222 protein-coding genes, 2 tRNA genes, 2 pseudogenes, 2 riboswitches and 5 other annotated features (1 of these 233 cut by a window edge) are annotated in these 230,686 nt (G+C 33.2%); of the genes and pseudogenes, 185 read left to right on the plus strand and 41 right to left on the minus strand.

Annotation, left to right across the window (positions count from 1 at the left end):
• Both EP747_RS24090 and EP747_RS00005 read left to right on the plus strand, forming a co-directional pair.
• Positions 1 to 479: pseudogene (locus EP747_RS24090) on the plus strand (hypothetical protein); the annotation flags it as partial.
• A 465-nt stretch (positions 480 to 944) separates the two neighbouring features.
• Complete coding sequence (locus tag EP747_RS00005; RefSeq protein ID WP_419179263.1) at positions 945 to 2,321, plus strand: glycosyltransferase; 1,377 nt, start codon at positions 945 to 947, stop codon at positions 2,319 to 2,321.
• Between the two features lie 20 nt (positions 2,322 to 2,341).
• Here the strand turns inward: EP747_RS00005 and EP747_RS00010 are convergent, their stop codons facing one another.
• Together EP747_RS00010 and EP747_RS00015 are read right to left on the minus strand one after the other, a co-directional pair.
• The gene (locus EP747_RS00010) at positions 2,342 to 3,400 is read right to left on the minus strand and encodes a glycosyltransferase (protein ID WP_129687962.1); all 1,059 of its coding nucleotides are present in this window, start codon (positions 3,398 to 3,400) and stop codon (positions 2,342 to 2,344) included.
• Between the two features lie 153 nt (positions 3,401 to 3,553).
• Positions 3,554 to 4,639, minus strand: coding sequence for a glycosyltransferase (locus EP747_RS00015; protein ID WP_235832713.1), 1,086 nt, complete (start codon positions 4,637 to 4,639; stop codon positions 3,554 to 3,556).
• Between the two features lie 122 nt (positions 4,640 to 4,761).
• Positions 4,762 to 4,983, plus strand: a binding site (T-box leader).
• 42 nt (positions 4,984 to 5,025) lie between these two features.
• Between EP747_RS00015 and argS the strand changes: the two genes are divergently transcribed.
• The 3 genes from argS (at position 5,026) to EP747_RS00030 (ending at position 8,479) form a co-directional block, all read left to right on the plus strand.
• Positions 5,026 to 6,714 carry an arginine--tRNA ligase gene (gene argS / locus EP747_RS00020; protein WP_129687963.1) on the plus strand — a complete coding sequence of 563 codons (1,689 nt, stop codon included), beginning with the start codon at positions 5,026 to 5,028 and terminating at the stop codon, positions 6,712 to 6,714.
• 262 nt (positions 6,715 to 6,976) lie between these two features.
• Complete coding sequence (locus tag EP747_RS00025; protein ID WP_129687964.1) at positions 6,977 to 7,573, plus strand: nitroreductase family protein; 597 nt, start codon at positions 6,977 to 6,979, stop codon at positions 7,571 to 7,573.
• 168 nt (positions 7,574 to 7,741) lie between these two features.
• Positions 7,742 to 8,479: a GDSL-type esterase/lipase family protein gene (locus EP747_RS00030; RefSeq protein WP_129687965.1), complete on the plus strand. Its 738-nt coding sequence runs from the start codon at positions 7,742 to 7,744 to the stop codon at positions 8,477 to 8,479.
• A 63-nt stretch (positions 8,480 to 8,542) separates the two neighbouring features.
• Here the strand turns inward: EP747_RS00030 and EP747_RS00035 are convergent, their stop codons facing one another.
• Positions 8,543 to 10,099 carry an ABC-F family ATP-binding cassette domain-containing protein gene (locus tag EP747_RS00035; RefSeq protein ID WP_129687966.1) on the minus strand — a complete coding sequence of 519 codons (1,557 nt, stop codon included), beginning with the start codon at positions 10,097 to 10,099 and terminating at the stop codon, positions 8,543 to 8,545.
• Between the two features lie 322 nt (positions 10,100 to 10,421).
• Between EP747_RS00035 and EP747_RS00040 the strand changes: the two genes are divergently transcribed.
• Positions 10,422 to 11,036, plus strand: coding sequence for a PH domain-containing protein (locus EP747_RS00040; RefSeq protein WP_129687967.1), 615 nt, complete (start codon positions 10,422 to 10,424; stop codon positions 11,034 to 11,036).
• A 249-nt stretch (positions 11,037 to 11,285) separates the two neighbouring features.
• Here EP747_RS00040 and EP747_RS00045 read toward each other — a convergent pair whose 3' ends face one another.
• A complete protein-coding gene (locus EP747_RS00045) occupies positions 11,286 to 11,744 on the minus strand; it encodes a PH domain-containing protein (protein ID WP_129687968.1) in 459 nt (152 codons plus the stop codon).
• Between the two features lie 15 nt (positions 11,745 to 11,759).
• The gene (locus tag EP747_RS00050) at positions 11,760 to 12,200 is read right to left on the minus strand and encodes a DinB family protein (protein WP_129687969.1); all 441 of its coding nucleotides are present in this window, start codon (positions 12,198 to 12,200) and stop codon (positions 11,760 to 11,762) included.
• A 119-nt stretch (positions 12,201 to 12,319) separates the two neighbouring features.
• Here EP747_RS00050 and EP747_RS00055 point away from each other — a divergent pair, with 119 nt between their 5' ends.
• The gene (locus tag EP747_RS00055; RefSeq protein WP_088014918.1) at positions 12,320 to 12,592 is read left to right on the plus strand and encodes a hypothetical protein; all 273 of its coding nucleotides are present in this window, start codon (positions 12,320 to 12,322) and stop codon (positions 12,590 to 12,592) included.
• Positions 12,593 to 12,688: 96 nt separating this feature from the next.
• Here the strand turns inward: EP747_RS00055 and rnhC are convergent, their stop codons facing one another.
• Entirely contained in the window at positions 12,689 to 13,621 is a 933-nt protein-coding gene (rnhC, locus tag EP747_RS00060; RefSeq protein ID WP_129687970.1) for a ribonuclease HIII, read from the minus strand.
• A 98-nt stretch (positions 13,622 to 13,719) separates the two neighbouring features.
• Here rnhC and zapA point away from each other — a divergent pair, with 98 nt between their 5' ends.
• From zapA to EP747_RS00090, 6 genes are all read left to right on the plus strand, one after another.
• Positions 13,720 to 14,010, plus strand: coding sequence for a cell division protein ZapA (gene zapA, locus EP747_RS00065; RefSeq protein ID WP_088014916.1), 291 nt, complete (start codon positions 13,720 to 13,722; stop codon positions 14,008 to 14,010).
• A complete protein-coding gene (locus tag EP747_RS00070) occupies positions 14,003 to 14,530 on the plus strand; it encodes a CvpA family protein (protein WP_129687971.1) in 528 nt (175 codons plus the stop codon). Before zapA ends, EP747_RS00070 begins: the two co-directional genes overlap by 8 nt.
• A 47-nt stretch (positions 14,531 to 14,577) precedes the next feature.
• Entirely contained in the window at positions 14,578 to 16,302 is a 1,725-nt protein-coding gene (gene polX / locus EP747_RS00075) for a DNA polymerase/3'-5' exonuclease PolX (protein ID WP_129687972.1), read from the plus strand.
• Positions 16,303 to 16,318: 16 nt separating this feature from the next.
• Positions 16,319 to 18,673, plus strand: coding sequence for an endonuclease MutS2 (locus tag EP747_RS00080; protein ID WP_129687973.1), 2,355 nt, complete (start codon positions 16,319 to 16,321; stop codon positions 18,671 to 18,673).
• 228 nt (positions 18,674 to 18,901) lie between these two features.
• Positions 18,902 to 19,771 (plus strand): alpha/beta hydrolase, encoded by an 870-nt coding sequence (locus EP747_RS00085; protein ID WP_165346740.1) that lies wholly within the window; start codon positions 18,902 to 18,904, stop codon positions 19,769 to 19,771.
• 9 nt (positions 19,772 to 19,780) lie between these two features.
• On the plus strand, positions 19,781 to 20,236 hold the full coding sequence (locus EP747_RS00090; protein WP_129687975.1) for a GNAT family N-acetyltransferase: 456 nt from the start codon (positions 19,781 to 19,783) through the stop codon (positions 20,234 to 20,236).
• Positions 20,237 to 20,918: 682 nt separating this feature from the next.
• Here the strand turns inward: EP747_RS00090 and EP747_RS00100 are convergent.
• The gene (locus EP747_RS00100; protein ID WP_129687976.1) at positions 20,919 to 21,359 is read right to left on the minus strand and encodes a hypothetical protein; all 441 of its coding nucleotides are present in this window, start codon (positions 21,357 to 21,359) and stop codon (positions 20,919 to 20,921) included.
• Between the two features lie 94 nt (positions 21,360 to 21,453).
• Between EP747_RS00100 and EP747_RS00105 the strand changes: the two genes are divergently transcribed.
• From EP747_RS00105 to EP747_RS00130, 6 genes are all read left to right on the plus strand, one after another.
• On the plus strand, positions 21,454 to 21,969 hold the full coding sequence (locus EP747_RS00105) for a hypothetical protein (RefSeq protein ID WP_129687977.1): 516 nt from the start codon (positions 21,454 to 21,456) through the stop codon (positions 21,967 to 21,969).
• Positions 21,970 to 22,083: 114 nt separating this feature from the next.
• Positions 22,084 to 22,440, plus strand: coding sequence for a hypothetical protein (locus EP747_RS00110; RefSeq protein ID WP_129687978.1), 357 nt, complete (start codon positions 22,084 to 22,086; stop codon positions 22,438 to 22,440).
• A gap of 2 nt (positions 22,441 to 22,442) precedes the next feature.
• Positions 22,443 to 23,687 (plus strand): glutathionylspermidine synthase family protein, encoded by a 1,245-nt coding sequence (locus EP747_RS00115; RefSeq protein ID WP_129687979.1) that lies wholly within the window; start codon positions 22,443 to 22,445, stop codon positions 23,685 to 23,687.
• A gap of 23 nt (positions 23,688 to 23,710) precedes the next feature.
• Positions 23,711 to 24,112 carry a DUF350 domain-containing protein gene (locus tag EP747_RS00120; protein ID WP_129687980.1) on the plus strand — a complete coding sequence of 134 codons (402 nt, stop codon included), beginning with the start codon at positions 23,711 to 23,713 and terminating at the stop codon, positions 24,110 to 24,112.
• 188 nt (positions 24,113 to 24,300) lie between these two features.
• Positions 24,301 to 25,185 carry an ABC transporter ATP-binding protein gene (locus EP747_RS00125; RefSeq protein WP_129687981.1) on the plus strand — a complete coding sequence of 295 codons (885 nt, stop codon included), beginning with the start codon at positions 24,301 to 24,303 and terminating at the stop codon, positions 25,183 to 25,185.
• Positions 25,186 to 26,415, plus strand: a complete 1,230-nt coding sequence (locus EP747_RS00130; protein WP_129687982.1) for an ABC transporter permease — start codon at positions 25,186 to 25,188, stop codon at positions 26,413 to 26,415. It begins immediately after the preceding gene.
• Positions 26,416 to 26,505: 90 nt separating this feature from the next.
• Here EP747_RS00130 and EP747_RS00135 read toward each other — a convergent pair whose 3' ends face one another.
• From EP747_RS00135 to dat, 3 genes are all read right to left on the minus strand, one after another.
• Positions 26,506 to 27,342: an SGNH/GDSL hydrolase family protein gene (locus EP747_RS00135; protein ID WP_129687983.1), complete on the minus strand. Its 837-nt coding sequence runs from the start codon at positions 27,340 to 27,342 to the stop codon at positions 26,506 to 26,508.
• A 230-nt stretch (positions 27,343 to 27,572) separates the two neighbouring features.
• Positions 27,573 to 27,872: a hypothetical protein gene (locus EP747_RS00140; RefSeq protein ID WP_129687984.1), complete on the minus strand. Its 300-nt coding sequence runs from the start codon at positions 27,870 to 27,872 to the stop codon at positions 27,573 to 27,575.
• Between the two features lie 62 nt (positions 27,873 to 27,934).
• Positions 27,935 to 28,819 (minus strand): D-amino-acid transaminase, encoded by an 885-nt coding sequence (gene dat / locus EP747_RS00145; protein WP_165346742.1) that lies wholly within the window; start codon positions 28,817 to 28,819, stop codon positions 27,935 to 27,937.
• Between the two features lie 157 nt (positions 28,820 to 28,976).
• Between dat and EP747_RS00150 the strand changes: the two genes are divergently transcribed.
• The 6 genes from EP747_RS00150 to EP747_RS00175 all read left to right on the plus strand — a co-directional run bounded on the left by EP747_RS00150 (position 28,977) and on the right by EP747_RS00175 (position 35,158).
• Positions 28,977 to 29,786: a sugar nucleotide-binding protein gene (locus EP747_RS00150; protein ID WP_165346744.1), complete on the plus strand. Its 810-nt coding sequence runs from the start codon at positions 28,977 to 28,979 to the stop codon at positions 29,784 to 29,786.
• Between the two features lie 126 nt (positions 29,787 to 29,912).
• Entirely contained in the window at positions 29,913 to 31,619 is a 1,707-nt protein-coding gene (locus tag EP747_RS00155) for an AMP-binding protein (protein WP_129687987.1), read from the plus strand.
• Between the two features lie 269 nt (positions 31,620 to 31,888).
• A complete protein-coding gene (locus EP747_RS00160) occupies positions 31,889 to 32,476 on the plus strand; it encodes a TetR/AcrR family transcriptional regulator (protein WP_129687988.1) in 588 nt (195 codons plus the stop codon).
• A gap of 37 nt (positions 32,477 to 32,513) precedes the next feature.
• Entirely contained in the window at positions 32,514 to 33,284 is a 771-nt protein-coding gene (locus EP747_RS00165; RefSeq protein ID WP_235832714.1) for an enoyl-CoA hydratase, read from the plus strand.
• Between the two features lie 56 nt (positions 33,285 to 33,340).
• Positions 33,341 to 34,114 carry an electron transfer flavoprotein subunit beta/FixA family protein gene (locus EP747_RS00170; protein ID WP_129687989.1) on the plus strand — a complete coding sequence of 258 codons (774 nt, stop codon included), beginning with the start codon at positions 33,341 to 33,343 and terminating at the stop codon, positions 34,112 to 34,114.
• Between the two features lie 66 nt (positions 34,115 to 34,180).
• Positions 34,181 to 35,158, plus strand: coding sequence for an electron transfer flavoprotein subunit alpha/FixB family protein (locus tag EP747_RS00175; RefSeq protein WP_129687990.1), 978 nt, complete (start codon positions 34,181 to 34,183; stop codon positions 35,156 to 35,158).
• Positions 35,159 to 35,342: 184 nt separating this feature from the next.
• Here the strand turns inward: EP747_RS00175 and EP747_RS00180 are convergent, their stop codons facing one another.
• The 3 genes from EP747_RS00180 to EP747_RS00190 all read right to left on the minus strand — a co-directional run bounded on the left by EP747_RS00180 (position 35,343) and on the right by EP747_RS00190 (position 36,667).
• Positions 35,343 to 35,582, minus strand: a complete 240-nt coding sequence (locus EP747_RS00180) for a hypothetical protein (protein WP_098231706.1) — start codon at positions 35,580 to 35,582, stop codon at positions 35,343 to 35,345.
• A gap of 250 nt (positions 35,583 to 35,832) precedes the next feature.
• Positions 35,833 to 35,991: an FbpB family small basic protein gene (locus tag EP747_RS00185; RefSeq protein ID WP_129687991.1), complete on the minus strand. Its 159-nt coding sequence runs from the start codon at positions 35,989 to 35,991 to the stop codon at positions 35,833 to 35,835.
• A 205-nt stretch (positions 35,992 to 36,196) separates the two neighbouring features.
• Positions 36,197 to 36,667 (minus strand): GNAT family N-acetyltransferase, encoded by a 471-nt coding sequence (locus tag EP747_RS00190; RefSeq protein ID WP_129687992.1) that lies wholly within the window; start codon positions 36,665 to 36,667, stop codon positions 36,197 to 36,199.
• Positions 36,668 to 36,835: 168 nt separating this feature from the next.
• Between EP747_RS00190 and trxA the strand changes: the two genes are divergently transcribed.
• The 3 genes from trxA (at position 36,836) to EP747_RS00205 (ending at position 39,571) form a co-directional block, all read left to right on the plus strand.
• Positions 36,836 to 37,153 (plus strand): thioredoxin, encoded by a 318-nt coding sequence (trxA, locus tag EP747_RS00195; protein ID WP_088068441.1) that lies wholly within the window; start codon positions 36,836 to 36,838, stop codon positions 37,151 to 37,153.
• 273 nt (positions 37,154 to 37,426) lie between these two features.
• On the plus strand, positions 37,427 to 37,864 hold the full coding sequence (locus EP747_RS00200; RefSeq protein WP_129687993.1) for a MarR family winged helix-turn-helix transcriptional regulator: 438 nt from the start codon (positions 37,427 to 37,429) through the stop codon (positions 37,862 to 37,864).
• A 96-nt stretch (positions 37,865 to 37,960) separates the two neighbouring features.
• Positions 37,961 to 39,571, plus strand: a complete 1,611-nt coding sequence (locus tag EP747_RS00205) for an MDR family MFS transporter (RefSeq protein ID WP_268895572.1) — start codon at positions 37,961 to 37,963, stop codon at positions 39,569 to 39,571.
• A 109-nt stretch (positions 39,572 to 39,680) separates the two neighbouring features.
• Here the strand turns inward: EP747_RS00205 and EP747_RS00210 are convergent, their stop codons facing one another.
• Complete coding sequence (locus EP747_RS00210; protein ID WP_129687994.1) at positions 39,681 to 40,112, minus strand: PepSY domain-containing protein; 432 nt, start codon at positions 40,110 to 40,112, stop codon at positions 39,681 to 39,683.
• Positions 40,113 to 40,258: 146 nt separating this feature from the next.
• Between EP747_RS00210 and uvrC the strand changes: the two genes are divergently transcribed.
• The 3 genes from uvrC to EP747_RS00225 all read left to right on the plus strand — a co-directional run bounded on the left by uvrC (position 40,259) and on the right by EP747_RS00225 (position 44,053).
• Positions 40,259 to 42,034, plus strand: a complete 1,776-nt coding sequence (gene uvrC, locus EP747_RS00215; RefSeq protein WP_129687995.1) for an excinuclease ABC subunit UvrC — start codon at positions 40,259 to 40,261, stop codon at positions 42,032 to 42,034.
• Positions 42,035 to 42,108: 74 nt separating this feature from the next.
• A riboswitch (Lysine riboswitch) is annotated at positions 42,109 to 42,284 on the plus strand.
• 106 nt (positions 42,285 to 42,390) lie between these two features.
• Entirely contained in the window at positions 42,391 to 43,632 is a 1,242-nt protein-coding gene (locus EP747_RS00220) for an aspartate kinase (protein WP_129687996.1), read from the plus strand.
• 226 nt (positions 43,633 to 43,858) lie between these two features.
• Positions 43,859 to 44,053, plus strand: a complete 195-nt coding sequence (locus tag EP747_RS00225) for a hypothetical protein (protein WP_129687997.1) — start codon at positions 43,859 to 43,861, stop codon at positions 44,051 to 44,053.
• Between the two features lie 202 nt (positions 44,054 to 44,255).
• On the opposite strand, the gene EP747_RS00230 is transcribed toward EP747_RS00225, so the two are convergent.
• Positions 44,256 to 44,702, minus strand: a complete 447-nt coding sequence (locus tag EP747_RS00230; RefSeq protein WP_129687998.1) for a YslB family protein — start codon at positions 44,700 to 44,702, stop codon at positions 44,256 to 44,258.
• A gap of 300 nt (positions 44,703 to 45,002) precedes the next feature.
• Between EP747_RS00230 and EP747_RS00235 the strand changes: the two genes are divergently transcribed.
• The 8 genes from EP747_RS00235 to EP747_RS00270 all read left to right on the plus strand — a co-directional run bounded on the left by EP747_RS00235 (position 45,003) and on the right by EP747_RS00270 (position 54,526).
• Entirely contained in the window at positions 45,003 to 45,638 is a 636-nt protein-coding gene (locus tag EP747_RS00235) for a succinate dehydrogenase cytochrome b558 subunit (RefSeq protein WP_129687999.1), read from the plus strand.
• A 9-nt stretch (positions 45,639 to 45,647) separates the two neighbouring features.
• Positions 45,648 to 47,417: a succinate dehydrogenase flavoprotein subunit gene (gene sdhA / locus EP747_RS00240; protein WP_129688000.1), complete on the plus strand. Its 1,770-nt coding sequence runs from the start codon at positions 45,648 to 45,650 to the stop codon at positions 47,415 to 47,417.
• 7 nt (positions 47,418 to 47,424) lie between these two features.
• Positions 47,425 to 48,186 carry a succinate dehydrogenase iron-sulfur subunit gene (gene sdhB / locus EP747_RS00245; RefSeq protein ID WP_056473098.1) on the plus strand — a complete coding sequence of 254 codons (762 nt, stop codon included), beginning with the start codon at positions 47,425 to 47,427 and terminating at the stop codon, positions 48,184 to 48,186.
• A 151-nt stretch (positions 48,187 to 48,337) separates the two neighbouring features.
• Positions 48,338 to 49,045 (plus strand): hypothetical protein, encoded by a 708-nt coding sequence (locus tag EP747_RS00250; RefSeq protein WP_129688001.1) that lies wholly within the window; start codon positions 48,338 to 48,340, stop codon positions 49,043 to 49,045.
• A 226-nt stretch (positions 49,046 to 49,271) separates the two neighbouring features.
• A complete protein-coding gene (locus tag EP747_RS00255; RefSeq protein WP_129688002.1) occupies positions 49,272 to 49,745 on the plus strand; it encodes an acyl-CoA thioesterase in 474 nt (157 codons plus the stop codon).
• Positions 49,746 to 50,151: 406 nt separating this feature from the next.
• Positions 50,152 to 52,068 carry a threonine--tRNA ligase gene (gene thrS, locus EP747_RS00260; protein ID WP_129688003.1) on the plus strand — a complete coding sequence of 639 codons (1,917 nt, stop codon included), beginning with the start codon at positions 50,152 to 50,154 and terminating at the stop codon, positions 52,066 to 52,068.
• Between the two features lie 248 nt (positions 52,069 to 52,316).
• Complete coding sequence (locus EP747_RS00265; protein WP_165346746.1) at positions 52,317 to 53,996, plus strand: DUF2339 domain-containing protein; 1,680 nt, start codon at positions 52,317 to 52,319, stop codon at positions 53,994 to 53,996.
• A 17-nt stretch (positions 53,997 to 54,013) separates the two neighbouring features.
• Entirely contained in the window at positions 54,014 to 54,526 is a 513-nt protein-coding gene (locus tag EP747_RS00270; protein WP_129688005.1) for a GNAT family N-acetyltransferase, read from the plus strand.
• Positions 54,527 to 54,816: 290 nt separating this feature from the next.
• Here EP747_RS00270 and hmpA read toward each other — a convergent pair whose 3' ends face one another.
• Positions 54,817 to 56,061, minus strand: a complete 1,245-nt coding sequence (gene hmpA / locus EP747_RS00275; protein ID WP_129688006.1) for an NO-inducible flavohemoprotein — start codon at positions 56,059 to 56,061, stop codon at positions 54,817 to 54,819.
• Positions 56,062 to 56,247: 186 nt separating this feature from the next.
• On the opposite strand from hmpA, the gene EP747_RS00280 reads away from it, so the two are divergent.
• The gene (locus EP747_RS00280; RefSeq protein WP_129688007.1) at positions 56,248 to 56,691 is read left to right on the plus strand and encodes an RrF2 family transcriptional regulator; all 444 of its coding nucleotides are present in this window, start codon (positions 56,248 to 56,250) and stop codon (positions 56,689 to 56,691) included.
• Between the two features lie 93 nt (positions 56,692 to 56,784).
• Here EP747_RS00280 and racE read toward each other — a convergent pair whose 3' ends face one another.
• Positions 56,785 to 57,576 carry a glutamate racemase gene (gene racE, locus EP747_RS00285; protein WP_129688008.1) on the minus strand — a complete coding sequence of 264 codons (792 nt, stop codon included), beginning with the start codon at positions 57,574 to 57,576 and terminating at the stop codon, positions 56,785 to 56,787.
• Between the two features lie 322 nt (positions 57,577 to 57,898).
• Here racE and EP747_RS24590 point away from each other — a divergent pair.
• The 7 genes and pseudogenes from EP747_RS24590 to EP747_RS00320 all read left to right on the plus strand — a co-directional run.
• A pseudogene (locus tag EP747_RS24590) lies at positions 57,899 to 58,015 on the plus strand (transposase); the annotation flags it as partial.
• A 34-nt stretch (positions 58,016 to 58,049) separates the two neighbouring features.
• Complete coding sequence (tnpB, locus tag EP747_RS00295) at positions 58,050 to 59,183, plus strand: IS200/IS605 family element RNA-guided endonuclease TnpB (RefSeq protein WP_129688009.1); 1,134 nt, start codon at positions 58,050 to 58,052, stop codon at positions 59,181 to 59,183.
• Positions 59,184 to 59,434: 251 nt separating this feature from the next.
• Positions 59,435 to 59,544, plus strand: a riboswitch (TPP riboswitch).
• Between the two features lie 88 nt (positions 59,545 to 59,632).
• Positions 59,633 to 60,625 carry an ABC transporter substrate-binding protein gene (locus EP747_RS00300; protein WP_129688010.1) on the plus strand — a complete coding sequence of 331 codons (993 nt, stop codon included), beginning with the start codon at positions 59,633 to 59,635 and terminating at the stop codon, positions 60,623 to 60,625.
• 12 nt (positions 60,626 to 60,637) lie between these two features.
• Positions 60,638 to 60,928 (plus strand): thiamine-binding protein, encoded by a 291-nt coding sequence (locus EP747_RS00305; protein ID WP_056472450.1) that lies wholly within the window; start codon positions 60,638 to 60,640, stop codon positions 60,926 to 60,928.
• The gene (locus EP747_RS00310) at positions 60,928 to 61,695 is read left to right on the plus strand and encodes an ABC transporter permease (RefSeq protein ID WP_129688011.1); all 768 of its coding nucleotides are present in this window, start codon (positions 60,928 to 60,930) and stop codon (positions 61,693 to 61,695) included. The genes EP747_RS00305 and EP747_RS00310 overlap by 1 nt, the downstream gene beginning before the upstream one ends.
• On the plus strand, positions 61,692 to 62,423 hold the full coding sequence (locus EP747_RS00315; RefSeq protein WP_129688012.1) for an ABC transporter ATP-binding protein: 732 nt from the start codon (positions 61,692 to 61,694) through the stop codon (positions 62,421 to 62,423). The genes EP747_RS00310 and EP747_RS00315 overlap by 4 nt, the downstream gene beginning before the upstream one ends.
• A gap of 4 nt (positions 62,424 to 62,427) precedes the next feature.
• Entirely contained in the window at positions 62,428 to 63,195 is a 768-nt protein-coding gene (locus tag EP747_RS00320) for a TatD family hydrolase (protein WP_129688013.1), read from the plus strand.
• A gap of 312 nt (positions 63,196 to 63,507) precedes the next feature.
• Here EP747_RS00320 and EP747_RS00325 read toward each other — a convergent pair whose 3' ends face one another.
• Positions 63,508 to 63,732: a helix-turn-helix domain-containing protein gene (locus EP747_RS00325; RefSeq protein WP_056472461.1), complete on the minus strand. Its 225-nt coding sequence runs from the start codon at positions 63,730 to 63,732 to the stop codon at positions 63,508 to 63,510.
• 200 nt (positions 63,733 to 63,932) lie between these two features.
• Here EP747_RS00325 and EP747_RS00330 point away from each other — a divergent pair, with 200 nt between their 5' ends.
• From EP747_RS00330 to EP747_RS00405, 16 genes are all read left to right on the plus strand, one after another.
• Entirely contained in the window at positions 63,933 to 64,976 is a 1,044-nt protein-coding gene (locus tag EP747_RS00330) for a GerMN domain-containing protein (RefSeq protein WP_129688014.1), read from the plus strand.
• Positions 64,977 to 65,163: 187 nt separating this feature from the next.
• The gene (gene rph / locus EP747_RS00335) at positions 65,164 to 65,904 is read left to right on the plus strand and encodes a ribonuclease PH (RefSeq protein ID WP_056472467.1); all 741 of its coding nucleotides are present in this window, start codon (positions 65,164 to 65,166) and stop codon (positions 65,902 to 65,904) included.
• A gap of 24 nt (positions 65,905 to 65,928) precedes the next feature.
• The gene (locus tag EP747_RS00340; RefSeq protein ID WP_129688015.1) at positions 65,929 to 66,549 is read left to right on the plus strand and encodes an XTP/dITP diphosphatase; all 621 of its coding nucleotides are present in this window, start codon (positions 65,929 to 65,931) and stop codon (positions 66,547 to 66,549) included.
• Positions 66,549 to 67,052 carry a metallophosphoesterase family protein gene (locus tag EP747_RS00345; protein WP_129688016.1) on the plus strand — a complete coding sequence of 168 codons (504 nt, stop codon included), beginning with the start codon at positions 66,549 to 66,551 and terminating at the stop codon, positions 67,050 to 67,052. The genes EP747_RS00340 and EP747_RS00345 overlap by 1 nt, the downstream gene beginning before the upstream one ends.
• A 239-nt stretch (positions 67,053 to 67,291) precedes the next feature.
• A tRNA-Gly gene (locus EP747_RS00350) sits at positions 67,292 to 67,365 on the plus strand.
• Between the two features lie 3 nt (positions 67,366 to 67,368).
• Positions 67,369 to 67,442: transfer RNA gene (locus EP747_RS00355), tRNA-Arg, on the plus strand.
• Positions 67,443 to 67,653: 211 nt separating this feature from the next.
• Positions 67,654 to 68,211 (plus strand): DUF4240 domain-containing protein, encoded by a 558-nt coding sequence (locus EP747_RS00360; RefSeq protein ID WP_129688017.1) that lies wholly within the window; start codon positions 67,654 to 67,656, stop codon positions 68,209 to 68,211.
• Between the two features lie 153 nt (positions 68,212 to 68,364).
• A complete protein-coding gene (locus EP747_RS00365; protein WP_129688018.1) occupies positions 68,365 to 69,348 on the plus strand; it encodes a hypothetical protein in 984 nt (327 codons plus the stop codon).
• A gap of 418 nt (positions 69,349 to 69,766) precedes the next feature.
• The gene (gene tig, locus EP747_RS00370) at positions 69,767 to 71,047 is read left to right on the plus strand and encodes a trigger factor (protein ID WP_129688019.1); all 1,281 of its coding nucleotides are present in this window, start codon (positions 69,767 to 69,769) and stop codon (positions 71,045 to 71,047) included.
• A 353-nt stretch (positions 71,048 to 71,400) separates the two neighbouring features.
• Positions 71,401 to 72,672: an ATP-dependent protease ATP-binding subunit ClpX gene (gene clpX, locus EP747_RS00375; protein WP_129688020.1), complete on the plus strand. Its 1,272-nt coding sequence runs from the start codon at positions 71,401 to 71,403 to the stop codon at positions 72,670 to 72,672.
• A gap of 187 nt (positions 72,673 to 72,859) precedes the next feature.
• Entirely contained in the window at positions 72,860 to 74,557 is a 1,698-nt protein-coding gene (gene lonB / locus EP747_RS00380; RefSeq protein WP_129688021.1) for an ATP-dependent protease LonB, read from the plus strand.
• 364 nt (positions 74,558 to 74,921) lie between these two features.
• The gene (locus tag EP747_RS00385; RefSeq protein WP_129688022.1) at positions 74,922 to 75,686 is read left to right on the plus strand and encodes an electron transfer flavoprotein subunit beta/FixA family protein; all 765 of its coding nucleotides are present in this window, start codon (positions 74,922 to 74,924) and stop codon (positions 75,684 to 75,686) included.
• A 22-nt stretch (positions 75,687 to 75,708) separates the two neighbouring features.
• Positions 75,709 to 76,677, plus strand: a complete 969-nt coding sequence (locus tag EP747_RS00390) for an electron transfer flavoprotein subunit alpha/FixB family protein (protein ID WP_129688023.1) — start codon at positions 75,709 to 75,711, stop codon at positions 76,675 to 76,677.
• Between the two features lie 109 nt (positions 76,678 to 76,786).
• Positions 76,787 to 76,966 (plus strand): hypothetical protein, encoded by a 180-nt coding sequence (locus tag EP747_RS00395; RefSeq protein ID WP_129688024.1) that lies wholly within the window; start codon positions 76,787 to 76,789, stop codon positions 76,964 to 76,966.
• A gap of 19 nt (positions 76,967 to 76,985) precedes the next feature.
• Positions 76,986 to 78,608 (plus strand): ATP-binding protein, encoded by a 1,623-nt coding sequence (locus tag EP747_RS00400; protein ID WP_129688025.1) that lies wholly within the window; start codon positions 76,986 to 76,988, stop codon positions 78,606 to 78,608.
• Between the two features lie 170 nt (positions 78,609 to 78,778).
• On the plus strand, positions 78,779 to 79,996 hold the full coding sequence (locus tag EP747_RS00405) for an acyl-CoA dehydrogenase family protein (RefSeq protein WP_129688026.1): 1,218 nt from the start codon (positions 78,779 to 78,781) through the stop codon (positions 79,994 to 79,996).
• A 106-nt stretch (positions 79,997 to 80,102) separates the two neighbouring features.
• Here the strand turns inward: EP747_RS00405 and EP747_RS00410 are convergent, their stop codons facing one another.
• Entirely contained in the window at positions 80,103 to 81,023 is a 921-nt protein-coding gene (locus EP747_RS00410) for a LysR family transcriptional regulator (RefSeq protein ID WP_165346748.1), read from the minus strand.
• Positions 81,024 to 81,217: 194 nt separating this feature from the next.
• Here EP747_RS00410 and EP747_RS00415 point away from each other — a divergent pair, with 194 nt between their 5' ends.
• The 15 genes from EP747_RS00415 to EP747_RS00485 all read left to right on the plus strand — a co-directional run bounded on the left by EP747_RS00415 (position 81,218) and on the right by EP747_RS00485 (position 98,047).
• The gene (locus EP747_RS00415; protein WP_129688028.1) at positions 81,218 to 82,267 is read left to right on the plus strand and encodes a zinc-dependent alcohol dehydrogenase family protein; all 1,050 of its coding nucleotides are present in this window, start codon (positions 81,218 to 81,220) and stop codon (positions 82,265 to 82,267) included.
• Positions 82,268 to 82,344: 77 nt separating this feature from the next.
• Entirely contained in the window at positions 82,345 to 83,799 is a 1,455-nt protein-coding gene (locus EP747_RS00420) for an aldehyde dehydrogenase family protein (RefSeq protein ID WP_129688029.1), read from the plus strand.
• A gap of 274 nt (positions 83,800 to 84,073) precedes the next feature.
• A complete protein-coding gene (locus tag EP747_RS00425; protein ID WP_129688030.1) occupies positions 84,074 to 85,282 on the plus strand; it encodes a CaiB/BaiF CoA transferase family protein in 1,209 nt (402 codons plus the stop codon).
• A 64-nt stretch (positions 85,283 to 85,346) separates the two neighbouring features.
• Positions 85,347 to 86,144 (plus strand): enoyl-CoA hydratase/isomerase family protein, encoded by a 798-nt coding sequence (locus EP747_RS00430; protein ID WP_129688031.1) that lies wholly within the window; start codon positions 85,347 to 85,349, stop codon positions 86,142 to 86,144.
• A gap of 177 nt (positions 86,145 to 86,321) precedes the next feature.
• Complete coding sequence (locus EP747_RS00435; RefSeq protein WP_129688032.1) at positions 86,322 to 87,854, plus strand: class I adenylate-forming enzyme family protein; 1,533 nt, start codon at positions 86,322 to 86,324, stop codon at positions 87,852 to 87,854.
• A 234-nt stretch (positions 87,855 to 88,088) separates the two neighbouring features.
• On the plus strand, positions 88,089 to 89,267 hold the full coding sequence (locus tag EP747_RS00440) for a lipid-transfer protein (RefSeq protein WP_129688033.1): 1,179 nt from the start codon (positions 88,089 to 88,091) through the stop codon (positions 89,265 to 89,267).
• A 66-nt stretch (positions 89,268 to 89,333) separates the two neighbouring features.
• Positions 89,334 to 90,149, plus strand: coding sequence for an SDR family NAD(P)-dependent oxidoreductase (locus EP747_RS00445; protein WP_129688034.1), 816 nt, complete (start codon positions 89,334 to 89,336; stop codon positions 90,147 to 90,149).
• Between the two features lie 63 nt (positions 90,150 to 90,212).
• Positions 90,213 to 90,665 carry a MaoC family dehydratase N-terminal domain-containing protein gene (locus tag EP747_RS00450; protein ID WP_129688035.1) on the plus strand — a complete coding sequence of 151 codons (453 nt, stop codon included), beginning with the start codon at positions 90,213 to 90,215 and terminating at the stop codon, positions 90,663 to 90,665.
• A 30-nt stretch (positions 90,666 to 90,695) separates the two neighbouring features.
• The gene (locus tag EP747_RS00455) at positions 90,696 to 91,103 is read left to right on the plus strand and encodes a MaoC/PaaZ C-terminal domain-containing protein (RefSeq protein ID WP_129688036.1); all 408 of its coding nucleotides are present in this window, start codon (positions 90,696 to 90,698) and stop codon (positions 91,101 to 91,103) included.
• A gap of 342 nt (positions 91,104 to 91,445) precedes the next feature.
• A complete protein-coding gene (locus EP747_RS00460) occupies positions 91,446 to 92,786 on the plus strand; it encodes a flavin monoamine oxidase family protein (RefSeq protein WP_165346750.1) in 1,341 nt (446 codons plus the stop codon).
• Positions 92,787 to 92,920: 134 nt separating this feature from the next.
• Positions 92,921 to 93,856: a DMT family transporter gene (locus tag EP747_RS00465; RefSeq protein WP_129688038.1), complete on the plus strand. Its 936-nt coding sequence runs from the start codon at positions 92,921 to 92,923 to the stop codon at positions 93,854 to 93,856.
• Between the two features lie 181 nt (positions 93,857 to 94,037).
• Positions 94,038 to 94,352: a hypothetical protein gene (locus EP747_RS00470; RefSeq protein ID WP_129688039.1), complete on the plus strand. Its 315-nt coding sequence runs from the start codon at positions 94,038 to 94,040 to the stop codon at positions 94,350 to 94,352.
• A 338-nt stretch (positions 94,353 to 94,690) separates the two neighbouring features.
• Entirely contained in the window at positions 94,691 to 95,539 is an 849-nt protein-coding gene (locus EP747_RS00475; protein WP_129688040.1) for a 3-hydroxyacyl-CoA dehydrogenase family protein, read from the plus strand.
• A gap of 150 nt (positions 95,540 to 95,689) precedes the next feature.
• On the plus strand, positions 95,690 to 96,838 hold the full coding sequence (locus tag EP747_RS00480; RefSeq protein ID WP_129688041.1) for an acyl-CoA dehydrogenase family protein: 1,149 nt from the start codon (positions 95,690 to 95,692) through the stop codon (positions 96,836 to 96,838).
• A 15-nt stretch (positions 96,839 to 96,853) separates the two neighbouring features.
• Positions 96,854 to 98,047 carry a thiolase family protein gene (locus EP747_RS00485; RefSeq protein ID WP_129688042.1) on the plus strand — a complete coding sequence of 398 codons (1,194 nt, stop codon included), beginning with the start codon at positions 96,854 to 96,856 and terminating at the stop codon, positions 98,045 to 98,047.
• A 172-nt stretch (positions 98,048 to 98,219) separates the two neighbouring features.
• Here the strand turns inward: EP747_RS00485 and EP747_RS00490 are convergent, their stop codons facing one another.
• Positions 98,220 to 99,137 carry a LysR family transcriptional regulator gene (locus EP747_RS00490; RefSeq protein ID WP_129688043.1) on the minus strand — a complete coding sequence of 306 codons (918 nt, stop codon included), beginning with the start codon at positions 99,135 to 99,137 and terminating at the stop codon, positions 98,220 to 98,222.
• Positions 99,138 to 99,506: 369 nt separating this feature from the next.
• Here EP747_RS00490 and EP747_RS00495 point away from each other — a divergent pair, with 369 nt between their 5' ends.
• From EP747_RS00495 to EP747_RS00535, 9 genes are all read left to right on the plus strand, one after another.
• Positions 99,507 to 100,295, plus strand: coding sequence for a citryl-CoA lyase (locus EP747_RS00495; protein ID WP_129688044.1), 789 nt, complete (start codon positions 99,507 to 99,509; stop codon positions 100,293 to 100,295).
• Positions 100,296 to 100,457: 162 nt separating this feature from the next.
• Entirely contained in the window at positions 100,458 to 101,201 is a 744-nt protein-coding gene (locus tag EP747_RS00500) for an SDR family NAD(P)-dependent oxidoreductase (RefSeq protein WP_129688045.1), read from the plus strand.
• 293 nt (positions 101,202 to 101,494) lie between these two features.
• Entirely contained in the window at positions 101,495 to 102,310 is an 816-nt protein-coding gene (locus EP747_RS00505) for an SDR family NAD(P)-dependent oxidoreductase (RefSeq protein ID WP_129688046.1), read from the plus strand.
• A 110-nt stretch (positions 102,311 to 102,420) separates the two neighbouring features.
• The gene (locus EP747_RS00510) at positions 102,421 to 103,620 is read left to right on the plus strand and encodes an acyl-CoA dehydrogenase family protein (protein WP_129688047.1); all 1,200 of its coding nucleotides are present in this window, start codon (positions 102,421 to 102,423) and stop codon (positions 103,618 to 103,620) included.
• 186 nt (positions 103,621 to 103,806) lie between these two features.
• Entirely contained in the window at positions 103,807 to 105,000 is a 1,194-nt protein-coding gene (locus EP747_RS00515) for an acyl-CoA dehydrogenase family protein (RefSeq protein ID WP_235832715.1), read from the plus strand.
• 443 nt (positions 105,001 to 105,443) lie between these two features.
• Positions 105,444 to 107,768: an endopeptidase La gene (gene lon, locus EP747_RS00520; protein ID WP_129688048.1), complete on the plus strand. Its 2,325-nt coding sequence runs from the start codon at positions 105,444 to 105,446 to the stop codon at positions 107,766 to 107,768.
• On the plus strand, positions 107,765 to 108,349 hold the full coding sequence (gene yihA, locus EP747_RS00525) for a ribosome biogenesis GTP-binding protein YihA/YsxC (protein WP_129688049.1): 585 nt from the start codon (positions 107,765 to 107,767) through the stop codon (positions 108,347 to 108,349). The genes lon and yihA overlap by 4 nt, the downstream gene beginning before the upstream one ends.
• Before the next feature lie 752 nt (positions 108,350 to 109,101).
• Positions 109,102 to 111,900, plus strand: a complete 2,799-nt coding sequence (locus EP747_RS00530; protein WP_129688050.1) for a DUF3289 family protein — start codon at positions 109,102 to 109,104, stop codon at positions 111,898 to 111,900.
• Positions 111,893 to 112,414, plus strand: a complete 522-nt coding sequence (locus EP747_RS00535; protein ID WP_129688051.1) for a hypothetical protein — start codon at positions 111,893 to 111,895, stop codon at positions 112,412 to 112,414. Before EP747_RS00530 ends, EP747_RS00535 begins: the two co-directional genes overlap by 8 nt.
• A 642-nt stretch (positions 112,415 to 113,056) precedes the next feature.
• Here the strand turns inward: EP747_RS00535 and EP747_RS00540 are convergent.
• On the minus strand, positions 113,057 to 113,731 hold the full coding sequence (locus EP747_RS00540) for a potassium channel family protein (protein ID WP_235832716.1): 675 nt from the start codon (positions 113,729 to 113,731) through the stop codon (positions 113,057 to 113,059).
• A 47-nt stretch (positions 113,732 to 113,778) separates the two neighbouring features.
• The gene (locus tag EP747_RS00545) at positions 113,779 to 114,261 is read right to left on the minus strand and encodes a hypothetical protein (RefSeq protein WP_129688052.1); all 483 of its coding nucleotides are present in this window, start codon (positions 114,259 to 114,261) and stop codon (positions 113,779 to 113,781) included.
• A gap of 217 nt (positions 114,262 to 114,478) precedes the next feature.
• Here EP747_RS00545 and hemA point away from each other — a divergent pair, with 217 nt between their 5' ends.
• The 8 genes from hemA (at position 114,479) to ysxE (ending at position 124,182) form a co-directional block, all read left to right on the plus strand.
• Positions 114,479 to 115,831: a glutamyl-tRNA reductase gene (gene hemA / locus EP747_RS00550; protein WP_129688053.1), complete on the plus strand. Its 1,353-nt coding sequence runs from the start codon at positions 114,479 to 114,481 to the stop codon at positions 115,829 to 115,831.
• Between the two features lie 10 nt (positions 115,832 to 115,841).
• Positions 115,842 to 116,675, plus strand: a complete 834-nt coding sequence (ccsA, locus tag EP747_RS00555; RefSeq protein WP_129688054.1) for a cytochrome c biogenesis protein CcsA — start codon at positions 115,842 to 115,844, stop codon at positions 116,673 to 116,675.
• Between the two features lie 12 nt (positions 116,676 to 116,687).
• Entirely contained in the window at positions 116,688 to 117,620 is a 933-nt protein-coding gene (gene hemC / locus EP747_RS00560) for a hydroxymethylbilane synthase (RefSeq protein ID WP_129688055.1), read from the plus strand.
• Entirely contained in the window at positions 117,613 to 118,377 is a 765-nt protein-coding gene (locus tag EP747_RS00565) for a uroporphyrinogen-III synthase (RefSeq protein WP_129688056.1), read from the plus strand. The genes hemC and EP747_RS00565 overlap by 8 nt, the downstream gene beginning before the upstream one ends.
• 31 nt (positions 118,378 to 118,408) lie before the next feature.
• Positions 118,409 to 119,395: a porphobilinogen synthase gene (hemB, locus tag EP747_RS00570; RefSeq protein WP_097978417.1), complete on the plus strand. Its 987-nt coding sequence runs from the start codon at positions 118,409 to 118,411 to the stop codon at positions 119,393 to 119,395.
• Positions 119,396 to 119,401: 6 nt separating this feature from the next.
• A complete protein-coding gene (hemL, locus tag EP747_RS00575) occupies positions 119,402 to 120,688 on the plus strand; it encodes a glutamate-1-semialdehyde 2,1-aminomutase (RefSeq protein WP_129688057.1) in 1,287 nt (428 codons plus the stop codon).
• A 582-nt stretch (positions 120,689 to 121,270) separates the two neighbouring features.
• Entirely contained in the window at positions 121,271 to 123,064 is a 1,794-nt protein-coding gene (locus EP747_RS00580) for a LysM peptidoglycan-binding domain-containing protein (protein WP_129688058.1), read from the plus strand.
• A gap of 86 nt (positions 123,065 to 123,150) precedes the next feature.
• Positions 123,151 to 124,182, plus strand: a complete 1,032-nt coding sequence (ysxE, locus tag EP747_RS00585; protein WP_165346752.1) for a spore coat protein YsxE — start codon at positions 123,151 to 123,153, stop codon at positions 124,180 to 124,182.
• Between the two features lie 108 nt (positions 124,183 to 124,290).
• On the opposite strand, the gene EP747_RS00590 is transcribed toward ysxE, so the two are convergent.
• Positions 124,291 to 125,055: a sporulation protein gene (locus EP747_RS00590; RefSeq protein ID WP_129688060.1), complete on the minus strand. Its 765-nt coding sequence runs from the start codon at positions 125,053 to 125,055 to the stop codon at positions 124,291 to 124,293.
• Positions 125,056 to 125,282: 227 nt separating this feature from the next.
• Positions 125,283 to 125,518: a binding site (T-box leader), on the plus strand.
• 55 nt (positions 125,519 to 125,573) lie between these two features.
• On the opposite strand from EP747_RS00590, the gene EP747_RS00595 reads away from it, so the two are divergent.
• The 13 genes from EP747_RS00595 to EP747_RS00655 all read left to right on the plus strand — a co-directional run bounded on the left by EP747_RS00595 (position 125,574) and on the right by EP747_RS00655 (position 140,245).
• Positions 125,574 to 128,216, plus strand: coding sequence for a valine--tRNA ligase (locus EP747_RS00595; protein ID WP_129688061.1), 2,643 nt, complete (start codon positions 125,574 to 125,576; stop codon positions 128,214 to 128,216).
• Positions 128,217 to 128,321: 105 nt separating this feature from the next.
• Positions 128,322 to 129,623 carry a bifunctional folylpolyglutamate synthase/dihydrofolate synthase gene (locus tag EP747_RS00600; protein WP_129688062.1) on the plus strand — a complete coding sequence of 434 codons (1,302 nt, stop codon included), beginning with the start codon at positions 128,322 to 128,324 and terminating at the stop codon, positions 129,621 to 129,623.
• Between the two features lie 24 nt (positions 129,624 to 129,647).
• On the plus strand, positions 129,648 to 131,363 hold the full coding sequence (locus EP747_RS00605) for a sensor domain-containing diguanylate cyclase (protein ID WP_129688063.1): 1,716 nt from the start codon (positions 129,648 to 129,650) through the stop codon (positions 131,361 to 131,363).
• Between the two features lie 167 nt (positions 131,364 to 131,530).
• The gene (locus tag EP747_RS00610) at positions 131,531 to 132,502 is read left to right on the plus strand and encodes a hypothetical protein (RefSeq protein ID WP_129688064.1); all 972 of its coding nucleotides are present in this window, start codon (positions 131,531 to 131,533) and stop codon (positions 132,500 to 132,502) included.
• Positions 132,503 to 132,927: 425 nt separating this feature from the next.
• Positions 132,928 to 133,488, plus strand: a complete 561-nt coding sequence (locus EP747_RS00615; protein ID WP_129688065.1) for a Maf family protein — start codon at positions 132,928 to 132,930, stop codon at positions 133,486 to 133,488.
• A gap of 21 nt (positions 133,489 to 133,509) precedes the next feature.
• A complete protein-coding gene (gene radC, locus EP747_RS00620) occupies positions 133,510 to 134,196 on the plus strand; it encodes a RadC family protein (RefSeq protein WP_419179226.1) in 687 nt (228 codons plus the stop codon).
• 135 nt (positions 134,197 to 134,331) lie between these two features.
• Positions 134,332 to 135,372 carry a rod shape-determining protein gene (locus tag EP747_RS00625; RefSeq protein WP_129688067.1) on the plus strand — a complete coding sequence of 347 codons (1,041 nt, stop codon included), beginning with the start codon at positions 134,332 to 134,334 and terminating at the stop codon, positions 135,370 to 135,372.
• A 170-nt stretch (positions 135,373 to 135,542) separates the two neighbouring features.
• A complete protein-coding gene (gene mreC / locus EP747_RS00630; protein WP_129688068.1) occupies positions 135,543 to 136,397 on the plus strand; it encodes a rod shape-determining protein MreC in 855 nt (284 codons plus the stop codon).
• A 7-nt stretch (positions 136,398 to 136,404) separates the two neighbouring features.
• Positions 136,405 to 136,923, plus strand: coding sequence for a rod shape-determining protein MreD (gene mreD / locus EP747_RS00635; RefSeq protein ID WP_129688069.1), 519 nt, complete (start codon positions 136,405 to 136,407; stop codon positions 136,921 to 136,923).
• A gap of 47 nt (positions 136,924 to 136,970) precedes the next feature.
• A complete protein-coding gene (gene minC, locus EP747_RS00640) occupies positions 136,971 to 137,657 on the plus strand; it encodes a septum site-determining protein MinC (RefSeq protein WP_088014420.1) in 687 nt (228 codons plus the stop codon).
• Between the two features lie 2 nt (positions 137,658 to 137,659).
• Complete coding sequence (gene minD, locus EP747_RS00645) at positions 137,660 to 138,454, plus strand: septum site-determining protein MinD (RefSeq protein ID WP_056472557.1); 795 nt, start codon at positions 137,660 to 137,662, stop codon at positions 138,452 to 138,454.
• Between the two features lie 167 nt (positions 138,455 to 138,621).
• A complete protein-coding gene (locus tag EP747_RS00650) occupies positions 138,622 to 139,392 on the plus strand; it encodes a M23 family metallopeptidase (protein ID WP_235832717.1) in 771 nt (256 codons plus the stop codon).
• Positions 139,385 to 140,245, plus strand: a complete 861-nt coding sequence (locus EP747_RS00655) for a site-2 protease family protein (RefSeq protein ID WP_129688070.1) — start codon at positions 139,385 to 139,387, stop codon at positions 140,243 to 140,245. Before EP747_RS00650 ends, EP747_RS00655 begins: the two co-directional genes overlap by 8 nt.
• 123 nt (positions 140,246 to 140,368) lie before the next feature.
• On the opposite strand, the gene EP747_RS00660 is transcribed toward EP747_RS00655, so the two are convergent.
• Positions 140,369 to 140,935: a glycosyltransferase family A protein gene (locus EP747_RS00660; RefSeq protein ID WP_129688071.1), complete on the minus strand. Its 567-nt coding sequence runs from the start codon at positions 140,933 to 140,935 to the stop codon at positions 140,369 to 140,371.
• Positions 140,936 to 141,157: 222 nt separating this feature from the next.
• Here EP747_RS00660 and EP747_RS00665 point away from each other — a divergent pair, with 222 nt between their 5' ends.
• From EP747_RS00665 to obgE, 6 genes are all read left to right on the plus strand, one after another.
• Positions 141,158 to 142,615, plus strand: coding sequence for an Rne/Rng family ribonuclease (locus EP747_RS00665; protein ID WP_165346754.1), 1,458 nt, complete (start codon positions 141,158 to 141,160; stop codon positions 142,613 to 142,615).
• 61 nt (positions 142,616 to 142,676) lie between these two features.
• Positions 142,677 to 142,754: a sequence feature (ribosomal protein L21 leader region), on the plus strand.
• Between the two features lie 13 nt (positions 142,755 to 142,767).
• Positions 142,768 to 143,076, plus strand: coding sequence for a 50S ribosomal protein L21 (gene rplU, locus EP747_RS00670; protein ID WP_025672164.1), 309 nt, complete (start codon positions 142,768 to 142,770; stop codon positions 143,074 to 143,076).
• A gap of 9 nt (positions 143,077 to 143,085) precedes the next feature.
• Complete coding sequence (locus EP747_RS00675) at positions 143,086 to 143,421, plus strand: ribosomal-processing cysteine protease Prp (protein ID WP_056472574.1); 336 nt, start codon at positions 143,086 to 143,088, stop codon at positions 143,419 to 143,421.
• A gap of 16 nt (positions 143,422 to 143,437) precedes the next feature.
• The gene (rpmA, locus tag EP747_RS00680; protein WP_025672162.1) at positions 143,438 to 143,728 is read left to right on the plus strand and encodes a 50S ribosomal protein L27; all 291 of its coding nucleotides are present in this window, start codon (positions 143,438 to 143,440) and stop codon (positions 143,726 to 143,728) included.
• 254 nt (positions 143,729 to 143,982) lie between these two features.
• Positions 143,983 to 144,525, plus strand: a complete 543-nt coding sequence (locus EP747_RS00685) for a Spo0B C-terminal domain-containing protein (protein ID WP_129688073.1) — start codon at positions 143,983 to 143,985, stop codon at positions 144,523 to 144,525.
• 15 nt (positions 144,526 to 144,540) lie between these two features.
• On the plus strand, positions 144,541 to 145,827 hold the full coding sequence (gene obgE / locus EP747_RS00690; protein WP_129688074.1) for a GTPase ObgE: 1,287 nt from the start codon (positions 144,541 to 144,543) through the stop codon (positions 145,825 to 145,827).
• 449 nt (positions 145,828 to 146,276) lie between these two features.
• On the opposite strand, the gene EP747_RS00695 is transcribed toward obgE, so the two are convergent.
• Positions 146,277 to 146,819, minus strand: a complete 543-nt coding sequence (locus tag EP747_RS00695; RefSeq protein WP_129688075.1) for a transcription repressor NadR — start codon at positions 146,817 to 146,819, stop codon at positions 146,277 to 146,279.
• A gap of 8 nt (positions 146,820 to 146,827) precedes the next feature.
• On the minus strand, positions 146,828 to 147,982 hold the full coding sequence (locus EP747_RS00700) for an IscS subfamily cysteine desulfurase (RefSeq protein WP_419179227.1): 1,155 nt from the start codon (positions 147,980 to 147,982) through the stop codon (positions 146,828 to 146,830).
• A 115-nt stretch (positions 147,983 to 148,097) separates the two neighbouring features.
• On the opposite strand from EP747_RS00700, the gene nadB reads away from it, so the two are divergent.
• The 8 genes from nadB to EP747_RS00740 all read left to right on the plus strand — a co-directional run bounded on the left by nadB (position 148,098) and on the right by EP747_RS00740 (position 157,766).
• Positions 148,098 to 149,579, plus strand: coding sequence for an L-aspartate oxidase (gene nadB / locus EP747_RS00705; RefSeq protein ID WP_129688077.1), 1,482 nt, complete (start codon positions 148,098 to 148,100; stop codon positions 149,577 to 149,579).
• 12 nt (positions 149,580 to 149,591) lie between these two features.
• Complete coding sequence (nadC, locus tag EP747_RS00710) at positions 149,592 to 150,419, plus strand: carboxylating nicotinate-nucleotide diphosphorylase (protein ID WP_129688078.1); 828 nt, start codon at positions 149,592 to 149,594, stop codon at positions 150,417 to 150,419.
• A 25-nt stretch (positions 150,420 to 150,444) separates the two neighbouring features.
• On the plus strand, positions 150,445 to 151,554 hold the full coding sequence (gene nadA, locus EP747_RS00715) for a quinolinate synthase NadA (protein ID WP_129688079.1): 1,110 nt from the start codon (positions 150,445 to 150,447) through the stop codon (positions 151,552 to 151,554).
• Between the two features lie 212 nt (positions 151,555 to 151,766).
• Entirely contained in the window at positions 151,767 to 154,676 is a 2,910-nt protein-coding gene (locus EP747_RS00720) for a LysM peptidoglycan-binding domain-containing protein (RefSeq protein ID WP_165346756.1), read from the plus strand.
• 244 nt (positions 154,677 to 154,920) lie between these two features.
• A complete protein-coding gene (locus tag EP747_RS00725; RefSeq protein WP_129688081.1) occupies positions 154,921 to 155,682 on the plus strand; it encodes a YhcN/YlaJ family sporulation lipoprotein in 762 nt (253 codons plus the stop codon).
• Between the two features lie 287 nt (positions 155,683 to 155,969).
• Positions 155,970 to 156,551 (plus strand): TetR/AcrR family transcriptional regulator, encoded by a 582-nt coding sequence (locus EP747_RS00730; RefSeq protein ID WP_129688082.1) that lies wholly within the window; start codon positions 155,970 to 155,972, stop codon positions 156,549 to 156,551.
• Between the two features lie 27 nt (positions 156,552 to 156,578).
• Positions 156,579 to 157,037, plus strand: coding sequence for a GNAT family N-acetyltransferase (locus EP747_RS00735; protein ID WP_235832718.1), 459 nt, complete (start codon positions 156,579 to 156,581; stop codon positions 157,035 to 157,037).
• A 219-nt stretch (positions 157,038 to 157,256) separates the two neighbouring features.
• Positions 157,257 to 157,766: a BofC C-terminal domain-containing protein gene (locus EP747_RS00740; protein WP_165346758.1), complete on the plus strand. Its 510-nt coding sequence runs from the start codon at positions 157,257 to 157,259 to the stop codon at positions 157,764 to 157,766.
• A 68-nt stretch (positions 157,767 to 157,834) separates the two neighbouring features.
• On the opposite strand, the gene EP747_RS00745 is transcribed toward EP747_RS00740, so the two are convergent.
• On the minus strand, positions 157,835 to 158,446 hold the full coding sequence (locus tag EP747_RS00745) for a GNAT family N-acetyltransferase (RefSeq protein ID WP_129688816.1): 612 nt from the start codon (positions 158,444 to 158,446) through the stop codon (positions 157,835 to 157,837).
• Between the two features lie 189 nt (positions 158,447 to 158,635).
• Between EP747_RS00745 and ruvA the strand changes: the two genes are divergently transcribed.
• From ruvA to yajC, 6 genes are all read left to right on the plus strand, one after another.
• The gene (gene ruvA / locus EP747_RS00750) at positions 158,636 to 159,253 is read left to right on the plus strand and encodes a Holliday junction branch migration protein RuvA (RefSeq protein ID WP_056472609.1); all 618 of its coding nucleotides are present in this window, start codon (positions 158,636 to 158,638) and stop codon (positions 159,251 to 159,253) included.
• Between the two features lie 5 nt (positions 159,254 to 159,258).
• The gene (gene ruvB, locus EP747_RS00755) at positions 159,259 to 160,260 is read left to right on the plus strand and encodes a Holliday junction branch migration DNA helicase RuvB (protein WP_129688084.1); all 1,002 of its coding nucleotides are present in this window, start codon (positions 159,259 to 159,261) and stop codon (positions 160,258 to 160,260) included.
• Positions 160,257 to 160,454, plus strand: coding sequence for a DUF2905 domain-containing protein (locus EP747_RS00760; protein WP_056472616.1), 198 nt, complete (start codon positions 160,257 to 160,259; stop codon positions 160,452 to 160,454). Before ruvB ends, EP747_RS00760 begins: the two co-directional genes overlap by 4 nt.
• Before the next feature lie 87 nt (positions 160,455 to 160,541).
• Positions 160,542 to 161,570: a tRNA preQ1(34) S-adenosylmethionine ribosyltransferase-isomerase QueA gene (queA, locus tag EP747_RS00765; protein ID WP_129688085.1), complete on the plus strand. Its 1,029-nt coding sequence runs from the start codon at positions 160,542 to 160,544 to the stop codon at positions 161,568 to 161,570.
• A gap of 20 nt (positions 161,571 to 161,590) precedes the next feature.
• Positions 161,591 to 162,730 (plus strand): tRNA guanosine(34) transglycosylase Tgt, encoded by a 1,140-nt coding sequence (gene tgt / locus EP747_RS00770; RefSeq protein ID WP_129688086.1) that lies wholly within the window; start codon positions 161,591 to 161,593, stop codon positions 162,728 to 162,730.
• Between the two features lie 27 nt (positions 162,731 to 162,757).
• Positions 162,758 to 163,030, plus strand: coding sequence for a preprotein translocase subunit YajC (gene yajC, locus EP747_RS00775; protein ID WP_235832719.1), 273 nt, complete (start codon positions 162,758 to 162,760; stop codon positions 163,028 to 163,030).
• 128 nt (positions 163,031 to 163,158) lie between these two features.
• Here yajC and EP747_RS00780 read toward each other — a convergent pair whose 3' ends face one another.
• Complete coding sequence (locus tag EP747_RS00780; RefSeq protein WP_069035161.1) at positions 163,159 to 163,542, minus strand: TIGR04086 family membrane protein; 384 nt, start codon at positions 163,540 to 163,542, stop codon at positions 163,159 to 163,161.
• 224 nt (positions 163,543 to 163,766) lie between these two features.
• Here EP747_RS00780 and EP747_RS00785 point away from each other — a divergent pair, with 224 nt between their 5' ends.
• On the plus strand, positions 163,767 to 164,417 hold the full coding sequence (locus EP747_RS00785) for a DUF421 domain-containing protein (protein ID WP_129688087.1): 651 nt from the start codon (positions 163,767 to 163,769) through the stop codon (positions 164,415 to 164,417).
• 622 nt (positions 164,418 to 165,039) lie between these two features.
• Here the strand turns inward: EP747_RS00785 and spoVB are convergent.
• Positions 165,040 to 166,596: a stage V sporulation protein B gene (spoVB, locus tag EP747_RS00790; protein ID WP_129688088.1), complete on the minus strand. Its 1,557-nt coding sequence runs from the start codon at positions 166,594 to 166,596 to the stop codon at positions 165,040 to 165,042.
• A gap of 157 nt (positions 166,597 to 166,753) precedes the next feature.
• Here spoVB and EP747_RS00795 point away from each other — a divergent pair, with 157 nt between their 5' ends.
• The 13 genes from EP747_RS00795 to EP747_RS00850 all read left to right on the plus strand — a co-directional run bounded on the left by EP747_RS00795 (position 166,754) and on the right by EP747_RS00850 (position 181,697).
• Positions 166,754 to 167,032: a post-transcriptional regulator gene (locus EP747_RS00795; RefSeq protein WP_069035158.1), complete on the plus strand. Its 279-nt coding sequence runs from the start codon at positions 166,754 to 166,756 to the stop codon at positions 167,030 to 167,032.
• A 102-nt stretch (positions 167,033 to 167,134) separates the two neighbouring features.
• Positions 167,135 to 169,372, plus strand: coding sequence for a protein translocase subunit SecDF (gene secDF, locus EP747_RS00800; RefSeq protein ID WP_129688089.1), 2,238 nt, complete (start codon positions 167,135 to 167,137; stop codon positions 169,370 to 169,372).
• Positions 169,373 to 169,507: 135 nt separating this feature from the next.
• A complete protein-coding gene (locus EP747_RS00805; protein WP_129688090.1) occupies positions 169,508 to 170,419 on the plus strand; it encodes a cation diffusion facilitator family transporter in 912 nt (303 codons plus the stop codon).
• A 39-nt stretch (positions 170,420 to 170,458) separates the two neighbouring features.
• The gene (gene recJ / locus EP747_RS00810) at positions 170,459 to 172,810 is read left to right on the plus strand and encodes a single-stranded-DNA-specific exonuclease RecJ (protein ID WP_129688091.1); all 2,352 of its coding nucleotides are present in this window, start codon (positions 170,459 to 170,461) and stop codon (positions 172,808 to 172,810) included.
• Entirely contained in the window at positions 172,810 to 173,322 is a 513-nt protein-coding gene (locus EP747_RS00815; protein ID WP_129688092.1) for an adenine phosphoribosyltransferase, read from the plus strand. The genes recJ and EP747_RS00815 overlap by 1 nt, the downstream gene beginning before the upstream one ends.
• Before the next feature lie 162 nt (positions 173,323 to 173,484).
• Positions 173,485 to 175,680 carry a RelA/SpoT family protein gene (locus tag EP747_RS00820; protein WP_129688093.1) on the plus strand — a complete coding sequence of 732 codons (2,196 nt, stop codon included), beginning with the start codon at positions 173,485 to 173,487 and terminating at the stop codon, positions 175,678 to 175,680.
• A gap of 15 nt (positions 175,681 to 175,695) precedes the next feature.
• Entirely contained in the window at positions 175,696 to 176,136 is a 441-nt protein-coding gene (gene dtd, locus EP747_RS00825; protein WP_088013654.1) for a D-aminoacyl-tRNA deacylase, read from the plus strand.
• 132 nt (positions 176,137 to 176,268) lie between these two features.
• Positions 176,269 to 176,448: a hypothetical protein gene (locus tag EP747_RS00830; RefSeq protein WP_129688094.1), complete on the plus strand. Its 180-nt coding sequence runs from the start codon at positions 176,269 to 176,271 to the stop codon at positions 176,446 to 176,448.
• A 381-nt stretch (positions 176,449 to 176,829) separates the two neighbouring features.
• Positions 176,830 to 177,003: a hypothetical protein gene (locus tag EP747_RS24095; protein WP_088013656.1), complete on the plus strand. Its 174-nt coding sequence runs from the start codon at positions 176,830 to 176,832 to the stop codon at positions 177,001 to 177,003.
• A 71-nt stretch (positions 177,004 to 177,074) separates the two neighbouring features.
• Positions 177,075 to 177,302: a binding site (T-box leader), on the plus strand.
• A 67-nt stretch (positions 177,303 to 177,369) separates the two neighbouring features.
• Positions 177,370 to 178,635, plus strand: a complete 1,266-nt coding sequence (gene hisS, locus EP747_RS00835) for a histidine--tRNA ligase (RefSeq protein ID WP_129688095.1) — start codon at positions 177,370 to 177,372, stop codon at positions 178,633 to 178,635.
• A 19-nt stretch (positions 178,636 to 178,654) separates the two neighbouring features.
• Positions 178,655 to 180,424, plus strand: coding sequence for an aspartate--tRNA ligase (gene aspS, locus EP747_RS00840; protein WP_129688096.1), 1,770 nt, complete (start codon positions 178,655 to 178,657; stop codon positions 180,422 to 180,424).
• Between the two features lie 165 nt (positions 180,425 to 180,589).
• Positions 180,590 to 181,357 (plus strand): tRNA threonylcarbamoyladenosine dehydratase, encoded by a 768-nt coding sequence (locus tag EP747_RS00845; protein WP_129688097.1) that lies wholly within the window; start codon positions 180,590 to 180,592, stop codon positions 181,355 to 181,357.
• Positions 181,358 to 181,448: 91 nt separating this feature from the next.
• On the plus strand, positions 181,449 to 181,697 hold the full coding sequence (locus EP747_RS00850) for a hypothetical protein (protein WP_129688098.1): 249 nt from the start codon (positions 181,449 to 181,451) through the stop codon (positions 181,695 to 181,697).
• A 65-nt stretch (positions 181,698 to 181,762) separates the two neighbouring features.
• On the opposite strand, the gene EP747_RS00855 is transcribed toward EP747_RS00850, so the two are convergent.
• Positions 181,763 to 181,981 carry a hypothetical protein gene (locus tag EP747_RS00855; protein ID WP_129688099.1) on the minus strand — a complete coding sequence of 73 codons (219 nt, stop codon included), beginning with the start codon at positions 181,979 to 181,981 and terminating at the stop codon, positions 181,763 to 181,765.
• A 99-nt stretch (positions 181,982 to 182,080) separates the two neighbouring features.
• A complete protein-coding gene (locus EP747_RS00860; protein WP_129688100.1) occupies positions 182,081 to 182,512 on the minus strand; it encodes a Myb-like DNA-binding domain-containing protein in 432 nt (143 codons plus the stop codon).
• Between the two features lie 137 nt (positions 182,513 to 182,649).
• Between EP747_RS00860 and EP747_RS00865 the strand changes: the two genes are divergently transcribed.
• Positions 182,650 to 183,939 carry a replication-associated recombination protein A gene (locus tag EP747_RS00865; RefSeq protein ID WP_129688101.1) on the plus strand — a complete coding sequence of 430 codons (1,290 nt, stop codon included), beginning with the start codon at positions 182,650 to 182,652 and terminating at the stop codon, positions 183,937 to 183,939.
• A gap of 44 nt (positions 183,940 to 183,983) precedes the next feature.
• On the opposite strand, the gene EP747_RS00870 is transcribed toward EP747_RS00865, so the two are convergent.
• On the minus strand, positions 183,984 to 184,616 hold the full coding sequence (locus tag EP747_RS00870; RefSeq protein WP_129688102.1) for a DUF2306 domain-containing protein: 633 nt from the start codon (positions 184,614 to 184,616) through the stop codon (positions 183,984 to 183,986).
• Positions 184,617 to 184,747: 131 nt separating this feature from the next.
• Positions 184,748 to 186,508: a hypothetical protein gene (locus tag EP747_RS00875; RefSeq protein ID WP_129688103.1), complete on the minus strand. Its 1,761-nt coding sequence runs from the start codon at positions 186,506 to 186,508 to the stop codon at positions 184,748 to 184,750.
• A 298-nt stretch (positions 186,509 to 186,806) separates the two neighbouring features.
• Between EP747_RS00875 and EP747_RS00880 the strand changes: the two genes are divergently transcribed.
• The 28 genes from EP747_RS00880 (at position 186,807) to EP747_RS01015 (ending at position 212,914) form a co-directional block, all read left to right on the plus strand.
• Positions 186,807 to 187,139, plus strand: coding sequence for a DUF4257 domain-containing protein (locus EP747_RS00880; protein ID WP_056472677.1), 333 nt, complete (start codon positions 186,807 to 186,809; stop codon positions 187,137 to 187,139).
• A gap of 43 nt (positions 187,140 to 187,182) precedes the next feature.
• Positions 187,183 to 187,395 carry a hypothetical protein gene (locus tag EP747_RS00885; protein ID WP_056472680.1) on the plus strand — a complete coding sequence of 71 codons (213 nt, stop codon included), beginning with the start codon at positions 187,183 to 187,185 and terminating at the stop codon, positions 187,393 to 187,395.
• 383 nt (positions 187,396 to 187,778) lie between these two features.
• On the plus strand, positions 187,779 to 188,195 hold the full coding sequence (cymR, locus tag EP747_RS00890) for a cysteine metabolism transcriptional regulator CymR (RefSeq protein WP_129688104.1): 417 nt from the start codon (positions 187,779 to 187,781) through the stop codon (positions 188,193 to 188,195).
• A 54-nt stretch (positions 188,196 to 188,249) separates the two neighbouring features.
• Entirely contained in the window at positions 188,250 to 189,395 is a 1,146-nt protein-coding gene (locus EP747_RS00895; RefSeq protein ID WP_129688105.1) for a cysteine desulfurase family protein, read from the plus strand.
• Between the two features lie 28 nt (positions 189,396 to 189,423).
• Entirely contained in the window at positions 189,424 to 190,542 is a 1,119-nt protein-coding gene (gene mnmA, locus EP747_RS00900; protein ID WP_129688106.1) for a tRNA 2-thiouridine(34) synthase MnmA, read from the plus strand.
• A gap of 175 nt (positions 190,543 to 190,717) precedes the next feature.
• Positions 190,718 to 191,377 carry a tetratricopeptide repeat protein gene (locus EP747_RS00905; RefSeq protein ID WP_129688107.1) on the plus strand — a complete coding sequence of 220 codons (660 nt, stop codon included), beginning with the start codon at positions 190,718 to 190,720 and terminating at the stop codon, positions 191,375 to 191,377.
• A 37-nt stretch (positions 191,378 to 191,414) separates the two neighbouring features.
• Positions 191,415 to 193,772: an ATP-dependent RecD-like DNA helicase gene (locus EP747_RS00910; protein WP_129688108.1), complete on the plus strand. Its 2,358-nt coding sequence runs from the start codon at positions 191,415 to 191,417 to the stop codon at positions 193,770 to 193,772.
• Between the two features lie 112 nt (positions 193,773 to 193,884).
• Complete coding sequence (locus tag EP747_RS00915) at positions 193,885 to 194,073, plus strand: hypothetical protein (protein ID WP_069035137.1); 189 nt, start codon at positions 193,885 to 193,887, stop codon at positions 194,071 to 194,073.
• A 13-nt stretch (positions 194,074 to 194,086) separates the two neighbouring features.
• Positions 194,087 to 194,221, plus strand: coding sequence for a DUF3918 family protein (locus EP747_RS00920; RefSeq protein WP_129688109.1), 135 nt, complete (start codon positions 194,087 to 194,089; stop codon positions 194,219 to 194,221).
• 580 nt (positions 194,222 to 194,801) lie between these two features.
• A complete protein-coding gene (locus EP747_RS00925; protein WP_129688110.1) occupies positions 194,802 to 195,356 on the plus strand; it encodes a GNAT family N-acetyltransferase in 555 nt (184 codons plus the stop codon).
• 40 nt (positions 195,357 to 195,396) lie between these two features.
• Positions 195,397 to 196,464 (plus strand): AI-2E family transporter, encoded by a 1,068-nt coding sequence (locus EP747_RS00930; RefSeq protein ID WP_129688111.1) that lies wholly within the window; start codon positions 195,397 to 195,399, stop codon positions 196,462 to 196,464.
• 357 nt (positions 196,465 to 196,821) lie between these two features.
• Positions 196,822 to 199,473 carry an alanine--tRNA ligase gene (gene alaS / locus EP747_RS00935; protein ID WP_129688112.1) on the plus strand — a complete coding sequence of 884 codons (2,652 nt, stop codon included), beginning with the start codon at positions 196,822 to 196,824 and terminating at the stop codon, positions 199,471 to 199,473.
• 114 nt (positions 199,474 to 199,587) lie between these two features.
• Positions 199,588 to 199,854 (plus strand): IreB family regulatory phosphoprotein, encoded by a 267-nt coding sequence (locus EP747_RS00940; RefSeq protein ID WP_056472706.1) that lies wholly within the window; start codon positions 199,588 to 199,590, stop codon positions 199,852 to 199,854.
• 3 nt (positions 199,855 to 199,857) lie between these two features.
• On the plus strand, positions 199,858 to 200,274 hold the full coding sequence (gene ruvX, locus EP747_RS00945) for a Holliday junction resolvase RuvX (RefSeq protein ID WP_129688113.1): 417 nt from the start codon (positions 199,858 to 199,860) through the stop codon (positions 200,272 to 200,274).
• 122 nt (positions 200,275 to 200,396) lie between these two features.
• Complete coding sequence (locus tag EP747_RS00950) at positions 200,397 to 200,687, plus strand: DUF1292 domain-containing protein (RefSeq protein WP_056472710.1); 291 nt, start codon at positions 200,397 to 200,399, stop codon at positions 200,685 to 200,687.
• 181 nt (positions 200,688 to 200,868) lie between these two features.
• Positions 200,869 to 201,903, plus strand: a complete 1,035-nt coding sequence (gene mltG / locus EP747_RS00955; protein WP_129688818.1) for an endolytic transglycosylase MltG — start codon at positions 200,869 to 200,871, stop codon at positions 201,901 to 201,903.
• 234 nt (positions 201,904 to 202,137) lie between these two features.
• On the plus strand, positions 202,138 to 202,797 hold the full coding sequence (locus tag EP747_RS00960) for an O-methyltransferase (protein WP_129688114.1): 660 nt from the start codon (positions 202,138 to 202,140) through the stop codon (positions 202,795 to 202,797).
• Positions 202,790 to 203,722 carry a peptidase U32 family protein gene (locus EP747_RS00965; protein WP_129688115.1) on the plus strand — a complete coding sequence of 311 codons (933 nt, stop codon included), beginning with the start codon at positions 202,790 to 202,792 and terminating at the stop codon, positions 203,720 to 203,722. Before EP747_RS00960 ends, EP747_RS00965 begins: the two co-directional genes overlap by 8 nt.
• Before the next feature lie 113 nt (positions 203,723 to 203,835).
• Positions 203,836 to 205,113, plus strand: a complete 1,278-nt coding sequence (locus EP747_RS00970) for a peptidase U32 family protein (protein ID WP_129688116.1) — start codon at positions 203,836 to 203,838, stop codon at positions 205,111 to 205,113.
• Positions 205,114 to 205,133: 20 nt separating this feature from the next.
• Positions 205,134 to 205,769 carry a uridine kinase gene (gene udk / locus EP747_RS00975; protein ID WP_129688117.1) on the plus strand — a complete coding sequence of 212 codons (636 nt, stop codon included), beginning with the start codon at positions 205,134 to 205,136 and terminating at the stop codon, positions 205,767 to 205,769.
• A gap of 211 nt (positions 205,770 to 205,980) precedes the next feature.
• Positions 205,981 to 206,457 carry a transcription elongation factor GreA gene (gene greA / locus EP747_RS00980; RefSeq protein WP_097979017.1) on the plus strand — a complete coding sequence of 159 codons (477 nt, stop codon included), beginning with the start codon at positions 205,981 to 205,983 and terminating at the stop codon, positions 206,455 to 206,457.
• Between the two features lie 73 nt (positions 206,458 to 206,530).
• The gene (locus EP747_RS00985) at positions 206,531 to 208,291 is read left to right on the plus strand and encodes a peptidoglycan D,D-transpeptidase FtsI family protein (protein WP_129688118.1); all 1,761 of its coding nucleotides are present in this window, start codon (positions 206,531 to 206,533) and stop codon (positions 208,289 to 208,291) included.
• A 67-nt stretch (positions 208,292 to 208,358) separates the two neighbouring features.
• Positions 208,359 to 208,955, plus strand: coding sequence for a YrrS family protein (locus EP747_RS00990; protein WP_129688119.1), 597 nt, complete (start codon positions 208,359 to 208,361; stop codon positions 208,953 to 208,955).
• A 210-nt stretch (positions 208,956 to 209,165) separates the two neighbouring features.
• Positions 209,166 to 209,858 carry a 5'-methylthioadenosine/S-adenosylhomocysteine nucleosidase gene (mtnN, locus tag EP747_RS00995; RefSeq protein WP_097979014.1) on the plus strand — a complete coding sequence of 231 codons (693 nt, stop codon included), beginning with the start codon at positions 209,166 to 209,168 and terminating at the stop codon, positions 209,856 to 209,858.
• Between the two features lie 174 nt (positions 209,859 to 210,032).
• On the plus strand, positions 210,033 to 210,752 hold the full coding sequence (locus EP747_RS01000; protein ID WP_129688120.1) for an ABC transporter ATP-binding protein: 720 nt from the start codon (positions 210,033 to 210,035) through the stop codon (positions 210,750 to 210,752).
• Positions 210,749 to 211,765 (plus strand): ABC transporter permease, encoded by a 1,017-nt coding sequence (locus EP747_RS01005; RefSeq protein WP_129688121.1) that lies wholly within the window; start codon positions 210,749 to 210,751, stop codon positions 211,763 to 211,765. The genes EP747_RS01000 and EP747_RS01005 overlap by 4 nt, the downstream gene beginning before the upstream one ends.
• A gap of 3 nt (positions 211,766 to 211,768) precedes the next feature.
• Positions 211,769 to 212,413, plus strand: a complete 645-nt coding sequence (locus EP747_RS01010) for a TetR/AcrR family transcriptional regulator (protein ID WP_129688122.1) — start codon at positions 211,769 to 211,771, stop codon at positions 212,411 to 212,413.
• Between the two features lie 267 nt (positions 212,414 to 212,680).
• Complete coding sequence (locus EP747_RS01015) at positions 212,681 to 212,914, plus strand: YrhC family protein (protein WP_165346760.1); 234 nt, start codon at positions 212,681 to 212,683, stop codon at positions 212,912 to 212,914.
• 73 nt (positions 212,915 to 212,987) lie between these two features.
• Here EP747_RS01015 and sigK read toward each other — a convergent pair whose 3' ends face one another.
• Positions 212,988 to 213,707 (minus strand): RNA polymerase sporulation sigma factor SigK, encoded by a 720-nt coding sequence (gene sigK / locus EP747_RS01020; RefSeq protein WP_069035122.1) that lies wholly within the window; start codon positions 213,705 to 213,707, stop codon positions 212,988 to 212,990.
• Positions 213,708 to 213,964: 257 nt separating this feature from the next.
• Positions 213,965 to 214,191: a binding site (T-box leader), on the plus strand.
• Between the two features lie 104 nt (positions 214,192 to 214,295).
• Here sigK and EP747_RS01025 point away from each other — a divergent pair.
• From EP747_RS01025 to EP747_RS01035, 3 genes are all read left to right on the plus strand, one after another.
• The gene (locus tag EP747_RS01025) at positions 214,296 to 215,378 is read left to right on the plus strand and encodes a bifunctional 3-deoxy-7-phosphoheptulonate synthase/chorismate mutase (RefSeq protein ID WP_129688124.1); all 1,083 of its coding nucleotides are present in this window, start codon (positions 214,296 to 214,298) and stop codon (positions 215,376 to 215,378) included.
• Positions 215,379 to 215,414: 36 nt separating this feature from the next.
• A complete protein-coding gene (locus tag EP747_RS01030) occupies positions 215,415 to 216,515 on the plus strand; it encodes a prephenate dehydrogenase (protein WP_129688125.1) in 1,101 nt (366 codons plus the stop codon).
• Positions 216,516 to 216,732: 217 nt separating this feature from the next.
• Positions 216,733 to 217,965, plus strand: coding sequence for an aminopeptidase (locus EP747_RS01035; RefSeq protein ID WP_129688126.1), 1,233 nt, complete (start codon positions 216,733 to 216,735; stop codon positions 217,963 to 217,965).
• A 69-nt stretch (positions 217,966 to 218,034) separates the two neighbouring features.
• Here the strand turns inward: EP747_RS01035 and EP747_RS01040 are convergent, their stop codons facing one another.
• Positions 218,035 to 218,580 (minus strand): GNAT family N-acetyltransferase, encoded by a 546-nt coding sequence (locus EP747_RS01040; protein ID WP_129688127.1) that lies wholly within the window; start codon positions 218,578 to 218,580, stop codon positions 218,035 to 218,037.
• 182 nt (positions 218,581 to 218,762) lie between these two features.
• Here EP747_RS01040 and EP747_RS01045 point away from each other — a divergent pair, with 182 nt between their 5' ends.
• A complete protein-coding gene (locus tag EP747_RS01045) occupies positions 218,763 to 219,215 on the plus strand; it encodes an SRPBCC family protein (RefSeq protein WP_129688128.1) in 453 nt (150 codons plus the stop codon).
• Between the two features lie 60 nt (positions 219,216 to 219,275).
• Here EP747_RS01045 and crcB (EP747_RS01050) read toward each other — a convergent pair whose 3' ends face one another.
• From crcB (EP747_RS01050) to EP747_RS01065, 4 genes are all read right to left on the minus strand, one after another.
• Complete coding sequence (gene crcB, locus EP747_RS01050) at positions 219,276 to 219,635, minus strand: fluoride efflux transporter CrcB (protein WP_129688129.1); 360 nt, start codon at positions 219,633 to 219,635, stop codon at positions 219,276 to 219,278.
• On the minus strand, positions 219,632 to 220,021 hold the full coding sequence (crcB, locus tag EP747_RS01055) for a fluoride efflux transporter CrcB (RefSeq protein ID WP_129688130.1): 390 nt from the start codon (positions 220,019 to 220,021) through the stop codon (positions 219,632 to 219,634). The genes crcB (EP747_RS01050) and crcB (EP747_RS01055) overlap by 4 nt, the downstream gene beginning before the upstream one ends.
• 51 nt (positions 220,022 to 220,072) lie before the next feature.
• On the minus strand, positions 220,073 to 220,834 hold the full coding sequence (locus tag EP747_RS01060; RefSeq protein WP_129688131.1) for a CPBP family intramembrane glutamic endopeptidase: 762 nt from the start codon (positions 220,832 to 220,834) through the stop codon (positions 220,073 to 220,075).
• Between the two features lie 408 nt (positions 220,835 to 221,242).
• Positions 221,243 to 221,860, minus strand: a complete 618-nt coding sequence (locus EP747_RS01065) for a GTP pyrophosphokinase (protein ID WP_129688132.1) — start codon at positions 221,858 to 221,860, stop codon at positions 221,243 to 221,245.
• Positions 221,861 to 222,163: 303 nt separating this feature from the next.
• Here EP747_RS01065 and EP747_RS01070 point away from each other — a divergent pair, with 303 nt between their 5' ends.
• Positions 222,164 to 222,943: a phosphatidylserine decarboxylase gene (locus EP747_RS01070; RefSeq protein WP_129688133.1), complete on the plus strand. Its 780-nt coding sequence runs from the start codon at positions 222,164 to 222,166 to the stop codon at positions 222,941 to 222,943.
• A gap of 128 nt (positions 222,944 to 223,071) precedes the next feature.
• Here the strand turns inward: EP747_RS01070 and EP747_RS01075 are convergent, their stop codons facing one another.
• Positions 223,072 to 223,212 (minus strand): sporulation histidine kinase inhibitor Sda, encoded by a 141-nt coding sequence (locus EP747_RS01075; RefSeq protein WP_069035227.1) that lies wholly within the window; start codon positions 223,210 to 223,212, stop codon positions 223,072 to 223,074.
• A 259-nt stretch (positions 223,213 to 223,471) separates the two neighbouring features.
• Between EP747_RS01075 and EP747_RS01080 the strand changes: the two genes are divergently transcribed.
• The 7 genes from EP747_RS01080 to EP747_RS01110 are packed head-to-tail and all read left to right on the plus strand — an operon-like array spanning position 223,472 to position 227,961.
• Positions 223,472 to 223,993 carry a YqeG family HAD IIIA-type phosphatase gene (locus EP747_RS01080; protein ID WP_069035111.1) on the plus strand — a complete coding sequence of 174 codons (522 nt, stop codon included), beginning with the start codon at positions 223,472 to 223,474 and terminating at the stop codon, positions 223,991 to 223,993.
• Positions 223,990 to 225,099, plus strand: a complete 1,110-nt coding sequence (yqeH, locus tag EP747_RS01085; RefSeq protein WP_129688134.1) for a ribosome biogenesis GTPase YqeH — start codon at positions 223,990 to 223,992, stop codon at positions 225,097 to 225,099. Before EP747_RS01080 ends, yqeH begins: the two co-directional genes overlap by 4 nt.
• A 26-nt stretch (positions 225,100 to 225,125) precedes the next feature.
• The gene (gene aroE / locus EP747_RS01090) at positions 225,126 to 225,962 is read left to right on the plus strand and encodes a shikimate dehydrogenase (RefSeq protein WP_129688135.1); all 837 of its coding nucleotides are present in this window, start codon (positions 225,126 to 225,128) and stop codon (positions 225,960 to 225,962) included.
• The gene (gene yhbY, locus EP747_RS01095; RefSeq protein ID WP_087998699.1) at positions 225,956 to 226,246 is read left to right on the plus strand and encodes a ribosome assembly RNA-binding protein YhbY; all 291 of its coding nucleotides are present in this window, start codon (positions 225,956 to 225,958) and stop codon (positions 226,244 to 226,246) included. The genes aroE and yhbY overlap by 7 nt, the downstream gene beginning before the upstream one ends.
• Positions 226,247 to 226,283: 37 nt before the next feature.
• The gene (yqeK, locus tag EP747_RS01100) at positions 226,284 to 226,859 is read left to right on the plus strand and encodes a bis(5'-nucleosyl)-tetraphosphatase (symmetrical) YqeK (RefSeq protein WP_129688136.1); all 576 of its coding nucleotides are present in this window, start codon (positions 226,284 to 226,286) and stop codon (positions 226,857 to 226,859) included.
• Between the two features lie 5 nt (positions 226,860 to 226,864).
• Positions 226,865 to 227,221 carry a ribosome silencing factor gene (gene rsfS / locus EP747_RS01105; protein WP_129688137.1) on the plus strand — a complete coding sequence of 119 codons (357 nt, stop codon included), beginning with the start codon at positions 226,865 to 226,867 and terminating at the stop codon, positions 227,219 to 227,221.
• Positions 227,218 to 227,961: a class I SAM-dependent DNA methyltransferase gene (locus tag EP747_RS01110; RefSeq protein WP_129688138.1), complete on the plus strand. Its 744-nt coding sequence runs from the start codon at positions 227,218 to 227,220 to the stop codon at positions 227,959 to 227,961. Before rsfS ends, EP747_RS01110 begins: the two co-directional genes overlap by 4 nt.
• A gap of 119 nt (positions 227,962 to 228,080) precedes the next feature.
• Here EP747_RS01110 and comER read toward each other — a convergent pair whose 3' ends face one another.
• Positions 228,081 to 228,896 carry a late competence protein ComER gene (gene comER / locus EP747_RS01115; RefSeq protein ID WP_129688139.1) on the minus strand — a complete coding sequence of 272 codons (816 nt, stop codon included), beginning with the start codon at positions 228,894 to 228,896 and terminating at the stop codon, positions 228,081 to 228,083.
• Positions 228,897 to 229,015: 119 nt separating this feature from the next.
• Here comER and EP747_RS01120 point away from each other — a divergent pair, with 119 nt between their 5' ends.
• Together EP747_RS01120 and EP747_RS01125 are read left to right on the plus strand one after the other, a co-directional pair.
• Positions 229,016 to 229,603, plus strand: coding sequence for a helix-hairpin-helix domain-containing protein (locus EP747_RS01120; protein ID WP_129688140.1), 588 nt, complete (start codon positions 229,016 to 229,018; stop codon positions 229,601 to 229,603).
• 11 nt (positions 229,604 to 229,614) lie between these two features.
• Positions 229,615 to 230,686, plus strand: the 5' portion of a protein-coding gene (locus EP747_RS01125; RefSeq protein ID WP_129688141.1) for a DNA internalization-related competence protein ComEC/Rec2. 1,268 nt of this gene lie beyond the right edge of the window; the window shows 1,072 of its 2,340 coding nt (coding positions 1-1,072); the start codon lies at positions 229,615 to 229,617; the stop codon falls past the right edge of the window.

Below are 230,686 nucleotides of genomic sequence, written 5' to 3' on the forward strand. Positions count from 1 at the left end.
CAGCGGGAGCAACAGGTCCAGCAGGAGCAACAGGAGCAACAGGAACTATTGCAGCATTTGCACACATCTTTAACGTAGGTACTCAAACAATAACAACGGGTAATCCTGTTTCTTTTGATACGAATGGAACCATTTCAGGAACGGATATTACTCATGCAGCAGGCTCACCAGATATTGCACTTGCTCAAAACCACATTTATCAGGTTATATATACTTTTGTTGGTGATGCTTCTGTTTCAGATGTTTCGGTTCACTTTACGTTAGCAGGTACAGATATTCCAGGAAGTGGATTTACTGATCCAAGTTCCGTAGCTTTAGTAACTGCTTCTCAAGGTTCAGGTAAATTTATTATTAGTACTGTTGGACAAGTTGCACCAACTGATTTAAATATGGTTGTTGACAGTACTACAGACATCACTTTCCCGGCTCAGGATGCTAATCATCCAAATATTAGTATTGTTATAATTGAGCTGAGCTAATTAAAGTTTTGGAGTCCGTTGTAAAAACAACGGATTCTTTTTTTAGAAAGATAAGGATAAAAAATTTTTTACTAAACATTTAATACTGACAAAATATCCTTAAGTTGAATATGTTAATTAAGGTGATTGACAGATATAAAGTAATTTTTTAGGTATATGTTTTTTGTGAAAAGAATATTATATTTGCTGATTGAAAAGGAACCAATCTTTATCATTAACAAAAGTTAATTCTAAGCATCTATAATCCATTTATAATAAGCCTTTGATTTTATTATCTACTTTCCATGTTTGATGCAAGTCTTCTGGTATTTATCATTCAACCGATTTAAGATGAATAAGCATTTGAATTTTCAGGGAAATACAAAATAGATTAGTAGTCATATTACTATATTAAAAGTATCGATAAAATGTTGATAGAGAATGGAGAGTCTACTTTTAAAGCGAATTTAAGAAGGTGTTTTAATGATGAAAACTAGTATTATTATTTTGACTTATAATCAGCTTGAGGTATCAAAAAAATGCTTTGAAAGTCTTGCGAAATATACAAAGGAAGATGAAGTAGAAATTATTGTTATTGATAATGGATCAACTGATGGAACACGAGAATATTTAAAAAGTAATCCTTCCTTTATTACAATCTTTAATGAGATGAATATGGGGTTTGCTAAAGGTTGTAATCAAGGAATTGAAGTCGCTACAGGTGATAATTTGTTATTTTTAAATAATGATACAATCGTTACAGAAAATTGGTTAGATGCAATGCTTACTCTTTTATATAGTAATGATAAAATTGGCATGGTTGGGCCTGTAAGTAATTATGTGAGTGGATTGCAGCGAATTAATGTTGATTATCAAAATGATCAAGAAATTAATGAATTTTCATTAAGATATTGTGCAAGGGTAAAAGGAAAGTCTAAGCAAGTATTAAGATTAGTAGGATTTTGTTTATTAGTAAGACGGGAATTAATTGATCGTTTAATAGGATTTGATGAAAGGTTCAAACTAGGTTCATTTGAAGATGATGATATTTGCTTAAGAACTATTTTAGAAGGATATGAATTGCATATTGCATTAGATTCATTTGTTCATCATTATGGGCACATGACATTTAATGGAAATAGTGATATTAACATAAATCACTTATATATAGAAAACAGAATGAAATATATTGAAAAATGGGGACACAATTTAATCGATATCGGGTATCCGAAGTCTGAAATAATTGGAATGGTACCAAACGACGTTAATAATGTATTAGAAATCGGTTGTTCTGCGGGTGCGACAGGTTTAGAAATTAAAAATCTGTACCAATGCGACTTATTTGGAACAGAAATTGATTCAGAATTATCTTCAATTGCATCACGATTTTATAATCGAATTGATGAAATCAGTATTACGGAAGTACCACATAGCTATCCTGAGGAGTTTTTTGATCTAATCATAGTAGATAATATTATAAATCATCTTGTAGATCCTTGGGGTTATGTAAAAGAGATCACTAGTCTGTTAAAACCATCTGGCTCAATTATTTGCAGAGTTCCAAATGTTTCGCATGGCGAAGTACTCTTTCAATTATTACAAGGCCAATGGAATTATATACACGCTGGAATATTGAAAAAGGAGCATATTAGATTTTTTACACCTCAAACAATTAATACTCTTTTTCCAATAGAGCAATTTGAAATGATGTGGAAAAAAAATGAAAGCATAAAGGTTGATTTAAATATAAAATTATTTTTTGAGGAAGTAGTTCATTTAGCTCATAGCTTTGGAATAAATCTTAATGAATTAACTAAAAATCTTGAAATATATAATATGCTCTTGATAGTAAGGAAAAAATGATAAAAGGCAGCTGAAGTAGATCAGCTGCCTTTATTGTTTAATCTGTTTGAAAAATATTCCCTATTAGAAAGGATACTAGGATGTGTTGGATAAAATTGATATGCTAATTCGTTGTGCTCATTTGCAAGGTGATACTCACCAATTCTGTCATAACATACCGCTAGTTGTAAATGTGGTAGCCAAGTAGTACAAGATGGATTGAGATGAATCAATCGATCGTTAATTTTATTTAAAGTCGCTTCTTTATACCAAAAAATTGCCGAATCGAAATTATTTTTCTCAAGAAATGTATAAGCTAATCTACAACATGTTTCAGGATGAGTATTGCCAAATTTAAGAGCTTTTAATAACCAAGTAGTTTCTAACTCTCTTAGATTAAGCTCATGATAACTATTAGCAATATAATTACATGCGAGGATATTAAGCTCTTCAAATTGCTGATTTAATCGCAAAAATTTTAAAAAATACTTAATTGATTTATCATGTTGATGATCTGAACTTAACTCTTTTGCATAATAAAATAAATCCATTGTTGAAAGATTGATGTCATTACTTAACATTTGTTCATATATTCGAATATTTTCTTTTGTATTTTGTGTAAAAGGAAGATCTGTAATAACAAGATTAGTAGAAAATGATTCAGAGGTTTGTTCATTTTTCATATTCGTTGAATGACTATTTGAATCTAATTTTTTAAATAATCTACTGATTTTTTGTTTACTTTTTACATTCCAACCGATCTGATAATCGACAGCTACATAATAAACTTCATTGTTTATTGACTGTTTTAGCTTAGACAATTTTAAACGGTCATTTTCTAGTAAAACTTCACTATGGTTTAGTAAAAGTATAAAGTCTTTTGTTGCCAATGATTTTGAAAAATTTAATGCAGCTATTTCATCCACACCATCAAAAACATGTATTTGCTCTGTAAACTGTCTTGCTAGCTCAATCGTTCGATCGTGGGAATTCATATCAACGATGATAATTTCATCAACTAGGCTACTAACTGAACTAAGACATCTTTCAATTGTGGCTTCATTATTTTGTACAACCATGCATAAACTGACTGTGATCAAGCTATCACCCTTTTCTATAATTTTGATTTTGTATTAAATGATTGATGATATATTAATGTTGATTTACTTAATTAGTAGTTTCCAAATCATCTTTTGTGCCTACTAAACAGATAGGATCCAGGAAATATAACGTTAGAAGATAGTAAGGGTGAGTTATTGGTCTTTAAAATATGAGCGGAAATACTCTTGGTTGTGTAGAACTGATGGATTATTGGGAACATAACTTGCAGCTATATCATTATATTTTCTAGCAGTTAGTTGATCACCTAATCGACTATAGCAAAGACATAACTGTAGATTAGGTAACCAAGTGTAACAAGCCTGATTTATAAAAGGACTACTTTTAGGAACATCAACAAGAGTAGCGAGTTTATACCACGAAATTGCACGTGTGTAATCACCTTGTTGAAGATAAACAAATCCTAATCGACAGCAGTTTTCTCCACGGGGTCCATCATAAGAAAATGATCTTAGACAACTACTAATTGCTTTTTCCCATTCGTTTATATTTAAATAGCAGTCTGCCATTTTTCCGCAGGCTTGAATATTATCCTCGTACCAGCCTTTTCCTTCATCAAGAAACAATTCATACCATTCAATTGCCTTTTCGAATAGCTGATGATCTACGCATTCATTTGCATAATAGTATTTGTCACGTGGACTTAATTCATTTCCTGAAGAAATCGCATTTTCATAAATCTTTAAATTACGATCAGAATATTCTTTGTCTTTTTGATGAATAATTGCGGCATCCGATTGAATAATTTCGCCATAAACCTCTAAATATTCATGAACGAAACCAATCCATTTAAAGTTTCTTTCTCGCTTAACGATTCGATTCCGTACAGAACTAAAGCTCGGATTACCATTTTCATCGAAAGCTAGATGATATTTCATTCCGACAGCGTCGACGTTTTTAGTTAATGACTTTTTTAATTTAAGTAATTTTTTCTCATTTTCATCAGTGATAATATCATCAGCATCTAGCCACATAATATAATCCTTCGTTGCCTTAGAAAACGCAAAATTTCTTGCGGCTGAGAAATCATTGATCCAAGTAAAATCATATATTGAATTTGTAAACTTTTTAGCTATTTCCTTTGTTTTGTCTGTTGAACCAGTATCAATAATGACAATTTCGTCTACTATATTAGATACAGATGATAAACATCTGGAAAGTACAGCTTCTTCGTTTTTAACAATCATACAAAGGCTTAAAGTTATTGGTTTTTTTTTCATGAATTCCACCTCAATTTCTATGTTATTAAGGTTGTCAACAAATGGTGCAATTCATAAAGTTCAAAAAAAGATTAATGTTGAATTTCTACAATAGATATGATTAAATGGAAAAAATGAATAATGAAAATTTTTAGATGAAGAGAGTAATCTTATTTTGATTCTTGTAGAGAGTTGGGGATGGTGGAAGCCTAACAGAACGAATAAGATGAAGCGCACTTCGGAGAAGCAGTCTGAATTAATAGTAGGACTTTGCCGGGGAAGACCTCGTTAACAAATTTTAAAGTTGGTTCAATATATTTGAACAATTAGAGTGGTACCGCGGATTAGTTAAACCCGTCTCTTATGATAGAGACGGGTTTTTTATATTTTGGAGAGGATTGATCATAATGAATTATGTAAACATGTATAGTGAACAAATTGAAAAAGCTTTAAATGGATCACTAACTTTAACTGAAATTAACTCACTTATCGAAAAACCGAATTATGCAGATCAAGGTGATTTAGCATTTCCTTGTTTTCAATTAGCAAAAGCATTAAAAAAATCTCCAGTAATAATTGCAAAGGAAATTGCACCACAGATTAATCATGATTTAATTGAAAAAGTAGAAGCGAACGGCCCGTACGTAAACTGCTTTTTGAATAAAAAGCTAGTAAGTAAGCAAGTAATTGAATTAGTTCTTGGTCAAGGGAAGGAATACGGAAACCAAGTAATAGGAGAAGACAAAACGGTTGCGATTGATTGTTCCTCTCCAAATATTGCAAAGCCATTTTCGATGGGGCACTTGCGTTCAACAATGATCGGAAATTCAATTGCTAAAATAGCTGAAAAAAATGGATATAAATCAATAAAAATTAATCATCTTGGTGATTGGGGAACACAGTTTGGGAAATTAATTGTTGCTTATAAACTTTGGGGTAATCAAGACGCAGTAAAAGAAAATCCAATCAAAGAACTTTTAAAATTATATGTTAAGTTTCATGAAGAAGTTGAAAAAGAGCCTCAACTTGAGGATGAAGCTAGAAGCTGGTTTAAACAATTAGAGGAGAAAAATGAAGAAGCTTTACACTTATGGAAGTGGTTCCGTGATGAGTCTCTTAAAGAATTCATGTTAGTATATGATTTATTAGGTGTTAACTTTGATAGCTTTAACGGAGAAGCGTTTTACAATGATAAAATGGAACGAGTTATTGAACTTCTAGAGCAAAAAAACCTTTTAGTCGAATCTGAGGGTGCCGATGTTGTTGAATTAATTGAAAAGGAATTACCACCATGCTTAATTAGAAAATCTGATGGAGCTACACTGTATGCAACAAGAGATCTGGCAGCTGCACTTTATCGTAAAGAAACATACGATTTTGATAAAGCAGTGTATGTTGTAGGTGGAGAACAAGCATTGCATTTTGAGCAAGTATTTACAGTTTTGAAGAAAATGGGTTACGAATGGGCGAATGAAATGGTACATGTTCCATTCGGCTTAATCTTACAAAATGGTAAAAAAATGTCTACGCGAAAAGGGAAAATTGTTCTTTTAGAAGAGGTAATTGAGGAAGCGATTAGTTTAGCTAGTCAAAATATTGCAGAAAAAAATCCTACATTAAAAAATAAAGAAGAAGTTGCTAATATGGTTGGAGTCGGTGCAATCATTTTCCAAGATTTAAAAAATGACCGTATGAATAACATCGAATTTTCACTTGAGCAGATGCTAAAATTTGAAGGTGAAACAGGGCCATATGTACAATACTCAATTGCGAGAACAAATTCAATTTTAGATAAAGCTGCATCACAGGATTTAAATAAACAAGATGGGCTGGAAGATCCATATAGTTGGGACATCATAAAACATATACTCGAGTTCCCTAACAAAGTAGCGCGTAGTTTTGAACAATTTGAACCATCTGTCATTGCTAAATATACAATAGATTTGGCACAAAGCTTCAATAAATATTATGGAAATACTCATATTCTAACAAATGATGATCAATTAGAGAGTAGATTAGCATTAATTAAAGTTGTTTCCATTGTTTTAGAAGAAGGACTAAGATTATTAGGAATTCGTGCTCCAAAAGAAATGTAAAGTAACAGGTATTGAAGAAATTTTGATCTTCAATACCTGTTTTCTTTTTGATTTGATCGTAGAACTCAAAAACACAATCTTTCTAATTTTTATTACATATATATAGTTATGTAATTACGATTAGTGAAAACAGTGTATCCAAATGAAAAAAGATTAACGAAGTCTAAGAAAAGAATTAAAAAATTAAAAGTTTTATTGAAAATGATTATCATTTACATTTATAATAAATTTAAGATATTTAGAGAATAAGGGGAAACGTTCAATGTCGATATTAAATTTTATTAAAAATAGAAGAACTATTAGAGATACAAAAAAGGATCCAATTAAGATGGAAGATTTAATGGAGCTACTTGAAGCAGCATCTTATGCTCCTTTCCACAGCAAAGAAGAGCCTTGGCAATTCATTATGGTTTCAGAGGAAAAAGAAAAAGAATATTATGCTTCAAAAATTGTCGATAGTTACGAAAGAATGGAATTAACTGAAACATATACAGTTGAGAAAATTAAAAAATCAACGGAATTCTTTAAAACATATATCGTTGACACACCTATGCATTTAATTATAACGACAGACCACTCAAAAAATGAAAAGAAAAATTTAGAAGCGATTGGAGCAACCTGTGCATTTGTTCAAAATTTACAATTAGCAGCTTGGGAAAAAAATATTGGAATGGTATGGCGAACAAATCCTTATATTTTTGATAAACAATTTTACAAAGAGATGGGCATTCCTGAAAATCGAAAAATTTTAGGGGCACTTCATATCGGTTATATAAATTCAATGCCAAAAGGAACAAAGAAAAGAAAACATCCAAGTGAATGGACTACTAAGTTAAGTCAAAATATTACACTTTCTTAAACAAATAATATGACATGTAGAGTGATGTATGTAAAATAAATGCATTACTCTTTTCTTATTAATTACCTAAAAATTACCAAAAAATTCTTCACTTAATTCGACACATTTTATAATTTTTTTTAATTATAATCCTCCTTGAAAGGCATTATTTTAAGGGAGGATTTATTGATGAAAAAATTTTTAACAACAATTTCTGCTTTAACTTTAGTAAGTACTATGTTTTCAACTGCTGCTATGGCAAAGAGTGAAAATGCAAAGAAATCACTCGTAGCTTTAGGAGATTCGATTACGTTTGGTTACAATTTAGGAGTAAATAATGAACAACCTTCTAAGTTTGCTTTTCCATTTATTATTGGACAAGATGCTAATCTAAGGATTCGAGACTTAGGTGTTCCAGGGTGGAGAACTGATCAACTGTTGTTCTCAATCAAGAATGATGATACATATCGAGATGCTGTTAGACATGCTGATTATGTAACTTTAGATATTGGAAACAATGACCTTCTACAAGCTCTCAAAGCGAGTAATGGAGATGCTACAAAATTACAGCAAGCAGTTGGTGCGATGCTACCAGTGTTATTAAAGAATTTATCTGATACAATTTTAGAAATTAGATCACTTACTGATGCACCGATTGTAGTATATAACATTTATAATCCATTCCAAACTACAGATCCTATGTATGGACAAGGCAATTTCCTATTGAGTAACATTATTAACAAAAATATTAATAATTCAGTGAATACTCTTAAAGCAAATGGAGTCTCTAACTTAGTAATAGCAGACGCATTTTCAACTTTCTATAATCATCAAAGTACATATGTTAGACAGAATGACATTCACCCAACAATTGAAGGGCAAAAAAAGTTAGCTGAAATTGGTGAAGCAGCATTAAATTTAGATTGATATTGTAAAAAAAGAGAGTGTTCAAAAAAGATTTCTTTTTGACACTCTCTATTAAATATCATTTTAAAACACTTTAGTAGTCCAGTTTTCGCCATTCCATACATCTGTAACTAATCCTTGGTAGAATTCAGGTTCGTGACAGATAATTAAAAGACTTCCTTTGTACTCTTTTAGTGCGCGTTGTAGTTCTTCTTTAGCATCAACATCTAAATGGTTAGTAGGCTCATCGAGAACAAGTAAGTTTGTTTCTTGATTAATTAACTTACATAAACGAACTTTCGCCTTTTCTCCACCACTTAAAACTGCAACTTTACTCTCAATATGCTTAGTCGTTAAACCACATTTTGCAAGTGCAGAACGAACTTCATATTGTGTAAATGATGGAAATTCATCCCAAACTTCATCGATACATGTTTTATTATTATCACTTTTTACTTCTTGTTCGAAATATCCAATATGAAGGAATTCACCGCGCTCAACTTCACCAGAAATTGGTTTAATATCACCAAGTAAACTACGCATTAACGTCGTTTTACCGATACCGTTCGCACCAACTAAAGCAATTTTCTGTCCACGTTCCATACGTAGATTTAAAGGTTTTGATAGAGGCTCATCGTAACCAATCACTAAATCTTTTGCTTCAAATATTAATTTACCTGAAGTACGAGCTGGTTTAAAGTGGAATTCTGGTTTTGGCTTTTCACGTGCAAGCTCAATTACATCCATTTTATCAAGTTTCTTTTGGCGAGACATTGCCATATTACGAGTAGAAACACGAGCTTTATTACGAGCAACGAAATCTTTTAGTTCAGAGATTTCTTGTTGTTGACGTTTATATGCTGATTCTAATTGTGATTTTTTCATTTCATGAATTCCTTTGAAATTATCATAATCACCAACATAACGATTTAATTCTTGATTTTCCATATGATAAATTAAGTTAATAACACTATTTAAAAACGGAATATCATGTGAAATTAAAATAAATGCATTCTCATACTCTTGTAAATAACGCTTTAACCATTCAATATGCTGTTCATCTAAATAGTTAGTAGGCTCATCTAGTAATAAGATATCTGGTTTTTCTAAAAGAAGTTTTGATAGAAGAACTTTTGAACGTTGACCACCAGAAAGTTCAGTTACATCTCGATCAAGTCCGATATCTTCTAAACCTAAACCACGACCAATTTCTTCAACTTTAGCATCGATAATGTAGAAATCATTATTTGTTAAAGTATCTTGAAGAACACCTACATCTTCTAGCATTTTCTCCATTTCTTCTGGAGTTGCATCAGCCATTTTTACATATAAATCATTAATTTCATTTTCCATATCAAACATGTATTGGAAAGCACTTTTTAATACGTCACGAATTGTCATACCTGGCTGTAATACAGCATGCTGATCTAAATAACCTACACGTACTTTTTTAGACCATTCAACCTTACCTTCATCAGGCTGTAATTTTCCAGTAACGATATTCATGAAAGTTGATTTACCTTCACCATTTGCACCAATAAGACCGATATGTTCACCTTTTAATAGACGGAATGATACATCATTAAAAATTGCACGATCACCGAATCCATGGCTTAAGTTTTTTACAGTTAAAATACTCATTGATCGACACCTTTTCTTTATTTTTCATATAATAATGTTCTTTATAAAAGAACGTAATTTAAACAGTCACCATCTAATTATAGTCTGCAACTGGGTATGTGTTCAACAGTAAATTAAGTTATAACTTTAGGGGTCAGGTTAGAACCGAAATAAAATAGGGGACTTTTGAAAAAAGGAAAAAAAATCCATATAGCCCTACTATTCCTATCCCCATATTTTCGTATTTAATGTATAATTCAGAAGTGTAATAGTCAAAAAAGTGGGTTTTAAAGGCGTGTAAGTACAGAAATAGCCATACCTACTATTCGGAGGAGGAAGTTTAATGTTTGGTAAAGTTGCTGCAGATATGCTTGGTTTAAGTGATGTAGGTAGTGTTATTGAACCGAAAAATTATGACAAAGTTGATTCTGACGATTATGTAATGCATGAAGATAATGAAAAAATTTATTTCTTAATTAAATCAAAATCAGATGAGTATTGCTTTACGAATAAGGCTTTAATTCATTTAGACGGTACAAGTGCAATAAGTAAGAAGCGTACACTTCATCGTTATAATTATCACACTCATAAAATCACACATGTTTTACTTGAAACAGCTGGTACAATTGATTTAGATGTTGAAATTAAGTTCAACATTGGTGGTAGAGAGTTTTCGATTGATGTTCATAAAAAACATATTGAACAAGTTAAGGATTTATATAAAGCTTTATTAATGATTGCTGAAATTAGTCATGAAAATGAAAAAGCACTTGGATATGCGAAAGAAAGTATTGAAATTGCTTCTACAACATTAGGCCGCGTAACTTCAAATGAAAATAATTTAGTGAACAGTTTTAAAGAAATTAATGAAGCTACTTTTGAATGGTTAATGAAGTCTAGAGAGCAATACAAAGTTAAAGATTTCGGATCTGTATTTGAGAAGTATATTAATAATTAATTATGTAAGAGATGTCTCGTAAGTCAAAGTACTTATGAGACTTTTTTTGTTGGTGAACCTCTTTAGATTAGAGAAATACGAATAAAAGGATGAGTAAGTAAAAAAAGGAAAAAGAAGAAATATGGTTAATCATAAAGGGTTCATGTGTGAAATCTCTTATTTATTTGGAGAAATAAGACTACAAAACAATAATAAAAAAAGAAAACTCGCAAGGAACATAGTACCATGCGAGTTTTCTTTTTTTAAAACCTAATTAATTAAAACTTCTACGCTTTGACGATTTAAAATAGTAGCATTTGGACATCGTTTTTTTATTTCTTGTAAAAAACTTTCTTCATCTTTAGGAAGTGAAAGTAAGGCAAATCCGTACTTTTTGTATTCGATTTTTAAACGTTTGAAGGTCCATGCAGGTGATGAAACTGGATTATTCGAGAAATTAACTGTTCTGATTTCACTATATGGAATGATAATTGTTATAAATCCAAATTTTGATTTGAATTCAGTTTTGGTTAATTCATGGTATGTGTTGAATAATGCCCAAACTAGAACAATCAATATTGGTAATAAAAAGACAAAGACTACTAAACTTATGATGATTCCTGTGCTATCAGCTTCAATAAAGCTGATGATGGGAACTGAAATAATGATGGGAATTAAGCTCAGAATTAGGACGACTAATAGAGGATTTTTCTTCACTTTAAATTTCATGGGGACACCTTGATCCTATCCTAAAATTTGATTTAAATGGTGCTTCATATGATCAATGTAGTCAGTAAATAACCAACTTAGTGTAACAGATTCTTCATTTTGACTATTATATTGTAGTTTCCATTGGTCTTCTGAAATGTTTGAGAGCACATTCATGAAACGTGAATTTAGAGCAGTCCATAACGTAAGAATTTCTTCAATTGTATAGCTATTTTGATAATCATTTAATTCTACCCAAGAATTTTGTTTATAAAGCTCCAAAACTAGTTCTTCATTAGAGGACAATCTATCTATAAATCTTTTATGATTCATAGTCGCAGAATCGCAAAGATGTCCAAGGATTTCTTTTTTAGACCATTTTGTAGGACTTGGTTTAAAATCTGTATTCGATAAGGCTCTGATGATTTTTGGAACGGATTGGATTAGACTACTAAATTCGTTCATTAAATTATTCATCTAAATATTCCTCCTTCGTTTCTACATGTTATGGATATGTTTAAACATTTTTCTTTATGAGTCTTTAGACAAGCCATAGGTGAATAGGTTATTAGTAGGACAATCTTGGAGGTGGCTTGATGTTAATCTTTTTACTTTATGTCGGATTGTTAGTTGGAGTGTTAGCTGTTTATAAAGATGCCATTAAGCGGGATGTTAGTAATCTTGGGTTTCAAATGATCGGTTATTATGTACTAGCTTCTTTACCATTTAGGTTATTTTGGTTACCGATCCCTTTTGGATTTTTGATTTGTTTATTTTTATTATCTAAACCGATGCTTCGATATAAAAAACAAAAACAAGTTGCTAGCCTATTAGGTTTCATTGTATTTATAGTAGATGCTGTATTCTAAATGTATGTTTAGAATACAGCTTTTTTGATGTTTTCGTCTCAATCCGTAACTCTTATTGAGTGATCCAACTTATCCTTTAGTATGCAGTAAGGAATATCATTTTTTAGCAATCTTTAATGCCTTTTCGGTATTAGCAAAATGTAATTTCGTTAGACTTCGTAAAGCTTCAAAACCTTTTGATTTAATTAGTTTTGCAGCGGCTTGATCAACTTTTGCTCCTGCACCTTTTGGTAAGGTCATGCCTGCTTTTTCACTTAATTGATCCATTTGTTGTAGGAAAGCATAGCGGGCTAAGATAGAAGAAACTGCAACTGAGAGATGCAAACCTTCTGCTTTTGTAGCAAATTGAACTTTATCACGAATTACTTCTTTTGTTCCTTTTAAATATCCGTAGTACAGATTTGGAGGAGTAAATTGATCAATTAAGATTGCATCATATTTTTTATCTTCCAATTTTGAAATAGTATTTCGAATTGCTTGATTATGTAATAGTGCCTTTAGTTTATTCATATTATTGCCTTTTTCTTGCATAGCATTGTATTTCTCATTGTTTAGTACTAAGAGGCTGTAGGTTACGACATGAATAATTTTTTTTGCTATGCTGCATATGGCATCGTCAGTTAGTTCTTTGGAATCTTTTACGCCTAATTCTTTTAGTAATTCGAATTGGCTTGGTTCTACAAAGGAAGCTACTACTGTCATCGGTCCAAAGTAGTCACCTGTACCTACTTCATCACTACCTATAACTGCAAGACTTGAAAAGTTTTTTGGTAAAGTTGAATTCGTATTTGTAGGGTTTGCTTTTTTAGGAGTTTGGCTAGCCAATTTACCTTGCCATTTACTTACTTCAGCATCACAATTTGACCCTTGAAACATTACCTTACCAGATTTATATGCAGTAATCGTACAGCCATTTGGTTTGGCCATAAATACTCCACCTTGTGGTACTTTTGATTGCAGGCTACTTTGGTAGTGTACTTTCATCTTTAAGAGAGTATCCTCAGAAACTGTTAATACAGTGTTTGACATAAATTTCTCCTTTATAAATGGATATTTACCAATACTTTTGTTTGTATTGAATTTCGTGTTATAGTTAAGGTTAGAATGTTTAAAAGCTGAATGGAGGTATGAAGTTGTCCAATTCTTCATCGAAACAAAAACTAAATGTAACTATTTATGGGCAACATTATGCAATTACTGGTGACGAGTCAACAGATCATATTCGCCATGTTGCCTCAATTGTAGATGATAAAATGAAAGAAATAAATAAAAAAAATCCATTATTAGATACTAATAAATTAGCTGTATTGACAGCAATAAATATTGTAAGTGATTATGTAAAGTTAAAAGAAAGAGCTGAAATGCTCGAAAAATTATTAGAAAAACAAACGAAAAGTGAGCAGAAAAACAATGATTGATTTAATAATACTTATTATTTTTATTTTAGGAATTTTAACAGGATGGAAAAGAGGATTTATTAGCAGCCTTGTACGATTACTAGGTTTTTTACTTTCCTTATTCCTAGCTTATCATTATTATGAGCAGACCGCTACTTCGCTTAAAAAAATATTTCCAATACATATAAGCGGAGGCCAGGTTGTAAACGCAGAGCAGTTTGTATATGAAATTATAGCTTTTGCTTTGTTATTTATTGGGACAAGGCTAGTTATTTCATTTATTGGTTCGTTATTAAATGGAGTTTTCCAATTACCTGTTCTAAAGCAGATGAACTCCTTCTTAGGTGGTATTTTTGGTTTTATAGAGGTTTATTTATTTTCGGTTTTGGCGCTATTTATAGCTTTAATCGTACCTATTGATACGCTTCATGTTTTATTACATAAATCAAATATCGCTTATTTTATGGTTCAACATACACCATTTATATCAAATCAATTAATGGAATTATGGAAACCATTTTCTAGTTCTGAAATACTTTAATCGAGTTTAAGTGAAAAACAATTTCTATGTTAAGTAGGTGACTTAAAATGCACAAAAAAGAGTTAATAAAACTGTTAGAACAAATTGCTACTTATTTAGAACTAAAAGGTGAGAATGCTTTTAAAATATCAGCATTTCGTAAAGCGGCAAATGCATTAGAAACTGATGAAAGAAGTCTTGAACAAATCGACGACTTTACTGCCATAAAAGGAATCGGAAAAGGGACTTCTGCAGTCATTTTAGAATATATTGAAACTGGCAAAAGTACGGTATTGGAAGAACTACAAGAATCATTGCCTAAAACTTTACTTCCTTTACTCAGACTACCAGGATTAGGTGGGAAAAAAGTAGCTAAGCTTTATCAAGCATTACAAATTGAGAGCATGGAGCAGTTAAAAGAAGCATGCTTAAATGGTAAGCTACAAGGGTTAGCTGGATTCGGTAAAAAGACAGAGAAAAATATTTTAGAATCAATCGAAGAGTTTGGTAAGCAGCCTGAACGCTTGCCACTTGCAGATGTATTACCGATTGCTGATAAAATTGAAGCTTATTTAGCAGAGATAAAGGATGTTGAAAAATATTCAAGAGCAGGAAGCTTACGAAGAGTACGTGAAACTGTTAAAGATTTAGACTTCATTGTTGCATCAAATAAACCAGAAAGTATTAAAGAACAATTACTTTCGATGCCGGAAATCGTTCGAATAATTGCACAAGGGGATACAAAAGTGTCTCTTGTTTTAAAAGGTGTTGAATATGAGATTTCAGTTGACTTCCGAATTATTCAACCAAAGGAGTTTGCTACAACACTGCATCATTTTACAGGCTCTAAGGATCATAATGTAGCTATGCGCCAATTGGCTAAAGAGCGTGATGAAAAAATTAGTGAGTATGGTGTTGAGGATGTTAATACTGGAGAGGTTTTAACATTTGAAAATGAAGAAGATTTTTATGCTCACTTTAATTTACCTTGTTTTCCACCTGAAATTCGAGAGGATGGAAAGGAAGTTTCAACTTTTACAAATGATTACCCATTAATTCGTTTAGAAGATATGAAATCTGATTTGCATATGCACTCTACTTGGAGTGATGGTGGCTACTCAATTGAAGAAATGGCTGATGCATGTCGTGCTAAGGGATATAAATATATTGTCATCACAGATCATTCACAATATTTAAAGGTTGCGAACGGTTTAACTCCTGAGCGCTTATGGAAACAAAAAGAAGAAATTCAGCGTGTAAATGAAAAATACACTGATTTTACAATTCTACATGGGGTAGAAATGGATATTTTACCTGATGGTTCATTAGATTATGAAGATGATGTTTTACGTTCACTTGATTTTGTTATTGCATCAATCCATTCTAGCTTTAGTCAAGATGAAGAGACAATCATGATGCGTTTAAAAAATGCAATGAGAAATCCTTATGTTAGCATGATTGGGCATCCAACAGGGCGCAAAATTGGCAGAAGAGCTGGGTACAAAGTAAATGCTGAAGAATTAATTTCTGTAGCAAAAGAAACAGGTACAATTTTAGAATTAAATGCAAATCCAAATCGATTAGATTTAAATAAAGAAATGTTAATGATGGCCAAAGAAGCTGGTGTGATGCTATCAATTAATACTGATGCACATAATATTGATATGCTAGAGCATATGACTGTTGGGGTTAGTGCGGCCAAGAAGGCTTGGTTAAAAAGAGAAAATATTGTAAATACATTTGAATTACACGAACTTTTAAGTTTGATTGAAAGGAAACGTAATCGAGTGTAAGGAGGTTACGGGGCACATGAAACGTACATTAAGAGTTTTAGAGTACGATAAAATAAAAGAACAATTGCTTAAACATGCTTCATCTTCACTAGGTAAGGAACGTATTAAAAATCTTTTACCAAGTACTGACTATGATGAAGTAGTAGAATTACATGAATCAACTGACGAAGCAGTAAAAGTTATTCGTCTACGCGGAAATGTTCCACTTGGTGGTTTATCTGATATAAGAATGCAAGTTAAAAGAGCCGATATTGGTGGAATGCTTTCACCTTCTGAGTTAATCGCGATTTCAGGTGTTACGTATGCTGGACGTCAAATGATTCGATTTATTGAAACTTTACTAGAAAGTGAAGTAGAGATTCCATATTTAGAGTCATTAAGTGAGCAAATTATTCCTTTATTAGAACTAGATAAAAATATAAAAGCGGCTATTGGTGATAATGGCGAAGTTTTAGATGATGCTAGTGTGACACTTCGAACGATTCGTGGACAAGTTCGAACAGCTGAAGCTCGAATTCGTGAAAAATTAGAGAGTCTAACTAGAGGTGCAAATGCACAAAAAATGTTATCAGATTCAATCGTAACGATTCGTAATGATCGCTTCGTTATTCCAGTAAAACAAGAATATCGACATGTTTATGGTGGTATTGTTCATGATCAATCTTCTTCTGGTCAAACATTATTTATTGAGCCACAAGCTGTCGTTACATTAAACAATAGTTTACAAGAAGCTAAAGTTAAAGAAGAGCAAGAAATTGAGAAAATTTTAATGGCTTTAACAGGTCAAGTAGCGGAAGCTTCAGCGGATTTATTGCAAAATGTTGAAATTTTAGCTGAAATGGATTTCTTATTTGCAAAAGCTAACTATTCGCATTCAATTAAGGCAAGTAAACCAATTTTAAATAACGATCGATATTTTAAATTAAAAAAAGCACGTCATCCTCTAATTCCAAGGGATGTGGTAGTAGCTAATGATATTGAATTAGGTAAGGAGTTTACTACGATTGTCATTACTGGTCCAAATACAGGTGGTAAGACGGTTACTTTAAAAACGATTGGTATATGTGTTTTAATGGCACAATCTGGTCTACAAATTCCTGCACTAGACGGTTCAGAAATCTGTGTGTTCGAGCAAATTTTCGCCGATATTGGTGATGAGCAATCAATCGAACAGAGCTTAAGTACATTCTCTTCTCATATGGTGAATATTGTAGATATTTTAAAACATGTTAATCATAGTAGTCTTGTATTATTTGATGAATTAGGAGCTGGAACTGACCCTCAGGAAGGTGCGGCTTTAGCAATCTCAATTTTAGATGAGGTAAGGGAATACGGTGCAAGAGTAGTAGCGACAACGCATTATCCTGAATTAAAAGCATATAGTTACAATCGAGAGCACGTTATGAATGCTAGTGTTGAATTTGATGTAGAAACACTAAGTCCGACTTATCGACTATTAATTGGTGTTCCAGGTAAAAGTAATGCATTTGAGATTTCTAGAAGACTTGGACTTTCAAATCGTGTAATTGAAAAAGCAAAAAATCATGTAAGTGAAGAAAGTAATGAAGTTGAAAATATGATTGCATCTTTAGAAACGAGTAGAAAAGGTGCAGAAACAGAATGGAAAGAAGCAGAAGATTTCCGTAAAGAATCAGAGCGTGTTTTCAAAGATTTACAAAAGCAAATGATGGAATTTTATGAGCATCGTGATGAATTATATCGTGGAGCACAGGAAGAAGCGAAAAAACGTGTCAGAGTAGCACAACAAGAAGCTGAAGAAATTATTAAAGAGTTAAGAGAGTTAAAGAATAGCCAATTAGCTTCAATTAAAGATCATGAATTAATTGAGGCAAGAACTCGTTTGGAGGGGGCAATTCCTTATGCTCCAAAGAAAACAATTCCTCAGGCCGCTCCGAAGAAACAAAGAAAGCTTCGTGAAGGTGACGAGGTAAAAGTGATTAGTTTTAACCAAAAAGGGACACTACTTGATCAAGTTAGTGAAGGTGAATGGCAAGTTCAGCTCGGAATTATTAAAATGAAAGTTAAAGAAAAAGATATCGAATATATGAGTTCACCTAAAGAAGTAAAAGAACGAACTGTTACATCTGTAAAAGGTAAGGACTTCCATGTTAATCTTGAGCTAGATCTTAGAGGTGAAAGATATGAAGATGCGTTAATTCGTGTTGAAAAATATATCGATGATGCATTATTAGCCGGTTATCCTCGAATTAATATCATTCATGGAAAAGGAACTGGCGCACTGAGACAAGGGGTACAGGAATACTTAAAAAAACACAGATCAGTTAAATCCTATCGATATGGAGCAGCCTCCGAGGGTGGAATAGGTGTAACTGTTGTCGATTTAAAATAAGGTAATAGGGGTTCTAAGATGGAAAAGTTGGCAAAAATATTATTTGCGGTTTGTGCAGTATTTTTAATTTGGGGAATTTTGTACGTAACAGTTATTAAATAAAGTAATTGAGGCTAGCATCATTATTGTATTTCTATTTATTTATGTAGACGTTAAAACCTTACATAACAATGAACCTAGAAGACATAACCTGAGTTAGTCTCTTTTTTATTAGAAAGGTGAATTGGCTTGAAGAAAATCATTTTAGCATTAGTCATCTTTGTTATTGTCTTTGTTGGATTTAATGGTTTTCAACATAAACACCAAAAGAAGATAAATGATGTAAGTAAAGATATTATTGTACAAAGGGATGTACGTTACACAAATCCTGCCCAAGTTCCACAAACCTTTGATATATACCGATCTAAAAATTCACATGGTCCATCACCAACGTTGATATTTGTTCATGGCGGTTCTTGGAGATATGGAAGTAAAGCGTTAAATAAACGTTGGAGTACAATTTTTAATGAAATAGTAAAAGATGGATATACAGCAATTAGTATAGACTACACACTTTATTCAAAAGAAAATTATTCATATAACTTTCCAGTTCGTGACGTGAAAACAGCAATCGACTTTATTTACACAAATTCAACTGAATTAGGAATTGATCGAAATCAAATTGGGATAGCTGGTGCTTCTGCCGGTGGACACTTAGCTTTATTAACTGGACTTCAACCTGATATACAAAACAAAATAAAATATATTATTGCTTGGTATCCAATTTCAGACTTAACGACTATGAATCAATCTCCTTCTTCAAGAAGTTCAGAAATTGTAGATAAATATATGAATAGTACTGTAGATCAAATGACAGATGAGTATAATCGAATGAGCCCTATTCAATATGTAGAAAAGACAAAAGTCCCAATCTTTATAGTACATGGCACAGGAGATAAGCTTGTTCCGTTCAGTCAATCTAAGAGATTTGCTAAAAAAAATCCAAAAATGGTTACTTTGATTGCACTTAAAAATGGAAACCATGGATTTACAAATCTTTCGATACAAAAATCCACCAATGATACAATAAATTATTTAAAGGCAAGATTAAAAAAGTAAGGAGTATCAATGAATCATATTAATAAAATTCAATTTCTAACAAAAGAGCATTGGAATCTATTGTTACTAGCTGATCCATCAAAAGAAATGGTAGATAAATATATTCAAAAGAGTAATATTTATGAAATACTAGACCAAAATTTACTCGTCGGTGTATTAGTATTAATGGAGAATTCAAGTGATGAGGTTGAAATTAAAAATATTGCAATTGATTCGGCCTTCCAAGGACAAGGATTTGGAAAAAATTTAATCCACTATGGAATTAATGAATCTAAAAAACTTGGTTATTCTAAAATTTCGATCTGTACCGGTAACTCAAGTACATACCAATTAGCATTATATAAAAATTGCGGATTTCAAATCAGTACTGTTTTTTACGATTACTTTATTGATAATTATGATGAAGAAATTTGGGAAAATGGCATACAGTGTAAGGATTTAATCAAGCTAGAACAAAATCTATAGTATACACAGAAGCTACCTAAGAAGATTTAGGTAGCTTCTGTGTGTTGAAATATATTGTAGTCAATATTGAAAAATAGAAAGATTAAATGAATTTCTTTGAAAAAAGGGTCTAGTTATTATTGGTCTATCTGTCATCTTATTGATAAACAAAGTCTTTTACCCGATTATCTAAGCGTTCTTCTAAACCCAGCTTTCTCAGCTTCTTCCTCTGAACAGAACCATTTCTCACCATAGCTCTCATCGATCTTTGTCACATCATAGAATTGATCACCTGGTTCATGATAGATTTTCTCACCTGTATTATAGCTAATATTCCCCTTTATATCACAGTCAGTACCTTCGCCCGTAAAGATGTGTAAGTCGTATTCATAAGTTACAATTTGATTAATAAAGGGTAATTTATTCGTTCAATTGACTATTTTATTGTTTTTAAGATTATTATTTTTTTATAAAGAGCTTGATTGGAACGAAAGGGTGCTCGACTCCTATGGGAGAAGCGGGAAGGCTGAGACCCCACAGGCGGAGCCGAGGAGGCTCAGGTCTCGCCCCATGGAAAGCGAGCACCCTGTAGTGGAAATCATATGACACAACTTACTTATCCATGGTCAATCCAACAATATAATTGCCAAATTCTTTTTTACATAGCATGAAGCTACCTAAGAGGACTTAGGTAGCTTAGTTTTTATTCAATATACGGTTTGACATACATCACGTAAGTATTGCGATCTTGATCAACTTCATTTGAAGTTTGCTCATAAATTTGATGATTTATTGTTATATAAGTTGATTGAAGCCAGGAAAGTAAATTTAATTCATCTCCGCTCTCATAGAAATGAATTTCATCAAAAGTATCGACATCTCTAATTTCAATGCCTAACGGTCTGTTTAAATGGTAAAAAGGAGTATTTTCCAAATCTGATTCAATTACTTCAATTACATACCGATCTTCTTCGATATAAGAGCCTCTATTCTCGTAAACGAAACCATTTAAAATAAAGTAATCGCAATATCTTCTTGTAAAGATTTGGACCTTCGATAAAAATGGAAAATGGTAAATAGGTCGTGTAAATTCTCCATCAATTAATCGATATTCAAGAACAAAGATGCTGTCTGTATTAAACATTGTTCAAACTCCTTTAATAATTGTATATACATTAGTATATAACACAGTTTAGGATAGAAATGTATGTATTTATATATTGAATTAGGAGAATACAATGTCAAAAACATCAAAATTAATGAAAAAAGTGAGTATTGCCTTAACAAGTGGTATTGTAATAAGTTCATTAACCGGGTGTGGATCTGAACTAGAGTCGATTGAGACAACGGATAATTCCCAAGATTATTATGAATCAAATCAACCGGTCTATGAAAATACAAAGCAAGTAAATGAGGTTGATGAGGGGACGACGACGGAAGATAGTTTAGATGAGACTGATTATACTGATAGTGACGAAACAGAGTTTGCGTATACAGATACTGAAATGCCTGATGACGAAAATTGTAGTGATTGGGAATTTGATTATGAAGATAATATTTGGATTTGTGATGATAGTTCAAGCTCATTTTACCGAAATTTCTTCTTTTTAGGCTCATTCTTTGCAACAAAAAATATGTTATATAGCAACAATGATTTTAATCAATATAAATCCTCAGGCATTATTAAAGGAACAAATTCCTCGGTTAAAAAAAGTGGATTTGGTAGTGGAGTTTCTGGAGGATTCGGAGGTTAATTTAAAAGATAACGAGAGTAAGAGGGATAGTTAAAGCTAATTTCTATATACTTTATGAGAGGGATTAGTTTAGTATAGAATAGAATAATTTTCAATATTCGAAAGGAGATCCCAATGTCAAAAACATCATTATTAATGAAAAAAGTTAGTATCGCATTAACGAGTGGCTTAGCAGTAAGTACATTAGCTGGCTGTGGTGCTCAAAATGCTGACCGACCAGATAAACCGAAAAATGACGATTGTCGTGATTGGGAGTTTGATGATGACGAAGGTGTTTGGGTTTGTGATGATAGCACTAGTCATTACTACCATAGTTATTATCATGGCGGAATATTTTATCCAACAAGAACGGCACTTCATGCAAGTAGTTCCTATAAGAGCTATAAATCTTCTAGTAAATATGCAGGGCATACTTCGTCTTCAAGTAAAAGTGGTTTTGGAAAAGGTTCATCTGGGGGATTTGGTGGTTAATAATGGATAATCCGAATTTACAGAATCACAGGCGAAAACGTAAAGAAGTTTATCAAAAACTTCCTGATTTTTGGGCGGATTTACAAGATTCATATTATGCTTTATTAGACTATTATCCATTAACTAAAACTGAAGTTGATGAAATTCATTCAATTACGGAACAAATTGGAAAAATCTATGATAAGACTGCTCGGTTAATGAGACAATTACCAGATGATATTTTTTATATGCTCGGATATTCAAAGGAAATCGTACCTTTTTTACGTCATAAAACGATTGAAAGTGAAGGAATCATTAGAAGAATTGACCTTGTTCGTACAGTAGATGGTTGGAAACATTATGAATGCAATAGTGACACCCCAACCTTTATTATGGAGACCCATCATGTCAATAGCTACATTACGGATTATTTTAACTTGAAGAATCCTAATGCTGATAGTGAAATGAAACTTTCTAACGTGATAAATCATGTTGTCAATAAAAGCATAAAAGGGTTAGATCAACCAATTATTGTTTTTACAGCTCATGGTGATCATGAAGAAGATTGGAAGACAGTTAAATATATTCAATCTCTATACAATGGTAAGAGTCAATTAATATCACTAGAAGATTTACAGATTATTGAAAACGAGGGACTTTATACACCTAAAGGGGAAAGAATACACATTCTTTACCGACAAACTTATCCAATTGAACATCTAGAGCTTGATCAATCTTCAGATGGAACAAAAATTGGCCTGGCACTATTAGAACTTGTAAAAGACGGTAAATTGATTATTTTCAATCCATTATCTTCATTTTTACTACAGTCCAAGGCTGTTCAAGCATTAATTTGGAATTTACATATAGATCAATCAGATGTTTTTACTGTTGAAGAACATGATGTAATTAGAAAACATTTTCTACCAACATTTTTAGAGCCAGATTTCTTTATCGAACACAAACTTTCATATGTTGAAAAACCTGCATTTGGCCGTGAAGGAGATTCAATTAAGATTATTAACGGGGAAAACCGTGAACAAAGCAAACAAAATAACTATCATGATCAAGTTATAGTATTTCAACAATATTCACCTTTACCTAAGAGGAAGGTTATGACTCCTGATGGAATGCTAGATTTACATGTATTAATAGGTAGTTTTTTGATTAAAGAAGAATATGGCGCAATTGGTGTACGTGCCGGGAATATTATTACAGGAAACGAAAGTTGTTTTTTACCAGTAGGGATCGTTGAAGAAAAAAATTAATTAGTGAGGGGATGAAAAGATAAATGGATAGTATTGTTAGTACTTTGATGTATTTAGGATCGGGACTTATTCTTTTATTTATAGGATTTTTAGCTTTTACTTTTACCACTAAGATGAGTGAACAAAAATTAATTTTAGAGGATGGGAATATTGCCGTTGCTCTGAAATTAGCAGGAAAATTAGTAGGGTTAGCAATTGTTATTATGTCAGCAGCAAAGTATTCAGTTAACTATGGTGATTTCATTATTTGGAGCTTAGTTGGTATTATAGCTCAAATGCTTACTTATTGGATTGCAGAATTTGTATTATTTCCAAAAATTTCGTTTGCTAAAAAGGTTGAAGAAGGAAATATTGCAGTAGCTGCTTTATTATTTACTTTAAGTGTAACAGTAGGTTTATTAATTTCAGGTAGTATTTCATATTAATATAAAAATGAGAATGTTAGAGCGACATTCTCATTTTTTCATTTCTGTCCTTAGGATAATGAAGTTAGATAAACTGACAAACTAATAACGATTTTTACCTTTTATTAAAATTCTTTTAAATGTATGCTTAATGTATAGGAATTAATTTAAGTATACTTTTACTTAAACTTCAAAAAGGGGGAAGAGCGTTGACTTTAGAAATAAAACAGCTTTCTAAAAATTTTGGAGATACTATTGCCGTTAACGAATTGTCATTGACTTTGCCTACAGGTAGAGTACTAGGTTTATTAGGTAGAAATGGAGCAGGTAAAACGACCACCATTAAAATGTTATTAGGTCTTCTTACACCTACAAAAGGAGAAATTACTTGGAAAGGGAGCCCTTTTAAAACCGATAAAGTTAAGATAGGGTATTTACCAGAAGAAAGAGGATTATTTACCAAAAGCAAGGTTGTTGATCAGCTTAAATATTTCGGGAAATTAGAAGGTATGTCTAATAAAGAGGTTGATGTAGCAATAACATATTGGCTAGATCGTTTAGAAATACCACATTATCGAAATAAAAAGGCAGGAGAGCTTTCAAAAGGTAACCAACAAAAAATTCAACTAATTGTAACTTTATTACATAACCCTGAGTTGATTATTTTAGATGAACCATTTAGTGGACTAGATCCAGTTAATGCGGAGTTAATGGCTGCAATTATTACCGAACAAATTCAGAAAGGGAAAACGGTTATATTATCAAGCCACCGTATGGATCAAGTGGAGGCTTTTTGCGAACATGTTTGTATACTTAAGAACGGTAATGTAGTCGCAGAAGGTAGTTTAAGTAGATTAAAAGAAGACTATGGGTATAGAAATTTAATTTTAGAAGATATAGCATCGAATAAGCAAATACTAGATTCCAATAATGTAAGTTATGAACAAAAGCAATTGGGAATTTACGTAAAGGTAAAAAGTGATGAGGAAGCTTTTACGATTTTAAATCGTATTAAGAAAGACCTAGGTTCTATAAGGAAATTTCAATTATTAGAACCTACACTAAATGATATCTTTATAGAGAGGGCGAAATAAATGAAGAAGTTTAGTACTGTCTTTTTATTTCATTTACGTGAAGGTCTTTTGGCGAGAGCAACGATGATTATGAGTGTTATTTTATTCGTATTAGTCGTTGGAATATTTGGGGTGCAAAAATATTTTGCTGGTACAGAAAAGAGTAATAAGGATAAAGATAAAATTGTCTTGATAAATAATTCGAAAAATTATTCAGTTGATATCGCTAGTTTAAACAAAACGATTAAATCCGCAAAGATCGAGCAGAGCGATGCATCGAAAGAAAAAGATTTAAAAAATCAAGTTGAAGATGGATCAAAAGATGGACTGATTATTCTTTCCGAAAAGAACAATGTCCCGTCAATTCAATATACGTATAAAAAATTTTCAAATAGTGAATTGCTTTCAGTCGTAAATATGACTTTGCAGCAAAATTACTTAAATAAAACTGCCCAAGATTTAAAGCTATCGCCTGAATCAGCAACAAAATTATTGCAAAAAGTAGAAGTAAATGAGAAATTTCTAAAAGATCCTATGGCTACATTCGGAATAGCTTACTTTTTTGGGTTTTTACTATATATGTTTCTATTAATTTATGGAAACTCAATCGCAACAGGAATTGTTGCTGAAAAGTCTTCTAGGGTAATGGAAGTATTACTACCAAAAGTAAGTCCTGTCGTGACTCTATATGGAAGAGTCATTGCAGTGTTTTTTGTAGCTTGTGCACAATTAGTTGTATTAGGATTAGGATTTCTTTTTGCCAATTTATTAGGCTGGGTTAATACTAATGCGATATCTTTTTTTGGAATGAAAATAGATTTAGAGGCATTAGATATTACAACGATTATTGCATTTGTAGTTTATTTCTTATTAGGTTATTTACTTTATGGATTACTTTACGCTGCAATTGGATCAGTAGTTTCAAGAACAGAAGAGCTTCAAATGGTTCTGATGCCAATTACTATTTTAGTCGTAGCAGCATTCTTTATTAGTATTAATGCACTAGTAAATCCAGGTGGTACATTAGTCCAAATTAGCTCATATATTCCATTTTTTGCCCCACTTGTAGCATTTTCTAGATTTGTAAGCGGAGAAATGAATTTTATAGAAATAAGTGCTAGTATATTAATTTTAATCGTTTCAATTATGATTTTAACTCGTGTTGCTAGCCGTATTTATGTTAATGGGGTAATGTATTACAGTGAAAAGGTAAAATGGAAAGATGTAGCTAGATTATTAAAAAGACAATAAAAAAGTAGATCTCATAAGTCAAATTGCTGACTTTTGAGATCTATTTTTTTAGCTGTATTTTATTGTGCTAAGGAAGTGAAATAGCAACTACTAAGTTTCTGTTTTATGATCATTAACTTCTTGTTCTATACTACTTTTAACATCCTGCTGTAGAACCTCTAACTCTCCAATTACAATCTCCGAAACACGTTTATATCCTCTAGTTTTATTTGGGTGCATACTATCAATTAAATAATATTCACCGTTCATTCTGTTCCATCCAACATTTGAGTATAGGTCGATGCATGGCAATGCGTAAAATGCAGCTACATCTTTTACAGCTCTAGCATAATCAGATGTTAAATAACCGGCTTTATTTTTATCCTCATATTTTCCGTTGTGATATCTAGGTACAGGCGTCATAAGAATAATCCTACAATTTGGTAACCTTGTTTGTATTTTTTCAATCATTGAACACAAAGCACCGATAAATGTAGTTTCGTCTAAATTGGGTCGTTCATTTGTTGGGAATCCTTTTCCTAAAGGAATACCTCTACCAAAGTCATTTGTTCCACCCATTATTGTTAAAACTTGAGTATTAAGTGGAATCGTAGCATTGATCCTTTGACTGTTACACATACTTGATAAAATTTCTGTCGTTCCATTTGGCTGTGGTTGAGGTGGTTGACCTTTGTAATTTCCATTTTTATCAATCCAGGCAATCGAACCATTTTCAGCTATAGTTGTTCCGCCAATCCCTCTATTCACATGAGTCAAGCCTAACTTTTCCGCTACAGCCGGCTGCCATCCGTTAGACGAAGTGATACTATCTCCATAACTAATCCATTTTTTTGATTTGTAATCGGTAATTTTTTTTCCTTTTGCCTCAGCTATATTTGTTAACAATGAATTAAAAATACGTTTTACATACGATGTTAATCTAACCATAGAAATCACCCTTTTTACATATTTACTTTATAAACATGTAAAGCGCTTTTCTAAAAATGAAATTACAATGACAGTACAGAATTTTGCAGTATGTAACATTTTATCTATAAAAATTATTCTATATTACATTTATACAAATAATAAAAAAAAATTGCACTTCGATTGTTAGCCAAAACAACAAAAGAGGTGCAATTAATAGAGTCTAAGATACAGGCCATACTTTTAGGTAACTAATGGTACTTATAAATATTTTTATCGGAGCTTTTTTTCATAAAAATCCCAATAATTAACTGAATGAGACCAATAACAAATATGATTGGATATAATACCCACATCAACATCCCCGCCCAGCCATTTCCTTCGATAATAGCGTACGTAATTCCAATGGCAAATGACAAAAATGGCCCAATGGCTATCATATTCGCGATACCCCATATGATGTATTTTCGTTGTCTAGATTGCCCTTTAGTAAAAATGTGAGCAAGAGCTGCGCCAATTAAGGCTATCAAAATTGCTATAAAAATTGCCAAATCAAGTCACTCCTCACTAAGGTAAACCAACATATTTTGATGCATAATGCTAATAGTGTAGTCTAGTTAGTTGACTGATCCTGCGGAATTTTATCAATTAAATTAGTGTATGAATCTTGAATTCTCTTTGTTATTTCTCCGCGCTTTCCTAAACCAATAGTATAGGACTTTTCATCAATTAAAACTGAAGTAACAGGTAGAATGTCAGAAACGGATGCTGTTGTAAAAGCTTCGTCTGCATTTAAAAGTTCATCAATTGAGAATGGAATCTCTTTTACTTCGAGTCTTTCTTTTTTTGCAATTTCAAGTACCACTTTTCGGGTAATGCCATTTAGAATTAAGTGATTAGCGGGATGAGTGAATAGAGTAGAGTTTTTTACGATAAAGACGTTTGTCGCTGAGCCTTCTGTAATGATCCCATCTCTATGCAAAATTGCTTCTTTCGCTCCTTTAGCGTAAGCCTCATTTTTTACTAAAACACTACCTAATAAGTTTAAACTTTTTATATCACAACGGAGCCATCGAATATCATTCGTTACATAAGCAGTTATTCCTTTTTCCATTTGCTGTAATGGTCTATGATCTTCTCTTACTGTGTAGGCAATCAGTTGTGGCTTTAAATTAACTTCGTCTTGGTAAATATGATTACGGTTCATTACACCTCTACTAATTTGGATATAAACATAACCATTATCGTAATCACAAGTATTCATTAAATAAACTAAATCACTTTCAAGTTTTTTGAGATGCATTTTAAAAGGTATTAATATTTTTTCACAGCTTTCCTTCAAGCGAATTAAATGTGCATCGAGCTCAAAATAAGACTTATTGAAAAAACGAATAACCTCATAAACGCCATCTCCAAATTGATAACCTCGATCTAAAATATTTACATTTGCAGATTTTAAATCGACAATTCGGTTGTTTAAAAGAACCTTTGTTTTCATATGATCCCTCTTTCCTGTTATCATTTTAAGTCTGTTTGACAAAAAGCTTTCAAATAGTCTTGACTTTAAATTTATGACCTTTGTATACACACTGTTAATTATGATACATTCAATATATCACAAGTTTATTAAATATTTTGTAAAAAGGAGAGAGACAATGAAATTATTAATTTTAGGTGCTAGCGGGCTAGTTGGGAAGGCTTTAATAAAAGAATTTTCTCCCGATCATGACGTGTATGGAACGTTTAATCAAACAAAATTAGATTTGAAAAATGATCATCAATTACAATGGGATATTAATGATTTAGAGAAAATTTTGACCTGGATTGATCGTATTTGTCCAAATGTAATTGTTTCTTGTTTACGTGGTGATTTTAATGTTCAATTTGAGGCGCATTCTAAAATAGTAGAAAAAATAAAATCAACTTCAACGAAATTTTTATTTTGTTCCACAACAAATGTTTTTGATGGAGAAGTTTCAAAGCATCACTCTGAAAACGATCTTCCTGTTGCCGAATCAGATTATGGACAATTTAAAATAAAATGTGAAGAATTAATTAAAAATGAGATTGGCGATAACGGGATCATATTAAGGTTACCAATGGTTTGGGGGAAACAATCACCAAGACTAAATGAAATAAAGGATAAAATAGAAAAGGGTCAAGAAATAGACGCGTATGATAATATTTTCTTAAATCATGCAATTGATTCAGGTATTGCTAAGCAAGTAAGACAAATTGTTGAAAATGATTTAAAAGGAATATTTCACCTTGCAACAACCGATATAGACTCGCAATACTCATTTATTTTTAAACTGATAAAAAGATTATCAAATGAGGGGAAAGTCAAGTCTCTCACTTTAGAAAACTTTGATGAATACAATTTTGGATTATTGACTAATCGCACCGATTTGACACCTAATTTTTACTATGATAACGATGAAGTAATTGATCAATTAGTTCATTAAATTCCAAAACAAATTCGAAATCCACTAGTGATTAAATATTCTTAATATTTTGATTGTATAGCTGAAATATGTAACATATACTAATTTTAGTATGAACATACTTTTAAAATACTGGTGGTGAATGGTATGGAGGAACCAAGAGTAAAGCCTTGGGTGAGTCAGTATCCAGAGCAAATACCAGCTACATTAGACGAACATTTTGATTTATTACCAACATATTTAAAGCAAACAGCTTCAAAATATCCAGCTAAGAAAGCGCTTAATTTTCTTGGAAAATCGATGACCTTTAATGAAATTTATATTCAGTCTTTAAGATTTGCCAATTTTTTAAGGAATTTAGGAATTAAAAAAGGCGATCGAGTGGCAATTATGCTTCCTAATTGCCCTCAAGCAGTGATTGCTTATTATGGGATTCTTTTTGCAGAAGCAATTATCGTCCAAACAAACCCGCTATATACTGAACGTGAGCTTGAATATCAAATGAATGATAGTGGTGCAACAGCTATTATTTGTTTAGATTTATTAATTAATAGAGTTTACGAAGTAAAAAAAACTACTAATCTTCAACATATTTTTGTTACTGCGATTAAGGACTATTTACCATTTTTTAAAAGGCTGTTATATCCTTATTCAAAACAGCCTAAGGCACCTGAGATTCCTAATGATCATTCGATTCATCAATTTAGTTTTATTATGCAAATATCTGCGCCGATGGAACAGGATCTCTCAAGTAGCAGTGTAGAAGATGTAGCAATACTTCAGTATACTGGAGGAACTACCGGATTTCCTAAAGGTGTAATGCTTACACATAAAAATTTAGCATCAAATACGTTAATGGCAGAAAAATGGTTATATAAAAGTAAGAAGGGCCAAGAAAAGATTTTGACTGTCTTACCATTTTTTCATGTATATGGAATGACGACATGTATGAATTTATCAATCATGTGTGCGTATGAAATGATTATCGTTCCGAGATTTGATGCAACTCAAATGCTTAAGGCGATAAATAAATATCGACCTACATTGTTTCCAGGTGCACCAACAATGTATATTGCATTATTAAATCATCCTGATTTAAAGAATAACGATATCTCATGTATTCATGCTTGCTTAAGTGGTTCCGCAGCTTTACCTGTTGAAGTTCAAGATCAATTTGAAAAGGTGACTGGTGGAAAATTAGTAGAGGGCTATGGTTTATCAGAAGCTTCTCCAGTTACACATAGTAATTTCTTATGGGATAAGCGAGTAACGGGCAGCATTGGTGTTCCTTGGCCAAGTACAGATGCTAAAATAGTATCACTAGAAACTGGCGAAGAGTTACCTTATCGTGAAATTGGTGAATTAATCGTTTCAGGACCACAAGTAATGAAGGGGTATTGGAATCGACCAGAGGAAACCGCAACCACGTTAAAAGATGGCTGGTTATTTACAGGTGATTTAGGCTATATGGATGAAGAAGGTTTCTTTTATATCGTTGACCGTAAGAAAGATATGATCAACGCAGGAGGGTTTAACGTTTACCCTAGAGATATTGAGGAAGTATTATATGAACACGAGGCTATTAAAGAAGCAGTTATTGTTGGTATTCCTGATGCTTATCGTGGAGAAACAGTTAAAGCTTACATTGTATTAAAAGAAGGAAAATCGGTATCTGAGGCTGAACTAGATGATTTTTGTCGGAAATATTTAGCAGCTTATAAAGTTCCGAGATTGTATGAATTTAGGAATGAGTTACCAAAGACAATGATCGGTAAAATATTAAGAAGAACATTACTTGAAGAAGAAAAACAAAAGAATACGAAACCTGAGGATTCTGATGAAAATTTAATATAATAATATAAGGGGGATGATGACATAAGCATCCCCCTTTATTTTACGAATTGATATTAAGTTATTATGTTAAAATAAATTTAAAGATTGATTAGTAAAAAAACCTGATAATAGTTAATGAAAGTACAAAAATTAAAAAGAATATTAAAAGCTTTTGTAAAAGAAACTTTATACATAAAAAAATATTACAGGACAATTGACAATTTTCTGATAAATTTGTATTATGAGAATATGAATGATTATTCATTCACTGTAAGAAGGGGTAAATAAAAATGAAAAGAGATAAACCAAAATATAAACAAATAATTGATGCTGCAGTTGTTGTAATTGCTGAAAATGGTTACCATCAAGCGCAGGTTTCTAAAATTGCAAAACAGGCTGGTGTAGCTGACGGAACAATCTATTTGTATTTTAAAAATAAAGAATCCATCTTAATTTCACTGTTTGAAGAGAAGATGGGAAATTTTACTGAAAAAATTCGTGAAAAAATTGAAGGTAAACCGGACCCGATATCGAAATTATTAATGTTGGTGAAAACTCACTTTTATGAAATGTCTAAAGATTCGCATTTAGCAATCGTTATGCAATTAGAAGTAAGACAAACAAATATTGACCTTAGATTAAGAATAAATGAGGTACTAAAAGAGTATCTACATATCATTGATTCAATTTTAAATGAAGGGATCAATAGTGGTTTGTTCGACAAACAATTGGATATTCGTACAGCTAGACAAATGATCTTCGGCACAATTGATGAAGTGATGACCCATTGGGTAATGACAGGACAAAATCAAGATTTAGAGTCAAAAGCCGATAAAGTTCACCAACTATTAATAAGAGGATGCGGGTACCAAAATTGACGTTCTAGTACATTTTGAAAAATAGGGAGGAATAGTTGTGAGTTTAATTCAATGTAAAATATCCGATGGTATTGCATTATTAACAATTCAAAATCCACCAGCAAATGCAATGTCTTCGGTTGTATTTGCTGATTTAGTTAAGCGTTTAGATGAATTAGAAAATAACGATGATGTAAGCGTTTTAGTTGTCCATGGAGAAGGTAGATTTTTCTCTGCAGGTGCAGATATTAAGGAATTTACTTCTTTCAAAAATGCTGAAGATGCAGCAACTGTTGCAAGAAGAGGTCAACTAGTATTTGATCGTGTTGAAAATTATTCTAAGCCGATAATCGCAGCAATCCATGGAGCTGCATTAGGTGGCGGACTAGAATTTGCAATGAGCTGTCATATTCGAGTTGTTGCAGAAAACGCAAAACTTGGTTTACCTGAATTAAACTTAGGAATTATTCCAGGTTTTGCTGGGACACAACGATTACCACGTTATGTAGGTAAAGATAAAGCGTTAGTTATGCTTGCTACTTCTGAACCAATCTCTGGTGTTGAAGCTGGGAAAATTGGATTAGCTACAATTGTAGTGCCAGAAGAAACTTTATTAGATGAAGCAAATGCATTAGCAGCTAAAATTGCTAATAAAAGTATGCAATCAATACAATATATTCTACAACTACTATCTTCTACTAGAACTTCTTCATATCATGAAGCTGTGGAAGAAGAGTCTAAATTATTTGGAGAAATTTTTACAACTGAAAATGCAAAAGAGGGTATTTCGGCATTTTTAGAAAAAAGAAAACCAGTGTTTAATAAATAAGTAGTTTAATATTTTAAAAAAATAGATGTAGTTAAATTTCCTGGGAGGGTATAACAATGAACATTTATGTACTATTAAAAAGAACATTTGACACTGAAGAGAAAATTACAATTTCAAATGGTGCAATCCAAGAGGATGGCGCTGAATTTATTATAAATCCATACGATGAGTATGCAGTTGAAGAAGCGATTCAAATTCGCGACGCTCATGGTGGCGAAGTAACTGTGATTACAATTGGTAACGAAGATAGTGAAAAAGAACTTCGTACAGCACTAGCTATGGGTGCTGATAAAGCTGTATTAATTAACGTTGAAGATGACGTTTCAAATGCTGACCAATATACAACTTCTAAACTTATTGCTAAATACTTAGAAGATAAAGATCCTTCAATTATTTTAGCAGGTAATGTTGCAATTGATGGAGGTACTGGTCAAGTAGGTCCACGCGTTGCTGAATTATTAAATATTCCTTATGTGACAACAATTACTAAAATTGACATTAATGGTACAACAGCTACAATCGAACGTGATGTAGAGGGTGACACAGAAATCATCGAAACATCTTTACCATTATTAATCACTGCTCAACAAGGCTTAAATGAACCAAGATATCCATCTTTACCTGGTATTATGAAAGCTAAGAAAAAGCCTCTAGATGAATTAGAATTAGATGATCTAGATTTAGAAGAAGATGAAGTTCAAGCAAAAACGAAAACAATTGAAATTTACCTACCTGCTAAGAAAGAAGCGGGCAAAGTTTTATCTGGTGAATTAAAAGATCAAGTAAAAGAATTAGTTTCGTTACTACGTTCTGAAGCAAAAGTAATCTAATTTTATTGAATATTAGAACAGAATAATAGATTAATATTGTAATAGAAAATTTTGGAGGGAAATAACATGTCACGTAAAGTATTAGTATTAGGCGAAGTTCGTGAAGGATCACTACGAAATGTTTCATTTGAGGCAGTAAGTACGGCTAAAACAGTTGCTGAGGGCGGAGAAGTAGTTGCTGTATTAGTAGGTAAATCAGTTAGTGCATTAGCTACTGAAATGATTCAATACGGTGCAGACCGTGCAATCGTTGTTGAAGATGAAAAATTAGCATCATATACTTCTGATGGATATTCTCAAGCACTTTTAGCAGTTATTGACCAAGAAAAACCAGAAGGTCTAGTATTCGGTCATACAGCTTTAGGTAAGGATTTATCTCCAAAACTTGCTGCTCGTCTGCAAAGTGGTCTAATTTCAGATGTTACTGCAATCGAAGTAGCTGGTGGAAATATTGTTTTCACTCGTCCGATTTACTCAGGTAAAGCATTCGAGAAAAAAGTTATGGTAGATCCATTTATTTTTGCGACAATCCGTCCAAATAACATTGCAGCATTAGAAAAAGATGCTACTCGCACTGGTGATGTGGCAACTGTTTCAGTTGAAATTAAAGACTTACGTTCAATCGTCAAAGATGTTGTGCGTAAAGCGAGTGAAGGTGTAGACCTTTCAGAAGCGAAAGTGATCGTTGCTGGTGGCCGTGGAGTTAAGAGTGAAGAAGGCTTTAATCCATTAAAAGAATTAGCTTCAGTATTAGGTGCTGCTGTAGGTGCATCTCGTGGTGCATGTGACGCTAACTATTGTGACTACTCTTTACAAATTGGTCAAACTGGTAAAGTTGTAACGCCTGATTTATATATTGCATGTGGTATTTCAGGAGCTATTCAACATTTAGCTGGTATGTCAAACTCTAAAGTAATCGTTGCAATTAACAAAGATCCAGAAGCTAATATCTTCAAAGTAGCTGATTATGGCATCGTTGGTGACTTATTCGAAGTATTACCTTTATTAACAGAAGAATTTAAAGCTGTATTAGTTAACTCTTAATATAGAAGCTTAAATGATATCCCACAAGAGCATTAGTATCTTGTGGGTTTATTGTGTTTTTTCAAGTGTTCGTCAACCAAATGACCTGAAAAAATAATTTATATAAAAAAGAGGGGCTCAAAAGTACTTTAACTTTTGTGACACCTCCTTTATAGTTCTTCTATTCGTTTACAAGCCATTGTCATTACATCCTAACAATGACTGATCCACCGCCACTTGTTACAACTTGATTTTGTTTTTGTTCAAGTTGTCTAAGTAATTCATTATTTGCTTCGATTGCTTTTACAAGGTTTGTAATTTGATTTTCAAGATTCATGAACATTTGCATGATTGATTGATGATCAGTTTGTACATGACCTTGAACACCGTTTCTCATAGGATATTGTGGATGATGTGGATGTGAATTCCAAAATGGATGATGCATACTTTTACCTCCAATTTCTAGACCAATGTACTATATAGTACGTCTATATTATTGTAAGAGTTCGCCTATTTTAGTTGGTTCAGAAGAACATTGCACCATATATATAAGAAAGAAGGAAGCTGGTTTTTACACCTGGTGTTTGCTTGTATGGGGACGTTGAACATTAACTAATAGGTAGGTTCAAGGGAAAGGATCAAATATTTTTATAACAACACAAAAAAAGTAATCCCTCTATAGGATTACTTAAAATTTAAGATATAGCTTTATTTAGTTTGTTTTTTTCAGATAATAATTCGTGGCGCTTTTCAATTTTTCTTTCAATTTTTTCGATCTCTTCTTTGTTTCGTAATAAAGATTGTTTATTCTCATGAACTAATTGATTAAACGATTTACGTAAAGGTTTTCTCATAAATGCCACTCCTATCGTGTTAAATTTTTGAATATTTTTATTATATTCAATAATATATTAACATAAAAATCTGACATTAATTGAGCAAGATATTACGAATTTGTGACAAAAGTAGTGAATTGAATCATTACTCATGGACTAGAACGATAAACTTGATGTCCCAAGTAGCAGATATTTACTAATAAAACAGTTAAAGCTGAAAATATTATGAATAAATCTTTTCATAAACCTCTACTTCAATACCATCTGCATTCGTTTTATTTTCAATATATTTAAATCCTTGAGATTTCCAAAAAGATTTTGCTTGTTGGTTATTAATTAGCACACCTAATCGTAAACCGTGGATATTTCTTTTAATAAGTAGCTCTTCAAATAAAATAAATGCGTTTGTTCCAAACCCATATCCATGGTAATCATGATGAATCATTAAAAGACCTAGCCATGGAAAACCATCTTTAGGATTTAAAGCTAAAAAATCAATTAATCCTATATATGTATCATCTAGTTTAATAAAATAAGTTTCCGTTTGGTGTGAAGAAACAAAATATTCCTTCATTAGTTCTTCCTTTGTTCGTGTTAAACGACCATTCTCCATTAAATTGTAATTTTGATTCGAATTTGTAATTTCTTCAATTACTTCAATTAAGTCTGTTGTAATTCTTTCAAATGTTATCACTTTTTTAGTCCTTTCATTGGTATATCAACTATTTGTTTGGAAATAGTAAGTTTGAGCAAATAAATAGAAAATGCTAATTCTCATATGGTATACTTTCTTTAAAATTATAACAAATTATGTCAATCTACATATTTTACTTATGTAGTGAGGCGATAGGAGGAAATATAAATGGCAATTGTTAATGCAACAAACGCAACGTTTGCAGAGGAAACAAAAGAAGGTGTAGTATTAGTTGATTTTTGGGCAACTTGGTGTGGTCCTTGTAAAATGATTGCTCCTGTATTAGAAGAATTAGCTTCTGAATATGGAGATAAAGTTAAAATTGTTAAAGTTGATGTTGATGAAAATCAAGAAACAGCTGCTAAATTTGAAGTTATGAGCATTCCATCATTATTCGTTCTTAAAGACGGTGAAGTAGTAGAAAAAACTTTAGGTTTCAAACCAAAAGAAGCTTTAGAAGAATTAATTACTCCACACATTGGTTAATAATAATTTGTAAGAAATGCACTCATAATATGAGTGCATTTCTTTTTTTTTGTATTTTTTAGCTCAACTGGCCTCAGGATTTATGAAACCAACTCCTGAAGCCAATGTAATGGTTTTCATTATAAATAGTAGATTTATCTATTAGATTAATGTTAAAAATTTCTAATGTAAATATGATTGACTATTTTTCTGTCACGTTTTATATTTAATAAGCATTAATATTTAACATGCATTAAATATTTACTTGTATTAATTTTTAAAGGAGGTTAAGTTTTGGGAAACAAAAATGAGTACATTGAACGGATTCAGACTTCACTTCATAGTGCTATTCATAAAATGCAACCAAGAGTGACAGAAAGTATGAATAGTCATGGTGTAACAGCTACTCAATTTTTTGTTTTAATGTACTTGAAAAAAAATGAAAGCTGTAAAATATCTGAAATTGCAGAAATGATGGGTGTAAAACCAAGTGCTGTATCATTTATGATTGATCGTCTTGAACATAATAACTTTGTTTATAGAGAACATGATAAAAAAGACCGTCGGGTTGTAAATATACTGTTAACAGAGGAAGGTATAAAAAAATTAAATGCAGTGATAAAAGACCGTAAAGAAATTTTTGAAGGCTTCCTGTTTACTCTTTCTGACGAAGAGCTTTTACAATTTGCAAATATTGCCGACAAGCTTGCAAATGCAGCAGCTGATTTATAGAAATTTTTACAAAATACTTTTTTGTATCAGTAATTATAAAAAGAAAAAAGATATGGGAGAGAAGGGAGAAAATATATTTTGACTACAAATACAGTAATTCAAAAAGAAGGTAATCGTAAACTATTGCTAATCGGACTGATTATAGCAATGTTTTTCTCGGCATTAGATGGCACGATAGTTGGTACTGCAATGCCTAAAATTGTTGGGGACCTTGGCGGTTTAAGTATGATGACTTGGCTTACAACAGCATACTTATTAACTTCAACTACTGTTGTTCCAATCGCAGGTAAATTAGCTGACCTTTTAGGTCGTAGAAGTGTATACATCGCTGGTTTAGTTATATTTATGGCAGCATCTGCTTTATGTGGTATTGCACATAATATGACAGAATTAATTATCTACCGTGGTATCCAAGGTATTGGTGGCGGTGTAATGATGCCAATGGCGATGATTGTTATTGGGGATATGTTTACTGGTAAAGAACGTGCGAAATTCCAAGGGGTTTTTGGTGGTATTTACGGTTTAGCTTCAGTAATCGGGCCACAAATTGGTGGATGGATTGTAGACTCTTTAAACTGGAAATGGGTATTCTATATTAACCTTCCTGTAGGTATTATCGCAACTATATTTATTGCATTAGGTTTAAAAGGACGAAAAAATACTGGACCTATCAATTTCGATATCGCCGGTATGGTTACTATGATTGTTGGTGTTGTTAGCTTACTCCTTGCTTTAAGTTTAGGTGGGGTTGAATATGATTGGAATTCTTGGCAAATCATTGGACTATTTGTATTAGCAGTAGTGGGAATTGTTGGCTTCGTGATTGTGGAAAATAAAGCTAAAGAGCCGATTCTACCAATGCATTTATTCAAAAATAGAACTTTCGTTACGTTAAATTTAATTGGATTCTTTATGACAATTGCAATGTTTGGCGCAATTATGTTTGTACCATTCTTCATGCAAGGTATTGTTGGTGTAAGTGCAACAGAATCTGGTACAATCATGACTCCAATGATGATTACAATGATTATTGCAAGTATTATCGGTGGTCAGCTTGTATTCAAAGTAGGTATTAAACCACAAATTATTACAGGTATGTTCGTAATCGCATTAGGCTTATTTTTCTTAACGACTTTAGATATGGATTCAAGTAAAACTATTGCAACAATTTTTATGGGAGTTATGGGTCTAGGTATTGGTTTAGTAATGCCTACAATTACATTAGCTCTTCAAGAAGTATTTGATAAAAAAGAATTAGGGATTGTTACATCTTCTAGCCAATTCTTCCGTTCAATCGGTGGTACATTTGGCGCAACTGTTTTAGGTGCTGTAATGAATAGTAAATCAGGATCACTTCTAAATCATGATTTAGTACCTTTCTTGAATAAATTACCAGCACAAGCTGCACCATTAGTTGACAAATTTAAAGACATGATTAATACAACTCCTCAATCTGTATTTACAATGTTATTTAATGAAGATGCTAAGAAGTTAATTCCTAAGCCAATTTTAGAGGGTATGTTACCGATCATTAAAACATCATTAATGGATTCATTACACCAAGTATTCTTTGTTGGATTAGGATTCATTCTTGTAGGTGCTGTTGTAACACTATTCTTAAAACCAATTAAATTAACAAATAGAAAAGCTGGGGACAATGAAGGGAAAGAGAAAGAACAAGTGGAAGTAGAAACTGCGACTTCATAATTTCTCGAGCTTAAAATAAAAGTGAGCCATCTAGATTTTATCTAGATGGTTTTTTATTAGAATGAGGACAAAATAAATCCCCTTTAAAGTAAAGGGGGATAAATTCATATTAAATTGCCATGGATACTTTTTCTTTTCTTTTTTTCATTTTACGTTTATTACTCCACAAGATCCAAGATAAGGCTAATCCTGTCCCGGTAAGTATAAAAAGACCAATACCACTAATTAGACCAATTATGCCGGTATGTAAGCTTTTCACTGAAAATGCAGACTGTTCAGGTCTTTTTCCAAAATTTTGAAATGGCGTTTGAGTATTATCTCCACTTTGTCCATTTTGTAGGCCAGTGTTTTGATCGCTATTTTGAGATTGTTGGTTTCCATTAAACTGTCCACCCGATGGAAACTGACTTTGCATAGAAAATCTTTCTTTTTCTTCGCCACCTTTATTGAAATACAGGATAATTCCTGTTGCAGATTCGATTAGTAGGAAAACAGAAACAATAACACCAATCCAAAAATGAACTACTCTTACTTTTTTCATTTTGACATTTCTCCTTTTTTCTTTTGATGAAATTAAAATTACAATAGAAAGCTTAATTTTTACTTAATATCATTAAAGTATTTTCAGTTTTTAAATGTGGAGATTATAATATTAAGTGTACAATTGCACGAAAGAGGTGAGAGGAAATGGACAATCACTTAAAAGAAAAATTAGCGCTTCTACCAGATCAGCCTGGTTGCTATTTGATGAAAGATATTCAAGGGACGATCATTTACGTAGGAAAAGCTAAAGTGTTAAAAAATAGGGTTAGATCTTATTTCACGGGATCCCATGATGGTAAGACATATCGATTAGTTCAAGAGATAACTGATTTTGAATATATTGTTACTTCTTCAAATATGGAAGCTTTAATTCTTGAGATGAATTTAATTAAGAAATATGATCCGAAATATAACATCATGTTGAAGGATGATAAATCATACCCCTTTATTAAAATAACTGCTGAAAAACATCCTCGCTTATTGATTACGCGAAATGTAAAAAAAGATAAAGGAAAATATTTTGGACCATTCCCTAATGCTACTGCCGCTAATGAAACAAAAAAATTATTAGATCGTTTATATCCATTACGAAAATGTTCATCATTACCAGATAAAGTTTGTTTATATTATCATATTGGTCAGTGTCTTGCGCCTTGTGTAAAAGTAGTAACTGATCATCAAAATCAGGAAATAGTTAATGAAATTGCCCGTTTTCTAAACGGTGGGGAAGACCAAATACGAAAAGAGTTAGAGGCAAAAATGCTTGCTGCATCTGAACAATTAGATTTCGAGCGCGCGAAAGAGTATCGAGACCAAATTGTATCAATTGAAGCGACTATGGAAAAGCAGAAAATGATGAGTAGCGATTTAGTTGATCGTGATGTATTTGGCTATGCGGTTGACAAGGGATGGATGTGCGTTCAAGTATTCTTTGTTCGAAGGGGAAAATTAATTGAGCGAGATGTATCATATTTTCCAATTTACGATGAACCAGAGGAAGAGTTCCTATCATTTATTGGGCAATTTTATGAAAAACCACATAATATAAAACCAAAAGAAATTTTTGTACCAGATAAAGTTGATACTGAAATTTTAAAAGGTTTACTAAAAATTCCTGTATTCCAACCAAAAAGGGGTCAAAAAAAGGAACTAGTTGTATTAGCAAATAAAAATGCCAAAATTGGACTCGGTGAGAAATTTAAATTAATCGAGCGAGATGAAGAAAGAACAGTTAAAGCAATAGAAAAACTAGGGGATATTTTAAATATTGAAACTCCGTATCGAATTGAAGCATTTGATAATTCGAATATTCAAGGAACAAATCCTGTTTCAGCTATGGTTGTCTTTATAGACGGAAAACCTTCAAAAAAAGATTATCGCAAATATAAAATCAAAACTGTAGTAGGACCTGATGACTATGATTCAATGCGTGAGGTAGTACGCAGAAGATATTCAAGAGCATTAAAAGAGAATTTACCTTTACCAAACTTAATAATTGTGGATGGTGGGAAAGGACATCTAGCTGCAGTTGAAGATGTACTTCAAAATGAGTTAGGTTTATTCATCCCAACAGCTGGACTTGTAAAAGATGAGAAGCACCGCACTTCAGAGTTATTAATAGGACAACCACCTCAAATTGTTCAATTAGGTAGACAAAGCCAAGAATTCTTTTTATTACAAAGAATTCAAGACGAGGTACACAGATTTGCGATTGAATTTTATCGTCAGCTTCATAGTAAATCAATGGTTCAATCTGCTTTAGATGGCATAGCAGGTGTTGGTGGTATTAGAAAGAAATCACTTCTTAAACATTTTGGATCAGTCAAAAAAATAAAAGAGGCATCAATCGATGAATTAATAGAAGCTAAAATGCCAAAAAATGTGGCAGAAGAAATTTATCAGCATTTTCATAAAGAGTGACAAGGTTACCAAAATTTTTATCTTGACACTATTTTCAAAATAATTTATATTTTAGTTAAAATTAAATGATTTTCTCTCGTAATAGAGGTGCAAAACTTAAGAGTATGCTGTCATAGACGTGTGGCGTTGTGATGGACAGTTGAAAGGAAGTTTTGCCGAAATAAAATGAATCCACAATTCATTTTGTTGGGACTGCATTTAAGAAATGTAGTACTGTCGCATAATAATTATGCGGGGAGCTATTGAAGAGATGTTGATGATTTGTCTATTTTATTTTATTTGTAAATTAGGCGCGTGAACATTGCTTCACGCGCTTTTTTGTATTCTTTTTTAAGTAAAAAGTGAGGATGAGAAAAATGGGAATTATTGTTCAGAAATTCGGTGGTACTTCAGTAGGCTCAATTGAACGAATTCAGCATGTTGCTGAAACAGTAACCAAATCATATAAAGAAGGAAACCAAGTAGTTACAGTAGTATCTGCGATGGGACATCATACAGACGAACTAGTTAGTTTAGCAGCTCAAATTAGTCCACAAAACAGTAAACGTGAATTAGATATGTTACTTACTACGGGGGAACAAGTTTCGATTTCCTTACTAGCAATGGCAATCCAAGCAAAAGGTTTTAAAGCTATTTCACTAACTGGTTGGCAAGCAGGAATTCAAACTGAATCTGTCCATGGAAATGCGCGTATAGAAACAATTCATACAGAACGAATTCAACAATTACTTGATGAAGGATATATCGTAATTGTTGCTGGGTTCCAAGGTTTAAGTGACAACAATGAAATTACGACATTAGGTCGTGGTGGTTCAGATACAACAGCAGTAGCATTAGCTGCGAGCTTAAATGCAGAACGTTGTGATATTTATACGGACGTATTAGGGGTTTATACTACGGATCCAAGAGTTGAACCAAGTGCATCTAAATTAAGCCACGTCTCTTATGATGAAATGCTAGAGCTTGCAGCTTTAGGGGCAGCAGTTTTGCATCCAAGAGCAGTAGAATTCGCAAAAAATTATAATTTAATTATTCAAGTTCGTTCAAGTCAACATGATGAAATCGGTACATTTATTGGGGAGGAAACACAAATGGAACAACAATCAGTCGTAAGAGGAATCGCATTCGAATCTAATGTAACAAGGATGACTTTAAATGGTTTAAATAACCATGTAGATTTATTACCTAAAATCTTTACTTTACTAGCAAGTGAAGGTATTGATGTTGATATTATTATCCAAAGCGTAACATCAGATAACTTAGTAAATCTTTCATTCTCGATTAAATCTGAAAATATGATGGAAACAATAACGGTTCTAGAATCGAAGAAAGAATTTTTAGGTTACCGCTCATTTGATTTTGAAAGTGAACTTGCTAAAGTTTCAATTGTAGGCAGTGGAATGGTTTCAAATCCAGGTGTTGCTGCAAAAATGTTTAAATTTTTAGCTGAAAGTGAAATCCCTGTAAAAATGGTAAGCACTTCTGAAATTAAAGTATCAACAGTTGTACCAAAATCAAAATTACAAGAAGCAGTTCATGCTCTTCATAAAGGATATGAATTAGATCGTATTAATGAAGAAGTAGTAGTAGAAAACTAAATATTAAATAAACCCTTTTAGGCATACAAATTCTTATATATATAGGCTTTGAAATATTGATTTTATCAATATTCATCACGTTCAGATATACCGAGCCGTATAGTATAGAGAAGGAGCTTAAAAGGGTTTTTTATTCGTTAAGCGAATAAATTATATAAAGATTCTGTAAATTTAAAATAAGTAAGGCGAACGGCTAAATGGTAAATAAAAGAAGGAGGTATTAATAATGAGGCATAGTTTACTTGCGTACGGATATGGAGAAATTGTGCTACAATTCGTTCTATTAATACTCGCCATTTTGTTTTTTGTTTCTATTTGTTTATTCTTGTTAAATTCCATTATTAAAGGAGTTAAAAGAAACAAGAATGTTGAGGGAATTAGAAAGCAGGATCAAAGTAAGGAAAGGAAAGAGAAGGGGTAAGGAAGTTAAAAAATAATATAATGTCCTTAACCGATCGTTTTCTTAAATTAAAGTAAAAATTTCAACTTGATGAGTTTTTTGTAAATACTCAGTAAATAAAATTGTTGTACCTGTATTTGAACTTATATTTCAATATTTCAAGAAAAAATCATTCAAATGAAAATACCACAAGGGACCTAAATTCCTTGTGGTGTTTTTCATTTTATTTTCTTGTAATTGGATCCTTTAAATCCCATTTTACTTGGAACTTTACTTTGTCGCCTCTTTTGCTTTGCTCTTCATACGTTTCAGCTATAACATCGATTTGCTGTTGAATTTGCATCGCTAGAAATCCAGCTTCTAATTGGTAAGATACGTTCTTTTTTTGTTGATTTCTGTATGTAATTAATTCAGAAGATAGTGTTAAATGAACTTCTTGCTTCTTTTCTTCTTCAACAGTAAGGGTACCCCAACCAGCTTGATCAAAAAATTCTATAATTTCTTCAAAGGTTGCTAAAGGATATTTTCTGGCAATCATTTTACCCGCCCAATATAAAATATCATTTTGCTCTTTTCCTAATAAATCATTCAATAGATCGTTACGTATTAGCTCATAGCCAAAACCAGAAATATTTCCCGGAATATTTAAATTTTCAATGCCGTTCGTCATGGTCGGATAACTCTCCCTTTCCTAAAAAACATGTTTTTATTATATACAATATTTAATAGTAAAAACAATAATTCGACACTTGTAGATTACAAGGATTACCAATCTAAATGAGAAGTTTTTTCAGTAAAGAAAAATGTACGCGTTTTCTTGACCTCCTATATTATCAGGAGTAAAATGGTTTGTAGATAAATGTCATAAAAATTTCGACTTTTTATGCGTATTACTTATTTATTCTATTTTTTTAGAATAATAGAAGGATTAAATTTTCATGTGCACAAACTAAAGGGGGCAGGGGTTTACATGAGCAACAAGAATGGAAGGGAGTTTTTCTTAAGAAAACTTCATTCATTGCTAGGAGTTATTCCAGTTGGAATCTTTTTAACACAGCACTTAGTTGTCAATCATTTTGCGACAAATGGAGCACAATCGTTCAACAAAGCTGCTGAATTTATGGCGAATTTACCATTCCGCTATTTTTTAGAAGTTTTTGTCATTTTCTTACCAATTTTATACCATGCAATTTATGGACTATACATTGCGTTCACAGGTACTAGCAATGTTAAAAATTATGGATTCTTACGTAACTGGTTGTATTTATTCCAACGTATTTCTGGAGTAATTACTTTAATTTTTATTACTTGGCACGTATGGCAGACACGTATTGCTGCTCAATTAGGAGCAACGGTTGATTATAATATGATGGCTGATATTTTCCAATCGAAATTTATGTTAGTTTTCTATATAGTAGGTGTTATTTCAACAATTTTCCACTTTGCTAATGGATTATGGTCATTCTTCGTATCATGGGGAATTACTGTAACACCTAGATCACAACGTATTTCAACATATGTAACATTAGGTGTTTTCGTTGTATTATCATTCGTTGGATTAACTGCTATCTTTGCATTCATTGATCCACAACTAGCGTACAAGTAAGGAGAGAGAATCATGAGTGGGAAAATAATTATCGTCGGTGGCGGATTAGCTGGTCTTATGGCAACAATTAAAGCTGCTGAAGCTGGCACAAAAGTAGATTTATTTTCATTAGTTCCTGTAAAACGATCACATTCAGTATGTGCTCAAGGTGGAATTAATGGTGCGGTTAATACAAAAGGTGAAGGTGACTCTCCTTGGGAGCACTTTGATGATACAATTTATGGTGGAGATTTCTTAGCAAACCAACCACCAGTAAAGGCAATGGCAGAAGCAGCACCTGGCATCATTCACATGATGGACCGTATGGGTGTAATGTTCAACCGTACGCCTGAAGGACTTTTAGACTTCCGTCGTTTCGGTGGAACGCAACATCACCGTACAGCATTTGCTGGTGCTACGACTGGACAACAATTATTATATGCATTAGATGAGCAAGTTCGTCGTTACGAATCTGAAGGTCTTGTTCAAAAGTATGAAGGCTGGGAATTTTTAAGAGTTGTTGTTGATGATGAAGGAGTATGTCGTGGTATCGTTGGACAGAACTTAACATCAATGGAAATCGTAAGCTTCCCTGCTGATGCTGTAATTATGGCATCTGGTGGCCCTGGAATTATCTTTGGTAAAACTACAAATTCAATTATCAACACTGGTTCAGCTGCAGCAGCTGTATATCGTCAAGGTGCAGTTTATTCAAATGGTGAATTTATTCAAATCCATCCAACTGCAATTCCTGGAGATGATAAAAACCGTTTAATGAGTGAAAGTGCTCGTGGTGAAGGTGGACGAGTTTGGACGTATAAAGATGGTAAGCCATGGTATTTCTTAGAAGAGAAATATCCTGCATATGGAAACCTTGTACCAAGGGATATTGCTACACGTGAGATTTTCTCTGTATGTGTTGACCACAAGCTTGGTATCAATGGTGAAAACATGGTTTATTTAGATCTATCACATAAAGATCCACATGAACTTGATGTAAAACTAGGTGGAATCATCGAGATTTATGAAAAATTCACAGGTGATGACCCGAAAAAAGTTCCAATGAAGATTTTCCCAGCAGTTCACTACTCAATGGGTGGATTATGGGTTGACTATGACCAAATGACTACAATTCCTGGTTTATTTGCTGCTGGTGAGTGTGATTACTCAATGCACGGAGCTAACCGTTTAGGAGCTAACTCATTACTTTCTGCTATTTATGGTGGAATGGTTGCTGGACCAAATGCTGTAAGATACGTAAATGGTTTAGCTAAATCTTCAGATGATGTTTCAACTTCTGTATTTGAATCAAATGCTAATGAAGAAAAAGAAAAAATGAATCGTATTTATAAAATGGACGGTAAAGAAAATGCATACCTTCTTCATAAAGAGCTTGGAGAGTGGATGACAGACAACGTTACTGTAGTTCGATTCAATGATCGCTTATTAAAAACTGATGAAAAAATTCAAGAGCTTTATGAGCGCTATCAAAACATTAATATTAATGATACAGCTAAATGGAGTAACCAAGGCGCTTCATTTACTCGTCAACTTGAAAACATGCTTCACTTATCACGTGTTATCACATTAGGTGCATATAACCGTAATGAAAGCCGTGGAGCTCACTATAAACCTGAATTCCCAGACCGTAATGATGAGGAATTCTTAAAAACTACAATGGCTAAATTTGATGAGAAATCAAATTCACCATTATTCCATTACGAAGATGTTGATACATCATTAATTGAACCAAGAAAACGAGATTATTCTAAGAAGAAGGAGGACAAAGAAAATGCATAATGGAACAATGACTGCTGAAAAGACAATTACTGTAATTGTTAAACGTCAAGATTCACCAAATACTGCGCCATATGAAGAAACATTTACTGTCCCTTATCGTCCGAATATGAACGTAATCTCGGCGTTAATGGAAATTCGTAAAAATCCAGTTAATTCAAATGGAAAAGAAACGACTGCAATTTCTTGGGACATGAACTGTCTTGAAGAAGTTTGTGGAGCATGTTCGATGGTTATCAATGGAAAACCAAGACAATCATGTTCTGCGCTTATTGATAAATTGGAACAACCAATTCGTCTTGAGCCAATGAGTACATTCCCTGTAGTACGTGACTTACAAGTTGATCGTAGCCGTATGTTCGATTCTTTAAAACGCGTTAAAGCATGGATTCCAATTGATGGAACACATGACTTAGGTCCTGGACCAAGAATGCCTGAAAGAAAACGTCAATGGGCTTATGAATTATCAAAATGTATGACTTGTGGTGTATGTTTAGAAGCTTGTCCAAACGTTAATAGTAAATCTAACTTTATTGGGCCAGCACCACTTTCTCAAGTACGTTTATTTAATGCTCATCCAACTGGAGAAATGAATAAGGAAGAACGTCTACATGCAATTATGGGAGACGGTGGACTATCAAACTGTGGTAACTCACAAAACTGCGTACAATCTTGTCCAAAAGGTATTCCTTTAACAACTTCAATTGCAGCGTTAAACCGTGCAACTACAATTCAATCTTTCAAAGACTTCTTTGGAAGCGACGAAATTTAATAAACATAAGAGCATGTTCCTAAGGGACATGCTTTTTTTTGCATTTTTAAATAAATATCTTCTAATAAACTCCACTTTTAAATCATATCAATAGTAAAGGCAGGTGCGGTGTCTTACCACACTCACTGCTTTCGAACGGAGGTTGACTTGAATGCAACAGTTTGAAGTGACATTTGAGACGAAATGCTATGAAAAAGATTGGGAAATACTTTTAAAGACAGATCGGATAGAAAAAATGATTGAGTTTAATCTATTTCATTTTAAAGAAAAAATTTTATATATTAATAACGTACAAGATGTAAGGGAAGTCAGTCGTCATGCAGACAAACTTGTCGCAAGGGATGTTTTATCTTCATATGTTATAGTTGATGATTATTCAAAGGAAGCCCTTAATTATTTTGAGGTTACTAAGGAGAGCTTCAAAGGTGGTTATTACTATTCAATCTCAGAGCTTGTTAGTATTTATCTTTGCAATACAGAGTATTTACTTCATTTTTCAAGTGATTCAATTTTAGAAAAGCCTTTTAATTGGATTGATTTATCAATACTAAAACTTCAAGATGATGAAAGAATCAAAGTAGCAAATCCGGTATGGAATGGAAATATTTTTGAGGCAAAACAAGAATCAATAGATGAAGATGAAAACTTTTATATTGGTTATGGATTTTCAGATCAATGTTACTTAATTAGGACAAATGATTTTAAAAATAAGATATATAATGAAAAAAATCCTATATCAGAAAGATATCCAATATATGGGGGAGAACTTTTTGAAAAACGTGTAGATGCTTGGATGCGAAATAACCATTTTAAAAGAATCACATTCAAACATGGAAGTTATATTCATCAAAATTATTGATTGTTAGGTTGTTTTTTTTTTTGACTTAATAGGGTTAGGGTAAAGAAAGGCAGAGCAGTAGATAGAAAAGACTAGTAGAGAAGATATAAATCAAGACTCTTAATGACGTCTTTTACTATCTATAAGTCCCTTATTTCCTTCATCCTGCCCCCCTTGAAAACTGAATGAATATTCATTCTTTTAAAGAAATTAATGATATAATATAGATAGTAAGGGGGCAAATTTGATGGGGAAAATGAATTATGTATCTAATATACAGGAGTGGCAATCTGAGTTTTCATTTAAGATTACAATTAAAGTTCGATTTAGTGAAACAGACATGTTTGGGCATATGAATAATACTGTTCCATTCGTCTATTTTGAAGAAGCACGTATTGAGTATTTAAAATATTTAGGGCTTATGCAAGAATGGACGGCAAATCATAGTGAATTTATTCCAGTTGTTGCTGATTTACAATGTGATTACTTACGACAAGTATTTTTTAATGAAATCATCGATGTGTACGTAAAAATTGCAAAAGTAGGCAATTCATCGATTGATTTACACTATATGGGAATTAATCCTCAAAGTGAAATTTGCTTTACTGGAAGAAATTCTTTAGTAAATATAAATCGTCATACAGGACGAAGTGAACAATGGAAAAATGAATGGAAAGAAAAATTATTAAATGAAATAAAGAATACAGTAGTTAGTGTTTAAAATAAGTAATATTGTCACATACTGAATAAAGATTGAATAGAATGATAAACAATTAAATTTATCTTAAGATGAGTACTTGAAGAATTCAATGACATTCTATATAATACTTTTATACGAATAAGGAAAAGCAAAGATCAAGGACACGAGCGTTCAAGACGATAGTAAGAGAGGAATTCATTTGGTGCGAGAATTCTCTATACGTTGAATGACTTACCACCTTGTAGCTATAGTGGGGAACGTAATTTTTTTACAAGTAACTACTATCGGTGTAGACCGTTAAAACGTTGAGATTTTGTATACTTATTTTTGTGTACATTAAATTAGGGTGGAACCACGAGCACATTCGTCCCTACGAGTGTGCTCTTTTTTTATTGTCAAAATTAATTTGAAAAAGGAGTGAACTTAAATGATTTCAATTAAATTACCAGATGGATCAATTCGCGAGGTGGAACAAAATACAACAGTTGAAGATTTCGCGGGTTCAATCTCCATTAGCTTAAAGAAAAAAGCGCTTGGTGGAAAAATTAATGGAAAATTAGTTGATTTAAATACACCTATTACTGAAGATTGTGAAGTTCAAATAATTACTCAAGATGATCAAGATGGTTTAGAAATGATGCGTCATAGTTCAGCGCATATTTTAGCTCAAGCAGTAAAACGTCTATATAAAGGCGAAAAAGCTGCATTTGGGGTTGGACCAGTAACTGCAGACGGATTCTATTATGATATTGATCTTCCTGTTTCAATTAAAGTAGAAGACCTACCGAAAATTGAAAAAGAAATGGAGAAAATTATTAAAGAAAACTTACCGATTACTCGTTCAGAGGTAAGTCGTGAAGAGGCAATTAAATTCTTCACTGAATTAGACGATGAGTTTAAACTAGAATTAATTCGTGATTTACCAGAAGATGCAGTTATTTCAATGTATACTCAAGGTGAATTCGTAGACCTTTGCCGTGGACCACATGTTCCTACAACTGGCCGTGTAAAAGCGATTAAATTATTATCAGTTGCTGGTGCATATTGGAGAGGTGATGCGAATAATAAAATGCTTCAACGAGTTTATGGTACTGCTTTCCCAAGTAAGAAAGAATTAGAAGAGCATTTACACTTATTAGAAGAAGCTAAAAAACGTGATCACCGTAAATTAGGTAAAGAGCTTGAATTATTCATGTTCTCTGAAGAAGCACCTGGTATGCCATTCTTCTTACCAAAAGGTACTATTATCCGTAATGAATTAGAACAATATGAGCGCGGATTACAAACTTCAAAAGATTATAAAGAAGTTCGTACACCATTCATTATGAATCAAAGATTATGGGAGCAATCAGGTCACTGGCATCACTACCATGAAAACATGTACTTTACTGAGGTTGATGAAACAAAATTCGCATTAAAACCGATGAACTGTCCAGGTCATATGTTAGTTTATAAAAATAAATTACATTCATACCGTGATCTACCGGTTCGTATGTGTGAAAATGGTCAAGTTCACCGTCATGAATATTCTGGTGCTTTGAATGGTATGATGCGTGTTCGTACTTTTACTCAAGATGATGCACATATCTTCTGTCGTCCAGATCAAATTGAAGGCGAAATTATTGAAGTAATTAACTTAATTAAAGAAATTTACGGCGTATTCGGATTCACTTACAAAGTAGAATTATCAACTCGTCCAGAAGATTCAATGGGTTCAGAAGAGTTATGGAACTCAGCAGAGCAGGCGTTAGAAAATGTTCTAAAATCTGAGAACTTAGACTTTAAATTAAACCCAGGCGATGGTGCATTCTATGGTCCGAAAATCGATTTCCATATTCAAGATGCATTAAAACGTAGCTGGCAATGTGCTACAATTCAATTAGATTTCCAAATGCCTGAGAAATTTGATTTAACTTATGTTAATGAAGATAACCAAAAAGAACGTCCAGTTGTTATCCACCGTGCAATTTATGGTTCAATTGACCGTTTCTTAGGAATCTTAACTGAACATTTTGCTGGAGCATTCCCATTATGGTTAGCACCAGTTCAAGTAGCAGTATTACCAATTTCAAGTGTTCACAATGAATACGCACAAAAACTTGCTGATCAATTAAAAGCTGCAGGAATCCGTGTTGAAGCTGATTTACGTGGCGAAAAAATTGGATATAAAATTCGTGAAGCACAACTTCAAAAATTACCTTATATGTTAGTAGTTGGTGATCAAGAGGTTGAAAATAATACTGTAGCTATTCGTAAACGTGGCGAGGGTGACATTGGTACTCAACCATTCGAGAGCTTCTTAGAAATGATCAAACAACAAAAATTAGAAAAAGTTCTATCTTAATTTTAAAAATCCTCTATTTTTATAATAGAGGATTTTTTTATTTGACCGATATAATTAAAAACGATTGTTTTCCAGTAGAATTGATTGTCTATATTTTCTGGGAAATATGACGAAATTTGCAAAAACATACTTCATAAACATTTTTTTTATATAGGATAAATCTCAGGAAATATCGAACTTATATGAAGGATGTCTTTTCAGTTATTTAGTCTTAATAAAATACATAGTTATGTTAAGAGGTGATGCAGTTGGATAATCAGAATCAAGATCTTCAAAAAAAGGTAAAAAAGCTTGAAGAAGAAGTAAGTGAAATGAAGAAACAAATTGAATTTCTCTTAATTATGAAGGAAACTTCAAACGAGATTAAACAAATAACTCAAACTAAAGCAAATAATCCTAAACCACAAAAAACGGTTAGTAGACAGGTTAAAGTAACAGTTGAAAATGAAAAGGTTGACTATGAAGCGCTTATTTTCCAAAAGTGGTTACCTAGATTTTTTATATTTATTTTTATTCTTGGAGTAATGTGGGGATTTAAAGCGGCATCAGATTATGGGGTTTTAAACAAGTATGCAAAAGTAGGGATTGGATTTGTTATAGCCATTGCTTTATTCTGGTACGGTAATCGTCAAATGAAAGCTAAACGATCAACACTTGGCCAATCTCTAATTGGTGGTGTGTTACCCGTATTATTTTTAACTACGTTTGCCATGCATCATTTATATCACATGGTTGGTCCAACGATTGCATTTTCCCTTTTAATTATTTGGGTATGTATTGGTTTCTATTCTATGAATAGATACAAATCAGAAGTAATTGGATTAATAAGTATAGTAGGAGCCGTTTTTGTACCATTCCTAGTTAAAAGTGATTCGCCAAACTATTTATTTTTCTCTATCTATGAAACAGTGATTTACTTATGCTTTATGTTTTATGCAACATTTAAGAAATATAAATTCATCTATCTTTCGTCTGCAGTATTATTGCATTTATCTTATTTAATTGTTGCTTTAGTTAATTTTAATACGAATGGAATTGAATATTTCGCACTAAGTATTATCGTTCAACATATTAGTTTGCTAGCTATATTGATAAAATCTAAGCTTCCTATTAAAAAGCAAGTATTAATTCTTCACACCAGTTTTATTTTAACAATTGGTTGGATCTTTAGTGCATTTGAAGATCAGACTAGAACAATGATTTTAATCTTTTTATGTGTAGGATATTTATTCCTGACTTTTTATTATAAAAAGAAATCGGATTTTTTCTTTGGATTTTCGACTAATTTTATACTAGCTATTTCATTCCTATGTTTGGACAGTGTTTCAGAAAACTTACTATGTACTGTATTAATAATTCAAGCTTTATCAAGTTATTTATTTTATTTAAGATATCGAGATCTACTGAAAATAATTATAGCGGCCCTTACATTCATTCCTGTAGGGATTTCCATTTTATCAGTTGGAATAGATTCTTTTTGGTCTTTTGAAACGATGAATTGGCTTGTGTTAGTTGTAGCTCTAATTATGATTGCAATTTTGGCATATAAAAATGAAGATGAAAAGCAATTTATCTTATTAAGTAGTTCTTTATTAATTACAGTTATATTGATTGCTTTTATAACACAAATTGTTCAAATACTTGCAGTAGATCAGTCTGACAATATGATTCGATTATTAATTAATATAAGTTGGATCTTGCTTTCAATATTAGCCATGATACTTGGTAACATTAAGAAGTTTAAAGTTTGGACATATACTGGAATAGGTTTATTATTACTGACACTAGGAAAACTTGTATTAATAGATTTACCAAATATTACGTTGTTGGTTAGAGCTGGTTTATTTATACTGCTTGGCTTGATTGGATTAGTAATTTCTAGAATATTTTTTAAGGGAAGCAGTAGTCAAAAAATCAATAAAATTTAGTATACAGGAGTCAGTTAATGCTAATCAATGAAACTAAAAACTTAATATTAATGACTTTTACGAAAGAAGCGATGGTTTCTGTTTTAAGTGGAAATAACGAGTTAGAATTTGAAAATAAATTTTATAGATTTGCTAATGGGTGGCCAATTTTAGTATATAAAAATCTTTTCCCTTATAAGATCTCCCGTTTTCAAACGCATCCTACTGAAGAAAAATATGAAGGAATTATTATTCATAAAAAAGATCGAGTAATTATAGGGGACATGGGATTTAAAGGTGGTCCGGATGAAAATGGGGTTATGGAATTAGGTTATAGTATTGCACCTAGTTATCAAGGTAAAGGATATGCAACTGAAATGGGTAAGGCTTTTTGTGAGTGGGGATTGCAGCAAAATCATGTTACAAGAATAACTGCTATTTGTTCCATTTATAATCATGCCTCTATTAGAGTTTTAGAGAAAATTGGAATGATAAAAGTAAAAGAAGAAATTGAAAAATATTATTGGATGTTAGATAAAAAAAATAAGTGATTTTCAGTTTATTAGAATGATTAATTTTTCTAGAAGAAGGTGGGCTTATTCTTACAACAAGAAATGCATCTATCATCTTTATGGTCATAACTAAACGTGAATTTGGTCGATTCTTTTTGTACGATCTTATGATAAGCAGCTTAGTATATGGCTCTCTAAAAAAATACTACTCAAGTGACCTAATCGCAATTTTTGGTAGTTTTACAATACCGACAGTTTTAAAAAGGGTGGCTATATTATTAGAGAGGAAATAAATAAAGATGCTCATAATTGAGCATCCTTTTTAAATATTAGCCTTGATGTACAGAGCTTTTAGGTTCAGTGTCTAAATTCATTGCTGGTCCGAAGAATTCGTAATGAATTTGTGTATCTTTAATTCCTAATTCTTTTAAGCTTGTTATGATCGCTTTTAAAAACGGTACTGGACCACATACGTAATAATCTGCATTGTCTGATTTAATATTGTTATTTAACCATTCTGCATCAATATATCCTTGCTTTTTAAAGTTGTTATTTTGAAGATCTTCCTCAGAAGGATTTTCATAAACAAATGATAAATTGTAATTTGTTAATTGCTCTTTTAATTGGTTTAGTTCATTTTCAAATGCTTGTAATTTACCGTTTCTTGAAGCACTTATGAAGTTGACTTGACGTTTTGGTTGATTGCTTGCAATTGACTTAGCCATACTGATTAATGGTGTAATTCCAACACCACCACTTAAGAATACAACATCTGAATCAATTTCAGTATTTAAAGTAAATTCACCTGCTGGAGCAGTAATTTCCAGTGTATCACCAACATTTACTTGATTGTGTAGGTAGTTTGAGAATTTACCTAGTGGTTGGTTTTCTTCAGCTTCTCTTTTTACTGAAATTCTAAAGTGATTTTTACCTGGTACATCAGATAAACTATATTGTCTGTTTGATAAATATTCTTCACCAGGAATTTGTGAACGAACAGTTATATATTGACCAGGTAAGAAGGTAGGAACTGAAGTACCATCTTTAGGAACTAAGTAGAATGATGTTATTACATCACTTTCTTCAACTTTTTCGATGACTTTAAACTCTTTAAATTCAGACCATCCGCCTTCTTGAGAAGAAGCTTCATCATACATTTCTTTTTCGATATCGATAAATACTTGAGCAATAATTCCATATGCTTCCGCCCAAGCACCTAGTATTTCATCAGTTGCAGCATCACCAAGTACTTCTTTAATAGCCCCTAGTAAATGTTGCCCTACGATTGGATAGTGCTCTGGTTTAACTTGAAGGCTGCGGTGCTTTTGCGCAATTTGTTTTACAACAGGAATAATTGTTGCTAGCTTATCAATGTTCTGTGCTGCAGCTAAAACAGTATTTGCAAGAGCAGTTTGTTGTCTACCTTGTTGTTGATTTGTATGATTAAATACATTTAATAGTTCAGGATGATTAGTAAATAAATTTTTATAGAATACTTTAGTGATCTCTGTACCCTTTACTTCTAAGACTGGAACTGTTGACTTAATAATATCAATTGTTTTTTGAGAAAGCATGAAAAATCCCCCTAAGTACGTTTTAAAGTAATATTATAAATACATCTTTATCTTAGACCTAGAATTTGTTTAAAGCAATATGTAAAATACATCTATTGTGAAATTTTTCGCAAAAATACATAAAAGTTTAAAAAATGTTCACAATTATGCTATGATTAATCTTAAATAAAACAGTGAGGACAAGTTATGCGTTTAACAAATTATTCGGATTACTCTCTTCGTGTACTAATATTTCTAAGCTCTGAGCCACATGAAAAATTAGTTAATATTAAGGACATCGCTGAAGCTTATGATATTTCTAAAAACCATTTAATGAAAATAATTTATAATTTAGGAAAAATGGGCTATATTGAAACGATACGTGGCAGAAACGGTGGAATCCGTTTAGCTAAATTGCCATCAGAATTAAATATCGGTGAAATAATTCGTAAAACTGAAGAAGACTTTAATATTGTAGAATGTTTTGAGCACGGCAATACTTGTGTTATTACACCTGTTTGCTCATTAAAACATGTATTTAATAAAGCGTTAGAACAATTTTTACAAGTATTAGATCAATATACATTAGATGATATTGTAAAAAACAATGCCATGCTTAAAGATTACCTTTCCATTAATAAAAAGGAATAAAGTGACATTGAAGAGTGCTCGCAATTAAAAAAACAAAAAAACCAACAAAGGCTTACTTTGTTGGTTTTTTCATTTAATGTAGTCTATAGACTTTTATAGTTTAATATATTTTACGCTTTCCATCGGTTCTTGGAATAAAGATGAAGCTATTTTACTAAAAATGGTTGGATCCCCAGTTGTAAAAAATTCATGTGAAGTGATTTCAGAGTTTGATAATATATTTTGTTGATCCAGTATTGCACTTACTTCTAAAGCTGTTTCATCGCCAGAGCTAATAAGTTGGATTGATGGTCCCATTACTTTTTGAATGATTGGACTCAATAATGGGTAATGCGTGCAACCAAGTATTAGGGTATCAATATTTGAATCAATAAGCGGTGCAAGAGTGTGTTTAACAATCTCAAATATTTCAGGTTTATTGTAGTCCCCATTTTCCACAATTCCAGCAAACTCTGGACATGCCAAACCTTCAATTATAACTTTGTCATTAATCCGCTTTAGTGCAGAATGATATGCTTTACTATTAATAGTAGCATTCGTTCCTATGACACCAATTTGGTCATTTTGTGTTAATTTTATTGCTGCTCTGGCACCTGGGCGGACAACACCAATGACTGGGATTTGAAGTTTTTCTCGCATTTCATTTAAGACTACTGAAGTTGCTGTATTACAGGCGATGACTAACATTTTTATATCTTTCTCCAATAGAAAATTAGTCATTTCCCAAGTGAATTCTCTGATTTCCGTATATGGTCGTGATCCGTATGGACATCTTGCAGTATCGCCTAAGTATAAAATGTCCTCTTTAGGTAATTGTCTTATTATTTGTTTGGCAACTGTTAAGCCCCCAACACCTGAGTCAATGACTCCGATTGGTTTATTCAAAAAATCCCCTCATTTTACTTAATAATTTGTTGATGTAGTATATTCTTTATTCATTTAAGATTTTACTATAAGAAATGATATTTTTGTTTATCATTCTCTTTTTAAAAATGTTAAAGTTTCATAGTTTTAATATTATCAGACAGAAGACTCCTTCCTTAATTACGTGAAGGTGTGATAACACCAGTAATAGGTGGGAGATGAATGTCGGTTAGGCGTGCGTATGTCTAAAGGCTTTTTTGTTGTCTGCTTCATAACTCAATGATATGCTCCGTCTTAAGTAAAAGAAAGACTGATATTAAAGTGAAATTAGATAGCAATAATCATGATCAAACATGCCTTTCCACAATTTTGAAAAAAGCTATGGGAAGAAACATTATATCCAAGAAGTTTTTGCTTACTAACTACTGGTGGTTCTCCCATCAATGTAGTTAAGAAATAGATTAAAAAGCAAGGAATGAAGTGAGGTGAAAACAATGCTAGTCAATAAAGCATATAAATTCCGTATCTATCCAACCAAGGAACAGGAAATACTAATCGCAAAAACTATTGGATGTAGTCGTTTTGTATTCAATCACTTTTTAGGACAATGGAACGACACATACAAAGAAACTGGCAAAGGATTAACGTACAATTCTTGTTCTGCTGAATTAACAAAGTTGAAAAAAGAATTAGTATGGCTCAAAGAAGTTGACAGTATTGCTCTTCAATCCTCACTGAAAAACCTCGCTGATTCGTATTCACGATTCTTCAAAAAGCAGAATAACGCACCACGCTTTAAATCTAAAAAGAATCGAGTTCAATCCTATACAACAAAAGAAACAAACGGAAATATTGCCGTTGTCGGAAACAAAATGAAACTTCCTAAACTTGGTCTTGTTCGCTTTTCTAAAAGTCGCGAATTACATGGTAGTCTTCTGAATGCTACCGTTAGAAGAAATCCAAGTGGAAAATACTTTGTATCCATTCTTGCAGAAGTAGACGTACTACCACTGGAGAAAGCTGAATCATCGATTGGTATCGACTTAGGCATCACTGATTTTGCCATTTTTTCTGACGGAAGCAAAATTGACAACAATAAATTTACTGCCAAAATGGAAAAGAAACTAAAACGTGAACAGCGAAAACTTTCAAGACGTGCGTTACATGCTAAAAAGAATGGGATTAACCTTCTTGATGCAAAAAACTATCAGAAACAAAAACGAAAAGTCGCTAGATTACACGAAAGAGTATTGAATCAACGTGACGATTTCCTTAACAAGTTGAGTACAGAAATCATCAAAAACCACGATATAATCTGTATTGAAACCTTGAATACTAAGGGAATGCTACGTAATCACAAATTAGCCAAATTGATCTCTGATGTATCATGGTCTGCTTTTGTAACGAAATTAGAATACAAAGCTAAGTGGTACGGTAAAACAATCATGAAAGTGAGTAAATGGTTTCCATCCAGTCAAATATGTTCCGATTGTGGGCACACAGATGGTAAAAAACCTCTTGAAATAAGGGGATGGACCTGTCCTTTTTGCCACGAACATCACGATCGAGACATAAATGCTAGTAATAATATTCTAGCTGAAGGCTTACGAGCATTGGCTTTGGCATAAATAATCATAGAACCGTAGGAATCTAAGGGGATAGCTTGGCAAATAAGAGAAACCTCTGCTGGCAAAGAAATACACTAGCACGTATGCTCTGTTCCCAAGAATCTCCCACTTCAAACAATCTGTATGGGTGTTAAGTGGTGAGTAGTTCAATGCGCCTATTAACAGAGTATTGAAACATTTAAACACAAGTTAAAAATAATTCGTAAATTCGATCATTATCTGTTATATTAATGAGGAAAAGTTTATATATGAGAAAAATGTGGAGGAGCCAGTGTTGCTGGCTGAGATAGCGTCCTTAAGATGTTGACTCTTAGAACCTGATCTGGGTGATGCCAGCGTAGGGAACAGTATCTCTTTTTAGATATGTTTTTTACAGCGCATTTACGTCCGGGTTAGTATCCGGACGTTTTCTTTTTGTATAAACAAAAAACAAAAAGGAGATATAGATAATGAAAAAACTAGTAATATTTTTAGTAGCTATTTGTTTAATGTTAACCGGATGTGGTCAAAACAAAACTGCCACTACTAAAAAGACAAAGCAATTAAAAAAGGTGACTGTCGTATTAGACTGGACGCCAAATACAAATCATACTGGGCTATTTGTTGCTAAGGAAAAAGGTTACTTTAAGGAACAAGGACTTGATGTAGATATAATCAGTCCGGGAGAAACAGGGGCAGACCAATTGGTGGCATCAGGTAAAGCAGATTTTGGGGTTTCTTATCAAGAGTCAATTACACAAGCAAGAGTTCAAAATGTACAGATTGTTTCAATTGCAGCAATTATTCAACATAATACTTCTGGGTTTGCATCACCAGTGAAAAAAGAAATTAAGTCTCCAAAAGATTTCGTTGGAAAAACATATGGTGGATGGGGTTCACCAGTTGAAAAGGCTATTTTAAAATCGCTTATGTCAGAAGAAAATGCTAATGTTAATAAGTTAAATATCGTTAATATGGGTGATGCTGATTTCTTTACAGCGGTAAAAAGAGATATCGATTTTGCGTGGATTTATCAAGGATGGACAGGGATTGAAGCAGAGCTTCGTGGAGAAAAATTAAACATGATTTATTTAACTGATTATAGTAAAAAGCTAGATTACTATACTCCAGTTTTAGCTACTAACGAAAAAATGATTAGTAAAAATCCTAAAATAGTAAAAGCGTTTATGGCTGCAGCATCAAAAGGATATAATTTTGCGATTGATAACCCTAAAGAAGCTGCATCGATTTTACTAAAGGATAATCCGGATTTAGATAAAAAATTAGTGGAAAAAAGCCAAGAATGGTTAGCATCTAAATATAAAGATGATGCAGACCGTTGGGGTGAGCAAAAGTTATCAGTTTGGAAAAACTATGCAGATTTCTTAGCTGAAAACAAATTATTAGAAGGAAACTTTAAGCCAAAAGAAGCATTTACGAATGATTTCTTACCAGCGAAATAAGGAGGAGCAAAAATGCAAACTACTTTAATGAGTGTCCAAATTATACCGAAAACAAATAATATTGAGGATGTTATTCCTGCAGTTGATGAAGCAATTAAAATTATTGATGAATCAGGTGTAAAATATCAAGTTCAACCATTGGAAACAACTATGGAAGGCGACTTGAATCAATTATTAAACGTTGTTCAAAAAATGAATGAAAGAATGATTGAAATAGGTTGCCATAATGTTATTACTCAAATGAAAATACTTTATCAACCACAAGGTATTACGATGGATGTGTTAACGGAGAAGTACCGTTAATGAAATCTAAAAATATGAAAGGATGGCAGCCAATTGTTGTCATCCTGCTTTTTTTAATCTGTTGGCAGCTAAGTATTAAAATTTGGAAAATCGAATCTTGGTTATTGCCAGGACCGATCTCAATCTTTAAAGAAGGAATGAAATCATCTGATTCACTACTTCCTCATATTACTTCTACAATTCAATTAACGATTATTGGCTTGTTAATTGGTAGTTTATTAGGATTGTTAATAGCATTTCTATTGCATTTAATTCCAGGTGTTAGGGAAGCTTTTTATCCATTATTAATTCTTTCGCAAAATGTACCAATTATCGTGTTGGCACCGCTTTTAATTATTTGGTTTGGATTTGGGGTATTACCTAAATTAATTATTATTTCTCTTGTTTGTTTTTTCCCTGTTACAGTGTCAGCGTTGGATGGTTTTCGACAAACACCAAGTGAACTAATAAATTATATGAAAATGGCAGGAGCATCCAAATCACAAATTTTTTGGAAAGTTGAGTTACCTTTTTCTCTACCTTCCATTTTTTCAGGCTTAAAGATTTCAGCAACTTATAGTGTTATGGGGGCGGTTATATCTGAATGGCTAGGAGCGAAATCTGGAATTGGGGTGTATATGACTTTAGCTTCATCTTCATTTAGAACAGATCGAGTATTTGTTTCAATTTTTATCATTATGTTTTTAAGTATGCTTTTCTTCTTCCTAATAGTCGTAATTGAACGTGTTACTGTTAAATGGAAAGTTAAAGGGGAGAAACGGAAATGACATTACAAGTGGAACAATTATCAAAGAGTTATAGCGGGAATCAAGTGTTAGATAATATTTCTCTTTATGTAAAAGAGGGTGAATTTGTATCGATTCTAGGGCCATCTGGTAGTGGGAAGAGTACGTTGTTTCATCTTATTGGTGGCTTACTAAAACCTGATTCTGGAGAAGTAAAGTTAAATGGGTCGATAATAAATGGAGAACTTGGTCATATTAGTTTTATGCCTCAGGATCATTCATTATTGCCTTGGAGAACAGTGTTAAAAAATATTGTATTGTCACAGGAATTAAAACATAAACCTGATGAAAAATTGGCAAGAGACTTGCTTAAAAGAACTGGTTTAGAAAACTATGAGAATGCTTACCCTCATGAATTATCTGGTGGTATGAAACAAAGAGTTTCATTTTTAAGGTCTTTACTAGCACCGCAGTCGTTTATGTGTATGGATGAGCCTTTTTCAGCTTTAGATGAGTTCACTAGGCTTGAAATGCAACAATGGCTTTTATCAATTTGGGAGGAGCAACGACGATCAATTTTATTAGTTACGCATAATATTGATGAAGCGTTGTTAATGTCCGATCGAATATATATATTTTCTGACAAACCTGCCAAAATCAAAGAAGAAATCATTGTGCCATTTCCAAGACCACGAAAGAAAGAATTATTATTAAGTGACGAATTTACGGAATATAAAAGAAAAATCTATTTGGCTTTAGAGAAGGAGTAATACGATGAAAATGATAGATGCTCATATTCATTTAGATTCTTATGATACTAGTCAAAGAGAAGAAATATTAACTAAAATAGAAAGACACGAAATCGAGGCAATCATTTCGGTTTCGATGGATTTAAAATCTAGTAAGAAAAATTTAGAGTTAAAAAAACAAAAAAATTGTGTATATCCAGCATTCGGATTTCATCCTGAACAGCAAATCCCTTCTGATGAAGAGGTTGTTAAATTAATTGAATGGATTAAGACCCATCAGGATGAAATGGTCGCAATCGGTGAAGTTGGATTACCATATTATAAGAATTTGGAAGAGCAGATTGATTACGTACCTTATATTCAATTACTAGAAAAATTTATCTCACTTGCAAAAGAGTTAAATAAACCGATCATATTACATGCAGTGTATGAGGACGCCGAAACTGTTTGTAACCTATTAGAAAAATATTTTATTAAAAAAGCTCATTTTCATTGGTTTAAAGGAGACGATCTTACAATTAAACGGATGATAAAAAATGAGTATTTTATCTCAATTACACCAGATGTATTATATGAAAATGAGATTCAAGACTTAGTAAAAAAGTACCCTTTAGAATTAATGATGGTAGAAACAGACGGTCCTTGGCCATTTGAAGGGCCTTTTGAAAATGAGTGGACACATCCTAGATTTATGCATCAATCGGTTGCGAAGATAGCTGAGTTAAAAGACAAAGATCTTTCAAGTGTATATAAAACTTTATATGAAAATACTAAGAAGTTTTATAGTATATAAAATAAGAAAATCGTTTTCTAACTGGAAACGATTTTTTTATTTATAAAATTTAATTATTTTAGTTTTAGATAGGTAAAAAGAGCTAAAATAAAATCCCCCTATAGCAGAGCAGCTATCCTAATTTACAGATAGGCTTTTTTATCTACTATAAGTAGGATATAAATTAAAACTTTCAATTTAGATAATCAGATTCTTTACAAGCAAGAAAATAGAGAAATGTAAAGCTTAGTTTTTCAATGTAAATACCAAAACCGGCATATCGTTTAGAATGCCGGCAGTATGTTGGTTTGTAGAAGTGTTTCTACAAAATAACTACAGTTCAAGCTCTCCCATACGAAGAAGCTCAATAACTGCTTGTGATCGCCCCTTAACCCCAAGCTTCTGCATTGCATTTGAAATATGATTTCTCACAGTTTTTTCACTTATAAAAAGTTCTTCAGCAATTTCTCTTGTAGTCTTATCTTGAACAAGAAGTTCGAATACTTCTTTTTCACGCTTTGTGAGTGTGTGCTTTGTTTGATAGTCTCTATCCTTCAACTGTGCTAACCCTCCTTGCTTGACCGAGCTGTTCTTCGGATGGGTATTCATTTAGTCTTTTTATCATATGAACGATAGGTCTTTTAGGTGAATATTTCCAGTAAATTTAGAGCTAGATTTAAATTATTTATTTTTTTCTATTTAGCTTGTTCTAAAAAATGTACAGGCTCGTATAAATAGTAAAAAAGCGTGGGGGGAGTATGGTGATGAAAAAAAGATTGTTATTAACGGCGGTAGCAGTATGTGGAATCGCAACAATGAGTGGATGTAGTTTACTTCCAACGAAATCTTCAACTGACATTGATCCACCTAAAACTGTAGTTTATAAAAGTGATCAACCTTCAAAAGAAGTAGCAAAGAAGGAGGAAACAGTAAAAAGGGAATTATATTTAATTGACCGTAACGGGTATGTTGTACCACAAACATTCCAATTACCCAAGTCTACCAGCTTGGCTAAACAAGCGTTAGAGTACTTAGTAAAAGATGGACCTGTTACAGATGAATTACCGAATGGTTTCCAAGCAGTTTTACCTCCGAATACAGAAGTTTTAGGTGTTCAAACTCAAAAGGATGGTACGATTATTGCTGATTTTTCACCAGAATTTAAGCAATACCGTGCTGAAGATGAATTAAAAGTGTTTCAAGCTGTTACTTGGACTTTGACTCAATTTGATAATGTGACAAAGGTGAAAATTCGAATAAACGGAAAAGAGCTTGTATCGATGCCAGTAAATAAGGCTCAGATTGGTGATGGATTAACTAGAGATGATGGAATTAACTTTGATAAAGGTGACATTGTAGATATTATGAATTCCAGACCAGTTACGCTATATTATGTTTCTCAAGGGGAAATGGGAGACACTTATTATGTACCTGTAACGACTAGGATTTCAAATGCTGAAAAAGATTCATATTCAGCAATCGTAAATGAACTTGTAAAAGGTCCATCTGAATATTCAAATTTAGTTTCCGATTTTGGAACTGATACGAAACTAGTTAGTCAACCTGTTTTCAAAGGCGGTAAGCTAGTACTTAATTTTAACGATGGTATCTATGGAAATATTGCAAAAAATATGATCAATAATGATGTATTACAGCCGCTTGTTCTTTCTTTAACTGAGCAAAAAGGTGTTAAGTCCATTGAAATTCAAATCAATGGTAAATTAACTGCGCTAGACCAACAAGGAAAGCCTTTAAGCCAACCTGTTTCTAGACCTAAGGATGTAAATACAAAAAAATTATAACCCGGTGGTTAGGAAAAGATAATATTTGCCTTTTAAAAAAATGTTTTAAATATCAACCTTGTACAAAAATTGTGATGATTTTTGTACAAGGTTTTTAATTTTATCTTTAAATTACACTTAATAAGTAGAAATGAAATCGCATTTTTGTCTATACTAGTATTTGGAAGATTTTGTAGGAGGTACAAACATGACAAGAACAGATGGAAGATTAAATAATGAACTTAGACCTATAGAGATAATTACTCACTATACAAAGCATGCAGAAGGTTCGGTGCTTATAAGTATTGGTGATACGAAGGTAATTTGTAATGCAACAGTTGAGGACCGTGTACCACCATTTTTGAGAAATAGTGGAAAAGGTTGGATTTCAGCAGAATATTCTATGTTACCTAGGGCTACTCAAGAGCGTACAATCCGTGAATCATCTAAAGGAAAAGTAACTGGTCGAACAATGGAAATTCAACGATTAATAGGAAGAGCATTACGAGCAGTTGTTGATTTAGAAGCACTTGGTGAAAAGACAATTTGGATCGACTGTGATGTAATTCAAGCAGATGGAGGAACACGAACTACTTCAATTACTGGTGCATTTGTTGCAATGATGCTTGCTTTTGATAAATTAATTAAAATGGATAAATTGAAATCGTATCCTGTAAAAGATTATTTAGCAGCAACTTCAGTTGGTATTTTAGATGAGCTTGGACCAGTTTTAGATTTATATTATGTAGAAGATTCGGCTGCAAGTGTTGATATGAATATTATTATGACTGGAAAAGGACAGTTTGTTGAACTTCAAGGAACTGGTGAAGAAGCAACATTTTCTAGAGAAGAATTAAATGAGTTATTATCTTTAGGTGAATTAGGAATTAAATCTCTAATTGAAAAACAAAAAGAAGTGTTATTACAAGAAGGTATTAAATTTCAATAATCATTTCAAGGAGAGACTTTAAGGATGGAAACAATCATTATTGCGACAAATAATCAAGGCAAAGTGAAGGATTTTGAAGCACTTTTTAAACCAATGGGATTTCAAATTAAATCTTTAAAAGACTTTCCTGAAATTCAAGAAGTTGAAGAAACAGGAACTACATTTGAAGAAAATGCGATTTTAAAAGCTGAGTACCTAGCAAGTGAGTTAAATACGCCTGTAATTGCAGATGACTCTGGTTTAATAGTGGATGCACTTGAAGGTAGACCAGGCGTTTATTCTGCCAGGTATGCTGGATTACATAAAAGTGACTTAGATAATTTACAAAAAGTATTAAGTGAACTAGAAGGTGTTTTTCCTGGCAAAAGAACTGCGCGATTTTATTGTGCTTTAGCTTTAGCAGTTCCTGGTAAAGAAACAATCACTGTTCATGGTACAGTTGAAGGGTATATTGCCAATGAAAAAAGAGGAACAAACGGTTTTGGCTACGATCCAATATTCTTTTTGCCAGAATTAGATAAAACTATGGCTGAATTAACAACTGATGAAAAAGGTGGTTTAAGTCATCGCGCAAATGCAATTAAATCATTAATGAATGTTATTAATAAAGAAGATAAAGACTTTTTATTTAGAGGGTCAAATTAATGAAAGTACTAATTGTAAGTGATAGCCATGGATTGACAAAACCATTGCAAGAAATCGCCGACAGATATCGTGACAGTGTAGATTTAATGATACACTGTGGAGATTCGGAATTAGAAGTAAATGCTAAGGAACTAAAGGATTATAATGTTGTAAGAGGAAATTGTGATTTCAGAGGAGAATTCCCTGAAGAATTTATTCACCGTGGGAATGAATATACAATCTATGCAGCACATGGTCATTTACATGGAATAAAACAATCATTACAAAAGCTGTATTATCGTTGTAATGAAGTTGGAGCAACAATTGCTTGTTTCGGTCACTCACATGTATTAGGAGCCGAGGTAATTGATGGTGTGCTGTTTATTAACCCTGGCAGCATTTTATTACCGAGAATGAGAAAAGAAAAGACTTATGCTATTCTTGAAACAATTGACAAGAAAGCTAGTGTTACTTTTTATAATACAGATGGAACGGAGCTTATAACAACTTCATTTGAATTATAATGAATAAAAGGAGGTTAGTAGCTTATGATGCTACTAACCTTATCTAATAACAAAAAAATTCGGAGTACTAAAAGCCGGAAAACCCTAATAAACTAAGGTAATTATATACCTTTAAAATTTTTTCCTTTATTTTGGAAAAAAAGTTTTAAAATAGTGTTGACTTTAATTTGCATAGTGACTATAATGAATTATGTCGACAGGGTGATGTCGCGAAGGAATAAAAAATAAATAAAAAATATGCGGGTGTAGTTTAATGGTAAAATAGAAGCCTTCCAAGCTTCGGTCGTGGGTTCGATTCCCATCACCCGCTCCATATGTCCTGGTAGCTCAGCAGGATAGAGCAACGGCCTTCTAAGCCGTCGGTCGGGGGTTCGAATCCCTCTCAGGACGTCCAAAAGACACTTGTTTTACTTAATGTAAAATAAGTGTCTTTTTTTGTATTTTAACTAATTTTAAATTAAGAACCTTAGAAATAAAATGATGAATTACGTTTACTATATAAGTTAGTATGGTTTCCTATCAATTAATAGAAAACGTAGATCATCATAAATTTATACTAGATATGTTATTCTAGTATAAATAAAAAAGTGGAGTGATATAAATGAACGAAAAAGAATTTTGGAGCTTAATATCCAAAATGCATATTGTTGAAGAACCATATGAATGGGTAATAAATCAATTAGCTAAACAATCAGAGGAAGAGATAGCTAGTTTTGAAATTCAATTTGAAACTCATTTTTCAAAAGCGTATACCGCAAATCTTTTAGGAGCTGCATGGATCATCATGGATGGCTGTTCTGAGGATTCATTTGCACATTTTAGAGCGTGGTTAATCGGTCAAGGAGAACAAGTTTACAAGAAAACGTTAAATGACCCGGATTATTTAGCAGAATACATCTTTCCTATTTATGAAGAAGAGGGACTTACGCCAGAATTAGAAGATATGTTAGATCTAGCTTTACAAGCATATACAATCAAGCGTAAAGGCGATGATGATTGGGATGATCAATTATGGAATGAGTTCAATTCACTAATTGAAAGCAAAGGCTACGATTATCCTGAACAACAATTAAGGATCGATTGGAAATCGAAAGACGAATTAAAAGCTAAGTTTCCAAAGCTATGGAAAAGATTTGGCAATAAACCATTAGGGTACTAAAAAATAGTTGGATGCAGTAGTAGGAATAAATGTTAACTTAAAAAACCGATTCATCCTTATTCGTATCTTTAATATTTTAAATAATTTTAATTCATGATACACTTTTTCATAACTAGTTTGTGCAGGAAATAACAAATGTTAGGGGAGAGTAACATGGAAGACAATATTGTCTTTTTTCCTAAACTGAAGGATCGGATAATAAATTTAGGTAAAAAAGCATTAGAAGAGAAAAATTTTAGTAAAGCTTTAATGTTATGTAATCAATTAAAAGAAATGAATGAGCATAATTCACAGACAGAGCTTGCTGCAGTCGCGTGTCTTTTAGAAGGGAATCAGGCTAGGGAAGCTAAGGAAAGATGTGAGGATTTAGTTTTTGGGCCATTTGAGAGTGATGAAGCAATTGAAGTATACATAAGCATTTTATTTCAATTAAAAGAATATGAAGAATTACAAAAAAATATAAAAAGATTACTCACCCAAAAACGGATTGATGAAAATCAGATGGATAAGTTTCAGGCGATGCTCTCATTATCAAAGAAAGTAATTTCAGATCGTGAAGGCATTAAGGGTGAAGTTCTTAATTTACATATGATCGTTGAAAATTCTGATCCGATTGATAAGCAGCTTGAATTAATTAATGAATTAAGGGGTTTAGATTGTAACCTTGTTATCGACCAAATTAGCGAAATATTAAAAAGCCCCAAAGCAAATCCGTTAATTCAAAGTTTTATTTTGTTTATTTTACAAGAACAATCAATCGATAAAGATTTTGAACTTAACAAAGTAAATCAAAGAATGATTTGGAATACATCTGTTTCAGTCGATGAACATAAAACTTTTGTAGATGCTATATTAAAAAAATTAAGTGACGTATTAGAAAGTGAAGACCCTTCTGCTTTCGAAATCGCAAAAACACACTTCCAACACTTTATAACAATTTACTTCCCGTTTATCCCAATACCAGCGGATATAAATACTTGGGCAGCCTGTTTTTATTGCATCGTTCAGCAATTTTTTGATCGTAGTGTAGATGAAGATGAACTAAAAGACTTATTTAATGTAGAATATTTTCCAGTAAAAAGTGCAATTGCCTTAGTAAAACGCTTTGAAGATGAAGGATACTTTAACATAAAATGAAATAGTTGGAAAAAACATAGATGTTCCATTTGGGCTTCTATGTTTTTGTTTTTTTATGTAAATAAAGGTATTTTAAAGTGATAGAAGCGGCGAGAAATCCGAGTTCTAATAGGAGTGAATGCGACGAGGAACTCAGTTCTCGCCCTACGGAAAGCTATCAACAGGAAAGGAAATCATCGTGATTCTTTTTATAGGAAATTAAACTGATTTAAAATTCAAAATTAAAAAATCCTAATATTTTCTCCTTATAAAAATAGGAAATATTGAAACAAAAAAGGAATGTGTTATAATAGAATGGTTGTAACGACTATTTACTTAATTATACATGCATTTTCTTTTTTAAAAATGGACAGGTATGTATAGTACGAAAATACGTAAACACATATATTTTTTTAGATAATTTTGGAGGGAACTAACAATGACTGCTAAATGGGAAAAATTAGAAGCTAACGTTGGTCTATTAACTGTAGAAGTTGAAGCTTCTGAAGTAGATAAAGGTTTAGATGCAGCTTTCAAAAAAGTTGTAAAAACTATCAATGTACCGGGATTCCGTAAAGGTAAATTACCTCGCCCAATTTTCGAACAAAAATTTGGCATTGAAGCACTTTACAATGATGCTTTAGATGTAATTTTACCAGAAGCTTACAGCAAAGCTGTTGAAGAGGTTGGTATTGAGCCAGTTGATCGTCCAGAAGTTGACGTTGAGCAAATGGAAAAAGGTAAAACTTTAATCTTCAAAGCAAAAGTTACTGTAAAACCTGAAGTAAAATTAGGCGAATACAAAGGCTTAGAAGTTGAAGAAATGGATGCAACTGTAACTGACGAAGACGTACAAGCAGAATTAACTACATTACAAGAGCGTCAAGCTGAGTTAGTAGTTAAAGAAGATGGTACTGTTGAAAACGGTAATACAGCTGTAATTGATTTCGAAGGTTTCGTTGATGGCGTAGCTTTCGAAGGTGGTAAAGGTGAAAACTATCCACTAGAAATCGGTTCAGGTTCTTTCATTCCTGGATTTGAAGAAGCTTTAATCGGCGCAAAATCTGGTGTAGAAACTGATGTTAATGTAACATTCCCAGAAGAATACCACAGTGCTGAATTAGCAGGAAAAGCTGCTACATTCAAAGTAACTGTTCATGAAATTAAAGCTAAAGAACTTCCTGAGTTAAACGACGAGTTTGCTAAAGACGTAAATGACGAAGTAGAAACTTTAGAAGATCTTAAAGCTAAAATCAAAAATGACTTAGTTGAATCTAAAAAATCTCAAGCTGAAGGTAGCTTACGTGATGCTTTAGTTCAAAAAGCAGCTGAAAATGCTGAAATCGAAATCCCAGACGTAATGTTCGAAAGCCAAGTTGACCGTATGGTTAAAGACTTTGAACAACGTATTGCACAACAAGGATTAAACTTAGAGCTTTACTACCAATTCACTGGTACTAAAGAAGAAGATCTTCGTACTCAAATGCGTCAAGATGCTGAAGCTCGTGTAAGAATCGACTTAACAATCGATGCGATCATCGAAGCTGAAAAAATCGATGCAACTGAAGAAGAAATGAACGAAGAATTAGCTCGTTTATCTGCAATGTACAACATTCCTTCTGAGCAATTAGTAACTATGCTAGGTGGAACTGACGCTGTACGTGACGATATTCAAATCCGTAAAGCTGTTGAGTTATTAGTAGATAGCAGAAAAAAATAAGCGTTAAATAAACATATATTGACTTAAACAAGGCGCGAGATTTTTCGTGCCTTGTTTTTAAATAATGAAATATTTGGTAAAGAGAACTGTTTCCTTTAAAATACACATATACATATGTTAGAATCTGTTATACAGATTTTAAAAAATTATTGTGGCTATACTAAAAATAATTCTTCAAAAGAAGGATTATTAGCTTTAGATTAGAATATATATATTCTAAAAATTTAAACAATTTTAGAGTAGTAATTAATTGCTTTGTTTATTTTGTATGCTATCATATAGCTACAAGATACATATTTTTTGGATTACATACATATTGAGGGTTTTTAGAAATTTTTAGAGGGAGTGAACATATGTTCAAATTTAACGAAGAAAAAGGACAGCTAAAATGTTCGTTCTGTGGGAAGTCACAGTCTCAGGTTAGAAAATTAGTTGCAGGACCTGGTGTATATATTTGTGACGAGTGTATTGAGCTTTGTACTGAAATTGTTCAAGAAGAACTAGCAAAAGAAGAGGAAGTAGAGTTTAAAGACGTTCCGAAACCGAAAGAAATTTGCGAAATTCTTGATGAATACGTTATTGGTCAAGACAATGCGAAAAAAGCCTTATCTGTTGCTGTATATAATCACTACAAACGTATTAATTCAAATAGCAAAATTGATGAGGTTGAATTATCAAAAAGTAATATTGCAATGATTGGGCCAACTGGTAGTGGTAAAACATTATTAGCTCAAACTTTAGCACGAATTTTAAATGTACCATTTGCGATTGCAGATGCAACTTCATTAACAGAAGCTGGATATGTTGGGGAAGATGTTGAAAACATTCTTTTAAAATTAATCCAAGCAGCTGATTATGATGTAGAGCGCGCTGAAAAAGGTATTATTTATATCGATGAAATTGATAAAGTTGCACGTAAGTCTGAAAACCCTTCAATTACACGTGATGTGTCGGGTGAAGGTGTTCAGCAAGCACTTTTAAAAATTCTTGAAGGAACAGTTGCAAGTGTACCTCCACAAGGTGGTCGTAAGCATCCACATCAAGAATTCATTCAAATTGATACGACAAATATTTTATTTATTTGTGGTGGAGCATTTGATGGCATCGAACAAATTATCAAGCGTCGTTTAGGTAAAAAGGTAATTGGTTTCAGTGGTGATTCTGAAAAGAGCGATTTAAGCTCAAAAGAAATCTTAAACCACGTATTACCAGAAGACCTATTACGTTTTGGTTTAATTCCGGAGTTCATCGGCCGTTTACCAGTTTTAGCTAATTTAGAGCAACTTGATGAAGCATCATTAGTTGAAATTTTAACTAAGCCAAAAAATGCTTTAATTAAGCAATATCAAAAATTACTAGAGCTTGACCAAGTTGAACTTGAGTTTGAGGATAACGCATTAACTGAAATTGCTAAAAAAGCAATTGAGCGTAAAACTGGAGCTCGTGGACTACGTTCGATCATAGAAGGGCTTATGTTAGATATTATGTTTGAATTACCTTCACGTGAGGATATTCAAAAATGTATTATCTCAGCAGAAACTGTTAAAACTGGTGCAGCGCCTAAGCTTGTATTAGAAGATGGAACAGAATTAGAGTTAAAGAAAAAAGCAAATAAATTAGCTTAAGTAAAAAACCAAATGCATTTGCATTTGGTTTTTTATTTTGACTTTTTTAGGTGAGTTTTTTTAATCTTTCTTAAATGCATAAGAACTTTACTCGGTACACCTTGCCTTTAATTTTTTAAATTTGGTTTATCCTTCCATTTAGAGGGCGATACTAAAAGTAATTTCTACTTCAGTGGAGGGGTAAAGAATGAGTTTAACAACTATTATATTATTAGCTCAATTAGCATTAGGTACAATCGTTGCATTGTATTTTATTCATTTATTAAAGGGACAAAGAACAACGAAGGTTTCGATTGACAGAGAATCTAAAAAAGAAATGGAGCAGTTACGTAAATTAAAGTCTATTTCTTTAACTGTTCCGTTAGCAGAGAGAGTTAGACCAGCCACTTTTGATGATATAGTTGGTCAAGAGGATGGAATAAAAGCGTTGAAAGCTTCACTTTGTAGTGCTAATCCTCAACATGTTATCATTTATGGGCCGCCTGGTGTCGGGAAAACGGCAGCGGCTAGACTTGTATTAGAAGAAGCGAAAAAGAGCCCGAATACACCTTTTAAACAAGATGCAGTATTTATAGAATTAGATGCTACAACTGCTCGATTTGATGAAAGAGGAATTGCTGATCCTTTAATTGGTTCAGTTCACGATCCAATCTATCAAGGTGCAGGTGCAATGGGGCAAGCAGGCGTTCCTCAACCTAAAAAAGGAGCAGTAACCGACGCGCATGGAGGGATTTTATTTATTGATGAAATTGGCGAGCTTCATCCAATTCAAATGAATAAAATGCTTAAGGTCCTTGAAGACCGTAAAGTAAAATTTGAGAGTGCATACTACCAAGAAGAAAATCCTTCTATACCTGCACATATTCATGAAATTTTCAAACACGGTTTACCAGCAGATTTCAGATTAGTTGGTGCAACTACAAGATCACCAGAAGATATCCCACCGGCAATTCGTTCTCGTTGTTTAGAAATATTTTTTAGAGAATTAGAACAGGATGAAATTCAAGCAGTAGCTAAACGATCTGCTGAAAAAATTGAATTAAGCCTCTCAGAAAAAGCTTTAGAATTAGTAGGTACATATGCAAAAAATGGTCGTGAAGCGATTAACCTAATTCAGTTAGCTGGCGGAATGGTTTTAACTTCTGGACGAAAAGAATTAATAGAAGATGATATTGGGTGGGTTGTTTCTGTAAGTCGTTTATCACCAAGACTTGTTAACAAAATTCCAGAAGCTCCAACAGTAGGATTGGTAAACGGTTTAGCTGTTTATGGAGCAAATATTGGTGCGTTACTACCGATTGAAGTAAGTGCAATGAAGGCAAAAGAAATCGGTAAGGGTTCAATTACTATTACTGGAATTGTTGAAGAAGAAAGCTTAGGTAATCAAGCTAAATCCATTCGTAGAAAAAGTATGGCAAAAGGCTCTTTAGAAAATGTTACGACAATCTTACGAAAAATTGGTGTACCAATCGATGACTTTACGATTCACATTAATTTTCCAAGTGGCGCATTAATTGACGGCCCATCTGCAGGGATTGCCATGGTAGTAGGTATTTTTTCAGCGGTTAATAATGTTCCGGTATTAAATACAATTGCTTTGACTGGCGAAATGAGCATTCAAGGTGATGTAAAACCAGTTGGCGGTGTTCCAGAAAAAGTAAAGGCAGCCGTTAAAGCAGGAGCAACTAAAATTATTGTACCAAAAGAGAACGATCAAGCTACATTACATCAATATAAAGATGTAGAAATATTAGCAGTAGATCGTATTGAAAAAGTTCTCCATGAAGTCTTTAAAGATAATTGGAAATTTGAACTACCAACTCAAACAAAAACTGATTTCCAGCAATTAACATTGTTTGAGGAGAATCAATCGCAATCTATGTAGATAAAAATAAGTGTACGATAGTAAATTTGCAAAAGGTATTAAAATTAATATTTAGTCTAGTAAACAACAAAGGAGCAACGACTATTAGTCGTTGCTCTTTTGTTGTTTACTAAAGTCTAAATAGATTAAGTTTTATTTAACGTACCTTTTAGATTATGAACTTTGAAAAACAATTATTTGAATTTATTATCTAATTAGAAGTTTTTTTATTCTGAATATTCCCTCTTATTTTCCAGCAAGTGGGTAATAGGAAGAATTTAGTATTATAGAGCATTTAGTATTTACCTTTTGGGAGAGTATTGATTGTGGGGACGTGTTAAAAGAGATTTACGTTTGAAATAAAAAAAGGATAGGGGATAGTAATATGAACATCTTAGTCTTGATGAAGCAAACCTTCGATACGGAAGAGAAAATTGTGATTCAGAATAATGCAGTTAGTGAAGAGGGGGTAAACTTCATTATTAATCCTTATGACGAATATGCAATTGAAGAAGCGATTAAACTGCGGGATAAGCATGGTGGAATTGTAACCGTTATCACAGTAGGAACAGAACGCTCAGAAAGTGCACTGCGTACGGCGCTTGCTATGGGAGCAGATAATGCAGTAATTGTGGAGAGCGAAGATTTTGAACTTGATGAATACATTACTGCTAAAATTCTTGCGGCCGTTATTAAAGAACGTGAATTTGATATTATTTTAGGTGGAAATGTAGCAGTTGACTATGGTTCTGGACAAATAGGGCCACGTCTGGCTGAAGAACTTAATATTGCACAAGTTACAACGATTACTAAGCTCGAGATCAGCAATAATGAAGCTACGATCGAGCGGGATGTAGAAGGGGATAAAGAGATCATTCAAGTTTCTCTCCCTGTACTAATTACTGCCCAACAAGGATTAAATGAACCACGTTACCCATCGCTGCCTGGAATTATGAAAGCGAAGAAAAAGCCAATAGAGCGTATAGAATTAGATGATTTAGATATAGAAGTTGAAGCAGAAGTAAAAACGGCGGTAATGGAAACCTTTTTTCCAACGAAAAAGGGAGCAGGTCGTATTCTAACTGGTGATATCAATAATCAAGTAATGGAACTAGCATTATTACTTCGTAGGGAAGCAAAAGTAATCTAATAATCTAGGGGGAAGAAAGAATATGAGAAAAGTACTTGTACTAACAGAAGCTAAGGCTGGTAATTTAAGAAGCGTATCACTTGAAGCATTGACTGCAGCAAGGCGTATTGCAGAAGGAGGAGAAATTATTGCTGTTGCGATTGGTAGTAACTCTACTCATTATGCCAATATTTTAGGTAAACATGGAGCAAATAAAGTATATATCATTAGCAACGAAAAATTGGATGTGTATACAACTGATGCATACTCTCAAGCGATGCGTCAAGTCATTGAAGATGTAGAGCCAGATGCAATTTTATTTCCCCATACAGCTATTGGGAAAGATCTTGCACCACGCATTGCTGCCCGTTTTGGTATTGGTCTTGTGTCAGATGTCATTGACGTACAGATTGAAGATGATGATGTAATTTTTACGCGTCCAATTTATTCAGGGAAAGCGTTTGAGAAAAAGAAAGCAGTTTCTAGTATACCTTTTGCAACAGTCCGACCGAATAATATTGCAGTAGAGAAAGCTGGAGGTACTATTGAGGTTGTGTGGTTTAATGTTGAAATTAATGACATTCGAACAGTCGTCAAAGATGTTGTACGTAAGACCACTGGTGGCGTAGATCTCTCAGAAGCGAAAATCATTATCTCTGGAGGAAGGGGAGTAAAATCAGTAGAAGGATTTCAGCCTCTCAAAGAGCTTGCGGAGGTTCTTGGTGGTGCAGTAGGTGCATCTCGTGGTGCATGTGATGCCGATTACTGTGATTACTCTTTACAGATTGGCCAAACAGGTAAAGTCGTAACACCAGACTTGTATATTGCTTGTGGGATTTCAGGCGCGATACAGCATTTGGCTGGTATGTCGAACTCAAAGGTTGTTGTAGCGATAAATAAAGACCCTGAAGCACCAATTTTTCAGGTTGCTGATTATGGCATCGTCGGTGATTTATTCGAAGTAGTTCCAATGCTTACGGAAGAATTCAAAAAAATATTAGTAAACGCATAAATAATAAAAATCATTCGTCAGGCATTTCTCCGAGTAATAAGGGAAGTGCCGTTTGAAATAGTTTACGAGCTTTTTGGAAAAACGAATCTGAATAGGAGATGGAAACTTTATGATGTTGAAAAAAATAGTGGAAGAATATGAAACGATAAAAGGAAATTTGAAAAAAGCCCAAAAGCTATATGGAGAACATTCTGATCATGTAAGCGAGTATCAAAATCAACTAGATAATCTTTGTATTCGATATTTCGGAAGTAAGCCGATCAATAAACATATGAATAGTAATCGTTAATGTTTAGGCGGGATGTTGGTTGATCATTTTAAAATACATCGTTAATCTCTCGGTTTTTTCAATATTTGTTATCATTCCATTAGTTATCCATTCTTTTTTCAATTATATACCAGTTAAAAAGGTTCAACGTTGGGCTGGTTTATATGCTGTTCTTTTTATAGTTATACTCGTTTTGTTGTCCATTAACCAACTTGGTTATTCTTTTGATTTACGAATTGCAATAGTCATTGTTGCATTTTCTTATCTTGGACCAGTAACTGGATTAATTACTGGATACGTTGCTTTAGTTGGGAGACTTTATGAAAATGGTATTTGGTTTGGTTCTATTTATGCTTGGACACTTCTAATGGTTGGATTTTTAGCTATTAACTTTTATTTTTCAAAACTCACAATGATAAAAAGAGTCCTAATTTTACTTTGTACTTATGCGTGTAGCTATTTGGTTATTGGTTCTATTTTTTACAACATAAAAGAGCATCCTTTCATTCATTTTGAATATCTATTATTTGTTTGTTTAGGAGTTATTATTGCTATATTAATAATTGAGTCATATCTTAGACTGTATGAATTAAATAGTAAACTTGAATATATGTATAAGAAAGTTGGAGAAAGTGAATCAAAGTACCGATTAATAGCAGAGAATACGTTGGACATGACGGTGGTGCTTAATAAAAGTATGTCTTTACTTTATTATTCTCCTTCTCACCTGTTGGTATTAGGATATGAAGAATCAGAACTGGAAGGTATTAAGTTTCAAACTCTTATTCATCCAGACGATTATTGTAATTTTCGAGATAAGTTAAATCTCATTTTTCAAAATAAAAAATTTCAATCGGTCATTTTTCGAATCCAAAATAAAAAAGGGGCATGGATTGAATTAGAGTCCAGTTTAATGCCCGTTAAGAGGGAAGACGAATCAATTGAACATATTGTCGTTAATAGCAGAGATATCTCGGAACGAAGAAAAGCTGAAGAGATCCTGTTACAATCTGAAAAATTATCAATTGTCAGTGAATTAGCAGCCGGAGTAGCACATGAAATACGAAATCCTCTCACGACTATAAAGGGGTTTGTTCAACTTTATAAGAAAGAAAATAAATCTGTTGTATATAGTGACTTGCTACTAAATGAACTAGACCGAATTGAAGAAATCACCAGCGAACTTCTTACTTTAGGTAAACCCCAATCATTTAAACGTCACATTATTAATGTACAAGAATTAATGGAAAATACACTTAAATTATTAACCCCTCAGCTTGGCAATAATGCTATACAATTTAAACTGAATGTGGAACACTCTTCCATTTTGATTTCCTGTGAAAAGAACCAATTAAGACAAGTGTTTCTTAATGTCCTTAAAAATGCGGTAGAATCGATGGAAGATGGTGGTGAAATTAATATTAATATAAGTCAACCTTCATGTGGCGAGTGTATTATTTCAATTCGAGATCAGGGGTGTGGCATTCCGGAAGACCTACTTCCACGTTTAGGCGAGCCCTTTTACTCTTTAAAGGACAAAGGCACCGGACTAGGATTGATGGTCTGCCATAAAATTATAGAGCAACACAATGGTAAAATCACCTACTCTAGTAAAGTAAACGAGGGAACACTTATTGAGATTATCCTACCATTAGTAAGTTGATAAAAAAGAATTATAAAAGTAGAAATAATTCAAATCTAAAAAATGGAAAGTAAACAATAAAAGGAATTACGTTTAAGTGTGAATACTGAAGAAGTAATGAGTAAACTAGGTTGTTGCGAATCAGATTAAGTTGTAGTGAAAAAAATAATATAAATGAGGAGGATATTATGATGGATTTTTCATTAACAGCAGAACAAAAAACTGTAAGAAAGGTAGTAAGATCTTTTGTAGACCGTGAAATTATTCCATTTATTAAGGAGTGGGATGAAAAGGGACACTTTGAATCAAGCATTCTAACACGCCTTGCTGAATTAGATTTAATGGGAGTATGTATTCCGGAACGATATGGTGGAGTTGGGATGGACTATAATACTTTAGCGATTGTCTGTGAGGAGTTAGAACGAGGAGATACAGCCTTCCGTACTGCTGTTTCTGTACATACCGGTTTAAATAGTATGACCTTATTGCAGTGGGGAAATGAAGGACAAAAACAAAAATATCTAGTACCTCAAGCGCAAGGTAAGAAAATTGGTGCATTTGGATTAACAGAACCAAATGCAGGATCTGATGTAGTAGCAATGACGACTACAGCTGTTAAAGATGGCGATAGCTATATTTTAAATGGATCTAAAACATGGATCTCTTTATGTGATGTGGCTGACCATTTCTTAATTTTTGCTAAAACAAACCATGACTTAATGCATCAAGGTATATCCTGTTTTATTGTAGAACGTGCATTTGAAGGCGTTTCCACAAAAGCAATCAAAGGAAAGATGGGTATTAGAGCAGGGAATACTGGTGAAGTATTTTTAGATGATGTAAGAATACCTGCTGAAAACTTATTAGGTATTGAAGGAGAAGGCTTTAAAATTGCCATGTCAGCACTAGATAACGGACGGTTCACAGTAGCAGCTGGTGCTTGTGGATTAATTCAGGCATCACTTGAAGCAAGCGTAAAATATTGTCATGAGCGAAAAACATTTGGTAAAGAAATCGGTAAACATCAACTAGTACAACAAATGATTGCTAATATGTCTTCAAACCTTGAAATCTCACGTCTATTAGTATATAAAGCTGGCTGGTTAAAAAATAACGGTAAGAGAAATACAAGAGAAACTTCATTAGCAAAATGGATTTCTTGTAATGCTGCAAACGAAGCAGCAAACGACGCTGTTCAAATTCATGGTGCATATGGATTTTCTAATGAATTCCCAGTAGAACGTTATTTAAGAAACTCAAAAGCGCCGGTAATTTATGAAGGAACAAGAGAGATTCATACAATTATGCAAGCTGAGTATGAGCTTGGCTATAGAGAAGACAAAATATTAAGAGAAATGCTTCCTTCATGGCCATTTGATGATGTTAAAGTAGAAACAGTTAACTCTTAAATTATGTAGATATTTTAAGACTCCTAAAAAAGACGACTTTAAGTTTGAATTTTGACTTTAAAGTCGTCTTTTTTAATAGGTGCTGTGTTGATCTCTTATTAAAATTTTATTGTTCCTTTTTTAAACTATTGACTTGAAGATTGAGTTCTTTCATAAACGCCTGGGAAGCAGCAGGATAATGTTGATTTTTTAAGCGGATGCAGTAATAGGACATTTTAGAATCTAATCCTAGAACAGGCTTTACAATAATATCTTCGCGTCTGTAAAATGGATCGAATTTAGCTGTTAATTCAGGCTCAAAAGAGACAGCTAATCCCTCTGCAATAAAATACTTCCTTGTATCAGAATTTTGCGATTGAATTTGTATATTGAATTTATCATATTCTCCAAATAATTGAGAAAAATATTTATCTTTACCGTTACTGTTTTTAAAAGATAATGCAAGTGGTTCTTTTAAAATATCTTCAATGCTAATCTGATTTAATTTAGCCAAATTAGAATCTTTTCTAAAACAGATCATCATTCGGCTATCTAATAGATGTGTTGAAATAAGCATCTGATTTTCTTTCCCAGATGGAAATGGGTTAAAGGTTAAACCTATATCAGCTTTGCCATTTAAAACGTCCTTACGAACTTGACTAGGACCAGTTTCTTTAATCTCAAGAGTTATTCCTGGGAATTTTGATTTTAGTTTTGCGGAAGCTTTCGGAATAATACCTTTACATAAACTAGTAACTGCTGAAATTGATATATGTCCCTCAATTTCCGAAGAGTCACTTTTAGCCTCTACTTTAAATTCTTCTATACTATTTAAAATCCGTTGCGCCTTTATTATTAGCTTTTTTCCAATTTCGGTTGGCTCTAAGCCAGTTCTATAACGTTCAAATATCTTTACACCAAGTTCTTCCTCAAGACCACTAATTGCTAGACTTATACCAGGAGAAGATACATAAAGCCGTTCAGACGTATTTGCAATGGAGCCGGTTTTTGCTATCTCAGTGATATATAATAGTTGCTCGATACGCATAGATTCCTCCATAGAATATAGATATCATATTGAATAATTTAATCTACTTATATTTTAACCTTAAAAAATAGTTAATGAATTAAAGATTCTTAAAGGTACCATTTATTTTTTAAAATTTAAAAAAATGAGAAATAAAAATATGATAGATAAAATGAATAATTTGAATATTTAAATATTTATTAGGAGTGATTTTAATGAAAGCAGCTGTCTTAGAAGAATTTAATAAACCGTTAGTAATAAAAAACGTGGCAGATCCGGTTCTTTCTGCAGATGGGGTTATTTTAAGACTAGAAGCTACAGGTGTTTGCCGTTCTGATTGGCATGCTTGGCAAGGACATTTAATTGCACCTACATCCGATAAGCTTCCTCATATTTTAGGGCATGAAATGAGCGGTGTGATTGAAGAAACGGGAAAAAACATTAAAAAATTTAAAAAAGGTGACCGTGTAATTGTTCCGTTTAATCAAGGAGATGGAGTGTGCCCTTATTGTGTAGCCGGACGTCACAATATTTGTGATAATCGAAAATTAGTAGGGTTTGACTTTTATGGAGGATTTGCATCACATATCCATATTCCTAATGCTGACTTAAATTTATTTCATCTACCAGAAAATGTTAGTTTCATAGACGCAAGTGCGATGGGTTGTCGTTTTATGACTGCTTATCATGGTGTTATGTCACAAGGGAAAATTAAAGCGGGCGATTGGGTTTCCATTTATGGTGCAGGAGGAGTTGGATTGTCGGCCATCCAAATTGCTGTGTCAGCAGGTGCGAATGTAATTGCTGTAGATATAGGGGACGATAAATTAGATCTGGCAAAAAAATTTGGTGCAGTCGCTTCAATTAATAGCAAACGTGACGATGCGCCCCAAGCAATAAAGGAAATCACCAAAGGAGGTAGTAACCTCTCGATTGACGCATTAGGCATTCAAGACACTGTAATCGGATCCATTATGAGTCTGAAAAAAGGTGGTAGGCATGTTCAACTTGGTCTAAGTCCAAATGCGGGAGGAGGCATGACTCCACTGCCATTAAATTTAATATTGGGATATGAACTTGAAATCATTGGTTCTGCTGGTATGCCTATGCCTGAATATTCAACTTTAATACGCATGGTTGAGATGGGACAATTACAACCTGGTAAGTTAGTCACAAAGGAAATCGAATTAGAGGAAGTTAATCAAGCTTTTGAAGACATGAATAGTTTTGCCGGAGCAGGAATGACGGTAATCACTAAATTCTAAACTTTTAAGGATGAGGGAATGGTCACACATAGATTTTGATTGTTTTTAGCTTTATCTAAAAAAGAGGAGTGTAAAGAATGGAAAATAAGTTCACAAAACAATATATAAATGGAGTTTGGCGTGAAGGTTCTAGTACGTCCTATTATAATAATACGAATCCGTATAATGATGAAGTAATCGTTCGTTTCAAATTAGGTAATAAAGATGATATAGAAGAAGCGTATGAAGCTGCAAAAAAAGCTCAATTAGAATGGGCTAAAACATCTCCGGAAACGCGCAAACAAGTTCTTTTAAATGTGGCACAAATTATTCAAGAGAGAAAAAATGAAATTATTACATTATTAATTCAAGAAACAGGATGTTCGTATACTAAAGCTATGGCTGAAGTGTTAGGAAGTGTTCCATTCCTTTCAAGTATCCTTTCCTGTGCGGATCAAGTGAATGTCCCGATTGATTTGCCAGTTAATCCGGGTGGGAAAGTTAATCGAGTAATCCATCAACCTGCAGGAGTCGTAGGAATTATTTGCCCATTCAATTTTCCTATCATTATAGCGCTACGAGCAATAGCCCCTGCGATTGCAGTTGGAAATGCAGTTGTTTTGAAAGCTGATTTGCAAACTCAAATCACAGGAGGGACACTTATTGCGGAAGTGTTTGAACAAGCAGGACTTCCAAAAGGTGTATTAAATATGGTGAATTTTGATGTTGCAGAGGTAGGTGACTATTTCGTTGAACATCCAATTCCAAATATTATTTCATTCACAGGTTCTACAAATGTTGGGCGTCATATTGGATCATTATGTACAAAAAATATGAAGAGAGCCTGTCTTGAATTGGGTGGTAATAATCCTGTCATTATTTTAGAAGATGCCGATTTGGAATGTGCTGTGAATGCGATGGTATTTGGTAAATTCTATCACCAAGGTCAAATTTGTGTGATTGCGAACCGTATCTTGGTGCATCGCAAGTTATATTCAACTTTTATCGAAAAGTATGTTGAACGTGTTAAGGCAGTAAAATACGGTGACCCAACCGACCCAACTGTCTTTTTAGGACCTCTTGTCAATGAAAGACAGATTCAAAAAGTATTACAGCTTGCAGAAACGGCTAAAAGAGAAGGTGCAACGTGTCTGTTAGAAGGAAAACGAATTGGAAATATTGTTACTCCCTATATTTTTGGAGATGTAAAAAATGATTCTACATTAGCACAAACCGAGGTTTTCGGTCCAATTGCATCAATTATTCCTTTTGATACTGAGGAAGAAGCACTTACATATGCAAATCATACTGAATATGGGTTATCGAGTGCGGTATTCACAAAAGACGAAGAAAGAGGTCTTAGATTTGCTGAAAAAATAGAAAGTGGAATGTGCCATATAAATGACATTTCGGCTAATATGGATCCGACCATGCCTTTTGGAGGTGTTAAATTATCTGGTATGGGCCGTTATGGTGGTCGATATAATCTGGAAGAGTTTACAAATGTCAAATGGATTTCAATCCAAAAGGGACAACGGAAATATCCAATTTAAAAAAGAAAAATGAAGATCAAACAATTTGTGTTTGATCTTCATTTTTGAATTCTAATCCATTGCAAGTATCTGCTATTTAAATTCTATTAAGGATTTTGGGTATCCACTTAGTTTAACTTTACTTAACATACCTTTTAAATCTCAAACTTTTAAATATGAATAAATGAAACTATCATTAATGTAATGATTCTCACTATTATGAATTTTTAAAAAATACTTTATAAAGACTCTGTCATGGCATGTCTTTAAAAAACATATGGAAAGGAAGATTCCGATGTCATTAGCTTTAGAATCTTTACGTGTTCTAGATCTTACAAGATTATTACCAGGACCTTTTTGTACTATGCTACTCGCGGATTATGGTGCGGAAGTTATTAAAGTAGAAGATACAGGACTAGGTGATTACATAAGAAATAGAGAGCCGAAAATTGGAGAAAATAGTGCAGTATTTCATTCAGTAAATCGAAACAAAAAAAGTATTTGTCTAAATTTAAAAACAGTACAGGGTAAAGAAATCCTTAAGAAGCTCGTTGAGCATGCGGATGTCCTTGTTGAATCATTTAGACCAGGAGTAATGGACCGTCTTGGTGTTGGATACGACGTGCTAAAAACAATTAACCCAAGACTTATTTATTGCGCAATTTCTGGATATGGACAAACTGGCCCTTATGCCAATAAGCCAGGACATGATTTAAATTATATAAGCTATGCCGGAATTCTTGAATATATGGGAGAACGTGGTAGTAAACCGGTTATTCCTTCTATACAAGTCGCAGATCTTGGCGGTGGAGCTCTTATGGGAACGATAGGTATATTAATGGCGATTGTTGAAAGAGAGCGCTCTGGCAATGGCCAGTTCATTGATGTTTCGATGCTGGATGGGGCACTGTCATGGCTGCAACTTACCTTACCAGATTTTCTAGCTTCCAACATACAACCAAAACGAGGCGAGCATAAATTATTCGGTAGGAACGCTAATTACGCAGTATATGAGACAAAGGATAATCGATACTTATCAGTTGGATCAACTGAACAAAAATTTTGGAATGAATTTTGCAAAACGATAGGTAGGGAAGATTTTTGCAAAAAAATTAACTCATCAATAGAGGAACAAGATCAAATGAAAGCTGTCATTCAATCTATTATTATACAAAAAACTCTTCAAGAGTGGATGGAGATATTTGATTACGTTGATACATGTGTGACTCCATTAAATAGATTTGAGGATTTAGAGAAAGATCCACATTTAATCGAAAGAGAAATGATTCAAACTCATCATGACCCTGAGGTTGGCAATGTTAAACTTATTGCTCCTCCAATTAAAATGTCTAAAACTCCTGGCTCTATAAGAACATTAGCCCCTAAATCTGGGGAACATACTGCGGAAATCTTGAATGAAATGGGCTTTACCAATGAACAAATCGAGATTTTAGAAAACGAAGGAGTAATTTCCGGAACCTTTAGTAATTCATCTGTTCAATAAGGTGATAGTTTCCCTAAATACCTAAAATTTAATAAATAGTTTTTATTTAAAATGGGGTGGAAATATGAGTATTAATAATTCAAAAGTTGAAGGCAACACGATAACGATCATTAAGAACAATGTGTGTTTAATAAAAATGAATAGACCCGATATCCGCAATCCAATACATGACATGTTCGATGGTTTAATGGATACTTTAGAAAAGATTCGAGATGATGACAAAGTAAAAGCAATCATTTTAACTGGAGCAGAACGTGTATTTAGTGCGGGCGGAAATTTAAAAGCAAAAAGAGATGTATCTAACTTCTTTGCTACTCAAAAAAGAGTGAAAACGTTTCATAAACTTCTATTTATGATGAGAAATTTAACTAAGCCTATTATAGCTGCGGTGAATGGAGTTGCTGCTGGAGCGGGTTCCAGTTTAGCTTTAGCATGCGATATGGTTATTGCTTCACGTTCTGCTTCCTTTATTCAAAGCTTTGTTAAAGTTGGTGCACTTCCTGACATGGGCGAAATTTATTTTTTGACAAAATTGCTTGGACCTCATCGTGCTAAAGAACTAATGATGTTGGGGGATCGTATTTCAGCTGAAAAAGCTCACCAAATTGGACTGATTAATGAAGTAGTAAATGACGACGATTTATTAGGTGTGGCATATTCGATTGCGAATCAAATCGTAGCTGGTCCTAGTTTGGCAATTGGAATGATTAAACAATTAGTCAATCAAAGCGAAAATTTAAGTTTAGAAGACTTATTGGAATTAGAAGCTTTTGGACAAGGTGCCTGTTTCCAAACAGAAGATTTTAAAGAAGGTGTTTCTGCATTCATTGAAAAACGCACGCCTATTTTTAAAGGGAAATAACTTAACCTATAAAAATAGTTATTTATTAAATAGCACGATGATAATGAATTGCTATTAAAGACTATATTTAAGATAAAATTTTGGTCATATCTATTGATCTACTCATTACTGAAAATTAGAAAAGCTGGATTAGACATACTCAATTAATAGACAACTTTTTGATTTGGAGGTTTTACTATGAATATTGGAAGTTCTATTGGTAGGAACGCAAGAATAATACCAGATAAAGTTGCAATTTATTCTCAAGATAAAACATACACATTCGATCAATTGAATCGTATTGTTAATCGGCTAGCGCATGGATTAATATCACTAGGAATTAAAAAAGGTGACAAAATCTGTTTGATGATGAAAAACACCGAGTACTTTCCAATTGCTATGTTTGCCGCATCAAAAATTGGAGCAGTAACTGTACCGATAAACATTCGATTAACAAAAGCAGAAGTTGCATACATTGTTGATCATTCTGACGCAAGATTAATCATCTATGATATTGAATTTGGGGATCTAGTTGAACTTGCACGTTCCAGTAAAGTGGTACATTGTATTTCTGTTCAACAAGCAACAGTTAATGGTCATTTGTCTTTTGATTTTGTATTAACGGAAAATGAAAAGGAACCTGATGTTGTAGTAGAACAACATGATGATTCTCACATACTTTACACTTCCGGGACAACTGGAAAACCAAAAGGAGCTTTATTCGATCATTATGGTGCCGTCATGCTCGCTTTTAATAGTTTAGGTCTAAAAGGTGAAAATATAGAACATTGCGTTATACAATTTATGCCATTTTATCATGGTGGAGGATTTAGCTCGCTATATAAAAGTCTTTTCTTAGGTCAAACAATTGTTATTCAACAAATTTTTAATCCAGTTGAGGTTTTAAAAGCAATTGAAAAATATAAAGTAAGTTATATGCTTGCAGTACCTACAATGTATAACATGATTCTACAGGTTCCTAATATTGAACAATATGATATTTCTTCTCTTAAAACTCTAGTCTATGGTGGAGCATCCATGCCTTCTGAGCTGCTTAGGTTATGTATGGAGCGTTTTAACTCAGCTCAGTTTGTTAACAGATGTGGATTAACTGAAGGTGGACCTAATGGAATCGTTTTATTTCCGGAGGATCATAAGGAAAAATTTGGTACTAGTGGAAAAGCAAGATTTTTAATGGAAGCTAGGGTGGTGGACCTAGAGGGTAAAGATATTGAACCTGGAGGGATCGGAGAATTAATTCTTCGGGGTGATATGGTTATGAAGGGCTATTATAGAAATCCAGAAGCAACTGCAGAAGCACTTCGTAATGGCTGGTTATATACAGGAGATATGTGTACGATTGATGAGGACAAATTTATTACTCTAGTCGATCGCAAAAAGGATATGATTATTTCCGGTGGAGCCAATGTTTATTCTATAGAAGTAGAAAACGTGTTGTATTCATTTGAGGGGGTACATGAAGCAGCTGTTATTGGACTTCCAGATGAAAACTGGGGTGAAACAGTATCAGCTATTATTGTCCCTAAGCCTGGGTATGTAATTGAAACAGAAAAATTAATTGAATTTTGTCGCAAGCATCTAGCTGGGTACAAGCTTCCACGTAAAATTTTTTTCATGGATGAGTTGCCGAGAAACGCAACAGGAAAAATCCTTAAGTATAAATTAAGAGAGGATCATTTGAAAAAAACTTCTTCTCACCTAATAAATTAATTTTATTAAATTGTAAAAGTTTGATATAGAAAAATCCTCACCTATACCGAACTAAAAAAACAGACAAGCAAATAATAACTGCCTTATAAAGTTTTGCTAATATATTACTTTTTATTTAACATACCTTTTAAATTGTAAACTTTAAAATACTAAAGTAGAAAACTATTATTAATATAAAGGATCTAAAAAATTCTGAATGTTCAAAATAAATTGTTTATAAAGGAGTGGAGAAAGTTGAGTAAAAAAGCAAAAGTAATTGGCGTAAATATGGTACCGTTCACAAAACCTGGTATGAATGAACCTTATGAAATAATGGCTTCAAAAGCTGTAATCGGGGCATTGGAAGATGCGGGAATTGATTTTTCTGACATTCAACAGGCTTATGCAGGTTATGTTTATGGTGATAGTACTTGTGGTCAGAGAGCTTTATATAATGTTGGGATGATAGGTATTCCAGTAATTAATGTCAATAACAACTGTGCTTCTGGTTCAACTGCTCTTTACATGGCAAGACAAGCTGTTGAGTCAGGAGCAGTCGAGTGTGCATTAGCTTTTGGATTTGAAGAAATGAAACCTGGAGCTTTGAAATCTCACTGGAATGACCGAACTCCAGCACTTGGTTGGGTCGACAATCGATTGACAGAGCTATGGCCCGAGGCCCCAGAAGCACCTAGAGCGATCAGGTTATTTGGAGCAGCGTGTAATGAGTACATTGAAAAGTATAATGCCAATCCAGATATTTTTGCAAAGGTAGCAGTTAAAACAAGGAATCATGCGACTCAGAATCCCTATTCACTTTTCAACAAGCCACTAACAGTTGAAGAAGTGCTAAGTTCTCCGACACTAATACCTAATATGACACGACTGATGGCATGTCCTCCTACCTGCGGAGCTGCTGCTGCTATAGTGTGTAGTGAATCATTTGCAAAAAAACATGGGATTACAACTGCGGTGGAAATCGTTGGACAAGCTCTTACGACAGATACGAACGATACGAATGACAATCTCATCAACTTAGTTGGTGCAGATATGACCCGTCGCGCTGCCAATCAGGTTTATGAGGCAGCTGGTATTGGTCCGGACGAGATCGATGTGATCGAATTGCATGACTGTTTCACTCCAAGTGAAGTCATTACATATGAAGGGCTAGGACTTTGTGAATTAGGTGGCGCGGAGAAATTTATTAATGAGGGAAATAACACATATGGTGGAAAAGTAGTGGTCAATCCTTCTGGTGGGCTCATGTCAAAAGGTCACCCAATCGGAGCAACTGGACTTGCCCAATGTACCGAACTAGTGTGGCAGCTTCGTGGTCAAGCTCAAAAACGACAAGTTGAAAATGCTAGAGTTGCCCTACAACATAACTTAGGTCTTGGTGGTGCTTGTGTTGTCACAATGTATCGCTTGGGCTAATAGATGATCTTGTTTAGTAAGCTATTTATTTTATATAAATATAAATTTATAGAGAGGAAGATTTGAATGGTTAAATTATTAGAAAATCAAGTTGCAATCGTTACTGGTTCAGGAGCCGGAATTGGGAAGGCAACTGCCTTATTGTTTGCGGAACATGGAGCTCGTGTTATGGTTGCAGACCTTGATGAAAAGCTAGCAGCTGAAACGGTTGCTGAAATCAAAAAATTAGGAAGCGATGCTGCTTCGATTTGTGGAAATCTTTTAGATCCAGAATTTCCAAAGCAAATTGTGGAGGCTACTATAGCGACATTTGGTAAACTTGACATCCTAGTAAATAACGCTGGTTATTGCCTAGACGGTTTACTTCATAAAATGACTGACGAACAGTTTTTAGAAATTGTGAACATTCATTTAGTTGCTCCATTTCGCCTTATTCGTGCTGCATCCCCTTATATGCGAGACGTAGCGAAGCAGGAGATTGAGCAGGGAATCGTCCATCACAGAAAAATTATTAACGTTTCTTCCGGTTCAGGAACAAGAGGAAATATGGGACAAGCCAACTATTCTTCTGCCAAAGCAGGTGTCATTGGACTTTCGAAGGTTGTTGCACAGGAGTGGGGCCAATTTAATATTAACAGCAACGCAGTAGCATTCGGTTTCATTGATACGCGTCTGACACGTCCAAAAGAGGAAGGAACTGTCATTAATGGTGAGGTCGTAGGAATTCCTGACAAGGTGCGTAATTTGTTGATTAACAAAATTCCACAAAAACGAATTGGCACTGCAGAAGAGGCTGCTGCAAGTATTCTATTCCTAGCATCACCACTATCTAATTATGTTAATGGTCAAGTGCTTGGTGTAAATGGTGGTTCAATTACTTAATTTTCTACAAGTAAAATTAAGTGATTTTAAAAAGTTATTCATTATTAAAAGAGGTGAATGAAATTGTCTAAAGTAGAAGAATTAGTTGGGCTAAAATTTGAACCATATACATTGGCGGTAGAACAAGGAAAAATACGTGAATTAGCACGTGCTATTGGGGATGATAACCCTATTTACTATGATTTAGAAGTAGCAAAAAAAGAAGGGTATGAAGGAATTCCGATTCCACCTACATTTTTTCAAGTAATTGATTTGTGGGGCGGGTTAGGCTCAACAGAAAAAATGGAGAAGATGAAATTAAACCTCGTTCGTGTGTTACATGGAAAGCAGGAATATGAATATCTTGGGGATATTGTAGCTGGAGATGTGCTTTCAGTTACGAGTGAAGTTGTAGATGTAGAAACAAAAACAGGCAGAACTGGAGTAATGGAGTTCATCACTTCGGAAAATCAATATAGAAACCAAAGAGGCGAGCTGGTAGCCAAAGCAAGAAGCACAATCGTGCATCGTTTATAAGATCGCCATTACAGAAAGGAGAAATGAAGGATGTTTTATGAAGATATTCAAGAAGGGTATGAATTCCCGGTATTGATCAAGGAGCCTGTCACTCGCGTTCAACTTGTACGATTTGCAGGTGCTTCTGGAGATTTCCATCCACTTCATTTAGTTGAGGAAGTCGCAGAGAAAGCCGGCATGAAGATTATTGCGCACGGTATGTTAGTTATGGGGATGCTATCGCAAGGAGTTACCTCATGGGTTTCTAGAAAAAACATAAAAAAATTATCAGTCCGTTTTAGCAAAATGACGTTTCCAGGAGAAACAATTCATATAGTAGGGAAAGTGCTGGAGAAAAAGGATGATAATACTGTACTAGCTGAAGTGCTTGCAACGAATGAGGAGGGGGAAGTGAAAGTGGCAGGAACTTTTGAAGCTACTTTACCTTCCAAGTATTAAAATTGTCACTTCACTATCATTTTATTGCTTGCTCGAAATTTTTATTTAAAGTTACTACTTTATTAGTTATTTAATCTAACTCCTTCTTCAGCTTACTCACCAGACTGTTGAAGGAGCAGAAGCAGTCAAGTAGATTTCTAGACTGTCCCTGTTCCTTCAAAAATTGGAAAAATAGTTGGAGAAGGAGTTGTTTATTTAAATTGAATTATTTCAGGCTGAAAAATTCAATCTCTAGAAGCTAATTACATTGATTTTGTAAAAAATTAAAACTAGTTTGTGAAGAAAGAAAAAGATTTAAAATATTAAATCCAATACATTTCTTACACAGAGAGGATAATGAGCATGGTGAAAATCATAAACAATCCTAATGGAAGCTATGATGTAATTATTGTCGGTGCAGGTTTTGCAGGTATCACAGCTTCACGTGAATTAAGTTATCGCGGCTTTAAAACGTTGATACTAGAAGGAAGAGATCGTATTGGCGGTCGGACTTGGACAGATACTCGTCTAGGGGTAGATCTTGAATTAGGCGGAACATGGGTTCACTGGGGACAGCCTCATGTATGGACAGAGATTACACGTTATGGATTAAAGCTTACACCGTCTCCAGATAAAGAGGCTGCCTATTGGTTTGAAGAAGGAAAGTTGACTAAAGGAACTAGAGAAGAATTTTTTGCCATTCTAGGACCAGCTCTTGCTAAATTTTTAGAGGAAAGTGAGTTACACATCCCTTTTCCTTACGACCCACTAAATTCTCCTACTATTGAAGAAATTGATAAAAAATCGGCGATGGATCGATTAAATGAACTAAATTTAGATCCAATTTCAAACGACCTTTTAAAGGTTTTCTTAGAAACAGCATATCAAGGCTCACCTGAATTAGGCGGTTATGCAACACTTCTTCATTGGCATTCTCTCGCTTTTCATGATATTAAACTAATGCTTGAAATACTTGGGAAATACAAATTGAAACATGGTACTAAGTCCCTTATCGAAGCAATAGCTAAAGATTCTAATGCTGACCTTCAAATTTCTACAATTGTTTCTCTTGTTGAAAAAGTGGATGACTTGTATATGGTGAAAACTAAAGATGGGGGACAATTCACTGCAAAAGCAGTTATAATTACAGCCCCACAAAATGTATTGAAAAATATTAAATTTAAACCTGCTCTATCAGAACTTAAGCATATGGCATCAATTGAAGGACAAACTAGTCGAGGAGTTAAATATTTTGCAAGATTACGTGGCAAGTATGAGAAATTTGCTTGCTATGCTCCTTCAGGCAGTATTTTAAGTAGTTGCTACAATGAATATGAAGTTGATGGTGACACTATTGTTGTCGGATTTGGTCCTGACGCTACTAAAATCGATGTTAATGACTTGCCAGCCATTCAAAGAGAAATTCGCAAATGGCACCCAAAAGCTGAAGTCGTAGCATGTACAGGTCATAACTGGACAGCAGACGAATTATCTGGTCAAACCTGGAATATGCAAAAAAAGAATCAACTAGTTCGTTATCTCGATGAATTCCAACGTCAAGAACAAGGTGTGTTCCTATCAGGCTGTGACTATGCAAGTGGATGGCCAGGTATGATCGATGGAGCTATTGAAAGCGCACTAGTTGTAAGTAAAAAAGTTGAGAGATACTTAAATGTAGAAGCTGCTACCTTACAAAGTAAATGAAATAATAGTTAGAAACTAACACAATAAAATAGAAGTGTTTAAACAAACACCTCTATTTTTATGGAATTGTTCAACAAGGAGAGAATGACTCAAATTAACTTAAAACTTATGCTTGATTCTAAGAGGTGATTTGAATGACATTAGCTTATTTATTTCTTTTATTTGTACAATTTTTATATGCAATTCCGTTGGTAATAAGTCAGGTTGCACTTGAACAAATTCCAATATTTTTATTTTTAGAAATAAGCTTTATCGCCGCTTTTGTTTTCTTACTTCCACTTGCTTTGATGAAGGAAAAAGTAAATTGGACAAATCTAGGTAAAAAAAATATCGGAAAATTGTTATTACAGGGGCTATTATTTAATGTTGTTTTTAATATCTTTTTGTTATTAGGAATAAGTCATACAAGTGCAACGGATACAGGAATCATTACAGGTACATCACCTGCACTTATACTAATCCTTTCATATTTTTTACTTCGTGAACGTATAAAGTTGCTTTCCATCCTTGCTATTTTTTTAGCAATAACAGGTGTTGTTCTCCAATCTTTTATAAGTTTAGGAGAAAGTCCAAAGACTTCTTTACTAGGGGATTTCTTTGTCATTTTAGCCATACTTACTCAATCCTTTTTTGTTATTTTTTCAAAAAAATTTGCAGCAGATGTACCGCCAATTACAACTGCTACTTTTATAATGCTTGTAGGAGTAATATTTTTTATCCCTTTAAGTATCATGGATGCACATAATTTTAAATGGGATTCAGTTTTAGCATCTAACTGGTGGATTGATATCATATATGGAATACCAGGAACTGCACTCCCTCTAATCCTTTATTTCTATGCTATTAGAAGAGTACCCGCAAGTACGGTTGGTATTTTTTCAGCGCTTCTTCCAATTTTAACGACGGTAACTGCCGTTCTAGCACTAGGAGAACCCATAACAATAGCTCTGTTTGTTTCTCTTTGCTGTGTTGTGCTATCCATTGTTCTAGCTGTATTAGTAGGGAGGAATAATAAATCTGATGTTTCTTTAAATCGAACTAATAATGATCTAAATGAAGTTAAATATTAAGTTCCCAAATGCATAATTAAAAGTAATAGCAAGAGATAATTTTTTATTTTTGAGGGTTGTATGTTTTAAGCTGTTTTCACATTCGCTAATTCTAAATTCTGATCGGTACTCAATTTAATACTTAAGTTACTTTTTCTCTTTTTATATTTTTAATAATGATTTTGTAAAGTGTGGTGTCAATATGAACATAGAGGATTATGTTAAAGAAAAACATCCAAACGTATTTGAAGAGCATAATCGATTTATACGAAGTTTTGTACCTTCAATTGGGTCTGAATTAGTTTCTTTAGTAGATAGTTTTGGAGGGCTTTCAGGGCAGCCTTTGGAGGTAATTGGGTATAGTGCTTTAGGATGTGGTATGGATGTATTCATAGAGTTGAAAAATGTTGCAACCGGGGAGCGCTGTATGTGCCCAGTTAAAAAGTGGCATAATAAGGTCAAATTGATTAAGGGAGATTATATAGGTATAAGTTGCCTGAAATTCAATGACGAATAATTGTTTTAAAGTTATTCAAAGATAAAAAATATACAAAAAGAAGCAACTTCAAATGGAATGATTGAGTTGCTTTTTTTTGTTGAATGAGGTATTAAATGTACTTTAAATTTACTTAACGTACGTTATAAATTCTAAACTTTATTATTGGTATTTAGGGATTTATGATAAATTTAAATATTCAATTTATTAAATGAACTAGAGTAATAGTTTTGAAGGATACAAAAGGTATAGGTATCAGTTCTACTCTAAGATTTAATCTGAAATGTAAAAATGCGAATATATCATTAAAAGAAAAGGAGACTAAATGCAAGGAGAATGGAAAAGAAAGGAGCGTAAATATGGAGAAAATGGCAGTAATAGGGTCTGGGGTTATGGGGAGAGGTATATCATTTGCATCTGCACTTGGGGGCTTTCGAGTAAGCTTAAATGATGTCAGCCAAGAAAATTTGAATAAAGCCAAATTATATATTGAGACTGAAATGACGAAGAGTGTAGAAAAAGGTTTTCTGAGTAGAGAACAGGTCTCTAGAGCACTACAAAGTATTGATTATACTACAGATTTGGAATCTGCTGTCGGGGATGCTGATGTTGTAATTGAAGCTGTCTTTGAATTGATGGAGTTGAAAGTAGATATCTTTAAAAAATTAGACAAAATTTGTCCAAAGCATACGATTTTTGCAACGAATACTTCAACTATGAGCCCGACTGAAATTGCGGCACAAACGTCAAGACCAGAAAACTGCATTGCTATGCATTTTTTTAATCCCGTTCATAAAATGAAGCTGATTGAAATTATTAGAGGGCTGGAGACATCCGATGAGACGATGGAAAAAGCAAAACTAATAGGAGCAAAATTAGATAAGGAAGCAGTAGAAGTAAATGAATTCCCAGGATTTGTTACAAGTCGGATGAACTGCTTAATAGGAAATGAAGCTATGAATCTACTAATGGAGGGGGTAGCCTCTGCCGTGGACATTGATCGTGCAATGAAGCTTGGACTTAATCATCCAATGGGTCCGTTAGAACTTGCTGACTTGGTTGGACTCGATACCAGACTTCGAAATATGGAATACCTTTACAAAAATTTAGGAGAAAAATACCGACCATGTCCATTGTTAATTAAATACGTGAAAGCGGGACGTTTAGGCCGAAAGACTGGACAGGGATTTTATAAATATAATAGTTAACTTTTTTCATTCCCTGCTAGTTTACTCAGAGTGGCTTAGTGAAGATTTCACAGTTCATTTTAATAGCCTCTGAGGATAAGCTAGAAGGAACTGACAACCCTTTTTTGAAAAAAGCAGCCACAATTTCAGAGAAACTAAGGAGGGACGACAATGGATTTTACATTACCTGAAGATATTCAACTTTTAAAGAAAGCAGTACATAATTTTGTTCAAGGTGAAGTTGAAAAGGTTGCAATGGAAATAGAGGAAAAAGATAAAATTCCTGGCCATATTTTAGCTTCATCAAAAGAAATGGGTTTATTCGGTTTAAGTATTCCTGAAGAGTATGGCGGCCTTGGTCTTAATATGGTAGGGAAATGTGCGATTTATGAAGAACTTGGGAAAACCCATAATGGCTATACAACTTTAATTGGTGCACATACAGGAATTGGATCGGTTGGAATTGTGGAGCTAGGAACACATGAACAAAAAAAGAGATATTTACCAAATATGGCAAGTGGTGATTGGATTGGCGCCTTTGCTTTAACAGAACCAAGCGCGGGGTCCAATGCTGCTAATTTAAAAACAAAGGCCGAAAAAAAGGGAGACAAATATATTTTAAATGGTTCAAAGCACTATATTACCAATGCGGTTGAAGGTCATATTTTTACGGTTATGGCGGTTACTGATCCAAGTAAAGGGGCAAAAGGAATAACTTCGTTTATTGTGGAAAAAGATTTTCCTGGATTTTATGTCGGTTCTGTTGAGAAAAAAATGGGTCTACGTGGCTCGCATTCAGCTGAACTTTTCTTCGAAAATTGTGAGGTTCCTGCAGAAAATGTCCTTGGTGAGGAAGGACAAGGGTATATTAATGCTTTGAAAATCTTGGCGAACGGACGTGCAGGACTAGCGGCTCGAAACTTGGGGTCTTGTGAGAAACTACTCGAGTTAAGTATGGATTATGCAACTCAGAGGATCCAGTTTAATAAGTCCATCTTTGAACAACAAGCTATTCAGCATATGTTAGCAGATATGGCAATGGAAATAGAGCTTCTAAGGTCGATGACTTATCGAGTTGCGTGGATGACAGACCAAGGCATGCGTGTTGTAAAAGAGGCGGCTATGGCTAAGCTTTACGGGTCAGAAGTATATAATCGGGTGGCAGATTTGGCTGTCCAAATTCATGCGGGAATTGGTTATATGAAGGACTATCCAATTGAAAGATTCTATCGGGATGCACGTATTACAAAAATATATGAAGGAACAAGCCAAATACAGAAAAACATCATTGCGGGTGAACTAAAGCGTGAGTATTTATAAAGGAGGGGTGTAAGGATGAGGAATGCGGTTATTATAGACGGTGCCCGCACAGCAATCGGCAAAATGGGAGGGACACTTAAAGATATTGAGGTAGATTTCCTATCAGAAAAAGTAATGCGGGAGGCAATTAAGAGAAGTAAAATCCAAGGAGCAGATGTTGAAGAGGTAGTTTGGGGGCACTCTAAACAAACTTCTGATGTCCCTAATCTTGCTCGACTAGCCTCACTTAGAGCGGAACTTCCAATTGAAGTTCCTGGGTATACGGTTCACCGTCAATGCGGATCAGGTCTCCAAGCAATCAATAACGCAGCCCAGCAAATAATCTGCGGACTTTCAGACATCGTTTTGGCGGGCGGAGCAGAGAGTATGAGCAATGCACCGTATTATTTAAGAAAAGCTCGTTATGGATACGAGGCTGGTAATGCGGAACTTGTGGATTCCAATACGGAAAGTCAGCCGAGGTCACAGCCAATTGAAGTTTATGGGCATTTGACGATGGGATTAACTGCTGAAAATCTTGCAGACAAATATAGTATTAGTCGGCAGGAGCAGGATCACTTTTCAATGGAGAGTCAGCAAAAGGCTTTTGATGCGATTGAGGCTGGAAAATTTAAAAATGAGATTGTTCCATATGAAATTAAAATGAGAAAAGGGAATATTCTTTTTGATTCAGACGAACATCCTCGATTAACTAGCTTTGAAAAACTTTCTGGATTAAAGCCCGTTTTCAAAAAGGGCGGTACGGTTACAGCAGGTAACTCGAGCGGGAGAAATGATGGTGCAGCCGCACTAGTCATGATGTCGGAAGAAGAAGCAAAAAAGCGAGAGCTAGCACCGCGTCTCCGCATCTTATCTCAAGCAGCAGTGGGTGTGTCACCAGAGATTATGGGAATTGGTCCCGTTCCAGCGACAATTAAAGCACTTAAGCTTGCAGGATTGACCATGGATGATATCGACTTAATTGAATTGAACGAGGCTTTTGCCGCGCAAACAATAGCAGTTGTAAAAGAGTTGAAAATCGATGCTAAAAAATTAAATGTGAATGGTGGAGCGATTGCATTAGGACACCCAATTGGTGGTACGGGAGCTATTTTAACAATAAAAATAATGAACGAACTTGAGCGACGAGGTGGACGCTACGGATTAATTACTGCTTGTATTGGTGGTGGACAGGGAATAGCCACAATTGTTGAAAATTTAAGGGTGTAAGTTTTGAGTGTATTAATTTATAAGTGATATTTTAAGAACTACAAAAAGTTAAGCCACTATTATAGGGTGGCTTAACTAAATTTTTAACAAAAATAAAAGAAGAAAATTCACCTTTAGTGATTTACCTTCTTTATGGGTTTTATAAGTAAACTGTTTATTAAATTGTCTTAAATTATTCTTTGAAATTTTCAGCCTGAAGTTTAAGTTCTTTCAAAAATTCTTTAGCTGCAGCAGAAAAAAATTTACTTTTTAATCGAATACAATAATAAGAAAAGTTATTATTTATTCCTAATACAGGCTTTACGATAATATCTTCACTTTGATAAAAGGGATCGGATTTAATTGATAGTGAACATTCGAATCCAATTGCCAATCCCTGTGAAATAAAATGCTTTTTTATTTCAGTTTGTTGTGATTGAACCAGAACATTAAAGTTAAGCTTGCTATTTTCTCTGAATACCATAGAGTGAAGCTTTCTTCTATCAAAATCATTTAAATTTGCGGCTAATGGGTATTGCTGTATATCTTCTATTGTAAGATTGTCTTTACTTGCTAATTCAGAATCTTTTCTAAAACAAAGCATCCATGGATTATCAATAATATGTGTTGTAATTAAGAGTTGATTTTCTTCTCGTAGACCGGAAGGATAACAGATTAAACCTATATCCGCATCACCATTCAAAACGTCTTTTCGAACTTGTGAGGAAGATGCATTTTTAATTTCGGGATTTATTCCTGGAAATTTTGCTTTAACTTCAGCAAATGTTTTAGGGATAAGGCTCCTGCTAATGGCAGGATCAGCAGAGATAGTTAGAGAACCTGTAATTTGAGAAGAATTAACCTGTGATTCTTGTCTTAATTCCTCTATATTATTTAAAATCTTCTGTGCTTTAATTATTAGTTTTTTTCCAGTTTCAGTGGGCTCTAATCCTGTTCTGGAACGTTCAAATATTTTAACGCCAAGTTCTTCCTCTAAGCTGCTGATTGCAAGGCTTATACTTGGTGAAGATACGTAAAGTCTTTGAGCAGTTGTCGCTATAGAGCCAGTTTTCGCTATTTCAGTAATGTATAAAAATTGTTCGATTCGCAAAGTGCCACCCCTGTCAACTGACTTTAATAAAGTAAATTTTTAGATTCTCAATCATTCTAATAATCTCTTATTACAAATTTCTTAACGTACCTTTTAATTTCAAAACATTAAAAAAAGTATATTATAAGAATATTCAAAATGTAAAGGGTTTCATCAGTCTGTTTGAGGGACTTTAAAAATAAAGGAGTATCGAAAATTTATTCGGTATTCCTTTTTTATGTCGAAAATGATTGTTTAACGAACAGACTATTACTTTTTATTTAACTTACCTTTAAATATCTAAAATTTTAAAAGCTATCCAATAAAATTATGATGAAAATAAAGATTCATACTATTTTGAAATTTTAAATTTAAAAAAGGAGACTGAGAATGAAATTTCAAACAAAAGTCGGGATGTCTAAACCTGAAGCAATCTATGTACATGGTTATAATTTGACGGAAGATTTAATAGGAAATATCACATTGGTTGATATGGCGTTCATAGGTGCAACGCATCGACTGCCTACCTTTGAGGAATCTAAAATGCTCAATGCATGCATGGTTGCAGTTTGTGAACATGGTTTTACTCCTAGTTCCATTTCTGCACGTCTTACCTATTTAGGGGCACCTGAAGCTGTACAAGCCGCAGTTGCAGCAGGTCTTTTGGGAGCAGGTTCCGTTTACCTTGGAGCTATGGAAAATACTGCACAAATGCTTCAAGAAGGCTGGGAAACGTATGGTAATAAACAAGATGTTGGAATTGTTGCTGCAAGTATTATCGAAGAACGGAAAGCAAGGAAATTACAAGTGGCGGGATTTGGACATCCAATCCATAAGCCAGTAGATCCACGTACAAAAAAGTTATTTGCACTAGCAAAAGAGCTAGGTTTAAACGGAAAACATATCGCATTAATGAATGAAGTTCATCGCCAAATGAGTAATCAAAAAGGAAGACAAATGACTTTAAATGCAGCGGGAGCAATTGGTGCAATTCTATCAGATATGAATTTACACTTTAGCGTTGTAAAATCTTTTGCTGTAGCATCACGAGCAGTCGGATTAATTGCCCATATTGTAGAAGAAATAGAAGCAGGAAGAAAAGATAGTATGGCTCAAAAACTTTATGATTACATTGAAGAAAACACGCTATATACAAATAACCCTGATGCTATGAAATAAGAGATTAAACTTGTTTGAACAATAATGCATCTTTAGGGAATTTAACAGTTTTTGATAACTTAATAGATTAATTGAAAAAGGACTGAAAGCCAAAAAGAGTAAATGAGTCCAAGAAATTGAAGAACGCTTTAGTTTATCGGTCAAAGTATAGGAGGATAAAATATGAAATTACAAGGAAAGGTTGCCATTGTAACTGGTTCCGGCAAAGGGATTGGCAAGGAAATTGTACAAAAATTTGTACAAGAAGGAGCGTTTGTAACTGTAACAGATTTGAATAAGCAAACATGTGAGGAGACCGCTAATGAGATCATTCAAAGTGGTGGGAAGGCTATCGCAGTGGAAGGAGATGTATCTAAAGCAGAGGATGCTAGATATATAGTTGAAAAGACAATGGAGGCTTATGGTAGGGTTGATATCCTTGTGAACAATGCAGGAATTCTTAAAGATGTATTAATTAAAGACATGGAAGAAGATGACTGGGATAAAGTGATCGATGTTTGCCTAAAAGGTGCTTTTCTGTGCTCAAAATATGTTTCTGTACATATGGTGGAACAAAATTACGGCAAAATTATTAATATTTCCTCGAGAGCTTATCTAGGAAATCCTGGTCAGTCTAACTACTCCTCTGCAAAGGCAGGAATTGTTGGCTTGACACGATCTCTTGCAAAAGAATTAGGAAAAAACAATATAAATGTCAATGCTGTTGCACCAGGTTTAATTGAGACTGATGCATTAAGAAGTCATCCGAAATATGAAAAAATTAAAGAGCGACAAAAGAAAGATACACCAATTCAGAGAATTGGATTACCTGAAGATGTGGCGAACGCTGTTTTATTTTTCGCCTCCGAGGATTCAGCATATATCTCTGGAGATGTTCTACACGTTTCTGGAGGAAGGTTTGGATAAGTACCGTTTGAAAGAAATTATTATAATTGCGATCAATTAGGAGAGTCCAAAGGGCTCTTTTTTTTATAGAAAAAATGTGACTTTAATTTTGCTTAACATGCCTTTTAAATTGTTAACTTTTAAATCACTATAATAGAAATTTATTATTAGTATAAGGAGTTTAAAAATTTAGAATATTCTTTAGGAAGGTATAGAGAATCCTCTTAAAAAAATTCAATATTTGAGTTAGCTAATATTGATTCGAAAGAAAAATATTATCAAAAAAATATAAATTGATAGAGAGGAAGAGTTGAATGGTTCAATTATTAGAAAATCAAGTAGCAATCGTTACAGGATCAGGGGCGGGCATTGGAAAAGAAACCGCACTATTGTTTGCGAAACACGGCGCAAGTGTTATGGTTGCTGATTTAGATGAAAAACTTGCGGCTGAAACTGTGGCTGAAATCAAAAAAATAGGGAGCGATGCCGCTTTGATATGCGGTAATCTTTTAGACCCTGATTTTCCAAAACAAATTGTTGAAGCCACTATTTCGACATTCGGTAAGTTAGATATCCTAGTGAATAATGCTGGATATTGTCTAGATGGTTTACTTCATAAGATGACAGATAAGCAGTTTCAAGAAATTTTGGAGATTCATCTAGTCGCTCCATTCCGCCTTATTCGCGCGGCATCTCCATATATGCGTGAGGTTGCAAAACAAGAAATTGAACAAGGAATCGTTCATCATCGAAAAATTATTAATGTTTCCTCTATATCAGGACAAAGAGGGACTATGGGACAAGCCAACTATTCTTCTGCTAAAGCAGGTGTCATTGGACTTTCAAAGGTTGTTGCACAGGAATGGGGACAATTCAACATTAACAGTAATGCTGTAGCGTTTGGTTTCATCGATACACGTCTAACACGCCCAAAAGAAGAAGGAACTGTCATCAATGGTGAAGTTGTAGGTATTCCTGAAAAAGTTCGTAATTTAAAGATTAGCACAATTCCTCAAAAAAGAATCGGCACTGCTGAGGAAGCTGCTGCAAGTATTCTATACCTAGCATCTCCACTATCCAACTATGTAAATGGACAAGTAGTAAGTGTAAACGGTGGTTCCTATACTTGAACCAAAATTTAAAGAGATCAGCACCAATAATGATATTCATCGTGACAACTATTATATGAGCTGTTGAATAATGAATCCGTTTTATCAAACTAATAACAGGGGGCTATTAAATGTCAAATTCAACTACAACTACTTCATCAAAACAATTATCATTCGATTTATTTAAAAGGAAAAGACCTTTTTTTACTCATGAGCATGAGATGTTTAGAATATCATTGCAAAAATTCCTTGAAAAAGAAGCAGTTCCTTATATTGAGAAATGGGAAGAAAATCAATGTACGCCTAGGGAATTTTATGAAAAACTAGGCGCTAAAGGATTTCTTTGTCCACAAATTAAATCCGAATATGGGGGGCTCGAACTCGATTTTGGCTTTAATGTGATATTGGCTGAAGAGTTATTCCGTGTAGGAGTTGGGACTTTAGCAAGCACTAGTAGTTCTATTATCGTCCCTTATTTGGAAACATACGGTACTGAGGAGCAAAAGAAAAAATATTTACCGAAATTTGTAAGTGGAGAAATAACAACTGCCATTGCCATGACTGAACCAGGAATTGGCTCTGACTTAGCCAATTTGAGTACATCAGCAGTTCGAGATGGTGATTACTATATAGTAAATGGACAGAAAACCTTTATATCGAATGGACTTAATGCAGGAGTATTTTTTGTTGCAGTTAAAACTGATTTAAAAGCAAACCCGGCTCGTAAAGGAATTAGTATACTTTTAGTAGATGAGAATACACCAGGTTTCTCACGTGGACGACAGTTAAAAAAATTGGGTCAAAAAACTGCTGATGTTGTTGAACTAATCTTTGAGGATGCACGAGTTCCTGTAACAAACTTACTTGGTGAAGAGGGACAAGGCTTTTATTATCTAATGGATAGATTGCAACAAGAACGACTGATAATTGCTTGCAGTGCATTAGCAGTAGCGGAGGAAATGATTAAATCAACCATTAGCTATGTAAAAGAGAGACAAGCATTTGGAAAAACGATTAGTTCCTTTCAGAATACACAGTTCGAAATTGCAGAAATGGCAACTGAATTGACAATGGCTCAAACTTTCCTTGACGATTTAATAAATAAGCACATGCAAGGAGAAAATATCGTTACACAAATCTCTATGGCGAAGTGGTACATTACCGATATGGCAAGGAAAATGTCTTCTAGATGCTTACAGCTTTATGGGGGATACGGTTATATGGAAGAATATCCAATTGCCCGTCGTTATCGTGATGTTGCAGTATTACCGATTTATGGTGGAACAACGGAAATTATGAAAAATATCATTGCAAAAAATCTTAGCTTGTAGTTCTACTTTAAAAAAATCGCTTAATGACAGTACCTATTCGTAAGCGATAAAAGCATGATGTACCTAAATAAAGATTTTATAGTAGAACGAATTTTTTAGATTTTTTGAGATTAATATACAAAGCTTTTAAAATAGGTTGATCGATATTAGTTATATTGATTTAACCATAAATTGGAGGGATAGATTTTGGCAGATACAGCTACTTCAACTAAACCAGGAACATTTGACCTATTTAAAAGAAAAAGATCTTATTTGACTCAAGAGCATGAGATGTTTCGAATTTCTTTGCAAAAATTCCTTGAGAAAGAGGCAGTTCCATATATAGAGAAATGGGATGAAGAAAGTTATACTCCAAGTGAATTTTACGAAAAGTTAGGAGCTCAAGGATTTCTTTGTCCACAAGTTGCTCCTGAATACGGTGGTTTAGGACTTGATTTTGGATTTAATATGGTTCTAGCTGAAGAGTTAAATCGCATTGGTGTCGGTACAATTGCGAGTTTAAGTAGTTCAATAGTTGTCCCTTATTTAGAACGATATGGAACAGAGTATCAAAAGAAAAAATATTTACCAAAATGTGTAAGTGGGGAAATCACAACGGCCATAGCTATGACGGAACCAGGAATTGGTTCAGATCTGGCAAAAATGAGCACAACCGCGGTAAGAGATGGTGAACATTATATTGTGAATGGAGAGAAAACCTTCATTTCGAATGGCCAAAATGCAGGATTATTATTTGTAGCAGTGAAAACTGATCCAAAAGCGAACCCTGCTAGGAAAGGCATTAGTATCCTATTAGTTGATGAAAACACTCCAGGTTTTTCACGTGGGAAAAAGTTAAAAAAACTGGGTCAACATTCTGCAGATACGAGTGAACTAATTTTCGAAGATGCTCGAGTACCTATAGCTAATTTACTTGGGGAAGAAGGACAAGGCTTCTATTATATGATGGATAAATTGCAGCAGGAACGCCTTATCGTATCAATTGGTGCAATAGCTGTAGCTGAAGAAATGCTTAAGTCAACAATGGCTTATGTAAAAGAAAGGCAGGCCTTTGGAAAGCCAATCAGTTCATTCCAAAACACTCAGTTCGAGATTGCAGAAATGGCAACCGAATTGACAATGGCGCAAACCTTCATTGATGATTTAGCTACCAAACATTTAAAAGGTGAAAATATCGTTACAGAGACTTCGATGGCTAAATGGTTTATAACCGAAATGGCAAGAAACATGTCTGTACGTTGTCTACAGCTTTATGGTGGGTACGGTTATATGGAAGAATACCCAATTGCCCGTCGTTATCGAGATGTTGCGGTCATGCCGGTTTATGCAGGTACAACGGAAATAATGAAAAATATTATTGCTAAAAATCTTGGATTATGATCATTTAAACTTCCCGTTCTAGAATTGTCTTTATAATAGACAGTTTGGAATGGGATTCTTTTGTATTTTAAGGGATATCAAATATACATAAAGGCAATTAGATTTTAGTTAATTACATAAAATACATCATGTTGCAGTGTTTCTATCCTTAAATTAATAAACAATCAGATCAAAATGATAATTTGCTTTTTCGTATGGATATATTTATAGAAAATAATTTACTACATAATAATTGAACGGTATTTTTCGCATTAATAAAAGAATAGACTAATACAACCGCATCATATGTTTCTTCATATCAAGTTCAATTTATAAGTAATCTATTTTTTTATTTGTTGTTCAAGAAATCGCTTCTACATTTCTTTTAAAGCATAACATTGTAAATAATATATATGTTAAGGTAAAATAACTAGATAGAATGAAAAACATGGAGGTGTAACGTAATGAATGTTACAAAAGAAAAAGTTGTACCCCTCCTACCTTTAAGAGGAATTAGTGTATTTCCTGCCACTATTGCACATCTAGATGTAGGAAGAACGAAATCGATAAAAGCAATACAAGAAGCTGATGAGTTAGATCAGTTAATTTTTGTTGTTACTCAAATAGATGCAGATACTGAAAATCCAAAGATAGACGAATTGTACCAATTTGGGACTTTAGCTAAATTAACACAAAAAATTACACTTCCAAATGGCACTGTTCGTATTACTGTCGAGGGACTACACAGAGGGAAAATCAATTCAATTATTGATCAAAATGAATTCTTAACTGCAAAGGTAGAAGAATATCCAGATGTAGAAGACGAATCTAAAGAGCTTCGTGCTTTAATGAGAACTTTATTGCAGCATTTTAAACAATACAGTAAATTATCAAAGCGAATTTTGCCAGAGACAATTGCTTCAATTGTTAAGCAAGACCGTCCAGGTAAACTTGCAGATGCAATGATCGATTCAATTCCATTAAGGGAAGAAGAGAAACAAAAAATATTAGCAACAATTGATGTTACTGAACGAATACATATTATCTTAAATTTCCTTCAAGATGAAAAAGAATTACTAAAGCTTGAGGAAAAGATTGGCCTACAAGTTAAGAAAAATATTGATAAAACTCAAAAAGAATATTTCTTAAGAGAACAATTAAAGGTTATTCAACGCGAACTAGGTGATCGTGAAGGTAAAACTGAAGAAGTTGATAAGTTTTTAACAAAAATTGAAGAGGCAAATATGCCTGAAGAAACAAAGGAAGTAGTATTAAAAGAGTTAGCTAGATATGAGAAACTACCTCCCAATGCTGCAGAAGCAGGTGTAGTTCGTACATATTTAGATTGGATGGTAGCTCTACCATGGTCTAAGCAAACAGAAGACACACTGGATATACATCGTTCTGAAAAGATATTGAATAATGAACATGAAGGTCTTGAAAAAGTAAAAGAAAGAATATTAGAATATCTAGCTGTTCAACAACTTACGAATTCATTACGTGGTCCAATTTTATGTTTAGCTGGTCCTCCTGGAGTTGGTAAAACATCTTTAGCCAAATCAATCGCAAACGCTTTGTCTAGAAACTTTGTACGTGTTTCTCTAGGTGGCGTAAGAGATGAATCAGAAATAAGAGGACATAGAAGAACATATATCGGAGCTATGCCAGGTCGAATTATCCAGGGTATGAAGAAAGCAGCAACAAATAACCCTGTATTCTTACTTGATGAAATTGATAAAATGTCGAGCGATTTTAGAGGGGATCCAGCATCAGCAATGTTAGAAGTTTTGGACCCTGAACAAAATCATACTTTTAGTGATCATTACATCGAAGAGCCATTTGATTTATCTCAAGTTTTATTTGTAGCTACTGCAAATGATTTATCAACTATTCCAGGTCCATTACGTGATCGAATGGAGATAATTACTTTATCTGGATATACTGAACTTGAAAAAGTTAATATAGCTAAAAAACATTTATTCCCTAAAAAATTAGCGGAGCATGGCTTAAATAAATCTACTGTACAAATTCGTGAAAGTGCACTATCTGCAATTATTCGTCATTATACACGTGAAGCAGGAGTAAGATCATTAGAGCGAGTTCTAGCGACACTATGTAGAAAAGCTGCTAAGTTGATTGTTTCAAACGAAAAACAAAAAATAATATTTACCGATAAAAATATTGAAGAATTTTTAGGTAAGAAAACATTCTCTTATGGTCAAATGGAAAGCGAAGACCAAATTGGTGTTGCTACAGGTTTAGCGTATACTGCATTTGGTGGAGACACACTTTCTATTGAAGTATCACTATATCCTGGAAAGGGTAAGCTAACTTTAACTGGTAAGCTAGGGGATGTAATGAAGGAGTCAGCACAGGCTGCGTTTAGCTATATACGCTCAAAAGCAGAAGAGCTGAATATTGACCAAAATTTCCATGAGAAATATGATATTCATATTCATGTTCCAGAAGGTGCGGTTCCAAAAGATGGCCCTTCAGCAGGTATAACAATGGCAACAGCATTGATTTCGGCATTAACAAATAAACCAATCCGTAAAGAAGTTGGAATGACTGGTGAAATCACATTACGTGGTCGCGTATTACCAATTGGTGGATTAAAAGAAAAAATGCTTAGTGCGCATCGTGCAGGTTTAACGACTGTTATCATACCAAAAGAAAACGAAAAAGATTTAGAAGATGTACCACCAATGGTGAAAGAAGGTTTAACTGTTATACCTGTTTCCCATTTAGATGAAGTGCTTGCGCATGCAATAGTAGGAGTGAAAAAATGAAAGTAACAACAGCGGATATTGTCATTAGTGCAGTCCGACCAAATCAATATCCAGATACACAATTTCCTGAAATCGCTTTGGCAGGTCGTTCAAATGTTGGGAAATCTTCATTTATAAATAAAATGTTAAATCGTAAGGCATTAGCCCGAACATCATCAAAACCTGGAAAAACTCAAACATTAAATTTCTTTCTAATTAATGAACAGCTTTTCTACGTTGACGTACCTGGTTATGGCTATGCTAAAGTTTCCAAAAAGGAACGAGAAGCATGGGGTAAAATGATTGAAACATATATTACATCTCGTGAGCAATTAAGAGCTGTTATTTTATTAGTTGATCTACGTCATTCACCAACAGAAGATGATGTAATGATGTATGATTTCTTAAAGCATTACGGAATCCCAGTCATTATAGTAGCAACAAAAGCAGATAAAATCCCTAAAGGAAAATGGGATAAACATGCAAAAGTAGTTCGTGAAAAGTTACAGATTGAAGAAGGAGATGAATTAATTTTATTCTCATCTGAAACTGGTATGGGTAAAGAAAAAGCATGGTCAGTAATTGATCGTATGTGTAAATAAAAAAACTGGTGGAGAACAATCCACCAGTTTTTTATGTTTTAAACCTTTCCCTTTTTGCCTTTAATTCAATTCTCATCTGAGACTGGACTAGAGAAAGAAAAAGCAGGCTCAAAGAATTATAATGTTTTTCCGTTTTTTTCCATTTGATTGAACAAAAGTTTTAAAGAATTTTAACAATATATAGGTTCAATCTCAAAAGAAAGTTCATTATTCATATGACAGATAATAACATTTTAGGAAATATTTACCTTTAATTCCGAGTTTTTAATCTGTAAACTAGTACTTAGTTATTTTTTAGGGAGGAAAGGAGAAAATTGAGTTTTTCCCTCTAGGACGATAAGAGCTATTACTGTTTTTTTAATCCTCTACAATGTTTTTTACATTATTCCGCATTCTAAGGACCACCAAAACCATCATCCCTTAACATGTCAAATAAACACTTGGGAGCCAAACAAGATACATTAGTTTGTAAAAAGAAATACATGTCTAGTAAGTTTAAAAAGTAATGAATCTTAAATATTCGTGTCATCTTACCTTTTAATTTACAGAAATTTCTGCATTCTTATTGTTTGGTATATATAACACAACCATCACATACTTTTGTTAGGTACCAACTAGTTGCATTACAAAATAACACTTATATGGAGTTGATTTAATAAGTTATCTGTAGAATTTAGACAATATTTCTTTGGAATAGAACTACGATATCGTATTTAGGTTAAATTACTATTTTAATAGAGGAGAATATTATGTTGGCAAATAAAGTCAGAATACTAGTAAGTTTTTTATTGATCTTTGCAATGATTCTTAGCGGATCGGGGCAAGCGGTGTATGCCCAGAGTAAAAACGATGCTAATCAAGGGGGAAATACAAATTCTAGTGAGCGAAATGTGAAGCAGTGGTTAAGTGAATATGAATTCTATGAGGACACTAGAATAGCAAAAATCTATGATCAGACTGCAATAAATGAATTAAAGCGCCTCGTACCAGTCATAAAAGAAACTAATGCTAAGTTTGATTCCAAACTGATAGCGCAAATTGGTGAAACCGGAGACTTTAAACAAAGGGATATAAATGAACTTGATACACTTCAACAATTGATTAACGAATTTGAACAAGCTGTTCAAGAGGAATACATACAAGAGGAGATTGTTAAAAGTGACCGGCTTTTGGAAATCAAACATAAGCTAACCATATGTCTATGGGGGTATGTAACAAAAAACGATTTTAATGTACCAACTGAAGTATTACTTTCAGATATACTCTTTAATTTTTATTTATCTGATAAAATTGTCAATAAAAATGCTATCGGCATCTTAAAAGATATTTCGGATCAAGTAGAACACAATGGAAATAAACTAAAAGCTCATTTGAATAACGCTGTGAAAATGTCTGAAAAAGCTAATGGATTTCTAGAAAAAGATCTTGCAATCCCTGCAGCAAAATCTTATCAAAATGCATATAAACAAGTTTTATTCGGACTTGAAAAAGCTGGCTATCCAGTCAACGCAAAATTCTTTGAATCTACTTCTGACACGGATGGCGACTCTATAACAGATGGAATAGAATTCCTAGAGGGAATGAATCCATTTAAAAAAGATACAGATGGTGATGGATTGCAGGATAATATCGAATATGAGGTTAGATCATTTCTTTCCCCGACAAAATATGATTCAGATCAAAATGGTATAAGTGATGCAGATGAAGATATCGATGAAGACGATCTAATTAATAAAGATGAGCAAGCTTTTCATTCTAATTTAATTAAGGGAGATTCAGACCAAGATGGTCTAACTGATGGATTTGAAGTACATCAGTTCGATTCATTACCTAATACAATTGATACAGAAAACGATGGGTTAAGTGATGGAGATGAATATGCACTTAAGACAAATCCAAATGCTAAAGACAGCAACAATAACGGAATCGAGGATTCACAAGAACTCTATTCACAATCAATTAGTAAATCATTGATTCAGCCTGATAAATCAGAAATTAAAAGCGTAGAAGTTGAGTTTAGAACAAAAGATAATATTAATAGAACGACCAGAATTAGTAGCACAAACAATGTAAATATTAAAACTACTAATTTACAAGGTATTATTGGTTCTCCTGTAAGCATCAATACGCACTCGGAATTTGAAAAAGCAAGTATTAAGTTTACGTACGATGAAGCGAAACTAGGAGACACGTTGGAAGATGATCTAGCTGTTATTTGGTACAATCCAGATGAAGAAATGTTTGAAAGCCCTCAAGCTGTGTTAAATACAAGTGAAAATACAATAAGTGTGGAAACTACTCATTTTGGGGAATTTATGGTGGTTGATAAGAAAAAATGGCTGGAACTTTGGAGTAGAGAAATCGACTACTCAAAATCTGATGTTATAAATGAAATGCTGTTTCAAAATAGTACAAAGAATACAGGCGTAGAAAATTATCAAGCTGCAAGTAACGAGAAGTCAAATGACATTGTTACTAGTGATGATTCAGACGATGGAGGGACAGATCCAAAAGATTCTGATGGGGATGGCTTATACGACATCTATGAAATTGAAGGAATGAAAACACCGTACGGTATAATTTACTCAGACCCTAATAAGAAAGACAGTGACGGAGATGGATTAACTGATGGGCAAGAAATGGGGCAATTAAAATCATTTACGATAGTAATTTTTGGCATTGAAATTCATTTTGAAGGTTTCTTTCCAACGAGTTTCCCAGACCGAAAAGATAGTGACGGAGATGGAAAGTTTGATAAAGAGGATTTGAAACCGTTATACGCTGATTATTCCGATACAGTAGTGTTTCAGTCAGATAGACCAGAAGGTTATGATGAAAATGGAAATGTAGCGAACGATATGACAACAAATGATTATACAGAAGATGAAATAAAAGACATTAACTGGATGTTCAGACTTCAATTACTTGAATCTTATTTCCCAAATATACTCTTTTCTGAGTTCAAAGATATGTCGACAAGCTTATTTTCAACGGGAGATATGGAAGATGTTGTTTTAGATATGATTGATCATTTTAAAGATGGAACTGGAAAAGAATATAGAAACCAGACTTTAACTAATGAAGCGAGTGAGCATGAAACAACGAAATCCTATATTGAATTTGTCAAAAATGCCTTAGTTGATGAGCTAAAGAATAATGGAGGTAATTTGACCGCACTTAAGTTTGATAAAAGTACAAAGAATACAAATGAATTTTATAATTTTGTACAGAGAAATGCTAGTTATCCGACGTTTAGCACATGGGGTGATCGAGTAGGTGGACTTACAATTACAGTAAATGATACTTGGGGAAATACCATCACCGTAAAAAACTATTCTGTAGAGAATAATCACTTTAAAGGAGTTATGCGTGTTCGTTTATATGATCATTTCGGGCTGGATCAGCCAGATGTTGAGAAGGTGTATGTCAACCTAGCAGGATTCCGTTCTTGGTTTGTCTTACAGCATTATGATGATTATGATGGTAAATATAAGCCATTTGTTACTGTAATGGAAATGGATGTACCATTTGAGGGGAATTTAAGTGACTAAGTTTAATTATAAAATGATAGTTTTAATGTTTGTTATATTCATAGTTTTATTATACTTAATTGGATGTAATAAAAATGAGGAATCAAGTGGTGAAATAAAGATTTTTGAAATTAACAACACAGAAGAAATCCTTGGTAAAAAGAATGAAGAAGATGTGCTGGTTAAAAAGCATTTTATGATTCTAAATCCACCAAAAGATCTAAATAAATTGAAAGAAATAATTGAAAAATACAGCAAGGAACATCCTGTTGATGAAGAAAAGAAAGATATAGAGGGCAAAAATAGGATCTTTGATATGTCCTTCTATAGGGAAAGTAAGGATTTGCCAAGAGACTGGAAGCCTGATGAAAGTTACATGAATACAGATCGACTAGAACATCATAAGAATGATCTAATTGCATATATAGTTTGGTCAGATGCGAAACCACAAAAAGAATATAATGTATATGATAAAAATAAGGAAGGTCAGATAAATAAAAGGATGCGTTTTATGGAGGATCAACTTATTAAGTGATAAATGATTGATACACTAGTGAATAAAGAAATGGAAATTGTGAAATTTGAACTGGAACACATGCATTATAGACTGTGGACCGCTATCGCTCATAGCGGTCCTTTATTAATTTTAATCGATTCAATATCCTCTTAAAACTTATTCCATTAAATTAAGTACTTACCTATAAGACCATTGGAGCAAATAAAATACCCTATATAATAGACACTTAATAAAAGTCTACTATATAGGGTATTTATAATCCGCCAGCTTTTAAATGTTTTAAGTCTATTCCCTTAACACTGCTCTATACTATTTTCTTATCGCTTTTAATAAATCCTCTTCGCAATAAATATACAAACGATCAGTAGAATTCAATTTACACTCTTTTAGCTTAGGAATATTTAACTGTTCATTTATCGCTAACAAAGTTGCTCCTTTTTCAAATAATTGTAGAAAGGCATCTTCATAAGTTTTCCATTCTTTATTAGGCTCTATTACATGTATATTGCTTCCATCAAACTTTGTATTTAAAAAATGCCTAAATATCGTTGAAGTTCCAGGATGTAAAGTTGTCTTAGCGATTAGACGTGAAACAGATTCATATGATAATACAAAATCATCTACATTTACGTGCTTAAAATTAACGATATGGCTTTCTTTTTATATTTCGACAATTGTATGAATAGGCATTTTTTTCGTAGATGATAGTGATTCGACGGCAGAAGCGATTAATAGCGTTTTTCCATCTTTTAAAACACTGTCTTCTATTGTAGAATCTGCAAATATACATACCCGTTTTGCCCCGAATATATTTGCATTTAGTAAGGTATTTTCGATTGAAGGGTCTCCTTGAATAAAATGAACTTGAGGATGCTCGTAAGGTGATGTTTCTAGATTTTCAATTAATACAATTTTTGCATTCGGTGAAGAATCGAAAAGTTCCTCAATTGCATCTCTTGTTTTTTTAGACCAACCAATATAAATAAAGTGATCATGATCCTTATACACAATTCTTCCCTCCAACTTTAAACGATGATATTTAGAAAAGGAATCAACAGTTTTAGATACTAGTAAGCCTATAATACCGACCCCGAATATAAATAAAAACATTCCTAAGCATTTTCCTGCAACAGTTTTTGGAAAGAAATCTCCATAGCCTACTGTCGTCAAAGTAGTCATTGTCCACCACAAGCCATCAAATAAAGTTGGAAAGGTCTGTGGTTCTAAAATATGTATAGTTATTGAACCAAAAGAAACAATTAGAATAGATAGAATTAAAATTGAAACATAATTAAAAGAGACAAATTTTTTCCATAATGCAAGGAAGTATAACAAAGATGTTCCTCCTTTTAAAACTGCTAGTTATGTATAAAAAAGTATGTTTATTTTTTAGAAAATAGAAGATATAAACCGATAACAGCAATCAATATTGGCCAATATTGCTGGAAATAAGAGACTTGTGATTGGAGCGAACTAAGCATTGTTGCAAGCTTTTCATTAAAAAGGAAAAATAAAGACATAATAAATAATAGTAAACCAGGTAATAGCTCACCTTTTCCTTTTCGAGATTGTAGTAACATTCCGATTGAAATGATGAGTGTAAGAACGGACCAATGGTTTGGCCAATTTTGAAAGTGCTCGATGGCATAAAAATGAATTCCAAATCCAAGGACGACAATTCCCGGAAATACATAATGGGTTTCTCTTCCTTTAAAAGCTTGAACTAGAAGTGCAATACCACTAATCAAGATCGGAGTCGTCCAAAATGTAAAAATGTGTAAAGCTGGGACTTGCCATTTTGAAATAAGATAATAAATGCCAAAGCCAATTAATAGGATTCCAATAAATAATCGATTTTTTTTCATAACAACTCCTGTTTAACATTATTTGTAATCACTTTTATTTTAAAATTATTGTATAATAAAATTTGTGTACATTTAATAGTATAAATCGGATTAAAAATTCTACAAAATATTACATTTATGATAGCATAATGATGTAGAACATAGATATAATATTTTGCTAAGTAAAGATAGATATAAACCACAAGTTTGTACAAAGTTTTTAGGGGGGCTTTAGGGCATGCACATCGTTACAATAGGGATTAATTATAAAACTGCCCCAGTTGAAGTGCGAGAAAGGGTAGCATTTGCTCCAAATGAACTACAGGACGCAATGAACTCATTAAAAAATGAAAAAAGCATTTTGGAAAACATTATTGTTTCTACTTGTAATCGTACGGAGATTTATGCAGTTGTCGATCAAGTTCATACTGGTCAATATTATATGAAACGCTTTTTATTACAACGTTTTGACTTAAAAGACGAGGAATTATCACCATATTTAATCATTAAAACTGGAAATGATGCAATCAACCATTTATTTACTGTAGCAAGTGGTTTAGATTCAATGGTAATTGGTGAGACTCAGATTCTTGGACAAGTAAAAGATAGTTATTTACTTGCTCAAGAGAATAATGTAATTGGTACGATTTTTAATCAATTATTTAAGCAAGCAATTACATTTGCAAAAAAAGTTCACTCAGAAACTGGAATCGGTGAAAATGCTGTTTCTGTAAGTTATGCTGCTGTAGAGCTATCAAAAAAGATTTTTAGCAATTTAAAAGGCTGCAATGTACTGATTGTTGGAGCAGGAAAAATGAGTAACTTAGCTTTACAAAACTTGTATTCTCAAGGTGTAGGAAAAGTTACAGTTATAAACCGAACTGTTGAAAATGCTGTTAGACTTGCAGACCAATTTAATGGAATCGGAAAAGGGTTAGAATCACTTGAAAATGCTTTAAAAGAAGCAGATATCGTTATTAGTTCAACGGGATCAAAAGAATACGTGATTACAGAAAAAATGATTCGTCGAATTGAAAAATCAAGAAAAGGTAACCCACTATTCTTAGTCGATATCGCTGTTCCAAGAGATATTGAACCATCAATTCATAATATTGATAGTGCATTCTTATATGATATTGATGATCTTCAAGGAATTGTTGCAGAGAATTTAGCAGAACGTGAACGTGAGGCAGTAAAAATTAAGAAGGCAATAACTGAAGAAATTGAAAATTTTCAATCTTGGTTATCAATGCTAGGTGTTGTTCCAGTAATCTCTGCATTACGTGAAAAGGCGTTAGATATTCAGGCAGATACAATGAGTAGTCTAGAGAGAAAACTTCCTCATTTATCTGAAAGAGATTTAAAAATTATTCAAAAGCACACAAAAAGTATCGTAAATCAACTTTTACGAGATCCAATTATGAAAGCAAAAGAAATGGGTACATCTAAACACTCAGAAGCACAAATTGCCCTTTTTAAAGAAATATTTAGTCTAGATGAAATTTTACAAGAATCTAAAGATGAAAAACACATGCAAACCAACCAAGAAAAAGAGACTATTTCTTTAAAACAAAACTTAGGTTTTTTATGAGGTTTAGTTAGTGGCGCTTTTGGAAAGTAGTTTTATCTATCACTTATTAATCTTATTGTTTGCATGGAGTATCGTTTTTTCTTTTATAGATTTTGTAGATACAAATAGGATGGCAAGTCGAGTAGCATTTTATTTGCTAGCAATTGTTTGGGTGTTTTCTTCAGTTTTAATGATTTACACCATTAGCCAATACAGTTTATATTCCTTTATTACTTCCAGGGAAGGGCTATATATTTATGTATGGATCATAATATCACTATCAATGGTTATTAATTGGGTAGTAAAACTAGAGTACTTAGTTTTCTTTACAAATGTTGTTTCTTTTTTAGTATTTTCATTATCAATTTTAATTCCGAAGGCGGGTAAAACAGCTACATTAGTTGATCAGTTAAAATCGGAGTTATTATATATCCATATTGGACTTGCTTTCTTAGCATACGGTGCTTTTACCCTGTCCTTTATTTTTTCCGTTATGTACATTTTCCAATATGTTTTATTAAAAAAGAAGAAATGGTCTACACATTTAAAGAAATTGGGGAGTTTAGGTAAGTTGGAAAAAATGTTTATTACATTTAACTTATTTGGAGTTCCACTAATGCTAACTTCTCTTATTTTAGGTGTTATTTGGGCAAGTATTCGATTACACACATTTGTTTGGTATGATATGAAAGTAATAGGCTCATTTTTCGTTTTAATCATGTATAGTACATTTATGTATTTAAAGGTAAGCAACCGTTTCTATGGCAAATCTCTTTGCATATTTAACATCTGTTGCTTCTTAGTTTTGTTCGGAAATTATGTTGTTTCAAATCTATATTCAAAGTTTCATTTATGGAGTACGTAAGGAGATATAACGATGCGTAAAATAATAGTTGGTACACGAAGAAGTAAACTAGCATTAACACAAACGAAATGGTTTGTAGAGAAACTAAAAGAAGTAGCACCCGATTATGAATTTGAGTTAAAGGAAATCGTTACAAAAGGTGATGTAATACTTGATGTAACGCTTTCAAAGGTTGGAGGAAAAGGTTTATTCGTTAAAGAAATTGAACATGCAATGCTAACGAGTGAAATTGATTTAGCTGTACATAGTATGAAGGATATGCCGGCTATTTTACCTGAAGGCTTGATGATTGGATGTACTCCAAAACGCGTTGATCCTAGAGATGCCCTACTTTCAAATAGTGGAAAAGGATTAATGGAACTTGAAGAAGGATCAATTGTCGGTACAAGTAGTTTAAGGAGAAGTGCTCAAATTAAAGCAGTTCGTCCAGATCTACAAATCAAATGGATTCGTGGAAATATCGATACACGTATTCAAAAGCTAAAGGATAATGAATACGATGCGATTATTCTTGCAGCAGCTGGTTTAACAAGAATGGGCTGGGCTGAAGAAAGTATAACCGAATACATTGACGAAACAGTCTGTGTACCAGCAGTAGGTCAAGGTTCACTTGCTATCGAATGTCGTGAAAATGATACAGAAATCCGTGATTTACTAAATAGACTGAATGATGAATTAACATATACAACAGTAGAAGCTGAACGTGTATTTCTTCATAAAATGGAAGGTGGTTGCCAAGTTCCTATTGCTGGATTTGCAACGATTGATGACAAAGATGAAATCTCGTTAACAGCGTTAGTAGCTAAACCAGATGGAACAATCATCTTAAAAGAAACTGTTAAAGGTACTGATCCAACTGAAATTGGTGAAAAAGCTGCAAATCTATTAATTGAACGTGGAGCAAAGGATATCATTGATTCTGTAAAAGAGGCAGCGGATGAATAATTCCTTAAATGGAATGAAAATATTAGTGACAAGGGCAGAGCAACAAGCTGATGAATTTAATCATTTAATTCATCAGTTTGGTGGTTGTCCTATTAATCTTCCACTTCAAAAAATAGTTAAAAGTAATATTTCAATTAATGAATTGGAAAAATTAGTTCTTGATACAGAATGGATTTTATTCACAAGTGTTAATTCAGTAAATTACTTTGTGCAAAATATTACAAAGGATCTAAAAGAAAAAATTCTTCAAAAAAAAATTGGTGCTGTCGGAGAAAAAACAAAGAATCGATTAATTGAAGAAGGATTTGAAGTAGCTTTCCTTCCAAGTCAATTTACTGGTAAAACATTTGCTTCTGAGTTAAGTTACATAGTAGAAAAAGGAACAAAATTTTTATTTTTACGTGGCTCTTTAGCGAGTGATAACGTTCCAAAAATACTAGAAGAAAATGGTCATGTAGTTAATTTATTAACTGTTTATGAGACTATTACAAATCTAGGTATTAAAAATGAACTGTTAAATTTATTAAAAAATAAAAAACTGGATGTGATTACTTTTTTGAATCCATTTAGTGTAGAACAGTTTTGTTTTTTGATTGGAAATGCAATTAGTATGGTAGATTTAAAAAACATTCAAATTGCTTGTATTGGCGAAGTAACCGCACAAAAAGCTAGAGAAAAAGGTTTGAATAATATTATTGTTCCTAGTAAATTTACAACAGAGGCTTTAATTAAAAAAATAGTAGATGATATTGATTAATCAGATCGTCTTTAAAAAGAAGGAGAAAAAAATGACTTATTCTATTCCGTTTGATCGTCACCGTCGTTTAAGAAGCACACAAGCATTACGCTCTATGGTTAGAGAGACTCATTTACATAAAGAAGATTTTATTTATCCTCTTTTTGTTGTTGAAGGACAAGGGGTAAAAAATCCTATTAGTTCAATGCCAGGTGTATTTCAATTTTCGTTAGATGAATTAAAAAAAGAAATGGATGAAATTGTATCATTAGGTATAAAATCTGTCATATTCTTTGGTATTCCTGATGTAAAAGACGCAGTAGGTTCAGAAGCTTACTGTGCAACTGGAATCGTTCAACGAGCAATTTCACAAACGAAGGAACAATATCCTGAAATGATTGTTATTGCAGATACATGTTTATGTGAGTATACAGATCATGGACATTGTGGAGTTTTAGAAGATGGGTATGTTAATAATGATGAATCGTTAATACTATTAGCAAAAACAGCAGTAAGTCAAGCACAGGCTGGCGCAGATATTATTGCCCCTTCAAATATGATGGATGGATTCGTAGCAACAATTCGTCATGCTTTAGATGAAGCTGGATTTGATAATATTCCAATTATGTCATATGCAGTAAAATATGCTTCAGCATTTTATGGGCCATTCCGTGAGGCAGCTCAAAGTGCTCCAGGACAAGGTGATCGTAAGGCTTATCAAATGGACCCTGCAAATCGTTTAGAAGCGTTCCGTGAAGCAGAATCAGATACAGTTGAGGGTGCAGATTTCTTAATCATTAAACCAGCTCTTTCATATTTAGATATCATTCGTGATATCAGAAATAACTATCACCAACCAATCGTTGCTTATAATGTTAGTGGAGAATATGCAATGGTTAAAGCTGCAGCTTTGAATGGTTGGATTGAAGAAGAAAAGGTAGTTATGGAAAAATTAATTAGTATGAAACGTGCTGGTGCAGATATGATTATGACTTATCATGCTAAAGATGCTTGCAGATGGTTATCAGAAGGGAAGTAATAATAAATGAGATCATATAACAAGTCAATTGAAGCGTTTGAAGAGGCAAAACAAGTACTTCCTGGTGGAGTAAATAGTCCTGTACGTGCATTTAAAAGTGTTAATATGTCACCAATTTTTATGAGTCATGGAAAAGGTTCTAAAATATATGATATTGACGGAAATGAGTATATTGATTATGTACTATCATGGGGGCCTCTAATTTTAGGTCACTCAAATGAGCGTGTAGTTGAAGGCTTAAAGCGAACAGCAGAAACTGGAACTAGCTTTGGGGCACCAACATTAAAAGAAACAGAATTAGCTAAACTTGTTATCGAAAGAGTGCCTTCGATTGAAGTTGTTCGAATGGTTAACTCAGGAACAGAAGCGACAATGAGTGCTTTACGTCTTGCTCGCGGATTTACTGGTCGAAACAAAATTTTAAAATTTGAAGGATGCTACCACGGACATGGTGATTCCTTATTAATTAAAGCTGGTTCTGGTGTAGCTACACTTGGATTACCAGATAGCCCTGGTGTACCTGAAGGTGTTGCGTCTAATACAATCACTGTTCCTTATAATGATTTAGAAAGTATAAGATATGCTTTTGAACAATATGGAGATGACCTAGCAGCGGTTATTGTTGAGCCTGTTGCAGGTAATATGGGTGTTGTTCCACCAGTTGAAGGTTTTTTAGAAGGCTTAAGAGAAATTACGACCCAATATGGTACATTATTGATATTTGATGAAGTTATGACTGGCTTCCGTGTAGGTTATAATTGTGCACAAGGTCATTTTGGTGTAACACCTGATATCACTTGCTTAGGAAAAGTTATCGGTGGAGGTTTACCAGTAGGTGCATATGGTGGTAAAGCTGAAATCATGAATCAAATTGCTCCAAGTGGCCCAATTTATCAAGCTGGAACTCTTTCAGGAAATCCTTTAGCGATGACGGCTGGTTACGAAACATTAAGTCAGCTATCTAAAGAAGATTATGTAGAATTTAGCCGTAAAGCTGATCTGCTAGAAGCTGGTTATAAAGCTGCAGCTGAAAAATACAATATTCCACATTGTATTAATCGTGCAGGTTCAATGGTTGGATTCTTCTTCACAAACGAAAAAGTTGAAAATTACGAAACAGCAAAAACTTCTAATTTAGAAATGTTTGCTAAATACTATCAACTAATGGCTGAACAAGGTGTCTTCTTACCACCATCACAATTTGAAGGTCTATTCTTATCAACTTCACATACAGACGAAGATATTCAAAAAACGATTGCAGCCGCTGAATACGCATTTTCGCAATTAGTTTAATTTAAGGTGGTGTCCTATTTTTAGGGCACCATTTTTTGTTATAGAAAATAGAGTTGGTAAAACTTCAGTAGAACGACTGTAGAGAAAAATAGAGAAGTTCAAGCTACAAGTAGATATAGAGAATCGCAAATAAGATGACGATTTATGCAAAATAGATGAGGAGAAACTACGAAGAAGTGTAAAATGCAAATAAAATCGGGAAATCGCAATTAAAAATCGAACAAACGCAAATAAAATCAGAGAATCGCAAATATTATTAGAAAAACTGCAATTAAAATCCCAAGAATCGCAATTAACATATAAAAATTACCCATACCAGTTGAGGTATAGTGACAATTAATTTCAATGACATAGTTGGCCATTTTTCTCTTTAGTTTTTTCTGAGACTATTCGTCCAGTGCTTCCTAAATCCTGCTCTTGTTTTTTCTTTTTCCTATTCCCTTATCACTGTTTTTCTTTAATCCTGCGAGTATTAAACCTTTCTTAATATAAAATAACAATCTTTTCTTCATAAATTATTCGTTTCTTTCATAAAAATGTAATGTCATAGACCAAATTGGACGATGAGAGGAGGACATTAAGGTGTCTTCAGAAAATCAAACAAACATTCGCTTTTCATTGAAAGAAACTGTCTGGTTCCAAAAAGGACAGGAAGTTAAAGAGGTAAGGTCACTCTCGTTAAATCCAGACATTACTATACAGCAATTTGAAGAATATGTTCAAGTGAAGGGTGTCTTAACCTTAGAAGGTAATTACACACCTGATTTGGCGAATCAAGGTGATTATTACTCATTAAGAGAATTAGCACCTTCAAGAATGATTGAAAATGTAATCGTTCTTGAAGATGGAAGTTGTGAATTGAATCATCAGTTCCCTGTAGATATTTCAATACCATTAACTAGAATTACTGATCTTGAAAATCTATGTGTTTCTGTAGAGACATTTGATTATCAATTAGCTGAAAAAGGAAGTATTCAAATTGCTGCTGATCTATGTATATCTGGTCTACATGACCATAATAGAGCAGTAGAAACTTATCAAGAACAAAGAGGGTATGAGCAATATAATAGCTACTCATACGAAAATGAATATCGCTCAAGTAATGTAGGAAATGAAGGATATGTGTATCAAGAAGAAAGAGAACAAGAAGAACAATTCCAGTTCTTTCATCAACCAACTTCGGAACAGGAAACAAGTGAACAAGATAATCTTTACGGAAGTGATTGGATTCAATCCCTTGAAGAGAATGATGAACAAGAAGAACAAGACACATATCCTGGGCAACCTACTTACTTAGAGGTTTTTCAGCCTGAAGAAGTAGTTGAAGAACGAGTCGAAGCAGTTGAAAATGAAGTGGAACATTATTATGAGTTAGAAGAAAGCAATGAACAAAGTTTTGAAGAGGAACAACAAGTTGAAGAACATCATTCTACTGTTGAATTTATGGCCCAGTCAGAGCAGTCAGAACAGTTAGAAGAACAATCAGAAGCTCAAGAGGAAGAAGAATATGAAGAAGTATTTAGAGGCTTTAATATATCAGCTGAAGCAATTGAAACACGAGAAGTAGAACCACAAGCAGTGGAACCACAAGTAGTTGATACAACCCCGAGCTTCTTAATGAATAATAATGATGCAGAAGCTAGTCAAAATGAAAATGATTCACAGGCATCTAACGATGTAAATAGTACGTATAATGAGCGACCTAGTTTCTTGAATAATGATTTTAATGTACACAGTTATTTAGACAATTCATTAAATAGTAGACCTAGCTTCTTAGATAATGATTTTAGCACTTTGCAAAATGCTAATAACGAAAGCAATGCGCAAAAAGAAATAGAAAAATATGAAGAACTATATAATCGAACTTTAGAGCAAAACTATCAACCGTATGTTAACCAACAATATCAGCAAGCACCATTTGCATATAATCAAAATCAGCAACAATTCTATCAAAATCCATTCCCTCAAGTAAATCAAGAAAATACTTTCGCGAATCCAAATGATGTTCGTCAAACACCACCTTATTATGCGGATTATTATCAAGCTCAAGTAGAGCAGCAAGAAGCACCACCTGAATTACCAAAAGTAGAAATAAATGCTGAACCAGTTGTAAACAAGGAAGTAAAAGAAGAAGTAAGTGAAGCAAGAAGTGTTAAAAGTGACAATCTACTTTCAAGTTTGTTTACTGGCGAAGGACGAGAAGATTCTTATACTAAATTAAAATTATATTTAGCTCAAAATGGAGATACAATTGAATCTGTAGCTAAAAAATATAACTTACAAACTCAACAGTTAAATCGTGTTAATAACTTGAATGATGAATTTTTATCGGAAGGGCAAATCATTTATATTCCTGTATCTGCTATAAAACAATAACAATATGGTGAGAGCTTTGTATTAGTTAAGACACTTGTCTACTAATACAAGGCTTTTACGCATTTAGAAAGTGAGAGTGACGCATCTTGTATAGAAAACCTAAAGATGAAATAAGCGTCATTTTAGCACAGTATCATATTGTCCCAAATTATTTTGAAACTGTTGGTAAGGTAGTTAAGATCTATACGAATCAAGGTGTATTCGCACTAAAAGAAGCCAATGTGAATCGAGTTTATAGAAATAATTTGATTGAAAATGTTCGTTCTTTACAAGATAAAGGCTTTCGAAATGTTGTACCAATATATCATACCCAGAGTGGAGATTATATTGTTGAATTTAATACAAAGCATTACTATTTAATGCCATGGATTGAAAGTGTTGATGAAAAGTCAGATGAGAATTTACATTTTCAACGAATGTTTACTTCACTGGGGAAAATGCACAACAGTACACAAAAAGAGAAAAAGGTAGATAAAGATCAATTACAAATCCATTATGATACGTTAACAAAAAGGTGGAGTAAAGATAAAGATGTATTGGAAAATTTTATTGAAGTTGCAGAAGATAATTGGTATATGTCACCTTATGAACTAAGTTATTGTACGTATTTTCATAAAATATTAAGTGCACATCAATTTGCTAAGGGACAGTTAGATGAATGGTTTAAAAAAATGAAGGAAACTGAAAATACTAGAGTTGTCATGAACCATGGAAATTTATCTATTTCTCACTTTCTTGTAAATAAAAGAGGTGAAGGTGTCTTTATCAATCTAGAAAATGCACAAGAAACTACACCAATTCAAGATTTAACTAACTATTATAAGAATTCTTTTAAAACATATCCTATTCAGCAACCTGATCGTAATAATTGGCTTAATTTGTATGAAAAGAATTTTTCATTAAGAGAAGAGGAAAGAATGTTATTTTTAAGCTATATGGCATATCCAACTCAGTTTTCTTCCAAAATTTCTAAATATTTAAAGCGATCAGGGGTTAATAATGAAAAAGACAATGTAAGAGATTTATTAAATGCATACTGGCATATGATTAATATTGAATATTTTGTCTCTAAAATACAAGAGGATATTGAAGCAGCAAAATCTATAGATGGTTTATGAATTCAGACTGCATAATTAAGAGAAAATAAAAACATCTATCCGAAAATGTATCACCGCATTAATATTAATGGTGCTGGAGAGTACATGGATAGATGTTTTTTATGTTTATTATTTTACATGACGTTTAATAGCGTTTACTACACTTTTACGTACAAAATCCTTGTCCGTAATATGATCCTTTGAAAAAGAGATTCGAACATTATTTTCATCAGTACCAAATAACTTAGAAAACTTACCTGTTGTTTCTTTTTGTTTTTGATTAAGTTGGAGAATTAAGTCGACTGTTTTGTCAAAGCTTAAATAGTTAACTTCAACCTCCTCTAATTTTCCACGGAATTCGCCATTCATTGGGTAAAATTCAAATTCTTGAATAATTTTTCCATATTTCTTTTTGTTTTCACTATCTCTTAATACAAATCCTTCTTCTTGAAGTGCCTGGATTACCGTTTTTAAGCCAACTGAAGGAACTACTTGAACGCCATCAGCATCATATTGGTCAACAGCTTTTTCTATTTCTAAATGTGTTTTAATCCAAATATGGGATTTATGAAGTGATACTGGTGTATTTTCAGATAAGGTGAAAAAGAAAGGAATAACAACTTCTTCATTTGCATTTATTATACGATCAACTGATACGATAAATTTTTGTAAAGTACCATTCTTATTAATAATCTTATCATTTGATTCAACTTGATATTCAGTCATTACATGTAAAAAGACGGAATCTAGTTCTTGTTTAACTCGACCACCTTTTATATATAATTCACCTTTTACTCGTTCACCAGCTTGATATTCTTTTTTTTCAAGCTTTGTATCGATTCTCGTTCCACCGATTCCGAGAACACGAGCTAATGTATTTTTAAATAAACCCATGAATATCCCCCTAAAAATTATATCTACATACTATATAATTATCGCATAATTAAATAAGTACTAGTATACCAGAATGTTAAATAATCATTACAATTATTTTTCGTATTTTTTTTATGTATTAAAAAATGTGGTACGATATTGACACATATTGAATAATCTAGAAAGAAATAAGAAATACTGTTGACTAAGCTTAAGTAAATTTTGTAGACTATTACATATATTCATAATGAAATGCAATGATAGGGAAGAGTACAACGAACTAGTTCTTCAGAGAGGAAACCATTTGGTGGGAGGTTTCTAGAAAATAGAGTTGGAATGTCGCCCTTGAGCAGTGACTTCGAAAGCTTTTTGTGATTAGAAGTTACCGGATGATCCGTTATCTTTTTTAAGTGTGTCAGTTAAACACAAGTTTTTTCTGGCAAAAAAAGGTGGTACCGCGAATTCAACTCCATTCGTCCTTTTCAAGGATGAATGGAGTTTTTTTATTTTTCAATAATTATTAGAGGAGATGAATCCGAATGGAAACTACAAAAAAATCATTACCAACAAAATATGATCCGAATTTAGTTGAAAAAGATCGTTACCAATTTTGGTTAGATGGGAAATTCTTTGAAGCGCAAGTGGAATCAGAAAAGCCGAAATATACAATCGTAATTCCTCCACCAAACGTAACTGGAAAATTACACTTAGGTCATGCTTGGGATACAACATTACAAGATATCTTAACTCGTACTAAACGAATGCAAGGTTATGACGTACTTTATCTACCTGGTATGGACCACGCTGGTATTGCTACACAAGCAAAGGTTGAAGCGAAACTACGAGAAGAAGGCTTATCAAGATATGATTTAGGACGTGAAAAATTCCTAGAAAAAGCTTGGGAGTGGAAAGAAGAATATGCTTCTCACATTCGTTCTCAATGGGAAAAAATTGGTTTAGGTTTAGATTACTCTCGTGAACGCTTCACATTAGATGAGGGTCTATCTGATGCAGTAAAAGAAGTTTTCGTTAAGCTATACAACAAAGGATTAATCTATCGTGGTGAATATATCATCAACTGGGATCCAGCAACCAAAACAGCTTTATCAGATATCGAAGTTATTTATAAGGATGTTCAAGGTGCATTCTACCATATGCAATATCCTTTAACAGACGGAACTGGAAAAATTCAAATTGCAACTACTCGTCCTGAAACAATGCTTGGGGATACTGCAATTGCGGTTCACCCAGAGGACGAAAGATATAAAGCAATGGTTGGTAAAACAGTTACACTTCCTATCGTTAATCGTGAAATTCCAATTATTGCTGACGATTATGTTGATATGGAATTTGGTACTGGAGTTGTAAAAATTACTCCTGCCCATGACCCTAATGATTTTGAAGTTGGAAACCGTCATGACTTACCTCGCATTCTTGTAATGAATGAAGATGGTACGATGAATGAAAAAGCAGGAAAATACAATGGTATGGATCGCTTTGAATGCCGTAAACAAATCGTTAAAGATTTACAAGAGATGGGTGTTCTTGTTGAAATCGAAGAACATATGCATTCTGTAGGTCATAGTGAACGTAGCGGAGCAGTTGTTGAGCCATATTTATCTACTCAATGGTTTGTTAAAATGCAACCACTAGCTGATGCTGCAGTTGCATTACAAAATTCAGATGATAGCGTAAAATTTGTACCTGATCGTTTTGAAAAAACGTATCTACGTTGGATGGAAAATATCCGTGACTGGTGTATTTCACGCCAATTATGGTGGGGACATCGTATTCCTGCTTGGTACCATAAAGAAACTGGTGAGATTTATGTAAATCAAGAGCCACCAGCTGATATTGAAAATTGGAATCAAGATAACGATGTTTTAGATACTTGGTTCAGTTCAGCATTATGGCCATTCTCAACTTTAGGTTGGCCAAATGAAGAAAGTAAGGATTTCCAAGCTTACTTCCCAACAAATGTATTAGTAACTGGTTATGATATTATTTTCTTCTGGGTATCACGAATGATTTTCCAAGGAATTGAATTTACTGGTAAACGTCCATTTAATGATGTTTTAATTCATGGCTTAGTACGTGACGAGCAAGGACGTAAAATGAGTAAATCACTTGGTAACGGTGTTGACCCAATGGATGTTATTGAGAAATATGGAGCAGATTCATTACGTTACTTCTTAACAACAGGAAGCTCACCAGGCCAAGATTTACGCTTCAGTATTGAGAAAGTTGAAGCTACTTGGAACTTTGTAAACAAAATTTGGAACGCATCTCGTTTTGCTTTAATGAATATGGAAGGCTTCACATATGAAAATATCGATTTAACGAAAGAAAAATCTGTTGCTGATGAATGGATTTTAACTCGCTTAAATGAAACAATTGAAAGTGTAACAGCCTTAATTGATCGTTATGAATTTGGTGAAGTTGGCCGTGTACTTTATAACTTCATTTGGGACGATGTTTGTGACTGGTATATTGAAATGGCTAAGATTCCTTTATACGGTGACAATGAAGATGCAAAAAATATGACTCGTTCAGTTCTAGCACATGTATTAGAAAGTACAATGAAGCTTTTACATCCATTTATGCCTTTCGTTACTGAAGAAATTTGGCAATCTCTACCTCACCAAGGGGAGTCTATTACAGTTTCTGCTTGGCCAACAGTTAGAGAGGAATTAACGAATAAAGAAGCTTCTGAAACGATGAAAATATTAGTTGAGTTAATTCGTTCAGTTCGTAATATTCGTGCAGAAGTAAACACGCCAATGAGCAAAAAAGTTCAATTAATGATCTCTGCAAAGGATGAAACGATTGCAGCTGCATTAGAAGAAAACCGTTCTTATATTGAGCGCTTCTGTAATCCAGAAGAATTAACAATTTCTACTAACTTAACTGCACCAGAAAAATCGATGTCAGCAGTAATTAGTGGGGCTGAGCTTTATCTTCCTCTAGAAGGTTTAATAAATCTTGACGAAGAGAAAAAACGTTTAGAGAAAGAATTAGAAAAATGGACTAGTGAAGTTGAACGAGTTCAAAAGAAATTAAGTAACCAAGGATTTGTAGCGAAAGCTCCTGCAGCAGTTATTGAAGAAGAGCGTCGTAAAGAAAAAGATTATCTTGAAAAACAAGAATCTGTAAGAGCTCGAATTGCAGAACTAAGTAAATAAGTAGTTAAAGCAGTCGTTCTAATTGACTGTAATAAAAGTTAGTAAGATAAAAACGACGAATTGAGTTAATGATTCGTCGTTTTTTACTATAAAGGTAGGGTTAAGATGGTTAATACATATGAGGAAGCACTGAAATGGATGTATAACAGAACTAAATTTGGCATTGTACCTGGACTACAAAGAATGGAAGAAATGCTAGTTAGACTAGGAAACCCCCAGCTAAGTGTCAAAGCAATTCATGTCGCAGGTACGAATGGGAAAGGCTCTACAATTACTTTTCTTCAAAGTATTTTATTAGATGCAGGGTATACTGTTGGAACTTTTACATCACCATATATATTAGATTATCGTGAACAAATCATGTTCTGCGGTGAAATGATTAGTGAACAAGAATTTATTCAACTAGTAAACTGTATGATTCCAGTTGTTGAAGAAGTTGAACAGTTGCCTTGTGGTGCTCCAACTGAATTTGAAATCATTACAACAATGGCTTTTTACTTTTTCGGTAAAATAAAAGAGCATGACATATTTTTAGTAGAAGCTGGTTTAGGTGGGTTAGAGGATTGCACAAATGTAATGACACCCTTAATTAGTATCATTACGAGTATTGGCCATGATCATCAACAAATTCTTGGTGAAACAATAGAAGAAATCACTAAGCATAAGGCAGGAATTATTAAAAAGGGAATTCCAATTGTTACAGCAGAATTGAAAGAAAAAGCTTTAACGATTATTCAAAATGCCGCAATTAAAAATGAAGCTGATTATTTTGAATATGGGAAGCATTTTTTTGCTTCTCCTTTGATAGATTCAGCTTATGAAAAATTTAATTACCAAGGAATTGACAGGCTAATTGAAAATGTTGAGTTATCAATGCTTGGGCACCATCAAGTTAGGAATGCTTCTTGCGCAATTTGTGTTGTTCAATTATTACATAATAAATATGGAATGAAGTTTAGTGAGGATAATATAAAAAGGGGATTAAAAATAGCTAAAAAAGCAGGTAGATTAGAACAAATAGCTTCTAATCCTGTCATTTATATTGATGGCGCACATAATGTTGAAGGAATTAAAAGTTTAGTGGAGACGATGAATAACCGTTTTCATGATAAGGACATAAAAATTCTGTTCTCCGCCTTAAAAGATAAAAATGCCCGAGAGATGTTAGAAGAATTACGAGAAATAACAAATAATATTGTAATGACAACTTTTGATTTTCCTAGAGCGATGAATAAAGACGAATTAATTTCGAAGGCTACTACACTCAATATAAAATATGAAAGTGATTTTTCTATTGCAATAGATAAGGATATAAAGGATATGCAGGAAAACGAGATATTGTTAATAACCGGTTCTTTATATTTTATCTCTGTAGTAAGAAGATATTTGCTAAAAAAATTCGCTTAGGATTGTAAAGGAGGGCCCATAATCTTGATTAGTAAGCATAGTAATAGGTTGATTTGGATCGCATGGATTGTTCTAATGCCTATCATATTTTATTATGCTAATATGGTTACCCCTCTTAGACATATAGATCGTTCAAATTTTTTGATTATAATTGCGTTATTTCTAATTGTAGCGAATATGCCGATTAAAATTAATGATGCTACATTTTCTTTTATTTTCGGAATCTCAATATTAGTATTTTTATCGTATGGTTTAGTTGCAGAACTTTTAATAAGTCAATTAGCCTATTCGATTCTGTATATAAGATTGAGTATTACCAAAAAAACTCTGTACCGAATGCCACTTAATTCGATGATGTTTGCACTATGTTCTATTGGTAGTGCGCTACTTTATTATTTAGTTGGGGGAAAGATTGAGCCTACTGGGACTAAAGAAATATTGAGCAGCTTAATTCCAATCCTAATTTACACACTTGCATCTTTTTGGATTAATCAAATCGTTATTTATTTTATTACAATTTTCTTGTATAAAAGAGAAATGAATTTGATTAATAGGGAATTTAAATGGGATTTGTTTATCTATCTTTTAATGTATCCAATCGGAATAAGTCTTTATTTAATGTTAGAGACAAAAGGATATATTACAATAATTTACATAACAATTTACTATATTATTTTAATGATTATTTTAAACTCTTTATCCTCTGCTTTAAATATGAACAAATATTTAAAGAAAACGATGAAAATAAGTCAAAAACTGTCTCAAAGAATGGAAGAAGAGAAAGTAATCGATGAGTTTTTTGAGCAATTAACTACTTTAATTCCAGTTTCATATGGAAATTTATTTATAGTTGAAGATAAATCGCTTAAATTAAAAAGATATTTTCAAAATAAATGTGATGAAAAAATATTTAGTTGTCCTTACTTTGATACGGTTGAAGGCTCAATATCTGAAAAAGTATTTTTGGAAAAAAGAAGATATAGCTTTAACAGACGATCACAATGGTGCACAAATGATCATTTAAAATTTTTAGAGGCAGAAAGTTTAGTATCAATCCCAATTATAAAAAATCAAGAAGTAGTTGGTGTACTCACAATAGCATCAGAACAAAAAAATGCTTATAAAAAATACCAAGTAGTTCTGATCGAAATCCTTGCTTTATATCTGGCAATTGCGATTGAAAATGCAAGGTTTTACTTACAAACAAAAATCAGAAGTGAAACTGATTCTTTAACCGGCTTATTTAATTTTGAATATCTCGAATCTAATATTAAAGATGAATTTGAACGTTTGAAGACATTCAAGGTAAAGTCAATTTCATTACTTCTAATTGATTTAGATCATTTTAAAAGAGTGAATGATCAATACGGTCATCAAGCAGGTAATGAAGTATTATTTAAAGTTGCTAGACGGATTAAAATGGTAGTGAATCAATGTGGTTTAGTTGCTCGTTTTGGAGGAGAAGAATTTTCAGTACTACTTGTAAATCATAGTGAAAAAGAAACATATGATTTAGCAGAAGAAATTAGAAAATCACTTGAAACTATTCCATTTTACATTACAAATCATATGACTAACGAAGATCAACAGATTAAATTAACAGTAACAGCAAGTATAGGTGCAGCAGTTGCACCATTTGTGGCGAGAGAACCGTCAGACTTAATTCGATGTGCAGACAGAGCTATGTATTCAAAAGCAAAAAATGCTGGAAGAAATAAAGTGGCAATGTATAGCAAATAACCACCGTGAATCCTACGGTGGTTATTTATATAGATAAGATATAGGCAAGTTTTTGTAATTTTTTGTTGCACGATACCTGTTTGTCCTCGACAAATGTCGGCGTGTTTTTCTGAAATTATATGTTAGTATTTTTTTACGTTTTAAAATAAAGTAGTAGGAGGATTCATATGGACAAGTCCTCAAAGATATCAATAAAAATTAATGGCGAGGAAAAAGCGTTTGAAGAAGGTGCTGTGACATCGAAAGAACAGGTAGAGAAGGACGGGGAATTTGGTTGGGTTTTACCAACTCCTGATGGGTTAGGAAAAAAAGTAATCGTTTTAGATGATGTTAAAAAGAAGAAAAAGATTAAGCCAGAGCAAAAGGTGAAGGAGAAAAAGAAAAATAAGATTTCTTTTTTCACAAAAAAGTCACCTTCGAAAAGTATTATTATTTCGATCATAGGTGCAAGTTTAATAGGACTATGTTTTGGGTTTGTATTTTTAGGGATATTTAAACAATCAAAGCCAGATGCACTTAACCCAACTAAAAATAGTGTATCGGTTTCTGGTACAGCAACGACTCAAGTACAAATGAAGATTCCAGCAGTGAAGTTTGATTTGGCACAAGTTGGAATGTATAAAAGTATGGAATCAGCGAAGAAAAATGAAAAAGAAGTATCTACAAATGGCTTTACCCCTGTCATTTATGAAAAAAATAATAATTTTTTTGTCGTTATTGCTTTGAGTGGGAAAGATAGCACGTTTTTAGCAGATGAAGTTAAGAAAAAATTTAAAAGTACTTATTTAAAAGAAGAAACAGTTGGTGGGCAAGTTTACAAAGGCCCAAAACAATCAGTAGATATGTATAAAGCTGAAGTGGAAACATTTAATTTTATGTTATCGTATTTAACAGATCAAAATTTTAATAATGAGAAACAACTTGAACAAATAAGCTCAACGATGTTAATTTTGAGTAACCAAAAAGATTATATTAAAAATAAGCAATTACTAAGTGGGCTTAAGCATTTACAAAACATCGAAAAAGTTATGTCCTCAAGTAGTAAGCAAAATCTAAATAAGGTAACCCAATCAGTCCAATATGATTTGTTATCCTTATTTAAAATATTAAAAGAACAAAAAAATACACTGACAAATTAAATTTTGTTAGTGTATTTCAGTTTGTTGAATTTTAAATGTGTTAAAACCGATATAAATAACAGTACTAACTTAATTGACTTTTTACAACCTGAATACACTGGCAAATTAATTTTTGTTTGTGTATTTTATATTACAAATTGAATGAAAGAAATTAATATTTATCATTAGAAATTTCTTATTGTAATTTACATCTATTCAAATTTTAACCTAATTTTATTTTGAAAAGACTTGATTTGGACATAAAATATATAAAAATGAAATTTTATTATTAGGGTATTTTAATACTTAACAAAACTTTCATTTTTATTACATTTTAATAACGAATATGCAACGAAAAGTGTTTTTTACTAATTTGTGTTATAGTGATTATCTGGGTAGGATAGTCATGTATCCTTCCTTTTAAAAAAAAATAATAGGTGAATGAAATGAAAAAACTTATATTAGCCTCTGCATCTCCTCGAAGAAAAGAACTTCTTAGCATGTTAAATATCCCTTTTATCATTGAAACTAGTGATGTTGAAGAAGTAATGGAGCAGAACTTGCAGTCTTCTGAGATTGTAATGAAATTGGCGGAAGAAAAAGCAATAGATGTATCAAATAAATTTCCAAATGCAGTAGTAATCGGTGCTGATACGATCGTTACTTATAATGATAAAAAACTAGGTAAGCCTACCTCAAAAGAAGATGCATTTGCAATGTTAAAAATGCTATCTGGAAAAACACACGAGGTTTTTACTGGAGTTTCAATTATTAATGAAGGTAAAAGTAGTAGCTTTTATCAATGTACAAAGATTACCTTTAGTGAACTAAGTGATCAAGAAATAATTGATTATATCAATACTAATGAACCGATGGATAAAGCCGGTTCTTACGGCATACAAGGATATGGTGGTACATTTGTAGAGAAAATAGACGGTGACTATTATTCTGTTGTTGGACTTCCGATCAATAAAGTTAAGAAAAAACTAAGTGAACTAAATTTTTAACTTTTGATTTGAGGTGGTATTTTGTCAAATTCGCTTCTCATTAAAGATTTTCCGAAAGATGAAAGACCTAGAGAGCGATTGTTAAAATTTGGTCCCGGTAGTTTGTCTAACCAGGATTTACTTGCGATATTATTAAGGACTGGGACAAAAAATGAATCGGTTTTAAAAGTTTCAAACGAACTTTTATTGAAATTTGATGGACTAAGATTATTAATGAATGCGTCTGTTGAAGAAATATCAAATATTAAAGGGATCGGTGAAGCAAAAGCTGTACAGCTAATTGCTGCCTTTGAATTAGGAAAAAGGATTAACCGACTTCAATATGACGAAAGATTTATTATTAAAAGTCCAGATGATTGTGCTAAATTTATGATGGATGAAATGCGATTTCTTGAACAAGAGCATTTTGTATGTTTATACTTAAATACGAAAAATCAAGTTATTGCCCGCGAAACTATTTTTAAAGGTAGTTTAAATGCTTCGATTGTCCATCCTCGTGAAGTTTTTAAAGAAGCTTTTCGTAGATCTGCAAGCTCGATTATTTGTTTACACAATCATCCGAGTGGGGATCCAACTCCAAGTCGAGAAGATATCGAAGTAACAAAACGATTAGTTGAATGTGGAAAAATAATTGGAATTGAATTACTAGACCATATCATTATTGGTGAACATAAGTATGTCAGTTTAAAAGAAAAAGGTTACGTTTAAGGGTGTTCATTAGTAGCTAATTGTTTTATAATGTAAGTTATGGATAAAAACCTGTTATTTACTAACGATAAGAGAATATAGTATAGATACTTTAAATATGAATTTAAGTTGTACGTTTTAGAAAGGAAGATACATATGTTTGGATTAGGTGGATTTACTCGTGATTTAGGAATAGACTTAGGTACTGCGAATACTTTAGTCTTTGTAAAAGGAAAAGGAATAGTAGTTAGAGAACCTTCTGTTGTTGCTTTAAAAACAGATACGAAACAAATTGTTGCTGTAGGGAATTCAGCAAAACTTATGATTGGTCGTACTCCAGGGAATGTTGTTGCAACTAGACCAATGAAGGATGGGGTTATTGCTGACTTTGAAACAACAGCAACAATGATGAAACACTACATTGATCAAGCTCAAAAGAGCAACGGATTTTTCTCACGTAAACCTTATGTAATGGTATGTGTGCCATCAGGCATTACTGCTGTTGAAAAAAGAGCTGTTATTGATGCAACAAGACAAGCGGGTGCACGTGATGCATTCCTAATTGAAGAACCTTTTGCCGCAGCAATTGGTGCTAATTTACCGGTTATGGAACCAACTGGTAGTATGGTTGTTGATATTGGTGGAGGAACAACTGAAGTTGCAATTATCTCATTAGGTGGAATCGTTACTAGCCAATCGATTCGTACTGCTGGTGATGATATGGACGATGCGATTATTCAATATATTAAAAAGAACTATAACTTATCAATTGGTGAACGTACTGCCGAACAGTTAAAGCTCGAAATTGGTTCAGCTATTAAAACGGAATCAGATGAACAAATGGATATTCGTGGTCGTGATTTAATTTCAGGTTTACCTAAAACAATTACAATCCATGGAGAAGAAATTGCAGCAGCATTAAGTGATACAGTTGCGGCAATTGTTGAATCTGTAAAAAATACCTTAGAGAAAACGCCACCTGAATTAGCAGCAGACATTATTGATCGTGGAATCGTTCTTACTGGTGGTGGAGCACTTCTTCGTAATATTGACAAAGTAATTGCTCAAGAAACAAATATGCCTGTAATAGTTGCGGAAGACCCTCTTGACTGTGTTGCAATGGGTACAGGTAAAGCATTAGATAATATCGATATTTTCAAAAAGAATTATTCTTCTTCAAGCTCTTCATATCGATAAAGTTGATTGGTAATATAAAAATTAGGCTAGTTTTCTAAAAAGATGAACTACTAAATAAGTTCTTTAATAAGAAGATTAGTTCAAATTTGTAATCCTCACTACAATTAGTGAGGATTACATTCATGAAATCGTTAGAACAAAAAGTTGAATTGTTATAAGAGGGTGTAAGAATGCCACAATTTTTTCAAAATAAACGTTTAATGATTGTCTTAGCTGCTATTATCTTACTAGTGGCACTTCTAGGTTATTCTTTAAGAAGTAATAGAAACCTTTCAATTCCTGAGCAGTTTATTAAAGATACAGTAAGTTTGACTGAAAAAGTATTTAATAAGCCCGCACAACTTATTGCGGGTTTATTTAATAATATGGCGGACTTAAAAGATACATATGATGAAAATCAAGTTTTGAAAAGTAAGCTAGATAAATATGTTGAATTATCTGTACGTGAGAAAGCATTAGAAAAAGAAAACAAAGAATTAAAAGACATGATTGGAATCAAAAAAAGTTTAAGTGATTATGATACATTTCAAGCTACAGTTACAATAAGAGATCCGGATAAATGGCAACAAATCATTACCATTGATAAAGGATCGATAAGTGGAATTGAAAAAGAAATGGCAGTTATCACTTCTAAAGGATTAATTGGTAAAGTTAAAAATGTTTCTAAATTTTCATCAACTGTACAATTATTAAGTTCTTCAGATCGAACAAATCGAATTTCTGCTAAAATTCAGCAAAAGGATACGGTTTTTGGTTTGATAGAAGGTTATGATGTTGAGAAACAAGCTTTATTATTCAAACGAATTCCATCAAATGCAAAAGTAAAAAAAGGACAAACAGTCGTGACTTCAGGTCTTGGTGGTGTTTTTCCAGCTAATCTAGTGATAGGAAAAGTTGAGGAAGTTGTTCCTGATGAACATGGACTAACACAAACAGCTTATATTAAACCGCAAGCAGATTTTAATGACATAAATCATGTACTAGCTGTTAAGCGTTCAATTGATCAGCCACAGAAAGGAGAGTAATTAGTAAATGAGTAAGTATGGTTTACCTCTCCTTTTAACATTTCTGTTTATCTTAGAAAATATTTATGTATCAACTGTTTCGCCAAACATTCTTGGTCACGATGCGATAATTGTTCCTCATTTTCTATTTTTTGGTTTATTATTTATTACTTTATATTACAATCCGAAGAAGGCGCTTATTTATGGTGTTATTTTTGGGTTCATTTATGATATTGTTTATACAGAGATTATAGGTATATATTTAGCTGCTTTTCCGTTATTTATCTTTTTAATAAGTCAAGCAATTAAAATACTTTACGCGAATTTATTCGTTCGAAGTATTCTTGTTTTAATATGGACAGCAGCCTTAGAATATTTAGTATACGGATTAAATGCGTTATTCGGATTTACTAATATGAATAATACATACTTTTTGAATCATCGATTATTTCCGACATTATTACTGAATGCACTATTTATATTAATTTTTGCATATCCTTTCTCATCATTATTAAGAACGATTAGTGAAAATAATGAGGAAAAATAAAGGATTTTTCGGGTGCATGTCGAATTATACAATCGGGGTGAACACTTATCATGGAACAGAGGCAACAATATGTTACAATAAAAGGAACGAAAGATGGTCTAACACTGCACCTCGATGATACATGTTCTTTTCAAATTTTAGTAGATGAAATTGAAGAAAGACTGTCTACCCACTTGTTTGAGAGCAATGATCGTCCCTTACTTGCAGTTCGTTTAAAAATAGGAAATCGTTTTTTATCTCCCGAACAAGATGAAATTATTCGTTCAATTGTTCGTAAAAAGAATAATCTTGTGGTTGAAACAATCGAAAGTAATGTGATTTCGAAGCAAGAAGCTATTGAATGGATGAAAAGGGAGGAAATTGTACCTATTTGTAGAATGGTAAGATCCGGTCAGATTCTCCAAGTGAAAGGTGATTTACTGTTAATCGGTGATGTTAACCCAGGTGGAACTGTTATTGCGGGTGGAAATATCTTTATTATGGGTGCACTAAGAGGTACTGCTCATGCCGGTTTTAATGGTAATAAGGAGGCAGTCATTGCGGCATCAATAATGAGACCAATGCAGTTGAGAATTTGCAGCATAATGAACAGAGCACCGGATCATTATGGTGATGAAGGCAATGAGATGGAATGTGCGTATATAAACGAAGACAGCCAAATCATTGTCGATCGCATACAATTTCTGACTCATCTTAGACCTAGTTTGACAAGGTTAGAAAGGGGCATGATGTAACTGTGGGAGAGGCTATAGTAATTACATCTGGTAAAGGTGGAGTTGGTAAAACAACTACATCAGCAAATTTAGGAACAGCATTAGCGATGTTTGGAAAAAAAGTGTGCTTAATTGACACGGATATCGGCCTACGTAACTTAGACGTTGTCATGGGATTAGAAAATCGCATCGTCTATGATTTAGTGGACGTTGTTGAAGGTCGCTGTAAAACGCATCAGGCACTAATAAAGGATAAGCGTTTTGAATGCTTATATTTATTACCTGCTGCACAAACAAGCGATAAAACTGCTGTTTCTCCTGAACAAATGAGAGAGCTTGTTGATGAATTAAAAAAAGACTATGATTATATATTAATAGACTGCCCTGCTGGTATTGAGCAAGGATATAAAAATGCAGTAGCAGGTGCAGATAAAGCGATCGTTGTCACAACTCCTGAAGTTTCTTCAATTCGTGATGCAGATCGTATTATTGGATTATTAGATCAAGAGGATATTGAACCTCCTAAACTAGTAATCAATCGTATTAGAAGTCATATGATGGAAAATAGAGATAGCTTAGATGTTGATGAAATTACTTCAATGTTAGCTGTAGATTTAATTGGTATTGTCCAAGATGATGAAAACGTTATTAAGGCAACTAATAGTGGAGAACCTGTAGCAATGAATCCAAATTCAAAAGCTTCTATTGCATATAGAAATATTGCAAGAAGAGTGCTAGGGGAATCTGTACCATTACAATCATTAGAAACTGAAAAGAGTATTTTCTTTAAAGTGAAAAAATTATTTGGTATCCGATAACACTTCGTAAAAAACGAAGTGTTTTTCTTTTTTTCGATCTTTCAAATGTCCTCTTTAATCACTTCCAAAACCCTAATACCTTTGTCCACTTTTCAAATTATCTACACATAAGTTGTCCTACCCAATCATATAAATTAATTAACTAGTTTGCGAGGAGAGGTGACACTTTGAGTAAGCGCGTAGATGATATAAGAAAGCGGATCGCTAAACGGCGTGAACAAGAAGAAAAATGGGGAAATCCGAATCAATTGATGAGCAAATTTCCGGTAAAAGAAGTGCAAAACACTGAGGGCGGATACACTTATACTTATGATGATTTGGTAGAAGAGCAAGGTAAGAAAATAATGAATAACTCTAACTTTATGTTTAGAAGTTTATTATGCGCGATTATTGTACTAGCTTTAGCTATCATCTTAAAAAGTAACTCACCTATGGCATCTCAAGTTCGGCATGGTCTATCACAAGTTTATGAAAGTGAATTTCAATTTGCTTCATTACAAAAATGGTATGAAGATCGGTTTGGAAGTCCAATTGCTTTTTTACCGCAATTAAATGATCAAAAAGAGAATGTTGGAAATGATAATTATGCTGTTCCTGCAAGTGGTAAAGTACTGCAAAGTTTTAAAACGGACGGCCAAGGAATATTGATTCAAACTGAAGCTAACCAAAAAGTAGAGTCAATCAAAAAAGGTCGAGTACTTTTTGTAGGAAAGAAAGATAATTTAGGAAATACGGTCATTATTCAACACGCCGATGGTTCAGAATCTTGGTACGGAAAATTAGGAACAACTAACGTAAAAGTTTATGACGAAGTGGATAGTAAAAAGGTTATCGGAACGGTATCATCCAATGATGAAGGGAATCTAGGTACGTATTATTTTGCAATTAAAATGGGGGAAAAATTTATTGATCCGAAAAAGGTGATTTCATTTGAATAAATGGCTAATTCTTCCTTCCAAAATTTCTGTTCATCCACTATATTTATTAATTGCATGTATTGGTATTATGACAGCTAATTTTTGGTCAGTATTGTTTGTATCAATTATTATTTTTTTCCACGAATTAGGTCACGCCATTGCTGCTACTTCATTTAATTGGAGAATTAATAAAATTACGCTACTTCCGTTTGGGGGAGTTGTAGATCTTGATGAACATGGAAATCGACCAACTTATGAGGAGTTTATTGTTACAATCTCTGGCCCCATTCAACATTTAACTTTATATATAATCGCTAACTTCCTATTTCAAATGAATATAATGCCTGAAAACCTTTATACACTATTTATCAATTACAATCTTAGTATTCTTTGTTTTAATTTATTACCAATATGGCCATTAGACGGTGGGAAATTAATATATCAGTTATTTTCATTGATCTTTCCGTTCGTTAGAGCTCATATATATAGCTTGTACTCATCATTTGTATTTTTATTATTATCCTCATTACTTACGATCATAATACAGCCTATGAATATTACAATTTGGGTTTGTCTATTATTTTTAATCGTTTCTTTATGGGGAGAATGGAAAAATAGGCATTTTGTTGTTATACGATTTTTAATGGAACGGTTTTATGGAAACAAACAATATATCCAAAAAATCAAATCGATCTCCTTGAATAAAGAAACAAAATTATTTCAAGTTTTTTCTAACTTTCAAAAAGGATATAAATACAACGTAGTCTTTTCTCTTGATAAAAAAAATCAACAAATGTTAGATGAAAATGAATTATTACATGCATACTTTACTGAGAAGAAAGCAACCTATTCGCTTGAAGAACTAATTAGTTAGTTAAATACTTGCTTTCAAAATTTTATCGTTTATGGGGTTAAATCCCTGGAAAATGATATAGTTTGCACAAAAAAATGGTCTCAATGTGAGGCCATTTTTTAAATTTGTTTTATTCAATTATTCCTATACATACCACGAAGAGTCTTTTGGAATATAGTCATAGTAATACAATATAGAAGGAATCCTCTTTTGAATTTTTATATCGTTTGAAACTCGTCTGCCCCATTCATCGTCTTCTCCAAAACTGATGTTAAGAAATTTATGTGTCGAGGCAATCTTTTTTGAATAGCACATTAAATGGTTTGGTTTTCGATAATAATAATTTTCATCTTCCCCATGTGCAAACTCTTTCCCGTATTTACAAACTTTAGAATATTGGTTATTAAAATTTACTAAAACGTCAAATACAATACAGTCAACATTTGGCGTTTCATTTATTGCTGAGCACAATAATTCGATATAATTTGGTTCTATCCGATCATCGTCATCTATAAATACTACATAATCTCCTTTTGCTTGCTCAATTAGAACATTTCTTTTTTCACCAATGCTTCTTTTTTTATTTTCCAAAAGTACTAATATTTCAACAGGATATGTTTTACTCTGTTTATCTAATTCATTAATAATACGATTTAAATACCCCATTCTTTCGGGGACGGTTGGAATAAGAATTGATAGAATTATATCCATATAATCGCTCCTATCTAAATCAGGATTAAGTAAAAGAAAGGGTAATACAGGAAAAGAAAAGGGGAAAATAACGTTTCTTTAAGGAAGAATGTAAGAGAAATCTTAATATAATATTCAAATTCTAATATTCATGTGAGTAGACTAACTAACTAGATATTAACTAGCTTTTTTCTATTTAAATGAATAAAATGATAGATACTATACATAGTTAGGAAGATGAATTTGAAGAAAGTTATTATGAATGTAAAACATTCAGAGAAAAGAATTGCTGTAACTGAAAATGACCAGCTAGTAGAATGGTTTTCTTCTGCAGACAAAAATACATATGTGGGAAATATATATGTAGGACAAATCCAAGAAGTAATGCCGAAATTGAATGCCATTTTTGTAAATATTGGTTTAAATAAAAATGGCTTCATGAGATTGGAAGATACAATCGAGGGTAAAGAATTTGAAATCAATAAAGACGAATTAATAAGAAAAAAGTTCCAAAAAGGACAATATATTTTGGTTCAAGTAATAAAGGATGCGTTTGATGAGAAAGGTCCTAAACTAACAAATAATCTTGAGTTCTCTGGTGATTACGTAGTATATTTCCCTCTTACAAAACAAGTTGCTGTATCAAATAAAATAAAAAAAGAATCGAAACGAAATAAATTATATTCATTAGGTCGAGATTACACTAGTGATAGTGAGGGGCTAATTTTTAGATCCTCATGTGAAAATGCCGAAACGGATGAGATTTTAAATGAGTTAAAAGGCTTTCAAACATTTTATGAGTCATTAAAAAATCAAAGTTTTAAAAAAATCACTTGTGTATGGGAAGCGAATTCCTTGTTTACTAAGTTTTTTAAATTACATCCTAAAGATACAATCAGTGAGTTAATCATTGATGATTTAGCTGCTTATAAAAATTATTTGCCGGAAGATCTTCAAATAATTAGTTATAGAGGAAATGAAAATATTTTTGTGGCTTTTAAAATTGAAGAACAAATAGAAAAATCCTTTAAACAAATTGTATGGTTAAAAAATGGTTCATTTCTATTAATCGAGCAAACTGAAGCTATGACAGTAATCGATGTAAATACAGGTAAATTTAGCGGGAAAAATAATCGTGAAGAAACTGTATATCATACAAATCAATTAGCTGCAATTGAGATTGTTCGCCAATTAAGACTTCGTGATATTGGTGGAATGATTATTATTGATTTTATAAATATGAAGTCCATTGAACAGCAAAAAAGTATAGGTGATCTATTAAAGGAAGCGTTTAAAAATGACCGAGCATATACAAAGCTATTTGGATTTACAGACCTTGGTTTATTTGAACTTACACGCAAAAGAACAGCTCATTCACATATCGAAGCAACACATCAAAAGTGCCCTGAGTGCAATGGTAGTGGGCTTGTAAAAAACACAGTTCAGACAGTTTTTGAGCTAGAAAGAGCGCTTTGGGAACTCTCAACAAGTCGTGATATTGAGGCTTTACTTGTTGAATGTAGTGAAGATGTTGCAAAAGCGTTAAATGGAGATCAAAATAATCATGTTCAAAGACTAGAAAAAGCAATGTTTATAAAAATCTGTTTAAAAATTATATCTTCAAAAACACCATTTTATAATATAGTTAGAACTGGTACGATCAAGGAAATAACAAGCTATTTAGAAACTGTCATTAACTGAAGTAGTTGTTGACATTCGACATGCGTCGTGGTAACATCATAATGTTATTGTTTGTAGCGCACCCGTGCTACAACCGCGCATAATAGGTATTAAATTGCTATTTTTAGCATGCCTATTGGTGGCGAGTCTTAGACTATTGAGGAGGTGCAATTATGTACGCAATTATTGAAACTGGTGGTAAACAAATCAAAGTTGAAGAAGGTCAAGCAATCTACATCGAAAAACTTGATACTAACGCAGGTGAAACTGTAACATTCGACAAAGTTTTATTCGTAGGTGGCGAAAACATCAAAGTTGGTAGCCCAACTGTTGAAGGAGCTACTGTAACTGCAAAAGTTGAAAAGAACGGTAAAGCTAAAAAGATTCTTGTATTCAAATACAAATCTAAAAAGAACTACCGTCGTAAGCAAGGTCATCGTCAACCTTACACTAAAGTTGTTATCGAAAAAATCAACGCTTAATTTTAAGTAATGACTAAAATAACAATTGAACGTTTAAAAGATGGACGTATAGGTTCCTTTAAAATAAGTGGACATGCATTTTTTTCTGATGCTGGGACTGACATTGTTTGTGCCGGTATATCAGCAGTTTCAGTAGGAACTGTAAATGCTTTGGAAGCAATTTGTCGTATAGATTCTGAATTAAATACAGTGATTGATGAAAAGAAAGGTTTCTTGAAGTATCAATTACCGATTGATTTAAATGAAGATAATATGCAAAAAGCGCAACTTATCCTTGAAGCGATGATCGTATCTTTACAAACTATCGCTGCAAGTTACGGTGACTATGTCACTATAAACGAGTAAAACAGGAGGTGTAACCATGTTAAAATTAAATCTTCAGTTATTTGCTTCTAAAAAGGGAGTAGGTTCTACAAAAAACGGTCGTGACTCAATGTCAAAACGTCTTGGCGCTAAACGTGCTGATGGACAATTCGTAACTGGTGGTTCAATTCTTTACCGTCAACGCGGCACTAAGATTTATCCAGGTGTAAACGTTGGTCGTGGTGGAGATGACACATTATTTGCGAAGGTTGATGGCGTAGTTAAATTCGAACGTTTAGGCCGTGACCGCAAACAAGTAAGTGTATACCCTGTAGCTCAAGAAGCTTAAGAAACTAACTTAGAGACTCTAACCTTTTAGGTTAGAGTTTTTCTGTACTTAAGACATTTTTATTTTTAATAATTGCTTTTCAACATAGAAAAAGGTGTTGTAATAGCAACCTCTCAAACAATATGCTCCGAGACTCGGCGTTTTTACAAGCTACACACTAGTTTGAGACTTTCAAAATGATCAATCAAAATGCCGAGTCTAACTTTTTTATTACCTTCATAAATGCCAAAAATGTAAACCTATAGGAGAATACAATGCAGGAGAAATGGGACGTTCTAGAGGTATTAAGACATTCACGTCATGATTGGTTAAATCGAATTCAATTAATAAAAGGATACATGGCCACAGGTCAATCTGACCAACTAGAAGAAACGATTACGAAAATTGTTGCTGATTCTTTAAATGAAGCTAAAATTTGTTCGTTACAAATTCCAGAGTTTGCAGAATTTATCATTACCTATAACTGGAAGCCTCGTACAATTGTACTAGATTATGAAATTTTAGGGGAACCATGTTCGCTTAAAAATTTAGACGAAGTGATGACAGGATGGATTCAAAATTTTTTAGAAAAACTAGAATCTTGGGTACATATTTATGAGGAAAATTTTGTTAGTTTAACAATTGAAATAAATGATAAAACAGTTAGTTTCTTTTTTGACTTCAGAGGTAAACTAACAAAGAAAGAAGATATGTTGAAGTGGATTGTTTCATCATCAAATGACAGCTCAAAAATTAGAATGATGTCATATTTTTGTGAGACAGAAGAGTGCAGTATCGAATTTAAAATGGAAAAATAAAAGAGTGGTGGATTTATGTTTATTGATCAAGTCAAGATATATGTAAAAGGTGGAGACGGTGGAAACGGTATGGTAGCCTTCCGTCGTGAAAAATATGTTCCAAAAGGTGGCCCTGCTGGTGGAGACGGTGGTAAAGGAGCTAATGTTGTATTTATAGTAGATGAAGGTTTAAGAACATTAATGGATTTCCGTTATAAACGTCATTTTAAAGCAGATCGTGGTCAACATGGTATGTCTAAAAATCAACATGGTAAAAATGCAGAAGATATGATTGTAAAAGTACCACCTGGGACTATCGTAACAGATGCTGATTCAGGTGAATTAATAGCTGACCTTACAATGGATGGTCAAACAGCTATTATTGCAAGAGGAGGCCGTGGAGGCCGTGGAAATAGTCGATTTGCATCTCCTGCAAATCCAGCTCCAGAAATAGCTGAAAATGGTGAGCCAGGTAAGGAAAGAAACATTAAATTAGAACTTAAAGTTTTAGCTGATGTTGGATTAGTTGGTTTCCCAAGTGTAGGTAAATCAACATTATTATCTGTTGTAAGTTCTGCTAGACCAAAAATCGCTGAATATCATTTTACAACAATTGTTCCTAATTTAGGTGTTGTAGAAACTGAAGATAATCGTAGTTTTGTAATGGCCGATTTACCAGGGTTAATTGAAGGGGCACATCAAGGTGTTGGACTTGGGCATCAATTCCTACGTCATATTGAAAGAACTCGTGTAATTGTTCATGTAATTGATATGTCAGGTCTTGAAGGTAGAGACCCATATGATGATTACTTAACAATTAATCAAGAGCTAAAAGAATATAATTTACGTTTAACTGAACGACCTCAAGTAGTCGTTGCAAATAAAATGGATATTCCAGAAGCTGAAGAAAACTTAATTAAGTTTAAAGAACAAGTTGGAGATGAAGTTCAAATTTTCCCAATTTCTGCGGTAACACGTCAAGGTTTACGTGAATTACTATTTACAGTTGCAGATTTAGTTGAAACAACTCCAGAATTCCCACTTCATGACGAAGAGGAAGACAAACCATTACGAGTTCTATATAAATATCAAAAAGAAGAACCTACTTTTGAGATTACTCGTGAAAGTGATGGAACGTTCGTCGTAAAAGGTGAAGAACTTGAAAAACTATTCAAAATGACTAATTTTGAACGTGAAGAGTCAATTCGTCGATTTGCACGTCAAATGCGTGGAATGGGGATCGATGAAGCACTACGTCAACGTGGCGCGAAAAACGGAGATATCGTTAAAATTTCTGAATACGAATTCGAATTTATTGATTAAAAATTCCTATATAAAAAGAGGGTGCTGGGCACCCTCTTTTTTATTTATGAATAAATAAAATACTACAAATAAGACTTGGGAATCACAAGTTTATATCTGCAAATGAATAGTGAACTGCAAATAAATTTCGAGAATCGCAAATATGATAAAGTTTTACCCATACTAGTAAAGGTATTTTGACTTAACATTGTAGAAAAAATTGGGCCAAATAAATGGGAAAGGAGCAAATTTACTCTACTTTTTCCTATTTCGACTAAAAAATCATTAAAACTTGCAAGAATGATCAGTAACAAGATCGAAAACATCAACTACAAATTAAAGTCTGACTTAGATACCCCTGCTCTACAATAAAAAAAGGGATGTCCATGTGTATACTCTGACATATGAGACAGCCCCTTTATGATCAAAGAAATCTACCAATACCTTTTCAATCCACTTAAACCTACAATTTAAGGCATGTCTACTATAAAACCTTCATTTTTTAATTGTAAGATTGCACTTTCTAGCTGCTGTTCACTATCTGCTTCAATCGTATGAAGATGTGTTCCATTTGTTAAATTTGACAGTGGGACAGAGCTTGTTTCTCCCATTTTTTGAAGAAATAAGCTTATATCATAACGGTTCGCAATTTGTAATTGGGCTGTGATATATCCATAGACGGGATGTTCAACCATTACATCCTTAACTGTAACACCATGATCGACTAATATTTCTAGTTCTTTTTGAGTTTCTTCAGCTGTATGGTGACAAATAATTACTTTTCTAATTTTGTCAGTTTCCTTATTTGGATGTATATAAATATAACCTTGAGCAGTTGCTAGTATAGGTTCATTTTTCGCTTTTAAAAGTGTAATATCACCTACAACAACTTGTCGACTAACATTTGCTCTTTTAGCTAAGGAATTGCCTGATAAGGGTGACTCAGACTCCTTTAACCATTGTAAAACTTTCTTTCTTCTTTCTTCCCCTAAAAGTTTTTTATTCATTTTAATTTCCTCGATTAAAAATTTTGATTTATGATTAATTTTAACACAGACGAAAATTTGATTAAGTCTTCTTCTGTTGTATGTTTCCCGACTGAAACTCTGAAGAATTGTTTTGCTTCATGAGGGTCTTTTCCAATTGCTAACATCGTTTCTGAAGGTTTCTGCATGCCAATTGCACAAGCACTTCCCGTTGAAATGGCAAATTGATGTCGATTACATTCAAGCATGACAAACTGACCTTCAAGTCCAATGATCCTCATTCCAATTATATTTGGAATACACTCTCCATCAGAACCTTCAAATTTTATAAGATGGTGAACATCTTGTAATTGTGATTTTAAAACATTTTTTAAATAGTGACATCTCTTTTGCTCTTCGTCTAGATTATTTATTATATGTCCAGCTGCAGTTACGAATGATGCAATTGCTGGAACGTTAACTGTACCGGGACGAATCCCACTTTCATGAGATGTACCGGGATAGATTGGTTGACAAGATAATTTAGGATTTAAATAAAGTGCTCCGATCCCTTTTGGTCCATATAATTTATGACCTGAAATACTAATACTAGAAATTTCATATTTTGAGACATCTATTGCTATTTTTCCAAATGATTGTACACAATCGCAATGAAGTAAAATATTTGATGAATTAAATAAATTTGCGATCTCGTTAATCGGTTGAATTGCTCCAATCTCAGAATTTACATGTTGAAAAATGCCTAATACAGTATCCTCACGAATTGCATTTTCAATCACTTCTAATGAGATAATCCCGCTATTTGTTACCGGCAAATAAGATACTTCATATCCTTGTTCTTCCAGTACTTTTAAATAATTACTAATTGAAGAATGCTCTAAAGTTGTTGTTAATATATGTTTTCCGACTTTTTTTGTACTCTTCAAGAGGGTTTGAATAGCAATTAAATTTGATTCAGTTCCTCCACTTGTAAAGTATATTGAAGCGGGGCTAGCACTTATAAATCCTGCTAATTGTTTGCGGCATGCTTCAAGTAGCAGTGAAGCCTTTGAGCCAATATCGTGTAAACTTCGCTCATTTCCAAAGTAATTTTTAGAGGCAGTGACAAATGTCTCAATTGCTTCTTCACTCATTGGAGTTGTAGCAGCATAGTCTAAATAAATCAATTTAAAGCCTCCTTTTTTACTCATTAAAAAAAAAATTTCTTGTCATTAGTTTAAATATATGTAAATATAGGTGTCAAGACAGCTTTTTTATCTATAAGATAAAATTTAAATAGATGTACTGTAAATGGAGGGGGCAACTATGCGAACTGCAGACGTTGTCATTATTGGCAGTGGGATTGCTGCTTTAATGGCTGCTGAGGAAATTTGTCAGTCTAAAAATGTGATTCTATTCACAAAGAAAAAAATTTGGGACAGCAATTCGATGCTAGCACAAGGTGGGATTGCAGCTGTAATGTCTGAGGATGATTCTTGGGAACTTCATAAACAAGATACACTCGAAGCGGGTTGTAATGTAAATAATATAGAAGCGGTAGAAGAGCTAGTAAAGAACGGAACAACGTCTATGAAGGATCTTGTTTCTATTGGCATGGAATTTGATAAAGATGAATCAGGTCAGTTCCATCTTGGTAGAGAAGGAGCGCATCGGAAAAATAGAATTTTACATTCTGGCGGAGATGCCACTGGAAAGCATTTAGTGGAAACTGTTTATGCTCGGATAAAAGATAAAATAACCATTATTGAACATGAAATGGTAATTGATTTAATCATACAAGATGGTAAATGTAAAGGCGTTTATATACTTAATGAAAATGGTGAATTAGAATCTTGTTTTGCTAATACAACACTTCTGGCAACAGGCGGTATTGGGGCAATGTATCAATTTAGTTCTAATAATAAGGCCATAACTGGAGATGGAATTGCTATGGCATATCGAGCAGGTTGTGAGATGGCTGATTTGGAATTTATTCAATTTCATCCTACCATGCTTTATATTAATGGGGCATGTAAAGGTCTGGTATCAGAAGCGGTTCGAGGTGAAGGAGCTTACTTAGTAACGAAAACTGGTCGTCGCATTATGAAAGGAATTCATCCCTTTGAAGATTTAGCACCAAGAGATGTTGTTAGTAGGGCGATCTTTAATGAAATGCAAAACGGGGAAGAAATCTATTTATCGATCGAAATGATTGATGGATTTGAACAACGTTTCCCAACAATTACTGCCAATCTTATTAATAATGGAATTGATCTACAAAAAGGATTGATTCCTGTTGTTCCCGGCGCACATTTCCACATGGGTGGGGTAAAGACATCAGCAAACGGAGAAACGACAATTCCAGGATTGTATGCAGTAGGTGAGGTTGCTTGTACAGGTGTGCACGGTGCAAACCGACTTGCTAGTAATTCTTTATTGGAAGGGATTGTGTTTGGTAAAAAGGTTGCGAGATTTATTGCTGACCTTCCTTTAGCTAAAATAAATGAGAATCAACCGAAATACATGATACCAAGATTTAGAACGTTACCTACGAAAGATGAAATAAAAGAAATAATGATGAAGTATATCGGTATTGTAAGAAAGGAAGCAGATTTAAATAAAGCAATCACATATTTTTCTTACTTCTTAGAATCTAAAACAATAGATTCACGCCCGATGAACAAAGAGGAACTAGAAAGATACAATATGCTAATTACTGGAAAACTAATTGCAGAAGCTGCTATAAGAAGAAAAGAAAGCATCGGCTCACATTTTATAGAATATATAGACCAACCAGCTAAAATTTGAGGAGAGAATTTCATGAATACATTAAAAGCTAAAAAAATGATTGAGCAATTTTTACTAGAGGATATTGGAGAAGGGGATCTATCCTCAATTCATATTTTTCCAATACATGAAAGAACGACTGGAAAAGTACTTGCAAAAGCAGATGGAGTAATTGCTGGTACTGAATTAATCGAAATAACTTATAAATTACTTCATGAAGATATAAAAGTAACACTGCACGTTAAAGATGGTGAATCTGTTCAGGCAGGACAACTACTTGCAGAAGTAGAAGGACCAGTTCAAGTATTATTATCAGGTGAAAGAGTTATGCTTAATCTTTTACAACGAATGAGTGGGATTGCAACGCTTACTTCAAAAGCAGTTGAAACATTAAACGACGAGAAAATCAAACTTGTCGATACAAGAAAAACGATGCCAGGTTTACGTTTATTTGATAAGTATGCAGTTACTTGTGGTGGTGGAGCGAACCATCGTTTTGGTTTATATGATGCAGTGATGCTTAAAGATAATCATATTGCTTACGCAGGTTCAATAAAAAATGCAGTTGATTCATTACGAAATAAATTAGGTCATATGGTAAAAATTGAAATCGAGACTGAAAACAAAGATCAAGTTCTTCAAGCTATTGAAGCTGGTGCAGATGTCATTATGTTTGATAATCGTACTCCAGATGAAATCAAAGAATTCGTTAAGCTTGTACCAGAAACGATTGTAACTGAAGCTTCTGGTGGAATTACATTAGATAATTTAGCAAGTTTTCAAAACTGTGGTGTAAATGTTATTTCTTTAGGCTGTTTAACACATTCAGCAAAAGCATTAGATATAAGCTTCTACTTGTAATATAGTAGGGATTGGAGTGGGGAAAATGAACGTTTTAGATATGATACAAAAAAATGAAGGATATCAAATTCCTGATGAGTACTATAAATTATCAACTGAGGAAATGGAAAAAAGAGTAAAAGATATAAAAGAGAGATTAGGTGATGCTCTTTTCATTCCAGGTCATCATTATCAAAAGGAAGAAGTTGTAGTTTTCTCAGATTCGACAGGAGATTCTCTACAACTTGCTCAAGTTGCTGCTAATAATAAAAAAGCAAAATATATTGTATTCTGTGGTGTACATTTTATGGCAGAGACGGCAGATATTTTAACAGAAGATGAACAGATTGTTATTTTACCTGATATGAGAGCAGGCTGTTCAATGGCAGATATGGCAGATCACCATCAAACTGATCGTGCATGGATAGAGTTACAGAAGCTTTTCGGAGACACGATTTTACCGTTAACATATGTTAATTCAACTGCTGCTATTAAAGCGTTTGTCGGTAGAAATGATGGTGCAACCGTAACATCATCTAATGCTAAAAAGGTTGTTTCGTGGGCTTTCACACAAAAAGAACGTATATTGTTCTTACCTGATCAACATCTAGGTAGAAACACAGCATTTGAATTAGGTGTACCTTTAGAGCATATGGCGATTTGGAATCCAATAACGGATACTTTAGAATATGAGGGCGATCTAAATAACATCAAAGTAATATTATGGAAAGGTCACTGCTCTGTTCATGAGAATTTTACAGTAAAAAATATTGAGAATGTAAGAAAAAATCATCCGGATATGAGGATTATTGTGCATCCAGAATGTTCTAGAGAAGTTGTAGCAGCAAGTGATGACAATGGATCTACTAAATATATTATTGACCAAATTGAAGCTGCTCCTGCAGGAAGTAAGTGGGCAATTGGAACTGAAATGAATTTAGTTCAAAGAATTATTAAAAATCATCCTGATAAGGAGATCATTTCATTAAATCCATTTATGTGTCCATGCTTAACAATGAATCGTATCGATTTACCACATTTATTATGGTCTTTAGAAAATATTGAAAAAGGTAACATCCAAAATATTATTACAGTTGATAAACAAACTGCAAAAGATGCAATTAAGGCATTAGATAAAATGCTTGAGCTTGCTTAAAAATAAATATCATAAAAAATTAAAATCATTTAGTTCAACCTGAGCTAGATGATTTTTTTATAGAAAAAACAAGAATAAAGTAAATACTTATACAAGCTTACTCGTCATAAATTAAAATACCTTCTATCATAAATACAAATATTCAGACATACATTGTTGTGAGGTACTAATGTACAATCCAACGTAGAGGCAATTGGTCAGGAGGGGAAAAGGTGAGAATTCACATAGTAATAAAGGGCGATACCCTTAAGAGCATTGCTCAAAAATATAACATCGACTATGAAGAGATAGTTAAATTAAATGCCCAACTAAGTAATCCAGATATGATCTATCCTGGCATGAAAATTAAAGTGCCAGAAAGGGGAGAAAAACCAGCCCCATTAGGTTCTAAAAAGGAGGTACAGCTACCTAAAGAACCTAAGCCAAGTGTTGCTTTAGAGGTAGAAGAAGGAAATGTTCAACCTGTAGCTCAGCCACAGCCTGTTGTCCAACCTACAGCTGAACAACCAAAACCTGCTGTCCAACCGACTACTAAGCCTGAGAATAATTTGAATATTAATGTAGAGGTTACACCGACAGTAAAACCTGTAATTCAGGTACCTATTCCACCTGCAAAACCGACTGTATCACCTGCGACAAATAATGCGAATCAACAAGTATCTCCTGTTCAAACTGGAAAACCAAATGCGAACATACCGCAAGTTGTTTCGCCAGTGGCAGTTAAAATTCCGATAAATGATAATAAATCAAATGTGAACACCAAGGGAGGACAAAGCATGTCAGAGAAAAAGAACTACTTCCCAGGATCATTGGTTTCTCCGTCAACACCAAATCCGCAAGTATCTCCTGTGGAAACAGGAAAACCAAATCAACAAGTATCACCAGTATCAACAGGAAAACCAAATCAACAAGTATCACCGGTATCAACAGGAAAACCAAATATGCAAGTATCACCAGTAGCAACAGGAAAACCCAATGTGCAAGTATCACCGGTATCAACAGGAAAAGCGAAAGAGCAAGTATTACCAGTAGCAACAGGAAAACCGAATATGCAAGTATCACCGGCAGCAACAGGAAAACCGAATATGCAAGTATCACCAGTATCAACAGGAAAGCCGAATATGCAAGTATCTCCAGCAGCAACAGGAAAACCGAATATGCAAGTATCACCAGTATCAACAGGGAAACCAAATATGCAAGTATCACCGGCAGCAACAGGAAAACCAAATACGCAAGTATCGCCAGTGGCAACAGGAAAACCAAATGCGCAAGTATCACCAGTAGCTACTAATAAAGCCCAAACTTTACCAGCTTATATGGGGCCAAATAATGCACCACAAACAATGCCAGCATATATGGGACCGAATGCACCACAAACAATGCCAGCATATATGGGACCGAATGCACCACAAACAATGCCAGCATATATGGGACCGAATGCACCACAAACAATGCCAGCATATATGGGACCGAATGCACCACAAACAATGCCAGCATATATGGGACCGAATGCACCACAAACAATGCCAGCATATATGGGACCGAATGCACCACAAACAATGCCAGCATATATGGGACCGAATGCACCACAAACAATGCCAGCATATATGGGACCGAATGCACCACAAACAATGCCAGCATATATGGGACCGAATGCACCACAAACAATGCCAGCATATATGGGACCGAATGCACCACAAACAATGCCAGCATATATGGGACCGAATGCACCACAAACAATGCCAGCATATATGGGACCGAATGCACCACAAACAATGCCAGCATATATGGGACCGAATGCACCACAAACAATGCCAGCATATATGGGACCGAATGCACCACAAACAATGCCAGCATATATGGGACCGAATGCACCACAAACAATGCCAGCATATATGGGACCGAATGCACCACAAACAATGCCAGCATATATGGGACCGAATGCACCACAAACAATGCCAGCATATATGGGACCGAATGCACCACAAACAATGCCAGCATATATGGGACCGAATGCACCACAAACAATGCCAGCATATATGGGACCAAATGCACCACAAACACTACCAGCATATGTAGGACCAAATCCAAACGCAGCTCAAACGCTACCAGCATATGTAGGACCAAATCCAAACGCAGCCCAAACGCTACCAGCATATGTAGGACCAAACCCTAATGCAGCCCAAACATTACCAGCATATATGGGACCAAATGAAAACTTCCCACAAACAATGCCGGCATATATGGGACCAAACGCAAACTTCCCGCAAACAATGCCAGCATATATGGGGCCAAACGCAAATTTCCCACAAACATTACCAGCATATATGGGACCGAATGAAAACTTCCCACAAACATTACCAGCATATATGGGACCAAACGCAAACTACCCATATTATCCACGAGGAGAAGGAGGGGCATTACCAACATTACCGAGTTTTGGAGCTATGCCGATGCTGCCAGGATTAACTGGAGAAGCACCACCGACTGGAGGAGTGCCAGTAGCACCAGTTCCGCCAACTGCGATGCCAACGCCATTACCAGCACCAATGCCTACACCTTTACCAGCACCAATGCCAGGAAATAATGCGCAAACACTACCAGCATATATGGGACCGAATCCAAATGCAGCCCAAACATTACCGGCATACATGGGACCGAACGGAAACTTCCCACAAACATTACCAGCATATATGGGACCAAATGAAAACTTCCCAGCAACATTACCAGCATATATGGGACCAAATGAAAATTTCCCAGCAACAATGCCGGCATATATGGGACCAAATGAAAACTTCCCAGCAACATTACCAGCATATATGGGACCAAACGCAAATTTCCCACAAACATTACCAGCATATATGGGACCAAACGCAAATTTCCCGCAAACATTACCAGCATATATGGGACCAAATGAAAACTTCCCACAAACAATGCCAGCTATGGACTATCCAAAGTTCCAAGGCGGACCAGTTATTTCACCGTATGCTACTGGACCGAATACTCCAATGTATCGTGATGCATCAGAACCTTATTTTGATCCAAATTCGCAATTATTTACTCCTTATGCACAAAATCAGTCTTCATACGGAGTGCCATATTTTGAGGAAGATGAACAATAAAGAATTTTATATAAAAAGGCGATTAATTTCTAATCGTCTTTTTTTTATTTTAACTATTTCATACAGGAATTAATTGGTTTAGAAATTAATTTCTCATGTAACAGCCTTTAAAGACTACTTATTTTACTTAAAATGAGTTTCAAACCATCAATTAACAATTTAAAAACCACCTAAAAAGGTCAACCTAACTCTGTAATACAACTTTAGTATTACAATTGACTGTAATTAAAGGGAGGGTTTTATATTGAATAAAAAAGGTCTTATCGTTGCTACAGGTACAGTGCTAACAGCTTTAACATTATCTGCTTGTGGAACAAACAATAATGCCATGAATGACCATAAAAGAAATGTTGGTTATGAAAAAGTAAACTTCAATAGACCGACAAACCCTTATGCGGTTAATTACCGTTATGAAAACGTAAACTATCCTAATAACCAAGATTATTTCACAAAGAAAAATAATCACTACGGAAATGATCGTATAAATGAAGGTTTAAGTAGTGAGTATTCTAATGATGGCGTAATCCATGATGGAACATATGGAAGAAATGTCAATAATATGAATAGAAACTACACGATGGATCAAGTTCGTTATAATAACGATTTAAACACAGCTCCACTTGTACCATATACAAATATTAGTACAAACACTAATATGAACGCGGGTGAACGAAAGTTTGCGGACCAAATTTCTAAACGAGTAGAACAAATGTCAAATGTAGACAAAGCAAACACGGTTGCTGTTGGTGATCAGGTTCTTGTTGCAGTAGATTTGGTAAATGAAAATGTTGATGAAAGCGCATTTCGATCAAAAATTAAAGACGCTTTATCACCATACACGAGTGGTAAAAAAGTTTATGTAACATTCGATGGAACAATTAGAAATAATTTAAATAACGTTCCAAATGCCACTAAAAATGTATTATACGATACAAAAGAAAATGTTAAACATATGTATCGAAATGTAAAAAATGATGTTAAGGATGCAACTAATCCAAACCGATAAAAATCAATTTTTACACTGAAAAGGAAGAAGCTCTGCTTCTTCCTTTTTTAGAGTGTTCAAATAGAGTAAATTGTGAGGGATGGGATTTCACCAAGCTATAGTTACATTAATTTCTTGTTTCTTTTCTAATTACATAACTTTTCTTAATTTAATGATGAAAAATAAGTTCCTTTTAGTTCTTAGAATAATTAAATAATTCGTTTGATGAGGGTTAAACAATATGGTAAAGTGATTTTTATATTGACCAAAAGTTCGAAGTGGTCAATTGGTTAATAAGAGAATTTGAGGTGAGTTTTTTGAAAAAGCAAAATATTTTACAAGCTGCCGCAAAGTCATTTACCATTTTTGGCTATAAAGCAACTACAATGAGTCAAATCGCAAAACAAGCAAATGTTGGAAAGGGAACAATCTATACTTTCTTCAAAAATAAAGAAGAATTGTTTGATGAAATCATCAATAATTTGATTACAGAAATGAAATTTTTAGCAGAACAATCCATTCATGATGAAGATTCATTCATTGAAAAAGCTCATAAAGGAATTGAAGTTTTTATTGCTTTTCATAATGAACATGAATTAACAATAAAGTTACTTCAGGAACAAAAAGAAATTGGAACGACTATAGTACATGACGCTTTAAAACGATTGAATCATTCAATCATTCAATACATACAGAAAAAAATTGAAGAAGCAATAGCAAAGAAAGAAATTGTTGAATGTGATCCCGAAATAACTGCTTTGGTAATGTTTCGACTTTATACAACACTTAAAATAGACTGGGAGAAAGAGCACGAAGCACTAAGTCCTAAAAAAATTACTGAGTTGTTTAACTTTTATATACTAAATGGTTTATCAAAAGGGCAGGATTAAGGGTCAGGTGACTAGGAGGAGAAAATTTTGATTTTAAAATTAGATAATAAAGATAAAAAAATGGCAAATTTAATTTTAAATGTACAGTTACCTGCATATAAGGTAGAGGCAAAGTTAATCAATTTTGAAGGAATACCACAATTAAAGGACAATGTCGAAAGTATTAGAGATTCCAAAGAAATCTTTATCGGTTATGTGATTGAGAATGATTTAAAAGGATTTTTGGCCTATTCAGAAGGCGATAACGAATATCAAATATGTAGATTAGTAGTACATCCTAGTTGCTTTAAGCGGGGCATTGCAAGAAAATTAGTTAATTATTTTTTAAATGAAATTGCCAAAAAGAAAAAGGTAATTGTTTCAACAGGATCAGATAATCTACCAGCCATTAACTTATATAAAACTTCTGGTTTTAAATTTCATAAGAAAATTGAAGTGGCACCTAATTTTTTTATATCTCTATTTGAAATTACATTTGGAAATTAAATGCTAAAATTAGACTGAAATTCATTAACATTAAAGCTGTTAGTAAATTTCATTTATGTTTATTTCGTCTCCCTTTCCTAAAGACAACTCTTTAGGTTTTTTTGTTTAGAAGATTAATGGCCATTTGCAAATAAAAATTTATTAACATCTTGGATAAAGATAAAAGGAATGGTCAAACTAAAAAAGCTTGTATGATTTTGTCTAAAGGAGTGGATGTTTGTGAAAAAGTTCATTTTAATATTTGTTTGTTTACTAGCTTTATTAATACCGGCACAAACTGAAACATTGGCAGCTCATAATGATATTCATCATAGTTCTAACAAAAAGGGGATTACAATCATTTTACATAAAGTATATATAAACGGTGAAGTGATTGAGGAAATTTATATTAATCAACACAAAACGCTGGTTCAAGTAAAAAAAGAATTTAAGGGATGGAAAGTTATAGAAGAAAATGATGATCAAATCGTACTAATGAAAAAAATAAATGATCTTTCACCTACTTTAAAGTCGAAAGGTTATTTAGGAATAAATTCAAATGGAGTTTTGAATTTATATATTGGAGTGCCAAGTGGTAATAATATTATTGAATCTTTTTTTCAAATAGATACGAATAAATTAGAAGTAAATAAACAAAAGCAGCTTGAGAAAGGGATTAAAATTTCGACCAAAAATCATTACGATTATCTATTACATTACTTAAAAGAGTATGAAAGAATCGTAAATTAAATTTAGGAATTCAACTGTGGTCAATCGGTAACGACTATTTAAAAATTAAAAAGAATCCACCAGGTAATTCATTTTCCTTGTGGATTTTTTGTATTTGTATGGTTCAAGTCATTTTTTCTGTTTCGAACTTCCTTTTCCTTATTTCGTTCCCATTCACTTCGCAAAATTGAATAAACATAAGTATCATGCACTGTGCTACCTTGTATTAAATACTCGCGTAGTAGGCCCTCATTCGTAAATCCTATCTTTTCAAGAAGTTTTTGGGAAGGTAGATTTTCTGGATAAACGATCGCACCAATTCGATTTAGTTTAAGATGATCAAATCCATATGATAATAATGCTTTTAAAGCCTCTGTCGCAAAACCTTTTCTCCAATAGTCTGGGTGTAGCTCATAGCCAACTTCAGCCCTTTTGTTTCGTTCATTGTAGGCAGTAAATCCACATGTTCCGATTAATTTGTTTGTTTCATTATCAATCATCCCCCAACGGATGCCATTGCGCGTTTCATACATTTCTCTAAAATAATGAATTACGTCCAATACTTCACTACTATTTTTTAGTGCATCTAGTCCATAATATTTTGTGACATCTTCTCTTGATAAAATATTGAACATTCGATTAAGATCAGTGACTTTTATTTCTCTTAAATAAAGTCGCTCTGTAGTTAGAATTGGAAACATGTTCAAATCGAATGGCCTCCCTATAGATTTTCTTAAGTATCGAGCTTTTGCTAAATATTATTAGTCATTTTTATATTAAACTTTTTTAGTTAAATCATATGTATAAAATTTTTATTTTCGACAGCCGACTATTTTTTTCCTTCTTCTATCTATGGTACAATGGAATACATGTAAAAAGGGGAGAAAACCATGTACGAATACATAATTGGAAAGATAGAATGGGTTGGACCAGAATATATTGTAATTGATCATAATGGAATGGGCTATCAATTATTTACACCTAATCCATATGTTTTTAGACCTTCAAATGAAATCTTAAAAGTTTATACTCATCATTATGTAAGAGAAGATGTTATGATGTTATATGGTTTTAAAACACTAGATGAACGTACTTTATTTCAAAAATTGTTAAGTGTGTCAGGAATCGGTCCTAAAGGTGCCTTGGCAATTGTTGCGACTGGTGAGCCAAATCAAATTGTTCATGCAATAGAAGAAGAGGACGAGGTATTTTTAACAAAATTTCCTGGTGTTGGTAAAAAGACAGCAAGACAAATGATCCTTGATTTAAAAGGAAAACTTGAAAAAGTTTTTGGAGCAGTTCAAGTCGATTTATTTACTGACCTAGATGCTATTGAGGAGAAAGAAAGTGCAGCATCTTCATTAGATGATGCAATTGAAGCTTTAAAAGCATTAGGCTATGCAGAAAAAGAAGTTAAAAAGATCGTACCGTTATTAAAGAATGAGAAACTTTCAACTGATGAATATATTAAAAAAGCACTTCAATTACTATTGCAAGCTAAGAGGTGATGAAAATGGATGACCGAATTTTATCAAGTGAAAGTAGTGGCGAGGAATTTGATCAAGAGCTTTCACTAAGGCCTCAATCATTAAGGGAATATATAGGGCAAGATAAAGTTAAAAAGAATTTGCAAGTTTTTATTGAAGCTGCAAAAATGCGAAATGAGTCTTTAGATCATGTTCTATTATACGGTCCTCCTGGATTAGGTAAAACCACTTTAGCAGCGATTATTGCGAATGAACTAGGTGTTGGATTCAAAACGACTTCAGGACCAGCGATTGAACGTCCTGGAGATTTAGCAGCTATTTTGACTTCACTTCAACCAGGAGATGTATTATTTATCGATGAAATTCACCGATTGCCCCGAACAGTAGAAGAAGTACTTTATCCAGCAATGGAAGACTTTTTCTTTGATATCGTAATTGGAAAGGATGCAACTGCTAGGTCGGTAAGAATTGATTTGCCACCATTTACATTAATAGGTGCAACAACTAGAGCAGGTCTCCTTTCTTCACCACTTAGAGATCGTTTTGGAGTATTAAATCGATTAGAATTTTATACAGTCGAACAGATTGCATTGATCGTTAAAAGAACAGCAGAGTTATTTGGAATGGAAATTGAAAATGACGCTGCTTTAGAGGTAGCTAGAAGGTCTCGAGGTACACCTCGAATTGCAAACCGTTTATTACGAAGGGTTAGAGATTTTGCTCAAGTTCAAGGGAGTGGAATCATTACCTTTGCCATTGCTAAAGACTCTTTAATTCAAATGCAGGTAGATGAAGCGGGTCTAGACCATATCGATCATAAATTGTTACTAGCTATTATAGAGCGATTTCGAGGTGGTCCTGTTGGGGTTGATACGATTGCAGCTTCGATCGGGGAAGAGTCACAAACGATTGAAGATGTATATGAGCCATATTTACTACAAATTGGATTTCTTCAGCGGACTCCTAGGGGACGAATTGTTACTGATTTAACATATAAACATTTCGGGTTGCAGGTGCCGGAGCAATGATTGATTTGTCAAAAATTTTAATTACGTTAGGAATTATCTTACTAGTTGTTGGATTGTTTATTCGATTTGTTGGGAAACTTCCAGGCGATATTTTTATAAAAAAAGGAAATGTATCGTTTTACTTTCCGATTGTGACATGTATTATCATAAGTATTTTACTCTCACTTATTTTTTCACTATTTGGGAGAAAATAAATGAGTAGGAATAAATAAAGTTTGGAAAAGGGAATTGTGGATAACCTCCCTTTCTCCTTACTTCTGAAATTTATGAGGTGTATAGAAATGGATGTAAATTTATTTGATTTTGATTTACCTGAAGAATTGATTGCGCAGACTCCTTTGTTGGACCGAGAAGCATCGAGACTTATGGTATTAAATAAAGAATCTGGAAATGTAGAGCATAAACAATTTCCAGATGTGTTAGATTATTTACAAGAGGGCGACTGTTTAGTTTTAAATGAAACAAAAGTCATGCCTGCTAGATTATTTGGTGTAAAAGAAGATACAGGTGCTCAAATTGAAGTATTATTACTTCAACAAGAAGAGCAGGATGTATGGGAAACATTAGTTAAGCCTGCTAAAAGAGTAAAAGAAGGTACAATCATTTTATTTGGAGATGGCAGATTAAAGGCAGAATGTGTAGGCTCTAGTGATCAAGGTGGAAGAAAATTAAAATTCCAATACGATGGGATTTTTTATGAGATCCTAGACCAACTAGGTGAAATGCCACTTCCTCCATATATTAAAGAAAAATTAGAAGATAAAGATCGTTATCAGACAGTATTTGCAAAAGAAATTGGTTCGGCGGCTGCGCCTACGGCAGGTTTACATTTTACAAAAGAACTCTTAGCTAAAGTTCAAGAAAAAGGTGTAAAGTTAGCATTTATTACATTGCATGTAGGTTTAGGTACATTTAGACCAGTAAGTGTAGAATCTATTGAAGAACATGATATGCACTCGGAATACTACTATATGTCTGATGAAACGGCTAAACAGTTAAATGAAACGAAAGCAAACGGTGGTAGAATCATTACTGTTGGAACAACTTCTACTCGTACAGTTGAAACGATAGCTACAGCTAATAATGGTAAGTTTGAAGGGTCTAGTGGTTGGACGTCTATCTTCATTTTCCCAGGATATAAATTTATGGGAATTGACGGGATGATTACGAACTTTCATTTACCAAAATCAACTCTAATTATGCTGATTAGTGCTTTAGCTGGAAGAGAACCAGTTTTATCTGCTTATAAAGAAGCAGTAGATCAAAAATATCGCTTTTTTAGCTTTGGCGATGCAATGTTAATACTTTAAGAATTGAAAGGAATCGAAAAATGACAGCAATTCGTTATGAACATATTAAAACTTGTAAGCAAACAGGTGCGAGATTAGGTATTGTCCATACTCCACATGGTTCATTTGAAACTCCAGCATTTATGCCTGTTGGAACTTTAGCCACTGTTAAAACAATGGCTCCTGAAGATTTAAAAGCAATGGGATCAGGTATTATTTTAAGTAATACTTACCATTTATGGTTAAGACCTGGTCATGAGATTATTAAAAAAGCTGGTGGCTTACATAAATTTATGAACTGGGATCGTGCAATCTTAACAGATTCAGGAGGATTCCAAGTATTTAGCTTAAGTCAATTCCGAAAAATCGAAGAAGAAGGCGTACATTTCAGAAATCACTTAAATGGCGATAAACTATTTCTTTCACCAGAAAAGGCGATGGAAATTCAAAATGCATTAGGTTCTGATATAATGATGGCGTTTGATGAATGTCCACCATACCCTGCTGAGTATGATTACATGAAACGTTCAGTTGAGAGAACTAGCAGATGGGCAGAGCGTTGTTTAAATTCACACCAAAGACCAGAGGATCAAGGATTATTTGGTATTGTACAAGGTGGAGAATACGAAGAACTTCGTAAACAATCCGCAAGAGACTTAGTTTCTTTAGATTTCCCAGGATATGCAATTGGTGGATTATCAGTTGGTGAACCAAAGGATGTAATGAATAGAGTTTTAGAATTTACGACTCCTTTACTACCTACGGATAAACCAAGATATTTAATGGGTGTAGGTTCTCCTGATTCATTAATTGATGGCGCAATTCGAGGAGTCGATATGTTTGACTGCGTACTTCCAACTCGTATCGCTCGAAATGGTACATGTATGACAAGTGAAGGGCGATTAGTAATTAAGAATGCAAAATATGCAGAGGACTATTCTCCACTTGATCCTAATTGTGATTGTTATGCATGTAAAAACTATACAAGAGCATATATCCGTCATTTAATCCGATGCGAAGAGACGTTTGGAATGCGATTGACTACTTACCATAACTTACATTTTCTGTTACAATTAATGGAACAAGTTCGCCAAGCAATCCGCGAAGACCGTTTAGGTGATTTCCGAGAAGAGTTTTTTGAACAATACGGTTTTAATAAGCCGAACGCTAGGAACTTCTAAAATTTACATATTGAAAGGAAGATTAAGATGGGTAATGGTTTAATGGGGATTTTACCTCTAATATTAATGTTCATAGTTTTCTACTTCTTACTAATCCGTCCACAACAAAAGCGTCAAAAGCAAACAGCTACTATGCAAGCTGGAATTAGCAAAGGCGATATGGTTGTAACAATCGGTGGATTACACGGTTTAGTTGATGCTGTTAACGAAGAAAATAATACAATTACATTAAAAACTACTGATGGATCACGTATGGTATTTGAAAAAAGCGCAATTCGTGAAACAAGAACACAAGCTTAATTTTAATTAATTGTATCGTAAGAAACGCTAGTTCCATTTTGGAAACTAGCGTTTTGTTTTTTTAAGAAATTTAAATTAAGTCTCAAGTGATTTAGACAAAATTCAAAAAAAGTTGATGATCAGACTAATTATTTATTATAAGATTTATTACTTGCTGCATTCACTCCAAAAATTGAACCTAACATACAAACACCTAAGAAAATACCATGATACATTATTTGTTCCTGTGAAAAAGTTCGGTCATAACCAAGAAACTGTACAAAAAATACAAAAATAGAATACGCTCCACTCGTTAATAATCCAAGAATCCAACCCTTTTCTTTCCCTTTCGCTCCTGTAACAAAACCACCAATTAACATAACGATAAATGATAGGATAAGAGTTGTTGTTGTGACACTTGCTTCTGTAAGTGAAGTTAGTTTAAGTAATAATGATAAAATCAAACTAATTGACAATACTAATAATAGAATAGTTAAAAAGCCAAAAGAGACAGCTACAGCTGTTTTTTTCATTCATATTCCCCCTTGTACACTCTTTTAATACAAGCATATTCATGAGATGAATTTTTAGAATACTTATAGGGCAATTACAAATAGTAAAATTATGAACAAAATTCTACTATTATTTTCTTTATGGAAAATTAGTTGTATTTGGACTTATATTTACAGGTGTTAAGTGCTAGCTTAAGAACATGTTTTTTTACAATCAACAAGTTTTGGATGTGAGGGTAAGTAAAATGGAATTAGGTTCTATGACGATTCGGACGATTTCAATCTATTTAATCATTGCACTTTTCTTTCGATTAATGGGTAAAAGAGAAATTGGGGAGTTAAGTTTGTTAGATTTGGTAGTTTATATTTTGTTAACTGAAATAGCAGCTATCGGAATTGAAACCCACAATGAACCGATTATAAAAGTGATTTATCCAATGTTTTTAATTGTGGTTATACAAATAATTTTTTCTCTTATCTCATTAAAAAGTGTTATGTTTAGAAAAATATTAGATGGACATCCAGTATTAATTATTAGTAAGGGAAAAGTACTAGAGAAAGAGATGAAAAAACAGAGATACACATTTGATGATCTATTACTACAACTAAGAGAGAAGGATATTGGAGATGTAAGGGATGTTGATTATGCATTACTAGAGCCTACAGGAAAATTATCAATATTTAAAAAGGAAATAAATGGTGATATAAATTATAGTTCACTTACATTTCCATTAATATTAGACGGTGTCGTTCAAGAAGATAATTTAAATCAGTATCATAAAGATAAACAATGGTTATTAGAAGAGTTAAAAAAACATGGTTATGATGAATTTAAACAAGTATCTTATTGTAGCTTACGAGGCGGAGAAATATTTTTTGATAAGAAAGACGAATAATGAAGGATCTAGAGAAAACAGTATCATGCAGTGGAAATTAACTAACATATACATAAAATAAAATTAATAAACCACAAAGTACATTAATTACCTTGTGGTTTCAGAGTTTTGAAATATAAAACGGTCAATAAAGAAGACGTATATTAAGTGAACATTTATTAATGATTAAATTATCATTTTTGGATGATCTATTACTGGTTTTTTCAGAAGTGAAAAATATTATGAGCTAATTTTTAGAAAAAACAAATTCAATTGATTAGTTTATTAATTAATGTTCGATATTAATGGACCTACAAACTGATTAATAAAAACAACTGATAGTTTACTCTAAGTAAAGGCTATTTGATTAGGTTTTAAATCGCAGACTTTTTTTGATGAATAAGTTGATTGAAACGGTGCTCGACTCCTATGGGATAAGCGGGAAGGCTGAGACCCCGCAGGCTTGCCGAGGAGGCTCAGGTCTCGCCCCATGGACAGCGAGCATCCCGTAGTGGAAATCAACAACATTAAACAACCTTTACGAAAATTTGGTAAATAGTTGACAAGATTGTTTTTCAACAGCGTAAAACCACAAAGTACTTAAATTACTTTGTGGTTTTGTTATGATCTATTCTATTGTCAATTATCTTGTAATTAGCTTTTTAAAGAATGGGATTCGGATGATCTCATCTTTCTTAACTAGGTTAAATAATAGTATTAATAAGATATACATTAATGTGACAACAGAAATACTAGTTAAAGTTTGTACTAATAATGAGGATGAAAAAACTACGTATTCCTTGATGAATTTTCCGACATAAATACAAATTCCTAAAATGATTAGACAATAAACATAGTCCTTTACGAAAATTGAAAAGTTGATGGCCTTTAATACGGTGAAATAGTGAAGAACTGTTATTGTTACAATACTAATATTCATAGCTAAGGCAACACCGTTAATCCCGAACTTTGGATTTGTAGCTAGTAATAAAATACTAGCAATTTTAACGACCGAACCGACAAAGCTATTGATCATTGCTGAATTTGCAAGGTTAAGCGCCTGCAATACAGCTTGTAGTGGTCCTTGGAAATAGTAAAAAATAAAGCAAGGTGCTAAAAGTAATATAAAATTTGTAGCTTGGTCACTTTTGTACATTAGTGTTAAAATCGGTGAGGCAAAGACGTATAAAATGACAACAGACCAACCACCAGCAATCATTGAGTAGCGAAGTGCTTGCTGCAATCTTCTTTCAACAGTTACACGATCTTTTTTGGCCATTGCTTCACTAATCGCTGGCACAAGTGAAGTAGATAGTGCATAAGTAATAAACGCTGGTAAAAGTAATAGAGGTAATGCGTATCCTGCAAGTAAACCATATTGCTTAGTTGCAACTGCTGCGGTTACCCCTGCAATCGCTAAACTTTGTGAAACAACTATTGGTTCTAAAAACATTGAAATTGAACCAATTAAGCGACTTCCAGTTGTTGGTAATGCAATACTTAATAGGTCGCTAAGAGTTTTTCTTCCATCTTTAATATTGTTCTTAAATCCAGAAATGAACTTTGCATTTTTTTCTTTCTTAAAAACATAAAGCATATAAATTAATGAAGCTAATTCTCCTAATACAGAAGAAATAATGGCGCCACTAGCGGCAAATTCAACTCCATATGGTAAAAAAGTTTTAGTACAAACTGCAACTAGTACTATACGAACAACTTGTTCAATAACTTGGGAAAAGGATGAAGGGCGCATATTCTGTACGCCTTGAAAATATCCGCGTAAAACTGATGAGATTGCAATAATTGGAACAACTGGTGCGATGGCAATTAGTGGGTACATAGTCCTTTCATCTGTTAATAAGTTTTTAGCAATAAAAGGGGATAAAAATATCATTGCTGTTGTAAAAATAATACTTAATATGCCAGTTATTGACATAGAAACAGCTAAAATCTTTTTTATCCGATCTTGTCTATTTTGAGCAACTGCTTCTGCAATTAATTTTGAGATGGCAATTGGTAGGCCGAGCTGTGTAAGCGTCATGACCAAAAATAGTGTCGGGACTGCCATCATAAATAAGCCTACGCCTTCTTCACCCATTATTCTTGCTACAACAATACGATTAAAAAATCCTAATATTCTTGTGATGAGCCCTGCAATAAGTAAAAAAAACGTTCCTCTTAAAAACGTTTGCTTTGTCATTACTTTTACCACCTTCTCAAACAGCCTAGAATGATTTACAATTATATATATGCTAGAAATGTAGGCAAGCATGACAAGTTAGTTCAACATCTAGGAAATGAAATATGAAGGTCTAAAATCATTTTTCTAAAAATACAGAAAATTAGGGGGGAAGAGTATGTCGACTTTTCATCAACAAGCTGCAGAATTTAAACCTAAGCTACAGGTAGTAATTGAAAGTAAACTGGATGAATTTAGAATGCTTGGATTCGATACTGTCAGTGAGGATGACTTATGGGAATGTCTCGAAAGAACATTATGGCGAAAGAAAGAGGACGAACCAAAGCTTTTTCAACTGGTAGAAGACATACTCTCATTAACTGTAAACGATTATATGAATTATATTCGAATCGAAGCATTTAAATCACCTACTTGGCAGTTTGGGGAGTCAGTTTGACCATTAATTGACAATAAAAAAATTGCATTTGTATAATATAAGAATGAAAACATACCATTTTCGTACTAGAACTTGAACTAGTTAGAGGAGGAAATTCACAACATGGTGAAGCGTAACAGAATTGTTGCCTTCTTCTTAATTATTGCTGTATTAGCAGCAGTAATCGGCACAACTGTATTTGGTACCGCTAAAAATATTAAGCTTGGTCTGGATTTACAGGGCGGGTTTGAGGTGCTTTACAAAGTTAAGCCGATTAAGAAAGGTGACAAAATTAACAAAAATGTTTTAGTAAGTACAGCAAAAGCTCTTGAAAAACGTGTAAACGTATTAGGTGTAAGTGAACCAAACATTCAAATCGAAGGGAAAGATCGTATTCGTGTACAATTAGCTGGTATAAAAGATCAAGCTAAAGCACGTGATATTCTTTCTACGGAAGCGAACTTAACAATTCGTGACGTAAATGATAAGGTTCTAATGACTGGAGCGGATTTAAAAGAAGGCGCTTCAAAGCAAACATTTGACCAAATGGGTAAACCTAGTGTATCAATCACATTTAAGGATGCTTCTAAGGTTAAAGATGTAACAAGTAAAGTGTTAAAAATGGGTGCTCCAAATAATATGATGGTTATTTGGTTAGATTTCAAAGAAGGGGAAGACTCTTTCAAAAAGGAATCTGCAAAAGCAAAGCCTAAATTTTTATCTGCAGCTAGTGTAAATCAAGTATTTACTGACGATTCACTTTCTATTGTTGGTTCTACATTTACAGTTGAAAGTGCAAAAGAACTTTCAGACTTATTAAATGCAGGGGCTCTTCCAGTGCACCTTGAAGAAATGTATTCAACATCAATCGGTGCCAAATTCGGTACAGATGCTCTGCATGAAACAATATTTGCTGGAATTATTGGTGTATCAGTTATTTTCTTATTTATGCTTTATTTCTATCGCTTACCAGGTTTAATCGCAAGCATCATGTTAATGGCTTATACTTACGTAACATTACTTGTATTTGACGGCATGAATGCAGTATTAACACTTCCAGGTATTGCTGCATTAATACTTGGTGTTGGTATTGCGGTTGATAACAACATTATTACTTTTGAGAGATTGAAGGACGAGCTTAAACTAGGAAAATCAGTTGCGTCTGCGTATCGTGCAGGTAATCAGCGTTCATTTGGAACTATTTTTGATGCTAATATCACAACTTTACTTGCTGCGGTGGTATTGTTCATATTTGGAACAAGCTCAGTAAAAGGATTTGCAACAAGTTTAATTGTAAGTATTTTAGTAAGCTTTTTAACTGCAGTTTTCGGAACTCGTTTATTACTTTCTTTATTAGTTCAAAGTCGTTACTTAAATAATAAGAAAACTTGGTTTGGTATTAAACAAAGTGAAATTCTTGGATTAAATCATAATTTAGCACATCCACCTACAAAATATGACAAGGTTGATTTTGTAAGTATTGGTCGTAAATTTGTTTATTTTTCAATTGTAACTTTAGTTGTCGGCGTAATTCTACTTTCAGTATTCCGACTTAATTTAGGAATTGATTTTGCAAGTGGTACACGTGTAACATATGAATCAAAATCAGCTGTTACAAAACAAGTTGTTAATAATGAATTATCAAAAATGGACCTAAAACCTGAAAGTATTACTGTTTCTACAAATGATGCAAAAACAGGTTCAATCGTATTTAAAGGTGTATTAACAAAAGATCAGATTAATGATTTGAAAAAGGATTTTACAGCTAAATTTGGGGTAGAACCAAACGTAAGTACTGTTGATCCAGTTGTTGGAAGAGAATTAGCAGCTAATGCAATTAAAGCATTAATTATTGCGTCAGCAGGTATTATTCTTTATGTATCATTACGTTTCCAATTTTCATACGCAATTGCTTCTGTAATTGCCTTACTACATGATGCTTTCTTCATTGTTGTAGTATTTAGTATTTTTAGATTAGAAGTAGATATAACATTCATCGCAGCGGTTCTAACGATTGTTGGTTATTCAATTAATGACTCGATTGTTACATTTGACCGAGTTCGCGAAAATATGAAGCTTAAGAAGAAAATTCGTACTAGAGAAGAATTGAAAGAAATTGTAAATGAATCAATTCGTCAAACTTTAGGACGATCTGTTAAAACAGTTCTAACAGTAGTATTAGCAGTACTTGCATTGCTTTTATTCGGAAGTCACGCAATTCTTAACTTCTCAATCGCATTATTAGTAGGATTAGTTGTTGGAACATATTCTTCAATCTTTATCGCTTCACAAATTTGGTTATTTATTAAAGGTCGCCAACTTGATAAAAACCAAATAATCGATGTTGAAGAAGCTAAATAAATTTAAAAGAGTATAGGCTCATGCTTATACTCTTTTTTGTATTAAATTCATTATCATTTGAAGATAATAATATAATGTGTTAATAATGATAAGTGTATTTTTTTAGAGTTAGTAAAAGGGAAGTAGGTAAAGTATATGGAACAGGAAGAGCGTTATAAGGAAGCCAAGAAAGGGGCTTATATCGGAATATATGGAAATTTACTTCTAGCAATTGTTAAAGCGATTATCGGATACATTGGAAATAGTAAAGCGTTAATGGCAGATGCAGTACATTCTGCGTCAGATGTGGTTGGTTCCATAGCGGTCTTATTTGGTTTAAGAGCTGCGAAAATGCCTCCAGATGAGGATCACCCTTATGGTCATGGTAAAGCTGAATCAATCGCAGCAATTATTGTTGCCGTCCTTTTATTTATCGTTGGAATTGAAATAACTAAATCCTCAATAACCGCATTTTTTAAGCCTGTACATCCACCAGAGTTAATCGCTTTATTAGCAGCTTTTATATCTATATTTTTAAAAGAATGGATGTTTCGCTATAAATATGCTTTAGGGAAAAGGTTAAATAGTGATGCAATCATCGCGAATGCATATGAACATCGTTCTGATGTATACTCATCTGCTGCAGCTATGGTTGGTATTGGAATTGCAATTCTAGGTACTAAATTTAATATGCCAGTACTTTTATATGCAGACCCTGCGGCTGGTCTTATTGTAGCAATAATGATTTTAAAAATGGCTTGGGATATTGGAGCAGAATCAATACATACGACATTGGATCATGTCCTTCATGAAGAAGATATTGAACCATATAAAGAAATCGTTAGAAACATAGAAGGAGTTAAGGAAATAAATACTCTTTATGCGAGAGAGCACGGATATTACGTCATAATTGATATAAAAGTCTCCGTAGACCCATATATAACAGTTGAAGAAGGGCATAAGATCGGTAAAAATGTTAAAACAAAGTTGATGGAGCACAATGATGTGGAAAATGTTTTTGTCCATATTAATCCATATAATGATAAAAATAACTCTTTCATCCAATAAGTTTACTTTAGTATAATAGTACAGTTAGGGGTGAGAGTATTGTTAAAGTCAAAAGCACGTTGGAAACCGAAATTATCGAATCACCAAGAAGAGCAATTATTAAGTAAAGAATTACAGATTTCCCCTCTATTGGCTAAACTACTTGTTACTCGCGGATTTAATACAGTAGATGCAGCAAGTAAGTTTTTATATGAAGATCAAATGAGCTTTCATGACCCGTTTTTATTAGAGGGTATGGATATTGCAATTGACAGAGTATTTCAAGCGATTGAAGAAAATGAAAAAATATTAATTTTTGGCGATTATGATGCAGATGGAGTTAGCAGTACTTCAGTATTGTATTTAACATTAATCGAACTAGAAGCAAAAGTAGATTTTTATATACCAAATCGTTTTACTGAAGGGTATGGTCCAAATAAGAATGCATTTAAATGGGCGAACGAACAAGGTTATTCATTAATTATTACTGTAGATACAGGTATTTCTGCAGCTGAGGAAGTCAAATTTGCAAATGAACTAGGTATGGATGTAATTATTACGGATCATCATGAACCACCAGAGGAATTACCAAACGCTATTGCTATTATTCATCCAAAGCTAAGCCCTAGCTATCCTTTTAAAGAATTAGCAGGTGTAGGAGTTGTGTTTAAATTCGCTTCCGCATTATTAGGTAGGGAGCCAGAGGAATATTTGGAACTAGTTTCAATTGGTACGGTTGCTGATTTAGTACCTTTAGTTGATGAAAATCGTTTAATCGTAAAAAAAGGTGTAAGGCAACTGAAGCAAACTAAGCGTGAAGGACTAAGAGCTCTTTTAGAAATTAGTGGAACTACAACAGATTCAATCACCGAAGAAACAATTGGATTTGCAATTGGTCCTAGAATTAATGCAGTTGGTAGACTTGGTGATGCTAAACCTGCAGTAGATTTAGTTTTAGAAAATGATAGAGCACTTGCTAAAAAAAGAGCCGAGCAAATTGAAATCTTGAATAAGGAACGACAAGAATTAGTTTCACGTATGACAGAAGAGGCAATTAAGCAAGTAAACGAGCTGGATTCATCTTGTTCTAATAAAGTGATTATTGTCGCAAAAGAAGGCTGGAATGCAGGAGTAGTAGGGATCGTTGCTTCGAAACTAGTTGATCGCTTTTATAAGCCAGTAATTGTTTTAAGTATTGATCATGAAAAAGGAATAGCAAAAGGTTCAGCAAGAAGCATTGAAGGTTTTTCTCTATTTGAAAACTTAACAAAATGTAAAGATATTTTACCTCATTTTGGAGGTCATACACTTGCTGCTGGTATGACGTTGGCAATTGAAGATGTCGAGTTATTAAGACATCGTTTAAATGAATACGCAGATCAAATTATGACAGATGAAGATTTTATCCCATTAAAAGAAGTCGATTTAAAATGTCAGGCTAGTGAAGTTTCAATCTCATTTATTAATGAATTAAATATGCTGGCACCTTTTGGGATGCATAATCCAAAACCTGTTTTAGAAATAAACGAGGTTGATGCTCTAAATATTAAACAAATCGGTAATGAAGGTGCACATCTTAAAGTACAACTAAAAGATGACGTTACATTCCTTGATGCTGTTGGATTTGGATTTGGACATGTCGCTAATGAAATTGCAAGTGGATCAAAAGTATCTTGCTTAGGAATGGCTTCTATTAACGAATGGAATGGTAAACGAAAGCCACAGTTAATGATTCATGATATTAAAGTAAATCATTGGCAGTTATTTGACTTAAGAGGTCAAGAGCCACATCGATTAACTTTACCTATTACCGAAGAAAAATTCATATTTTTACATCAATCATCAAATGAATATGAAAATTTAAAAACTAAATATCCTATTTCTACGTTTGTTGCATATGAAGATGTACTAAACTTAGATATTAATATACAAAATAATTATGTGATCCTACTTGATTTACCTAGTTCAGAAAATGTTTTGAAAGAAGTTTTTCGTAACGGGTTATCAGAACGCATTTACTTAATTTTTAATCAAGAAGAATTACATTTCTTCTCACCAATTCCAAGTAGAGAAAGTTTTAAAAAATTCTATTCAATCTTAGCAAATACCAATCCATTTGACATGAACATGTATGAAGTGGCATTATGTCGTAAGATGGGATGGAAAAAAGAACAAGTCGATTTTATGACAAAGGTGTTTTTTGATTTAGAATTTGTTACAATAGAGGATGGAAAAATTCGTTTGTTGCCACAAACTGAGAAGAAAGATCTCTCTTTATCTAATACGTATGCAAAAAAATTAGCTAGTATTGAACTAGAACGTTTGTTTCTGTACTCAAAATGTGATGAATTAACTACATTTTTTCAAAATATGAAAAGTCATTTTTCCGAAAATGGGGAGGCACTTATTTAATGAATTTAAAAGATTATATAACGATCGTACCGGACTGGCCAAAAGAAGGCGTTCAGTTTAAAGATATTTCATCATTAATGAATGATGGAAAAGCTTATAAAGAAGCAACTGATCAAATTGTAGCTTATGCGAAAGAAAAAGATGTTGATTTAGTAGTTGGACCAGAAGCTCGTGGATTTATCGTTGGTTGTCCAATTTCTTACGCTTTAGAAATAGGTTTTGCACCTGTTCGTAAACCAGGTAAATTACCTCGTGAAGTTATTAGCTACAACTACGATTTAGAATATGGTACAAATACGTTAACAATGCATAAAGATGCTATTAAACCAGGTCAACGTATACTGATCACTGATGATTTATTAGCTACTGGTGGTACGATTGAAGCTACAATCAAACTAGTTGAAGAATTAGGTGGAATTGTAGTAGGGATTGCTTTCTTAATTGAGCTTTCTTACTTAGAAGGTCGTAAAAAATTAGATGGCTATGATATATTTACACTAATGACATATTAATTTTTAACATATGATAATGTTATCTAGACAGGGTACTCTGAATAATCAGAGTGCTCTTTTTCTATCAAAGATCTGCAAAAAAAAATGAAATTTGACGACTCCTGCTTTACAAAAAACGAAATTTTCATGATAATAAAGGAAATAATGATTTAAGGTGATTAGATGGCTACTGAGCAAGTTTTGACAGCAGAACAGGTTTTAGAGCAAGCGTCCCATTATTTAAAAGAAGATGATGTGGCGTTTATTAAACGTGCTTATGAATATGCTCGTGACGCACATAGTGAGCAATTTCGTAAGTCAGGTGAACCATATATTATACACCCGGTTCAAGTAGCAGGTATCCTTGTTGGCTTAGAGATGGATGCTACAACCATTAGTGCTGGGTTTCTTCATGATGTAGTAGAGGATACTGAAGTATCTAAAGAGGACTTAGAGAACCATTTTGGTAAAGAAGTATCTATGCTTGTAGATGGTGTAACAAAGTTAGGTAAAATCAAGTTTAAATCGAAGGAAGAACAGCAAGCTGAAAATCATCGCAAAATGTTTGTAGCGATGGCACAGGACTTGAGAGTAATATTAATTAAATTAGCCGATCGCCTTCACAATATGAGAACGTTAAAACACTTACCTCAAGAAAAACGTATGCGAATTGCGAATGAAACGTTAGAAATATTTGCACCGCTAGCTCATCGACTAGGGATTAGTAAAGTAAAGTGGGAGCTTGAAGATACAGCGTTACGTTATTTAAATCCACAGCAATACTATCGAATAGTTAACTTAATGAAGCGAAAAAGAGCAGAGCGCGAGCAATATTTAGAAGAGGTTATTAACGAAATCACAACTCAACTTGAAGATGTCGAAATTAAAACAGAAATTTCTGGACGTCCTAAGCATATCTATAGCATTTATCATAAAATGGCTAAGCAAAATAAACAATTTAACGAGATATATGACTTATTAGCTGTACGTGTGATAGTTAATAGTATTAAAGATTGCTACGCAGTTTTAGGCGTTATTCATACATGCTGGAAACCAATGCCTGGTCGTTTTAAAGATTATATTGCAATGCCTAAGGCAAATCTGTATCAATCTCTTCATACGACTGTAATCGGTCCAAAAGGTGAACCACTAGAAGTGCAAATTCGTACACAAGAAATGCACCAAATTGCTGAATATGGTGTTGCAGCACACTGGGCATACAAAGAAGATAATGCAAATCTTCCTTCACAAAAAACTTTAGAAAATAAATTAAGTTGGTTCCGTGAAATTATCGAATGGCAAGATAATTCTACAAATGCAGAAGAGTTCATGGAATCAGTAAAAATGGACTTATTCTCTGATATGGTTTTTGTATTTACTCCAAAAGGTGATGTTTTTGAATTACCACTAGGATCTGTTCCAATCGATTTTGCTTACCGAATTCACTCTGAAATCGGTAATAAAACAATTGGTTCAAAAGTAAATGGAAAAATGGTACCACTTGATTATAAACTTAAAACCGGTGATATCGTTGAGATTATGACATCGAAGCATTCGTATGGACCTAGCCAAGACTGGTTAAAGGTCGCTCAGTCTTCACATGCTAAAAATAAAATACGTCAATATTTTAAAAAGCAAAGAAGAGAAGAGAATGTTGAAAAAGGCAAGGAATTAGTTGAAAAAGAAATTAAAGCTTTAGAATGTGATTTAAAAGAAGTATTAACGTCTGAAAATTTAAAACGCGTCGCAGAGAAATTTAATTTCTCTAATGCAGAAGATATGTATGCAGCCGTTGGATACAATGGAATTACTGCAACACAGATTGCTCACCGTTTAACAGATAAATTCCGTAAACGTACTGAAATTGAGTTAGAAGACCGATTAAAAGAACTTTCTTCGGACCTTAAAAAAGCTCCATCACGTCGTAAAGATGCTGGTATTTCAGTAAAAGGTGTAGATAATTTATTAATCCGTTTATCAAAATGCTGTAATCCTGTACCAGGTGATGATATTGTTGGCTATATCACAAAAGGCAGAGGAATCTCAGTTCATAGAAGCGATTGCGTAAACATGTTAAATGATAGTGAAGAAGATCGCTTTATTGAAGTTGATTGGGAGGAAAGTCCTACGTTTGAACGTGATTATAACGTTGATATAGAAATTTTCGGTTATGATCGTCGTGGGCTTTTAAATGAAGTTCTTTCAGTAGTAAATGAAACAAAAACAAATATCTCTTCAGTAACAGGAAAAAATGACCGAAATAAAATGGCAACTATTACAATGAGTTTGTCTATTCGTAATATAAACCACCTGCAAAAAGTAGTGGATAAGGTTAAACAAATTCCAGACATTTACTCTGTGAGACGTATTTTCCACTAATAGGAGGTGCCACTTGTGAAAGTATTATTACAGCGCACAAAAGAAGCAAAAGTCGTAGTGGACGGACAAGTAGTAGGTCAAATACCTAAAGGGTTATTATTGTTAGTCGGAATAACGCATGAAGACACTATAGAAGATGTTAAATATTGTGCGGACAAAGCAGTTAACCTAAGAATTTTTGAAGATGAACTCGGAAAAATGAATTTATCTTTAAATGATGTTGGAGGCCAGATTCTATCCGTTTCTCAATTCACTTTATATGGCGATACGAGAAAAGGTAGACGTCCAAGTTTCACAGATGCAGCCAAGCCAGAAATCGCAAATGAATTATACGAATATTTTAATTCATATTTACGCGAACAAGGATACGAAGTACAAACCGGCATTTTTGGTGCAGATATGGATGTAACATTTACAAACTGGGGACCAATTACAATTATGATTGAAAGTAAATAAGCCAATCCTTAACCTCCTTTTCCAAAAAGGAGGCATTTTTTTTGAAAGAATTAATTATTAAAATAATAACTTCATATAGCGAATATACTGAAGTATACGGTTTCCTACAAAGAATTCAGAGGAGGTCACTATATGGACATAATTACAATCGTGTTAATCCTGATCGCTGGTGTAATTTTGTTTACAATCCTCAAAAGTTTCTTTAAAGCACTTTTATTTGTTATTTTAATCATCCTAGTTTATTACGGATTAATGTATTTCATAGACGGATCAGTTGAAAGTATTCAATCTACTTTAAGAATATTTCATTAGACCATGGTGTGTACCATGGTTTTTTTAGTTTTAATCATAAATAGTTGGATGCAGTAAATTATTAAAACTGCAAATAAATTTTCAAAACTGCCAATAAAATTGCCCAATCTACAAATAAGACAACCAAAAACTGCAAATAAACATCTAATCGCAAATAATATCGTTAAATTTAACTAATTATTTTCTACTTCTAAATAATATCTACGTTAAAAACACTTAAATTTAATCAAATTCCACCTCATTTTTTCTGAATCCATAGAACTAATTTATACTGCTTAATTCCCTAAAAAACTTGCCAAGTTTTCAACTATATTTTAATTGTTTAATCCATTAATTATTTGGACATCCTATATAACAACATACTTGGAAGGAGACTGCAACATGAGAATAAATAATCGTAATAGTCTAGGATCAGGTAGAAAAGGTGTCTTGAATATGGATTTTCATGAGTTTCAAAATAGGGGACAAGAATCCAATTCATTAGAGATGGCAAGTGAGTTTGGTTTAACTTTAAGAGAAGTGCGTGATTTAAAAAGACAGTTGGAGCGTTCGTAAAAATTTTTTAACTGTTCTTGACATTTGGTGTATCCGAACGTAAGATATTAAATAACATATTGATACATAGTAATATTCCATAGACGGAGAAAAGTAGGATAGGATCTCTTGTAGAGAGAGGAAGTGCCGTGGCTGAGAGCATTTCCACAAGTAGACTATTTGAAAGACACTCCCGAGGCTTTATTCTGAACGATTTCTAGTAAGGATAAACGTAATCGGCGTTAACGATGAAAGTGGGAGAACAGTTTATTGTTCTTCAATTAGGGTGGCACCACGGGCTTATAACTCTCGTCCCTACTGTTTTTATTTCAGTAGGCACGAGGGTTTTTTGTATTTATAAAGGTTTATTATTTAGGAGGATTTACAATGTCGATTAATATCCCAAGAGGTACTCAGGATCTTTTACCTGGTACGATTGAAAAATGGCAGTATATTGAAAAGTTTGCACGAGATTTATGCAAACGATATAACTATAACGAAATTCGTACACCAATCTTTGAACATACTGAATTATTCCAACGTGGTGTTGGAGATACAACAGATATTGTTCAAAAAGAAATGTACACATTTACTGATCGTGGAGATCGTCAATTAACATTACGTCCAGAAGGAACTGCTTCAATCGCTCGTTCTTATGTTGAAAATAAAATGTACGGCAATAGCAATCAACCTACTAAGTTGTATTATATCGGTCCTATGTTCCGTTATGAACGTCCACAGGCTGGTCGCTACCGTCAGTTCGTACAATTCGGTATCGAAGCTTTAGGTAGTAATGATCCTTCTATCGATGCAGAAGTATTAGCTCTATCAATGGAATTATATCGTGGTCTTGGATTGAAAAACGTTAAGTTAGTTCTTAATAGTTTAGGTGACTTAGAAAGCCGTAAAGCACACCGTGAAGCGCTTGTGAATCATTTTAAACCGGTAGCACATGAACTATGTAGTGATTGTAATAATCGTTTAGAAACTAATCCATTACGTGTTTTAGATTGTAAAAAGGATCACGATCACCCTTCGATGAAGACAGCGCCATCGATTTTAGAATATTTAAACGAAGAATCTATGAACTATTTCGAAGCTGTTCAATCTTACTTAACAGCTATGAAAATTCCGTTTGAGATCGATGCGAATTTAGTTCGTGGTTTAGATTATTATAATCACACTGTATTTGAAATCATGTTAGAAGGTAAAGGATTTGGTACAATTTCAACTTTAAGTGGTGGTGGTCGCTATAACGGATTAGTTGAAGAAATCGGTGGTCCTAATACTCCTGGTATTGGTTTCGCATTAAGTATAGAGCGTTTAATATTAGCTCTTGAAACAGAAGGAATTGAACTTCCAATCCAACAAGAAATGGATGTATTCCTAATCGGACTTGGAGAAGAAGTGAAAAAAGAAGCGACTGCTATTTTATATCAATTGCGTAAAGCTGGTCTGGTTTGTGAAAAAGATTACCAAGATCGTAAAATAAAAGCTCAATTCAAAGCAGCGGAACGTTATAAAGCAAAATATGTAGCGGTTCTAGGTGAAGAAGAATTATCTCGCGGAGTCATTAATTTAAAAGACCAAGAGACTGGTGTACAAGAAGAAGTTGCATTAGACATCTTTGTAAAATACGTAAGCTCTAAATAAACAAATGGGGGAATTGAAAATGGAACAACGAACGCATTTATGTGGAGAACTAAGAGAATCACATATCGGTCAAAGTGTAACACTTAAAGGATGGGTACAAAAAAGACGTGATTTAGGTGGATTAATTTTTATTGATTTACGTGACCGTTCTGGACTTGTACAAATCGTTTTTAATCCTGAAACTTCAGGTGAAGCTTTATCTCTAGCTGAAACTGTACGTAATGAATTTATTCTTCACGTTCACGGGAAAGTAGTATCTCGTGGTGAAGGTACAGTTAATACAAATCTTGAAACGGGAGCAATTGAAGTTTCTGTTGAAAAGCTTGAGATTATTAATAAAGCTAAGAATCCTCCATTTGCAATTGAAAATAAAACGGAGGTAGCAGAAGACCTTCGTTTAAAATATCGTTATTTAGATCTACGTCGTCCAGTTATGTATGACACATTTAAATTACGTTCAAAAATTACAAAATCAATTCGTGATTTCTTAGATGGTGAAGACTTCTTAGAAGTTGAAACGCCAATTTTAACGAAGAGTACACCAGAAGGAGCTCGTGACTATTTAGTACCTAGCCGTGTGCATCCGGGTGAGTTTTATGCATTACCACAATCACCTCAAATTTTTAAACAATTATTAATGGTTTCAGGATTTGAGCGCTATTTCCAAATTGCACGATGCTTCCGTGACGAAGATTTACGTGCTGACCGTCAACCAGAATTTACTCAAATAGACATTGAAACTAGCTTCCTTTCTCAAGAGGAAATTATGGAAATGTCTGAAAGAATGATGGTTAAAATGATGAAGGAAACAAAAGGTGTTGAACTAGTTACACCACTTCCTCGTATGAGCTATGATGAAGCGATGAATCGCTATGGTTCTGATAAACCTGATACTCGTTTTGGATTAGAGTTAATTGATGTTTCTTCTTTCGCTAAAGAAAGTGGATTTAAAGTATTTACTTCAGCTGTTGAAAACGGTGGCCAAGTAAAATGTTTAAATGTAAAAGGTCAGGCAGCAAATTATTCTCGTAAAGACATCGATGGTCTTCAAGAATATGCTGGTCGTTATGGAGCAAAAGGTCTTGCTTGGTTAAAACTTGAAGAAGATGGGTTCAAAGGTCCTATCAATAAATTCTTTAGTGAAGAAGAGTTTGCTACATTAAAATTAGCTGTAGAAGCCCAAGCAGGTGACTTGATTTTATTCGTAGCTTCAGATGCTTCAGTAGTTGCAAATAGCTTAGGTGCACTTCGATTAAAACTAGGTAAAGACTTAGATTTAATTGATCAATCTAAATTCAATTTCCTATGGGTTACTGACTGGCCATTACTTGAATATGATGCAGAATTAGATCGATATTTTGCGGCTCATCATCCATTCACTTCGCCTGTTCGTGAAGATATTGCGAAACTTGATACTGACCCAGGTAGTGTAAAAGCACAAGCTTATGACTTAGTATTAAATGGTTACGAGCTTGGTGGAGGTTCAGTTCGAATTTACGAAAGAGACATACAAGAAAAAATGTTCAAATGCTTAGGATTTTCTGAAGAAGAAGCACAAGAGCAATTCGGTTTCTTAATGGAAGCATTTGAATATGGTACTCCACCACACGGCGGAATTGCGCTAGGTCTAGACCGTATTGTAATGTTACTTGCAGGTCGCTCAAATTTACGTGACACAATTGCATTCCCTAAAACAGCATCAGCAAGTTGCTTATTAACAAATGCACCAAGTCCAGTTTCTTCTGCACAATTAGAAGAATTAGCGTTAAAAACAACTGTAGAAGAGTAAAATAAAAAGGAAGGGTGAAGGAATTAATTTTCTTAATCCTTTCCTTTTTCTTGTTGAAAGATTAAGAAAAATGCTGCTTTTCTTTAATTCAAGCTTGATGTAAATAGCTTGTATCATGTATATTTAAATCATTGTAATCTGATTAAGATAGTGGGAGTTGAATAAATGTTACACCAATTTTCTCGTAATGAGCTTGCTTTTGGTAAGGCAGGTTTAGAGCGATTACAAAACAGTACGGTAGCTATTTTAGGTATTGGAGGCGTTGGCTCATTTTCTGCAGAGGCTTTAGCGCGTTCTGGAGTCGGGCGTTTAATACTAGTGGATAAAGATGTTATTGATATAACAAACGTGAATAGACAAATTCATGCTTTATTATCAACAGTTGGTGAGCCTAAAGTAGAGATGATGAAACAACGTATTCTTGAGATTAATCCTGAATGCGAAGTAATTACACATAGAATGTTTTATACAGAAGAAACATTTGAAAAGTTTTTCGAAATTCCATTAGATTATGTAATTGATGCCTCTGATACAATTACATATAAAATTCACTTAATTAAAGAGTGTCGTCGTCGAGGAATTCCAATTATTTCAAGTATGGGTGCCGCTAATAAGATGGATCCAACTCGATTTAAAATAGCTGATATATCAAAAACAACTCACGATCCTATTGCAAAGGTTATTCGAACTAAACTTCGCAAAGAAGGTATTCAAAAAGGTGTTACAGTTGTTTATTCAGACGAAAGTCCTATTGTTATACGTGAAGATGTACGTAAAGAAATCGTACCAGATGAAAATACAAAAATTCGTAAAGCGAAAATGCCACCATCTTCAAACGCCTTTGTACCATCAGTTGCTGGCTTAATCGCAGCTAGTCATGCAGTACGTGAATTAATAAAGGATATTGAAATTAAGCGTGTAGGTAAAGAATAACTAATGCTCTTAACAAGCTGACTGTAGGAATTAATTTCCTACAGTTTTTTTATTTATTAATGTAAAAACTACCTTCAATAGGAGGTGTTTGATGTTGAATAGAGCCTTGAAAGTATTTTGTACTTTCGGATTATCTTTAACAATATTAACTGCTTGTAGTAGTACTAGTGACATGGAAAAAGATCCAAAACAGCATAGTGTAGATAATTTATCCAATCGGATTAATGTTAAGTATAAAAAGAAAAATAATGTAGTCGAGAAAAATGGTAAGGTTGGCAAAGATGGCGTTGTTAACGATATGGAATCGATTGAAATGAATAAACGTAAGCCTAGTAAATAAAACAGACCCCCAATTAATTGGGGGTTTCAGTCTGCTCGGACACATTACTGTATAGTAAGAGGGGATTACATATTTAAATCCTTCGCATTTTTAGCTCTATTTTTACGTCTTCTCACAAATTGACGTCCAATGATAGAAATAACTAATAGTCCAACAACAAGAAGTAGAATTTGAATATATGATAAGTTAAAGTATTTAGCACCAGTAACAATTAAAAGTGTAGATAACGTACCTTTAATAATAAAAAATATAATAATCCATAAACCGCCTTTTTTCCAATTCATTTCATTATACTCCTTACTATTGCATGCATTTTGTTACTTCATTATACAATAGTACGAGTGATAATATACTGTGAATGTTTTACATTATTTTGTCCAAATTTACTCTGTTAGATTGATTAATACATTTTGTTTCTTCTGAATTAATGTTTTTAGATTAACGATTTTTTTGTTTAAATTTTCATTGTCAATTTTTAATTTATCTACTATTTCTTTTAACCGTATATTTTCCTCCGAAGCTTGATGCTGTTTTTCAAAATTCATTAAAAATTGGATGATCATTTCTATATTCAGTGAAGGTTGAATTAAAGATGTATTTAATTCTGTAACTAAATTAGACTGTTTTATTTCTTTAAATTGATCTTTTGATAATTTTCGGTATCTAGAAGCACATGCTGTCTTTGTCCGATTAATAATATTTGCTACCATTTCAAATGCTTCTTGCTTCGATTTACCTTTACTTTCATATTTTTCAACTAGTTCGATTAATGTGTTTTCATCTTCAAATGACCATTTTGTTTTCGGGGCATTCATTTTTTCACCTTCTTTATTTCATCTATTATTATCTTCACCAAATAAACTGTTAGTAAAAAGAAATATTTTCGAGTGCAGATGAAAAATGTTTCCAATTCAATTACAATAGTAAAAAGAGTTATAAAGGAGGGAGAAAAATGAGTCATGAACCTCTAGCATACCGTATGAGACCAAGAACGATTGATGAATTAGTTGGTCAAGAAAAAATTATCGGAAAAGAATCAGCGTTATATCGATTAATACATAACGGACGAGTTCCTTCAATGTTAATACACGGGGAACCTGGAATAGGTAAGACATCGTTTGCCCATGCAATTGCTGGTACTGTAGATAAACGTTTTGTAACTGTAAATGCGACTACTTCTGGTAAAAAAGAACTTGAGGATATCGTTCATGAGGCGAAAATGTTCGGTGAGATCATTCTTTTTGCAGATGAAATTCATCGTTGGTCAAAGCTGCAACAGGATTATTTATTATCATATGTAGAAAGCGGGTTTATCACGTTAATTGGGGCAACAACTGAGAATCCATACCACGATGTTAACAGTGCAATACGATCTCGCTGTAACCACATTTTAAAATTAGAACCGCTTTTACCAAAACATATTTATAAATTATTAGATAAAGCCTTAAGAGATGAGGATAGAGGATTAGGAAATTTGCAAATCCAAATTTCAGAGGAACAAATTTTAAAAATTGCTAATGGAGTGAATGGTGATGCAAGATCATCATTAAATATTTTGGAATCAATTGTATACGGTTCAACAAAAGAGTCAGACGGAACGATTGTAGTACAAGATGAAATTATTGATGAATTTCTTCGTTCAAAAGGTTTTAATCATGATAAAAATGGAGACTTTCATTATGACACATTGTCTGGTTTCCAAAAGAGTATTCGTGGAAGTGATGTAAATGCAGCACTTTATTATTTGGCGAGGCTCATTGAAGCTGGTGATTTAACTAGCATAATTCGAAGATTATTAGTTATTGCTTACGAGGATATCGGATTAGCTGGCGATCCATGGAAGGTTGTTCTTGCTTGTGAAGCCGCAAAGCAAGTTGGATTTCCTGAAGCAAGAATTATTCTTTCAAATGCGGTAATTGAACTTTGTTTGTCATCCAAATCTAATTCTAGTGTTACATCAATTGATCGAGCATTGAATGATGTGAGAAGTGGGCTACATGATGATATCCCAGCACATTTAAAAGATAGTCATTATGCTGGAGCCAAGGATATGGGGCATGGGATTGGTTATATTTATCCGCATGATCATCCTTTAGGTAATTTTGGCGGTTGGGTTTATCAACAATATCTTCCAGATCGACTTGTAAATCAAGTTTACTATAAACCAAAAGAAGCAGGTAACGAAAAACGTTACGGGGCTATTTTTGATAAACTACAGCAGTTTAAGAAAAATCGTAATTAGGTCAATAATTAACGAGAAGGTAGATATAAAGCGAAATTGGTCGCTTAATCTACCTTCCTTTTTAATATGATCCATTCAATTATGATAAAATTTATTAATATACCTACCCATATATTAACGTTTAGGGCTTCCTCAACCATTCGTTCTCTCCCACCAGGTATATGTAATCCATTTAGCAAAAAGTAGGCTAATAATATAAATGGAACTAAAACTCTACCACTAACTGCTACTAATGTGATTCCAAAACTTCGAGTCATCCAGATTTGGTGAGCTATGTAATTTTTCTTCTTAGCGCTATGCATACCTTTAAATGTAGTGAAAATCCAAAGTATAGCTAAAACAAGAAAAGACATTACCTTTGAAAAATTTTCGATATAAAAAATTACAATTAATGACAAAATTGCACTTATAAAAACGCTAGTACAGTAAATCTTTCCGATCATTCGATGGATTCTTGGATTACGAGATCTAATCCTTTTTACAAACTGTAAGAACCCAGTAATTAAAGCAATAAATGCAAAAAAGATATGTGTAATTAAAGCAGGATATTGAATTGAAGTTGAACTAATTTGAATACGACTTTTCTCAGGATCTATTAGGAAATAAGGTGCCATAAATGGAACAATGACACAAAGTGAAATAATAAATAAAATCCACCAACTTTTTTTAGAATTCATAAATTAACTTGACCCCCGTTATTTAGTTTGATATTTAATATGTAATTTAGTATAAAATCTATAAGTAATATCATAACAACCTAATATGAACGGAACATGAATAAAAAAAGTCGAGACTTGAGTCTCGACTTTTAAGCACTAACATCATTTTCAAAAACTTCAATAGTTGGTGAATCAACTAAATGACTAGTTAATATTTTGATCTCGAGGAAAAGTAGATCGGGTTTAATAAAAGTAGAAGGGATTGATAAAATCTCTTCGTCGTCTTTATCATAGAAAACAATATAATTTACTTTTCGTTGATATGCTGCCATTTTACCTTCGTTTTTACCCCATTTTCTGAGTTCGATCGTCATCCGGTTTATCTTATGAAGCTCAATTGACTTCAATTCATTACCTTTTTTTAAGGTTAACTGTCTACTTGTTAAAATTAATTTAGATTCTTTTCGAAGTTGAATTGTTGCATACACTTTATATAAGAAAATTATCCATAGTAAAGCTAGTAATAAAAAATAAATAGGATCGTGATTTCCAAAAGCAGTACCTGTTCTAACAGCTGTTAGAAACCCAAGGAAATAAGTACCAAAATGCCAGCTTGGTTTTGATTCCAAAATGACTTCTTGACCTAGTTTATCGTTTTCTACCTTATTCAATAATTCAAGTTGAGTTTTATGTTCATCCTCAGCGTATTTGTCCCATTTTGTAAATGCGGAAATTGTTTCATCATAAAATCGTGGACTAGGAATTTGTTCAGTGATATAAGCCCCTACATATGCAGCCATCCAATCTTTTTCTTCCCAATTTTCTTGCTGACTGCGAAATTTAGTTAAATAATAAGTTACTTCTTGTTCATAATAGTTCGAAGTATCATATCGCTTTATAATTTCTATCTCGTCGGGGATCACACCAAAATCCTCATGAGCAATTAAATAAAGAAACAGTCTGTTTTTCACAAAACTATGTTGATGTTCTTCCGTAAATGAGTAAATATCTTTCTTTGAAAATTCATTTAATTTTGTATAAAACCATACAGCAGATTCAATATTATGAGCACAATAATCAAGGATTTCTTTTTCAATTTGTACGCCATGTTCCATCAGTGATATAACAGCATCCACTTTTAAGTAAGGATCTTTATACTCAAGTGCTTCTTTTAAATATTCATGAATGCTATCGTCAAAATAATATTGCATTAATTGAAGGCAAATACCCATCTCTGTTCGAACGATGAGGTAAGATTCCTTCCAAGCCTGGTACACATATTTTAAGTTGTAATCTTGATCATAATTTAAATATGAATCTCGTTTAAGCTTATATAAAACTTTAATTTGTTCGATTATATAATCGTTCTCAGCAGATGAAAAAGGTAGAGAAATTGAATTCCTTTTACATAATAGAATCAGATGGAAAATTGAAACGGCAGTTTCTTCATTTTCGATTAAACGTAATAGTTTTTTTACAAGTTCTGGAGCCCAATTTGTCTCTTCGAAAATGAATTGAACATCGATATCAAGTGAGTATCGATTACTATTTTTTTCAATGATTCGTATATAAGCATCTCTAGCTAACTCTGATTTAAGACTTATTAATAAATAGAGGGCTTGAAGTTTTGCGCGTTCACTATATGCTTCAAAATTCTTTTCGATTGGAGTTATTAATTCTTGGAGCTCGAACTCTGAACAAAATCCAACTAAGTGATAGCTTCCATCATCCCAATCTTCTATTGATTTCGGGAAATTGGTTCCCGCTTCTTCTAATAAATAAATTAATGATTCAATAGAAGCACCTGATCGAAGAGACTTTCTAAGTTGGTCTATGCCTTTTGCGCGCTGATATAGATCTTGGTGGCGTAATTGATTTACTATTTTCTTGAATTTTCTTTGTACAGCCAACTTAAAACCTCCTCTAGCTTCTTTTTAATTCCAATATATCATAATAAGGGTAATGGGAAATAGTTAAATAGTCTTGTAGTATGCTTGTTTAAATAAAAATTCAGGACTTTTAACTTGTTTTTTGTCACAATTGGATAAATTTTACAAATTGTTTTGAAAATTTATTATAATAATAAGAACAAGCAGTTCATATTTTAATAAGGAACTTGTCCAATCCTAGCGATCATTTCGATTAACTTATTCTCGAAACGAAAGTAGGAATTTTTTTTGTACCTAAAATTAAGAATGGAGGATGAACATGGTTAAGCTCTATGTCCTGGCGGTTGTCATTGGTGGAGTGACCGGATTTATTTTTCACATCCTGTTTAACAAAGGTACGATTATGCTCCCGGTGAGACGAAAGAAAGGCTTTTATTTAGGTTTTCTTGCAGATATTTTATTTGGAGCAACAGCCGCGACATTATTTGTTTCATTATTTATACCAGAAAACATGTTAAAAGATATGCGTATGGTAATCGGATACTGTATATTAGCTGGTCTCTCATCTCAAAGCTTTCTTTTAAGTAGGGCACTTAACACTGAACGGGAAAGGGTAAGTTCACTGCATAATATTTCTAAGCAAATTGTGTAGTATTTTCAATAATTTACTTAGCAAAAGATGAAGGAGGCATGTAATGAGGCTAGTGCTAACACCTGAAGAGAAAGCCATTTATTTAGATTTATTAGAGGATTTATTAAATGCTGATACCGAATACGAAATAAAAAGTATCGAATTTCAAGTCATAAGCTTTTTGAATAACATAAAAGAATCTAGAAAAAATGTTGAAGATTTCGATGAAAAAGCGGCAGCCGCTCAATTCGTACGAGCTGGTAAATTGAAAAGTTAAGCAATCAAAATAATGAAAGCAATCAGACTAAAATAGAAAACACCTATAATGTCGTATAGTTAAACTATATAACATTAGGGGTGTTTTTTTTGTAGATTAGAGAAATCTTTGTCCTATGTTTTTTTTAGATTACTAGTTAATTAGCGAGAATGATGGAGAAATAATTTTAGAATTTATAAAGCGTTGAAGTTCAAGTTAGTATACTGACCTGACTAGTTGATTACATAGATAGATATTGCACTTTTCCAATTGGTTTAGTGCATTTTTTTCCTGGCATGTGAATTTATAGGATAAATAGTGTACAATAATTGTATTACTACAGTTTAAAAATAGGATAAATCTGATAAAAATAAGAGATACAGTTTATTGAACGGAGTGAATTAATGAAGATTTCAACTAAGGGAAGATACGGACTGACAGTTATGATTGAATTAGCTAAAAGATATTGTGATAAACCAATTTCACTCAAGAGTATTGCGAAAGCACAAAATCTTTCTGAGCATTATTTAGAACAAATTATTTCATTATTACGTAATGCAGGATTAGTTAAGAGTATTCGTGGAGCATATGGTGGGTATATTTTAACAAAGGAACCAAATGAAATTTCTGCAGGTGAAGTGATAACTGCACTTGAAGGTTCGCTATCTCCAATCGAAAATCTTGAAGATGAAAATCCTGCTCAAAGAGAGTTATGGACTCGTGTTCAAAAAGCGATTAATGAAGTGTTAGACCATACGAATCTTGAGGATTTAGCAAAATTAGAATCTGATGATTTAAACGGATATATGTTTTATATTTAATTTTAGTGCGTTCAAAGTTAGTTGAACGCTTCATAAAGAAAGGGTTTAATAAAAATGGAACGTATTTATGTAGATCATGCTGCGACTTCTCCAATGCATCCAGAAGTAATTGAAAAGATGGTTGTAGAAATGCAAGAGACTTTTGGAAATCCATCTAGTATTCATTCATTTGGCCGACAAGCTCGCCAAAAGATTGATACTGCACGCATGGTTTGTGCTAATAGTATAGGATCAAAAGTTAACGAAATTATTTTTACAAGCGGTGGAACGGAAAGTGATAACCTTGCTGTTTTAGGCGCTGCTTATGCGAATCAAAAATATGGTAAGCACATTATTACCTCTAGCATCGAGCATCATGCTATATTACATACATGCCAGGCTCTTGAAAAGGAAGGGTTTGAGGTTACGTATTTACCTGTTGATCATACAGGTCGTGTGAATGTAGAGGATGTAAAAGCTGCACTGCGTGATGATACGATTTTAGTATCAATTATGATGGTTAATAATGAAATCGGAACAGTTCAACCAATTAAAGAAATTGGTGAACTTCTTAGTGACCATAAAGCTCATTTCCATACAGATGCAGTACAAGCTTACGGCTTAATTCCAATTAATGTTGAAGAACTTGGTGTCGACTTTTTATCCATTTCCTCACATAAAATTAATGGACCTAAAGGTGTAGGTTTTCTTTATGTAAGTGAAAATGCAATTTTTACACAATTGCAATATGGTGGACAGCAAGAGCGTAAACGTCGTGCAGGTACAGAAAATGTTCCTGGTATTGTTGGATTAGCTAAAGCGGTTGAAGTAATTCACATCGAAAGAGATGATCGTGTAAAAAGCTATTTGCGTTTCCATGAAATCTTACTGAGCGTCCTAAAAGAAAATGGAATTCGTTTTGAAAAAAATGGAAACGACTCGTTTTTTGCACCACATGTGTTAAACTTATCATTTGAAGATATTTCAATTGAATCATTTTTGGTAAACCTTGATTTATCAGGCATAGCAGCTTCAAGCGGGTCTGCTTGTACAGCTGGTAGTATAGATCCATCACATGTTTTAGTTGAAATGTTTGGAATAGATTCACCTAAAATACGCTCTTCGGTTCGATTTAGCTTTGGTTATGGAAATACAGACGAACAAATCCGGATACTTGGAGAACGTGTATCTTCAATTGTAAAACGATTAGTTAAAATATAAATTTTAAAAGTGCGAGGGGATATTATTTATGAATAAAAAAGATCCAAAAGACACTCGCGTAGTAGTAGGAATGTCAGGTGGTGTAGATTCATCTGTAACAGCATATTTATTGAAACAACAAGGATATGATGTCATCGGTATTTTTATGAAAAACTGGGATGACACAGATGAATTTGGCGTATGTACAGCAACTGAAGATTATGAAGATGTAATTGCAGTTTGTAATCAAATAGGAATTCCGTATTATGCAGTGAATTTTGAAAAGCAATATTGGGATAAAGTGTTTACCTATTTCTTAGATGAATATAAAAAAGGGAGAACACCAAACCCAGATGTAATGTGTAACAAAGAAATTAAGTTTAAAGCATTTCTTGAGCATGCAATGGAGCTTGGGGCTGATTATGTAGCGACAGGTCATTATGCTGGAGTTGAGTTTCGTGACGGAGAATATAAAATGTTACGAGGCATTGACAGCAATAAAGACCAAACTTATTTCCTAAATCAACTTGGCCAAGAACAACTATCGAAAGTTATGTTTCCACTTGGAGGCTATTTAAAGCCTGAAATCCGTAAAATTGCTGAAGAGGCAGATTTAGCAACAGCTAAGAAAAAAGACAGTACAGGAATTTGCTTCATTGGCGAACGTAACTTTAAAGAATTTCTAAGTAATTATTTACCTGCACAACCTGGTGAAATGAGAACAATGAACGGGGAAGTTAAAGGTAAACATGATGGACTTATGTATTATACAATTGGTCAACGTCATGGACTTGGAATCGGTGGAAATGGAGATCCTTGGTTCGTTGTAGGAAAAGACTTAGAAAATAATGTTTTATTAGTTGAACAAGGTTTTCATAATGAGTTACTTTATAGTAATGAAGTACTTGCTTCTGATATTAGTTGGACATCAAATAAACCAAAAGAAGGTTCATTTACTTGTACTGCTAAATTCCGTTATCGTTCTGAAGATAACGAAGTAACGGTCCACATTTTAGATGATAACTCAGTAAGAATTCTTTGCCACGAAAAAATTCGTGCAATCACTCCAGGACAAGCCGTTGTATTTTACGACGGAACAGACTGCCTAGGTGGAGGTACAATTGATCGAGCATTTATCGATGGTAATGAATTAACATATTTAAGATAAATCTATTTACCCCAATCGTAATGGTTGGGGTTGTTTTTTTTGAATGGAAATACTTAATTTATCGTAGAAAATTTTGAAGAAACGTTCCTTTGAAATGTATACTATGGTGTGATAGTGTTATAGAAAATGGAGTCTATCCAAAATAATTGAAAGAAAATACATAGAGGTGTCATACATGAATAATTTTGAACGTGGAGTAGCAGCCCTACAAGAAGGAAACTTAGAGGAAGCAGCTAATTTTTTAACAAAAGAAATTGAAGAAAATCCTACTAATTCATTAGCATATGTTAATTTTGGTCAGCTTTTACTATCGATGGGAGATGTAGAACGAGCTTGTCGTTTTTTTGAAAAAGCTTTAGAAATTGATCCGGAATTGGCAGCAGCGCATTATGCAGTTGGAACTGTGTATTTTGAAGATGGAAAGTTTGAATTAGCTAAAAATCATTTTCAACATTGTGTGAAACTTGGAATGAATGATAGTGATGTCCATTTTATGATTGGTCTATGCTGTGTTAATAGTGGAGAAGATCGTTTTGCACTTCCATTTTTTCAACGAGCGATTGAGTTAGATGATAAAGATGTAGACGCATTATTCCAATATGGCCTTACTTTAGCTAAATTAGAAATGTTAGATGAAGCAAAAATTAATTTAGAAAAGGTTTTACAATTAGATGAACTTCATGCTGATGCCCATTATAATCTAGGCATTATTGCGATGTTTAATGATCAAATTACAACTGCGAAAGACCATTTTAATAAAGCGATTGAAAGTCAAGATGATCATATGCTTGCTATGCATGCTTTAAAAGTAATTGAAAATAAAGAAGTAGAATGAAGCCAGTTTAGTTATGTAAGATCGGGGAGGTGGAGAAATGCAAACCCAAAGTGAAATGGAATTGTTTGTTGATGAGACACCATATATTAAAGGGCATATCACAACAATCATCTTTTATAATGCAGAAAATTTTTATACAGTTGCAAAGGTAAAAGTGGTTGATACAAATTTATCAAATTGTGAACAGGAAATGACCATTACTGGGAATATTCCAAGGATGAATGAAGATGAAACATATACATTTAAGGGGATTGTAAAAGACCATCCGAGGTATGGTAAACAATTTCAAATTTCTTCATTTGAAAAAGAGCTTCCATCTACCAAAAAAGGTGTTATTCAATATTTATCCTCAGATTTGTTTAAAGGAATAGGAAAGAAAACAGCTGAGAAAATCGTTGATCATTTAGGTGAAGGTGCAATTAATAAAATTTTAGATAATGCTGATAGCTTAGAAGGTGTTCCCGGGCTGGCAAAATCAAAAGCTAAAGAAATTTATGAAACAATTCTATCTCATCAAGGTCTTGAAAAAGTAATCAGCTTTTTAAGTAGCTACGGCATTGGAACGGGCCTATCGATTAAAATTTATAAGACTTATAATGAATCAACTCTAGATGTTATCCGAACGAATCCATTTAAGTTAATTGAAGATGTGGATGGGATTGGGTTTGGAAGGGCAGATGAAATTGGTCGAGCAATCGGTATTACAGGAAATCATCCAGATCGGATACGTGCGGGATGTATTTATATTTTAGAACATTTATCGATGCAAGAAGGACATGTTTACATAACGCAAGATCAGTTTATTGATGAAACTAGACAATTATTAATGAAACAGGATAAAGAGCTTGTCGAAGCAGTCGACATTTCTCGGGAAATGAAACGATTGGTAGCAGACGGGAATCTAGTAATGGAAGACGAGAGAATCTATTTGGCTGCTCTTTATTACGCTGAGAAAGGCATTGTAAATGCTATTCAAAAATTATTAAGCAGTGCTCCAGATTTAGGAGAAATGACTGAAACCAGATTTGCAAAAGAGCTAGAAGATCTTGAATCAAAAATGAATGTAAAATATGCACCTTCTCAAGCGCAAGCAATCAAAAAGGCTATGGAGTCAGCTATGATGGTCCTTACAGGTGGACCAGGGACAGGTAAAACGACAGTTATTAAAGGAATCGTTAATCTATTTTCAACAATCCATGAATTATCATTAGATCAGCATTCTTATCCAAAAGATGATCCTTTCCCTTATTTGCTTGCTGCACCTACAGGTAGAGCGGCAAAACGAATGAGTGAAGCAACTGGATTACCGGCAGTAACAATCCATCGTTTACTCGGTTGGACAAGAGAAGGGGAGTTTAGTCATCATGAGGAAAATCCTTTAAATGGAAAATTACTGATCATTGATGAGTTTTCAATGGTCGATGTTTGGTTAGGGAATCAATTACTCAAAAGCATTCCAGAAGGCTGCCAAGTCATTTTTGTAGGAGATGAGGATCAATTACCTTCTGTTGGCCCAGGTCAAGTCCTAAAGGATTTACTAAACTCTGGTACAGTTCCAACAGTACGATTAAAAGACATTTACCGTCAATCAGAAGATTCTTCGATTATTACACTTGCACATTATATAAAAGATGGAACAATATCCGAGGATTTATTTGAACAAAGGAAAGATCGTTCATTTATCGGCTGTTCAAGTCAACAAGTTGTTGAAGTCGTCAAAAAGGTGTGTGAAAACGCCAATAAAAAAGGTTTTCCAGTTAGAGATATCCAAGTATTAGCACCGATGTATCGTGGTCCAGCAGGAATTGATGCCCTAAATGAAGGGCTACAAGAGGTGTTTAACCCTAAAAAAGAAAAGCAACGTGAAATGAATTTTGGTGATACAACTTTTCGTACAGGTGATAAAGTTCTCCAACTCGTAAACGTTCCTGAAAATAATGTTTTTAATGGAGATATGGGTGAAATTGTAAACATTTTTTTCGCCAAAGAAAATGTAGAACAACAAGATATAATTATCGTTTCATTTGATGGAAATGAAGTGACCTATACTAGACCAGATTTTTCTCAATTAACTCTTGCTTACTGTTGTTCAATACATAAGTCGCAAGGTAGTGAATTTGATATTATTGTGCTTCCAATTGTCAAAAGTTATTATCGAATGCTTCGAAGAAATTTAATTTACACTGCAGTGACTAGAAGTAAGAAGTTCTTAATCATGTGCGGTGAACAAGATGCGTTTATTCAAGGCATAGGAAGAACAGATGATGGTCAAAGACAAACTACACTATGTATGAAACTAAAAGGGATTGAAAATGGTGAAGCACAACTAAACGAAGATTTACCATTTCAGCTTTCAGATGAATTACCAAATCTTTCACCTTATGATTTCATGTAATTGACTAACAATATATAGTGCAAGACGATTCCTGTACTAACGTATATTTTTATGAAAATTTGGTCACAATGCTTAGAAACATTGCCTTTTTTAGGCTAAGGGAGCGAGCGTTGTGATTTGTCCAAATTGTCATAGTAAAGACTTAGGGAAAATAGGTGTAAATCAATATTATTGTTGGGGATGTTATATTGAACTAACAATTAATAAAGGCATAATTTATACCCACCAAGTTGAAGAAGATGGTACGTTAAGTTCGTTAGATGATTTATTTGACGAAGAGGATCGAAAACTTAGTATGTAGGAGTGGGTAATTGATGGCTAGAAAAAGCTCTTTATTAGGTTTAGGTTTAGGTGCAGGTGCACTTGCGATGAAGTTAATGTACGATAACAAATGGCTTACTTCAAAGAACATGAAGCGTATGAGAAAGTCATTGAAAAAAATGTTTTAATTTTTTAAGCGCACATGCCTTTAAGGCATGTGCTTTTTTACTGTCGAAAAAAAGTTAATCAATTAAATTGTTGGATTGATCTTTGATAAAAAAGTTGTGTCATATTGATTTCCACTACAGGGTGCTCGCTTTCCATGGGGCGAGACCTGAGCCTCCTCGGCGTCGCCTGTAGGGTCTCAGCCTTCCCGCTTATCCCATAGGAGTCGAGCACCCTTTCGTTCCAATCAACTTCTTAATAAAAAAATAATAATCTTAAAAACAATATAATAGTCAATTGAACTAATGAATGACCTTTTATTAATCAAATTGTAGCTTATGATGACGACTTACAAATCTTTACAGATCGTCAAAAAAGAAGAGATTTTTAATTTTTGCAAGTTAGTTAAAAATTTATATATAAACCAAAATACTTGTTTATCAATAAGAATGACAGAGGCACGTGCTTTGTTTTTTCCTGGATTTTTTTGCTGTTCAATGTTTCTGCCAATTCTCAACTTGCTTTCAAATCTAAAAACTTTTCATTGAAAAAATAACCATGCTCTTTTATCATTTATAAAAACATGGAAAAGAGATGGTAAATATGGGAGTGGGAGTTAAACTTGTTAAGAATGATTTAAAGTATGCAGAGCAGGTGTTTAGGTTATCATCAGATCCAGGTGTGAAAGATATATTAGGAATAAAAGTAGATCATATTGATGATACAATTGGTTTTATTAGCTATATTGTTCAGCAGGAATTAGAAGGTAAAGTAATAAACCGGATAATTTTGAATGAGCAAGATGAGGTTGTCGGTATAACTAGTTTAAAGCACATTGACCGAGGAGATGGAATTTGTCATATCGGCACTTGGATAGGGGTTCCATTTTGGGGGCAAGGGTATAATGAGGCTTCAAAAATTGAAATTTTAAAAATTGCTTTTAACGAGTTGAAAATGGACTATGTTTTTGCTGGAGCAAAAGAGTCAAATACTAGATCAAGGCGTGCACAAGAGAAATTAGCTTATATGACAATTGGTGTAGAGAAGGAATTTCCAAAAGAACTAAAAATCGTTGAAAAAGAGGCAAAAACCAAATGTGTATTGAATGTTGTGAAGAGAGAAGACTTCGCAAAATATTTAACAAGTCACATAATTTAATTGAAATTCTCCATACTATTATCAGTATGGAGGTTTTTTTATGGACGGTTTAAAGTTAAAGTGGATATATCGATTATGTTTAATTTTGCTAATTGGATTAGTTGGAATAGTTTTTTATTATTTAAAACCGGTTTATTTACATATTGTAATTGGTGTTTTAAAATCGATGGTTCCATTTTTGATTGGGTTAATAATTGCCTATTTGTTACATCCAGCAATTGAATACATTCATAAAAAAGGGATAAAACGAGTAATTGCGATTTTATTGATCTATTTATTATTTTTTGGAGGGTGTGTACTAGGGCTTTATTTACTACTCCCCATTTTTAAACAACAGTGGCAAGATATTTTAAGAGCTTTTCCTAAAGTTATGGCATTATATGATAATTTTTTATCAAAAATCGAACGAAAGACTTCGAGGATGCCAATTTTTCTTCATAATCGTATTGATTTAATGATTAATGGTGCAGAAAAATCAGGATTATCATTATTGAATAAATCTGGTGAATGGATGAAGCAATTAGTAAATAATATTATTTCACTCTTTATCATTCCGTTTATCGTTTTTTACTTTTTAAAAGACTATAAGGTCTTATCGAATATGTTTTGGAAAATTATCCCTTACAAATGGCGATATGAAGCAAAAGGTTTAGCAAAAGAACTTAATAATACATTTGGAAAATATATTCGTGGTCAAATATTAGTTTGTTTTTTACTGTTTGTATTAGCAACAATATTTCTATGGATTGTTCGAATGAAATATGCTCTAGTATTAGGAGTGGTCATAGGAATAACAGATATCATTCCTTATTTCGGACCGGTTATTGGAGCTGTACCAACTCTGTTTCTAGCTGCTTCGGAAGGGACAAGTTTATTAATTAGAGTAGGTATTACATTAATTATTTTACAATTGATCGAGGGTAACGTCCTTTCTCCGCTTATAATTGGAAAATCAATTCATACTCATCCAGTTATTATAATGTTTTCATTATTAGTTGCAGGTGAAATAGCTGGTTTTATAGGTTTGTTAATTGCCGTTCCAGTATTAGTTGTCATCATTTCTGTTATTCGCTATTACAGTAATAGAAAAGAACGTCTCTCAACTTGACTTTCATTTTTGACAATGATACTATTTTTTCATACAATTTATATTTGCAAAATTTTGAAGGAACAAGTATGTCACTAAACCATTTAAGCTTATGCAAAAGAGAGAAGTTTCCTAGGCTGAAAGAAACTTTAATGAAGGGTGACAGAAAAGCTACTCCTGAATGCAGCTAATCACTGACGCGTCAGACCACGTTACGGTCTCTTGAGGTGATGAATAGACTTCGAGGCATTTTTGCCTAAGCAACAGGCTTTCTATTCATAATCAGGGTGGTATCGCGAGTACATCTCGTCCCTGTTTTAGGGACGGGATTTTTTTGTTTTTATTACATTATAAATTTACTAAATGGAGGTTAATATAATGAAAAAGCTAACTGCTGCTCAAATACGCCAAATGTACTTAGACTTCTTTAAAGAAAAAGGACACTCTATTGAGCCAAGTGCATCTTTAGTACCAGTAGAAGATCCAACTTTATTATGGATTAATAGTGGTGTAGCGACATTAAAGAAATATTTTGATGGTCGAGTAATTCCAGAGAATCCAAGGATAACAAATTCACAAAAATCAATTCGAACAAATGATATTGAGAACGTTGGGAAAACAGCTCGTCACCATACATTTTTTGAAATGTTAGGTAATTTCTCAATTGGAGATTATTTCCGTGAAGAAGCTGTAACATGGGGTTGGGAGCTTTTAACTTCATCTGAATGGTTTGGTTTTGAAAAAGAAAAATTATACGTTACTGTCTATCCTGAGGATAAAGAAACGTATGATTTATGGATTAAATTAGGATTAGATCCTGAGCATATTATCTTGTTAGAAGGTAACTTCTGGGAAATTGGTGAAGGACCATGTGGACCATGTACAGAGATTTTCTATGATCGTGGAACAAAATATGATCCAGAAAACATTGGAATTAAATTATTAAAAGAGGATTTAGAAAATGATCGATATTTAGAAATTTGGAATATTGTATTCTCTCAATTTAATTCAAAAGATGGTTTAGATCGCAAAGAATACCCTGAATTACCAAACAAAAACATTGATACTGGAATGGGCTTAGAACGTATGGCAAGTGTACTACAAGAAGTAGACACAAACTTTGACACTGATTTATTTATGCCAATTATCAATGTGGTTGAAACAATTTCTGGTCAAAAATATCGAAATGGACAATTAGATCAAGATACTGCTTTTAAAGTAATTGCTGACCATATACGTACGGTATCTTTTGCTGTTGCAGATGGCGCTCTGCCTTCAAATGAAGGTCGCGGATATGTATTACGTCGATTAATCCGTCGTGCTGTTCGTTTTGCTAAAAAATTAGGTATTGAACGTCCATTTATGTTTGAACTTGTTCCAGTTGTTGCAGAAATCATGGAAAGCTACTATCCAAATGTGAAAGAAAAAGTACCGTTCATTCAAAAAGTAATTAAAAATGAGGAAGAGCGTTTCCATGAAACATTACATGAAGGATTATCACTTCTTACAAATGTAATGAAGGATGCAAAAGCTAAAGGAAGTACTGTAATTAAAGGTGAAGATGTTTTCCGTCTTTATGACACATATGGATTCCCGATTGAATTAACAGAAGAATATGCAGAAGAAGAAGGATTAACAGTTGATCATGACGGTTTCGAAATTGAAATGGAAAAACAACGTGAGCGTGCTCGTTCTGCAAGACAAGATGTTGATTCAATGCAGGTACAAAGTGAAGCACTTCGTGAAATCAAGGAAACCTCAGCTTTTGTAGGTTATAGCGAAGGTTCGGTTGAATCGACAGTTCTTGTTCTAGTACAAGACGGAGAAAAAGTTGAAGATGTAGCAAATGGCGAAGAAGCTCATTTAATTCTTGATGTAACTCCTTTCTACGCTGAAAGTGGAGGTCAAATTGCAGACCGTGGAACTTTAACGGCTCCTGGTTTAAAAGTGGAAGTGCTTGATGTTCAAAAAGCTCCAAACGGACAAAATTTACATCGAGTGAAGGTTGTTGAAGGTGCTTTATCAGTTGGTGCTAAAGTTGAATCAACAATTAATAAAGCTAACCGTTCAAGTATTGTAAAGAACCACACAGCTACTCACTTATTACACCAAGCATTAAAGGATGTACTTGGAATTCATGTAAATCAAGCTGGTTCATTAGTAAACCAAGAACGCTTACGTTTTGACTTCTCGCATTTCGGTCAAGTAACGTCTGAAGAACTTGAAATAATTGAAAAAATTGTGAATGAAAAAATTTGGGAAAGCATACCAGTTCAAATTTCTGAAAAAGCAATTGCTGAAGCAAAAGCAATGGGAGCAATGGCATTATTCGGTGAAAAATATGGTGATGTAGTACGAGTAGTTCAAGTTGGAGATTATAGTCTTGAGCTATGTGGTGGATGTCATGTTGATAACACAGCATCGATCGGTACATTTAAAATAATTTCTGAGTCAGGAATTGGAGCTGGTACGCGCCGTATTGAAGCAGTTACCGGCAAATCAGCTTACGAATATATGCAAGAACAAATTGGTCAACTAAAAGAGGCAGCTAGCCTATTAAAATCAAATACGAAAGACGTTGTTGCTCGTATTGAAACTTTACAATCAGATTTAAAACAAGTACAAAAAGAGAATGAGTCACTTTCTTCAAAATTAAGCAATATTGAAGCAGGAAATATTAGTAATAACGTGAAAGAAGTAAATGGAGTAAAATTCGTTGCTGCTAAAGTAAATGGAGCAGATATGAATAGTCTTCGCACAATGGTTGATGACCTTAAAAATAAAATTGGCTCTGTTGTTGTATTACTTGGTTCTGCTAATGAAGGTAAAGTAAACTTAATTGCTGGTGTCACAAAAGATTTAGTAGGTCAAGGATATCATGCAGGAAATCTAATAAAAGAAGCTGCTTCAATTTGTGGCGGAGGAGGCGGTGGCCGTCCAGATATGGCTCAGGCTGGCGGTAAGGATCCTTCGAAATTAGACGAGGCTGTTGCTTTTGTTGAAAAATGGATGAACACGATTTCAAAATAATTCAAAAATCGTGTACAATAACAGATATAAAAATTTTTAGCTGATTCGTAACTGCGTAATAAAAATGGTACAATGTAATTAGCTAAAAATAAACGGATAAGTGGGGTGCTTTGTATGGATTCATTTGATAAAACGATGAAGTTTAGTTTGCAAGATGAAGGTCAAGATATACGAGTTAATGAAGTATTGTTGAAGGTTCATGACGCGTTACAAGAAAAAGGCTATAATCCAATCAATCAAATAGTAGGATACTTATTATCAGGTGATCCTGCATACATTCCTCGTCACAATGACGCAAGAAGTATGATGAAAAAATTAGAACGTGATGAAATCATTGAGGAATTAGTTAAATCTTACTTACAACAACATCGTGGAGAATAATTAATGAGAGCACTTGGGCTAGATGTAGGTACTAAAACAATTGGTGTAGCTGTAAGTGATGCTCTTGGTTGGACAGCTCAAGGTATTGAGACAGTCAAAATTGATGAAGAACGTCAGAAATTTGGACTAGACCGACTAAAAGAAATCATCGATAGCTACGAAATCGAAAGAATAGTTGTAGGCTTACCTAAAAATATGAACGGAAGTATTGGAGAACGCGGTGAAGCTTGTACGCGTTTTGGAAAAATGATTGAAGAAGAATTCAATCTTCCGGTTATACTATGGGATGAAAGACTTTCAACAATGGCTGCCGAACGTTTTCTAATTTCTGCTGACGTAAGTCGTAAGAAAAGAAAACAAGTAATCGATAAAATGGCAGCAGTAGTTATTTTACAAAACTACTTAGATAGTATAAAGTGATAAAGAAGAATGGAGACTGGCCGACAACAAGTGTATTTACAGTACAACTTACCTGGCGGCCCCTCCACCTATTCACTTTTATACTAATACATAAAAGGATTAAAATAATAGAGGTGATATAAATGGAACACGGTGAAGACAGACAAATTACAATCATCGATGAGGAAGGTAATGAGATTCTTTGTAATATTATCATGACTTTCGAATCAGATGATTATGGTAAATCATATGTAATTTATAGTCCAGTTGGACAAGAGTTTGATGAAGATGGAGACCCAATCTACCATGCATCTAGCTTCATCCCTGCAGAAGATGGTGAAGATGGAGAGTTATATCCAATCGAATCTGACGAAGAGTGGGAAATGGTTGAAGAAGTATTAAACACTTTCTTTGACGAAGAAGAAGGAGAATAATATCTCTGGATTTAAAAATGCTAAGCGCTTATAAAAGTGTTTAGCATTTTTTTATGTAGAAAATTGCCGATTTAGCACTTATTTGTAGTATACTATAACGTGGAAAAGGAGGTAGATAAGTTTGTCATTAAACGATTTTGATAAAAATGGATACAAGAATACAAATAAAAAAAGCAGAGGTATGCTTATTTTTACATATTTAATTATTGCTTGTATTGTCGTAGTTGGAGCGGGTTTTGCAACTTATAAATATATGTTAAAACCTGTTAATTCAGCAAATAAACAAATTAAATTAGTAACAATACCTGAAGGAAGCTCTGTTGATAATATTGCAGCAATTTTTAAAAAGAAAAACTTAATAAAAAATACATCAATTTTTAAACTATATGTGAAGTTGCATAACAAGGCTAGTCTAAAATCAGGGAATTATCATTTTAGCGAAAATCAAGGAGTTGCAACGATTGTAAACCACTTACAAGTAGGCGGTAAATATCAAGTTGCTGTTAAGGATTTAATGGTTCCTGAAGGTTCTCAATTAAACGAAATTGCAGCACTTATTGCAAAAGAATTTAAATTAGATCAAGCAGCTGTACTAAAACAGTTGAATGATAAAGCATTTATACAAGGAATACAAAAAAAGTTTCCTCAATTAATAACGAATGATATTTTTAAACCTGGAATTCGCTATCCATTAGAAGGGTACTTATATCCTTCAACTTATATGTACGGGGATTATACTCCTAGCTTAGAGGAAATTATTACACCAATGTTAACTGAAACAGTGAAAATATTAGACCAATATAAAGAAGAAATGAGTAACCAAAAGCTTACTCCTCATCAGACATTAACAATGGCCTCGTTAATTGAGGAAGAAGCCACTGGTACGACAGATCGAAAGTTAATTTCAAGTGTATTTTATAATCGACTAAAAATAGGAATGCCATTACAAACGGATCCAACAGTCTTGTATGCACTGGGTAAACATAAAGAACGCGTATTATATAAAGATTTAGAAGTTAAATCTCCTTATAATACTTACTATGTTAAAGGGTTACCAGTAGGACCAATCGCAAGTGCTGGGGTTGATAGTATAGTAGCTGCTCTTGAGCCTGCTAAATCAGATTATTTATATTTCCTTGCAGATAAAACAGGTAAAGTAATCTTTACAAAATCGTTAGAAGAGCACAATACTGAAAAAGAAAAGCATATAAAATAAAAAGTTGGAAATACTTGTATACAAAATATTAAATTCCTCAGTAGTATAAATAGTCTACTGAGGAATTTTGTAAATTAAAAAATAGTGAAAGCGTTGCAACCATTCTTGGTACTAGCCAAGGGTCTTTTTTTTATGTTAGAATATTACGGGTCTAAAAAAATTCAGATACACAGAAATTTTACTTACACCTTGTTTTAAGACAAGGTTGTATTTCTATTGGAGGCTTTATAAGCAATGAATGACGTTTTAGTTCGTCAATACTTGGCGAATTTTTATAAACATAGAGAACCTTTTATAGAAGAAATGGAAACTTATGCATTTGAGCATCATGTACCGATAATGGATAAAGCTGGCATGGAATTTATGCTTGGTTTACTTTATTTAATACAGCCAACTTCCATTCTTGAAATTGGTAGTGCAATAGGCTATTCAAGTATTCGAATGGCAAAAGAGTTTCCAAATGTGAAGATTGTTACAATGGAGCGAAATGCAGAGAGAATTCGAAAAGCAAAAGAGTTTATTGAGCGAAGTGATTATAGTAATCGAATTCTACTTTTAGAAGGTGATGCTTTACTTTTAAAAGAAAAGTTGCCTGAAAACAGACAATTTGATGTTATTTTTATCGACGCAGCTAAAGCTCAATATAAACGATTTTTTGAATTATATGAGCCTTTGTTATCAGACAGAGGTGTTATCATTTCAGATAATGTTTTATTTAAAGGCCAAGTTGCTGAAAGTGCGGATCTTGTTGATGATCGACGAAAGAAAGCTTTAATAAAAAAGATTCAAAATTACAATGAATGGCTAATGAATCACCCTAAGTATGATTCGACAATTATACCAATTGGTGATGGAGTTGCTATTAGTAAGAAAAGGGGAGTTAATAATGATTAAGCCTGAGTTATTAGTTACGCCAACTAACCTAAATGACATAGATAAATTAGCTGATGCTGGTGCAGACGCAGTTATTATTGGTGAACAACGTTTTGGATTACGCTTAGCGGGCGAATTTAATCGTGAAGCTGTAAAAAAAGCAGTAGAAATTGCACATAAAAAAAATGTAAAAGTATATGTAGCGATGAATGGCGTTTACCATAATGAAATTCTTGATGAAATTGAAGATTATATTGCTTTTTTAAGAGATGCAAATGTGGATGCAATTGTATTCGGAGATCCTGCAGTTCTTATGTCAGTACGTGCGATTGCACCTAGTATGCAATTACATTGGAATACAGAAACAACGGCTACAAACTGGTTTACATGTAATTACTGGGGTAAACGTGGATCTAAACGTGCGGTATTAGCTAGAGAATTAAGCTTTGAAGCTGTCGCTGAAATTAAAGAGAACGCTAAAGTAGAAATCGAAGTACAAGTACATGGGATGACTGCTATGTTCCAATCAAAACGTTCACTTGTCGGTAACTATTTTGAATACCAAGGAAAGAATTTAGAAATCATTCAACAAAAGAAATATGAAGAAAATATGTTCTTAGTTGACCACGAGCGTAATAATAAATATCCAATTTTTGAAGATCAAAATGGAACGCATATTATGAGTCCTAATGATATTTGTATTGTTAACGAGTTAGAAGAATTAGTTGATGCAGGTATTGATTCATTCAAAATTGACGGAGTCTTAAAATCTTCAGAATATATCATTGAAGTAACAAAACTATACAGACAAGCTATTGATCTATGTGTAGAAGACCGTGAAGCTTACGAAGAAATCAAAGACGAACTTTTCGACAAAATCGAAGCAATCCAGCCTGTAAATAGACCACTGGACACAGGATTCTTCTTTAAAGAAACGGTGTATTAATAGATGTAAGATTAATGATGGAAAAGCAGGGAAGCCAGGGAATTCTAGTGCAGGAAAAAAGCAGTATGATAGAGCCCTGGACCTTAGTCCTGTATTAAAGAGGAGGATTAATAATGGCAATTGGACAATTAGATAAAATAGTTGATGGCAAACGTGTAATCGTGAAGAAACCTGAACTATTAGCACCGGCTGGTAATTTAGAAAAATTAAAAATTGCAGTAAGATATGGCGCAGATGCTGTATTTATTGGTGGTAGAGAGTTTGGTTTACGTTCGAATGCAGATAACTTCTCTTTAGAAGAAATGGCTGAAGGTGTAGAATTTGCAAACAAATTTAATGCAAAAATTTATGTAACAACAAATATATTTGCTCATAACGAAAACATGGACGGATTAGTTGAGTATTTACAAGGAATTGAAGCTGCAGGAGTTACGGGTATTATTGTAGCTGACCCATATATTATTGAAACATGTAAAGAGGCTGCTCCTAAATTAGAGGTACATTTAAGTACACAACAATCTTTATCAAATTATCGTGCTGCACAGTACTGGAAAGAAGAAGGATTACATCGATTAGTATTAGCACGTGAGACGAGCTATGAAGAAATTAAAGAAATCAAAGAAAAAGTAGACGTTGAAATTGAAACATTTATTCATGGAGCAATGTGTATTGCTTATTCTGGCCGTTGTACTTTGAGTAATCATATGACTGCACGTGATTCAAACCGTGGTGGATGCTGTCAATCATGTCGTTGGGATTACGATTTAGTTCAAACTGAGTCACAAAATCCGGATGCTTCAGAAAATGCTTTATTTGCGGAAGAAGATGCACCATTTGCAATGAGCCCTAAAGATTTAAATTTATTACGTTCAATTCCTAAATTTATTGAAATGGGTGTAGATAGTTTAAAAATTGAAGGACGTATGAAATCAATTCATTACGTAGCAACAGTTGTATCTGTTTACCGTAAATTAATTGATGCATATTGTGCTGACCCAGAAAACTTTGAATTTAAAGAAGAATGGGTTGAAGAACTAGATAAATGTGCTAATCGTGACACTGCTTCTTCGTTCTTTGAAGGATTCCCAGGAATGAAAGAGCAAATGTATGGAAATCATAGCAAAAAAACAACGTATGATTTTGCAGGTCTTGTATTAGACTATGATGAGCAAACAGGTATCGCAACAATCCAACAGCGTAACTACTTCAAACCAGGTGACCAAATTGAATTCTTTGGACCTGAAATTGAAAACTTCAAACAAACAGTTGGTGTAATTGTTAATGAAGATGGAACAGAAGTAGACGCTGCAAGACATCCATTAGAAATTGTAAAAATTAAAGTGGATCAAAAAGTTTATCCTTACAACATGATGAGAAAAAAGTTAGTTTGATAAGAAAGAGGGATTGAAGTATGGGGAATAAGCCCATTGTAATTGGAATTGCTGGAGGGACTGGCTCTGGTAAAACTTCTGTAACAAAAGCAATTTATGATCAATTTAAAGGTCATTCAATTTTAATGATTCAGCAAGATTCTTATTATAGAGATCAAACGCATTTACCAATGGAAGAAAGATTGAAAACAAATTATGACCATCCATTAGCATTTGATAATGATTTGTTTATTGAGCATATAAACGATTTATTGCAATATAAAGCAATTGAAAAACCTGTATATGACTATACAATTCATACAAGATCTTCAGAAACAATCCCTGTAGAGCCAAAAGAAGTAATTATTTTAGAAGGTATTCTAGTGTTAGAAGACGAGCGTTTACGTGACTTAATGGATATAAAGATATTTGTAGATACGGATGCTGACTTACGAATACTTCGTCGAATACAACGAGATATAAAAGAACGTGGAAGAACAGTCGATTCTGTGGTAGATCAATATGTAAATGTTGTACGCCCTATGCATAATCAATTCTGTGAACCATCTAAGAAATTCGCAGATATTATCATACCAGAAGGCGGTCAGAACTTTGTGGCTATTGATTTAATGGCTACAAAAATTCAGACTATACTTGAAAGAGTAAGTGTATTATAATACGTTCATATGAGAGAATAATTCCTAAAAATAATTTTGGAAAGATGGAGAAGCACCCACTTCTTCATCTTTCTATATAAAAGAATGCGTTTTCATAAGTTGAATGTTTCATTAATTATTCTCATACACTGTTTGTACAACTACATTGTATAAACATATATTTAGAAGTTCTACATAAAAGAAACGGTGGATACTAAAAGGAGTGTACAAAATGGCTAACGAAAAAAAATTCCCTATGACTTTAGCTGGGAAACAAAAATTAGAACAAGAATTAGAAAATTTAAAAACAGTAAAGCGTGCTGAAGTAGTAGAGCGTATTAAAATTGCTCGTAGCTTTGGTGACCTTTCAGAGAACTCTGAATACGATGCGGCAAAAGATGAACAAGCATTTGTTGAAGGTCGTATTACAACTTTAGAAAATATGATCCGTAATGCTGAAATTATTACTGAAAATAATGATGCATCAGATACAGTAACTTTAGGTAAATCTGTAACTTTCTTAGAATTACCAGCTGGTGACGAAGAAACTTACACAATTGTAGGTAGTGCTGAGGCTGATCCATTTGAAGGTAAAATTTCAAATGATTCTCCAATCGCAAAAAGCTTATTAGGCAAAACTGTTGGTGAAGAAGTAACAGTTAATACTCCAGGTGGAGATATGCAAGTAAGAATTATTGCTGTTAAATAATTTGATTTGTTTAACAATTTAATTGTTTGAAAAAAGAACACCCCGTCTACACTGTAGATGAGGTGTTTTTTATATGCATAGACGGATAAAAGCCATATTAATTATAATTTCGTTACTATTTTCTTTAATCGTATACAGATGTTTAGATATTAGTGTACTTCATCAAAAGAATTTTGGCCCACAAAAGGTAAATTTAATCGAACGCAGTGTTGCTCAAAGAACATTTCAGTTTCGGATTGATAATGGACGTGGAAAAATACTTGACCGAAATGGAAAATTATTAAGTGCAGCTTATACTCCAAAAGTTATTTTATTTCCATTTTTAAAAACAATCGATTGGCCGATTGAAAAATTATCGTCGATTACAGGAGTACCGGTTGCTAAAATTAAAAATCAGTTTAATGGTAAAAAAGAACCTTTTACATTAGAAGGAATGACAAAAACACTAACATCTGAAAAAATTGATGAAATAAATAATTTACATGTTTCTGGATTAATTTCAATGTTGTCTCAAGACAAAGACGATAAGCAATTGGCAGAACACCTAATTGGAATAGCTAGAGAAAATAAAGAACAATATGAAAAACAGTATGAAAGTGATCGAGATTATAAGCCTAAAGAATTTGGGGTAATTGGTTTAGAAGCTCAGTTTGAAGATTTCTTAAAATCTGATGGCACATCTAATTTAATGCTTCACGTAGATAATTTAGGTAAACCGATGTTTGGAAATGAAGTAAAATATGCGAAACCTAGTAATCCATTTTATCCAGTTTCCCTTTCTACTACACTAGATAAAGATTTACAACAAATTTTAGAACAAGCTGTTGACCAAGCTAAACTTCAAAAAGGTGCGGCAGTGCTAATTGACGTAAAGACTAACAATTTATTAGCAATGGTTAGCCGACCAAATATGAATTTCCAAAATTTATTTTCTTCAAATGATAATACGGCGACTAATTATGCACTATTAGCTAGTACACCTGGTTCCGTCTTTAAAACAGTTGTAGCGGCTGCCGCAATAGATCAAGGAATTCTTAAAGAAAATCAAATGTATAATTGTAATAATAATCTAGTCGGTAAATACGAAGATGAAGAGAAAAAGCGAAAAGGTAATTTAACTTTTCAACAAAGTTTCTATGAAAGTTGTAATTACACATTTGGCCAATTAGGTAAGCAATTAACTTTAAAAAATAAAGATATGTTTCAAACATATTCTAAAAAGCTAGGTTTAGATGGCCCAGTAGGATGGACGGGACCTGTCTATCATGAGTCTAATTTTAGTCAATTTCAAAATGAAGGGAAACCAACTTATTTTGTAGGAAACTATTTAAGCGATAAGCTCTTAAATACATCCATTGGGCAGCAGGATGTGAAAGTATCCCCTTTAGCAGTAGCTAATATGATGGCTACCATTGCAAGAGGTGGAAGCCCGAAACAAGTAAAAGTAGTAGATTCTGTAGTATATAAAAATGGTACAGAAATGTTTAAATTCCCAGAACAGACATTAGCTGATGATTACCTAGCTCCAGATTCAATGCAACAATTAAGAGAGTTACTTCGAGGTGTAGTTACGGATGCGAAAGGAACGGGAAATCGATATACTAGTTTGCCTTACGCTTTAGCAGGGAAAAGTGGTACAGCGGAAACAAAAGTAGTAGATGGTAAAATAGTTGAACAAAACAAATGGTTTGCAGGTTATTTTCCATATGATAAGCCAAGATATGCATTCGCAGTAGTTAGTTTAAATGTTTCAAACGAAGTTACATCTACTTCTGACACTGTTACAAGTTTAATAAAATCTATATATAACTTTGATAAAAGCCACACAAAATAGCTATTTTTAATTAATTAACTCTATGTTAAAATAGGGAAAAATTAGTTGTTTTTGGAGGATTTTGTCAATGTCATCAATTGAACCAAACAAAAGGGTCCAAAAATTAAGACGAGTACGAAGAGGAAATTATTTTTACCGAATACTACTTATTCCACTTCTTTTTGGAATCATTTATTTAGGAATAAAAATAACTTTACCAATCATCAACCAACAAAAGATAGAGCCTAATACTGCAAAAGCTAAGATTACTACGATAGCTCAAGAACCAAAGCAAATGACAGATATACCGAATTTGTATCAAGCGAAATATCGTGAAAAAGTAAATGAGATTATTAAAGATTCAATAAATAATGAAAATATTATAGAATCGACTGTAAAAGAATGGACACCTAACAAAACTAGACAAGTTGAGCCTCACACAGTTCATTATAGTCATCAGTCTCAGGACTTTTATGAAATGGAAGAAGCAGTATCAAATGCGATTTCTTTAACAAAAGAAGATTATTCAGTTTGGCATATTGCTCAAGCATACGATCATCAAAGTATAAAAGTATACGTTGCCACAAACGACCTAAGCTATAAATATGTCGTATACTTACACTGGGTTGTAAAAGAAGGCTGGCTCCCTATTTTGGTACAAGAAGTAAAAGAGTTAAAGTATTAAAACGACAGGGAATTGCTAAAAAGTTTAGGTTTCTACAGGAGCTAACGGTAAGCTTACACCACATTGAAAGCGAGCTACAGTAGGGGAAATCAATATACTCCTTTTTAAGATTTAAAGTGTTTTTTGATGTACGCATTCTTAAAGATGAATGATATGTCTCTATATGGTAAAATGATTAAAGTTTGAAAGAGAAAGTAGGGAATTTAAAGAATGAAAATAGCTATTATTGGAGCAATGGAAGAAGAAGTACATGTATTACGTGATAAATTAGACAACCTGAGAAAAGAAGAAGTTGCAGGTTCAGAATATAACATAGGTACATACGAAGGAAAAGAAGTAATTTTATTAAAGTCTGGAATTGGTAAAGTTAATGCAGCAATGGCAACAGCAATTCTTTTAGAAAAATATCAGCCAGATGTTGTTATTAACACAGGATCTGCAGGCGGACTTCATACTGACTTAAATGTTGGCGACGTTGTTATCTCAACCGAAGTGCGTCATCATGACGTAGACGTTACCGCATTCAATTATGAATATGGTCAAGTTCCTGGTATGCCAGCAGCATTCCCTTCTGATGACAAATTAAAGTCTATCGCTAAAAAATGCGCTGAAAAAATTAATGGTATCCAAGTTGTTGAAGGATTAATCGTAACTGGTGATTCATTTATGAACGATCCAGTAAGAGTTGACTTCGTAAAAGAGAAATTTGGTGATCTGTATGCTGTAGAGATGGAAGCAGCTGCAATCGCTCAAGTTTGTTATGCTTTTAAAGTACCATTTGTTGTAACACGTGCATTGTCAGATATTGCAGGTAAGGAATCAAATATTTCATTTGATCAATTCCTTCATACTGCAGCTGTTAATTCAACATTAATGGTTGAGGAAATGATTAAAGCGTTATAAATCTTTTAAAGAAAGATGTCTTATAGGCATCTTTCTTTTTTTATTCAAATACAATTGAGTGAGTACTCACTTTTTGTTGACTGGCAATAAAAAGTGGATTAAGATAAAGATGTAAAGTGAGTACTCACTCATTGTGGGTACTATAAAAGAAATAGACTTGAACGGAGGAATAAGATGAGCAATGTTGTTCAAATCCAAAATGTTGACCGTTTATTTGGAAAAAGAGCTGTGCTAAAAAATATTTCAATGAACATTCAAGAAGGAGAGATTTTTGGTATTTTAGGCCCATCAGGTTCTGGTAAAACAACTTTAATAAAATTGATTGCTGGGATAGATAAAAGCTCAAAAGGAGAAGTGTTAGTTTACAATAATGAAATGCCTAATTTCACAGTCCTTCCGTCAATAGGCTATATGGGACAATCTGACGCTTTATATAGCGATTTAACGGGAGCTGATAATTTAAGTTTCTTTGGTGCGCTATATAATCTAAAAGGTAAAGAACTTAAGTCGAGAATTCAAGAAGTAGCTCAAATCGTTGGTTTAGAGGATTCATTAAACAAGCAAGTTAATCAATACTCTGGGGGAATGAAAAAACGACTTTCTCTTGCAATTTCAATCCTCCATAAACCTACATTACTAATCCTTGATGAACCAACAGTTGGAATTGATCCAGTACTAAGAAAGCAAATTTGGAATCAATTTTTTGAAATGAAAAAACAAGGTACTACGATAATAATTACTACCCATATCATGGAAGAAGCTGAAAAATGTGAACGAATCGGATTAATTAGAGAAGGAGAATTAATTGCTTTAGATACTACTGAAAATTTAATCTCGCTATCAAAAACAGGCAAAATCGAAGACCTATATTTTAATACCGAGGTGAGCTCATGAGAGTCTTTGCTATTTCTAAACGAATAATAAAACAATTTTTAAAAGATAGAAGATCTCTTGCAATGATTTTTGTTGCTCCTATCGTTTTATTGTTTTTATTTTCTTATATCTTAAAACAGGATGATACGAAACCAACTTTAGCTCTAGTAGATGCCCCTCCAGCATTTGAGCAAATTGTGAAAGATTATGCGAAAGTAAAAAATGTAAATCCTTCAGACATTGAAAATAAATTGAAAAATATGGATCTTGATGGTGCTGTCTTGTTTAAATCAGGAGAAATAGTTGTACAGTTTGAAGGGACAGATAAAGCAAGAACAACTGCAGTAATGGATGCTATTCAATCTGCAGTTAAGGAAAATACACCTTCTAATCTTAAAATTGTAATGGACCCAATTTATGGTAGTAAAAATATGGAATCATTTGATTCAATTGGACCAATTTTTATTGGATTTTTCTCGTTCTTATTTGTATTTATCTTATCAGGTATTTCATTTGTAAGGGAAAGATTAACAACAACACTTGAAAGATTACTTGTCACGCCAGTCAAAAGATGGGAAATAGTAGTTGGTTATATTTTAGGATTTGGATTTTTTGCTTTAATCCAATCGATCATTATAACAGTCTTTTCAATCAATGTATTAGATATGTATAATGTAGGAAGTGCATGGGAAGTCTGCGTAGTTAATATTCTATTATCTCTTACTGCTCTTACACTTGGAATGCTGTTATCTGCATATGCAAATAATGAATTTCAAGTTGTACAATTTATTCCAGTTATTGCTGTCCCTCAAATACTTTTTTCAGGTATTTTCTCAACGGCGTTTTTACCAAATTGGTTCAAATTTATCGGGGGTATTTTACCACTGACATATGGAGCAGAAGCTCTTAGAGGTATTATGATAAAAGGGCAGTCACTTTATGATGTTGTATATCAATTATTGATCCTACTTGGATTTTCAATATTATTTATTTCTTTAAATATAGTTGCTTTAAAGAAACAGCGTTCAATTTAAGGAGTGTTACCAATTAAATTAGAAGAGTTTTTTCCAGAAGAAAAATTACAAGAAATGAATGAAAAAGAAATAAAAATTCTTGAAGCTGCAATTGAAATATTTGCAGAAAAAGGTTTTGTTAGTACATCTACCAATGAAATTGCAAAAAAAGCAAATGTTGCTGAAGGTACTATTTTTCGTTACTTTAAAACAAAAAAGGATTTATTAAAAAGTATTATCAAGCCGACATTAGTAAAAACAATTGCTCCTTTTGAAATGGATCGTTTTTCTAAAGCAGTATTTCATTTAGAATACGAAACATTTGAAGATTTTCTTAATGCGCTTATTAAAAATCGTATGGAATTTGCAAAGAAAAATAAGGCAGCTGTAAAAATAATCATACAAGAAATTCCATTCCAAGACGATATGCAAGAAGAGCTAAAAAGACTCTTTAAAGATAAAATGTACCCTAAAGTAGCTATTGTATTACAATCGTTTATCGATAAAGGGCAAATAAAAGAACTACCGATTCCGACAGTACTAAGATTAATTATCTCAACTGTAATTGGTCTAGTTATCTCTTCAATCGTACTAGAAAATACGCCTTTTTGGAACGAAGAGCAGGAAATTGAACGTACGATTGAGTTTATTAAAAATGGTCTAAAATAACTAATAGCTGACATAGTGAAAACGTTCAAAGAAGAAAGGGATTTTAAATAATCTCTTTCTTTTTTTGTGTTGAAATATATACTGTTAATATTTTAGCAATATAGTTTTAGTAATAAAGCAAAAAGTGGAAATCAACAAGACAATACTTATTTTATTGACAAATTATACTTACTAATCTCTACATATACTGCCTTTAATTACCTTCACTTTTTTTGTATAAAGTATGTTAAAGTTATTAAGTCAACAAGAAGGGAAGGTGTAGTATTCGTGAATTTAAAAAAGCTACAGGCGAAGGTTAATGATTTTAAAACATTTGGAGCAATAACAACAGCATTGGCTACTTTTTTCTATATCGGGACTCTCCTTCCAAAGGACGGATTAACCCAACATAAAATATTAATAGTCGAGAGTATCGTTTTTACTATGCTAATTTTTGCATTAGGTTTCTTTTTGACATCCAATCATTTTAAACGCAAAATGCAAAAAGAAGAGCAAGCATAAAACCACTAAAAATGAATTCACTCCAATTGTTAGATCTGACTAACAATTGGAGGTCATATTCATCTTTAGTGGTTTATTTTTTATCTTTTTTCTTTTCTTTTTCAGCTCTTAAAAACTCGTGGTACATTTTCATTAAAGCACGTTTTTCAATTCTCGAAACATAACTTCTTGAGATTCCTAATTTCTTTGCGATTTCACGTTGAGTTAGTTCTTTATCCATATCAATACCAAACCGTTGAATAATTACATCCTTTTCTCGGTCGTCTAGAATCTTAATATATTGCTTGATTTTTTCTAATTCCATATTAAGTTGAATTTGATCAACTACATCTTCTGTCTCAGTTTTTAATATGTCTAATAGTGAAATTTCATTGCCTTCTTTATCTTGGCCTATCGGATCATGAAGGGAGACATCTTTTTTTGTTTTCTTTAGAGCACGTAAATGCATAAGTATTTCGTTTTCAATACATCTAGCAGCATATGTGGCTAATTTTGTTCCTTTACCTTGAACAAAGCTCTCAATTGCCTTTATTAAACCTATTGTTCCAATCGAAATTAAATCTTCAGCATCTTCTCCGGTATTTTCAAATTTTTTGACGATGTGAGCAACGAGTCTTAAATTATGTTCAATTAATAAATTACGTGCTTCACCATCTCCATTTGCCATACGATTTAAATAGAGCGTTTCTTCGGCTTGTGAAAGAGGTTGAGGGAAGGCATTATTTTTAACATATGAAACAAACACAAACACTTCTTTTAAGAAAAGACTTAAGGCGGTAAATAAACCAGGCATATAATCACTCCTAAGGAAGGTAAGGTTAGTTGTTATTTATATATTTATGTAATGTACAAATTCTGTGTGTCTGTACCATAAAAAAAATGTAAGCAATGTAAAAAAAATGTTGAAAATAGTAAGCGCTACCATTCCAATAATGATGTATCTTTTTTAAAATCGTTACATATTCTAGAAAAAAATGCATTGACAGCCTATTTAAAAGTGCTTTATAATCCTCATTAATAACTTTTTTAATGAATCTTTTGACAATTAAATATATTGTGTTGATAAGGGCACAGTAGGCATAACTTCCCTGTTTAAGAGAGCTGACGAAGGCTGCGAGTCAGTACATAAGGTATGCTGAATTACATTCTTGGAGCAATTTCTATTTCATTTAATGAAAATAGAAACGGTCATTTTGATCGTTAACAAAATGAAGGTGGTGAACAGATTTTTTGTTCACAACTAGGGTGGTACCGCGATTAATTAATTCGTCCCTACTGTTTATTCAGTAGGGACTTTTTGTTTTCATTTTTTACATACTTACTTTTTGATGAAAGAAGTAGTATTGGAATATTAATTTTAAATTTTGAGGAGGAAAAAGAAATGAGTACAAACAATGAGTTAGCGCAATTACGTGATAAGGTTGATGAGATTAATTTAAAAATCGTTGAATTATTAAACGAGCGTGGAAAAGTTGTTCAAGAAATTGGTCAACAAAAGATTAAACACGGTATCAAGCGTTTTGATCCAGTTCGTGAGCGTGAAGTTTTAGATATGATTGCAAATGTGAATGAGGGCCCTTTTGAAACTTCAACTTTACAACATATTTTCAAGACGATCTTCCAAGCGAGCCTAGAGTTACAAGAGGATGATCATAGAAAAGCTCTTTTAGTATCAAGAAAGAAAAAGCCTGACAACACAATCGTAAGAGTAAAAAATGAAATCCTTGGTGACGGCTCTCAATCATTTATTATGGGGCCATGTGCAGTTGAAAGCTATGAACAAGTACGTGCAGTAGCACAAGCAATGAAACAACAAGGTTTATCAATGATGCGAGGCGGTGCATTTAAACCTAGAACTTCTCCATATGATTTCCAAGGACTTGGATACGAAGGACTACAAATTTTAAGAGAAGTTGCAAATGAGTTTGATTTAGCTGTTATTAGTGAAATACTAAATCCAAATGATGTTGAAAGAGCTTTAGAATATGTTGATGTTATTCAAATCGGTGCACGTAATATGCAAAACTTTGATTTACTTAAAACAGTTGGTCAAGTAAATAAACCTGTTTTATTAAAACGTGGACTTTCAGCAACAATTGAAGAATTTATTAATGCAGCAGAGTACATTATTTCGCAAGGGAATGACCAAATTATCCTATGTGAAAGAGGAATTCGTACGTATGAGAAAGCTACACGAAATACATTAGATATCTCAGCTGTACCCATTCTAAAGAAAGAAACACATTTACCAGTTGTAGTCGATGTTACACACTCTACCGGCCGCAAAGACTTACTATTACCGGCAGCAAAAGCAGCTCTAGCAATTGGAGCGGATGCAGTAATGGCTGAAGTACATCCTGATCCAGCAGTTGCTTTATCAGATTCAGCTCAACAAATGAATATCCCACAATTTGAAGAATTTATGTTTGAGTTAAAAGACTTCCGTGCAAAACTTCAATCATAAATAATATTACTTAATGAAGGATAGGCGGTGAATGCCTTGAAAAAGAACGTCCTTTTAATTGGAACAGGATTAATCGGAGGCTCAATTGCCTTGGCAATAAAAAAAGTTCATGATGTAAATATAATTGGATATGATATAAATGAAAAACAACTTGAAATTGGTAAAAGAATTCAAGTTTTAGATGAAATCTCGGTACAGCTTAAAGACTGTGCCGAGAAAGCTCATCTAATCATTTTTTCTTGTCCTGTAGAGGAGTCAATAAAATATATACATATTTTAAGTGAATATGAACTAAAGAATGATGTCATATTAACTGATGTAGGTAGTACGAAAAGTGAAATTATGAGGCATTCGAAGACTCTTACAGATAAAGGATATTGCTTTATTGGAGGTCATCCAATGGCAGGCTCGCATAAAACTGGCATCGAGAGTGCAAAAGTTCATTTATTTGAAAATGCATATTTTATTTTGACACCAAGTGAAAATACTCAAATTGATCAAATTGATGAATTAAAAGAATGGCTTAAAGGAACAGGTTCACATTTTGTTGTAATTGATGAAGAAACACATGATCAAATCACTGGAGTGGTAAGCCATTTTCCACACCTAATTGCTTCTAATCTTGTTAAGCAAGTTAAATCTTACTCGAAGAATGAGCCTTTAGTAACAGCCCTAGCTGCCGGAGGGTTTAGAGATATTACTAGGATTGCATCAAGCAGCCCAAAAATGTGGACTGACATTGTGATTCAAAATAAGGATACATTACTTTCATTAATTTCGAATTGGATTGATGATATGAAACAAATGTATCAGCTTGTTGAAAGCCAGGATAAAGAAGATATCTTTCATTATTTCAAGGAATCAAAAGATTTTAGAGACAATATGCCAGCAAAAGCTAATGGTGCCATCCCAAGTTATTTTGATTTGTATGTAGACGTTTTAGATCGAGTCGGTGAGCTTGCTAACATCACGACAATCTTATCGATTCACCAAGTAAGCATTACGAATCTACGGATAATTGAATCACGTGAAGGATTACCAGGTGTACTAAGAATAAGCCTTCAAACAGAAAATGACAGAGAGAAAGCTGAAAAATTCTTAAATGTTAATGGTTATGAGACGTATATTGTTTCATAAAAAATTTCAGACTTATTTACACATTAAAAGCACTTTTGATGGTGCTTTTTTTGAGTTAAATAGAGCAACGAGATCAAGTTCTCCGCTAGTTTGCCAAGCCTCTCTGACATTTCAAATAAAAATGAATAGTCAGTCTCTTTTATGTACCAATTTTCTGAACTTTATATTATAATTTAGTAGGTTAGGTTTTTAAATCGTTAAACATGGAGGGATATCAATGTCTCAGTTTGAAAAATCATTAGAAAAATATGCTGAACTTGCGGTAAAAAGTGGTATTAATATCGTACCAGGACAAACATTACAAATAAATGCACCAATCGGAGCTGTAGAATTCGTTCGTAAAGTTGTAAAATTCGCTTACGAAGCTGGAGCTAAAAATGTAAACATCGATTGGAATGATGATGTAATTACTCGTACTAAATATGAACTAGCTCCTGAAGAAGTTTTTGGAGAATTCCCAGGCTGGAAAGTAACAGCTATGGAAGAATTAGCTGAAAATGGGGGTGCTGTTTTATCAGTAATCTCACCAAATCCAGAATTATTAAAAGGTATTGATCCAAAACGTATTGCAACTTTTAATAAAACAGCTAGCAAAGCACTACATAATTATCGTGAATACATGATGGCTGACCGAATTCGTTGGTCAATCGTTGCTATTCCATGTGTTGAATGGGCTGAAAAAGTTTATCCAAATGAATCTATTGATAAAGCGATGGAATTACTTTGGGACTCAGTATTTAAAATTTGCCGAGTAGACAATGAAAATCCAGTTGAAGCTTGGGTTAAACATAACGATTTCTTACAAGAAAAAGTTGTTCAATTAAATGACAAACGTTACAAAACATTACACTACACAGCACCTGGTACTGATTTGAAACTAGATTTAGTAGATAATCATGTATGGAAAGGTGGCGGAGCGAACAGTGAAGATGGAAAATGGTTTAATCCTAATATTCCAACTGAAGAAGTTTTCTCTATGCCACATAGCCATGGTGTAAATGGTACTGTTAAAGCGACTTTACCATTAAATTACGGTGGAAATTTAATTGAGAACTTCTCATTAACATTTAAAGATGGTAAAGTTGTCGATTTCACAGCTGAAAAAGGCTATGATACTTTACAACACTTATTAGATACTGATGAAGGCGCACGCCGTTTAGGTGAAGTAGCATTAGTACCACATGATTCACCAATTTCAAATACAGGTTTAATTTTCTTCAACACATTATATGATGAAAATGCTTCTTGCCACTTAGCATTAGGTAAAGCATATCCAAACAATATGAAGGATGGAGAAAAATTACCTTCAGAAGAGCAAGAGAAATTAGGAATCAACCAAAGTTTAACTCACGTTGATTTCATGATCGGATCAGCGGAATTAAACATCGATGGAATTAAAGAAGATGGTACAGTTGAACCAATCATGAGAAATGGTAACTGGGCATTTTAATAGTAAATAAAATAGAAGGGGTGTCTCGGAAAGATATTTTCCAGACACCCCTTTATTTTATACTTTTTTTTAAATTGTTTGAAATTGATCGTTACTTCTTAAAACCGTTATAAAACCATCTAATATTGCATGACTAACAGAGAATCCCTTACGTTTATAAAATTCTAGAGCGTCTTCATTTCCATTTGAAACATAGATAAAATAATCCTCTACATCATCAAATTGTTTAAGCCAGTTCATTGACATTTTAAATAGTACAGAGCCTACTCCGTATTTTCTATATTCTTCTTTTATGTAAAATTGAGATAAACATCCAACATTCTTTTTATGGACTGATGAAAGGTCAAAAAAAGTTGCAAATTCACTTGAGTATACTTCTTTTGGAGAAATATTTGAATAAACGTAACCAACGATTTGATCTTCATCTTTCACGATAACAATATAATTATGTATAGCTTTTTTTACTGAAGGAACCATACGTGTATCGAAATTCATACTATCAAACAACTCTGGTTTTATCTTCGCTTTTGCCTTCTGAAAAGTCATTAATTCATTACATAAATCTCTACATAGTTCAATTTGATCCTCGTCAATCACTTCATAAGTTAAATTCATCTTGTCACCCCTCATTATAATTGATTTTTTAGCTTTAAATAAATTTCGTACGATTTAATTTTAATATATAAGTTCTTGAAAACAAATGAAAATAATAAGTTGAACCGTTTTTGGTATATAATGGAAGTGTCATCCAGAATCAATTCATCATTCTACACATAAAACAAATGGAGGATGAGAAAATGGAAAATCTTAAGTATGAGTTTTTTATTGGAGCAAAACCAGAAAAAGTGTGGAACATATTTGTTTCGCCAGAAGGAACTAAGGCTATCTTTTTTGGTTGCATTTTAAAATCAACATTTGAAGTTGGAGCACAATATGAATATATTGGACCAGGAGAAGCAGGAGACCATACAGTGCATGTTTATGGTGAAATCCTAGCATTTGAGCCTCACAAAATGATGAGTTATACAGAACATCCTGGCCCAGTTTACCGCGAAAATCATGCTGAATTAGAAACTAGAATTACACTTACACTTGAAGAGATTGGTGAATGCACAAAATTAACACTAGTTAACGACGAATGGCCAGAAAATCACCCTTCATATGAAAATACGAAATCTACCTGGCCAATGATTTTAAGTAATGTAAAAACATATGCAGAGACCGGTAAAACATTAGATTTTGGTTGGTAAAATTGAAAAAAATAAAAAAACCTCTGGGATCAGAGGTTTTTTACATTCCATTTTATCCGTTTATCTAAAAATATGAAAACCGACATATGCACTACAAATACTAATAATAGTAGATAAAATGATATAAGATAACGCAGTTTTATACTTTTTTGCAAGTAATAATTGAATCGATTCGTAACCAAATGTAGAAAAGGTTGTAAACCCACCTAATATTCCTACTCCAACAAACAGCCACATTGTAGTAGAAATGGATTTATCGAGATATAAATGGTTTATTAAACCTAAAATAAACGATCCGAGTATGTTTATAACGAAGGTTCCAAAAGGAAAATTTGTTTTAATTCTTTTATTAACATAGTTTCCAAGGGCATAGCGAAAAATTGCTCCGATTCCCCCACCTATTCCAACAATAACAATCATGATGAGGTTTCTCCTTTTACTTTATTGAATTTCTCAGCCACTTTAAAACCAAGATACGCCAAACCTATTCCTATAACTAAACTTGAGATGATATAGACTAAACTTACTAGTAATTTTTTTTCATCTATCAGAGCTACATTTTCAAGTGAAAAAGTAGAGAATGTAGTGAATGCTCCAGTAAATCCTGTTCCGATTAGTAAAGTATATTCAGGTTTTAATTTAACTTTAGCCATCGGTAAAAAGAAACCTAAAAAGAAGCATCCAATGATATTAATTAAAAATGTTTGAATTGGAAATCCATTTGAAAGTGGATGGATTGATAGACTTATTATGTAACGAAGAATTGCGCCAAAAAATCCTCCGATTAGTATAAATAAATAATTCATAATACACCTCATAAATACAATATAAAAACGCCCATAGGAGCGTTTTTTTTGTTAGTTTACAATAAAAAAAGCGATAATTGAAACTAAGTTATTTAAAAAATGGGCAAAAATCGTAACTTCGATTTTTTTTGTTTTGATATAGATAATACCAAAAATTAGACCAGCTAAAGAATAAGATAGTAATGCATAGATTGAAAAACCAGCAAGCATATGCAATAAACCAAACCCAAAAGAACTTACAATTAATCCAATGATCGGAGCGTTTTTAAAAATAGAACCAATAATTAACTTACGTGTAATCCATTCTTCTTTAATTGGTGCAAGAATTACCGCAGATATAATCATAAGGACTGGATTAGTCCGCAATAAGCCTTCCACTGCTTTTTGATTATCTGGAGTAGCAATTGAATAATTGAAATGTTGAAAAATAACATCAAGAAGATGTGAAGAAGCCATAAGCACAACATATGCTCCTAAAACGATTACAACGTCAATCACATTTATATTTATTCGTCTTAAAGTTAGAAGTCCTTTTTTCTTCGTATAATAATAAAGCCATAATAAGCTGAGGACACCAAAAATTGAATCCGAATAAATTGATACGGTATTTACAAGATTATCAAATTGTTTTTCAGTAAGATTTATATCCGCAACACTAACAAAAATCATACCCCATATTGAAGCAATCAAGATTAGTAAGTTTAAACCAACAATAAATATTAAAAAATAGTAGCCAAGGGTTTTTAAGGCGGACTTACGTTCATTCGGAATATTTTCTGGAATGAGTGTTTTATAGTTTAATTCATTATCCAAATCGGCTCCTCCAATTTTTTGATCTATGTCCACAAACTTTCTAATTTACATTTATACTAACATATCCTATTTTATCTTAAATTTAAAGCTGAAAGAACTAGAAATAGAATAAATGAGTCTAATTATTTTAAAACCTTTGTTATTTAATATATGAAAGATTGAGTGCATTATATGATAGTTGAAAAGTTGTCCTTATAATATGAACAAAAGTACACAAAATGCTCTAATAATCGTATTTATCTTTGTACAATAGTTGTTCGTGTCATCATATATAATAAGGTATTTCATTTTTCAGTTTTGCTTCAAATAAAAAACAAGGTATGTTAATATACCTCGTTTTTTATTACTAAAGTTTGATTTTACGAATACTAGGAAAGAAAAGAGAGCCTAGCCTTAGTTTTACTTTATTCAATTAAGCTGTTCAACTTGATCTCTAATCATCTCCATTTTATAGTCTAATGAATTTACAGTTGCAGAAGCTTCATTCAAACTTTCGATAATTGCTTTTGGAACCTTTTTATTGTATTTATAAAAAATCTTGTGTTCAAGGCTTGCCCAAAAATCCATCGCAACCGTTCTAATTTGGATTTCCACTTTTACTCTTTTCGTTTCAGAAGCAAGGAAAATTGGAATTTCAATAATCATATGAAAGCTTTTATAGCCATTTGGTTTTGGGTTTTTTATATAATCTTTTATTTCTATTATATAAATATCGTCTTGTTGTTTTAATAGTTCATAGATCATATAAATATCACTAATAAATGAACAACTAATACGAACTCCAGCTATATCACTCATATAATTTTCCAGATTATATTGTGTTAGTTCTAAACCTTTTCGCTCAAGTTTTTCTATTATACTGTCAGGTTTTTTTAAGCGTGATTTTACGTGTTCAATTGGATTATGATTATGAGTTAAAGTAAATTCTTCATTTAAAATTCTAATTTTAGTATTGATTTCATCTAACGCAAATTTATATATTAAAAGTGTGTTAGTCCATTCACCTAAGCTTTGATCTTTCAACATAGGCAACCTCCTAATGTATATTACATCAGTATTCTACCAGCTTAATGTGAACTCAGTGTGAAATCTTGGTGAACAGTTAGTGACAAGTAAAATACAGGGATTTTTTAGGGTATTAGGAAAAGGGAATAGTAAAGGGTAGCAATGGCAGCAATGGCAGGTCATTAGACAAGGACCAAGATGTAGAGAGTTATATTAGAAGAATAAACAATTTATAGTAGCGACAGTAAGATTATTTAGGGTTTTGTTAGTTTTGGAATAATATGTTATAAATTTATATATATAATTTTAGTTAGGAGTACATTGATGAAACAGAGTTTTTATCGTTTGTTTATAGAGTTAACGAATAATCGTTTTACTTCTGGTCTTTTGCGTAGGCTTGCTACTTCTAGATTTAGTAGGGTGTTTATTAATCCTTATATTAAAGCGTTTAATTTAAATATGGATGAGAGTAAAGAGACTGTTTTTCCTACTTTACATGCCTTATTTACTAGAGAATTAAAGCAAAATGCTAGACCGATTCATGCTGGTGAAAGTGAATTAGCTTGTCCGGTAGATGGTGTGTTAGAGTCTTGTGGAAAAATTGAAATGGATATTAAATTTGTCGTTAAAGGAAAGACATATAGCATTATTGAGATGTTAGGTTCAAAGGAAATGGCAGATAAATATGATGAGGGTTATTATATGGTATTGTATTTAAGTCCTAGCCATTATCATCGTATACATAGCCCAATCGAAGGCGAAATTGTATCACAATTCGAGTTGGGTGCTAAATCTTATCCCGTGAATAAAGCAGGATTAACATATGGTAAAGATCCACTTTCAAAAAATTATCGAGTTATTTCAGAAGTATTATGCACTGAAAATAATAAACATGTTGCGATGATTAAAGTTGGTGCTATGTTTGTTAATACAATCGTAGTAACCAAAAAAGAAAAGCGTTTGAAAAAAGGTGAAGAAGTAGGGTATTTTTCTTTCGGTTCTACAGTTGTTTTACTTTTTGAAGCTAATAGTTTTTCACCAAATATGAAGCTTCAATCTGGACAAGCGATAAGAGTTGGTCAAAATCTTGGTAAATTACACTAAGTATGCACTTTTTTTCACGAAATGAGAGCCATCATATAGAAAGATGGTTCTTTTTCTGTTATTGTAAAGAGTGCTTGTATTTTAATTTCACTTGTATTATTTGCATATATTGAAAATAATAAAAATGTTTAAGATGTTTTTTTTATATAGTAATCTAGACCTCTTCGTTTAATTTCTTTTTCAATTAAATAAATGAAGGCAGGATCAAGCTGTAAACCTAGAGCTTTTTTGTACGACTCAAGTAACAACTCATCATTTAATTTGTACATATGTTTTGCCCGGTTGGGCATTCACCTCCGAGTGAGAAAAGTTTTTTGAATTTCTTCGTAAACTTAATGTATCAAATTTTTAAAAATAGAACAATCGTTCGTTTATCCACAGAAATAGGTGGATAAGTTGTGGGTAATTTGTTTATATATTCTGAAAAGGTAGGTTCTTGGACTAAGGATAATGTGTATAGATTTATCCACAGTTAGAATGATTGTAGTTATTTGTCGAACGATTTTAAGAATATATCGAGGTGTAATAATGTTTAATAAATTTTTACCGAGTGAAACTGTTAATAATGTTTATGCAATTACGCCTGAGCATTTAAAAGGCTTAGGAATAAAGGGGATCATTACTGATTTAGATAATACGTTAGTAGAATGGGACCGTCCATTAGCTACTCCAGAGCTAACGAAATGGTTCAAAAGCATGGATGATGCAGGGATTAAAATTACAGTTGTATCGAATAACAATGCTGAGCGTGTTGGAAAGTTTTGTGATCCTTTAGGAATTCCATTCATTCATCGTGCACGTAAGCCACTCGCTACATCATATAAAAAGGCATATAAACAAATGAATTTAAAACCAAATGAAGTCGTGATGATTGGAGATCAATTGCTTACAGACGTATTTGGAGGCAATCGTCAAGGAATTCATACTATTTTAGTTGTTCCGGTTGCAAGTACAGATGGAATTTGGACAAGATTTAATCGAATGGTAGAACGTAGAATTCTATCATCTTTAAGGAAGCAAGGATTGCTACAATGGGAGGATAAAAAGTGAGTAATACAGAAGTAAGATGTATTGGTTGTGGAGTTGAAATTCAAACAGAGGATAAAGACAAGCTTGGATATGCACCTCCATCTTCATTAGAAAAAGAAGAGATTATTTGCCAACGTTGTTTCCGTTTAAAAAACTATAATGAGATTCAAGATGTAGAGTTGACTGATTCTGACTTTATTCGTATCTTAAATGGGATAGGTTCTAAGGACTGTCTTGTTATAAAAGTAGTTGATGTTTTTGATTTTTCTGGCAGCTGGTTAAATGGAATTAATCGATTCGTTGGAAACAACAAAATATTATTAGTTGGAAATAAGGCAGATTTAATTCCTAAGTCAGTAAAGAAAAATAAGCTTACGCAATGGATGAGCGGAACTGCAAAACGTTGGGGACTTAAACCTGTAGGTGTTCATTTAATTAGTGCAGTAAAAGGCACTGGTATAGACGAATTAGCTGAAAGTATTGAGAAGCACCGTGAGGGTAAGGATGTATACGTAGTAGGTTGTACAAATGTTGGAAAATCAACGTTTATCAATACGATGATTAAACGTTATAGTGAAGAAAATAGTAATATCATTACAACATCGCATTTTCCGGGCACAACACTTGATATGATTCAAATACCACTTGATGATCAGAGTGATCTAATTGATACTCCAGGTATTATTAATCATCATCAAATGGCTCATTTCGTTGATAAAAAAGGTTTGAAGATTATTACTCCGAAAAAAGAAATTAAGCCTATGGTTTATCAATTAAATGAGGGACAAACTTTATTCTTTGGTGGGTTAGCTCGTTTTGATTATTTAGAGGGTGGAAGACGTTCTTTTACTTGTCACTTCTCAAACGAATTATTAATTCATCGTACTAAACAAGAAAATGCTGATGATTTATATGAAAGACAAGCTGGGGAAATATTAGTTCCACCATATGGTGAACAAATAAATGAACTTCCTAAATTAGTGAAGCATGAATTTATGATAAAAGATGCTAAAACTGATATAGTTTATTCAGGGTTAGGTTGGATCACAGTGAATGAACCAGGTGCTAAAATTGTTGCTTATGTACCAAAAGGTGTAGCTATAACTCTTCGTAATTCTATTATATAAGAATAATTTTGGGGGCGAAAAGAGAAATGAAAGACCAATACTATGTAATCGGTCAACCGATTGGTCATTCAATGTCTCCAACTATGCATAATGAATGGTTTGGCTCTAATGATATTTCGGGTCACTATTCTGCAAAAGAAGTTGGGATAACAGAATTAAAATCAGTTATGACAGAATTTCGTTCAACTGTAAAAGGATTTAATGTAACAGCACCATTAAAAGTAGAAATTATGCAGTACTTAGATGAAATTGATCCATTGGCAAAAGCAATTGGAGCTGTTAATACAGTTATCAATAAAAATGGAAAACTATATGGTAAAAATACTGACGGTATGGGGTATTGTAGAGGCTTATCCTATGTTTTGAAAAATCCGATTGAAGAAGAAAAGATTTTGATTATCGGTGCAGGCGGTGCTGCTAGGGCGATCCTTTATAGTTTACTGCACTTGGGTGTTAAGCATATTACAGTCACCAACCGAACGTTAGAAAAAGCAGAGGATCTACTAGATGGTAAGCTGATGAGTGAGGTTAATATTATGTCTATTTCAGATGCTGAAGAACATTTAGGTCACTTTTCTCTTATCATTCAAACAACTTCTGTTGGAATGAAGCCAAATGAAAATAGCACGCCGTTAGCACTAACAAATTTATCACCAGATGCAATTGTGTCGGACCTAATATATAGCCCATTTAAAACAGTATTCTTAAAAGAAGCTGAAGAAAGAAATGCGACTATCCAAAACGGATTACCGATGTTTATTTATCAAGGAGCATTAGCATTTCAAGAGTGGACGGGAATTTTTCCAAATACGATTGATGCATACTCATTATTAGAAAGAAAACTTGGAGGAACAAAATGTTAACAGGTAAACAAAAAAGATTTTTACGTTCGAAAGCTCATCACTTAAACCCTATTTTTCAAGTAGGTAAAGGTGGAGTTAATGAAAATATGGTTAAGCAAATTTCAGAAGCGCTTGAAGTAAGGGAACTTTTAAAAGTAAGTATACTTCAAAACTGTGATGATGATCGTTACGATGTAGCGGATCAGCTAGTTGAAGGAACAGACGCTGAACTAGTACAAGTAATTGGACATACAATTGTTTTATATAAAGAGTCTGAAGAAAATAAAACAATCGTACTACCTTAATATGTTAAATACCGTTAATTAGAGGAGAAGCGGATTAATGGATAAACAAAAAGCACTTACATTTGTAAAAGAAAAACTAACGAACGGGCGTTTTACACATACTATTGGTGTGATGGAAACTGCAGTTAGACTAGCCGAAAAGTACGGTGCGGATGTAAAAAAAGCAGAACTAGCTGCAATTTTCCATGATGTCGCAAAATGTATGCCGATAAAAGAATTAAAATCAATTATGGAAGAAAATAAACTTTCATTAAAGCTTTTAAAGTACAATAAAGAATTATGGCATGCTCCTGTTGGTGCATTTCTTACTGAACATGAATATGGAATTGATGATCAAGAGATATTACAAGCTATCACATATCATACAAGTGGTCATAAAGAGATGAATTTATTAGATAAAATAATATATGTAGCAGATTATATTGAACCTAATCGTAGTTTTCCAGGTGTAGAGGAAGCTCGTGAATTAGCGGATCAAGATTTAGATCGAGCTTTATTATTTGCATTAAAAAATACAATTACATTTTTGATTGGTAAAGAACAAACAGTCTACCCATTAACGGTTAAAACATATAACTCAATATTAAAGCAAGTTAAAAGCCAGGGGGAATAAAAAGAATGAGTGAAAAAGAATTAATGATGCTAGCTGTAAATGCTGCTGATGATAAAAAAGCTGAGGATTTAGTCGTACTAGATATGAAAGGAATCTCTGCGATTGCAGATTATTTCATTATTTGTCACGGTAATTCAGATAAGCAAGTTCAGGCAATTGCAAGAGAAGTGAAAGATCAAGCTCAACAAAATGGTAAAGATGTTAAGCGATTAGAAGGATTTGACGAAGCTCGTTGGGTTTTAGTAGACATCGGTGACGTTGTCGTTCATATTTTCCATCGTGACGAAAGAAACTATTACAACTTAGAAAAACTTTGGGGAGATGCACCTTCTCTTGATGTTTATGGAGAGCTTCTTTCATGACATACAATCGCTTCGCGTATTTGTATGATCAATTAATGAATGATGTTCCTTATGAAAGATGGGTTCAATTCCTAAAAAATGTATTTCAAAAATATGAAATGCTTCAGCCTTCAATTTTAGATATAGGATGTGGAACAGGTACATTACCCATCTTATTGGCAAAATTGAACTATTCAATTAGCGGGGTTGATTTATCTGAGGAAATGTTAAGTGTCGCAATGGCTAAAGCAGAACTAGAAAAAGTTAATATCCCTTTTTTTCAACAAAATATGGTGGAATTAGATGGGTTTGATCAATTAGATTGTGTAACAATTTTCTGTGATTCACTTAATTATTTAGAAACAGAAGCTCAAGTAAAACAAACCTTTAAAAAAGTAAATGAAAGCTTAAAAGATAATGGTTTATTTTTATTTGATGTACATTCTCCTTATAAAATTGAAGAAATCTTTGGTGAAGAGACATTTTTTATTGATGATGCAGAGTTAAGCTTAGTTTGGTCTTGTACGCAAGGGGAACATCCATTCAGTGTTGAACATGATTTAGTTTTCTTTATGAAAGAGGAAAATCGTGATTTATATGAACGCTTCGAAGAGTATCACAATCAAAGAACATTTCCAATAAATACGTATAAATCATTGTTAAATCAAACTGGATTTGAAGTGAAAGAAATCATAGCAGATTTCGATGAAGCTGTAGATGATACTTCTGAACGAATCTTTTTTATAGCAATGAAGAAATAAAAAACCCTTTAAAGAAAATTCCTTTTCTTAAAGGGTTTTTTACTTTATTAGTCGTACAAAATTGAATTTTATATTTTTGTTAAGAATGGAGTCAAGCGGTATAATCATTTTTAAGTAAATTAAAATTGTTCCTTTACACGCTCAATTTCCTTTTCAAACTTATCATGTGTTTTTTCAAAAATTTCTTCGAATAAATCTCCTACTCGTGCTTCTAATACTTTAATACCCTCTCCAGTAATTCCGCCTTTTACACATACCTTTTCTTGAAGTGTTTCAAGCGTAAAATGTTTTTGTTCAATTAGTTTTCCAAAACCAATAATCATTTCTTCTGCTAAAATCGTTGCTTGTTCTTTTGAAATTGAAGTTTGACAAACAGCCGCATCGATAAATTTTTGAAGCAAGTAACTAAAAAATGCGGGTCCACAGCTTGCGATATCCGATGAAACTCTTGTGATATCTTCTGTTATCATAACTGGTTTAGATATATTCGAAAAAAGTTCGATAATTTGCTCCTTACTTTTGGCCGTACAACTATTCCCAAAATTAACTAAAGTTACACCACTCAATGCTTGATTCGTAATACTTGGAATAACGCGTGCAACTTGACAAGGTAATATCGCTTCTAATTGTTCAACATTAATCGGACTAGTGATCGATATAACGCAATGTTTTTTAGTGAAATGTTTTTGTAAAGATGATAAAAGTGGCTGAATTTCTAAAGGTTTTACACATACTAATACAATTTCTGAAGCGGTAATTACTTCTTTGGCTGTCTCAACAACTTTTAAATCAGGATATATATTTTTTAGCTCATAAGCTTTATACATTGAACGGTTTGTAACAGTTAATTTGGAGGGCTTCACGGCATTTGATTTTATAAATCCATTGAGCAAGATGGTGCCCATATTTCCTGTACCTATGATTCCTACGTTCATTAGTACATCCCTTCCTTTGCATACATTCTCTCCTACACTATATGAAGCAAGGTCGAAAATAATGATATAAGTTAAAATGGAGGACTAATAATGAAAAAGTTAATTCATAATAAACTGGTTTGGATCGGTCTCGTAATTGTGGTATTTTAGTCGTAAATTTTTATCAAACTGAGCGTAAAAATGAAGTGGTTTTTGCAAAGCAATCACTTGAAGAAGAAATAGTAAAGAAGAGCGATGATCAGAAAAAAGAAGTTAGTATGCCAGTGAATTCGAAAGTATTTATGGTTGATGTAAAAGGAGCAATACAAAAACCAGGTGTAATCCAATGTAACGAAGGAGAACGTGTTTTTGACGTGATTAGATTGGCTGGAGGATTTAAAGAAAAAGCTGATGTTAATAAGGTTAATTTAGCTGAAAAAATTTTTGACGAGATGGTCATTTATGTACCGTTTATTGGAGAAGAAACTGATCAAACTATAATTACTAATAGGGGGGATGAAACCAAACAAAATGAGACGATTGATATAAACCATGCATCACAATCAGAATTGGAAAAAATTCCGGGTGTGGGTCCAGCAAAAGCAAAAAATATTTTAGATTATATTGATACAAACGGACCATTTACTTCAGTAGAACAATTAGAATCTGTAAATGGAATCGGCAAAAAATCCCTTGAAAAAATGACTCCATTTATTGTCATTCGATAAATTAAATTATTATGAGTATTTATCTGGCTTATATTGTTTTTGTACAAATAATAATAATCGTCTTTTTTAAAAGCTATAATTTATTCTTTATATTAATATTACTCATTTTAATGATTTTTTTAGTCAGAAAGAAAAAATGGCTCCTTTTATTAATTTGTATTATTTCGCTATGTATTACGTCTAGTATATGTTACCTACAAAACAATAAAATGAATTCCCCTAAACCAAAGCCCTCTCAAAATGTTCGTGGTGAGATCACTTCTACTCCAATTATAGATGGTAATAAGGTTTCGTTTACATTTAAACTCCATAATCAAGAAATCTTACTAAATAGTTTTGCTAATACCAAAGAACAATTAAAAGCTTTTCAAAAAAGAAAAATAGGTGAAATATGTGAAGTAAAAGGTGAGGTTACATTGCCTTTAGAAAGCTCGAACCCATACTTATTTAATTATAAGAAGTACTTATTAAATCAAGGGATTCACTGGATTATTACTGCTAATCCAAATAGTTTAGGGGATTGCGAAAATGGGAAACGAACCATCATTCAATCAATAAATTATAGTCGACATGCTTTAACTAAATATGTAGAGATGAATTTTAATTCCAATACAGAAGGTTATATTAATGCACTCCTATTTGGGGAACGATCAAAAATGAATGCAACTACAGAATCTCAATATCAAATAGTGGGAATAGTGCATTTACTTGCGATTAGTGGTTCTCATATTAGTTTATTGAGTCTTGGCATCTATTTTCTACTAATTAGAATTGAAGTAACAAAAGAAACCAGCTTATTTATAACGATTTTATGTATTATGTCGTATGGATTTCTAGCAGGTGCTACAGCATCAGTTGTCAGGGCAGTTATTATTGGTGTTCTAGTTTGCTTCTACAAGTTAGCAAAAATGAAAGTTGATATTACTTCGCTATTATTCTCATCTTGTATAATCATGTTATTTGCAAAACCAAATTATATTGATGATATTGGATTTCAATTTTCCTTTGTAACAAGTTTTGTACTTGTTTTAACTTCTGGTCAAATTTTAAATTACAAATCTTGGTATACAAGGGCACTTTATA

Origin of the sequence: Gottfriedia acidiceleris (assembly GCF_004138285.1) — a bacterium.
Classification (GTDB): domain Bacteria; phylum Bacillota; class Bacilli; order Bacillales; family Bacillaceae_G; genus Gottfriedia; species Gottfriedia acidiceleris_A.

Excerpts from the sequence above, each read along its gene's own strand:
- EP747_RS00860 (WP_129688100.1), bottom strand. The coding sequence starts at position 182,512 with ATGAATGCCCCGAAAACAAAATGGTCATTTGAAGATGAAAACACATTA.
- EP747_RS00505 (WP_129688046.1), top strand. The coding sequence starts at position 101,495 with ATGGTTCAATTATTAGAAAATCAAGTAGCAATCGTTACAGGATCAGGG.
- EP747_RS00970 (WP_129688116.1), top strand. The coding sequence starts at position 203,836 with ATGGCAATTGGACAATTAGATAAAATAGTTGATGGCAAACGTGTAATC.
- rplU (WP_025672164.1), top strand. The coding sequence starts at position 142,768 with ATGTACGCAATTATTGAAACTGGTGGTAAACAAATCAAAGTTGAAGAA.
- yhbY (WP_087998699.1), top strand. The coding sequence starts at position 225,956 with ATGTTAACAGGTAAACAAAAAAGATTTTTACGTTCGAAAGCTCATCAC.
- argS (WP_129687963.1), top strand. The coding sequence starts at position 5,026 with ATGAATTATGTAAACATGTATAGTGAACAAATTGAAAAAGCTTTAAAT.
- EP747_RS00660 (WP_129688071.1), bottom strand. The coding sequence starts at position 140,935 with ATGGATATAATTCTATCAATTCTTATTCCAACCGTCCCCGAAAGAATG.
- EP747_RS00120 (WP_129687980.1), top strand. The coding sequence starts at position 23,711 with ATGGATAGTATTGTTAGTACTTTGATGTATTTAGGATCGGGACTTATT.
- obgE (WP_129688074.1), top strand. The coding sequence starts at position 144,541 with ATGTTTATTGATCAAGTCAAGATATATGTAAAAGGTGGAGACGGTGGA.
- EP747_RS00070 (WP_129687971.1), top strand. The coding sequence starts at position 14,003 with ATGATTGATTTAATAATACTTATTATTTTTATTTTAGGAATTTTAACA.
- zapA (WP_088014916.1), top strand. The coding sequence starts at position 13,720 with ATGAAGTTGTCCAATTCTTCATCGAAACAAAAACTAAATGTAACTATT.
- queA (WP_129688085.1), top strand. The coding sequence starts at position 160,542 with ATGGATGTAAATTTATTTGATTTTGATTTACCTGAAGAATTGATTGCG.
- EP747_RS00250 (WP_129688001.1), top strand. The coding sequence starts at position 48,338 with ATGCAACAGTTTGAAGTGACATTTGAGACGAAATGCTATGAAAAAGAT.
- EP747_RS00610 (WP_129688064.1), top strand. The coding sequence starts at position 131,531 with ATGGACAAGTCCTCAAAGATATCAATAAAAATTAATGGCGAGGAAAAA.
- EP747_RS24095 (WP_088013656.1), top strand. The coding sequence starts at position 176,830 with ATGAGAATAAATAATCGTAATAGTCTAGGATCAGGTAGAAAAGGTGTC.
- EP747_RS01005 (WP_129688121.1), top strand. The coding sequence starts at position 210,749 with ATGAGAGTCTTTGCTATTTCTAAACGAATAATAAAACAATTTTTAAAA.
- rnhC (WP_129687970.1), bottom strand. The coding sequence starts at position 13,621 with ATGTCAAACACTGTATTAACAGTTTCTGAGGATACTCTCTTAAAGATG.
- ruvA (WP_056472609.1), top strand. The coding sequence starts at position 158,636 with ATGTACGAATACATAATTGGAAAGATAGAATGGGTTGGACCAGAATAT.
- EP747_RS00545 (WP_129688052.1), bottom strand. The coding sequence starts at position 114,261 with ATGAAAAAAAATCGATTATTTATTGGAATCCTATTAATTGGCTTTGGC.
- secDF (WP_129688089.1), top strand. The coding sequence starts at position 167,135 with ATGGTGAAGCGTAACAGAATTGTTGCCTTCTTCTTAATTATTGCTGTA.
- hemL (WP_129688057.1), top strand. The coding sequence starts at position 119,402 with ATGAGATCATATAACAAGTCAATTGAAGCGTTTGAAGAGGCAAAACAA.
- EP747_RS00405 (WP_129688026.1), top strand. The coding sequence starts at position 78,779 with ATGGATTTTTCATTAACAGCAGAACAAAAAACTGTAAGAAAGGTAGTA.
- EP747_RS00135 (WP_129687983.1), bottom strand. The coding sequence starts at position 27,342 with ATGGTTAGATTAACATCGTATGTAAAACGTATTTTTAATTCATTGTTA.
- EP747_RS00895 (WP_129688105.1), top strand. The coding sequence starts at position 188,250 with ATGGAACGTATTTATGTAGATCATGCTGCGACTTCTCCAATGCATCCA.
- rsfS (WP_129688137.1), top strand. The coding sequence starts at position 226,865 with ATGAGTGAAAAAGAATTAATGATGCTAGCTGTAAATGCTGCTGATGAT.
- EP747_RS00185 (WP_129687991.1), bottom strand. The coding sequence starts at position 35,991 with ATGAGAAAACCTTTACGTAAATCGTTTAATCAATTAGTTCATGAGAAT.
- EP747_RS00475 (WP_129688040.1), top strand. The coding sequence starts at position 94,691 with ATGGAGAAAATGGCAGTAATAGGGTCTGGGGTTATGGGGAGAGGTATA.
- EP747_RS01000 (WP_129688120.1), top strand. The coding sequence starts at position 210,033 with ATGAGCAATGTTGTTCAAATCCAAAATGTTGACCGTTTATTTGGAAAA.
- EP747_RS00905 (WP_129688107.1), top strand. The coding sequence starts at position 190,718 with ATGAATAATTTTGAACGTGGAGTAGCAGCCCTACAAGAAGGAAACTTA.
- EP747_RS00850 (WP_129688098.1), top strand. The coding sequence starts at position 181,449 with ATGTTGAATAGAGCCTTGAAAGTATTTTGTACTTTCGGATTATCTTTA.
- EP747_RS00385 (WP_129688022.1), top strand. The coding sequence starts at position 74,922 with ATGAACATCTTAGTCTTGATGAAGCAAACCTTCGATACGGAAGAGAAA.
- rph (WP_056472467.1), top strand. The coding sequence starts at position 65,164 with ATGACAAGAACAGATGGAAGATTAAATAATGAACTTAGACCTATAGAG.
- EP747_RS00415 (WP_129688028.1), top strand. The coding sequence starts at position 81,218 with ATGAAAGCAGCTGTCTTAGAAGAATTTAATAAACCGTTAGTAATAAAA.
- EP747_RS00015 (WP_235832713.1), bottom strand. The coding sequence starts at position 4,639 with ATGAAAAAAAAACCAATAACTTTAAGCCTTTGTATGATTGTTAAAAAC.
- mnmA (WP_129688106.1), top strand. The coding sequence starts at position 189,424 with ATGAATAAAAAAGATCCAAAAGACACTCGCGTAGTAGTAGGAATGTCA.
- comER (WP_129688139.1), bottom strand. The coding sequence starts at position 228,896 with ATGAACGTAGGAATCATAGGTACAGGAAATATGGGCACCATCTTGCTC.
- hemB (WP_097978417.1), top strand. The coding sequence starts at position 118,409 with ATGACTTATTCTATTCCGTTTGATCGTCACCGTCGTTTAAGAAGCACA.
- nadB (WP_129688077.1), top strand. The coding sequence starts at position 148,098 with ATGCGAACTGCAGACGTTGTCATTATTGGCAGTGGGATTGCTGCTTTA.
- ruvX (WP_129688113.1), top strand. The coding sequence starts at position 199,858 with ATGAGAGCACTTGGGCTAGATGTAGGTACTAAAACAATTGGTGTAGCT.
- alaS (WP_129688112.1), top strand. The coding sequence starts at position 196,822 with ATGAAAAAGCTAACTGCTGCTCAAATACGCCAAATGTACTTAGACTTC.
- EP747_RS00210 (WP_129687994.1), bottom strand. The coding sequence starts at position 40,112 with ATGAAAAAAGTAAGAGTAGTTCATTTTTGGATTGGTGTTATTGTTTCT.
- ruvB (WP_129688084.1), top strand. The coding sequence starts at position 159,259 with ATGGATGACCGAATTTTATCAAGTGAAAGTAGTGGCGAGGAATTTGAT.
- EP747_RS00180 (WP_098231706.1), bottom strand. The coding sequence starts at position 35,582 with ATGCATCATCCATTTTGGAATTCACATCCACATCATCCACAATATCCT.
- EP747_RS01035 (WP_129688126.1), top strand. The coding sequence starts at position 216,733 with ATGTCTCAGTTTGAAAAATCATTAGAAAAATATGCTGAACTTGCGGTA.
- EP747_RS00055 (WP_088014918.1), top strand. The coding sequence starts at position 12,320 with ATGTTAATCTTTTTACTTTATGTCGGATTGTTAGTTGGAGTGTTAGCT.
- EP747_RS00220 (WP_129687996.1), top strand. The coding sequence starts at position 42,391 with ATGGGAATTATTGTTCAGAAATTCGGTGGTACTTCAGTAGGCTCAATT.
- aroE (WP_129688135.1), top strand. The coding sequence starts at position 225,126 with ATGAAAGACCAATACTATGTAATCGGTCAACCGATTGGTCATTCAATG.
- hemA (WP_129688053.1), top strand. The coding sequence starts at position 114,479 with ATGCACATCGTTACAATAGGGATTAATTATAAAACTGCCCCAGTTGAA.
- EP747_RS00235 (WP_129687999.1), top strand. The coding sequence starts at position 45,003 with ATGAGCAACAAGAATGGAAGGGAGTTTTTCTTAAGAAAACTTCATTCA.
- EP747_RS00155 (WP_129687987.1), top strand. The coding sequence starts at position 29,913 with ATGGAGGAACCAAGAGTAAAGCCTTGGGTGAGTCAGTATCCAGAGCAA.
- sdhB (WP_056473098.1), top strand. The coding sequence starts at position 47,425 with ATGACTGCTGAAAAGACAATTACTGTAATTGTTAAACGTCAAGATTCA.
- EP747_RS00500 (WP_129688045.1), top strand. The coding sequence starts at position 100,458 with ATGAAATTACAAGGAAAGGTTGCCATTGTAACTGGTTCCGGCAAAGGG.
- crcB (WP_129688129.1), bottom strand. The coding sequence starts at position 219,635 with ATGATTGTTATTGTTGGAATAGGTGGGGGAATCGGAGCAATTTTTCGC.
- EP747_RS00625 (WP_129688067.1), top strand. The coding sequence starts at position 134,332 with ATGTTTGGATTAGGTGGATTTACTCGTGATTTAGGAATAGACTTAGGT.
- tgt (WP_129688086.1), top strand. The coding sequence starts at position 161,591 with ATGACAGCAATTCGTTATGAACATATTAAAACTTGTAAGCAAACAGGT.
- lonB (WP_129688021.1), top strand. The coding sequence starts at position 72,860 with ATGAGTTTAACAACTATTATATTATTAGCTCAATTAGCATTAGGTACA.
- EP747_RS00080 (WP_129687973.1), top strand. The coding sequence starts at position 16,319 with ATGAAACGTACATTAAGAGTTTTAGAGTACGATAAAATAAAAGAACAA.
- EP747_RS00940 (WP_056472706.1), top strand. The coding sequence starts at position 199,588 with ATGGATTCATTTGATAAAACGATGAAGTTTAGTTTGCAAGATGAAGGT.
- EP747_RS00590 (WP_129688060.1), bottom strand. The coding sequence starts at position 125,055 with ATGGGTTTATTTAAAAATACATTAGCTCGTGTTCTCGGAATCGGTGGA.
- EP747_RS00685 (WP_129688073.1), top strand. The coding sequence starts at position 143,983 with ATGCAGGAGAAATGGGACGTTCTAGAGGTATTAAGACATTCACGTCAT.
- EP747_RS00150 (WP_165346744.1), top strand. The coding sequence starts at position 28,977 with ATGAAATTATTAATTTTAGGTGCTAGCGGGCTAGTTGGGAAGGCTTTA.
- hmpA (WP_129688006.1), bottom strand. The coding sequence starts at position 56,061 with ATGCTTTCTCAAAAAACAATTGATATTATTAAGTCAACAGTTCCAGTC.
- EP747_RS00880 (WP_056472677.1), top strand. The coding sequence starts at position 186,807 with ATGGTTAAGCTCTATGTCCTGGCGGTTGTCATTGGTGGAGTGACCGGA.
- EP747_RS00855 (WP_129688099.1), bottom strand. The coding sequence starts at position 181,981 with ATGAATTGGAAAAAAGGCGGTTTATGGATTATTATATTTTTTATTATT.
- EP747_RS00050 (WP_129687969.1), bottom strand. The coding sequence starts at position 12,200 with ATGAATAATTTAATGAACGAATTTAGTAGTCTAATCCAATCCGTTCCA.
- EP747_RS00815 (WP_129688092.1), top strand. The coding sequence starts at position 172,810 with ATGAATTTAAAAGATTATATAACGATCGTACCGGACTGGCCAAAAGAA.
- EP747_RS00025 (WP_129687964.1), top strand. The coding sequence starts at position 6,977 with ATGTCGATATTAAATTTTATTAAAAATAGAAGAACTATTAGAGATACA.
- EP747_RS00270 (WP_129688005.1), top strand. The coding sequence starts at position 54,014 with ATGCTAATCAATGAAACTAAAAACTTAATATTAATGACTTTTACGAAA.
- EP747_RS00865 (WP_129688101.1), top strand. The coding sequence starts at position 182,650 with ATGAGTCATGAACCTCTAGCATACCGTATGAGACCAAGAACGATTGAT.
- EP747_RS00495 (WP_129688044.1), top strand. The coding sequence starts at position 99,507 with ATGAAATTTCAAACAAAAGTCGGGATGTCTAAACCTGAAGCAATCTAT.
- nadC (WP_129688078.1), top strand. The coding sequence starts at position 149,592 with ATGAATACATTAAAAGCTAAAAAAATGATTGAGCAATTTTTACTAGAG.
- EP747_RS00675 (WP_056472574.1), top strand. The coding sequence starts at position 143,086 with ATGACTAAAATAACAATTGAACGTTTAAAAGATGGACGTATAGGTTCC.
- udk (WP_129688117.1), top strand. The coding sequence starts at position 205,134 with ATGGGGAATAAGCCCATTGTAATTGGAATTGCTGGAGGGACTGGCTCT.
- hisS (WP_129688095.1), top strand. The coding sequence starts at position 177,370 with ATGTCGATTAATATCCCAAGAGGTACTCAGGATCTTTTACCTGGTACG.
- EP747_RS00700 (WP_419179227.1), bottom strand. The coding sequence starts at position 147,982 with ATGAGTAAAAAAGGAGGCTTTAAATTGATTTATTTAGACTATGCTGCT.
- EP747_RS00745 (WP_129688816.1), bottom strand. The coding sequence starts at position 158,446 with ATGTTTCCAATTCTAACTACAGAGCGACTTTATTTAAGAGAAATAAAA.
- EP747_RS00360 (WP_129688017.1), top strand. The coding sequence starts at position 67,654 with ATGAACGAAAAAGAATTTTGGAGCTTAATATCCAAAATGCATATTGTT.
- aspS (WP_129688096.1), top strand. The coding sequence starts at position 178,655 with ATGGAACAACGAACGCATTTATGTGGAGAACTAAGAGAATCACATATC.
- EP747_RS00910 (WP_129688108.1), top strand. The coding sequence starts at position 191,415 with ATGCAAACCCAAAGTGAAATGGAATTGTTTGTTGATGAGACACCATAT.
- EP747_RS00105 (WP_129687977.1), top strand. The coding sequence starts at position 21,454 with ATGTCAAAAACATCAAAATTAATGAAAAAAGTGAGTATTGCCTTAACA.
- EP747_RS00885 (WP_056472680.1), top strand. The coding sequence starts at position 187,183 with ATGAGGCTAGTGCTAACACCTGAAGAGAAAGCCATTTATTTAGATTTA.
- mltG (WP_129688818.1), top strand. The coding sequence starts at position 200,869 with ATGCTTATTTTTACATATTTAATTATTGCTTGTATTGTCGTAGTTGGA.
- EP747_RS00345 (WP_129688016.1), top strand. The coding sequence starts at position 66,549 with ATGAAAGTACTAATTGTAAGTGATAGCCATGGATTGACAAAACCATTG.
- EP747_RS00950 (WP_056472710.1), top strand. The coding sequence starts at position 200,397 with ATGGAACACGGTGAAGACAGACAAATTACAATCATCGATGAGGAAGGT.
- EP747_RS00430 (WP_129688031.1), top strand. The coding sequence starts at position 85,347 with ATGAGTATTAATAATTCAAAAGTTGAAGGCAACACGATAACGATCATT.
- cymR (WP_129688104.1), top strand. The coding sequence starts at position 187,779 with ATGAAGATTTCAACTAAGGGAAGATACGGACTGACAGTTATGATTGAA.
- EP747_RS00305 (WP_056472450.1), top strand. The coding sequence starts at position 60,638 with ATGCAAACTACTTTAATGAGTGTCCAAATTATACCGAAAACAAATAAT.
- EP747_RS00600 (WP_129688062.1), top strand. The coding sequence starts at position 128,322 with ATGGTTAATACATATGAGGAAGCACTGAAATGGATGTATAACAGAACT.
- thrS (WP_129688003.1), top strand. The coding sequence starts at position 50,152 with ATGATTTCAATTAAATTACCAGATGGATCAATTCGCGAGGTGGAACAA.
- EP747_RS00485 (WP_129688042.1), top strand. The coding sequence starts at position 96,854 with ATGAGGAATGCGGTTATTATAGACGGTGCCCGCACAGCAATCGGCAAA.
- EP747_RS00340 (WP_129688015.1), top strand. The coding sequence starts at position 65,929 with ATGGAAACAATCATTATTGCGACAAATAATCAAGGCAAAGTGAAGGAT.
- hemC (WP_129688055.1), top strand. The coding sequence starts at position 116,688 with ATGCGTAAAATAATAGTTGGTACACGAAGAAGTAAACTAGCATTAACA.
- EP747_RS00280 (WP_129688007.1), top strand. The coding sequence starts at position 56,248 with ATGCGTTTAACAAATTATTCGGATTACTCTCTTCGTGTACTAATATTT.
- EP747_RS01040 (WP_129688127.1), bottom strand. The coding sequence starts at position 218,580 with ATGAATTTAACTTATGAAGTGATTGACGAGGATCAAATTGAACTATGT.
- EP747_RS00435 (WP_129688032.1), top strand. The coding sequence starts at position 86,322 with ATGAATATTGGAAGTTCTATTGGTAGGAACGCAAGAATAATACCAGAT.
- mreC (WP_129688068.1), top strand. The coding sequence starts at position 135,543 with ATGCCACAATTTTTTCAAAATAAACGTTTAATGATTGTCTTAGCTGCT.
- EP747_RS00565 (WP_129688056.1), top strand. The coding sequence starts at position 117,613 with ATGAATAATTCCTTAAATGGAATGAAAATATTAGTGACAAGGGCAGAG.
- EP747_RS00170 (WP_129687989.1), top strand. The coding sequence starts at position 33,341 with ATGAACATTTATGTACTATTAAAAAGAACATTTGACACTGAAGAGAAA.
- sigK (WP_069035122.1), bottom strand. The coding sequence starts at position 213,707 with ATGCCTGGTTTATTTACCGCCTTAAGTCTTTTCTTAAAAGAAGTGTTT.
- EP747_RS00785 (WP_129688087.1), top strand. The coding sequence starts at position 163,767 with ATGGAATTAGGTTCTATGACGATTCGGACGATTTCAATCTATTTAATC.
- EP747_RS00455 (WP_129688036.1), top strand. The coding sequence starts at position 90,696 with ATGTTTTATGAAGATATTCAAGAAGGGTATGAATTCCCGGTATTGATC.
- EP747_RS00965 (WP_129688115.1), top strand. The coding sequence starts at position 202,790 with ATGATTAAGCCTGAGTTATTAGTTACGCCAACTAACCTAAATGACATA.
- lon (WP_129688048.1), top strand. The coding sequence starts at position 105,444 with ATGAATGTTACAAAAGAAAAAGTTGTACCCCTCCTACCTTTAAGAGGA.
- EP747_RS00315 (WP_129688012.1), top strand. The coding sequence starts at position 61,692 with ATGACATTACAAGTGGAACAATTATCAAAGAGTTATAGCGGGAATCAA.
- EP747_RS01070 (WP_129688133.1), top strand. The coding sequence starts at position 222,164 with ATGAAACAGAGTTTTTATCGTTTGTTTATAGAGTTAACGAATAATCGT.
- EP747_RS00175 (WP_129687990.1), top strand. The coding sequence starts at position 34,181 with ATGTCACGTAAAGTATTAGTATTAGGCGAAGTTCGTGAAGGATCACTA.
- EP747_RS00460 (WP_165346750.1), top strand. The coding sequence starts at position 91,446 with ATGGTGAAAATCATAAACAATCCTAATGGAAGCTATGATGTAATTATT.
- EP747_RS00005 (WP_419179263.1), top strand. The coding sequence starts at position 945 with ATGAAAACTAGTATTATTATTTTGACTTATAATCAGCTTGAGGTATCA.
- EP747_RS00465 (WP_129688038.1), top strand. The coding sequence starts at position 92,921 with ATGACATTAGCTTATTTATTTCTTTTATTTGTACAATTTTTATATGCA.
- EP747_RS00230 (WP_129687998.1), bottom strand. The coding sequence starts at position 44,702 with ATGACGAACGGCATTGAAAATTTAAATATTCCGGGAAATATTTCTGGT.
- mreD (WP_129688069.1), top strand. The coding sequence starts at position 136,405 with ATGAGTAAGTATGGTTTACCTCTCCTTTTAACATTTCTGTTTATCTTA.
- EP747_RS00160 (WP_129687988.1), top strand. The coding sequence starts at position 31,889 with ATGAAAAGAGATAAACCAAAATATAAACAAATAATTGATGCTGCAGTT.
- EP747_RS00960 (WP_129688114.1), top strand. The coding sequence starts at position 202,138 with ATGAATGACGTTTTAGTTCGTCAATACTTGGCGAATTTTTATAAACAT.
- nadA (WP_129688079.1), top strand. The coding sequence starts at position 150,445 with ATGAACGTTTTAGATATGATACAAAAAAATGAAGGATATCAAATTCCT.
- EP747_RS00115 (WP_129687979.1), top strand. The coding sequence starts at position 22,443 with ATGGATAATCCGAATTTACAGAATCACAGGCGAAAACGTAAAGAAGTT.
- EP747_RS00110 (WP_129687978.1), top strand. The coding sequence starts at position 22,084 with ATGTCAAAAACATCATTATTAATGAAAAAAGTTAGTATCGCATTAACG.
- EP747_RS00225 (WP_129687997.1), top strand. The coding sequence starts at position 43,859 with ATGAGGCATAGTTTACTTGCGTACGGATATGGAGAAATTGTGCTACAA.
- EP747_RS00395 (WP_129688024.1), top strand. The coding sequence starts at position 76,787 with ATGATGTTGAAAAAAATAGTGGAAGAATATGAAACGATAAAAGGAAAT.
- crcB (WP_129688130.1), bottom strand. The coding sequence starts at position 220,021 with ATGAATTATTTATTTATACTAATCGGAGGATTTTTTGGCGCAATTCTT.
- EP747_RS01080 (WP_069035111.1), top strand. The coding sequence starts at position 223,472 with ATGTTTAATAAATTTTTACCGAGTGAAACTGTTAATAATGTTTATGCA.
- EP747_RS00255 (WP_129688002.1), top strand. The coding sequence starts at position 49,272 with ATGGGGAAAATGAATTATGTATCTAATATACAGGAGTGGCAATCTGAG.
- EP747_RS00845 (WP_129688097.1), top strand. The coding sequence starts at position 180,590 with ATGTTACACCAATTTTCTCGTAATGAGCTTGCTTTTGGTAAGGCAGGT.
- EP747_RS00390 (WP_129688023.1), top strand. The coding sequence starts at position 75,709 with ATGAGAAAAGTACTTGTACTAACAGAAGCTAAGGCTGGTAATTTAAGA.
- EP747_RS00100 (WP_129687976.1), bottom strand. The coding sequence starts at position 21,359 with ATGTTTAATACAGACAGCATCTTTGTTCTTGAATATCGATTAATTGAT.
- EP747_RS01045 (WP_129688128.1), top strand. The coding sequence starts at position 218,763 with ATGGAAAATCTTAAGTATGAGTTTTTTATTGGAGCAAAACCAGAAAAA.
- EP747_RS00130 (WP_129687982.1), top strand. The coding sequence starts at position 25,186 with ATGAAGAAGTTTAGTACTGTCTTTTTATTTCATTTACGTGAAGGTCTT.
- EP747_RS00925 (WP_129688110.1), top strand. The coding sequence starts at position 194,802 with ATGGGAGTGGGAGTTAAACTTGTTAAGAATGATTTAAAGTATGCAGAG.
- EP747_RS00445 (WP_129688034.1), top strand. The coding sequence starts at position 89,334 with ATGGTTAAATTATTAGAAAATCAAGTTGCAATCGTTACTGGTTCAGGA.
- EP747_RS00780 (WP_069035161.1), bottom strand. The coding sequence starts at position 163,542 with ATGAAAAAAACAGCTGTAGCTGTCTCTTTTGGCTTTTTAACTATTCTA.
- EP747_RS01075 (WP_069035227.1), bottom strand. The coding sequence starts at position 223,212 with ATGTACAAATTAAATGATGAGTTGTTACTTGAGTCGTACAAAAAAGCT.
- EP747_RS00040 (WP_129687967.1), top strand. The coding sequence starts at position 10,422 with ATGTTTGGTAAAGTTGCTGCAGATATGCTTGGTTTAAGTGATGTAGGT.
- EP747_RS00760 (WP_056472616.1), top strand. The coding sequence starts at position 160,257 with ATGATTGATTTGTCAAAAATTTTAATTACGTTAGGAATTATCTTACTA.
- EP747_RS00830 (WP_129688094.1), top strand. The coding sequence starts at position 176,269 with ATGGACATAATTACAATCGTGTTAATCCTGATCGCTGGTGTAATTTTG.
- tig (WP_129688019.1), top strand. The coding sequence starts at position 69,767 with ATGACTGCTAAATGGGAAAAATTAGAAGCTAACGTTGGTCTATTAACT.
- spoVB (WP_129688088.1), bottom strand. The coding sequence starts at position 166,596 with ATGACAAAGCAAACGTTTTTAAGAGGAACGTTTTTTTTACTTATTGCA.
- EP747_RS00045 (WP_129687968.1), bottom strand. The coding sequence starts at position 11,744 with ATGAAATTTAAAGTGAAGAAAAATCCTCTATTAGTCGTCCTAATTCTG.
- EP747_RS00480 (WP_129688041.1), top strand. The coding sequence starts at position 95,690 with ATGGATTTTACATTACCTGAAGATATTCAACTTTTAAAGAAAGCAGTA.
- polX (WP_129687972.1), top strand. The coding sequence starts at position 14,578 with ATGCACAAAAAAGAGTTAATAAAACTGTTAGAACAAATTGCTACTTAT.
- EP747_RS00090 (WP_129687975.1), top strand. The coding sequence starts at position 19,781 with ATGAATCATATTAATAAAATTCAATTTCTAACAAAAGAGCATTGGAAT.
- EP747_RS00330 (WP_129688014.1), top strand. The coding sequence starts at position 63,933 with ATGGTGATGAAAAAAAGATTGTTATTAACGGCGGTAGCAGTATGTGGA.
- EP747_RS00615 (WP_129688065.1), top strand. The coding sequence starts at position 132,928 with ATGAAAAAACTTATATTAGCCTCTGCATCTCCTCGAAGAAAAGAACTT.
- EP747_RS00985 (WP_129688118.1), top strand. The coding sequence starts at position 206,531 with ATGCATAGACGGATAAAAGCCATATTAATTATAATTTCGTTACTATTT.
- EP747_RS00870 (WP_129688102.1), bottom strand. The coding sequence starts at position 184,616 with ATGAATTCTAAAAAAAGTTGGTGGATTTTATTTATTATTTCACTTTGT.
- EP747_RS01110 (WP_129688138.1), top strand. The coding sequence starts at position 227,218 with ATGACATACAATCGCTTCGCGTATTTGTATGATCAATTAATGAATGAT.
- greA (WP_097979017.1), top strand. The coding sequence starts at position 205,981 with ATGGCTAACGAAAAAAAATTCCCTATGACTTTAGCTGGGAAACAAAAA.
- EP747_RS00595 (WP_129688061.1), top strand. The coding sequence starts at position 125,574 with ATGGAAACTACAAAAAAATCATTACCAACAAAATATGATCCGAATTTA.
- mtnN (WP_097979014.1), top strand. The coding sequence starts at position 209,166 with ATGAAAATAGCTATTATTGGAGCAATGGAAGAAGAAGTACATGTATTA.
- EP747_RS00920 (WP_129688109.1), top strand. The coding sequence starts at position 194,087 with ATGGCTAGAAAAAGCTCTTTATTAGGTTTAGGTTTAGGTGCAGGTGCA.
- EP747_RS00365 (WP_129688018.1), top strand. The coding sequence starts at position 68,365 with ATGGAAGACAATATTGTCTTTTTTCCTAAACTGAAGGATCGGATAATA.
- EP747_RS00930 (WP_129688111.1), top strand. The coding sequence starts at position 195,397 with ATGGACGGTTTAAAGTTAAAGTGGATATATCGATTATGTTTAATTTTG.
- EP747_RS00425 (WP_129688030.1), top strand. The coding sequence starts at position 84,074 with ATGTCATTAGCTTTAGAATCTTTACGTGTTCTAGATCTTACAAGATTA.
- yajC (WP_235832719.1), top strand. The coding sequence starts at position 162,758 with ATGGGTAATGGTTTAATGGGGATTTTACCTCTAATATTAATGTTCATA.
- EP747_RS00820 (WP_129688093.1), top strand. The coding sequence starts at position 173,485 with ATGGCTACTGAGCAAGTTTTGACAGCAGAACAGGTTTTAGAGCAAGCG.
- EP747_RS00795 (WP_069035158.1), top strand. The coding sequence starts at position 166,754 with ATGTCGACTTTTCATCAACAAGCTGCAGAATTTAAACCTAAGCTACAG.
- EP747_RS00420 (WP_129688029.1), top strand. The coding sequence starts at position 82,345 with ATGGAAAATAAGTTCACAAAACAATATATAAATGGAGTTTGGCGTGAA.
- EP747_RS00320 (WP_129688013.1), top strand. The coding sequence starts at position 62,428 with ATGAAAATGATAGATGCTCATATTCATTTAGATTCTTATGATACTAGT.
- EP747_RS01065 (WP_129688132.1), bottom strand. The coding sequence starts at position 221,860 with ATGTTGAAAGATCAAAGCTTAGGTGAATGGACTAACACACTTTTAATA.
- trxA (WP_088068441.1), top strand. The coding sequence starts at position 36,836 with ATGGCAATTGTTAATGCAACAAACGCAACGTTTGCAGAGGAAACAAAA.
- EP747_RS00805 (WP_129688090.1), top strand. The coding sequence starts at position 169,508 with ATGGAACAGGAAGAGCGTTATAAGGAAGCCAAGAAAGGGGCTTATATC.
- rpmA (WP_025672162.1), top strand. The coding sequence starts at position 143,438 with ATGTTAAAATTAAATCTTCAGTTATTTGCTTCTAAAAAGGGAGTAGGT.
- EP747_RS00990 (WP_129688119.1), top strand. The coding sequence starts at position 208,359 with ATGTCATCAATTGAACCAAACAAAAGGGTCCAAAAATTAAGACGAGTA.
- EP747_RS00470 (WP_129688039.1), top strand. The coding sequence starts at position 94,038 with ATGAACATAGAGGATTATGTTAAAGAAAAACATCCAAACGTATTTGAA.
- uvrC (WP_129687995.1), top strand. The coding sequence starts at position 40,259 with ATGGACAATCACTTAAAAGAAAAATTAGCGCTTCTACCAGATCAGCCT.
- EP747_RS00300 (WP_129688010.1), top strand. The coding sequence starts at position 59,633 with ATGAAAAAACTAGTAATATTTTTAGTAGCTATTTGTTTAATGTTAACC.
- EP747_RS00410 (WP_165346748.1), bottom strand. The coding sequence starts at position 81,023 with ATGCGTATCGAGCAACTATTATATATCACTGAGATAGCAAAAACCGGC.
- EP747_RS00030 (WP_129687965.1), top strand. The coding sequence starts at position 7,742 with ATGAAAAAATTTTTAACAACAATTTCTGCTTTAACTTTAGTAAGTACT.
- EP747_RS00310 (WP_129688011.1), top strand. The coding sequence starts at position 60,928 with ATGAAATCTAAAAATATGAAAGGATGGCAGCCAATTGTTGTCATCCTG.
- tnpB (WP_129688009.1), top strand. The coding sequence starts at position 58,050 with ATGCTAGTCAATAAAGCATATAAATTCCGTATCTATCCAACCAAGGAA.
- EP747_RS01025 (WP_129688124.1), top strand. The coding sequence starts at position 214,296 with ATGAGTACAAACAATGAGTTAGCGCAATTACGTGATAAGGTTGATGAG.
- yqeK (WP_129688136.1), top strand. The coding sequence starts at position 226,284 with ATGGATAAACAAAAAGCACTTACATTTGTAAAAGAAAAACTAACGAAC.
- clpX (WP_129688020.1), top strand. The coding sequence starts at position 71,401 with ATGTTCAAATTTAACGAAGAAAAAGGACAGCTAAAATGTTCGTTCTGT.
- EP747_RS00510 (WP_129688047.1), top strand. The coding sequence starts at position 102,421 with ATGTCAAATTCAACTACAACTACTTCATCAAAACAATTATCATTCGAT.
- dat (WP_165346742.1), bottom strand. The coding sequence starts at position 28,819 with ATGAAAACAAAGGTTCTTTTAAACAACCGAATTGTCGATTTAAAATCT.
- EP747_RS00035 (WP_129687966.1), bottom strand. The coding sequence starts at position 10,099 with ATGAGTATTTTAACTGTAAAAAACTTAAGCCATGGATTCGGTGATCGT.
- yihA (WP_129688049.1), top strand. The coding sequence starts at position 107,765 with ATGAAAGTAACAACAGCGGATATTGTCATTAGTGCAGTCCGACCAAAT.